Below are 230,686 nucleotides of genomic sequence, written 5' to 3'. Positions count from 1 at the left end.
CGATCAGATGGCCAGCCCCAGGCCCGATGCCGAAGCCATGCCCGCTAAAGCCCGCCGCCAGGATCAGGCCGGGCAGTTCGTCTACTTCGCCGATGCCGGGCACGCCGTCTGGGGTGCTGTCGACATAGCCCGCCCAGGCCCCGGTCACGACGCGTTCCGACAGGCGCGGCATCAGCGCGAGCGCGCGGGCATGGGTGCGCGCGACGGCCGCGCGGTCGGGCTTGGGATCGAGGATCCGCGTCGCCTCCATCGGTGTCGGCCGGTCGAGCCGCCAGCGCACGAGCCGCTCATGGCCCGACCGTACGCCCTCCAACCCGCCGGGCGACAGCTTGCGCCAGCGACGCAGGAACATCGGCAGGAACTGGGTCGAAAAGCGCAGGAATTGCGGGGTAGGATCGACCTTGCCGCTGCCACTGATCGACAGCGTATAGCCGCCATCGCCGCGCCGGGTCATGGAGATATACTCGCTGTGCATCGCGGCCGGGAAGATGTCATCGCCCGGCCCGACCGCCATGACCGTCTGGCGGATCGTGGCCTGCGGAAAGCGGATGCCATATTGATTGCAGAAGGACGAAGCCCAGGCGCCCGCCGAAAGCACCGCGATGCGGGTGCGGATCGTACCCCGTTCGGTGACCACGGCGGAAAGGCGCCCGCCTTCGGTTTCCAGCCCACGCACCGCGCAATTCTGATGCACCGTTCCACCCAGCGCCATCAGCGCGCGGGCGGCGGCGGGCGCGGTCCGCGACGGATCGGCGGTGCCGTCGGTCGGGGAGAAGACGCCACCCTTCCACGGCTTGTTGCTGAACCGCCCGCGCTCGCTGGCCTCGGCCGACGAGAGCATATGGGTGGTGACTCCCGCCGTCCGGGCGAAATCGCGCCAGCGTGCCCAGCCCTCGATCTCGGCTTCATTGTCGCTGAGATAGAGCAACCCACAACGGCTGAACCCGGTTGCCTCGCCGGTGTCGGCCGCGAATTGTTCCCACAGGTCGAGCGACTTGGTTGCCATAGGCAGTTCGCGCGCATCGCGGTTCTGCTGGCGGCACCAGCCCCAGTTGCGGCTTGATTGCTCGCCACCGACGCGGCCCTTTTCGACCAGCGCGACCTTCATTCCGCGCTTTGCCAGATAATAGGCGGTGAAGCAGCCGACGATACCGCCGCCGATCACGACGACATCGGCCATGTCGGGCAGGGCGGGGCTTGAATCTACAAGGGTCAACGGTGCGGGCATTCCGGGGCTCCAACGGGTCCGGGGAAGGGGGCTGGCTTAGAAATATTTCAGCCAAACAAGGTCCTTGCGGCGCTTCTTCAGGTTCGAGAACCAGCGCGTCGGGAAGTAGAGCGGCACGATCAGCGCGATCCACATCAGCCAGATCCACGGGATAGACGGAAAGCCGAAGACCGTTTCGTGATTGATGCCCCAGATCGCGACCGCGCCCAGGTACATCATGCGCAGGACATACAGGTGGAGGAGATAGAAGAACATGGGCGCACCACCGAACACCGCCAGCCAGCCGATCACCCGCGTGTCGTCCACCCGGTCGAACAGCGCCAGCAGAAGCGACCCGACGCCCAGCGTCGCCATCACGTACAGCAGCGAGGGCGGATATTTGGTCAGCGCCAGGAAGCTCATGACGGTGCGGATCGGCGAGCCGGACACCACGAACCAGGGGGCGTCGCCATAGATGTTGAGCGCCCGCAACGCGACGAACCCGACCAGCATCAGCACGCCGGTCTGCGCCAGCCGCCGCTGCCGTGCCAGGGCGTCGGGACCGACGAACCACGGTCCGATCCCCCAGCCCAGGCAGATCACGCCGATCCACGGCAGCAGCGGATAGCTGAACCGAACCGGGAGGCCGCCGAAGCTCACCGTCCCGCGATCGTGCAGAAACGCCCAGACGGTGTGGAACATGCTCCCCTCGGGCACGGTGATCGGGCTCAGCAGATTATGTCCGGCGACGATGGCCAATCCAATCGCGACGATGGCGGCGTGCGGCAGGCGGATCAGCAGCGAGAGCACGATCATGCTCAACCCGATCGCCCAAATGACCTGAAGATACAGGATCGTCGGCGGAAATTCGGCACGCCAAACGAAATTGACGACGGTCAGTTCGAGCAGGACGAGCAACGCACCGCGCTTGAACAGGAATGCGCTCGTCTCTGCACGGCTGTGCTTCCGGCCATAGAGATAGGCACCCAGTCCGGTCAGCGCGACGAAGATCGGCGCGCACAGGGTGCTGGTCATGCGGCTGAAGAAGGATGCGGGCGCGACGGTCAGCGCGTCGACCGGGTCGCCGATCGGCACCCATAGCAGGAACGCCTCGCGGACATGGTCGAGCAGCATCAGCACCATGACGAAACCGCGCAGCGCGTCGATGCCGACCAATCGCGCGCCCGTCCGCGCTAGGCTGTTGAAAGACTGGGGCCGGGACACGGTCCCATCGGGTGCAAGGCCCGCTGTCGTGATGCTTGCCATGGTGATGCTCTCCACAGGAGAAGGGAAAACTCAGTCGCGCGTCAGCAGCGCGACGGCGTCGATTTCGACCAAATGGCCGTGATGCAGTTCGGAAACGGGCACGGCGTCTCCACAGTGGCCAGCGTCTCGGTGACGGGTGGCGGAACCGGTGTGGGCGCGTCGGCCAGGATCATCCTGGTTTCCATGCCGCGCTCAGGCCAGGATCGCCTTGGTTTCGAGATATTCCTCGAAGCCATGCACCCCATATTCGCGGCCGTTGCCCGACTGTTTGTAGCCGCCAAAGGGCGCATGCGCGGTCCAGGCGGGGTAGTTGATATGGACCTGTCCGGATCGGATGCGCCGAGCGATGGCCCTGGCGCGGACCGGGTCGGTCGACTGGACATGCGCTCCCAAGCCGTAAACCGTGTCGTTGGCGATCGCCACCGCCTCATCCTCACTTTCGTAAGGCATGATGCACAGCACCGGGCCGAAAATCTCCTCGCGGGCGATGCGCATGTCGCGGGTGACGCCCGAGAAGATCGTCGGCTGCACGTAGAAACCCCGGTCGAGCCCGGCGGGGCGGCCGGGGCCACCCGCGATCAACCGCGCGCCGTCCGCCTGGCCGGCCGCGATCATGTCCAGCACACGGGCGTATTGCGCGGCATTGGCGATGGGGCCCATGGTCGTCGCCGTGTCATCGGGCGGGCCTACGCGCCATTCGGCGGCCGCACTCGCCGCCAGAAGCTCGACCTCGGCCAGCCGCGCGGCGGGGACCAACATTCTGGTCGGCGCGCTGCACGACTGGCCGACATTACGCATTCCGGCCATCACGCCACGCGGAACGGCCTGCGCGAAGTCGGCGTCGGGCAGCAGGATATTGGGTGACTTGCCACCCAATTCCTGCACGACGCGCTTCACGCTTACCGCCGCCGCCTGTGCGACCAGCACCCCCGCGCGGGTCGAGCCGGTGATCGATATCATCGCAACGTCGGGATGCGCCGCCAGTGCCGCGCCAACGGCCTCACCGGTTCCACCGATCAGATTGAAAACACCCGCAGGCGTACCTGCATCATGCATCACGTCTGCAAACAACAGCGCGCTATAGGGTGATAATTCGCTGGGCTTCAGGACGACCGTACATCCGGCGGCGATAGCGGGCGCGACCTTGGCCGTAATCTGGTAGAGCGGCCAGTTCCAAGGCGTGATGAGCGCGCAGACGCCGATCGCTTCCTTGCACAAGGTGAAACCCGCCGCTGGCCGCTCGAAGCGATAGTCCGCCAGTACCTCCATCTGAGCGCGGACATGCGCGATGGCGAAGGGCACATGCGACGCGCGGGCAAATCCGATGGCGGCCCCCATTTCGGTCGCAATCGCCTGGGCAAAGGTCTCGGCGCGTTCTTCCAGCAGAGCCGCGATCCGGCCAAGCAGGGCGATGCGTTCCGCGACCGGACTGACCGCAAATGCAGGAAAGGCGCGGGCGGCGGCGGCGACCGCCCGGTCGACATCGGCGGCAGACCCTGCTGCGATGGTGCCGATCAGGCTCTCGGTCGCCGGGTCGGTGACGGGAATTGCGGGTGCGGGCGTCGCCGGCTCGCACCATGCGCCATCGAGATAGAATTGTCCCGCTCTGTCGTTCGTCATGTCCCACCCGTCCCGGCCCTACCGCGTTTCCCTGAGCGCAGGCGCTCCCGACGCGATAAGGTCTGACCGGAGTGTAGCGGCGACCGGTCGGCAGACGCTTCCGAAAATCGGGGGGCAAACGGCATTCCCGCAGTGTCCGTCCGCCACGAGCAGCGATTTACCCCGTGGGATGCGCGCCAGCAGGCTATCCGCCACCGGAAATGCGCAGCATATTATGCTGTGACGTTATCAAGGTTGCTTGTCGTGCCGCATCGGCGCGGCTGCAACGAGCGATTCTGCCGCACGCCGGCCGCTATCACCGTGTTCGGCAATTCACATCAGCAAAGGGGGCCGACCATGCTTCGTCCAAAATATATCACCTTCGATTGTTATGGCACGCTGATCTATTTCGAGATGGCTCCGATCGCGCGGCGCCTCTACGCTGATCGGATCGCGGCGGCCGATATGGGCCGGTTCTGCGACGACTTTTCCGCCTATCGCCTCGACGAGGTGCTGGGTGCGTGGAAGCCCTATCGCGACGTCGTGGAAGGATCGCTGCGCCGCACCTGCGCGAAGTGGGGCATCGAATATCGCGATAGCGACACGGCCGACGTCTATGCCGCCGTCCCGACCTGGGGGCCGCACCCGGACGTGGTCGAGCCGCTGAAGCGCGTCGCGGCGGAATATCCGCTGGTCATCCTGTCCAACTCGATGGTCGATCTCATCCCGCAGAACGTCCGCAACCTTGAGGCGCCGTTCCACGCGGTCTATACCGCCGAGGAGGCCCAGGCCTACAAACCCCGGATGCAGGCGTTCGAGTATATGTTCGATCAACTGGGCTGCGGGCCGGAGGATGTGCTGCACGTTTCCTCCAGCTTCCGGTACGACCTGATGACCGCCTATGACATGGGTATTACGAACAAGGCCTTCGTCAATCGCGGGCACGAACCGCTGAACAGCTATTATCAGGTGCACGAGATTCCGAGCATCGCGGGCCTGCCGGGACTGGTGGGGCTGTGAGCGTGGCGACCGATGTCCGGTCGTTCATAGATCTGCGCGCCTTTGCCGCATCGGCCGAAGCGCCCGCCACGGGGGACTATCGCACCGCACGCACCGCGCTGCCGCTGGTCGAGGGGCCGTGCCAGCTCGACCTGCTCGCCCTCGATGGCGGGGCGGGGTCGGAGGCGGGCCTGCCCGGCGACGAGTTCGTCATCGTGCTGGCGGGTTCGATACGGTTGGGGCCGGTGGTGCTGGAGGCGGATGGCTGTGCGGTGATTCCCAGCGGCGTGGCCTTTGACTGGGAAGCGGCGCCCGGCACGCGCGCGCTTGCGATGCGCTATGCGACCGACACGCCCGCCGCCGACCGCATCGTGCCGATCGACGAGAGCGCCGAGCTGACGCCTTCCAATCCGCCGCTCGCCGAGCTGCTGGTCGGGCCGACGCCGTCGTGCCGCAACCATACCGATTATCGGTCGAGCGATGGCGTATTCGTCTGCGGCACCTGGGACTCGACGCCCTATCACCGCACCGCGATGCGCTATCGCCATCACGAGCTGATGCACCTGCTTGAAGGGAGCGTGACGTTCGAGGACGAGACGGGGACCAGCCGCACCTTCACCAAGGGCGACATCTTCCTGCTGGAACATGCTGCGCAATGTCTGTGGGACAGCCGGGAGCATGTGAAAAAGGTCTATGCAATCTGGCGGCCGATGGTCGCCTGATCGCTTTCCGGGGCGATGCCGAAGACGGTATCGCCCCGCTTGCCCGCTCAGGGCGTCGCGAGAAGGTCGAGCGACTGGTGGCAGAATATCTGCCGATCCCCCTCCAGCAGGCGCGGCGGCATCGTATCGACGCAGGAGGCATTCGCGCGGATGCAGCGCGGGTGGAAGCTGCATCCGGTTGCCGACATCCGCGCGCCCGCCGCCCCGGCTTGTCGGGCCGGTGTCTCCTCCAGCCAGCCCGGCCGCAATTCGGGGACCGAAGCGGTCAGCAACCGCGTATAGGGATGGTGGGGCCCGTGACCCAGGCCATCGCGCGTCACCTGCTCGGCGACACGACCGGCATAGAGGACCAGCACGTCATCGGCGATCGCCCGCACGATCTCGAGATCGTGGGTGATGAACATATAGGCGAGCCCGAGTTCGCGGCGCAGCTCGACAAGCAGGTCGAGCACGGCTTCCGCGATGACCGGGTCGAGCGCCGAGGTCACTTCGTCGCACAGTAGCAGGTCGGGGCGTGCCGCCAGCGCGCGGGCGAGATTGGCCCGCTGCTTCTGCCCACCCGACAGTTCGCCGGGCAACCGGTCGGCGAGCGACGCGGGCAGGCGGACAAGGTCGAGCAGTCGCGCCACCTCCGCCTTGGCCGATCGTCGGTCCAGCCCATGATAGAAGGCGAGCGGCCGGGCAATGGCAGCACCGATGCTGACCGATGGGTTGAGTGCGGTGTCGGCGCTCTGGAAAACCATCTGCACCCGGCGAAGCTCGTCGCGCGACCGGTGCCGGACCAGCGGTGCGAGAGGATGGCCGTTCAGCAGGATGCGGCCCGCCGAGGGCGCGTGCAGCCCTGCCGCCACCCGCGCGAGTGTGCTCTTGCCACAGCCGGATTCGCCGATGACGCCCAGCACCTGGCCACGCCGGATCGAGACATCGATCCCGTCGAGGATTTTGGTCCGAGGCGCGCCGTCCGGCCCCGTCCCCCCATAACCCGCGACGATCCCCCACATATCGAGCAGCGGCGCTTCGTCGGTCGGTGGCGGGACGATGCGGGCTCGGGGCGCGGCGGCCGCGACCAGGGCCTGCGCATAGCTGTGGCGCGGGGCGAACAGGATCTGCCGGGTCGTTCCCAGTTCCTGCACCTCGCCGCCGCGCAGTACCGCGATGCGGTCGGCGATCTGGGCGACGACCGAAAGGTCATGGGTGACATAGACGGCGGTGGTTCCCAGATCTCGCACCGCGTCCTTGAACGCCTTCAGCACCTCGATCTGGGTCGTGACGTCGAGCGCGGTGGTCGGTTCGTCGAAGATGACGAGGGCAGGGTCGGTGATCAGCGCCATCGCCGCCATCAGCCGCTGGAGCTGCCCGCCCGATACCTGATGCGGATAGCGTGCGCCGACGCCATCGGGGTCGGGGAGCGCCAGGCGGCGAAACAGAGCCTTGGCCTTTTCCTCGGCGGCGGCGCGGTCGAGCGTACCGTGGATCAGCGCGGGCTCGATCACCTGCGCCATGATGGTTAGCGACGGGTTGAATGCGGCGGCGGCGCTCTGTGCCACATAGGCGACGGTGCGGCCACGCACCTGACGCAGCTGTTCGGGCGTTGCGCCATCGAGCCGGTGGCCAGCCACCTCGATCACGCCGCCCGCGATCCGGCAGCCGGGACGCGCATAGCCGAGCAGCGACAGGGCGATGGTCGTCTTGCCCGACCCCGACTCCCCGATCAGGGCCAGCACCTCGCCCTTCGTGATCGACAGGCTGACATCGGGTACGATCACGATCTCGCGTCCGTCTTCGCCGACGGCGGTGATGCGCAGATGGTCGATGCGGGCAAGCGGCACGTCGGTCATCGCCGCCGCCGTCCGGGAAGGGAGTCGATCACCAGGTTCATTCCTATCGTAAGGGAAGCGATCGCCACCGCCGGGAACAGCACGGCGGGCGCGCCGAAGCCCAGCCCGGCGATATTCTCGCGAACCAGCGCGCCCAGGTCCGCCTGGGGCGGCTGGACACCCAGGCCCAGAAAGGACAGGCCACTGAGCAGCAGGACGATGAACACGAAGCGCAGGCCAAAATCGGCGGCGAGGGGGCCGGTGACGTTGGGCAGCACCTCCCGCACGACGATATAGGGCAGACGTTCGCCGCGGGCGCGGGCGGCGGCGACGAAATCCAGCGCCATGACGCCCACCGCCAGCGCGCGGGCGGTGCGGAAGGCACCGGGGGTATAGATGATCGCCAGCGTGCCGATCAGCACGGGTATCGAAGCGCCCGTCGCCGCGATCACCACCAGCGCCAGCATCAGGCTGGGGATGGCGATAATGATGTCGAAGGTTCGCGACAGGGCCATGTCGATCCAACCGCCAGCCGCGGCGGCCAGGCCGAGCAGGATGCCCGACATCGCTGCTATAGTCGTCGCGACAAAAGCGATGAGGACGGTATATCGCGCGCCGTACAGCACCCGGCTGAGCATATCGCGACCCAGATAGTCGGTGCCCAGCGGGAAGCGGCGGCTGACCCCGTCGAACACGTCGAGATGCACGACCTCGCCCACGCCATGGGGCGCGATGCCGGGGCCGAGCAGCGCGACGAGGATCCATGCCGATACGAGGGCCAGGCCGATCCGGCCGCTGGTCGTGAACCTCCTCATCGGTGACGCAGCCGGGGATTGGCCAGGATCGTGACCACATCGGCGGTCGTCACCAGGATCAGATAGGCGGTGCAGAAGATGATGGCGACCGCCTGGACCAGCGGCAGGTCGCGGGTGGCGACCGCATCGACCATCAGTCGCGCGATGCCGGGATAGTTGAAGATGATCTCGACCACGATGACGCCCCCCAGCAAGGTCGACAGGCTGAGCGCGATCGCATTGGCGATCGGCCCGATGGCATTGGGCAAGGCATGGCGCAGTACCACGCGGGCCGGTGAGCAGCCCTTCAGCCGCGCCGCCTCGCAATAGGACGTGTCGAGCGCGTCGATCACCGCCGCGCGGGTCATGCGGACCATCTGCGCCATGACGAAACAGGCAAGGCTGAATACCGGCAGCGCGAAGACCCGGACCAAGTCCCAGATCGAATGAACGTCGCGAGTGGAGGTCAGGGCGGGGAGCCAGCGCAGCGTTACCGCGAAAAGCATGACCGCCAGCGTCGCGATCAGGAATTCCGGTACGGACACGATGCCGATCGTCGCGATACTGATAGCCCGGTCGAATGCGGTACCCCGCCTGACCGCAGCCATGATGCCCAGCGCCAGGGCCAGCGGTACCGACACCAGTGCGGTCAGCCCGGCCAGCGTCAGCGAATTGACCAATCGCGCCCCGATCATCTCGCGCATCGGCAGGCCGGTGATCAGGGAATGGCCCAGGTCGCCGGTCAATACGCCGCCCGCCCATTCCAGATATCGTCGCCAGGCGCGCTGGTCGAGATGCATGGCCTGGCGCAGGCCCGCCAGCGCCTCGGGCGTAGCGCTCTGGCCCAGTATCGCCTCGGCCACATCGCCCTCCATCAGCTGCGCGATGGCGAACACCGCCAGCGACACGAATATCAGCGTCGCCAGCGCCGCAGCCACCCGGCGGCCGATCAGCACCATGAGGGGAGAGTGGATCATGCGCCCTCCATCCATGCGTCGGCGGCAAAGTCGAAACCCATCAATCCCCCCTGCGGCATGGGTCGCAGGCCCTTCACCCTCGGGTTGTGTGCATCGAGCGAGCTGAGGAACAGCGGAATGCCGATGCCCGCCTGGTCATGGACCAGATGCTGCATCTCGCCATAGAGCGACTTGCGGCGCGCCTCGTCCGTCTCGCCGCGCGCGGCCCGAAGCAGGCTGTCGAAACGCGTGTTCTTCCACCCGCTCTCGTTCCACGGCGCGTCGGAGGCAAAGAACTGGGTGAAGATGATATCCGCCGTCGGGCGGGCGTTGACGTTGCCGAAGCCCAACGGGACCTTCATCCAGCTGTTCGTCCAGTAACCATCGGATGGCACGCGCCGGATATCGAACCGGACCCCTGCGCGTCGCCCGGCATTCTGGATCAGCACGGCCATGTCGTCCGACTTGTCCGCCGCCGTCGAGGTGACGATGGGCAGGCGTGCGCCGATCATCCCGGCTCGCGCGAAATGATGGCGGGCCCGGTCCGGGTCGAAGGCGCGCTGCGGCACGCTGGGGTCGAAATAGGGATTGGTCGGCGCGATCGGCTGATCGTTGCCGATCGTCGCATAGCCGCGGAAAATGGCATTGCGCATCGTCTCGCGGTCCAGCAGCAGCTTCAGGCCTGCCACAAAATCCGGATGGCTGGTCGGCCCCCGGTCCAGCCGGGCGATCAGGTTGGTATAGCCGCCGGACCTGGTCACCAGCAGGTCGAAGCCCGCATGCTCCAGATGATGGGCGATACGCGGATTGATCGCGTGGATCAGGTCGACGTCGCCTGACAGCAGCGCATTGATCCGCGCGCTGTCGTCCGAAATGGAGAAGAGTTCGATCTCGCCCAGCCGCACCTTGCGCCGCCAATAGTCGGGCCAGCGCACCGCGAGCGAGCGCACGCCGGGTGCGAACTCGACCATGCGCATCGGTCCGGTGCCGACCGGATGGCGGAAGTCGCGGGTACCGTCGCGGACGATCTGGAATTGCGATATGCCCAGGATCGTCGGCAGGTCGGAATTGGCGCTTTCCAGGACAAGGCGGACATGATCCGGCCCATCGGCACGGACCGATGCGAATTGCTGGGCAAAGATTCGCGCCTTCGACCCCACCGCCGGGTCGAGATGGCGGTTCAGCGAGTAGACGACATCCGCGGCGGTGAGTGGCGATCCGTCGTGGAAACGCACGCCACGCCGCAACCGGATCGACCAGTCGCGCGAATCCTGGCTCTCTATCGCCTCGGCCAGCGCGAATTGGGGACGGGACCGTGCGTCCAGCCGGGTCAGCCCGTCATAGACCATCGCGCAGCGGCAGAAGTCGGACACCACCGTCTGGCGCGCCGGGTCCATCGTGTCGGCGGTCGAACTGACCGCGACCGCCACCCGCAATCGCCCGCCCGCTGGTTCGGGACGCGCGGGCGTAAAGCCACATGCGCCCAGGCCCAGCGACAGGCCGCTGCCGCCGATCAGGCGGATTGCGTCGCGCCGCCCGATCAATGCCGCCAGTCCTGATACCGGTAATAGGCCCCGACCAGCGGAAGGAACCAGGGCGGTCCGAAATGCCCCGGGACGGCTGGCCAGTCGATGCCGTGGAAGGGATTGGCCTCGGCGGGGCTGGCCCCGGTCATGATCCGCGCCATCACCTCGCCCATCAGCACCGAAATCTGCGTGCCATGGCCGCTATAGCCCATCGCATAATGCACCCCGTCCCGAACTCCGGCGCGCGGCAGGCGGTCGGCGGTCAGGTCGACGATCCCGCCCCAATTATGGGCGATGCGGACCCCCGCCAATCCCGGAAAGATCTCGCGCATCCGCGCCGCGAGGATCGCTCCGCTGCGCAGGTCGTTGCGCGGGGTCGAGAGCGCGAAGCGGGCGCGGCCGCCGAAGATCAGCCGGTTGTCGGCGGTCAGGCGGAAATAATTGCCGATGTTGCGTGTCGTCGTCCCATTGCGCCGCCCCGGCATGATCGTGTCGGCCAGATCCCCGAGCGGATCGGTTGCGACGATGAAGCTGCCGATCGGCACGATCCGCCGCCGCAGCCAGCGGAACGGCCCGGTCATCGATGCGCCCGTCGCCAGCAGGACGTCATCCGCAATGATCGTACCGCGCGGCGTGACCAGCTTGTGCCGTCCACCCGGCACCCGCGACAGCTCGGTCAGCGGCGTATTCTCATATAGCCTGGCACCGTGGCGGGTCGCGGCGCGCGCCAGTCCCGCGGCGAAGCGGCCCATATGGAGGGAGGCGCTGCGCGGGAAGACCAGCCCGCCATGGAAGGCATCGGAGCGGATTTCCCCGGCCAGCTGGTTGCGGTCGAGCAGGCGGATGTCCGGCTCTACCGTCTGCGCCAGCAGCTCGGCGGAGCGGGCGAGCTTGACGGCATGGTCGGGCTTGTCGGCCAGTTTCAGCTTGCCGTTGCGGGTGAAGTCGCAGGCAATGGCTTCCGCCTTCACGATCGCCTCCACCCGGTCGACCCCGGCGTCGAAGGCGCGATAGAGGTCGGTGGCGCGCTGACGCCCGAAGCGCGCGCTGAGCGCGGCGAAGTCGCCCGCAATGCCGTTGTTGCACTGGCCGCCATTGCGGCCCGATGCTTCGCTCGCGATACGCCCTGCCTCGATCAGGATCACCTGCGTCCCTGCCATCGCCAGTTGGCGGGCGGCCGAAAGGCCGGTGAACCCGCCTCCGACGACCACGACCGTCGCCCGGGCGGGGAGCGGTGGCACCCCATCCTGCGCAAAGCGTTCGCCGCTATCCAACCAATAGGATTCCAGCATCATCGTGCGGTTTCGCGTCCCCCCGGTGCCGGGCCGCCCGACGCAGCTCCGACGCGGCATAGTCTGCTACGCTGCGTCGGCATGGTATCACTTTAGTTGCGTCGTCGGCCGGTCTTATGTGCCGATCCGACCCATCGGGACCGCACAGCATACCGCACCCTTCTCAACGGGAAACCGCCGCCAGAGGTGCCGCGGCCAGCGATATGGGGGTGTGATACCCGATGCGGCAGGATATTCCGTGCAGGCATCCAAATCACACGTGAAATGCTTCGGAAGGCGGTGAGCGACGCACCTCCTGCATCATGGTTGCGATAAAAGAATGGGAGAGGATTTCGATGGAACGCAAAACCATGCCAACAAGCGCCGAATTGCCCCCTGCCGAGGTCGAGCATCGCACGATGCGGCTTCGCGCCATGACCCCGCAGGATGTCGCCGCGCTGCACCTGCTGGCCAAGGCCGAACAATGGCCGCACCGGGCGGAGGATCTTGCCGACATGCTGGCTGTCGGCTCCGGCACGGTGGCGGAGCTGAACGGCGAGATCATCGGCACGACGATGTGGTGGCGGGCCGGTCCGGTCACCGCGACGCTGGGCATGGTGATCGTCTCGCGCCGTCATCGCGGGGCTGGCCTCGGCCGGATCGTGATGGACGCGGTGCTCGACCGGATTGCGGCCGCGCTGAGCCCCGACGCGGCAATCATGCTGAACGCGACCGAGGATGGGCTGCCGCTCTATCGCAAGCTCGGCTTTCGCGGCGTCGGTGAAATCCTCCAGCATCAGGGGGCGGCGTTTCAGGCCCCGCTGGTTCCACTGGAGCCGGGGGAGCGTATCCGGCCGATGGGGGAGCGCGACGGCGCGGTCGTCGACTCACTGGTCCACGCGGCGACCGGCCTCGATCGTCCGTCGGTCATGACGCTCTTGCGCGAGAAGGCGCACGGCGTCGTGCTGACGCATGGCGATACGGTGACCGGGGCGGCGCTTTTCCGCCGGTTCGGACGCGGCTATGTTGTCGGGCCGGTGATCGCGCCCGACGCGACCCGCGCCAAGGCATTGATCGCCCAGTGGATCGGATCGCGCAGCGGCGAATTCATCCGGCTGGACATTCCGGGCGATAGCGGGCTTGGGGCGTGGCTGGAGGAACTGGGGCTGGTCCGCGTTGGCCGGGTGGTGACGATGGTACGGGGCGGGGAGCCGCAAGGCACCGCACCCGGCACCGCCTTTGCGATCGTGAGCCAGGCGCTATGCTGACCGCTCAGGACCTGCGCACGACCGGCCTGCTGGTCGAGACGATGCTGATCGATGGAGCCTGGACGGGCGCGAACGACGGCGCGACGCTCGAGGTGACCGATCCGGCGACCGGCGAGACGATCGGGACGATCCCGGCGGCGGGGACGGCCGAGACCGAGGCGGCGATCGCCGCCGCCGCCGCCGCGTTGCCCGGATGGCGGCGCCGCACGGCGGACGATCGCGCGACCCTGCTCGAGGCATGGCACCGGCTGATCCTCGACCATGTTGATGCACTGGCCGCGATCATGACCGCCGAGCAGGGCAAGCCGCTGGCCGAGGCGAAGGGCGAAATCGGCTATGCCGCCAGTTTCGTCAAATGGTTTGCGGGCGAGGGGCGGCGGATCGCGGGGCACATGATCCCCGCGCCGACCACCGACCGCCGCATCCTGACGACCCGCGAGCCGGTGGGCGTGTGCGCAGCGATCACCCCCTGGAACTTTCCCGCCGCGATGATCACCCGCAAGGTCGCGCCCGCGCTCGCGGCGGGGTGCACCGTCGTCATCAAGCCGTCCGAGCTCACGCCCTTCACCGCGCTGGCGCTGGTCAAGCTGGCCGAACGCGCGGGGATTCCGGCGGGTGTCGTCAACATCGTCACCGGCATGCCCCAGGCGATCGGCGCGGCGCTGACCGCCTCGCCGGTGGTGCGCAAACTGTCCTTCACGGGATCGACGCGGGTCGGGGCGCTGCTGATGCGGCAGTCCGCGGACACGCTGAAGCGGTTGAGCCTGGAACTGGGCGGCAACGCGCCCTTCATCGTGTTCGATGATGCCGATGTCGATGCGGCGGTGGCCGGGGCGATGGCCTCCAAGTTCCGCAACGCCGGACAGACCTGCGTCTGCGCCAACCGCTTGTTCGTGCAGGACGGCATTCACGATCGTTTCGTGGAAAAGCTGGGTGAGGCGGTGCGTGCCCTGCGCGTCGGGGATGGGCGGCGGGCGGGGGTCACCATTGGTCCGCTGATCAACGCCGCCGCCACGACCAAGGTGGCCGAGCATGTCGCCGACGCGCTGGCCAAGGGCGCCCATATCGCCGCTGCCCCCGACGGCGTGAGCGGGGATGCGCGGTTTGCGCGGCCGGTGGTGCTGACCGAAGCGACGCCGGGCATGCGGCTGGCCTCCGAAGAGACGTTCGGGCCGGTCGCCCCGATCTTCCGCTTCCGTGACGAGGAAGAGGCGGTCGCGCTCGCCAATGCGACGCCGTTCGGCTTGGCCAGCTATTTCTACACCGACGACCTGCACCGAGCCTGGCGCGTGGGAGAGGCGCTGGAGTTCGGCATGGTCGGGCTGAATACGGGCGCGCTGGCGATGGAGATGGCGCCGTTCGGCGGGATCAAGGCCTCCGGGCTCGGCCGGGAAGGGGGGCGCGAGGGGATCGAGGAATATCTGGAAACCAAGGCGTTCCATTGGGGGGGATTGAAGGGCCTGTGAGACATTACCGGATCGCGGTGATCCCCGGCGACGGGATCGGCAAGGAAGTCGTCCCCGAGGGCGTGCGCGCACTGGAAGCGGCGGCGGCAGCCTATGGCTTCACCGTCGAGCAGCAATGGCATGATTTCGCCTGTTGCGACTATTATGTCCGCCACGGTCGGATGATGCCCGAGGATTGGAAGGCGCGGATCGGCGATGTCGATGCGATCTTCTTCGGCGCGGTAGGCTGGCCCGACACCGTGCCCGATCATATCTCGTTGTGGGATTCGCTGATCCAGTTCCGGCGCGAGTACGACCAATATGTCAATCTGCGCCCGGCGCGGCTGATGCCGGGCGTGCCTTGCCCGTTGGCGGGGCGGAAGCCCGGCGACATCGACATGATGATCGTGCGTGAGAATACCGAAGGCGAATATTCCGCGATCGGCGGCACCGCTTTTCCCGGTACCGATCGTGAGGTGGTGCTTCAGGAAACGGTCATGACCCGTATCGGCACCGACCGCATATTGCGATATGCGTTCGAACTGGCGCGGAAGCGGCCTGCCAGGCATTTGACCTCCGCCACCAAATCCAACGGTATCGCGATCACCATGCCCTGGTGGGACAGTCGTGTCGCGGAGATGGCGGAGAAATACCCGGAGGTACGGACCGACAAATATCATATCGACATCCTCGCCGCGCAGTTCGTGATGAATCCCGACCGGTTCGACGTGGTCGTCGCCTCCAATCTGTTCGGTGACATCCTGTCCGATCTGGGCCCGGCCTGCACCGGCACGATCGGCATAGCGCCATGCGGCAACATCAATCCGGATCGCGCGGTTCCGTCGCTGTTCGAGCCGGTCCATGGCTCGGCGCCCGATATCGCCGGGCAGGGGATCGCCAATCCGGTCGGCCAGATATGGTGCGCGGCGATGATGCTCGATCACCTCGGCGAGACGGCTGCGGCGGCGTCCATCGTCACCGCGATCGAGACGGTGCTGGCCAGCGAGGGCGGCCGCACGCGCGACCTGAAGGGATCGGCCGACACCGTGCAATGCGGCAAGGCGATCGCGGCGGCGATCGGTTGAGGACGGCGGCGGCATAATCTGCCGCCGGGTCGGAAAACTCGGCAGCTTCCCATGCCGGGAATGGGGCGAGCGGACCCTTCCGCCGTACCGGACGCCTAAGCTGGCATCATTCAAGACAATAAGGCCAGTCATGTTCTCCAATTCGCTGATCGAGGCGGATCGCCGCCACCTCATTCATCCCGTCACGTCATGGCGCGGGCATGAGGCGCGGGGCGCGACCGTGCTGACCGAGGGGCAGGGCATGTACCTGACCGACAGCGACGGGCATCGCCTGCTCGATGCCTTTGCCGGGCTATGGTGCGTCAATATCGGCTATGGTCACGACAGCGTGGTCGAGGCGGCCGCCGAACAGATGCGGCGCCTGCCCTATGCGACCGGCTATTTTTCCTATGCCAGCGAACCGGCGATCCGGTTGGCCGAGCGGCTGGCGGGCCTGGCACCCAAGGGACTGGACCGGGTTTACTTCACGCAAGGGGGATCGGACTCGGTCGACTCCGCGCTGCGCTTCATCGTTCACTATTGGAACGCCAGGGGCCGCCCGACGAAGAAGCATATCATTGCGCTCGACAAGGGCTATCACGGTTCGTCGTCCAATGGCGCGGGCATCACCGGCCTGCCAGCCTTCCACCGCCTGTTCGATCTGCCGCACAGCTGGCAGCATCACATTCCGGCGCCCTATCCCTATCGCCATGCCGCCGGCGACGATCCGGCGGCGGTGATCGCCGCCAGCGTCGCTGCGCTGAAGGACAAGGTTGCCGAGCTTGGGGCGGAGAATGTCGCGGCTTTCTTCGCCGAGCCGGTGCAGGGTTCGGCGGGCGTGATCGTACCGCCCAAGGGGTGGCTGGCCGCAATTCGGGCGGCCTGCACCGAACTCGGCATCCTGATGGTCGTCGACGAGGTCATTACCGGTTTCGGGCGGACGGGGCCGATGTTCGCCTGCGAGCATGAGGGCGTGTCGCCCGACCTGATGACGCTGGCGAAGGGGCTGACCGCCGGTTACGTGCCGATGGGCGCGGTGTTGATGTCGGCGGAGGTCTATGACGGAATCGCCGAGGGTCCCGACAACCACCTGCCGATCGGGCATGGCGCCACCTATTCGGGACATCCGGTCGCGGCGGCGGTGGCGATGGCGGTGCTCGACCTTTACGAAGGCGGTATCATCGCCAACGGTCTTGCCCGCGCGCCGCAGCTGGCCGACGGGCTGGCGGCGGTCGCCGATCATCCGCTGGTCGGCGACGTGCGACAGGTGGGGATGCTGGCGGGGATCGAGCTTGTCGCCGACAAGGCCGCCAAGACGCGCTTCGACCCGGCGCTGGGCTTGCCCGACCGGTTGGCGAGGGCAGGCTATGCCCACGGCATCATCTTCCGCGCCTTTGCCGACGGGACGATCGGGCTTGCCCCCGCGATCAGTTGCGACGAGGCGGATATGGCGACCTTGCTTGCGCGGTTGACGCGCACGTTGGATGATGTCGCCGAGCAACAGGAGGTGCGGGCCGCGCTGCGATGATCGCGGTTCGTACGGGGAATGAAGGGGTATATCCGCCACCATGACGTCAGCGCCCAAACTTGATCGACTGGACTTTCGTATTCTGGCGCAGCTGCAGCGCAACGGGCGGATCACCAATGTCGACCTGGCCGATGCGGTGGGCTTGTCGCCCAGCCCATGCCTGTCGCGGGTCAAGCGGCTGGAAAAGGCGGGCTATATCACCGGCTATGGCGCACATGTCGCGCTCGCCAAGCTGGGCGAGACGCTGACCGTCTTTACCGAGGTGACGTTGAAGGATCATCGCACCGGCGACTTTTCCCGTTTCGAACAACGCGCACGCAATGTGCCCGAGATCGTGGAATGTCATCTGGTCAGCGGTGGATATGATTATCTGATCAAGTTCATCACCCGCAACGTCTCGCAATATCAGGAACTGATCGAGTCCATTCTCGAAAGCGATTTCGGGATCGAGAAATATTTCAGCTACATCGTCCTCAAGTCGCCGATCGTGAAACGTTACGACCCTATCGAAACCTTGTTCGAGGATCGCGGCTGACGTTGCCGGAAGGTCTGCTTATGCCCATCGATGCCCAGGAAATCGGCCATCTCATCGCGCTTCGGCGTGATCTTCATGCGCATCCGGAACTGGGCTTTCATGAGCATCGCACCGCGGGGATCGTCGCCGATGCGCTCCGGTCCGCAGGGCTGGAGGTGACAACCGGGATCGGCGGCACGGGGGTCGTCGGCACGCTGCGCCACGGCCCCGGCAACGGTGCGATCGGTTTCCGCGCGGACATGGATGCGCTGCCCTTCGCGGAAGCGACGGGGCTGCCCTATGCCAGCACGACGTCGAACGTCTTTCATGGCTGCGGCCATGACGGGCACAGCGTGACGCTGATCGGGGCGGCACGGTTCCTGGCGCGGACCCGCGATTTCTCAGGCACGATCCATTTCATCTTCCAGCCCGCCGAGGAAGGGCTGGGTGGTGCGGATGCGATGGTGCGTGACGGGCTATTCGACCGGTTCCCCTGCGACCGGGTGTTCGCGCTCCACAATTGGCCCGACCTGCCGCTGGGCAGCGCCCGGACGCGGCACGGACCGATCATGGCGGCAGCGGACCGCTTCGACATCATCATTTCGGGGCGCGGCGGCCATGCCGCCATGCCGCACCAGACGCCGGATGCCATACTGGCCGCTGCCACCCTGATCGGCGAGTTGAACACGATCGTCGCGCGCCGCGTCGCCCCTACCGAAAGCGCGGTGCTGTCGGTCACGAAGGTCACCGGCGGGGATTCGCACAATGTCATCCCGGCGGAGGTGAAGCTGACCGGCACCGTGCGCACTTTCTCCGCGGCGGTGCAGGACCGCATCGAGGAGTCTTTGCGGGCGATCTGCGAGGGCGTCGCGCGGGCGAGCGAGACGCAGGTGTCGGTCGATTATATCCGCTACTACCCCGCGACGATCAATGACGCCGACAGCGCGGACATCGCGCTGGCGGCGGCTCGCGCGGTGTGCCCGGATGCGCAGCTTGCTGCCGATCCCGCCTTCACCTCGGAGGATTTCGCCTTCATGCTGCGGGCGCGGCCGGGCGCCTATCTGTGGCTCGGGCAGCGCGACGATGGCCATGCCGCGCCGTTGCATCACCCCGGCTATGACTTCAACGATGCCGTCATTCCCTCTGGCATCGCATGGTTCGCCCAACTGGCCCGGATGCTACTGCCCGCCTGAAGACGGCGTCCCGGCAGACCCGCCTCCTCCGGCGGCAAGATCATGTCGGTGAGGTGCGCGCAAATCCGCATTTCGTTCCGATCCGGTCACGGCTTCGCAATAAAATGCTTGTCGCTGCTGCCCATGATGCCGGCATCGCAGAGAGGGCGACACAATGGCCCGCCGGTCCAAGAAGACCGCGACGAAGGCCAGGGCGCCGTCACGATGAGGACGATGCGACTGCCACTATCATTTCGGGGGAAAATATATGCGCTATCGACATCTGCTATCGTTCAGCGTCGCCGCTCTGGCGATCACGACATCCACGGTGGTCTCGGCGCAGACGGTGCCGGTGGCGTTTCGTCCGGCGGCGGAGGCGGCCGAGGGCGATCCCAAGACCGCGGCGATCGCCGAGGAGCCCCAGCAGGCCGACATCGTCGTGCAGGGCCAGCGCCAGCAATATGTCGCCGCCGTCCCCACGATCGAGGTGCCGCAGAGCATCCAGGTCCTGTCGGCCGAGACGTTGCGCGATGCGGGTGTAACCCGGCTGGACAACGCACTGGACTTTGCGACCGGCATTGCCCGCCAGAATAATTTCGGCGGCCTGTTCGACGTGTTCGCCTGCCGTGGCTTTTCGGGGGACGAAGGCTCGGCGAGCAACTATCTGGTCAACGGGTTCAACGCCGCGCGCGGCTATGGCGGGTCGCGCGACACCTCGAATGTCGAGCAGATCCAGGTGCTGAAGGGCCCCAATTCCTCGCTGTTCGGGCGCGGCGAGCCGGGCTGTACGGTCAATATCATCACCAAAAAGCCGGGCTTCGACCTGCACGGCGGCGCGATCCTGTCGGCGGGCAGCTTCAACACCTATCGCAGCGAGGGCGACTTCAACGTGCCGCTGTCGTCGCGCATCGCGATGCGCGTGACGGGCGCGGCGGAATCGGCTGACAGCTTCCGTGATTTCAACTCCAGCCGGAAGATCACGGTCACGCCCTCCTTCCTCGTCAAACTGGGCGAGGACAGCTCGGCCAGCTATGAGTTCGAGTTCATCGACCAGAAAGTGACCTTCGATCGCGGTATCGTCGCGCCGACCGGCAATCTGTCTCTCATTCCCCGCAACCGCTTTTTCGGCGAGCCGGGCGATGGACCCGTCCATGTCCGCGCCATGGGCCACCAGGCCCAGTTGCAGCATGATTTCGACAGGAACTGGTCGATCATCCTGGGCGTCGGCTATCGCGACACCTTCTTCCGGGGCGTGTCGACCGAAGCGGAGCTGGCCGCAGGGCGCCAGCGGCTCTACACCGACGGCATCACTCTTTCGCGCCAACGACGCGACCGGGATTACAAGACCACCGACCTGACCTTCCGCGGGGAACTGAGCGGCACGTTCGATACCGGGCCGCTGACCCATCATATGATCGTCGGGGCCGACTGGGACGATTATGAGCTGGACATTGTCCAGAACCGCTACCGCCCGCCCGCCGTCGCATCGCAGACGGCCGGGAATCTGGCGGCGGGCAATCGCATCAACATCTTCGACCCCGCCTATGGCAAGCTGCCCAGCACCGGCGCGTTCCAGAGCTATCTGGAGCGTCAATATAGCTGGGGTGCCTATCTGCAGGATCAGATCGACGTCACGGACGGACTGAAGTTGCGCGCGGGCGGCCGCTACGACCAGTTCGAGCAGATCATTGACGACCGTGTCTCGCGCCGCCGCGCGCAGCAGTTCCGCACCGCGTTCAGCCCCTCGGTGGGGGCGACGTATCTGTTCGGACCGCAATTCTCGCTCTACGCCAATTACGGACGTGGCTTCCGCCCGAACAACGGCACGGACGCGAACGGCAACGCCTTTGTGCCCGAGCGTACCATCTCCTATGAGGCGGGGGCCAAGGTTTCGCTGCTCCACCAGCGGCTGACCGGCACGGTCGCATTGTTCAAGACCAACAAGAACAACGTCCTGACCGCCGATCCCATCAACGCCAATTTCTCGCTGGCGGTCGGCAAGGCACGAAGCAAGGGCGTCGAAGCCGAGCTGTCGGGCCAGCTCCCCGCCGGGTTCCGGGTCCAGCTGAACTATGCCTATATCGACGCCGAAGTGGCGCAGGATGCGCTCGACCCCAATTTCGGCTTCGGCCTGCGCGAAGGCGACCCGCTGATCAACATCGCAAAGAACAGCGGCAGCGCGCTGATCTTCAAGGATTTCGACATTGGTGAAAAGCGCCTGACCGTGGGTGCGGGTGTCAATTATGTCGGCAAGCGCCTGGGCGAGACCGGTTACCGCTTTGCCAACGGCAGTTTCTACTATCTGCCCGCCTATACGCTGACCCGCATGACGGCGGCGTTCGAGGCAACCGATCGGCTGCGTATCTCGGGCGAGGTCACCAACCTGTTCAACGTCCACTATTTCCCCAGTTCCTATTCGCGGCTGTGGACGCTGCCGGGTGCACCGCGCCAGTTCATGGTCCGGATCGGTTATTCCTATTGATCGGTGGGCGGCCGTCTTCCCCCCGGTATGGTCCGAAAAAACCATGGCGGGTGAGGGGCGGCCGCTCCGCCCGCGTATTGAAGGGCAACGGTTCTTCACACCCTCAATCGGAGTTTGATCCCATGCGTCGCATCCTGCTCGGCCTGGCCCTGGCCGCGTCCCTGTCTGCGCCCGTCCTGGCGCATCCCAAGCTGCTCGGGGCCAGTCCCGCCGCCGACACCACGGTCGCGACGGCACCGCGGACCCTGGTCCTCAACTTCTCCGAAAAGCTGATCGCCCCGATGTCGGGGGCCGAGCTGACCATGATCATGCCTGGCATGGCCGGGCATGCCATCCCCGTGAAGACCTCGGTCGGGGCGGACGGGCGCTCGCTGGTCCTGGTTCCTGCGTCACCCCTGCCGCGTGGCCAGTATCAAGTGGACTGGCATGTCGTGTCGGCCGACACGCATCGCATCACCGGCAGCTACAAGATTCAGGTCGGCTGACCCGTGGCGGAGGCCGCGCTGATCCTTGCGCGGGGATTGTCGCTGACCATCCTCCCCGGACTGTTCGGACTGGCCCTGTTCGCAAAAGGGGGGCGGTGGTCGCTGGTAGCGGTCACCGCCCTCGCGATTCTTGCGTCGGCCATCGGCTTCGTCCTGCTGGCCGTTGCAATGACCGGCGGCGACTATGCCGCTCTGAGCGGCGACCTGCTGACCATGCTCCTCCGGGACACCGCGCCGGGGCTGGCCTTTGTGATGCGCCTGATGCTGCTGGGGGCGCTGCTTCTTACATTGCTGGTGCGGTCGATCGTGCCACGGGCCGTCGTCGCACTGTTCGCGGCGGGCGCTACGGCGACCCTGGCCTGGAACGGGCATGGCGCCATGGACTCCGGCGCGCTCGGCTGGATCCATCTGGGTGCCGATATTGTCCATATGCTGGCGGTCGGAGCGTGGATCGGTGCGCTGATCGTCTTTCTTGGCCTTGTCGTCCGCCGCGAGTCCGATCACGAGGCCGCGGCACGAGCGCTGGCGGGCTTTGCGGGCGTGGGCAGCGTGATCGTTGCCGCTATCCTGGCCACGGGACTGGTCAATGCGGCGATGCTGATCGGGGTCGATGGGATCACACGGTTGCCCGAGAGCCTTTACGGTCGGCTGATGATCGCCAAGCTGGCGCTGTTCGGGGCCATGCTGATGCTCGCCTCTGCGAACCGATACTGGCTGACCCCCGGCCTGATCGCATCCGGACGGAAGGGGCAGCGGGCGTTACGGATCAGCCTGTCGCTGGAACTGGCCGCCGCCGTGGCGATCGTTGGGCTGGTGGCCTGGGCGGGGATTTGCGAGCCGCCGATCTCCGCCATGTGATCGGCCACGCCCCGCCCGAAGCGGTCAATCGCGTATGAATGCGCTGTCGTAGAAGCCGTCGAGCCGGACGACGAGAGTCACCGGCACCGCCCCCCGGTTCTTCCAGTACCAGCCATGCGTGCCGGCAAAGGGCGCGGTGAAGCTCCCCTGACCGGAGCGGACATTCTTCTGCTTCCAATAGTCAGTGAAGTCGCTCTCACCGCCGCCGATAGGCTCGCCGTGCATGTCGGCTCGGACGAGGCCGGAGGCGCTCCAGCGGAAGTTGAAGCTGTCACCCGCCTTCATCCGCGCTTTCACCTCGACGCCCTTGCCGGGAGCGAGCGTCACGGTCTTCTCGTCGGTGCGGAAGGGCGTGACGCGGGCGATGTTGGCCTGGGTTTGGGTCGGTATCGCAATGGCGGCGGGCGTGCCGATCATGGGGGCGGGGGCGTCCTCCGTCTCCTCGCCGCCAGTCGCCATGCGTGTCAGCCCCAGGAGGCGGCCGACCCCGGTCGGGTCGATCCCATATTCGGCGGGTAGGACGAACAGGGTCAGGATCGCAGCGCCCGCGCCCAGCGCGGCGAGCAAGGCGCGTCCGACGGTGCGGGGGGATGCGACAGCGGGATCGGTGGCAAGCGTGGCGGTCATGCGGCCTTCTCCATCAGGAAACCGGCGAACTGATAGCCGGTCAGGACGATACCCGCGCTCATCAGCACGGTATTGGCGACGACGACGCCGCGCGCGAAGTTCGGCGAGCGCCGCCATAGCGTCATGAGAAACAGGATCGCGCACAGGGCCAGGAACTGCCCCATCTCAACCCCGACATTGAAGCTGACGAGATTGGGGACCAATCCGTCGCGCGACGCGATCAGGCTCTGGAGTTTGGTCGCAAGACCGAAGCCGTGGAAGAGACCGAAGATCAGTACCGCGGCCTTCGGGTTGGGCTGAAACCCGATCAGCATCGGGAACGCTCCCAGATTGTCGAGTGCCTTGTAGACGACCGACAGGCCGATGATTGCGTCGATCAGATAGGGATTGGCGTGGATGTTGAAGAACACGCCCGCGAGCAGGGTCGTGCTGTGCCCGATGGCGAACAGCGTGACATAGGTGCCGACATCCTTCAGGCGATAGAGAAAGAAGATGACGCCGAACAGGAATAGCAGATGGTCGTATCCGGTGACCATGTGCTTGGCGCCCAGATACAGATAGGGGATGATATTGATCCCCGGATTGTTCTGGATGAACGCCTTGTCCCCTTCGGCGACGCCGTGTGCGGCGGCCATGCCGTGACAACCGACCGCCAGGGCGATGCCGACCAGCGGCAGCACCCTGCGTCGCATCCCGCCGGTCATCGGATCACGAAGGTCGCCGTCTGGCGCGCCTGGGTCTGACGGTCGATCAGGAGGACGCCGACCTTCGATCCGGGGGCGACGACCGCGCCCTTGGCGACGAACTGGTTGCGCGCGGCCGGGGTCAGCGCGATCTCGGTCTTCTTGGCGCCCGTGGTCACGACCAGCTTGCCCGACATTCCGGACGCGGGCACCTCGTCACCATCCTCCATCACATAGAGCGATACGCCGCCCTTGGCGCGGACCAGCTCGAACACGGTGTCCCCGACCTCGACCACCTGCCCGCCATGGCGGGGCTTGTCGTCGCCATGGGCGAGGGCGGGTGACGCGGCGAGCATCAGGGGAAGGCAAGCGATGGCGTATTTCATGATCGGTCTCCGCTGGCGGTCAGGGGTCATTTCTCGGGCGCGTGCGGCAAGGTGAAGGACAGCGTCGCGGTGTGTTCGTAACGGTCGATCTTGGCCGGCTGATCGGACGGGGAGACATAGACGGCGCGCAGGACGTTCAACCCCTGGTTGCGCACCGGCAGGGTGACGGCGCCATCGGGTCCGGTCGCGATCTCGGCCGCGTCGGGGTCGTTGACCATGTCGTTGATGATCGTCGCGCCCGCGACAGGCTTGCCCTTGAAGAACACGCGGTAGGTCATCGGCGTGCCCAGCTTGTCGGGCAGGGCGCCGACCGGTACGATCTGCAGCGTCTGCGCGGGGATCAACGGCACAGGTTTTGCCAGCGGCCCCTTGATCATCGTGGCATATTTGATCGTCGTCTCGCTCTTGACGGAATTGGGAACCTCGTCCTTGGGTTTCTTGACGAATTCGCCATCGGGCAATTTGGACCAGGTGCCGTTCTGAAGGACAGCACTGACGATCGTCGGCGGGGCGTCGGTGTCCACCAGCACGACCGGCCCTGCCGTGCGGAGCTGCGCCCGGATGGGGTTCAGTTCGGCATCCCAGGCCTGGACGCTTTCCATATTCGGCTGGCGCTTGACCGCCTCCAGGTCGTCGCCGCCGATGCCGTAGATGATGGCGATCTGCTTGGCGCGCTGCGCGAACCAGATGCCGTGGGCGTCGGCCATGGTGGGGATCGAGAGCCCTGCGGACAGGACGGTGGACCAGATCAGCGTCGTTCGCTTCGCCACGTCATCACTCCTTTGCCAATGTCACCAGAGGCTAGTCGTGGATCGACCGCAGCTTTGACCGTCTTTCGTCGTCCATGCGAACAAGATGCCGCCATGGCGGCGATGCAAAGCACGTCCTTTGCCTGCCCCCGGCGGCGACCGGGGGCAGGCCCCGGATCAGGTCCGGGCCAGGCGTTCCGCGCCGGAGCGATCCGCCGCCCTGGTGCGGCGCGAGACCCAGGCCGCGATCGCGGGCAGCACGACCAGCGTCAGCGCGGTCGAGGTGATGAGGCCGCCGATCACCACCGTCGCCAGCGGCCGCTGCACCTCCGCGCCCGTGCCGGTCGCCAGAGCCATCGGCACGAAGCCCAGCGAGGCGACGAGCGCCGTCATCAGGACGGGACGCACCCGCTCCATCGCGCCTTCGGCGATGGCCTGGTCGTCCGCCTCGCCCATCTCGCGGTGGCGGGCGATGGCGCTCATCATGACCAGTCCGTTCAGCACCGCCACGCCCGACAGCGCGATGAAGCCGACCGCCGCCGTGATCGAGAAAGGGATGCCCCGTATCAGCAGGGCGAAAACGCCCCCCGCCAGCGCCATCGGCACCGCCGAGAACACGATCAGCGCGGGGACGAAACCGCCAAGTGCCATGAACAGCAGCGCATAAATGGCGAGGAAGCAGATCGGCACCACCAGCATCAGGCGAAGCTGCGCCGATTGCAGGCTCTGAAAGGTGCCGCCCCATTCGGTGTACATGCCCGGCGGCAGGGTCATCTTCGCAATCCGCGCCTCCGCTTCCGCAACGAAGCCGCCCAGGTCGCGGCCCCGGACATTCACCTGCACGGTGATCATCCGCTTGCCATTTTCGCGGCTGATCTGGTTGAGCCCCTGGGTGTAGTGGAAGCTCGCCACCTCGCGGAGGGGAACCGAGCGGGCGGTCTGCCCCTCGGCGGCGGGGAGCATCACCGGGATGGCGCCCAGCGTGTCGATATCGTCGCGCTGCACATCGGGCAGGCGCACGACGACCGCGAAGCGGCGATCCCCCTCGAATAGCAAACCGGCCTCGCGTCCGCCGAGCGCCGCCGCGACGGTCGCCGCGACCGCATCGACCGACAGTCCCAGACGCCCCGCCGCCTGACGGTCGATCCGCACGTCGAAGGTCGGCGCGCCGTCGGTCTGTTCGACGCTGACATCCGCTGCGCCCGGAATCGTGCGCACGACATCGGCGATCTTCTGCCCTTCGTCCCCCATGGCGTCGAGGTCGTCGCCGTACAGCTTGATCGCGACATCGGCGCGTACGCCCGCGATCAGTTCGTTGAACCGCATCTGGATCGGCTGCTGGACCTCGGTACGGTTACCGATGACCTGCTTCATCCGTTCCCCGATCCGTCGAATGATGTCGGCCTTGGTCCGCACCTCTGCGGGCCACTCGCTCTCGGGCTTGGGGATGACATAGGTGTCCGACGCGTTGGGTGGCATCGGATCGGTGCCCAGATCGGCATTGCCGTTCTTGGAAAAGACCAGCGCCACCTCGGGCAGCGTCTTCAGCGCATTTTCGATCCGCATCTGCATCTGCGTCGACTGGTCGATCGAGGCGGAGGGCACGCGGAAGTTCGTGACCGTGATATCCTTTTCGTCCAGCTGCGGCATGAACTCCTCACCCAGCCACCCGAAGCCCAGGATCGCGGCCACGAACACCGCCGCCCCGCCCAGCACGAAGGGACGCGGCCGGGCGATCGCGCGGGCGAGCAGGGGGGCATAGCGCGCCTTGAACCAGCGGATCGGCCGCACTTCGGTTTCCTCGACGCGCCCCTTTATGAAGATCGCGATCATCGCGGGTACGAACGTCAGCGAAAGAATGAAGGCGCAGCCGAGCGCGATCATCAGCGTGATCGCCATGGGTGCGAAGGTCTTGCCCTCCACCCCCTGGAAGGTGAGGAGCGGCGCGAAGGCCAGGAAGATGATCGCCTGGCCATAGACGGTCGGCCGGATCATCTCGCGCGCCGAGGCGGCGGTGGTCTCCAACCGTTCCGCGCGGGTCAGCAGTCGTCCTTCGACATGCTGCCGCTCGGCCAAATGGCGCAGCGCATTCTCGACGATGATGACCGCCCCGTCGACGATCAGTCCGAAGTCAAGCGCGCCAAGGCTCATCAGATTGCCCGAGACGCCCAGCATGTTCATGCCGGTCGCGGTCATTACCATGGTGATCGGGATGACGGCCGCGGTGATCAGCGCGGCGCGGACATTGCCGAGCAGCAGGAACAATATGACGATGACGAGCAGCGCGCCCTCGAACAGGTTCTTGCGTACGGTGGCGATGGTGGCGTTGACCAGTTTCGAACGGTTGTAGACCGGCTCCGCAAAGACGTCCGGGGGCAGCGTTCGGTTGATCCGGACGAGCTTGTCGGCGACGGCGGTCGACACGATGCGGCTATTCTCGCCGACCAGCATCAGCACGGTCGAGATGACCGCCTCGGACCCCATGCGGCTGCCGGAGCCGGTGCGGACCGCGCCGCCGATCGTCACCTGACCGACATCGCGCACCCGGACGGGCACGGCGTTGCGCGTGGCAATCACCGCGTCCTGAATGTCTTCGATCGATTTTAGCCGCGCGTCGGCGCGTACCAGAAAGCTCTCGCCCGCGCGGCGGACGTAATTCGCCCCCGCCGAGACATTGGCGCGCTCCACCGCATCGGCCAGCTCGGTCATGGAAACGCCATAGGCGGCCAGCGCGGACAGGTTCGGCTCGATCAGATATTGTTTGACATAGCCGCCGTTGGAATCGACCCCTGCCACCCCCTTCACGGTGCGCATCTGCGGCCGGATGATCCAGTCCTGCACGGTGCGAAGATAGGCCGCCTTGGCGAGTTCGGTGGTCAGCCTTTCGCCCTCGGGCGTCAGATAGCTGCCGTCGCTCTGCCAGCCGGGCCTGCCGTCTATCCGGGGCGCACCGCGCCCATCGGGATGGCGAAAGGCGATCGAATAGAAGAAGATTTCGCCCAGGCCGGTGCTTAGCGGGGCGAGATTGGGCTGGACCCCGGCGGGCAGGCTGTCCCTTGCCTGGGCCAGTCGCTCGGCGATCTGCTGGCGCGCGAAATAGATGCTGGTGGCATCGGTGAACACCGCCGTTACCTGGCTGAAGCCGTTGCGCGACAGCGAGCGGGTCATTTCCAGACCCGGAATGCCGGCCAGCGCCGTTTCGATGGGAAAGGTCACCTGCTTTTCCACATCGACCGGACCCAGCGCGGGAACGAAGGTACTGACCTGCACCTGGCGATTGGTGACGTCGGGCACGGCATCGATCGGGAGCTGCGTGATCTGCCACGCGCCGACCGCGATAACGGCCAGCGTCAGGACCGCGACCAGCCAGCGCAGCCGGACCGAGCCGGACAGGATGGCGGCGATCATTCCTCGCCCCCCATATCCTTTTCGAGTTCCGCCTTGATCAGAAAAGCGTTGGTCGTGGCGATTTTCGTGCCCGCCGTGATCCCGTCGGCGATGGCGACCATGCCGCCCGCCCGGCCCGCGATCCTGACCGGTTGCGCGCGGAAGCCCTGCGCCGTGCGGACGAACACCACCTCCTGCTCGCCTAGCGTCTGCACCGCGTCTTGCGGGATCATGATGCTATTCCGCGCGGCACCGCCGCTGGCGAATATGTGAGCCTGGACGAGCTGACCCGGTGCGAGCGCGGCTGTGGAGGCGAGCGGCGTGACGATGACGGTGGCGGTGCGCGACTGGGGATCGACAACCCCGGTCGCGGCGCGGACCCGGCCCGCAACGGTCTGCCCCTCGCGGGTGACGAGTTCCACCCGGTCGCCGTCCCGGATTCGCGCGGCCTCCGCCGGGGGTACGGCGGCCGCGATCTCCAGGCGGCGGGGATCGGCGACGCGGAACAGATTGGCCTCGGCGGCGACATATTGCCCCAGCTTCGCCTCGGTCAGGGTAACGCGCCCGGATATGGGGCTGGTGACGGCGACGGAGCGTCCGTCCCTCGTCACCCGCGCCGCGCTCGCCGCCGCACTCGCGCGACGGGCATCGGCCTGCGCTACGGCGAGATTGGCTTCGGCCGCCTCATAGTCTGCGCGCGGCGATACGCCCTGCGCCAGCAGCCCGCGCTCGCGGGCGAGTTGTCGCCGGGCCAGCCCGACGCGGGCCATGGCGGTGGCGCGGTCCGCGGTGATCTGCGAGGCGTCTCGGCTTTCGATCAACGCCAGCGTCTGTCCGGCGCGTACCGTGTCCCCCATGCGGACGAGAATGCGCGTGACGGTGCCCGGCACGCGGGCGGTCAATATGGCATCCCCGTCGGGCGTGGCCTGCACGGTGGCGGTGGCGATCACGGCCTGGTCCAGCTCCCCCGTGCCTGCGGCCGAGACGGCGATTTGCGAGGCCGTTATGGCCTGTGGCGAGATGGCCAGCGTGTCGCGGGGCCCGGTCTTGGTCGAGGACGGAGAGGCGGGGGGAGGGGTAGGCGGTACGCTGGGCTGGGTCAGCTTCGCGGCGGCGAAGCCGAGCGTGGCCGCCGCCGCCAGGCCGAACGTGGTCCCTGCGTAAAGACGATATCGGGCGGTCATTGGACCGGTTCTCCGGTAATGCTGAGGCCAGCGAGGCGAGCGAGTGAGGCGCGCGCGTCGAAGCGGGCGATGTCGGCGTCGAGAATGACGCCGCGTGCGGCGCCGAGATTGTGGCGAGCGCTCAGAAGCTCGCTCAGCGGGGCCTTGCCCGCCTCATAGGCAAGGCGGGCCAGCCGATAGGCTTCCTCCGCGGTCGCGAGCGTGCGGCGTGCCGCGACACCCCGCGCGTCAGTCGCCGCGATCAAGGCCCGTGCGGAATGGGCGCCTGCTTGGGCTTCCAGTCGGGCGGCGGCGGCGCGCGCCTCGCGGCCCTGCAATTCGGCCTGGGCGGCGGCGATATTGCCGCGATTGCGATCGAACACCGGCAGGGGAATCGTCACGCCCGCGACGATGGCGGGCCCTCTGGCGACCCGCAGCTGACGTACCCCCAACTGGGCGGTGATATCGGGCGTGGCATGGCGCCGCTGCAGGGTGACGGCCTGGGCGGCGGCCTCGCTTTCGGCCATGGCGAGCCGCACGGTCGTGCTTTGGAGCGGGTCGACCGGACCGCTCGGCGGCTGCGCAATCACACGATCGATGAGGGACTCCGCCAGACCCGTATAGGGCGTGGGCGATCCCGCCAGTGCCGCCAGCCGCGCAAGCGCACCGACCCGCTGCGCATGGGCGATTTCCAGGTCCGACTCCATCGTATGCAGCTCGGTCTCGGCCTGGACCTGGCGCAATCGGGCTTCCTTGCCCGCGGCAACCAGCGCGCGGGCGACCTTCAGCACGTCGGTCGCTTCCTCGACCTCATCCTCGGCCAGTGCGATGCGGCGGTCCGCGATCTCGGCGGCCGCATAGGCACGCGCCAGTTCGGTCGCGAAGGCGCTGCGCCCTTCGACCCCGCGCGCCGACGCGGCTGCCACTGCCGCATCCCCGGCGGCGATCCGCGCGGCGCGCTTGCCGCCGAGTTCGATCGGCTGGTCGATTTGAAACGTCGTCTGCTGCTGGTCGCGGGCATTGGTGCGCAGGTCGCCCGCGAAATTCTCGCCATAGAGATTGATCGACGGATTGGGGCGCGCCCGCGCCTGTTCGGCATGGCCGCGCGCCTGCGCCATATCGGCGTCGAGCGCGGCAACGCGCGGCGCATCGCGTGCCCGACGCAGCAATTCCGGGAAAGGAGGCGCGGTCTGCGCCCAGCTCGCACCGGCAGGGCATAGCGCCGCCAGCGTACCGGCAAGCGCCATCATGCGCGCCCGGCCAATATAACCGTTCATATCTTCGCTGTTCCTGCCACATGGGAAGCCTGTTGGCGCCGAAGCGCCCAACCGGGCTCAGCGGCGCGGGGGCCTCAGCAAGGTCGCGGGGGCGATACCTCCAAGCCGGTCTTCCATGGCGATCGTCCAGCGGATGGCCGGGGCGTCTATCATGCGCGCGAGAGGCGTGACGCCGGCATGGACGACCCATTGGCTGACCGTATGCGCAAGCGCATGAAGGGGCGCGTCGGGATCGCGGTGCGACGCGGCATGGTCGTGAAGTATGACGACGGCATGGATGGCATCTTCATCATGCACCATGGCGCTATGCCAACCCGACAAGCCGATCAGCCCGGACACCGCCAGCAAAGCCAGCGCAGCGCTCAGAAAGACGGATCGGACGTGACGGGTCGCCATGAAAACGAGCATGTCCTGCCGGACTGGTTGAGGCAAGCCCGCCGCGATCTTCGATCCCGCAGGATCGCCTGCCACGAGGCCGTTATTTGGCAGATCGTTCCGCCATAGCCATGGGGCATGGCCGCAAGTTGACGCGCGCCGCCGTCACGGGAAGGGCGGCACGCGTCGTGTTTTCAGGGCCTTATCCAGCGGGCCGGTCCGACGGGCTGGCGAGTATCGGAGCGGACTTCACGACCTCCGCCCGAGGGGCGATCACCGGATTTATGCCGTCGCGCCGCCGTCGATGTTGAGCGTCGTGCCGGTGATATAGCTCGCATCCGGTCCGGCGAGGAACGCGACCGCGCCTGCAATCTCCTCGACCTTGCCGTATCGGCCGAGCGGGATTGCTTGCAGCACCTGCCCCGCAAACTCGCTGTCGGCGGGGTTCATGTCGGTGTCGATCGGCCCCGGCTGCACGGTGTTGACCAGGATGTTGCGGGACGCGAGGTCCTTGGCCCAGCCGCGCGCCAGTGCCGCCACCGCTGCCTTGGTCGCGCTGTAGACCGTGGTCGCGGGGAAGGCCATTTCGCCCGAGATGCTGCCGATCAGGACGATCCGGCCGCCGTCGCGGAGATGCGGCAGCGCCGCGCGGGTGCCGACATGGAGGCCCTTCACATTGACGCCGAACTGGCGGTCGTAGGTCTCGTCGGTATCCTCGGCGAGCGTCGAGAATTCGGCGACACCGGCGTTGTGGACCAGGATGTCGATCCCGCCCAGGGCCGCGGCGGCCTGTTCGACGCCCGCGCGCTGCGAGGCCGGATCGGCGGCATCGGCCTGGAAGGCGAAGGCGGTGCCGCCCGCGCGCTCGATCGCCGCCACGGTCTCGTCGGCCGCTGCCTTGTTCCCGGCATAGGTGATCGCCACGGCCGCGCCATCCGCCGCAAGCCGCTTGGCGATGGCCGAGCCGATACCGCGCGATCCGCCGGTGACCAGCGCTGTCTTGCCTGTAAGGGACATGTGCATTCTCCAAAAACTGGGCCCGCGATCACGATGTCGTGCGCTGTCGGCAGGCGGGAGATGGGGTCACACTTCAACTGTTCAATAATCCCGAACTATTAAATCTACCGTGGCGCCCTATATCTGTCGCATGCCCCGCTTCACCCATCCCCGGCTGGAGGACGTTCCGCTCGATCTGGCGCTGCATGCGCTGGCCGATCCCAATCGGCTGGCCATGGTGGCGCGTCTCGCGGCGACCGAACGGCTGAGCTGCTCCGACGCCGCCCCGTGCGAGTCCATCCCGAAGAGCACGCTGTCCAACCATTTGAAGCTGCTCCGCGCGGCCGGGCTGATCGAGACGACGCAGGCGGGGCGCGAGATGATCAACACGCTGCGCCGCGCCGAATTCGACCGGCGCTTTCCCGGCCTGCTCGACGCGGTGCTCGCCAACCGACCGGCCTGATTACCCGCCGATCGCGTCGAGTTCGGCCACTGCATCCTCGGGCAGCGTCAGCGATGCCGCGGCGAGGTTTTCATGGAGGTGCGCTACCGACGAGGTGCCGGGGATCAGCAGGATGTTGGGCGAGCGCTGGAGCAGCCAGGCGAGCGCCACCTGCATCGGCGTCGCCTTGAGCCGCGCCGCCACGTCGGACAACGCCGCCGACTGGAGCGGGCTGAACCCGCCGAGCGGGAAGAAGGGCACATAGGCGACGCCCTCCGCCGCCAGCGCGTCGATAAAGCGATCGTCGTCGCGGTGGGCGAGGTTGTACTGGTTCTGAACGCCGACGATCTCGGCGATGTCGCGGGCTTCCTCAAACTGCCTCGGCGTCACGTTGCTGAGCCCGATATGGCGCACCAGCCCCTGGCGTTGCAGGTCCGCGACCGCCCTTAGCGGCGTGGCGAGCGACCCTTCCGCCGGACCGTGGACGTCGAACATCAGCCGCAGGTTGACGACGTCGAGCGTCTCCAGCCCGAGGTTCGTCAGATTATCCTCGACCGCGCGGGCCAGTTCGTCCGCCGCGAACGCGGGCAGCCAAGATGCATCGTCACCACGCCGCGCACCGATCTTGGTGACGATCAGCAGGTCGTCGGGGTAGGGGGACAGCGCTTCGCGGATCAGCCGGTTGGTGACGTGCGGGCCGTAGAAGTCGCTCGTGTCGATATGGTTGACCCCGGCCTCGACGGCAGCGCGCAGGACGGCGAGCGCCGCATCATGGTCGCGCGGCGGGCCGAACACGCCGGGGCCGGCGAGTTGCATCGCGCCATAGCCGAGCCGCTTCACGGCGCGTCCGGCGAAGGAATAGGTGTCTGCCTGGTCGATCGTCATCGTTATTCTCCTATGCTCGCCTTGAGATACGGCTTGCGGATCATCGCGATAAGCTGGAGTGGTCCGTACGGGCTGTACGGAAAACCGAACGATGAAGGCGGACCTTGCCGATCTCAACGCGTTCTTGGCGGTGGCGCAGGCGCGCGGCTTTCGCGATGCGGCACGCACCGTCGGGTCGAGCGCCTCGACGCTCAGCGAAGCGGTGCGGCGGCTGGAGGCGCGGTTGGGCGTCCGGCTGCTCCATCGCACCACGCGCAGCGTTGTGCCGACCGAGGCGGGGACGCGGCTGATCGAGCGGCTGGCCCCGGCGCTGGGCGAGGTGGAGGCGGCGCTCGACGTCGTGAACCTGTTCCGCGACCGCCCGGCGGGCACGCTCAAGCTCAACGTGCCGGTCAGCGCGGCGCGGCTGGTGCTGCCCGCGATCCTGCCCGGCTTCCTGGCCGCCTATCCTGACATCCAGGTCGAGATCGTCGCCGAGGACGGCTTCGTCGATATGGTGGCGTCGGGCTGCGACGCGGGCATCCGCTATGACGAGCGGCTGGAGCAGGACATGATCGCGGTGCCGATCGGCCCGCGTACCCAGCGTTTCGCGACGGCGGCGGCACCCGCCTATCTGGACGCGCGGGGTAGGCCGAGCCATCCGCGCGATCTGCTGGGTCATGCCTGTCTGGGTGGCCGCTTCACCAGTGGTGCGCTGACCAGTCCATGGGAGTTCGAGCGGTCCGGCGAGATCGTGCGGGTCGAGCCGCAGGGACCGCTGATCGCCAGCGTATCCGGCGCGGCGGACCTGTTGGTGGATGTGGCGGTCGCGGGCGGCGGGATCATTCACCTGTTCGAGGACTGGCTCGCGCCGTCGCTGACAAACGGCACGCTCGAGCCGGTGCTGCCCGACTGGTGGCAGTCCTTCTCCGGCCCATTCCTCTATTATTCGGGCCGCCGTCTGGTGCCGCCACCGCTGCGGGCGTTCCTCGATTACATCCGTACCTAAAGCATCGCGAGTGGTTCGGGACCGTGTGGGGGAGGAAAGAGCCTGTCGAGCCGGTGCAACTCGGCATCGGACAGGGTGAGGTCCAGTGCGGCGCGGTTGTCCCGCACATGCGCGACCGATCCGGCCTTGGGGATGGGCAGGACGCCGTCCCGCGCCAGCAGCCAGGCCAGGGCGAGCTGCGCGGGCGTGACGCCGCGCTCCCTGGCCATGGCGGCAAGCTCGGGATGCGCCAGCAGGCGGCCTTGCTCGACCGGGCTATAGGCCATGACGGGCATGCGATGCTGCGCGAGCCAGGGGATCAGATCATATTCCGGACCGCGCCGGGTCAGGTTGTAGAGGATCTGGTTCGTTTGGCAGCGTTCGCCGCCACTCGCGACGAGTTCCGCCATGTCGTCCGTGTCGAGGTTGCTGACGCCCCAGCGCAAGATCTTGCCCGCCGCGACCAGCCGCTCCATCGCCTCGACCGTCTCGGACAGCGGCACATTGCCCCGCCAGTGCAGCAGGTACAGGTCGAGTCGGTCGGTGCCGAGCCGGTCGAGGCTCGCCTCGCAAGCCCGCTGAAGCCGATCGCGTGAGGCATTTTGCGGATAGGCCTTGCTGACGAGGAACACCTCATCGCGCAGGCCCGCTATCGCCTCGCCGACGAGGCGCTCGGACTCGCCGTCGGCGTACATCTCGGCGGTGTCGATCAGGCTCAGGCCGAGCGACAGCCCCTCGCGCAGCGCGGCGATCTCGTCGGATCGGCGGGCGGCGTCTTCGGCCATCATCCAGGTGCCCTGGCCCAGCGCGGGGACGGTCGTACCGTCGGGAAAGCGGATCGTCTTCATGCGGCGGTCAACGTCCGCCCGGTGAGATGGTGCCGCTGGAGGAAAGCAAGGAGCAGGGACCGGGCTCTCCCTTCAATCGTTCAGCCAGTCCGCCGTGATCACGCCGCTATGTCCTTCCGGCGCCAGCGCGGCGCGCAGGGCTTCCAGCAGCGGCGGCAGCGCCTGGGTGAAGGCATAGGGCGGATTGACTATGAAGAGGCCCGCGCCGTTATAGATGCCGGGCTGATCGGCATCGTACAGCCAATGTTCCACCGACAGGAATTTCGGGATGCCGAGCCTCCGCAGCTGGTCCTTCCAGCGCTGATGCGTCGCGCGGTCTTTCAGCGGATACCAGATGACCGTCACGCCATGGGCCCATTTGCGGTGCGCCGCGGCGAGGGTCGCGGTGATGCGGGCGCGTTCGTCGGTCTGCTCATAGGGCGGATCGACCACCACCACGCCGCGACCGGTGCGGGTCGGCAGCATCGCCAGCCAAAGCTCATAGGCATCGCGCTCATGCACGGCCGCAGGCGTACCGCGCATCGCACCGCGTAGCGCACGGGCATCCTCGGGATGCTTTTCGTTGAGGATCAGCAAGTCCTGCGGGCGCAACAGCTGCGCCAGGAATTGCGGCGAGCCGGGGTAGAGGTGTGGTTCCGCCCCGTCATTCACCGCCTGCACGGCGGCGCGATAGTCGTCCAGCAACGGATTCGGATCGGCAAAGGCCCGCACCACGCCCTGGGCGGCCTCGCCGGTGCGTTGGGCCTGCTCGCCACCGAGGTCGTAGAGACCGCAACCGGCATGGGTGTCGGTCAGGGTCAGCGCACCCTGTTTCTGCTGCAAGGCCCGGACAAGGGCGATCAGCAGGCTGTGCTTCACGACATCGGCGCTGTTGCCGGCATGGAAGGAATGGCGATAATTCATGGAAATCCAAAACTCTGCCGAATGGCCCTCATGCGATCTGCCGTACGGGAAGGCCGATCGCAAGACGATGGCGGCAACCCACCCGCAGCTCGTATGAGCCGGGCGGATGCCGTCAAGTCGCCTCCGGGCAAAGCCTCAAATCAGGTTTCGCGGTCGGCGGCAACCGGCAACGGGCAGGGGCGTCGCACGCAATGCCGCCTGCCGTCCGCCAGACAGCGTCATCGCTCCGATTTGCCCGGCGGAGAAACCTCCTCGAACGCGCCCGGCGCGATCCCGGCGACGGACCAGTCGCCGATTGACCAGCGGACCAGCCTCAGCGTGGGCAATCCGACCGCCGCCGTCATGCGCCGCACCTGCCGGTTGCGGCCTTCGCGGATGGTGATCTTCAGCCAGCTGTCGGGGATCGACTTGCGCTGGCGGATCGGCGGATCGCGCAGCCACAGGTCCGGCGCGTCGATGCGCGCGACCTCGGCAGGCAGGGTCATGCCATCGTTGAGCCGGACGCCCCGCCGCAGGCCCTCCAGTTCCTGGTCCTGCGGATCGCCTTCGACCTGCACCAGATAGGTCTTGGGCATCTTGAAGCGGGGATCGGCAATGCGCGCCTGCAGCCGCCCGTCATCGCATAGCAGCAACAGGCCCTCGCTATCCCGATCGAGCCTTCCGGCGGGATAGACACCCTTCACCGTGATGAAGTCGGACAGGGTCGCGCGGACCGTCGGCGATCCGCGGTCCGTGAATTGCGATAGGACCCCGAAGGGTTTGTTGAACAACAGCAGGCGGCTCATCCCGCGCTCATATCGCCGGGCTGCGGCTTTGTCTTCTGGCGCAGGGCGCCGCCGGTCTACGCGCGCGCGCCGTGTCGCAAATCTTCGGGGCGTGCGGCGCACGCATCCCGGCGGCGGGGCGGGCGAGGCATCATCCTGCCCAAAGCGTCGGGGGGAGCTTGGACATGATGACCTTGGACAGTTGCGGGGAGGACGCTGGCGTTCCGTTCTTCGGCGGGGCGCTGCGGGACGCCGACCCCGCCGTCGCTGCGGCGATCGAGGCGGAATGGGTGCGCCAATCCGACAAGCTGGAACTGATCGCGTCGGAGAATATCGTCTCGACGGCGGTGCTTCAGGCGCAGGGTTCGGTCCTGACCAACAAATATGCCGAGGGTTATCCGGGGCGCCGCTATTATGGCGGGTGCGAGCATGTCGATGTGACCGAGCAGCTCGCCATCGACCGGGCGTGCGCGCTGTTCGGCGCGCGGTTCGCCAACGTCCAGCCACATTCCGGCGCCCAGGCCAATATGGCGGTGCAGTTCGCACTGCTGAAGCCCGGCGATACGCTGATGGGGATGAGCCTGGCGCATGGCGGGCATCTGACCCATGGCGCGGCGCCGACCTTTTCGGGCAAGTGGCTGAACGCGATTCCCTACGGCGTGCGCGAGGAGGATCAGCGGATCGACTATGACGCGGTCGCCGAGCTGGCGCGGGATTATCATCCCCGGCTGATCATCGCGGGCGGCTCTGCCTATCCGCGCCAGATCGATTTCGCGCGGTTCCGGGCGATCGCGGACTCGGTCGATGCGGTGTTGATGGTCGACATGGCGCATTTCGCCGGACTGGTGGCGGGCGGTGTCCATCCCAATCCGCTGGACCATGCGCATGTCGTCACGACCACGACCCACAAGACGCTGCGGGGACCGCGCGGCGGCCTGATCCTGACCAATGACGAGGCGCTGGCGAAGAAGGTCAACTCGGCCATCTTCCCCGGCATCCAGGGCGGCCCGCTCGAGCATGTCATCGCGGCCAAGGCGGTCGCGTTCGGCGAGGCGCTGCGCCCCTCCTTCCGGGACTATGCCCGGCGCGTCGTGGAAAATGCCCAGGCCCTGGCCGCCGCGCTGGCCGCGAACGGCTACACCATCGTGTCCGGCGGCACCGACACCCATGTCGTGCTGGTCGATCTGAGGCCCAAGGGTCTGACCGGCAAGCGCGCCGAACAGATCCTGGATGCCGCCGGCATCACCTGCAACAAGAACGGCATCCCGTTCGATCCGGAGAAACCCGCCGTGACATCTGGTATCCGTCTCGGGAGCGGCGCGCTGACCAGCCGTGGCTTCGACGTCGCCGCCTTTCAGCAGGTCGCGCGGCTGATCAACCGCATCCTCGACGCGGCCTCCGCTGGGGACGTGCCCGACGCGCTGATTGAACAGACACGGGGCGAGGTGGTCGCGCTGTGCGCCCGCTATCCGATCTACGCGACGTCGCGCAGCTGAGGCCGGGAAAGGGAGGGGGACGATGCAGCGCTTTTCCGCATTCTCGCTATTCCGGCAGGGGCTCGGCGGTCACAAGGGGTGGAAGCCGCAATGGCGCAACGCCAGCCCGAAGCCATCCTATGACGCGATCATCGTCGGCGGCGGCGGGCATGGACTGGGTGCGGCCTATTATCTGGCCAGCCGGTTCGGCATCCGGAATGTCGCGGTGGTGGAGAAGGGGTGGATCGGCGGCGGCAATACCGGGCGCAACACGACGATCATCCGCTCCAACTATCTTTTCGACGAGAGCGCCGCGCTCTACGACCATGCGTTGAAGATGTGGGAGGGGTTGAGCCAGGAACTTAACTACAACGTCATGTTCTCGCAGCGCGGCGTGATGATGCTGGCGCACAACATCCACGACGTGCAAGTCTTCAAGCGGCACGTCCATGCCAACCGGATCAACAGCGTCGACAATGAGTGGCTGACGCCGGAGGAGGCCAAGGCCTTTTGTCCGCCGCTGAACATCTCGCCCGACATGCGCTATCCCGTGCTGGGCGCCGCGTTGCAGCGGCGGGGCGGCACCGCACGGCACGATGCGGTCGCCTGGGGCTATGCCCGCGCCGCCGACGCGCTGGGCGTCGACATCATCGAGAATTGCGAAGTCACCGGCATCCGCCGCGATGCGGCCGGTGCGGTGACGGGCGTGGAAACCACCCGCGGCTTCATCGGATCGAAGCGCATCGGCGTCTCGGCGGCGGGGCATACCAGCGTGGTGCTGGGCATGGCGGACGTGCGGCTGCCGCTGGAAAGCTATCCGCTGCAAGCCCTGGTGTCGGAGCCGGTGAAGCCGATCTTCCCCTGTGTCGTCATGTCCAACACCATCCACGCCTATATGAGCCAGTCCGACAAGGGCGAGCTGGTGATCGGGGCGGGGACCGATGCCTATACCAGCTATACGCAGCGCGGCGGCCTGCACATCGCCACGCACACGCTGGAGGCGATTTGCGAGCTGTTCCCGCAGTTCCGGCGGATGCGGATGCTGCGCAGCTGGGGCGGGATCGTCGACGTGACGCCCGATCGCTCGCCGATCATCGCCAGGACGCCGGTGCCGGGCCTGTACGTCAATTGCGGCTGGGGCACGGGCGGGTTCAAGGCGACGCCCGGCGCCGCGCATCTTCTGGCCTACACCATCGCGCGCGACGAGCCGCATCCGATCAACGCCCCCTTCACGATCGAGCGATTCCGCGACGGCCAAATGATCGACGAGGCGGCGGCCGCCGCCGTCGCCCACTGAGAGGCGCGACCATGCTTATCATCCCCTGTCCCTATTGCGGCGAGCGGCCCGAGCTGGAATTCAGCTATGCCGGAGAGGCGCATATCGAGCGTCCGGCACGGCCGGCCGAGCTGAACGATGCGGAGTGGAGCACCTATCTCTATACCCGTTCCAATCCCAAGGGGCGACATGCCGAGCGCTGGCGTCACGTCCATGGCTGCGCCCGTTTCTTCAACGCCATCCGCGACACGCGGACCGACGCGTTCGTCGCGACCTACAAGGTCGGCGAACAGCCACCGGAGGGAGAGCGGGCATGACGACCGGCGATCATCGCATCGTGGGAGGCCGCGTCACCACCGGACGCCCGCTGCGCTTCACCTTCGACGGGAAGGAGTATACGGGGCAGGAGGGCGACACGCTCGCCTCGGCATTGCTGGCGAACGGCGTGCACCTGGTCGGGCGGTCGTTCAAATATCACCGGCCGCGCGGCATCATGGGCGCAGGCGCGGACGAGCCCAATGCGCTGGTCGGCATTCGTCGCGACCGGGCACGCTATACCCCCAATCTGCTGGCGACCCAGGTCGAACTCTATGACGGGCTGGATGCGGTCAGCCAGAACCGGTACCCGAGCCTCGAACATGATCGCATGGCGATCAACGACCGGCTGTTGAGCCGCTTCATTCCGGCCGGCTTCTACTACAAGACGTTCATGTGGCCCAAAAAGGCGTGGGACCGGCTGTACGAACCGCGCATCCGCGAGGCGGCGGGGCTGGGCGTCGCACCGTCCGAGCCCGATCCGGATCACTATACGCAGCGTTACGCGCATTGCGACGTGCTGGTGGTAGGCGGCGGACCGGCGGGGATCGCGGCGGCGCGGCAGGCGGCGGAGGCGGGCGCGCGGGTGATGCTGTGCGACGATCGCCCCCGGATCGGCGGATCGCTGCTGGCGGCGGCCGACACCATGATCGACGGGCTGTCGGCGACGGAGTGGCTGACGCGGGAGTTGGCGGCACTGGCCGCGTTGCCGGGCGTCACGCTTTTGCCGCGCACGATCGCCTTTGGCTATTATCCGCACAACTGGATCGGGCTGACCGAGAAGCTGACCGATCATCTCGCGAACCCGGCCGAGGGCATGCCGCGCGAGCGGCTGTGGCAGGTGCGCGCACGCCAGGTCGTGCTCGCCACAGGTGCGATCGAGCGGCCGCTGGTCTTCCCCGACAATGACCGGCCCGGCATCATGCTGGCGGACGCCGCGCGCACCTATCTCCAGCAATATGGCGTCGCGGTCGGGCAACGCGTCGTCATCGTCGGGGCACACGACAATGCCTATCGCGTCGCGCACGAGATGGCGGCGGCGGGCGTGACGGTCGCGATGGTCGCGGACATTCGCCCGCCGTCCGCCGCATCGGGGGCGGCACAGGCGGCGGGGCTGCCGGTCGCGACCGATGCCAGGATCGAGGGCACGACCGGCGGCCTGCGGGTCGCGTCCATCACCATCACCGCGCAGGGCAAGACCGTTCGTCACGACTGCGATGCGGTGCTGATGGCGGGCGGTTTCACGCCCAGCGTCCACCTCTTCTCCCAATCGCGCGGAAAGCTGGCCTGGGACGAGGGGCTCCAGGCCTATCTGCCCGACGTCTCGGCCGAGGCGGAGCGGTCGGCAGGCGCGTGTCGGGGCCGGTTCGCGCTGGCCGAGGCACTGGGCGACGGCATCGCGGCGGGGCGGGACGCCGCGTCGGCGGCGGGCTTTACGGCGTCAGGCCCGGCCGTGCTTCCCATGGTCGCGCTGCGCCATGCGCAAGGCGAGGGTGGCCATATGGGCGCGGCCCCGACGTCGCGCGATCTGGGCAAGGCCAAGGCGTTCGTCGACTGGCAGAACGACGTCACCGCCCGCGACATCCTGCTGGCGACCCGCGAGGGGTTCCTGTCGATCGAGCATGTCAAGCGCTATACGACGACGGGCATGGCGACCGACCAGGGCAAGCTGTCCAATATCAACGCGCTGGGCATCGTGTCGGAGGCGACGGGGCGGTCGATCCCGGAGATCGGGCTGACCACCTTCCGCTCGCCCTATACGCCGGTCACGTTCGGCGCGCTGGCGGGCCATGCGCGTGGCGACCTGTTCGATCCGGCGCGGATCACCGCGATCCACGACTGGGCCAGGGAGCAAGGCGCGGCGTTCGAGGATGTCGGCAACTGGCGCCGCGCGCATTACTTCCCGCGTCCCGGCGAGGACCTGCACACCGCCGTCGCGCGCGAATGCGTGGGCGTAAGGCGGAGCGTCGGCATCTTTGACGCCTCCACCCTGGGCAAGATCGAGATCGTCGGGCCGGATGCGGCGGAGTTCATGAACCGCTTCTTCGTCAATGCCTGGACCAAGCTGGGCATCGGCAAGTGCCGCTATGGCGTGCTGCTGCGCGAGGACGGCTTCGTGATGGACGACGGCGTGGTCGGGCGGCTGGCGACGGATCGTTTCCATGTGACGACGACCACCGGCGGCGCGGCGCGCGTGCTGGGAATGATGGAGGATTATCTCCAGACCGAATGGCCGGACCTGAACGTCTGGCTGACCTCGACGACCGAGCAATGGTCGGTGATCGCGGTCCAGGGCCCGAAGGCGCGCGAGGTGATCGCGCCGCTGATCGAGGGGCTGGACATATCGGCCGCCGCCTTCCCGCACATGAGCATCGCCGATGCCCGCATCTGCGGCGTGCCGATGCGGCTCATGCGGGTCAGCTTTACCGGCGAGCTGGGTTTCGAGGTGAACGTGCCGAGCGGCTATGGTCGCATGGTCTGGGAAGCCATATGGGAACGCGGCAAGGCGTTCGACATGGTGCCCTATGGCACCGAGACGATGCACGTCCTGCGCGCGGAAAAGGGCTATATCATCGTCGGACAGGAAACCGACGGGACGGTCACGCCCGACGATGTCGGCCTGTCCTGGGCGATCGGCAAGGCGAAGCCCGATTTCGTCGGCAAGCGCTCGCTCGCCCGTCCCGCGATGACGGCGTCCGATCGCAAGCAGCTGGTCGGCCTGAAGAGCCTGGACGGTCGGACGGTGCTGGAGGAGGGGGCGCAGATCGTGGCGCCGTCCGCCGCCACGACGCCGATCGGGCATGTCACCTCCGCCTATCGCAGCGCCGTACTGGACGCGCCGATCGCGCTGGCGCTGGTGCGCGGCGGCCGCCAGCGTCTGGGCGAGACGCTCCACGTGCCCATGCCGGGCGGGCCGATCGCGGTCGAGATCGTCTCCCCCGTTTTCTACGATCCGGAAGGCACCCGCATCGATGTGTGATCTCTCCCCCGCTTCGCCTTTCGCGGCCGGTAGCGAGTCGGTTCGTCCGCTGGGCCATTTCGGCCGCGCCGTGCTGCGCTGTCCGGCGGCGACCCTCGATCTGGTCGCCGAACGGCTCGGCATCGTCCTGCCACGCGAGGCATGCCGCTCGGCGATCGAGGCGGATGTCGCGGCCCTTTGGCTGGGGCCGGACGAATGGCTGCTCCTGGCGGCGGATGCGCGCGATGACTGGGTGGCGACTCTCCAGGCGCGGCTGGGCGATGCCGTGTGTTCGTTGGTCGATGTCAGCCATCGGCAGGTCGCGCTGGAGATTGCGGGCGGGCGCGTGATGGCCGAGACACTGTTGGCGAGCGGCTGCGCGCTCGACCTGTCGCTTCGCGCCTTTCCGGTCGGGATGTGTACGCGGACCATGTACGACAAGGCGGAAATCATCCTCTGGCGCCGCGCGCCGGACCGTTTCCATCTCGAGACGTGGCGGTCCTTCGCGCGCTATGTCGAGGGGCTGCTCCACGTCGCGGAGACCGAGGCGTAGGCCGATGCTGGGCGTCCGGGACCTGTTTCGCGTCGGCATCGGGCCTTCCTCGTCGCACACGGTCGGGCCGATGAAGGCGGCGCAGGGCTTTGCGGCAAGGCTCAGGGGCCTGGCGTTCGAGCGGGTGCGGGTCGACCTTCTGGGCTCGCTGGCCTGGACGGGCATGGGCCATGCGACGGACAAGGCGGTCATGCTGGGGCTTGCGGGCTTTCTCCCCGACACGATCGAGCCGGAGCAGATCGACCTGGTCGTCGAGCAGGCCCGTGCCGCGCGGAGCCTGGTGGTGGCCGGTCGCGCGATCGCCTTCGATCCCGACGCCGACATCGTCTTCGACCGCGATGGCGAGACGCCGGTCCACCCCAACACGCTGCGTCTCACCGCGCTGGGTCGGGACGGAGAGACCGTGGTCAGCGAGCGCTGGTGCTCGATCGGCGGCGGGTTCATCGTGCCGGAGGAACGGTTCGGGGAAGATGCGGCCGAGGACGATCCCGGCGAGCCGCCCTTTCCGTTTCGCACCGCCGCGCAGTTGCTGGCCATCTGCCGTCGGCACGGCCTGTCGATCGCCGAGGTGATGCGCGCCAACGAACGCGCGCGTGCCTCGGAGGAGGAACTGGATGCCTATCTGGACCGGGTCATCGCGGTGATGATGACCTGCATCGACCGGGGGATGCAGACCGAGGGGGTCTTGCCGGGGCGGCTGAAGGTGCCGCGCCGGGCACCCGCCCTGCGCCAGAAGCTGGCCGGCGACCGTTTCCGCAACCGGCAGGCGCCGCACAATATCATGGACCATATCAGCCTGTTCGCCATCGCGGTGAACGAGGAGAATGCGGCGGGCGGGCGGATCGTCACCGCGCCGACCAACGGCGCCGCCGGGGTCGTGCCCGCCGTACTGCGCTATTACCGCGATTTCTGGCCCGATGCCGACCGCGCGGGCATGCACGACTTCCTGCTGACCGCCGGTGCGATCGGGGTGCTGACCAAGCTCAACGCCTCGATCTCCGGCGCGGAGGTCGGCTGCCAGGGCGAGGTCGGGACCGCCAGCGCGATGGCCGCCGCCGGGCTGGCCGCGGTGATGGGCGCAAGCGACGCGCAGATCGAGAATGCGGCCGAGATCGCGATGGAGCATCATCTCGGCATGACCTGCGATCCGGTCGCGGGGCTGGTGCAGGTGCCCTGCATCGAGCGCAACGCCTTTGGTGCAATCAAGGCGATCAATGCGGCATCCCTGTCGCTGCGCGGCGACGGGACGCATATCGTCTCGCTCGACCAGGTGATCGAGACGATGATGCGCACCGGCACCGACATGCACGCCAAGTATAAGGAGACGTCGCAAGGCGGCCTGGCGGTGAGTTTTCCCGAATGTTGATGAGTGGATCATGACCGAAGACGAAATCTACGCCCAGTTCGAGGCCGCCGGGATCGCGATGGAGAAGATCGAGCACCCGCCCGTCTTCACCGTCGAGGAGAGCGCGGGCATCCATGCCGCCATGCCCGCCGCGCACACCAAGAACCTGTTCCTGAAGGACAAGCAGAAGCGCTTCTGGCTGATCGTGCTGCCGCATGACCGGCGCGCCGACCTGAAGGCTTTTGCCGCGACGCTGGGCGCGGGCAAATTCTCGTTCGGCAAGCCCGACGAGATGGAGCAGCTGCTGGGCGTAACGCCGGGCGCGGTGACGCCGCTGGCGGTCACGCACGCGCCGCCCGGCCCGGTGTCGCTGGTCTTCGACGAGAGCTTCCGCCACGCCGAGCGGATCGCCGTCCATCCGCTTCGCAACAGCGCGACCATCGCGGTGCCGTTCGCGCCGATGGTCGCGTGGCTGGAGGGGCTTGGCCATGACGTGCGGGTCGTCGCGCTGCCGGGCGGGGCATCCGTGGCGCCGTGAGGTCGCGATGCTGATGGTCTGACCGGACGGTGTCGCCGACATCCTCCACCACATGGGACGGTAATGCCAATGTCCGCCAGATTGACGCCCGGCTTCGACCTCAACGCCGTGGAGGTCTTCATCCTGACCTCCGAGCTTGGCGGCATGACCCAGAGCGCGCGGCATCTGGGCATGACGCAATCGGCCGTGTCGCAGATCATCTCGAAGCTCGAAATGGCGCTAAATACGCGTCTGTTCGATCGCACCATGCGCCCGCTGGCGCTGACCCCGGCGGGCAAGCTGTTGCGGCGCGAAGGCGCGGAACTGGTCGCGGCGGCCAGGATGCTGGCACGCGAGGTGTGCGAGCAATCCTCGCAGACCGCCGAATGCGTCGTCGTCGCCATGGCCGAGAGCATCGCCAACCACCTGACCGCGCCATTGCTGCGCGCGCTGGGGTCGCGGGCGCAGCAATGGCAGATGCGATCGGGCATATCGCTGGTCCAGCACCGCGAATTCCTGGCGCGGAGCATCGACATGCTGATCACGGGGTCCAGCCAGTTGGAGGATGTCGAGGAGATCGAACATCACCCGATCATGGAGGAACCTTTCGTGATCGTCGCGCCCGCCGCCTATGCGGAGCTGCCGGTTTCGATCGAGGCGATGACCCAGCTGCCATTTGTCCGCTATTCGCTCCTGTCGGCGATGGGGCAACGGATCGAACGCCAGCTTGCCCGGATGAAGCTGCGTATTCCCAATGTGATCGAGGTGGATTCCACCCATCAGCAATTGTCCAGCGTCGTCGCGCTCGAAGGGTGGAGCATCGCCACCCCGCTGTGCCTGGCCAGTCAGATCGAGCTTCTGCCCGCGCTGACGGTGTTGCCTATGCCGCGGGGAAGCTTCCGCCGTCGCATCCAACTGGTGGCGCGCAAGGGCGAATTCGGCGACCTGCCGCGCGACATGGCGCTTCAGGCCGCCGCGATCCTGCGGGGCGGGAAAGTGGAATCGCTCATCCGCATGTTTCCCTGGATCGAGGACGCCATGGCCTGGGAGGGGGCGCCCTCATAGGGCGGAATCGCGCCTGCCGGTGCCTCAATCCGAAGCAGCGCTGGCGACGGCGCGTCCGTTGGCCAGCGCGTGGCGGGACTCCAGCGGCGAACATCCGAAGCGCCGCCGGAACATGCGGCTCATATGCGAGGAGTCACAGAAGCCGCATTCCACCGCGATCATCGTGATCGATTTGGCGCTGCTTTCCAGCATGTGCCGGGCGAGCGACAGCCGAATGTCCATGAACGCCGCCTGCGGCGATACCCCCAATGCCGTCTTGAAGCGGCGTTCCAGCTGCCGCTTGCTCTTCCCCATGCGCTGCGCGATGTCGGCGACCGACAGCGGCGTCTCGATATTCTGCTGGGTGATCAGCAGCGCGCGCAGCACGATGGGGTCGTCGGTACGATAGTCGAGCATCGCGCCGGGCTGGGCCTTTTCGCCGGTCAGCGCTTCGTCGATAATCATGATGTGCAGGCTCTTGCTGGCCTGCGCCCGCCCGACATGCTTGTCGACCAGATAGGCGGCGAGATGCGCCGAACTCGCGCCCCCGGAACAGGTCAGCCGGTCGCGGTCGACGATGAAGATCTGATCGGACACCGGGTCCAGCCCGTCAAACTGGTCCAGGAAGTCGCGGTGGTGGAACCAGCTGACGCAGCATTTATACCCGGCCAGCACGCCCGCGCTGTGGAGCAGGAACGCGCCCGTGCACACCCCCACCAGCGGCACGCCCAGCGCGGCGGCCTTGCGCAGATAGGCGACATATTCGCTGTCGAAGCCATCGATCTCATCGACCAGTCCGCCCACCACGACGATATAGTCGAACCGGGTGGGGTCGCCCAGCTGTTCGTCGGGCTGGATGGCGATGCCGGAACTGGAGGGGATGGCGGCGGAGTTGCGCGACAGGATCTTCCAGTCGCACAAGATATGTCGGCTGCGATCGCCCTCGTCGGCGGCGAGCCGCAGGACGTCCACGAAGTTGGCGAAAGCGCAGAGCGTGAACCGCCGCGCGAGAATGAAACCGACCGACAATCGCAGCCCCTTTGCACGGCGTTGCAGCGACGCGCTCAGCACCGACGGTGGGGGGCGATCCATTCCGTTCTCCGGTCGGCCGATAAACTTCGGACGGCATGTCGTAGAGTTTGTGTCCATTTGACGCAAATATTCTTTCCGCCTCGGCGCACCCCGTCGCAAACCTACTGTTGTCGAACGGGATTTCTCCCGGTTCGGCACGATTATTCTGGCGAGGGGGCGGCGGAATGAAGGTGATGGTGCCCGTCAAGCGCGTGGTCGATCACAATGTGAAGATTCGCGTCAAAAGCGACGGATCGGGGGTCGACCTTGCCCATGTGAAGATGGCGATGAACCCCTTTGACGAGATCGCGGTCGAGGAAGCGGTGCGGCTGAAGGAAGCCGGGATCGCCAGCGAGATCGTCGTGGTGTCGATCGGCCCGGCACAGGCGCAGGACGTGCTGCGCAGCGCACTGGCGATCGGCGCGGACCGGGCGATCCTTGTGAAGACCGACACGATGCCCGAGCCGCTGGCGGTCGCCAAATTGTTGCGGGAGGTTGCCGCGCGCGAGGGGCCGGGACTGATCCTGCTCGGCAAGCAGGCCATCGACGATGACGCCAACCAGACCGGGCAGATGCTGTCGGCGCTGCTGGGCTGGTCGCAGGCGACCTTCGCATCGCATATCGCCGTCGCCGACGGCGTGGCCGATGTGACGCGCGAGGTCGATGGCGGCCTTCAGCTGATCCGGGTCGCTCTGCCCGCGGTCATATCGGTCGACCTTCGCCTCAACGAGCCGCGCTATGCCTCGCTGCCGAACATCATGAAGGCCAAGAAAAAGCCGCTCGAGGAGGTCGACGCTGGCAGCCTGGGCGTCGACGTCGCGCCGCGTCTGACGGTGCTGACCACCGAGGAGCCGAAGGTCCGCGAGCCGGGCGTGCGCCTGGGCTCGGCGGCCGAACTGGTCGGCAAGCTGAAGGAAGCGGCCGGCATCCATTGATCGCGAAGGGGGGAGCGAGAGCAATGTCCATTCTTCTATTGGCCGAACACGACAATTCGACCCTTTCGGAACTGACCGCGCGCGCGCTGACCGCCGCGTCGGCGATCGGAGGCGAGGTCGACCTGTTGGTGGCGGGCCTGGGTGCGCGGGATGTGGCGCTGGCCGCGTCCAGGCTGGCCGGGGTGCGGCGTGTGCTGCTGGCCGAGGGGGCGGCGCTGGAACACCGACTGGCCGAACCTACCGCCGCGCTGATCGTGTCGCTGGCCGGTGGCTATGACGTGATCGTCGCACCGGCGAGCAGCAACGGCAAGAGCATCCTGCCGCGCGTGGCCGCGCTGCTGGACGTCATGCAATTGTCGGAGATCGTGGCGGTCGTCGCGCCCGACACGTTCAAGCGGCCGGTCTACGCGGGCAATGCGGTGCAGACGGTGCGGTCGGCGGACCCGGTCAAGGTGGTGACGGTCCGCACGGCGGCCTTCGCGGCGGCGGCTTTCCAGGAGGCGGTTGCCGAGATCGTGACGGTCGACGTCCCGGACGTACCGGGCCTGTCGACCTTTGTCGAAAATCGCTTCGCCGCCAGCGAGCGTCCCGATCTGGCCGCCGCGCGGATCGTCGTGTCGGGCGGTCGCGCGCTGGGATCGGCGGAGAAGTTCCGCGAGACGATCCTGCCGCTCGCCGACCGGCTGGGGGCGGCGGTCGGCGCGTCGCGCGCGGCGGTGGATGCGGGCTATGCGCCCAATGACTGGCAGGTCGGCCAGACCGGCAAGATCGTCGCGCCCGACCTCTATGTCGCCTGCGGCATCTCCGGCGCGATCCAGCATCTGGCGGGGATGAAGGATGCCAAGGTGATTGTCGCGATCAACAAGGACGAAGACGCGCCGATCTTCCACGTCGCCGATTACGGCCTGGTCGGCGACCTGTTCGAGGTCCTGCCGGACCTGGAACGCCAGCTCTGACCCCTAGCGAAAGCCTTTCCATGACCGAGAAATCCTATGTCATACGGCTGGGTTGCAAGGACCAGCCGGGCATCGTGGCCGCCGTCACCACCGCGCTGGCGGGGCTGGGTGCCAATATCCTGGAATCGAACCAGTTCTGGGACCGGCAGGCGGATCATTTCTTTCTGCGGATCGCAGTGACGGTGAGCGAGGCGGTGACGCGCGACGCGATCGAGGGGGTGCTGCACCCCGCCATCGCGCGGTTCGGCCTCGATCTGACGATCGTCGATGTCGCCGAGCGTCCGAAGATCATCGTCATGGTATCGAAGTTCGACCATGCGATGCATCACCTACTATACCAGATCAAGGTTCGCTGGCTGAACGCCGAGGTCGTCGCGATCGTCTCCAACCATGATGCGGCGCGCAGGGCGGCGGAGATAGAGGGCGTGCCCTTTCATCACTGGCCGGTTACGAAGGACAACAAGGCCGAGCAGGAAGCCAAGCTGCTCGCCCTGGTCGAGGAGACGGGGGCGGAACTGGTCGTCCTCGCCCGCTATATGCAGGTGTTGTCGAACGAGCTGTCCGAAAGGCTCTATGGCCGGGTCATCAACATCCACCACTCGTTCCTGCCGAGCTTCAAGGGGGCCAAGCCCTATCACCAGGCGCATGAGCGCGGGGTCAAGCTGATCGGCGCGACCGCGCATTACGTCACGCCCGACCTGGACGAAGGGCCGATCATCGAACAGGAAACCGAACGGGTCAGTCATATGATGACCAGCGAGGATTTCGTGGCGGCGGGCCGCGACATCGAATCCCGCGTGCTGGCCCGCGCCGTCAAATATCATCTCGAAGGGCGGGTGATGCTCAACAGCCACCGCACCGTGGTGTTCGCGCCGTGAAGGCCGGGCGGATGCACGACATGATCCCCGCGACGACCCCGTACCGATAGGAGTAGAGAATGGCAGCGCTTCCCGAAAAGGCCCGTGTCGTGATCGTCGGCGTCGGCGGTATCGTCGGCGCATCGGTCGTCCATCATCTGGTCGAACGCGGCTGGGACGATATTGTCGGCATCGACAAGTCGGGCGTGCCGACCGATATCGGCTCGACCGCGCACGCCTCCGACTTCTGCTACGCGACCAGTCACGATTATCTATCGACCTGGACGACGCTCTACTCGATCGATTTCTTCGAGAAGATGGGCCATTATTCGCGGATCGGCGGGCTGGAAGTCGCGCGGGTCGGCGACGACCAGCGGATGGACGAAATCCGCCGCAAGGTCGCGTCGGGCAAGGCGTTCGGGACGCGCGCGGAGCTGGTCGATCCCGCGACGATCAAGGCGAAGTTCCCGCTGATCGAGGAAAGCCTGGTGCAGGGCGGACTGTGGGACCCGGATGCCGGTCTGGTCGTCCCCCGGTCGCAGACGGTGGCGGGCAAGCTGGTCGACCAGGCGGTCGCGGCCGGCAAGCTGACCGTCTTCGCCAACAACCAGGCGGAATCGCTGGTCATCGAGGATGGGCGGATCAGGGGCGTGGTGACGACACGTGGGCCGATCATGGCCGATCATGTCGTGGTTTGCACCGGCCTGTGGGGCCGCCTGATCGCCGAGATGGCGGGCGAGGACCTGCCGGTCTTCCCGGTCGACCACCCGCTGACCTTCTTCGGGCCGTACAAGGCGTTCGAGGGGACGGGGAAGGACATCGGCTATCCGCTGCTGCGCGATCAGGGCAATTCGGCCTATATGCGCGACACTGGCGATCCCCGCACGACCGAGGGCGGGCAGATCGAATGGGGCTATTATGAGGAGCACGCGCCCCGCCTCGTCCATCCGCGCGACCTGCTGGAGAAGGAGGAGGCGCGCCTCTCGCCGTCGCAGCGGGACCTGGAGATGGAGCAAGTCCTCGAACCGCTGGAGCGCGCGATCGAACTGACCCCGATGCTGGGCGAGCTGGGCTATAACGAGGGGCATTCGTTCAACGGCCTGCTCCAGACCACCACCGATGGCGGCCCGTCGATCGGCGAGAGCCAGAAGGTGCGCGGGCTGTGGTATGCGGTCGGCATCTGGGTGAAGGACGGCCCGGGCATGGGCAAGCTGGTCGCCGACTGGATGACTGACGGGCGCACCGCGATCGATCATGCCAGTATCGATTATGCGCGGTTCAACCCGTTCCAGCTGGAGGCGAAGTTCATCGAGGAACGCTGCCTCGAAACCGCCGCCAAGATCTACAATCCGCCGGTCCACCCGCGCGAGCCCTTTTCGGGCGGTCGCGGCATCCGCCGTTCACCCTTCTGGGAGCGGGAGAAGGAACTGGGCGGCTATTTCATGGAACTGGGCGGCTGGGAACGCGCGCATGGCTATGCCGCGAACGAGCATCTGCTCGAGAAATATGCCGATCAGGTGCCGGTGCGCGAGAATGAATGGGACAATCGCCATTTCTGGCGCGTGTCGAACGCCGAGCAGCTGGAACTCAGCGCCAATTGCGGGCTGATCAACCTGTCGCACTTCCACATCACGGACATCGAGGGGCCGGATCATGTCGCGCTGATGGAATGGCTGTGCGCGGCGAAGGTGGGCGGCGATGCGACGATCGGGAAGGGGGTCTATACCCATTTCCTGGATGACGAGGGCAATGTCCGCGCCGACTTCACCGTCTTTCGCCTCGCCGATCGCTGCCGCCTGGTGAACGGCGCCGATGCGGGGCCGCGCGACGTCCATTATATGCGCCGGGTCGCGCAGGATCGCGGACTGGACGTGACCGTCACCGACGTGACCGAGAAGTACGTCACCATCGGCATCTGGGGCCCGAACGCCCGCGTCAATCTCCAGAAGGTGGTGGAGGACCCCGACGCGCTGTCGCTGGAGAATTTCCCCTTCGCCGCGATCCGCACCGTTCGCATCGCAGGCAGGGACGTGATGGCGTTCCGTATCTCCTATGTCGGCGAACAGGGCTGGGAGCTGCACATGGCCTATGACGACGGACTGGCGGTGTGGGATGCGCTGCGCTCGACCGGCGTGATCGCGGTCGGGATCGAGACCTATGCCAATTCGCGGCGCATGGAGAAAAGCCTGCGCCTGCAGAACGCCGACCTGCTGACGCACTATAACCTGCTCGAAGCCGATCTGGCGCGCCCCAAGGCCAAGGAAGCCGATTTCCGCGGCAAGGCGAAGCATCTGGAACACCGCGCGCGCGCGCATCAGCCCGCCAAGCTGTGCACGCTGGTGATGACCGACAATGTCGATGCGAAGGGGGTGAAGCGCTATCCCGTCGGCATCCTGCCGGTGATCGATCCCGAGACGGGCGAGGTGCCGGTCGACGAATTGGGGCGGCGATCCTACACCAGCTCGATCGCCTATGGCCCCTCGATCGGCAAGAACATCGCGCTGGCCTATCTACCCTGGGCATTGTGCCAGGAGGGGCGCAAGCTGGAGGTCGAGTATTTCGGGGAGCGTTATCCGGTGGAGGTCGCCTCGGTCGGCTATCGCCCGCTCTACGACCCCGAAAACCGCAAGCCGAAGAGCTGACGCCAGCGACTATTAGCAAATGCCGGGTTGCTCATAAAATCAGCGTTGCGACAATGATCCCCGAAGCTCGCCCGTGTGATTCACGTCGGTCGGGACCACCCATGAGAAGAAGGATGGCAAGGTGAACGCCCGTAGCGAGATGCTGAACCTGATCCGGTCCCGCAAGGCGGGATATTCGCTGCCGCAGCCCTTCTATGTCGACCAGGATTTCTTCGACCTGGATCTGGAGCTGATCTGGTATCGCGACTGGCTGTTCGCCGGGCACGACTGCGAGCTGACCAAGCCGGGCAGCTATTTCACGATGCAGGTCGGGGCCTATCCGATCGTCGTCCTGCGCGATCGCGACGGCACGATCCGCGCTTTTCACAATAGCTGCCGCCATCGGGGCAGCCGGGTTTGCAATGCGGAGCGTGGCGTCGCCCCCAAGCTGGTCTGCCCCTATCATCAATGGACCTATAATCTGGACGGTTCGCTGGCCTTCGCGCGCCAGATGGGCGAGGATTTCGACCGCAGCCAGCATTCGCTGAAGCCGGTCGCGTGCGAGAGCGTGGCGGGTTATATCTTCGTCTGCCTCGCGGCCGAGCCGCCCGCCTTCGCGCCCTTCAGCGACCTGATGCGCCCCTATTTCGCGCCGCACAACCTGGCCGATGCCAAGATCGCCTTCCAGTCGACCATCGTCGAGAAGGGCAATTGGAAGCTGGTCTGGGAAAACAACCGCGAATGCTATCATTGCGCGGGCAGTCATCCCGAATTGTGCAAGACCTATTCGGAATCGCCGAACGTCACCGGCGTCGCGGGCGGCGGCGAGGACCCGGAGATGGCCGACCACTGGGCGCGGTGCGAGGCGGCGGGGCTGCCCGCGCAATTCCGCATGCACGACAGCGGCCAGTTCCGCGCGATCCGGGCACCGCTGCTGCGCGATGCCGAAAGCTATACGATGAACGGAGCGCGGGCGGTGGCGCGCGGGCTGTCGGACGGGGTGGCGGCCGAACGCATCGGCGCACTGATGCTGTTCAACTATCCGACGACGTGGAACCACGTCCTGATCGACCATGCCGTGACCTTCCGCGTGATGCCGATCGGGCCGAACGAGACGGCGGTGACGACCAAATGGCTGGTCCACAAGGATGCGGTGGAGGGCGTCGACTATGACCTCGACCGGCTGACCCATGTCTGGACGCAGACCAACGACCAGGATCGTCGCATCGTCGAGGAGAATGCGCTGGGCATCCGCTCCCCCGCCTATGAACCCGGTCCCTATTCGCCCTTGCAGGAAGGCGGCGTGATCCAGTTCGTCGACTGGTATGCGCGCTCGGTCGAGGAACGGCTGGGCGGGGCCGGGCGGGGCCATGTCCGGCGCGTGGCATGATCGGGGGATCGCATCTGCATCTCGATGACATGGCCGTGTGGAACGACCGGCTCCACCAACTGGAGGTGATCGGCGTCCATGCCGAAACCCCGACGGTCCGGACCTTCGTCTTCCGCGCCGATCCCGGCCTCTGGTTCCGTTATCGTCCGGGCCAGTTCGTGACGCTGGAACTCCCGATCGAGGGTGGGCCGCTGCTGCGCACCTATACCCTGTCCTCCTCGCCATCGCGCCCCCTGTCGGTAGCGGTGACGGTCAAGGCGCAGGCGGAGAGCATCGGCACGCGATGGATGTTCGATCATCTGCGTGTCGGCATGCGGCTGCGTGCTTATGGTCCGACGGGGCATTTCACCCATGTCGCCCATCCGGCGTCGCGCTATCTGTTCGTGTCGGCGGGATCGGGCATCACCCCGATGATGGCGATGCTCCGCTGGATCGCCGATGTCGCGCCGGACAGCGACATCGCCTTCGTCACCGTTGCGCGCAGTCCTGACGAACTGATCTTCCGGCACGAACTCGAACTGCTCGACCGGCAGATGCCGAATCTGGCGCTGAGCATGATCGTGCGCGACACGCCGCCGGGCGTGGCCTGGAGCGGGCATCGCGGTCGTCTGGACGCCACGCTGCTGCCGATCCTGGTGCCCGACATGCTGACGCGGGAGGTGTTCTGCTGTGGCCCCGATGGCTTCATGGGCGCCGTGCGCGGCATCCTCGCCGATGGGGGCCACGACATGGCGCGCTATCATCAGGAGAGTTTCGGGGATTTGCCGGTGGCGACCCGCGAGGCACCCGCCGAGCAGGCCGCGCCGGACGCCGATGCGGCGACGATCCGGTTCCTGGAGTCCGACGTCGCAGCGGTCGCGCCCGCTGGCCAGACCGTCCTCGAAATCGCCCGCTCGGTCGGCGTGCGCATCCCGGCCGCCTGTGAGTCGGGGCTATGCGGCACCTGCAGGATCAGCCTGGCCGCTGGAGCGGTCGACATGAACCACAATGGCGGCATCCTCGACGAAGACATAGCGGACGGATACATCCTCGCCTGCTGCTCCGTTCCGCGCGGCGATGTGCAGGTCGGGGCCTAGCCGCCCCGCTGATCCTGCCCCCATCATGACGCGTCCGCCCGCAGGCTTTTCGGGCGCTGCAGGCGGAGCGGTGTTCAATCGCCGCGGGCGAGATCGCTCTGGAAGGGGGTTATCCAGTGCTGGTCGAATGCCCCCGTACCGCTTTCGCGCCCATGCGACCCATCGGCCATGAAATGGCGCCGCGCGAGCAGGGCGGTGTTGGGCGTCGCACGACGTTCCACCCAGATCCGCAATCCGTCGGCATAGAATAGCATCGGCCAGTCGCTGGCGCTGTCCCCGGCGGCGAGCAGCGGATGGCGCACCGGGTCGATATAGGTCCGGATCGCCGCGACCTTGCCCTCATGCCAGGTGAGCGGCGCCCAGAGCGTCGGGGTCAGGACCATGTCGGCGTGATGCTCGGCGGAATAGACGCCGTCGAGGAAATGCCCCTTGGCGATCTGTTGCCGGGCGGTCGTCACCGCCCCGGTTTCCGGATCGCGGAGCAGCATGGTGACGCCGATCACCCGGTCCGGCGGCACGTCCAGCCCATAGCGCGGATCGGAGACGACCATCCGCACCAGCTCCTCGAGCGAGGCGGTGACGACATAGATTCGCACGCCCCGCGCGCGCAGGGCGGCGAGCAGCTGGCGCTGCCCCGGCATGATGCGGGGCGGCATGACCGTGCCCGCAACCTCGCGATCGCCCACCCGGTAGCGGACCGGGATCGGTCGCCCATCGGCGATCATCGCGTCGACCTGCTGCTTCAACAGCTTCAGCGACAGGCCCGAGAAAGCCTGGGCGATCCAAGGATAGCATAGATTGTCATCGACCTCGCACAGCCGATGATAATAGCCATACAGGCTTTCCCCCGGCAGCATCGGCACCGGCTTCAGCATGGGATCAAGGCGATCCGCCTGCAGGAACCCATGGTTTTCCAGCCATGGCAGCAACGACTCCTCGAGGTCGCTGACCCACAGCGTGTTGTCGGCGTCGAAGGTCGCATAGTCGCCGGGCTGGACGTGCGACAGCGTCGTATCGATCGCGGCCCGCTCGGCCGGTGTCCAGTTGGCGAGCGGATCGGGGGCGGCGCCGATCAGGGCGATGGATGCCAGTGCCATGACGAGCCGCTTCATGCTGACGCTCCCGTCCGGATCGCGGGATCGCTGCGGCTGGGACGTCCGGTCTCGACATGACCGGCGAAGCGGCGGGCCCATGTCGTGCCCGCTATCGCGACTGTCAGGTCGTACCAATGGTCGTTCCCCGCCACGTCATAGCCGATGGTGCGGGTCGCGCCGGGCGCCATCCGCCATGTCTGTTCGGGATGGCCGGTGCCAGCCGGGGGTGTCACCGCAACCCGGATGGGCGCGGTGCCGTGATGCGTGATCGTCAGCATGATCCTGTCACCTCTTTCAGCCAGGGACGCGCGCAGTCCCGGCGGCCCGTCCATCGTCCCGGAAAGCCCGCGCAGGAAACCATTTGGTCCGTGGATTTCCAGTCGATAGCCGCCGTGCGCGGGAAGGCCGTGCGGCGTGTCCGACATGGTCGTGCCGGGCAGGACGGTGTAGTGCCATGGCCCCGCCATTCCCATCACGTCGTACACCGCGAAGACGGCGGCGGCGGTCCCGGTGTTGGCGAAGCGCAGCGCCAGGCCCGGCGCCGCCGCTTCGTCAACCGCCAGCCGATAGGGCAATGGCCGCGCCGGACGGCCTCCCGGCTCCTGCACGGGCGGATCGCTGACGGTGCCGGGCACGGGATCGGGCAGGCGGGCCTGACGGGAGAGGCGGGCCGCGGCATCGCGCGTCGAGGGCAAGGCATGCAGCGCCGACGCATCGGGGTCCTCGAAGTCGAACATGCTCGTCAGGTCGCCTGTGACCGCACGCCGCCACGGGCCGATATTGGGTTCCATGACGCCGAACCGCCGTTCCAGGAAACGCAGGACGGACGTGTGGTCGAAGACCTGGCTGTTCACCCATCCGCCCCGCGTCCATGGCGATACCACGATCAGGGGAACGCGAACGCCCAGTCCAACCGGCTGCCCGCGATAGCTCTCGCCCGCCACATCGATCCCCGATCGCCCGGCCGCCGGGGTCAGCGCCGGGAGCGGTCCTGGCATATGGTCGAAAAAGCCGTCATTCTCGTCATAGGTGATGATCAGGGCGGTCCTGGCCCAGACCGCCGGGTTCGCGGTCAGCGCATCGATCACCCGCGACACCAGCGACTCGCCCAGTGCCGGTGGGGCCTCGGGATGTTCCGAATAACGCTGGGGGGCGACGATCCAGGACACCTGCGGTAGGGTTCCGGCGGTCACATCGGCGGCAAAGGCGTCGACCAGATGCTGGGCCGTGGTCTCCGCCGCGTTCGCCGCCGTCGATCCGGGCACGATCGCCCGGCCGCGCCGATACAGTTCTTCCTGCGGAGAAAGGCCCCGAAACGCCGCGAAATAGGCGAGGCTGTTGTCGCCGTAATTGTCATGTTCCTGGTACAGCTTCCACCGGATGCCCGCCCGCTGCAACCGTTCGGCATAGGTGGTCCAGCGCGCGCCGGGAAAGTCGGGGCGGTCGCGGGCGGCGTCGCCGGTCCAGTTGCCGTCATCGGCATTGTCGACCGCTTGCGGACCGGGATCGCCGACGGTCAGGCCGCTGGTTCCGGTGAATAGATACATGCGGTTTGGGTTCGTCGGGCCGTGAAGCGAGGCGTAATAGGCATCGCCGATCGTGAACGCATCGGCCAGCGCATAGTAAAAGGGTATGTCGGCGCGACGGAAATAGCCCATCGTCATGGGCGTCTTGTGCCGCACCCAGCAGTCATAGGCGGCCCATTCGGCGCTGTCCGATTTCCAGCTGTGATCCAGGCTCTTCAGCAGCTGGCCCCGCGTGCGCGACGTGTCGAGGTAAAAGGGCGGGACGATCCCATGACCGTCGGCGCCCGGCTGGTGAAAGACGCTGCGCCCCGACCGCAGCGTCAGCGGCCTCGGATCGCCGAACCCGCGCACGCCCGACAAGGTGCCGAAATAATGATCGAAGGACCGGTTCTCCTGCATCAGGATCACGACATGGTCGATATCGGCGATCGTCCCGCCTCGGCGATCGGCGGGCAGCGCGAGCGCCCGCGCGATGGACGGCGGCATCGCGCACGCTGCGGCAGCGCCCGCCATCGAGGACAGGAAATGACGGCGACTGTGCTGATCCATGTCGGCCTCCAAGCGCGGCCGGGCCTGTCGGTCCCGACCTGCGATCACTGTATTGAATAAACAATCAAGTTATGCCGGACAAGATCATTCTGGTCTTATGCAGTGCCCTGCTCCCCGGCATCGCACCTTGCCCGGCCCTAGGGGCATAGCGGCCATAACGTTCGCTAATATGTCCCATGGAAGGTGCTGATCGTTCATTCAACGCTGGTGAAACCATCTTGCAAAAATTTGTGCGGATGCGAACAATTGAATGCCGAATCGGGCCGTCGCGGAACATTTTGGGGGGTGTGGGATGACTAAGATCGTTGCCTATCTGCTTGCGGGAACGGGCATGCTCACAATGGCCGTTGCGGCCCAGGCACAGGATGCCGCCAAGGCGCCGAAGCCGGCCGCCGGCGCGCAGGGCAATTCGGGCGATGCCGAGGCCGCCCATGGCGACATCGTCGTGCTGGGCTTTGGCCAGGCGCGCCAGGTGCAGACGGTCGCGGCCATCGATATGGAGCGGCTCACCCCCGGCACGTCGCCGCTCAAGGCGATCGCCAAGCTGCCGGGCGTCAATTTCCAGTCGGCCGATGCGTTCGGCGCCTATGAATGGTCGACGCGGATCAGCTTGCGCGGGTTCAACCAGAACCAGCTCGGCTTCACGCTCGACGGGGTGCCGCTCGGCGACATGAGCTATGGCAATGTCAACGGCCTGCACATCAGCCGCGCGATCATTTCCGACAACCTCGCCAGCACGACCGTCGCGCAAGGGGCGGGCGCGCTCGGGACGGCGTCGACCAGCAACCTGGGCGGCACGCTGCAATTCGTCAGTCGCAAGCCGTCCGACGCGTTCGACATCGTCGGGTCGGGCACCTATGGCAGCAACAATACCTGGCGCGGCTTCGCGCGGCTCGACACCGGCGATCTGGGCGGCGGGGTCAAGGGCTATCTCAGCTACGCCTATCTCACCACCGACAAGTGGAAAGGGTTCGGCCGCCAGCGCCAGCAGCAGGTCAATGCCAAGCTGATGAAGGACATGGGCGCGCGCGGCAGCATCACCGCCTTTGTCGATTATTCCGACCGGCGCGAGAATGATTATCAGGACCTGAGCTATGACATCATCCGGCGCCGGGGCCTGAACAACGACAATATCACCGACAATTATTCGCTCGCGCTGCAGATTGCGCGTGTCTACCAGAACCAGACCGCGCTCGCGAGCTATCAGAAGGCGAATAACGGCTCGTCGGCGGGCTTCGTCGCGCCCTGGACGGGTGCGGGCCTCACCTATTCCAGCGGGTTCGGGACACCTGACGACGCCTATTATAATGCGGCCGGTCTGCGCCGCGACGTGCTGGGGGGCGTGACCTTCGACGGCAACCTGACCGATGAACTGTCGATCGTCTCGACCAGCTATTATCATTACAACAAGGGGCAGGGGTCGTGGATCACCCCCTATTCGGCGACGCCCGCCGGTGCACTGGGGCCGGATGGAACGCCCTTGGCCGCGTCCTCGACATCGACCACGGGGCTCGCCTCGCCACTGGGCTTTCGGGTCACCGAATATAGCATCAGCCGCGGGGGCAATCTGACCAACCTGTTCTACGAGACCGGCGCGAACCGCTTCGAGGTCGGCGCCTGGTATGAGAGCAACAGCTTCACCCAGGCGCGCCGCTTCTACGGCATGAACGATGGGACCAGGCCGAACCGCAACGCGCTCGAGTTCCAGTCGAACCCGTATCGGACGCAGTGGTACGGCAAATACGACACCGAGACCCTGCAATATCATGTCGCCGATACGCTGACCCTCGGCAATCTGACGCTGAACGGCGGATGGAAGGGGATGCGCGTCAAGAACCAGGCGAATCTGCTGGTCGGCAGCCTGGTGAACGGCCGGATCAAGGCCGAGGACTGGTTCCTGCCGCAGGTCGGTGCGGTCTATCATGTGAGCGAGGCAGCCGAACTCTTCGCGAGCTATACCGAGAATATGCGCGCCTTCGTCTCGTCGGCGACGACGGGGCCGTTCGCCACGACCCAGGCGGGCTTCAACGGCATCCGTTCGACCCTGAAGCCCGAGACGTCGAAGACGATCGAGGGCGGCGGGCGACTGCGCAGCGGCGGGCTGCAATTGTCGGCAGTGGGCTATTTCATCGACTTTTCGAACCGGCTGCTCAGCTTCGCCAACGGGTCGGGCATCCAGGGCAATCCGCCCACGTTGAACAATGCGGGCAGCGTGCACAGCTATGGCGCGGAAGTGTCTGCCTTCTATCGCATCGTCCGGCCGCTCAGCCTGTTCGCCAGCTATTCCTATAATCACGCCACCTATCAGGACGATGTGAAGAACGCCGCCGGTGCCGTGCTGACCGCGACCGCCGGGAAGACGGTGGTCGATACGCCGGAGCATATGGTCAAGGGCGAGGTCGTCTATGACGACGGCCATGTCTTTGCCCGTGCGGGTGCGGACTATCTGTCGAAACGCTATTTCACCTATCTGAACGACCAGTCGGTGCCGGGTCGCGTGCTGGTCGATGCCAGCATCGGCTATCGCTTCGGCGAGGATGCGGGAGCGCTCCACGGCGTCGCGATCGAGGGCAGCGTGACCAACCTGACCGACAAGCGCTACATCTCGACCGTCGGCACCAATGGCTTCACCGCCAGCGGCGACAACCAGACCCTGCTCGCTGGCGCGCCCCGCCAGTGGTTCGTCACGCTTCGGCGCGGCTTCTGATGCGGGTCGCGGCGATATCCGGTCGCCGCGACCCGTTCCCGCCTGCTCTCGATGACTCCGTGCTGCCGCCACATGGTGGGCGACGGCGCGTGCGCGGGTCCTGTCGGGGGCAGCGGGGCGATGGCGGGGCGGCGACTGATCCGCCCGGCGAGACGACGATCGACCCGTTGACGAACGAGGGGGGCGAAATGGCGGACGATGTGGTGATGGCGGCGCGCTGGGACGGCGAAGTGAAGGCCGGTATCCGGCCCAGGGCGCAGGGCGGGCGCCTCCCGACGCTGCAACGGGCACTCGATTGGCGCGGGGCATTCTGGGCGATCAGCGGCGTGCCCGCCGGGGTGCTGCTGACCATGGGGGGCGTCGCGACGGTGGTCGGCCAGGCCTCCTGGGCGGTCTGGATCCTGTCGGTGCTGATCGGCTTCCTGCAATGTTTCGTCTATGCCGAGATTGCGGGCCTGTATCCCGACAAGTCCGGCGGGGCATCGGTCTATGGCGCGGCGGCCTGGATCGGGTACAGCAAGTTCGTCGCGCCGATTTCCGTATGGTGCAACTGGCTGGCCTGGTCGCCGGTGCTGGCGCTGGGTACGGGGCTGGCCGCGGCCTATGTCCTGACCAGCCTGTTTCCCGCGGGGGCGGCGATCAACACATGGCATCTGACGCTGCTGGACCTGGGCGCTATCCGGCCCGGACTGACGCTGCGGATCAACGCCGTGGCGATCATCGGCGCCGCTTTCCTGTTGATGACCTTCCTGTTGCAGCATCAGGGCGCGGCCCGGGCGGCGCGAACGCAGAAGGTGCTGGCGCTCGCCTGTCTCTGCCCGCTCGCGCTCATCGGCCTGGTGCCGATCGTCACGGGCGATCTGCCCTCTGCGAACCTGTTCCCGCTCGTCCCCATCGTCCGCGATGCGGCGGGGCATATCGGCTTTGGCAGCTGGAATGCCGCAGGGTTGACGGTGCTGGCGGCGGGGCTGTTCGGGGCGGGCTGGTCGACCTACGGCTTCGAGGGCGCGGTCTGCTATGTGCGGGAGTTCCGGGACCCGGCGCGCGACACGTACAAGGCGATCTTCTCGGCGGGATTGATGTGCCTGGCGATCTTCACCCTGGTGCCGCTGGCGTTCCAGGCGTCGCTGGGCCTGCGCGGGCTGATCGATCCCGCCATCTATGACGGGACGGGCGTGGCGCTGGCGCTGGCGAGCATCGTGAAGGGCGGCGTGATCGTCACGAACCTGTTCGTCGCGATGTTCATCCTGGCGCTGCTGCTGATCGTCATGTCGTCGATGATGGGGTCGTCGCGCACCCTGTATCAGGCATCGGTCGATGGCTGGCTGCCATGCTATCTGTCGCGGGTGAACCGCCACGGCGCGCCGACGGCGGCGATGTGGACGGACCTGGGCTTCAACCTGATCCTGCTGATGATGTCGGACTATTTCATGGTCCTGATGGTGTCCAACGTCTGCTACATGATCTTCATCTTCCTCAATCTTCAGGCGGGGTGGATCCACCGCATCGACCGTCCGCACTGGCCGCGTCCGTTCCGCGCGCCGAACTGGCTGATCGCGGTCGGTGCGATGCTGGGGTTCGTCAATCTGGCGCTGCTGGGCGCCGGGGCGGAAGTGTGGGGTCCCGGCACGCTGCGCAACGGACTGGTCGCCGCCGCGATGATCCTGCCGGTGTTCGTCTTTCGCCATTATGTCCAGGACGGCGGCCGGTTCCCGGCGGCGGCGCGCGGCGATGGCGCGCGGCCGGCCGATCCGCCGCGTGCGGGGATACGCCCCTATGCGGCGCTGGCCTTGGCCGCAGCGATCATCGCGGCCGCCCATCATTTCTCGGTGCTTCCGGGGTGAGGGGGGAGCCATGGCGGCCTTGGCCCCTGCGAATCGGTCGCAGGTGTTGACAGCGATTGACCAAGCGTTCAACGAACGGGCTGGTCACCCTGGTCAGAAACGCCATATAACCCCAGGCAACGTGATTTCCGTGCCTTGCTCAATTGAACGAGTCTTCAGAACATGGTCATTGCCCGTTCTTCGCCGATCGCCGACGATGGTCGCGCCCGCCAGCTGGTCGAGATGACGATCGACAGCCTGGCCGAACTGGGGTTCGTCGGAACCACCCTCGTCCAAATCGCCGGGCGCGCGGGCGTGTCGCCGGGGCTCGTCGCCCATTATTTCGGCGACAAGGAAGGCCTGCTCGAAGCGGTGTTCCGGGCGCTGACCACGCGCCTCGGGGCCCGGCTCCGGCTACGGCTGGCGCAGGCGGAGGGCCCGCGCGAGCGGCTTCAGGCGGTGATCGACACGAACCTGGCGCCCGAGGAACTTGACGGCGCGACCAGCAAGGTCTGGTTGGCCTTTTGGGGGCATGTCCGCCACCAACCCCGCCTGTTCCGCATCCAGCGCGTGTATCAGCGGCGGATGCTGTCCAACCTGCGCCATCCGCTCCGCGCGCTGGTGTCGGCCGAGGAGGCGCCCGCGCTGGCCGCGACCATCGCGGCGATGATCGACGGGGTGTGGCTTCGCGGGGCCCTGTCGGAGTGGAGCGAGATTGACGGCGATAGCGCGTGCGCGCTGATCGGGTCGTTCGTCGACAGCCGCCTGGCCGCGATACCGGCCGCTCCGCCGCCGCGCCGCGAGATCGTGCCGTGCAATCCCGCGACCGGGGAGGTGCTGGCGCGGATCGCGGTGACGGACAAGGGCGGCCTCGACGCCGCCGTCGCGCGCGCCCGTGCCGCACAGCCCGCCTGGGCGGCGCTCGCCCCGCGCGATCGTGGTCGCATCCTGCATCGGGCCGCCGATCTCCTGCGCGAACGCAATCTGGAACTGGCGCGGATCGAGACGCTCAACACCGGCAAGCCGGTCCAGGAGACCGAGGCGGTCGACGTGCTGTCCGGCGCGGATTGCCTGGAATATTATGCGGGCGTCGCCGCGACCGTGGCGGGGCAGCATCTCGACCTGGGGGCCGAGGCGTTCGGCTATACCCGGCGCGAGCCGCTGGGGGTGGTGGCCGGGATCGGCGCGTGGAACTATCCGTTGCAGATCGCCTGCTGGAAAGCGGCGCCTGCGCTGGCCTGCGGCAATGCGATGATCTTCAAGCCCGCCGAACAGACGCCGCTGACCGCCTCTGCGCTGGAGGAGGTCTTCCGGGACGCCGGGCTGCCCGACGGCATTTTCCAGGTCGTGCAGGGCTATGGTCCGCTCGGCCGCGCGCTGGTGACGCATAGGGACATCGCCAAGGTATCGCTGACCGGATCGGTGCCCACGGGCCGTGCGGTGATGGCGGCCGCCGCGCCGGGGCTGAAGGCGGTGACCCTGGAGCTGGGCGGCAAGTCGCCGCTGATCGTGTTCGAGGATGCCGCGCTCGACAATGCGGTGTCGGGCGCCATGCTCGCCAATTTCTATTCGACGGGACAGGTTTGCTCCAACGGCACGCGCGTCTTCGTGCATCGGTCGGTGCTGAACGCCTTTCTGGAACGCCTCGCGGCGCGCACCGCCCGCCTGGTCGTCGGCGACCCGCTCGATCCCGCGACGCAGATCGGCCCGCTGGTGACGGAAACCCAAATGAACATCGTGCTCGGCCATATCGAGCGCGCCAGGCGCGAGGGCGTGCGGCTGCTGACCGGCGGCAAGCGGCTGACCGAAGGCGATCTCGCGCGCGGGTGGTTCGTCGCCCCGACGATCTTCGTCGCGGAGGACGACCGCGCCTCCATCGTTCGGGACGAGGTGTTCGGCCCGGTCATGACGGTGCTGCCGTTCGATGACGAGGAAGAGGTGATCGCGCGCGCCAATGCGACCGAGTTCGGGCTGGCGGCGGGCGTCTTCACCGCGGACATCACGCGGGCGCACCGCGTGATCGCACGGCTGGAGGCCGGGACGTGCTGGATCAACCAGTATAATGTCACGCCGATCGAGTTGCCCTTTGGCGGCTACAAGGCGTCGGGCCTGGGCCGCGAGAACGGTCTGGCCGCGATCGAACATTATACCCGTCTGAAGAGCGTCTATGTCGCGATGACCGACATCGACTGCCCCTATTGAGCGGATCTGCGATGACCGACAGCTTCGATTACATCATTGTCGGCGCGGGCTCGGCCGGGTGCGTGCTGGCCGCGCGGCTGACCGAGGGGGGGCGCCATTCGGTGCTGGTGCTGGAGCAGGGCGGGTCCGACCGCTCGGTCTTCATCCAGATGCCCAGCGCGCTGTCGATCCCGATGAACATGGCGCGGTACAATTGGCGCTATGAGACGGAGCCCGAGCCCCATCTGGACGGACGACGGCTGCATACCCCGCGCGGGAAGGTGCTGGGCGGGTCGTCCTCGATCAACGGCATGGTCTATGTGCGCGGCAATCCGGCCGATTTCGACCGATGGGAGGCGGAGGGCGCGACGGGCTGGGGCTATCGCGATGTCCTGCCCTATTTCCGGCGTGCGGAGACGCGGGAGGAGGGCGGCGATGCTTGGCGCGGCGATTCCGGTCCGCTCCATACCAGCTATGGCCGCCTGGCCAACCCGCTGTACCGGGCCTTTATCGATGCGGCGCGCGAGGCGGGCTATCCCGAGACCGCCGACATCAACGGTCGCCAGCAGGAGGGGTTCGGGCGGATGGACATGACCGTCCATCGCGGACGTCGCTGGAGCGCGGCCAATGCCTATCTGAAGCCCGCCATGCGCCGCCCGAACCTGACGGTCGTGACCCATGCGCTGGCGACCCGCATCGTGCTGGAGGGGCGTCGGGCGACCGGGATCGTCTATCGTCGGGGCGGGGTGGAGACGACGGTCCATGCCCGGCGCGAGGTGATCCTGGCGGGCGGACCGATCAATTCGCCGCAGTTGCTGAAGCTGTCGGGCATCGGTCCGGCGGCGGAACTGGCCGCGCACGGCATCTCCCCGGTCCATGACCTGCCCGGCGTAGGCGAGAATTTGCAGGACCATCTGGAATTCTATTTCCAGATCGAATCCAAGCAGCCGATCACCTTGTACCCTGCGATGAATCCGCTGCGAAAGGCGCTGATCGGCGCGCAATGGATGCTCGGCAAGAAGGGCCTCGGCGCGACTAATCATTTCGAGAGTTGCGGCTTCATCCGCAGCCGCGCGGGCATCGCCTATCCCGACATCCAATATCATTTCCTGCCGCTGGCGGTCAGCTATGACGGATCGTCGCTGGCGACGGGCCATGGGTTCCAGGCGCATGTCGGACCCATGCGCTCGAAAAGCCGCGGCCATGTCCGGCTGCGCAGCGCCGATCCGGCGGAGAAGCCCTCGATCCGCTTCAACTATATGAGCCATCCGGACGACTGGGTGGAGATGCGGGCCTGTGTCCGGTTGACGCGCGAGATCTTCGCGCAACCGGCGATGGCGCCGTTCGCGGGGCGCGAGATCCAGCCCGGCGCGGCGGTCATGGACGACGAGGCGATCGACTCATTCGTCCGCACCCATGTCGAAAGTGCCTATCATCCCTCGTGCAGCTGCGCGATGGGCGCGGCGTCCGATCCCATGGCGGTGGTCGACCCGGCGCTCCGGGTGCATGGGGTCGAGGGGCTGCGGGTGGTCGATTCCTCGGTGATGCCGTCGATCACGACCGGCAATCTCAACGCGCCGACGATCATGATCGGCGAAAAGGCGGCCGACCATATCCTGGGGCGCCCGATGCTGGCCTCCTCGAACGCGGACTATTACCGCGCCGAGGGCTGGGAGACGCGGCAGCGATAGGCCGCGGCGAGGCAGCCGGTGCCGCGCCCATGTCGCGGCACCGGGAGGCCCGTCACGCGTCGCTGGCGGCGACCATGTCCGTCCGGTTTCCATGGTCGCGTGACGCCGTCGCGCGCAGCCGGACCGACAGCAGCACGGCGATCAGCATGACCGTGACGAACAGCATCGCGATCGCCGTATTGTAATAGACCATCGCCACGGCCGCGACCGCCGCCATGCCCAGGGCAAAGCCGGGCACGACCGGGAAACCGGGGGCGCGATAGGGCCGGACGAGGTCGGGCTCGCGCCGCCGCAGCCGGAACAGCGACAGCATCGACATGATGTACATGGTCAGGGCGCCGAAGACCGACAGCGTCACGACGCTCGCCGTCAAGGGCTGCCCGCCGAAGCGGATCCAGCCGTCGCTATAGATCGTCAATATGCCGATCGCCGCGCCCGCGATCGTGGCGATATGCGGCGTCCGGAACCGGGGATGCAGACGCCCCAGCGCGGCCGGAAGATAACCCGCACGCGCCAGGGCGAACATCTGGCGGGCATAGCCCATGATGATGCCGTGAAACGAGGCGACGAGGCCGAACAGACCCAGCCAGACCAGCATGTGCAGCCAGCCGCTGGAATCCCCCACCGCCCGCCGCATCGCCTGGGGCAGCGGGTCGTTCAGGTTGGACAGGGACTTCCAGTCGCCCGACCCGCCCGCCAGGATCATGACGCCGAACGCCAGCGCGGTCAGCGTCACTATGCCGGTGACATAGGCGATCGGTATCGTCCGGCGCGGCTCCTTGGCCTCCTCGGCGGCCATCGCCACGCCCTCGATCGCCAGGAAGAACCAGATCGCGAAGGGGATGGCGGCGAACATGCCGCCGAGCGATCGCAGCGTGGGCGTATCGCTGCCCGCCCAGCCCCCGGTGACGAAATGGTCGAGCGAGAAGATCGGCGCGACCACCTTCATGAAGACCAGCAATTCGCCCACCGCCAGGATCGTCACGAACAGCTCGAAGGTCGCCGCGATCCCGACCCCGACGATGTTCAGCGCGACGAAGATCGCATAGGCCCCCAGTGCTGCCGTCCTGGGATCGAGCGACGGAAACTGCACGGCGAGATAGGCGCCGATCGCCAGCGAGATGGCGGGCGGGGCGAACACGAACTCGATCAGCGTGGCGAAACCGGCGATCGCACCGCCCCAGGGGCCGAAGGCGCGATAGGCATAGGCAAAGGGGCCGCCCGCCTGCGGAATGGCGGTCGTCAGTTCGGTGAACGAGAAGATGAAGGCGATGTACATCGCCGCGACGATCGCGGTGACGGCAAGGAAGCCCAGCGTCCCGGCCGTCGCCCAGCCATAGCTCCAGCCGAAATATTCCCCCGATATGACCAGGCCGACGGCAATGCCCCAGAGGTGGAAGGCGTTCAGCGATTTCCTGAGATGCGTGTCTGCCCCGTGCGTCATAAGCCCCCTTACGATTATTCGCCTGCGATGCGCGGCATGGTCCCCGGAGACTCCAGGGTGTCCGCATTCTGCCCCTCTTTCAGCGCGACCCCCGACAGCGACCGGCGCAGCGCCTCGCGCGCCAGCCATGCCAGCGTCCGCGCCGCCTGCTCATAGCTCTGGCCGCCATGCCGGTGGACGTTGGAGATGCAGTTGCGCTCCGAATCCCGCCGCCCCGGACGCGGGTCGTGCGTGAGGTACAGGCCCAGGCTGTCCGAGACGGTCAGGCCCGGTCGCTCGCCGATCAGGATGACGCTGAGGCGTGCGCCGAGCGCGGCCCCGATCGGGTCGGCGATGGCCACGCGGGCCTGTCGCGCGATGACGACCGGCGCGATCGACAGCTCGGGCATGGCCTGACGGCAGGCATGGATCATCGGCGCGGCGTGCCGCTGTGCCGCCGTGGAGGACAGGCCGTCCCCGACCACGAACACGATGTCGAAGGGGCCGCACAGGGCCGTCAGCCGCTCCGCGTCGTCCGGCGCCAGCAGGCGCCCCATGTCGGGCCGTCGCAAATAGGTCGCCCGGTCCGGGGCCATGCTGGCAACGGCGATGGCGGCCAGCGGCGCCAGGTCCCGCTCCAGCGCGGCGACATCGAGCATGGCATGGACGGCGTCGCGCGCCATGGCATGGGCCGCCTGGAAGCGGAGGACCTCGTCCATCGGTATGGCGTTGCCCGAGCGGCCCAGGCCGATACGGGCCTTGGTCGCCCGGCGAAGGATCGTCCATGGATCGCGTGGTGTGGCGTCTTCGGTCAGGGGCCGGTCGCGACCGTCGCTCATGGCCGCGCTGCCCCCATATTTGCCCCCATATCCGCCCCCATATCTGCCAATGCCCGCAGCCGGGACTGGTCCGGGCCGATGGCGCGGATCGTGCCGTCGGGGGCGAGCATGTCCATGCGGTCGAGCCACGCCTCGAACTCCGGCGCGGCGCGGACGCCCAGGACGGAGCGGAGGTACAGCATGTCGTGATAGGCCAGGCTCTGATAGTTGAGCATGATGTCGTCGGCGCCGGGCACCATGATCAGGAAGGTGCAGCCCGCCTGGGTCAGCACCGTCATCAGGATGTCCATATCGTCCTGATCCGCCTCCGCATGGTTGGTGTAGCAGACATCGCACCCCATCGGCAGGCCGAGCAGCTTTCCGCAGAAATGATCCTCCAGCCCGGCCCGGATGATCTGCTTGCCGTCGTAAAGATATTCGGGGCCGATGAAGCCGACGACGGTATTGACCAGCAACGGATCGAAGGCGCGGGCGACCGCATAGGCGCGTGTCTCCATCGTCTGCTGGTCGACGCCGTGATGCGCGTTGGCGGACAGCGCCGCGCCCTGTCCCGTCTCGAAATACATCGCATTGTCGCCGACCGTCCCGCGACGCAGCGACCGCGCGGCGTCGTGCGCCTCGCGCAGGATGGCCAGGTCGATGCCGAAACCGCGATTGGCCGCCTCGCTGCCCGCCACGGATTGAAAGACGAGATCGACCGGGGCACCCCGCGCCATGATGTCGATCGTGTTGGTGACATGGGTCAGCACGCAGGTCTGCGTCGGAATGTCGTAGCGCTGGCGCAGATCGTCCAGCATCTTCATCAGGTCGATCGCATTGGCCACATTGTCGGTCGCCGGGTTGATGCCGATCGTCGCGTCGCCGACCCCGAACAACAGCCCGTCGAACACGCTCGCGGCGATGCCGCGGCGATCGTCCGTCGGATGGTTGGGCTGCAACCGCGTCGACAATCGCCCCGGCAGCCCGATCGTCGAGCGAAAGGCGGTGACGACGCGGACCTTGCGCGCCACCGCGATCAGGTCCTGGTTGCGCATCAGCTTGGATACGGCGGCGACCATTTCCGGGGTCAGGCCGCCCGCGACCGCCGCCAGCATGGCCGTGTCCGCCTGTTCGGACAGCAGCCAGTCCCGAAAGCCACCGACGGTCAGATGCGCGAGCGGCGCGAAGGCGGAAGGATCGTGCCCGTCGATGATGAGGCGGGTGACCTCGTCCTCCTCATAGGGGACCAGCGCTTCGTGCAGAAACCGGTCGAGCGGGAGATCGGCCAGGACGAACCGGGCCGCCATGCGCTGCGCCGCGCTCTCCGCGGCGATACCGGCCAGTTCGTCGCCGGAGCGCAGCGGCGATGCGCAGGCCAGGAGGTGTTTGAGATCGCGAAAGACGAAGTGCTGGCCGCCGACATTCGAGGAATACGCCAATCCGACCTCCTGACCGCCATGCCGGATGCCACGCCGGAACGATGCGAGCTCTGTCAAATCCGCCCCTGGCGCCGCCGGCGAGGTCGCTCCCCCCGCTCTTCACCCCCGCGCTTTCCGGATCATGCAACGTGATCCGGATCAAGTCCATCGGGTCCATGCCCCTTATGTGCGATCGCGCCACCCGTCGGCCTCGACGGCGCAAATGGGCCCGGAAGGTCAGGGTAGGACATTCTCCAGCGAATGCAGGAGCTGTCTGGCAACGAACGGCTTGGCACAGTTGACGACGTCGGGGTAACGGCTCTTCACGACGTCATCCTCATACCCGCTGGCGAATATGAACGGGATGTGCCGCGCGGTCAGGGCGTCGGCCACGGGGAACGCGAATTGCCCGCCCAGATTGACGTCTAGGATCACGGCGTCGATCCGGTCTTCCTGTTCGATGCGGGACAGGGCGGAGGGGACCGAGGCTTCGGGGCCTATGACGATGGCGCCGGCCTCTTCCAGTTCCAGCTGGAGATCCTGGGCCAGCATATACTCGTCCTCAACGATCAGGATCCGGCGATTGGTGAGAGGCATCATGCGACTCCAATGGGCTCCGGTTGGATACCGGCAGAGCAATGGAGCAGTGAATTCCATCTGCCGCCATAACGTAAGTCGTCTCTGCTTGTAATTGATAAGGCATCGCTTTTTCGATCAGGGTGCAGCCCTGGCCGGTGCCGCCCGGCGCCTGGCCATCGGGGGGCATGGTCACGCCGCTCTCCCGCCAGTCGACATGCAGCCACGGTTCCCCGTTCGCGCCGTCCTCGACCCGCCAGCGAACGGCAAGATGCGCGCCCGGTTGGCTGAGCGCGCCATATTTGACCGCGTTCGTCGTCAGTTCGTGCAGCGCCATTGCGAAGGTCTGCACCGTGCCGGACCGCAGGGGGACGTCGTGCGGGCCGTCCAGCGTGACGCGCGGGCGCGCGGCATCGAGCGCGCCGGTCGCATCCAGCTCCGCCTGGATGAGGTCGCCGAAGGTCACCCGGTCGTCGTCGCGCAATTGCGACAACAGGCGTTGGGCCCTGGCCAGCGCCTCGATCCTGTCACGGAATTTGGCGCGGAAGTCCTTCAGGTCGACGCTCGACCGGATGGTCGCATCGGCCATCGAGCGCACCATGCCCATCAGGTTGAAGGTGCGGTGCTGCAATTCCTTGACCAGGATCTGCTGGCGATCCTCCCATTCGCGGCGATCAGTGGTCTCCACCACCGCACCCACCATGCGGACCGGGCGACCGGCGGCATCATGATAGAATTTGCCCCGACCGGACAGCCAATGGACCGAGTGGTCCGGATGGACGACCCGAAACTCATGGACGAATTCCTCCTGCCGTTCCATGGCCTGGTGAACTGCCGCCTCGGTCCGTGCGCGATCCTCGGGATGGATGCGGGACGACCAGGCTTCATAGCTGGGCGTCACCTCTCCGACATCATAGCCCTCCATGCGGAAATGCTCGTCGGACCAGTGGACCTCTCCCGTGATGACGTTCCAGTCCCATAACCCCAGCTGACCGACTTCGACCGCGCTGCGAAGCCGCTCCTCGCTTTCGCGCAGGGCCGTCTCGGCACGCTTGCGCTGGGTCACATCCTGGCCGACCTTGACGAAGCCGCGAGCCGTGCCGCCCTCGTCGAGAAGCGCCCACACGGCCCCCTCGATGAAAATCCGTCGTTCGTCCTTGCGCAGGTGCCAGCGGATATTGGCGGCATAGCCGTCGCGGCGCGCGGTTTCGATCTCCTGCTTGTCCTCTCCCGCCGCCCGATCCTCGGGGGTGAAGGTGATGCTGCCGAGCTGCCCCACTGCCTCGTCGGCGGTCCAGCCGAAGACGGCTTCGGCACCCGGAAACCAGCTGTCGATGCGATCCTCGGCATCGGTCGTGAAGATGGCATAGTCTTGGACGGTTTCGACGATGCGGCGGAAGCGTTCTTCGCTGGCATGGAGGCGATCCACCTTGCGGAGCCGGTCGATCACCGAGCCCAATATGGTAGCATAGGTTCGCAGGAACTGGATTTCGTCGTCGCCGAATGTGCGCGGGCCGGACGCATCGACCTGAAGGACGCCATAGGGCCGTCTGCCCGGTACCAATATCGGTACGTTGACCAGCGCAACGACTCCGGCCTCTTTCATGAATGCGGGGATGATGAACCTGTCTTCCTTGGTAATGTCCTGGGAAACCACGGGTTCGCCGGCATTGATCGAGTAGGTTTCGGACGACGCCTCCGTCATCGACAGGTGGACATGTCCGACGACATCCTTTGCCCAGCCGACACCGGCCCGAACGAAGAGTTGCTGTCGTTCCTCCTGGATCTCGAGGACCTTGGCGCGGTCCGTACCCAGTGCCTTCGCCACCAGGCGGCAGGCCTCGGTCAGGACCGCGTCGAGATCCTCCGAGCGGATGGCGAAATCGCCAAAATCGGCAAGCACCTGTTGCCGCTTCATCATCTCTCTGATCTTCGGCATGAAAATCTCCGGCGATGGGGTGATGATCGGGGAATGGGGAAATGCCGGAGGAGGGACGCCGTTCGCTCAAATTCGAGCGGCGTCGCCAAAAGCTCCCATAGCGGCGGCGTGTCGTGCGGTTTCGGGGGGCTCCGATGCCGGGGATCGGATGGGATCGTGCAGGCCGCCTTGGCCGTCGATCAGCAGGTCCAGCGCGATATTCATCCGCGCAAGGTCCGCCCGCTCGTCCGCGATCGAGCCTTTCCCTTCCCAGGGGATTAGCAAGGCGCCGGATGGGAACGACTGTGGGATTTCGTCTTCTGCGGTTCGTAAGGCTTCATGCGGGGCGTGACCGTCAGGCGCGGGGACGAGGTGGAGGCTCGCTATCCCTCTGCTCTCACAGGCCCGCGCCAGTCCGATCGCATCGGCTGTGCTCGGGGCGTCGGCATGCACCAGACCCCATGGCCGGATATGATCCAGCATCGCAGCGATGTCTCCTCCATGCGCTTCGCATTTGGCCCATTGATGGGCGATGCCGCGCTTCTTGCACATCTGCGACCACCTCTGGGCCAGAGCCTCGTCGCTGCTCCAGATCAGCAGAACCGGGTCGGCGGGCGCTGCGTGCGAGAGCGGCGTCCTGATGGGATGGGGGATCGGCGGATAGACGAGCCGATCCTGACGCCGCCACCATCCTGGCGCGCGCGCGACCGGATGGCGTTCGGCGGCGGCGGGCAGTCCCTTCCACAGGGAAGCCAGGGCGGTCGGGCGCGGCGTGCCACCCGATATGTCGAATATACCCGCTTCATAGGTGCCGGGCGCGGTCAACAGGCGATCCCAGTCCTGCGAGCCTAGCAGCGACCACGCCGTGACGGCCCGGATATCGACGCCCTCGCGCCGGAGTAGTGCGCAGCCGTCCCACGCCTCCGCTGCCCATCGCAACTGCTCCTCGCGCGTGCAGCCATTATGCACCTCCGTCACCGCCAGGGGGACGCCGTAACGGTCCCAGGCTTCGCGAAGGGCCCCGGCCAGTCCGGGGGGCGGGGGATCGAGGACGCGTATGGCCTCGACATCGGCATAGGCGCGGCGGGCATTGCCGCCATGGCTGCGCGGCGGATAGCGCTGCAACCGATGGTCGAGAAACCGGTCGCTGGTCAGATAATGGTTCACCCCGACGATGTCGGGCGGGCAGGGAGCGTCGGCGATGCGCCGCAACCGCTCGCCGAACCCGAAGCCGTTGATCCTTTCCCATAAAGGGTGATGCGGGGTGACATGTCCGAACAGCAGGTCCCATCCGGCCCAGCGGCGCAGATTGTCGAACGCCGCCTGTTCGCGCAGGACCAGCGTGGCATAGGTGCGGCCGAGATCGTCGGTCTGGATCAACCGTGCAGCCGGGTTCACCCGGCGAATGGCCTGCATCGCGGCCCGCGTGCCGTCGATCTGGTTGAGCAGCGCCAGCCAGAATGCCCCTTCGTCACGCGCATGGGGATACCAGTGGCCGTATAGGGCGGAGAAGCGCGCCGTGGTCAGCGGTTCGTTGACCGGGGTCCAGTCCTCGATCCAGGGATAGCGTTCCGCCACCTGCTGCGCATAGTCACCGAGGCCGGTGGCGAACCCGTCGTCGAGCAAATGGGTATGGGGCGGGCCGCTGCCATGATGGACCAGCCCGGCAATGGGCCGGACGCCCAGCGAACGCAGCCGCGCCAGCCGCTCGTCGGTCCACGCCCAGTCGGGCGTCCGGCCGTCCGGCATCACCCGTTCCCACAAGACGGGGTAGCGTATCGCCGACAGGCCCAGGCCGGCAAACAGGTCGAGGTCGGTGATCCGGTCGTGATGCCCGCTCAGGCGGATCTGATCGCGATAGCCCGTGGCGGTGCGATTGACGGTGCATTCCACGCCACCCCAAAGTTCCAGGCCATCCATCGCCGTCTCCCCTGAGCCCAACGGACCGGCGTTGCGGGCGTTCCGGGAAAATGACTGATTTGCATTTATATACAGTAGGTTAGGCGGAACGTGGCGAAGCGGCGGGATGTTTCTGTTTTGTAACAGAGACCTAGAAGGAGCTTCCGTGACCGCCCAGCTGTCGAGCGCCGCCCATGGCTCCAATAGCCTTTACCACCGCCGTCCGCGATCGACGCTGATCTGCTTTAGTCATCTTCGCTGGGCCTTCGTCTTCCAACGGCCGCAGCATCTGATGACGCGCTTCGCCGCGACGCAGGATGTGTTGTTCTGGGAGGAACCCGAATATCGGCCCGGCCCATCCGAACTGCACCGCCGGACATGCCCGGAAAGCGGCGTGGTGGTGCTGACCCCGCAACTCGACGCGGCCTTGCAAGGCCGGGAGGACGCGGCGCTGGCGGCCTTGCTCGACACCGAGCTGGAGGGTGTGACCGGCCCGGTTATCCGCTGGTATTACACGCCGATGATGCTGCCCTTTTCGGACCATGTCCCGGCGGCGTGCATCGTCTATGACTGCATGGACGAACTCTCGGCCTTCAAGGGCGCGCCGCCACAGCTGCTCGAGCGGGAGCAGCGGCTGATCGAGCGGGCCGATCTGGTCTTTACCGGCGGGACCAGCCTGTACGAGGCGAAGCGCAGCCGCCATTCCAATGTCCATGCCTTTCCCTCCAGCATCGACGCGGCGCATTTCGGACGCGCGCGGTCGGGGGGCGGGGAACCGGCGGATCAGGCGTCGCTGCCGCGTCCACGGCTCGGCTTTGCCGGGGTCGTAGACGAGCGGATGGACCTCGCCCTGCTCGCCGCCCTGGCGGATGCCCATCCCGAATGGTCGCTGGTGGTCATCGGCCCCGTCGTGAAGATCGACGAAGCCGATTTGCCGCGTCGCGCCAATATCCATTATCTGGGCGGGCGGCCCTATGGCGCGCTGCCGGATTATATGGCGGGGTGGGACGTCGCCCTGATGCCCTTCGCGATCAACGAGGCGACGCGCTTCATCAGCCCGACCAAGACGCCGGAATATCTGGCGGCGGGGTGTCCGGTCGTCTCGACGCCGATCACCGATGTCGTGCGCCATTACGGAGCGCTGGTGGGCGTGACCATCGCCGACACGCCTGCCGCCTTCGTCGCCGCCTGCGAAGCGGCGATGACCTTGCGAACCGCAGGCGACGGCTGGCGCGACGAAGCGGACAGGCAGCTGTCACGCGGTTCGTGGAGCAGCACGGCGCTGGAGATGACCGCGCTGATCGAGGCGGAGATGGCGGGGCGCAACCGGCATGAGCCGATCGTCTCCCCCGTCACCTGGCCGCCGCGGCACGATCGCTATGACGTGATGGTCGTCGGCGCGGGGTTCGCCGGGGCGGTGATGGCGGAGCGGCTGGCGGCCGATGGGGGCAAGCGCGTACTGGTGGTCGACCGGCGCTCGCATATCGCGGGCAATGCCTATGACCATCACGATGCGGCGGGTATCTTGGTGCATCGCTATGGCCCGCACATCTTCCACACCAATTCGGGCGAGATATTCGACTATCTGTCGCGCTTCACCGATTGGCGGCCCTATGAACATCGCGTGCTGGCCGATGTCGGCGGCAAGCAGGTGCCGATGCCGATCAACCGCACGACGCTGAACGCGCTCTACGGGCTGGACCTGTCGAGCGATGCGGAGGTCGAGGCGTTCCTGGCCTCCCGCGCCGAGCCGGTCGATCCGATCCGCACATCCGCCGATGTCGTCGTGTCGAAGGTCGGCCACGAACTCTACGAAACCTTCTTCCAGGGCTATACCCGCAAACAATGGGGCATGGACCCGTCCGAACTCGACAAGTCGGTCACCGCGCGGGTGCCGACCCGGACCTGTACCGACGACCGCTATTTCGGCGATCGCCATCAGGCGATGCCAGCGCAGGGCTTTACCCGAATGTTCGAGGCGATGCTCGACCATCCCAATATCGACCTGCTGCTGGGGGTCGACTATGCCGATGTCCGCGACGCCTATCCGCACGACCATCTGGTCTTCACCGGGCCGATCGACGAATATTTCGGCTATCGTTACGGTCGGCTGCCCTATCGCTCGCTTCGCTTCGAGCATCGGACGCTGAATGAGGAACGGCATCAACCCGTCGCCGTCGTCAACTATCCCGACGAGGCCGTCCCCTATACGCGCATCACCGAATACAAGCATCTGACCGGGCAGGTCGCGCCGCAGACCAGCCTGACCTATGAATATCCCAGCGCGACGGGCGATCCCTATTACCCGATCCCCCGCGACGAGAATCAGGCGCTCTACAGACGCTATGAGGCGCTGGCCCTGGCCGAGCCGCATGTCAGCTTCGTCGGGCGGCTGGCGACCTATCGCTATTACAATATGGACCAGGTCGTCGGACAGGCGCTGGCGACCTATCGCCGGTTGAAGCCGATGCTGGACGAGGCCGCGATGCCGGGTGTCGCCGCACTGGCGGGGGGACGCAGCGCGGCATGAACCACCAGCGAGCGGACGAAGCCGTCAAGCCGGTCGTCCTGCTGGCGGCCGAGACGAACTTCGTCACCGATTACGTGGCAAGCGTCCTCAGGGAGCGTGCCACTTCCGTCATCGGCCCGTTGGTCGACCCATCGCAGGCCGTGCAGCTCCTGGCGACGCAGTCCGTCCGTGCCGCATCCTGTTCGATACCGCAGCCTCGCAGGATCGCGCCCGACTGGGTCGCGGAGCAGACGTGATCGGCCGGATGTGCGGGGCGGGGCCTATTGCAACGAGTTTGACAGACGATGAAGCGTAAAGCCGCCATTGCGAATGCCATCATCGAAAGCGCGATGGACTATGCGATCATATCGCTCGATTCCGAAGGCGTCATCACGAGCTGGAACGACGGGGCCGAACATGTGCTCGGCTGGTCTGCGGGAGAAGCGCTGGGCCAGCCGGGCGAGATCATCTTCACCGCGGAGGATCGTGCGGCCGACGTGCCGCGCCGGGAAATGCAGCAGGCCGACCAAGCGGGACGCGCCGCCGGCGAACGCTGGCACGTACGGCGCGACGGCAGCCTGTTCTTCGCGCTGGGCGAGCTGATGCCGCTCCGGCTGGAGGAAGGCGGCTATGTCAAGATCCTGCGCGACCGCACCGATCAACGTCGCGCGGTCCAGGACCTGGAGGACAGTCGCAAGGCGACCAGCGGCGCCCATGCGATGCTGGCCGAACTGACCGAGTCCCTCGAGGACCCGTTTTACGCGGTCGATGCGGAGGGGCGCTTCACCTATATAAACCGCAAGGCGGGCGAACTCTGGGGGCGGGCGCCCGGCGACCTGATCGGCAAGATCTGTTGGGACGAGTTTCCCCAGGCGGTCGGCAGCGAACCCTATCATGCCCATCAACGCGCGATGGTCGAGCGCATCGCCATCCGGCTCGAAGCGCAGTCGCCGATCCTGGGCAAATGGATCGACATCGACATCCATCCGATCACGACCGGCGGACTGGCCGTCTATTTCAAGGACGCCAGCCAGCGCAAGGCGGCGGAGATCGCGTTGCAGGCGCGGAACGACACGCTGGCCGAGGAGATCGCCGAACGCACCCGCGAACGCGACCGGATATGGCAGTTGTCGGGCGACCTGATGGACGTGTGCAGCGCCGATGGTCGCCTCCACACCGTCAATGCCGCCTGGACGGCGATGCTGGGTTGGACCGAGGAGGAACTGCTCGGCGGCAATTTCTTCGACCTGATCCATCCAGAGGATCGCGAGGCGACGGCCGCCGAGTTTGCGCGGCTCGCCAAGGGGGAGGAGGCGGCGCATTTCGAGAACCGGTTTCGCGGACGCGACGGCCGCTACCGCGTCATCTCCTGGACCACCGCGCCCGAGGCGGAGCTGTTCTACTCGATCGGCCGCGACATGACGGATCATCGCCGCGTCGAGGAGCAATTGCGCCAGAGCCAGAAGATGGAAGCGGTCGGGCAGCTCACCGGCGGGCTGGCGCATGACTTCAACAATCTGCTGACCGGCATCACGGGCAGCCTGGAGATGATGGCGATCCGTATCGCGCAGGGGCGGATGGGTGATGTCGAGAAATATAACGCGGCGGCGCACGGCGCGGCCAAGCGCGCCGCCGCCCTGACCCACCGCCTGCTCGCCTTCTCCCGCCGCCAGACGCTGGACCCCAGGCTGATCGACCCCAATCGGTTGATCGAGGACATGCTCGAGCTGATCATGCGTTCGGCGGGGCCCGATATCGATACCCGCTATGTGGCGCAGGTGGATCTCTGGGCCACGTTGGTCGACCCCAATCAGCTGGAAAACGCGCTGCTCAATCTCTGTATCAACGCCAGGGATGCGATGCCCGACGGCGGAAGGCTGACCATCGAAACGTCCAACCGCTCGCTCGACGATCGCACCGCGCGGTTCCACGAGATGGAGCCGGGGCGCTACGTCGCGGTCTGCGTGTCCGATACGGGGATCGGGATGACCCCCGATGTCGTCGCCAAGGCGTTCGACCCGTTCTTCACCACCAAGCCGATCGGCGTCGGCACCGGCCTTGGCCTGTCGATGATCTATGGTTTCGCCCGTCAGTCGGGGGGTAGCGTGCGTATCCATTCCCAGCCCGGCGAAGGGACGACCGTCTGCGTCTATCTGCCCGCGCATATCGGCCGCGCCGAGGCGGACGACGATGACGCCGATCTGGCCGATGCCCCCCGCGCCATATCGGGCGAGACCGTGCTGGTCGTCGACGACGAACCATCGGTGCGCATGCTGGTGACCGACGTGCTGGAGGAACTGGGCTATACCGCGATCGAGGCGGCCGACGGCGCCGCGGGGCTGAAGGTCCTGCAATCCGATGCGCGGATCGACCTTCTGGTTTCGGATGTCGGTCTGCCGGGGGGCATGAACGGTCGCCAGATGGCCGATGCCGCCCGCGTGACCCGACCCGATCTGAAGGTCCTGTTCATCACCGGCTTCGCCCAGAATGCGGCGGTGGGCAACGGGCAGCTTGAACCGGGCATGCATGTCATGACCAAGCCCTTTGCCATGGAAGCCATGGCCACCCGGATCAAGGCGCTGATCGAAGGGGGCTAGGGCGCCTGCTTCGCCCGGCGCAGCGCATCCATCAGGATGCGGCTGTAGATGCGGTGGGTCGCGGTCTTCCGGTGGACACCGGCGCTGGACGGCGCGATGCCCAGCGATGCGGCGGGGGTGAAGGTGAGCTCGCCGAAATAGATGCCGTCGCGACCGTTATACAGGTCGACGCGTACAAAGGCGAACGGCGCCGACAGCGCGCGGGCAGCGGCGATCATCCGTTCCAGTCGGTCCCTCGCCGCCATGGCGAAGCCATCCGGCGCCCTCAGGCCGTCGCCTTCATCCATCGGATCGAATTGGGGCACGCGGAACAGGCGACTCCAGGGCTGTCCGAACCGGCCATGGTCGATCTGGCACAATAGCGGCTCGCCATGGATGCAGTGGAATTTGTAATCGTCGGGCGGCCCGGCCATGTGCGTCGGGATCATCGACTCGACGATGATCTTTCGCGGCAGGCGCCAATATTGCATCTCGCGCAGGATCGACGCGTAATCCATCGAGGCCAGATCATACAGGTCGCGCAGCGCCGCAGGATCGGCGAGATCCCGCAAAAAGGTGACGCCGCCGCTGGCATGGGTCGGCTTGGCCAGGGCATCGGTCCCGGTAAAGGAGCGGAGCCGGTCGAATAGGTCTTCGGGCGAGGCCAGCGTCTCGACCGGGATGACGGCCAGTGTCTCGGGGAGATGAAGATCGGGGCAACGTCGCTGTGCCTCGACCTTGGCGGTTTGCTTGTCGACAAAGGTCCGCTCCGATGCGGACCAGTCCGGATCGATCATCCGGTCATAGATGACGTCGTTGATCCGCGCGTCGGGATGGTGGGGCGGAAGCGGCGGGCGGCCGAATTTTCGCTCGAATGGCACGGAGGCCAGCCGATGATTGGCGGTCCGCGTCATGGGGTCATGCCCGTCGTCGCCCGCGTCTCTGTCCGGCCTGTAGCTCATGGATGACGGTGAAATGGCCGCGCGAGGTCAGCCATGGTCGGCGGTCGCGCGCTCGACGCACAATCCGATCGCCGCGATGCGGTCGACCTCGGCATAGGGCGCGTTGTCGAGTTCGTCGCCAAAGATGTCGGGATCGAGCACGCGGTAATCCTGGCGATAGCCCGCCCTGGGGATCGCGTCCTGTATCGCGTCCCGAACCACGTCGCGGCCATGCACGATCGACACGCCCGTATGCATCAGGAAGCGGCCGCCCGGCACCAGCTTGCGGATCGCCATCAGCGTCCAGTCGACCGACAGCCTGCCGCCATAGAGATCGCCGCCGTCGCGATAGGCGCGGCGGACGGGATCGATCATGAACGGCGGATGGGTGACGATAAGATCGAACGGCCCGTCGACCTCCTCGGGTGTCTGCGCCATCACGCCATGGTTGGCGATCCCGGCGAAGGTCGCATTGATCGATGCGAGTTGCAGGGCCTTGGGATTCAGGTCGGCCAGCGTCAGCTCCGCCTTGCCGTGCAGCGATGCAGCGACGATGCCGCCAACCCCGGCCCCGGCCCCATAGTCGAGGATGCGGGCCTCGGTCGGCAACCCGACAAGATGGCGCGAGATATAGTCGGCGAAGCGGTAGCTGTCGGGGCCCAGGAATACGGCATCGCGTGCCGTGGTCGGATAGCGCGAATGCAGGAACAGCTGTCCCAGCACGTTCGAGACGCGGATGGCGGCGGTCACCAGTCCGTCCGGACGCTCCCCCAGCAACCCTTGCGCGGCAAGGATCGCGAGGAGAGCAGGGGGCAGGGTGTCGCGGCGGCAAGGCAGGGACCATCCCAGCAGGTCGGCGACGGTCGAACCGACCTGCCGATCGGGTCGCGCCATCACCCGCGCCTGCGACGCCGGGGTGGGCGCGATGAAGTCGTAGTCCATCGAACGCAGCATGCCGAGCAGGTCGAGCATCGCGCTGCGCGAAACGCCGGACACGGCATCGGGCCGATCCGCCTTGGAAGAAGTCTCGTCGGGCTCTGTTAGGTTCATATGATCACCATAAAGCATGATGCTGGCCGCCAATCGCGGCGCTGGCCGTCGAGGGATTTGATCCGCGTCAGGCCGTCTTCTGGATCAGCGGTTCGATCCGCAGATTGACGATGTCGCAATTGGCCGATCGGCTGAGGACGAACAGGATCGCGTCGGCGACATCCTCGGCAGGCAGCATCCGTCCGTCCGCGACGGCGGCCTGTTTCTCCTCCTCGCTGCATTCCTGCATCTCGGTGTCGACCGATCCGGGCTGGATCACGCTGACCCGGATACGCTTGTCCGCCACCTCCTTGCGCAGCGTCTCGGCGAAGGCCTGGATGCCCGCCTTGGTCGCGGCATAGACGCTTTCGCCCGCGGCCTTGATCTCGGTACTGATCGATCCGACGAACAGCAGATGGCCGCCGCCCTGGTCCTGCATCCGCAGGATGGCTGCACGTGCGCAGGCGAGATAGCCGGTCAGATTGGCATCGATCACATAACGCCAATCGTCGTCGGCCATCTCGTGGATCGGCTGCGCGCCCAGTGCGGCGCAGGCGACCAGCATGTCGATACCGCCCAGCCGGTCGTCGACGGCGGCGAAGACGCGGTCGATACCCTCTTGCGTCGCGGCGTCCTCGGCGATCCCGGTGACATCGCCATCGATCCCGGCCAGCGCCGCGTCGAGCGCGTCCTGATGCCGCCCGAAGGTCAGGACGCGTGCACCCTCGGCCGCCAGTGCCTTCAGCGCGGCAAGGCCGATGCCGGTGGTGCCGCCGGTCAGCAGGATGCGGCGGCCGGACAACATGGTGGGGTTCTTGGTCATTGGCTATTCCCAGGTCAGGATCAGGCGCCCATGGGCGGGCACGCAGTAATCGATGCGATCGGCGTCGACGGCATCGGGCGCGATGGCCTCGCCGCTGGCGGTGGTGACGCGGCTGTCGGTCAGCGTGCGCCGCTTCAGCCGGACGAGGCGCAGCCAGGCGGTGCGCGTCTCGCCCCCGTCGAGCAGGATCGACAGCGCATGGTCCCCGACCCGCTCGACCGCGCGGAGCAGCATGTCGCAATAGAGGCGGAAGGGGGCGCCCTCGACGGTGTGGAAGGCGCTGGAGGCGAAGATGAACGCCGCGCCCGCGCCGTACACCTCCTGTCCCACCTGCCCGGCGGGCTGGCCGTCGGGATACAGGTCCTCCAGCGGGAAGGAGAGCCCATGGTCGATATGGCCGTTGGCCTCGCGCTGTTCCTCGGAGATCGCCTCGGGCGGCAGCGCGTCGGGATAGTAATACCAGGCGCGCGACAGGGCATAGCGGCAATATTCGCCGATCAGCATCCGCGCCTCCGGGTCGAGGTCGGGACCGCCATCGTCCAGATAACGCTCGAACGCGACATAGCTGTCGAAACATTCGTACATCGCCATATAGGGCGCGTCCTGAAGACAGGTGACCGCCAGGAACGTCTCGTAATGCGCGGCATGGCCGATGCGGCTGTCCCAGATCACCGCATTGTGCAGGAAGCTGGCGAGATAGACATAGCTTTGTTCGCGATAGACGTCGCGATTGGTGATCCGCCACAGCCGCATGCAGGCGGCGGCCCCCCAGGCGGTCAGATTGGCCTGATAGTTGATGGCGAAGTCCAGCCCGATGGCGGCGTCGATCGCCGCGCGCGCCTCGTCCAGATAGGTCTTGTCATCGGTCAGCTCGAACGCCTGGAGCATGACCCAGGCATAGATGCCGCCGACATCGGTCTGCCCGCGCCCGTCGACCGGGGCCTCTTTTGTGATGACCGAGAAGTCGGTGACGTCATATTCGATCGGCCAGCGATAGGCGAAATGCCGCGCGACGCGCACGCCATAGCCGATCGCCTTCAGGAACAGCGCCCGCGCCTCGTCATCGCCGTCGAGCGCCAGCGTGCCGAGGTTCAGCAGCGGGTGATAGAGATACCAGCTGTCTACGGCATCGGCGTTCTTGTCCTTGCCGACATTGGGCAGATAGCGGCGAAACGTGCCGAGCCCCTCGTCAAAGAAGCGCGGCAGCCCCGCCTTGAACGTCGCCTCCAGCGGATGCGGTTCGCCGCGCCATTTGCCCCATCGGTGGAGCGCGGCGATCACCGACATCTGCACCATGATGTCGGGATATTCCGCCCCCGTATAGGGATGGACATAGCGATGGCCGTAATGGCGGATCGTGGCGTCGGGCGCTTCGTCCAGATCACGCGCGGCACGCTCGGCGCGGTCGATCCAGTCGCGATAGGCGACCGGCGGCGGGTCGAGCAGGTCATAGGCGCTTCCCAGCATCTGCACGAACTGGCGCGCGGACTCGCGTTCGTGCGGCGGGGCATGGTGGCGAAAGACCAGGATCGTGTCGGACAGCGTCACGCTCTCCCCCGCCGGAAGTGCGACCTCGGCGGGGTCCGCCTCCGCATCGGGGACGGGCAGCGCATAGCCCAGTTCGGGCCAGCTGCCCCCCACCGCCTCGCGCGGGACGGTTCCGGTGGCGCGGAAATAGGCGTTCGAGGCGGTGAGATTCTGGATGTAGAGTATGTTGCCAAAGGCTGGCGTATCGATCCGGAAATAGAGGAGGCCGGTGTTCAGCCCGCGCTGCGACGCCTCGATCACGCCTTGCGCGCGCAAGGGATCGTCGCCCGCGCCAAAGGGATAAAGGTCGCGCGGGGCGGGGGGCATGACCATCGGCCGGGCGGGCGTGAAGCGCGTCGCGATGCGCAGCCGCTCCACCGCCAGCCGGTCGGCGATGCAGGATATGATATGTTCGCCCATTGCGCTGGTCACGCGAAGCCGGGCGACCTCCCCCTCCTCCGGTGGCAGGACCGCGCAGTCGAAGCCGGTGGACAGGAAGGCGGCCCGCACCGCCAGCCCGCCGCTACTGCCCCTGCGCCGCACGATCGCGAAGACCGATGCGTCGGTTCGGTGCAGCCCGACCGTCAGGTCGCCGATCGTGAAATCGGCCAGCGGGGCGGGTTCGTCGCGCAGCAGTTCGCGCAGGTCCAGCAGATGGGGGCTGATGGCGGGCGGCGCTTCGGCCGTCGCGGTTCGGGGCATGACACAATTCCGAAAGTGTGACGGATGTGCTCCCCAACCCACTGGAAAAGAGCGGAGTTCCTGGCAAATGCCGTTCCGCTAAACTGGGTCAACGCATTCGTGCCGCCCGCGCCGCCTGCGCCCGTTTCAGGCGGATGCGCGTGCGTGCATCGCGCAGCAGCGTACCGGGCAGATCGGTCGCGGCACGCAGGCCCGCGACCGAGGAGATGTTGCGGATGCTGCGCCGCGTCTCGTTCAGCAACTGCCCGACCATCGCCCGCCGCTCGATCTCCCCCGTCTCGCGCACCAGCGACAGCCGGTGGATCGCATAGATGCCGATCAGTCCGGCCAGCAGGAAATAAAAGTCCCAGGCGGTCAGCGTGATCGGCAGGGTGAAGATGCCGTTCGGGCTGCGCCACCGCGCGAGCAGCTCGAACTGCCGCGCGGCGAAGAATTGCGCGAGCAACCCGCCCAGGATCGGTGCGATCCCGGCGGCGATGGCGGTCGTCATCGCATTGGCCGCGACATAGGCGGTGGCGGAGCCCCTGGGCGACAACTTCAGCGCGATATTGGTGCTGGCCAGCGTCACCCCGGCGATGGTCGCGCCCATGACGAGGTGAAGCCCGATCAGCCACCATTTCACCGCGCCCCGGTCGCCCAGTTGCGAGGCGCCGATCATCGCGACGATCGCCAGGATATAGGCGGGGGCACAGACCGCCAGGACCGACTTGTTGGCGAACCGATCGCTCAGCCGCCCCCAGAGCCGGAGCGCGAGGATATTGGCAAGCTGGCTGGCGACGCTGAGGAGGAGCACGAAGCTGACCGCGAAATGCAGCTGGCGGACGATGAAGACGGTGAAGAAGGGCGTCGCGAGATTGATCGCGAACTGCCAGCTGGCCACGAAGACCAGCAACCGGCGGAAATTCGGGTCGCCCAGCGGCTGGGACAGCAGCGCGCGCAGCGCGACGGGGCCGGGGGCGGGCGGCATCCGCGGCTCGGGCATCATCGCGACGATCCGCGCGCTGATCAGCCCGGTGAGGCAGCCGGTCGCGAACATCGCGGCGAATACCATGTCCCGCGCGAACGATCCCGCCTGCGTCCAGTCCAGCGCCAGCGCGGCCGCCAGGCCCAGGATCAGGCTGATCGCGGTCAGCCAGACCGTCCGCCGTGCAAAGACATCGCCCAGCCGGTCGTCGGGCGCGAGATCGCGCATCCAGGCATTCCACGCGCACCCGCCGACCGCGCCCAGCCCGCACAACAGCATCTGCGCCGCCAGGAAGATCAACAGCGCGGCCGTCCCGCTGAAAAAGGCGAGTGCCGCCATCACCGCCAACATGGTCCGTCCGATCAGGCTGGACAGGACCGCGATCCGCTTGCGTCGCCGCCATCGTTCGACCAGCTGGATGGCGGGCAGTTGCAGCAGCTGCGCCAGGAACGGCATCGCGGCGAGGATGCCGACCATCACGTTCGACGCGCCCAGATGCAGCGCGAAGGCGGTCAGGATCACCCCGCTGGTCAGCGCGGCCGCACCGCCGGAAAACCCCGCCTCGATGACGAGCAGCCGCAAACCGCGCTCACGGTCGGCATCGGTCAGTTCGGCTTGCGGGTCCAGGGTCATCGGTGCCGGGGCAACGTCTCGCCTGCGACGCGAGTTGCCGTCGGTTATCAGCAATGCTAATCTATATCATTGAGAATTAGCGATATTGACGTTTCCATGCGCGACCATCCGGGCGCTCGCGGGTTTGTCGATGGATGACGCTCAACATGCCGCCCGATCTGCGTATCGCCCTGGTCCTGGCCGGGGGCAATGCGCTGGGCGCGTATCAGGCGGGTGTCTATGAGGCATTGCACGATGCCGGTATTGCGCTGGACTGGATCGTCGGCACCTCGGCGGGGGCGATCAACGGCGCGATCATCGCGGGCAATGCGCCGGAGTACCGGCTTTCCCGGCTGTCCGACCTGTGGCGTCCCGAAGCCAGCGACCCTGTGGGCGTGCCGGCATGGGACGCGATGATCGACAGTTGGCGGCGCAGCGGCGAGGTGATCGCGACGCTGCTTGGCGGGCGACGGGGGCTGTTCGCGCCGCTGGGCACGGCCTTGGCCGCGCGCGATACGCCCGCGTTCTATGACACGACGCCCTTGGCCTTCACGCTGGCCCGGCTGGTCGATTTCGACCGGCTGAATGACGGCGCGGTTCGCTATATGGTGCAGGCGGTGGCGCTGGATACGGGCGAGGAGGTCGTGTTCGACAGCGTGCGCGGCCGGATCGTGCCCAACCATATCCGCGCGAGCTGCGCCATGCCGCCCGCCTTTCCTCCGGTCGCGGTCGAGGGTGCGCTCTATGTCGATGGCGGGCTGTCCGCCAATTTGCCGCTCGATCCCGTGCTGGTCCGGCCCGGTGACGCGCCGCTGCTGTGTATCGCGGTCGACCTTTTGCCGCTGGCCGGGCCGCGCGCGCCGAGCATCGGCGGGATGATCAGTCGAACGCAGGATCTGGCCTTCGCCGCACAGTCGCGCCGGACCCTGGCGCGCTGGCGGGACCATTATGACAACGGCTCCGATGGACAGGAGGCATCGGTCACGCTGGTCCAGCTCCATTATGCCGACCAGCAGGACGAGGTCGCGGGCAAGGCGCTGGACTTCTCGCCCCGCTCGGTTCGGCAGCGATGGAATGCGGGGCTGCGCGACGGCCGGGTGCTGACCGCCGCCCTGGCGCGGCGCGCAATTCGCATGGGGGACAGGGGCCTGACATCGACCACCATCGCGGCGGGCCGGAACCCGGTCGCCGCCCATCCGAAAGACATGCCATGAAAGCCGCCCGGAAGACCGCCAATGGCCGTTTCGAGATCGCCGAAGTCGAGGAGCCACGCCTGCCCGCCGACGATTGGGTCAAGGCGCGGGTGCGGATGGCGGGTATATGCGGAACCGACCTGCGCCATTGGGAAAAGGCGGAGGAAGAGCTTCACTGCTGTATCATGGGCCATGAGCTGGCGGGGGAGGTGGTCGAGATCGGCTCGGCGGTCACCCGCGTCGCGCTCGGCGACCGGGTGCTGGTCGAATCCGTGCTCGGATGCGGCCATTGCGACTGGTGCCGGGTGCAGCAATATAATCGCTGCCCGGACCTCTATCCGACCCGCCGTGCCAGCGTTTCGCGCGCCTATGCCGAATATGTCGTCGGGCCGCAGCACAAGTTCCACCGCCTGCCCGACAGCGTGGGGTTCGACGATGCGGCGCTGCTCGATACCTATGCCGTGGCGCTGCATGCCCAGCATCTGTCGGGCCTGACCATCGGATCGCGGGTGGCGATCATCGGGGCGGGGCCGATCGGGCTGGGCCAGCTGATGCTCGCCAAGGCCAGCGGGGCGACCGTCACGATCATCGACAGGATGCCGCACGCCCTCGCGCTGGCCGCCCGGCTGGGCGCGGACCGCACCGTCCATTCGGACGGCGATGGCCCGCAGGCGGCGGTCGGCGCCATGACCGACAATCGCGGCGCCGACATCGTGTTCGAGTGCGCGGGCGGCGAGTCCATGCCCGACACGCTGCCGCTCGCCACGCGACTGGTGCGGCGCGGCGGCAAGGTCGTCATCGTCGGCGGTTTCGACGATGGCGACATCGCCATCCCGCTGGAGTGGCAGCGTATCCAGATGTCCGAGATCACCCTGATCCCCAGCGCCAGCTTCGCCTTTTACGACATCCATGCCGAACAGGTCGAGGTGATCGATCTGGTGGCGCGCGGGGTGCTGAAGACGCAGGAGCTGATTACCCACCGCTTCCCGCTCGACCAGATCAACGACGCTTTCGAAGCGGCGCAGGATCGCGGCCGGACCGGCGCGATCTTCGTCGGCCTGACGATCTGAAACCTCGCTCGCCAATATCGCATGCCCTGCGCGGCACGGGCGGCGCTCGTGCCCGGATTCTTTCCGTTCCGATTGCGACAACACAATCTTAAACACGTCCGGTTACCCTTCGGCAAACATCCCGACCAAGCCAGAAGGTATTGCCGCCATGATCCCCAAGCGCCTCCACGTCATCTGGGTCGGCGACGAAGCCAAGCGGCCGGACAATTGCATCGATACCTGGCGGGCGATGCATCCCGACTGGGAGTTCCGCTTATGGGGCAATCAGGACTTTTCCGCCTGCCAATGGGCCAACCGCGCGCATATGGATGCGATGTGGTCGCGCGAACTCAACGGCGTCGCCGACATGATGCGCTGGGAAATCCTTTACCACCATGGCGGCGTTCTGGTCGATGCCGACAGCATCTGCGTCCGCCCGCTGGACGAGCACCTTCTCGAGTGCGAGGCGTTCGCCTGTTGGGAGAGCGAGGTGGCGCGTCCGGGCCTGATCGCGGCGGGCTATTTCGGGTGCGAGAGCGAAAACCCGTTCGTCGGCCAGATCATCAAGGATATTGCCGCCGAGACCAGCGTCACCGACCGGATGGCGTGGCAGAGCGTCGGCCCGCAACGCGTGACCGACGCCTATCGCGCCTATGGCTATAATCGGCTGCGTATCTATCCCAGCCATTATTTCATCCCGGAGCATTTCACCGGCATCGCCTATGACGGCAGCGATCCGGTCTATGCGCACCAGCTCTGGGGATCGACGCGCGGCGCCTATGACGTGATCCACCAACACGCGCTCGTCTCCGCCGCTCCGGTTCCCGCCCCGCAGCCCAAGGCCCCGGTGGCGGTGCACGACCCGGATCTGGAGCAGGGTCTGTTCCACCGGGTCTGGTTCGGAGACAAGCCGATCCCGCCGCATTACGAAGCCTATTGGGCGGCATGGCAGCGCCAGTTCCCGGATGCGCGCTTCATCACCTGGACCGATGCGGACGTGGCGAAACTGACCATGTCGCGCGAGAAGATCGAGGCCGTCTCGGTCCTTCCGATGCGCGCTGACATCGCACGCTACGAAATCCTCTATCGCTTCGGCGGTATCTGCCTGGATTGCGACGTCATGCCGCATCGGCATTTCGACCCGGCCGAAATGTCGCGGACGCTGACCGTCTGCAACGAGGACGCCTCGACCGACTATTGCTCGATCGGTTTCATCGGCGCGCCGAAGGGGCACGCGATCTTCCGCGAATTGCTCGATCATATCATGAGCCATGATCTCGATGAGACACGGGTCAATATCTCGACCGGGCCCTGGCTGTTCGGCGCATTCTTGAAGCGGCACGCCCATCGCCGGCTCGGGACCGAGGCATTCTACCCGTATCTTTACGACCAGCCGCTGGCATCGGTGCGCCGACGGACGCTGGAAAACACCTATGGCATCCACGTCTGGGGCGGCTCCTGGCTGCCCGAACAGGTGCGCAAGGACAAGGCGATGGATCTGCTTCGCAAGGGCGATCTCGAAGAACCCGCCGCGATCCTAGCGGGTTACGACGATGAATGGTCACAGGATGTCAGCATCCTGATCCAGGGAATGCGGGAAATCCGCACCGGCAGCGTCGGCATGGCGGCGATTTTGCAACCCGATATGTCGATCGATGCGGACGACCGGCTCGCATTCGAATTCGGCAAGGTCGCGGCCTGGCTGCTCGACCGCGATGGCGGCCATATGGTGTGGCGGATTGGTGCGAGCGAGGGCACGTCGGTCGACCCGCTGCGGCCGGTGATGGTCAATTATGATCCGCCCGCGCTGCTGCTGGAGCCCGATGCGCACAGGTTCGCGGCCTTGGAGCGCGGCTATCGCAACAACCGCAACGCGATGTTCCTGCCCTTCGGATACGAGACGGGTGAGGGGAGTGTCTATGCGGTCGACCCGATAATAGTCGCGGCACCGGGCTTGGCCCAGGCGGTCGGCGCTTCCCCGGCCCGCAATGGCAGGAAGGCAATCAACGGCAAGACGAGCATGATCCAAGGCTCGTCCTGCATCGAGCAGGCGGCGAAGCCGGTCGTCACCTATCAGGACATGCTGGCCAAGACCGGCGGACGCGCGGCGGACATCCTCGTTGTCGACGCCGGAGGCATGGGAAGGGCGATCATCCTCGACATTCTCGGCCACGAAGCCATGCCGATGGTCCTCCATTGCGAGACGCACCGCCTCGACGCCGACGAGCAGCACGCGCTGCTGGCGGCGGTGGAGAGCGACTATGTCGTGCTTCGCTTCGGCAACACCATGACCGCCTACCGCATCGACGTCATCAAGGATTATGCGCGGGCGCTCTATATCGAGCATGGCATGCCGACGATCTACAGGGCGGGTCTGAAGATGCTGAACGGGCTGTAATCGGCCGGGCGCGGCGTGGAAAAATCGTCCTGTCGCTGAGGGGCGGTGAGCCAAAGATCGGCCATCTGCGTATAAGCTGCCGAAGACGACGCCATCCCTTTGCCGTGCGCCCGCGTTCCATCCGGGCGACGCGGTGGGAGGGATCGGCGTCGACAAGGGTGGCACAGGCAGAAAAAGGAAACGCAGGACCCGATGATCTCGAAGGCCCGCATCGGATGGCTCCTCCATCGTATCGCTCGCAAGATCTGGTTCCGCGCCGCGCTCATCAGTGCCGCCAGCGTGGTGGTCGCCGCCTTTGCGGGGATCGTCGCCCGAACGGTGCCCTATCACTTTACCGGCGACATCGGCCAGAATGCCGTCGGTACGGTCCTGGAGATCATCGCCTGCTCGATGCTCGCCGTCACCACCTTCTCGTTGACGGCGATGGTCAGCGCCTATTCGTCCGCGACCCAGCTCGCGACGCCGCGGGCGACCCAGTTGCTGATCTCGGATCGCATGTCGCAAAATGCGCTCTCGACCTTCCTCGGGGCCTTCATCTTTGCCGTGGTCGGCATCATCGGCCTGCAAACCCGTCTCTATGGCGGGCAGGGGCGCGTGTTGCTGCTGATCGCCACGGTCCTGCTCGTCGCGCTGGTGGTCGTGACCCTGCTGCGCTGGATCGCCCATCTCGCCGCGTTCGGGCGCATGTCGGACGTGATCGACCGGGTCGAGGATGCGGCAGGGTCCGCCATGCAGGCGTTCGCGAGCGACCCATATCTGGGCGGACGACCGGCCATCCCGGTTCCCGCCCATGCGCGGCTGGTGCGGTCGCAGACGATCGGTTATGTGACGCATGTCGATATCGGTCGACTGGCCGCACTGGCCCGGGAACACGACCTCGTCGTGCATGTGGAGGCGATCCCCGGTACGCTGGTGCACAAGGGGCGTCCGCTGCTCCATGTGGTCGGGGGAACGGGGGAGTGCGACGACGACCTGTCGGGCGCCTTCGTGATTGAGCGGCACCGCGATTTCGATCACGATCCCCGGCTGGGACAGATCGCCCTTGGAGAGATTGCGGGGCGGGCGCTGGCCCCCGCCACCAACGATCCTGGCACCGCCGTCGAGGTGCTGAATGCGTTGTTGCGCACCCTGAGCGAGCTGCCCGCCCAGGCGCCGTCAGCGGACGCCGATCTGCCGCCCGTCCATGTCCCGCGTCCGTCCGTGGACGAGATGATCCGCGCCGGCTTCACGCCGATCGTGCGGGAGGGGGCAGGCGAGGAAGAGGTCGCCATCCGCGCCTTCAAGATCCTCCACGCGTTGGGTGAGGCCCTGCCTCACGCGGTCGCGACGACCCGCGCGCTGGCGCATGAGCTGCGGCAGAATGTCGAGCGCGTGATGCTCGACCAGGCCGCGCTGGCGCGGACGCTGGCAGTGTATGAGGAGCATGCGCGTTGACCGGTTCGACGGGACACACCCATTCGCGCGGGCACGCAGCGCCTTGCCGATCACCCCTGATCGGCGCTGTTGGGCAGCGAGAGGCGCAGCATCGCCCCTGATGACCTGTTGTTCTGGATGCTGATCTCGGCCTCCATCTGCTTCGCCAGACTGCGCACCAGCTTCAGGCCGAGGCTGTCCGATCGATGGAGGTCGAAATCCGGCGGCAAGCCCGCTCCATCGTCGATCACGCGAAGCTCTATGATATCGTCCTCCAGGGTCAGGGTGACGACGAGCTGGCCGAATTCCCGGTCGGCAAAGCCATGCTCCATCGCATTGGCGATGCCTTCGGCCATGATGAGGGCCAGCGGAATGGCCGCATCGGGCGACAGGCGGATGCCGGGCACGGCCTCGATCCGGTGCAGGATGCCCGGTTTGCTGTCGGCGGCAAAAAGGTCCGTCATCAGGTCGCGGAGGAAGATGTCCAGCGGCACCTGCTCCCCGGTGGTCGAATAGAGCTGCCGCTGGATTCGCCCGATCAGCTGCAATTTGGTGGACGCGTCGGTCAGGACCATGCGCGCGATCGGGTCGACGATCTGCCGCTGCTGCAGGGACAGCATGGCGCCGACCATCTGGATGTTGTTGGACACCCGGTGCTGCAATTCGTGGAAGAGGAGTTCGGTTCGTTCGGCCAGCTGCCGCTGCTCGGCCGCCAGTCGGGACGAGCGTTCATTGGCACGCTGCATGGCATCGACCAGCCCGATATCGACCGCAACGACCCCGGCGTAAAAGCCCAGGGCCACCAGCGTACGCGATTCGAAATCGAACGTATGGACCGGCGGAATGAAGAAATACCAGGCGAGCAGGCCGCAGACGATGGCCGAAACGGTGCCCGGACCGCGCCCGAACAGGAACGCGGAAATGATGACCGCCGGAAAAAAGGTCAGATAGGGAAAGCCCGGCGGAAAGGCCGGATCGAGCGCCCAGCGCACCCACCAGGCGATGGCCGACAGCAGCAGCACCGCCGCATAGGCCAGCGCCCTGCGCTCGCGAAGCAGCGGCAATTGCCCAAAGGCCCGGCGCCTTACCCCCATATTCCGTCCCAAGCCCTTTTATGTGGCGTCCCTCCTGCGCGATCCCGCGACCGGTTGCAACTCGGGTAAGCATCGGCCCGAACGTCCCTTTCGCCCGCCACGGGACGTGGCGCGGCATTCATCGGAGGAACCGCCGGGCGTGGGGGGGGCGGCCGGTCACGACCGCCCCGAAATCATCCTTGCGCCACCGGACGCTTCAGCACGCCGATGAGCAGCGCGCTCACCACCACGCCGGCCAGGATCGCCACGAGATAGGCGGCCAGATGCGTGACGGCGCCGGGAATGGGCAGCACGAACACACCGCCATGCGGCACGCGCAGCTCGACACCGGCGACCATCGAGATCGCCCCGGTGACGGCCGATCCCGCCATCAGCGACGGGATCATCCGGAGCGGATCGCGCGCGGCGAAGGGGATCGCGCCCTCGCTGATGAAGGCCAGTCCAAGGACGGCGGCGGCGGCCCCCGCCTCGCGCTCGTCGGCGGTGAAGCGGGTGCGGAACAGCCGCGTCGCGAGCGCGATGGCGAGCGGCGGCGTCATGCCCGCCGCCATGGTCGCCGCCATCGGCGTATAGACCTGCGATGCGACTAGCCCGACCGAAAAGGCATAGGCCGCCTTGTTGACCGGGCCACCCATGTCGAACGCCATCATCGCGCCCAGGATCAGCCCGAGCAGGACCGCGTTGGACCCCTGCATTCCGCGCAGCCATTCGGTCAGGAAGGCCAGCGCCGCCGCGACCGGCGTGCCCACCGCATAGATCATCAGCAACCCGGTCAGCAGCGTGCCGAGCAGCGGCAGGATCAGCACGGGCTTGAGACCCTGAAGGTTCTTGGGCAGGCGGATCGCCCGGTTCAGCGCATCGACGCCGTAACCCGCGATGAAGCCCGCCACGATACCACCGAGAAAGCCCGCCCCCAAAGTGCTGGCGAGCATCCCGCCGATCATCCCCGGCGCGATGCCGGGCCGGTCGGCGATCGAATAGGCGATATATCCGGCCAGCGCCGGGACCATCAGCGCAAAGCCCGCCTTCGCGCCGATGGTGAACAGGGCATGGGCGAGCGTGCCCGCAGCGGCATCGTCATTGGCGTGGATGCCGCCCAGCGCGAAGGCGAGGGCGATCAGCAGCCCGCCCGCCACCACGAAGGGCAGCATGAACGAGACGCCGGTCATCAGATGCTTATAGGGCCCGGCACGCTCGCTGGCGGGGGAGGCGGTGGGCGCATCGCCGCCGGCGGCCTCGCCCTGGACCCTCGCCTCGGCCAGCGCCTTTTCGATCAGCGCCGCGCCGCCGGTGATGGCCGGTTTCGTGTTGCTGACCAGCACGCGCTTGCCCGCGAACCGCGCACGATCGACCTCGCGATCGGCGGCGATCAGGACCACATCGGCCTCGGCGATCTGTTCGGCGGTCAGCGGGTTGCCCGCGCCGACCGACCCTTGCGTCTCGACATAGATGTCATAACCGAGTTGCCGCGCACCCTCCTGCAACCCCTCCGCCGCCATGAAGGTATGCGCGATGCCGGTGGGGCAGGAGGTGATGGCGACGATTTTCCGGGCCCGAGCGGCGACCGGGTGGTCGGACTGCATGTCGAGCGCGGCGGCCGGATCGGCAAGCACCGCCTCCAGCGTCACCATATGATCGGCACGGGCGCGGGTGGCCTCATCGGCGGTGTCGGCGGCGCCGACGAACAGCAGGCGGTCGCCGCTCTCCGCCGGTCCGGGCGAGACCGGGTTGACGATACCCTGCGCGGTGCGCAGCTCGATCTCGATCGGCGAGCCGATATCGCGTGCGGCACGGCGCAACGCTTCGCCCGCCAGCACGCCGGTGACGCCGGACTCGCGCGCATCGACGATCGCAAAAATCCGCTTCATGCGTCCTCTCCCGTCATCGCCGGGCCGGTCTTGGCGACCTGGCGGATCATGACCTGCCCGGCCAGGGAATCGATCGTCGCCCCGCTCGGCAGGTGCGGGCCGGTGCGGCCCAGCTTGGCGACCGCGAAGGCCGTCGACAGCCGAGCGATGCGTTCGAGCGAGGCGCCCTCGGCAAGCCCGGCGGCGAGGCCCGCGACCATGGCATCCCCGGCGCCGACGGTGCTGGCCAGCGGCCCCGCCGCCAGCTTTGCCAGGATCGCGCCTTCGTCCGACAGGAACAGCGCGCCGTCCTCGCCCATCGACACGACCACCAGCGCGACCCCGCGCCGGAGCAGCGTCTCGGCGCAGCGTATGACATCGTCCAGGCCGTCGAGCGGCTCGCCCGACCAGGCGGCCAGTTCGCGCCGGTTCGGCTTGACGATCGCGGGCAGGGTGGCCGCGCGAAGCGCCTGGGTCAAAGCAGGGCCGCTGGTGTCGAGAAGCACCTTGGCGCCGCGTTCGCTCAGGGTTCGGATCATGTCGGCATACACGCCGGGATGGCATCCCGGCGGCAGGCTGCCGGACAGGACGATCAGCGTGTCCGGCCCCGCAAAGTCCGCCACTGCCTGCTCGACGGCGGCGACCTGCGCTTCCTCGACCGCCGCTCCGCTCATGTTGATGTCGGTGGTGTCGGCATCGTCGACGAGCTTCATGTTGACGCGGGTATCGCCGGAAACGCGCAGGAAGCGATCCTGGATCGCCTTTTGCGCGAACAGCGTCTCGAACAGCGCCGCATTGGCCTGCCCCAGCAGCCCGAATACGCTGACCGGCACGCCCCAGTCGGCAAGGCAGCTGGCGACATTGATACCCTTGCCCCCCGCATCCTGTCGGACGGAACGGGCGCGATGGACCTCGCCTGGGATCAGCCGATCCAGCGTGATCGTCTGGTCGATCGCGGGATTGAAGGTGACGGTGGCGATACGCATCACGCGGCATTCCTTTCGAGTTGGTCGCCGGTCGGGGCGGCATCCAGCGCCCGCACATCCGCCGCGCTCTCCATCTCCAGCGCCCGCGCCGCCAGCGCCTGCAATGCCGGAAGCTCGCTGGTGCGAAGCCGGGCCTTGACCGCGGGCAGGTCGCGCGGGGTCATTGACAATTCCGTCACGCCCAGCCCGGTGAGCAGCGCCGCGCCGAACGGATCGCCCGCCAGCCCGCCGCACACCCCGACCCAGCGATCATGCCGCCGCGCGCCCGCCACCGTCATGGCGATCAGGCGCAGCACCGCTGGGTGAAGCGAGTCGGCCTCGCTGGCGAGTTCGGGGTTCTGCCGGTCGATCGCCAGCGTATATTGGGTCAGGTCGTTGGTGCCGATCGAGAAGAAATCGGCATGGGCGGCCAGGGCATCGGCCTGGACGGCGGCGGCGGGCACCTCGATCATGATGCCGATCGGCACGACCGGCGCATCCAATGCGACCCGCACCGCCTCGCACCGTTCGCGCAACGCCACCAGTTCGGCGGCCGAGGTGATCATCGGGAACATGATCGACAGATCGCCCGACTCCTTGGCCGCGCGGTAGAGCGCGCGCAGCTGCGGCTCCAGCAGATCGGGGCGGCGCAGCAACAGCCGCGCGCCGCGCACGCCGAGAAAGGGGTTCTCCTCCTTGGGCAGATGCAAATGCGGCACCTGCTTGTCGCCGCCGATATCGAGCGTGCGGACGATCAGCGGTCGGCCGTCCAACGCATCGATCATCGCGCGATAGACCGCGAACTGTTCGTCCTCGCTCGGGCTGTCGCCGCGCTCGAGGAACAGGAATTCGGTACGCATCAGGCCGACGCCCTCGCCACCCTGTGCCAGCGCCTCGGCCACCTGATCGGGCCGGTTCACATTGGCGGCGATCGCGACCTGATGGCCGTCGCGCGTCACCGCGGGGCGGCTGCGTTCGGCCTCCTCCGCCGCGCGCCGCGCCGCGATCTCGGCGATCCAGCCCCGCGCGGAGGCGAGATCGGCCTCCGAGGGATCGAGCCAGACGCGGCCCGTATCGCCATCGACGATCGCGATCGATCCCGCCGCCTGCGACAAGAGCTCCGCGCCGCCCGCGACCACCGACGGCAGGCCGAGCGTACGGGCGAGGATGGCGCTGTGCGAGGTGGGGCCGCCCAGCGCGGTGGCGATGCCCGCGACGCGGCGGGTGTCGAGCGCGGCGGTGTCCGACGGCGCCAGATCGGCCGCGACCAGGATACACGGCTCCTGCGGCAGGTCGTCCAGCGTGCCCAGGCCCAGGCCCGGATCGATCTGGGCCAGCACGCGCCGACCGATATCGCGCAGATCGGCCGAGCGCGCGGCGAGCACCGGATTGCCCAGCGCGGACAGCTGGCCCGCCATTCGCTCGATCGCCTGATGCCAGGACCAGGCGACGCCATGCCCCTCGACCATCAACTGGCAGGTGAGGGTGATGAGATCGGTATCGTCGAGCAGCGTCGCCTGCGCCTTGAAGATCGCCGCATCCCCCGCGCCGAGACGCCGCGTGGTCTCGTCGATCAGCGTCGTCATCTGCGCGCGGGTGCGCACCAGCGCCTCGTCGAGCAGCGCGCCGCCGCGCGCCAGATCGACCGGCTGGTCGGGGACGTCCAGTTCGGCCGCCGCCAGGACATGGACCTTGCCGATCGCGAGACCGGGACTGGCGGCCACCCCCGCGATCATCGCCGGGGTGCCGACGGGCTTCCACCCGCGTACGGGTATGGCGGCGGCGGCCTTTTCCGCCGCGCGGGCGGCATCCGCCTTTTCGCGGCCGGTCAGGCGGCTGATCGCGGCGCGGAAGGTCTCGATCGCGGCAGCGGCGGCGGGACCGGATGCGGAGATGCTGACGGTGTCACCCGCTTTCAGCCCCAGCTGCAACAGCGCCACTAGGCTGCGCGGATCGGCGGTTTCGGCACCATGTCGGACCCGCAACGCGACCGGCAGCGCCTTGGCCGCTTCGGCCCAGGCGGCGGCGGGGCGTGCGTGCAGCCCGGCGGGATAGTCGATGGTCCAGTTCACCCGCTCGTCCAGATCCTCGGCCGGAGGGCGGGCCTGCCCCTGGTCGCGCGCATCGTCGCTCAGTGCAGCGGCGATCAGCGCCGGGTCGCTGGTCTTCGCCAGTTGCTGCAACCGCGCCTCGTCCTGGATGAGCCGCGTCAGGCGGCGCAGGATCGCGATATGGCTGTCCGAACTGGCGGCGATGCCGATCACCAGATGCGCGATCTGGCCGGGATTCCATTCGATGCCGTCGACGAACTGGAGAACCGCGATCCCGTCGCGCCGCACCAGCCCCTTGTCCTCGCCCAGGCCATGGGGAATGGCGACGCCCGCGCCCAGAAAGGTGTTCGCGACGCCTTCGCGCGCGATCATGCTTTCCTCATAGCCCGGCGCGACGCAACCGGCGGCGACCAGCAGCTGGCCCGCCTGGCGGATCGCATCGCTCTTGTCGGTCGCCGTCACGGCGAGGCGGATCAGCTCCGGGCTGATCACGGGTGATGGGGACTGGGTGTGCATGTCTCTGTTGGCCTCTCCGCCGCGAGTCTCAATTCTTCGCTTGCTCGACTGGAAAACGTTTTCCCGCAACTTTGTCAATGGGCCTTGCAACGAATCGCCTTACGCGACATGAAGGATAGAAATGAGCCGTAGAGAACGGCGCGGAGAGGAGAATACGTTTTCCATGAGCGTGGGTATTAAAGACGTCGCCCGCGTCGCGAACGTGTCCGCGGCCACGGTATCGCGCGTGTTGGCGGGTCGCAACGTCGATCTGGCGATGCGCGAGCGTGTTCTCGCGGCGGTGCGCTCGACGGGCTATCGCCCCAATCTCGCGGCGCGGCGGCTGCGGTCGCGTCATACCAATACGATCGGGCTGATCGTCGCCGATATCCGCAACCCCTTCTTCACCGCCGTATCCCGCGCGATCGAGAATCTGGCCTATAGTCGCGGACAGCGGGTCATCCTGTGCAACACCGACGAGGACCCCGCGCGCGAGGCCATGTATCTGCAACTGATGCAGGAGGAGCGGGTGGCCGGGGTCATCCTGGCGCCGACCCGCGACGGGCTGGCCAACATCACCCGGACGAAGCCCGATTATCCCATGGTGCTGATCGATCGCGCGGCGCCGGGTATCGCGCATGACTGCGTGGTCCTGGACAATGGCGCGATGTCGGAGATGCTGGTCGAGCATCTCCACGATCGGGGCTTTCGCCGGATCGCGGGCCTGTTCGGCGCGACCAGCCGTACCGGCATGGAGCGTCGCGCCGGGTTCGAGGCCGCAGCGCAGCGGCTGGGGCTGGTGGCCGAGGCGATCGCGGTGCCGCATGGCGATGGCGAGGTGGCGGAGGTCATGGCCGACCTGCTCGCGCGCGCCGACCGACCCCAGGCGCTGGTCGCCAGCAATGGCGTGACCTTGCTGGCGGTGCTGCGCACGCTGCGCGAACACGGACTGTCGGTGCCCGACGACATCGCGCTTGTCGGGTTCGACAATGAAGGATGGATGGACATTGTCGGCGGCGGCCTGTCGGTGATCGAGCAGCCCGTCGAGGAAATCGGTCGCACCGCGATGGCGATGCTGATCGACCGGTTCGACCATCCCGATGCCGCCACCCGGAAAGTCGTGCTGGCCGGGCGACTGATCTCGCGCGGTTCCAGCCTTTCGCCCATTCCCGCCCCGTCTCCCTCGGTGACGGCATGATCCATATCACGGGCGGGCGAACAGCGCCGCCGACATTATTCGGAGCCTGACCACGATGCAACGCATGTCGCTCACCCGGTTCCTAATCGAGCAGCAACGCGCTGATGCCGCGCTGCCCGCCGAACTGCGCCTGTTGATCGAGACGGTCGCGCGCGCCTGCAAGACGATCGGCCACGCCGTGTCCAAGGGCGCTCTGGGCGAAGTGCTGGGCAGTCTCGGCGAGGAGAATGTCCAGGGCGAGGTCCAGAAGAAGCTGGATGTGATCGCCAACGAGCTGCTGCTCGACGCCAATGAATGGGGCGGGCATCTGGCGGCGATGGCGTCGGAGGAGATGGAGACGATCCATCACATCCCCAATCGCTACCCCAAGGGCGAATATCTGTTGTTGTTCGATCCCATCGACGGGTCGAGCAATGTCGATGTCGACCTGTCGGTCGGCACCATCTTCTCGGTGCTGCGCGCGCCCGAGGATTGCGCCGGGCGTACGCCGACCGAGGCCGATTTCCTCCAGCCGGGCCGCGATCAGGTGGCGGCGGGCTATGCCATCTATGGTCCGCAGACGCTGCTGGTGCTGACCATCGGCACCGGCGTCTATGAATTCACGCTCGACCGGGAGGTCGGTTCGTGGCGGCTGACCGACGGGCCGATGCGGCTGCCCGCCGGGACGTGCGAGTTCGCGATCAACCTGGCGCGGCGGCGGCAATGGTCGCCGCGCATCGCCGACTATGTCGAAGAGCGGGTTCAGGGCAGCGAGGGGCCGTTGGGCCGCGATTACAATATGCGGTGGACCGCCTCTATGGTGGCGGACATCCATCGCATCCTGAAACGGGGCGGGGTGTTCCTCTATCCGGCCGATCACCGCCATCCGGGCAAGGCACGGCTTCGGCTGTTGTATGAGGCCAATCCCATGGCGATGCTGATCGAGCAGGCGGGCGGTGCGGCGATCGATGGTGCGATGCGCATCCTCGACATCCAGCCGACGGGCCTGCACCAGCGGGTCGGCGTGGTGCTGGGCGATGCTGCCGAGGTCGCCACGCTGTGCGATGTCGAAGAGAGGGACGCCGTCCTGCCGCTTGCCGCCTCGGGATAAAGGCGGGGCGGCGGAAGGCCGCTCCTAGGGGCGATAAACAGGGCTTGGCGGAAAATCGTTCTACGCGACGATGACCTTGGACTTCATGCTGCTTATCGCAAACAGTTGAGAAAACGTTTTCTATAACATGATGGTGAGGATGCGGATGGACAAGGTCCGATTCAAGCTGGGTGTCATTGTCGGGGCGGCCATTTTGCCGGTGTCCCCGCTCTGGTCGCGCACGGTCGATCCGGCCGCCACGGTGGTCGCCGAGGATAGGTCGCCCGTCGCATCCGATCCCACGACGCCGCAGGTCTCGCAACATGCGACCAAGGCCGTGCCGCTGGTCCTGGGCCAGCGGAGGAAGGGCGACGAGACTTGGCAGACGCTGGCCGATGACGGCGTCACTTTGGCGCTGAACTATACGGGCGAAGCCGCCACCAACGTCACCGGCGGGCTGGAGCGCAAGGCCGCCTATACCGGGCAGATCTATGTCGGGGCCGATTTCGACTTCGACAAGATCGCGGGCATCGGCGGCGGTGGCCTTCACTTGGCGATCACCAACCGCCATGGCCAGAGCCTGTCGCAGATCGCGATCGGCAACAATACCTCGGTGCAGGAGGTATGGGGCACGCAGAACACCCATCTGGCCATCCTGACCTGGGAACAGAGGCTGTTCGACAACCGGCTCGATATCGAGGCGGGCAAGAGCCAGGCGAACATCCATTTCCTGAACTCGCCGCTCTACTGCAACTTCCAGTCGAACTCCGCCTGCGGCAATCCGACCTTCGTCTTCAAGAACAGCAACTTCACCTATTTCCCGGCATCGAGCTGGATGGCCCGCGCCAAGGTGACCATCGCCGACAACTGGTTCGCCCATGCCGGCATCTATGAGGTCAACCCGAACCGCAAGCGGGCCGATGACAACGGCTTCAGCCTCAGCTTCAAGGGCGGCACGGGTTTCATCGTGCCCTATGAAATCGGCTACGCCTCGGACTTCAAGACCGACCGGCTGCCGCGCCACTTCATCCTGGGCGGCTGGGTCGATCGCGGCGATTATGCCGATCCTTTGCTCGACGATCGGGGCGGCATCGCGATCCTGAGCGGTCGCCCGTCCGCCACGCGCAAGGGGCGCAGCGGCCTTTATGCCCGTTTCGACCAGATGCTGACCCGCCCCGACATGAATTCGCACCGGGGGCTGGCGGTGTTCGGGGTCGCGATGACCAACCTGTCGGGCCGGGTCGAGGAGCGGCATTTCCTCGAACTGGGCCTGCTCCAGACGGGGACCTTTGCCGGGCGCGATCGGGATACGATCGGGTTCGTCATCAACCAGCAGAGCTTTTCCGACCTGGCCATGGCCCGGATGCGTGCCGCACGCCTGTCCGCCGGGGGCGATGGCGACATCCGCCGCAACCAATATATGATGGAGCTGGCCTATGGCGCCCAGATCGGCCCCGCCATCCGCCTGTCGCCCAACATCCAATATATCCTGAACCCCGACCAGACCGGCGCCCCGTTCCGCAAGACCCATATCGGCAATGCGCTCGTCTTCGGGCTCAAGTTCACGGTCGATGCGCCGACCCTGATCGCGATGGCGCGGCGCGACTAGGCCGCGCCACGCTCGCCACGGGCATGACGGCGTTCAGGCGGACCGCTGATAGCGAAGCCTGTTCTCGAAGCCTTCATTTGCCTTGGTCATCTTGGCGATCTTGCGAAGCGTGGCGCGGACGTTCCGGTCGAACCGCCGGTCATCATAAATGCCGGTCGTCCGGTACTCTTCCTGCGCGAGCAAGCTTTTCAGGTGCAGCGCGAAGGCCGCCTGGTCATCGGCCTTTCCGCCAGCTTGCAATGCCCGGCACACCCATTCCTCGGCCGCCGCCTTGTCATAGTCGTCCTGCGCCTCGTAGCCCCGCCGGTCCGCCGCCGCCTGGTCGAGCCTGGCGGCCTGGACCCGGTGGTCGAGCCATTGGCCGACCGCCGCACCGTCCCATGGCCTGGATGTGACCGTCATCTCCGTCTCCAATCCGTGAAGGAACGGACCCCTAGCATCGCCGCAGGCCAGGACAATGCGCGATCCGGTGCGGGCCTCGGCCATATGCGAACAGGCCGCCGGTCGAGGCCCGGCTTTCGGGGGTTAGGAGATCGGGACGCCGCCGGTGACGGCGACGACGTTGCCGGACATGTAGCTGCCCTCTGCGGAGGCGAGCAGCACATAGGCGGGGGCCAGCTCGCCCGGCTGTCCGGCGCGCCCGATCGGCGTGTCATGGCCGAGCGTCTCCAGCTCCTGCGGCGATTTGGCGATCGGTTGTATGGGAGTCCAGATCGGGCCGGGCGCCACCGCGTTCACGCGAATGCCGTCGCTCGCCAGAAGGTTGGAAAGCCCCACCGTCAGGCTCGATATCGCGCCCTTGGTCGCGGCATAGACGATCATCGTCTTGTTCGCGATCTTGGCCTGCTCGCTGGTCGTGTTGATGATCGCCGAGCCCGGCTTCATATGCGCCGCAGCCGCCTTGGCGAGACGGATCATCGCAAAGACATTGGCGGCGAAGGCGTCCTGCATCTCGTCATCGTCGATGCTGTCGAGCCCCTCGTTCATGGTCTGGGCGGCGGCATTGTTGACGAGGATGTCCAGCCCACCCAACTCGGCGACGGCACGCTCGACCAGGCTGGCGCAGTGATCCCGGTCGCGGATGTCGCCGGGCAGCAACAGGCAACGCCGTCCCGCCTTCTCGACCCAGAGGCGCGTTTCCTCCGCATCGGCCTGTTCGTCGGCCAGGTAGGAGATGGCGATGTCGGCCCCCTCGCGGGCATAGGCGATGGCGACGGCCCGGCCGATGCCTGAGTCCCCGCCGGTGATGAGCGCGATCCGGTCCGTGAGCAGCCCCTTGCCGACATAGCTCTCCTCGCCATGGTCGGGCTTGGTGCGCATCGCGGTGGTCAGGCCGGGGCTGGGCTGGTGCGGCTCGTCGGGAAAATGCGTCGGCTGGCTGGTGCGGGGATCGTCGGTCATGTCCATTCCTGCTGAAAGGGGTCAGCAGCAAACGGCTCACCGGGCATAACGTGCCGGAGCATCGCCATTCCCGGCTTGGGTCGAGTTTTGCCAGACCGACCAACGGAATGCATAGGAAACGATATATTGTCTTATTGGCGAGGATGCGCCAGCAGGCGGCCTTCCACGCCATCGGTGATGGCGGACGACAGGACCGTGATCGTGAACCACTCTCGCTTTAATATCCTTCATGCCCTGCGCGCGGGCGCCCTGCTTGGCCTGATTGCCATGACGCCGCTTCCCGCTTTGGCGGAGCAGGTCGGGTCGGACGATCTGTCCGCCAGGATTCTGCCGCCGACGATGCCGTGGAAGGGCGCGAGCGAGCGGCTGATCGTCCCGGCGGACGACCCCTGGATTACCCCGGCCGAGGCCGCGGCCTTCCGCACCACGCCGCGCTATGCCGAGGTTCGCGCATGGCTGGAACGGCTCGACGCGGCATCGCCGTTGATTTCCGTGCAGAGCTTCGGCCGCACGACCGGGGGGCGCGAGATGATCTATGTCCGCGCCAGCAAGGGCGGGCCCGGCAAGCCGGTCGTGCTGATCCAGGGCGGCATCCATTCGGGCGAGATCGACGGCAAGGATGCCGGGCTGATGCTGCTGCGCGACATCGCGTTGCGTGGCAAGGATAGCCTGCTCGACACGGTCGATCTGGTGTTCGTGCCGATCTACAATATCGACGGTCACGAACAGCGCAGCGCGTACAACTATCCGCATATTCGCGGCCCGGCCGAGAAGGGCCGCGACGCGAATGCGCGCGATATCGACCTCAACCGCGATTATGCCAAGCTCGACGCGCCGGAGTCGCGGGCGATGGTCGGCCTGATCCGCGCGCTCGACCCGATCCTCTATATCGACTGCCATGTCAGCGAAGGCTTCGACATGCAGTATGACGTGACCTTCACCTATGCGGGTTGGGGCACATATGCGCGGCATCGTGCGACGGCCGGGTGGTTGGAGAACCGCTTCGGTCCGGCCGTGTCGCAGGCGCTGACGGCCGCAGGACATGTTCCTACCATCTATCCCAGCCCCATCGACACGCGCCAGCCCGACAAGGGCATACGCTACAGCCCCGAAGGGCCGCGCTATTCGACGGGCTATGGCGACTTCATCGGCATGCCGACGGTGTTGGTCGAGAACCACATGCTGAAGCCCTATCGTCGGCGGGTGCTCGGTACCTATGTGCTGATGGAGGCGGCGCTGAGGATCGCCGCGACCGACGCCGCCCGCATCGCCGCCGCCAAGGCCGAGGATCGGGCCAGCCGCCCGGCCGAACTCCTGACCCGCTGGCAGCCGGCGCCCAAGCCGATCGGATGGGTGGAGGATTTCAAGGGCGTGGCGTTCGACACCTATCTGTCACCCGCCTCGGGCCGCCGGGAGCAGCGCTGGCTGGGCAAGCCCATCTCCTTTCGCATGCCGATCATCGGCCAGCAGCCGGTCGAGACGGTCCGCCTGCCCAAAGCCTGGTGGGTGCCGCCCGCGCAGACCGAGGTGATCGACCGCCTGCGCCTGCACGGCATCGCGTTCGAGACGATCGCCACGCCTCGCACGCTGACGGTCGATCGGGTCCGGCTGATCGATCCCAAGGTGACGCAGCCCAAGGAGGGGCGCTATCCGATCACCGCGCGCTTCGAGCATCGACCCGTCGAGCAGGCCATGCCCGCGGGCAGCGTGCGAGTGCCCGCCGACCAGCCGCTGGGCCTGCTGGCCGCCGCGCTGCTGGAGCCGGAGAGCCAGGATTCCTTCCTGGCCTGGGGCTTCTTCCCCGAGATGCTGGCACCGGCACCGGATACGGACGCCTTCGTCCTCGCCAGGCTGGGCGAACATGTCCTAGCGACGCAGCCCGAGGTCAAGGCCGCGTTCGAGTCCAGGCTGCGCGACGAACCGGACTTTGCCGCCGACCCCGATGCGCGGCTGGCCTGGCTCTATGCGAAGGCCGGGCCGGGGCATCCCCATGTCCTGCAATATCCGGTGGCGCGGGAAGTGGATTGAGGCTCAGCCTCCCGCCCGGTCGTCGAACCGTGGCGCGCGCCGGAACTCGGCCCGCCCGAACGGCCGGTCGTAGAAGACATAGCCGTAATAGAAGGATCGCAGACGGCCATGAAAGGCGCGGATGCGATCCTGATAGGCCAGTTGCGCGGCCAGGTCGGTCCGCGCCAGCCGGGTAAGCAGCGCCTGCACCCCGACCGAGGGCAGCACCCAGCCAAAGGCGCGGCCCGCCCGGTCGCGCCGTTCCAGCGCGGCGCGATAGGCCCGCACCTTGGGCGCGACGCTCTCGTCGCCATTCTGGTGGAAGGCGAGATACCATTTATAGTGGAAGTCGCTCCCCAGCGGCGGCGAGTCCGCCAATTCGGGATGCGTAGCATAGAAGCGGCGCATCGTCGCCTCGCGCGGGATGTCCCAGGCATGGTTGACGACCTCGCGTTGTGCGAGCGCGATCTCGGCTCCCTGTCCGACCGGAATGGCGCGATCGATGACGACATTGCCGAGGGTTGGCACGATCAGCACCAGCACCAGCCAAGCGGCGGCCAGCGTCGCGGCATTGGCGACCGAACTCCACCGCAACCGCCCGACCAGCGCGGCCAAGCCGATCCAGAACAGTAGATAGGCGACGATCACAACCAGGACGAGCAGGACGACACCGACCGCTACCCCCTCGACCAAAGCCGCCACCGCGAACGGCAGGCCGAGCGCGGCCCATAGCAGGATCAGGCGCAACCCGGTCCGTCGCCGCCACAGCGCTGCACCACCGCGCGGCAACGCGTCGAGCATGCGCTGCCGCCCGGCCTCCCGCTCGCCCGACGCCAGATCGTGGAACAGCGCGATCACAAACAGCGGGGCAAGGAACACCAGCACGAAGGCGAAGTCGAACCGGCCGGGCAGGGCGACCTCGGGATTGAAGGTGTCGCCGTCATAGATCTGCGCTTCCAGTCCCAGCGCGCGGACGCGCAGAATGTAGGGCGCGACGTCGCGCATGCCCAGCGCCGCGAAAGCCAGCGGCGCGGGCGCGTCCCAAGTGGCGTGAAAGCTGTAATAGGCCGCGCTTCCGGCGTCCCTGGTCCGGACGACATAGTCGGCGACCGCGCCGATATCCTCGGCCTGGGCGGGCGGAATGGCGGCGATGGCGGCCCGCTGGCGAGCGACCTCGGCCATGCCCGTCCCCAGCGCGGCGACGGTCAGCAGCGCGAGCAGCGCCAGCGCAAGGACGCTCAGCCGCTGGCGCAGCAACAAGCGAAGTTCGTGCCGCCACAAGGTCATCGGCGTGCTCCCAGTCGGCGGGTGGCCAGCCCCAGCAAGGCCAGGGCGGCGATCAGCCACAGGCTCAATATGGCGAGGCCGGGCAGCGCGGCCCGTGCCAGCGTCGCGTCAGTGGGGGCGTCGAAATGGAAATCGGGGATCGCCCGCCAATGCGCGCCACCGATCCGCTTGCGCCGGTCGGCCCCCGCATCGGTGGCGGTATCGTCGGCATAGCTGACATCCTCTGCCTGCATCCGGTTCAGCCGCTGGACCAGCGCATAGCGATAGACCTCGGCCTGTTCGAGGAACCGGCGATGCGCGGCGAAGTCGGTGCCGGCCGCCGCCATCGACAGCCCGCGCAGCGCGATGGCGGGGCTGAGCAGTCCGGCGGCGTTCACCAGTCCATTCTGCCGGGCCTGCGCGGCGAAGCTCTGTGCGGCATAGCGGTCGAACAGTTCGGAGGTCAGCCGCTCCCCCTCCAGTGCCAGCAGCCCCTTATAGTTGACCGGCAGATCCTCGACCCGCTTCACATGGTAGCGATCGAGCAGCGCCTGCTTGAACTGCGCGAAATGGGGATCGTCGGGATTGTGGCTGTCGCCCATGCGCCGCAGGTCGCGCCCGATGGCGACATCGGTCTGCAGGCGGTTCTGCAAGGGCACGGTCGCGCTCGCCAGGTCGGGCACGGCGCGGGGCAGCAGGACCGTCGTCACCGCCCACAGGGCGACCAGCACCAGCAGCGCATCGCGGCTGCGGCGGACCCAGGCCGAGACGAGCAGGATCAGCACCACCCACAGCCCCAGATAGAGCAGATAACCCAGCGCGATCACCAGCAACGGCAGGCCCAGTGCGCCCGGCTGTCCGGCGATGACCAGCAGGCCGAGCATCGCCGGTGCGGCGGCGGCCAGCGCTACCCCGCCGAGCGCGAGCAGCTTGCCCACCACCACCTGTCGCCGCGATGCCCCCTGCAACATCAGCAGGCGCAGCGTCCCGCGCTCGGTCTCGCGCGCCAGACTGCCGAACCCCAGGAAGATCAGCAGCAGCGGGGCGACGATCTGAAGCACGAAGGCCGGGGTCAGCTGGCCGAAGCGGATCAGCAGCGAGCTTTGCCGGACATCGCCGAAATTCGCGCTATTCTGTCGATGCCCCTCCAGGAACATGCTGTTGCCGGTAAAGGCGTCGACACCCGGATCGAACGCCGCGAGCGGGCTGAGCGGGCGAAAGATGAAATGGCCATAATGGACCATCCGGTGCGGATGCCGGTCGGGCTGCGCGTCGAACGCGTGTTCGGCCTCATGCTGATGCCGCTCGCGCAGTTCGGCGACGCCGCGCTGGTGCGACCAGCTGCTCGCCACCGCCACCAGGGTCAGCAGCACGATCAGCGCAAAGGCGATCAGGGCGACGCGGTTGCGCAGCATCAGCCGCAATTCGTCGCGTGCGATCAGGCGGACGATCCTCATGCGGCGATCCGTTCCCCGCTCACCTGGAACCGGGCATGGAGCGCGCGCACGTCGAACCGGTCCGGCCCGCTCGCCGTCACCCGGTGGGTGACCCGACCGGCCTCCAGAAAGGCAATGTCGTCGGCGACATCGGCGGCGCTCAGCAGATCGTGCGTCACCATCAGCACGGCGGTGCCGCGTTCGCGCACGGCCGACACCAGCGCATTGAAATCCGCCGTGGCGCGCGGATCGAGCCCGGAGGTCGGCTCGTCGAGCAGCAGGACGGGGACGGCGCGGAGCAGCGCCACGGCGATCGCCACTTTCTGCCGCATGCCCTTGGAGAAACCGCCCAGCCGCTGGTCCCAGGCGCGCTCCTGCAACCCGGCGGCCCGCAACGCCTCGACGATCGCGTCGCGCCCCTGTCGCTCGCCGCTGAGCGCCAGCAGGTAATCGGCATTCTCGATGGCCGAGAGATGCTCGTAGAGTGCGACATTCTCGGGCAGATAGGCGATGTGGCGACGCGCCGTGTCGGGGGCCGTGCCGGGATCGACGCCGCACACCGCGATCCGCCCCGATTGCGCGCGTGTAAAGCCCAGCAGGGTGGACAGGGTGGTCGACTTGCCCGCGCCATTGCCGCCCAGCAAGGCGGTGATGCTGCCCGATCCCACGGCCAGGGACAGCCCGTCGAGAACGCGATGATCGCCATAGGCGACCGACAGGTCCTCGATCAGGATCGGGGCGGATGGTGGGAGCGACATGGATACCTCGATGCTCGGATGTCCGGCACCTGTGCACCATGCGCGTCGCGGAGACAATATATCATGAAAAATCGGTCATGCAGCGCGACCTACGCGCGCGCGGCCGTGCCATCGGTAACGGCGGGCAAACAGCCGCCGGCATCCCGTGTCGCGGGGATGCCGGCGGAAAGGATCACTCGGCGGCTTCGAGCAGTCGCTCGGGCTTCAGCGCGCGGCTGGAGCCGCCGTCGACCGCGACCGGCACCGATCCGGCGATCGTCGCGCGGCGCAGGTGGCGCTTCTGCCTGCCGAAATCCGCGATCGCGCGGTGCTGGGTCGCGCGATTGTCCCAGATCGCCACATCGCCCGGCTGCCAGCGCCATCGGACGGTGTTTTCCGGTTTGGTGATCTGATCCTGAAGGATCTGGAACACCCGGTTGGAGTCGTCACGGCTCAGCCCGACGAAGCTCTTGACGAAATTGCCCAGCAGCAGCGCCTTCTCGCCCGTCACCGGATGGACGTGCACCACCGGATGTTCGGTCTCATAGACGGTGGAGGCGAATATCTCGCGGTGGCGGCGGATCGCCTCCGAAGATGCCTCGGGGCTGGCGGTGGCATAGTCATAGGCATTGGTGTGGACCGCGCGCAGGTCGTGGACCAGGGCCTTGAGCGGGGCGGACAGACCTTCATAGGCCGCGACGGCATTCGCCCAGAGCGTGTCGCCGCCCGCCGGCGGTATCACCAGCGCGCGCAGGATCGACGCGGCGGGGAAGGCGGGCAGGAAGGTGATGTCGGTATGCCATTGCGACGCCGCCTCGCCCTCGCGCGAGTTGAGTTCGAGCAGGAAGCGCGATCCTTCCGCCACCGGGACGGTCGGATGCGCCAGCGGTTCGCCGAGCCGGGCGGCAAAGGCCTCGTGCGCCTCGTCGTCCAGCTGGGTCTGGCCGCGGAAGAAGATCACCTTGTGGCGGCCGAGCGCCCGCTTGATCGCATCGATGGTCAGATCGTCCAGGTCGCCGGACAGGGCGACGCCCCGGATTTCCGCGCCGATCCGCCCGGCGACGGGGACGATGTCGAGTGGGCTCTGCGCGTCGGCGGCGTTATCGAACTGGTGTTGGATCACGGTCATGTCACACACTCCTTCAGGCTTCGACGGGAACGGAGGCCGCGCGGGTGTCGAGCGCGCGGCGGATCGCGGCGTGGCGGGTCTGGTCGAGCGGAAAGTGCCAGATCAGCGCAGCCGAGATGATGTGCGCGGCGGCGGGGCCGAGCGCGAAGACGTATTTCAGGGCCTCCAGCGCGGCGGGCGCGCTATGCCCTCCGGGCCGGAAACCCACCCAGGCGAGGAGCGGGAGCGCGAGGCCGATGCCGATCGCGGGACCCGCCTTGGATGCCAGGCTGAAGACGGAGAAGAACAGGCCGGTGCGATTGTGCCCCGTCGCCAGTTCATGGGCATCGGCGACGTCCGCGACCATCGCGCGCAGCATCAGGTTGCCCGAGCCCTGGGTCAGCCCCTGCGCCACCGCCAGCACGACCAGCAGCCACAGCGTGTCAGGAAAGACCGCAAGCAGGCCGATATTGATCGCCGCCTGCACCAGCTCGCCCGTGATCGCCGTCTCGCGCTTGCCCAGCCGCCGCCCGATCGCCAGCCAGAGGGGCCCGGCGACGACGCCGAAGACGAATTGCAGCAGGTACAGGCCGCTCGCCCATTGCGCCAGGCCCATATAGCTGATGCAGAAGAAGGCGATCAGCCCGGCGCGGATCGACTGTCCCGCGGTCACCGCCAGGTCGGAGGCGAGCACGCGCAGGAGCAGCCGGTCGCGAAAGACGATCGTGGCCGTCCGCCAGAATCCGATGCGGTGATGCGACTGGCTCGGCAGCGCAGGCTCAGGCAGCGCGGACAGGGTCAGGAGGAGCGTGGGCAACAGCGTCGCCAGGACGAAGGCGCCCGATACATGGAGCTTCACGTTCGGCGCAGCCGGGCTTCCCCGATCCATCAGCGTCGGCAGGACCAGGATCAGCAACAGGCCGATCGACCGCAGCACCTGTTGATAGGTCATGATGCGGGTGCGCTCGTGATAGTCGCCCGACACCTCGCCAGCCCAGGCCCAGGACGGCACCTCGATCATGGTCCATCCGATGGTGTACACGAACAGCGTCGCCGCCAGATAGAGTGGCCCGGGAGCCGTCGGCGGAAAGAAGAGGGCGATGGACGCCAGCCCGAACAAAAGCCCGCCGCCCGCGATCCAGGGTTTGCGGCGACCGAAACGGGTACGGCTGCGGTCGCTCAGGGCACCGACGATCGGATCGGTGGCGACGCTCCAAAGGCGGACCAGGAACAGGATGACCCCGAGCGCCGCCAAGGGAATGCCGTAGTGACTGGCATAGATTTGCGGGACGAAGAGGGCGATTGCCAACTCCGCCCCCCAGGCCGGAACCTCCAGCGATCCGAAGGCGCTCGGCCGTGCCGCGCCGTAACGCTGACCCGGTGCGGCAAGGGGTGGCGCCGGTCGGGACGCGGGGTGATCGCGTTCGATTGCGGGCAGGGGAATGCTGGCCATCGCCGTCTCCGTCAGAAACGGACCTTGAGCGTCGCGCCATAGGTGCCCGGATCGCCCAGAATGGCGGAGACGAGCCCGTAATTGACGACGTTCAAGGTCTGGAAATAGTCTTTGTCGAACAGGTTGCGCGCCCAGACCGACAGGTCGTAGCGGCCGTCCTCGCCCAGCCGGACCCCGGCGCGCGCATTGACCAGACCATAGCCGGGGACCAACCCGTATCGGCTGTTGCTGGCGACGGTGTAATAGGAGGAACGGTACGACCAGTCGCCGTGCAGATAGGCCTCCGCACCCCCGCCGATCGGACGGGTGACGTCGCCGCCGACCGAGGCCGCCCATTTCGGCACGCCCGCCAGCCGCTGGCCGGTGAAGTCGCGCGCGGGCGAGCCGCCGGGATTGGCGGCGGTCGGGTTGAGCGCCTCCACCGGGGTCGGGCCGTTGGGATAGTCGCGATAGGTGGCGTCGGTATAGGCGATCGAGCCGGTCAGGCTCAGCCAGTCGGCCGGGCGCACCGCCAGATCGCCCTCGAACCCGCGCGAGCGGACCTTGGGGATATTGGCGATATAGTTGATATAGGTGTTGGTGCCGATCACCTGCTGGACGATCGTCGTCTGATAATCGGTAACATTGGTCTGATAGGCGGCGAGGTTCAGCGTCGCGCGCCGGTCGAGAAACTGGGACTTCAGCCCGACCTCGAAATTGTCGACCGTCTCGGTCCTGACGATGGGATCGACGCCGCTGGGCAGATTGGTGAGGTTCAGCCCCGGCGACTTCGCCCCGCGCGAATAGGTGGCATAGACCAGCACGTCCTCGCCCGGCTTCCAGCCCAGCGTCGCCAGTCCCGAGACGCTGTCGTCGTCGGTGTCGACCGAAAAGGCCTGGTTCGGGACCAGCGCGTTGCGGATCGCGGCGACGCGCGCAATCTGCGCCGCGGTCAGCCCGGTGGTCGGCTGCGCGAAGAGGCGATCATTGGCATAGCTGCCCCATTTCTCCTCATGGGTGTAGCGAAGGCCGCCGGTCAGGCTGAGCGCGGGGCTGATGTGCCAGGTCGCCTGGCCGAAGACCGCGCCGCTCTTGGTATGCGGATCGGACCGGTAGGCGGACAGCAGGCCGTTGGTGGCGATGCTCGCGACCGTCTGATCGTCGGTCGGAAAGAGCGCGAGCGCGGCATCCGACCCGAATTCGGTGCGGCCATAGCCGCGCACCACCTGCTGGAAATAATAGACGCCCAGCACCCAGTCGACCGCGTGCGAGCCGGTCGAGGCGAGCCGCAATTCCTGGCTGAACTGGCGCTGGAAATTGAGGATATGCCCCTGCGTGTTGATCGACAGCGCGGTCAGGTCGCCGTCGTTGCGCGGAAACCAGTTCCATTGCCGGGCCGCGGTGATCGACGTCAGCGCGGCGCCGCCCAGATCGTAATCGACCTGCCCCGACACGCCCCAGGTGTCCATATTGGCCTGGAACGGCGAATTGGCATCGGTCCGCCTGGCAAAGGGATCAAGCGGCAGCGGCGTGTAATTGGGGAAGCGCGCCAGCCGCTGTTCGAAGCTGTTCGCGATCGCCCTGCCATTGTCATAGGTCGCGAAGGTCCGCACCGGCAGGTTGATGCAGCACGACTGGTTCTGCTGCCCCCAGTCGCCGATGATGCGGATGGTCAGCGCCGGGGCCGGGGTCAGCAGCAACTGGCCGCGCACCGTCGCATTCTCATAATCATGGATGCGGCGGCGTGTGGTCGTGTCGTAGAGGAAACCGTCGCGCGTGGTATAGGCGGCGCTCAGGCGAAAGGCGGCCAGGCCGTCGATCAACGGGCCGGTGACCGAGCCGCGCAACTGCCGATAGTCGTAATTGCCGATATCGGCCTGGCCATCGGCATGCCACTGGAATTGCGGCAGGCGGCTGGAGATGTTGATCGCGCCGGCGGTGGTGTTCTTGCCGAACAGCGTGCCCTGCGGCCCGCGCAGCACCTCGACCCGGTCGAGATCGACGAGATCGAACTGGCTCTGCCCGACGCGTCCGTAATAGACATTGTCGATATAGACGCCGACGCCATTCTCCAGACCGTCATTGGTCAGCGCGACATTGGAGCCCAGCCCGCGTATATTGATGTTGGTATTGCGCGGGTTGAAGCTGAAAACCTGAAGCGATGGCACCAGTTGCTGAACCTGGTCGAGCCGGTAATCGCCGCGAAGGCCGAGCTGCTCGGCACCGACGACGCTGAGCGCGATCGGCACGTCCTGGGCCCGCTCCTCGCGCCGCCGGGCGGTGACGACGACGTCGCCGGACCCATCGGGCGCGGCTTCGGGCTCGGCATTCTCGGTCGGCCCGCTTGCGGGCACGGCATGGCTGGCGAGAACGACTTGCGCTCCGGCACTGGACGGCATCAAGGCCGTGGCGGCCAGCAACAGGCAGCGGCGCTTCAACACGAGCGTCATCGCCGCCGGAAATCCCCTTTTCATGGATTGGCTTTCTTATGGTTCTGGCAATGGGACCAAGGTGCGGGCCATCGGCCGCCGACGCACGGATGGCGTCGAACCCTTGCCGGTCCCGATCATGGTTCAGAGGTTAGAGGCGGGCGCGACTGGCCCGCAGCACAGGCGGATCGTGACAGCGGTTCGAGGTCATGGACGGCTCCTCACCGGGCGCCACTCGGCGCCACGGGTCAAAGCCTATCAAATTGATGGGAGTTTCGAGAAAAGCATATATTGCCGGTCAGCTAGGCGAGCTATCCGGTTCCATGAGACAGGTTATGACGATCGCGGCGGCCCCGGATCCTCCACCGCTGGGTGAAAACGGCGGGAAGGCTCAGCGCCGAAGCGCGAAATCGATCGGCACTTCGACGGTCACGGGATCGCCGGGAATGCCATCCTCGACGGGCGGCACGGGGGAGGCGCGGCGGGCCGTCGCGCACGCTTCCTGATCGAGCAGCGGAAAGCCGCTGCCGTGGATCAGCTCGACCGCCGTCACCTCGCCGGAACGGCGCAGCGTGATCGCGATGCGAGCCACGCCCTGCTGCCGCGCCGCCTCGGCTTGGCGGGGATAGTGTCGGTAGCGCTTGAGATGGCCGAGGAGCCTGGCGCGCCAGTCGGCGGCGGCGCTGGCCGATGACGTCGGGCTGGCGGGTGTGGCCGGGGCGGATGCCGGGGGCATGGCGGGGCCTGCCACTGGGGTCGCCATCCCCGTTGCCTGAGGCTGGAAAGCGGGGGCAGGCGGCGAGGCGGGCATGGCGCGCGCAGGAGAGATTGGGGCAGGAGAGATCGGGGCGGTCGGCGTCGGGGCACTCGTATCGGTCGTCGCGAGCGGCGGCGGGGACTTTGCCGGCGACCGGGGCGGGGAGGGGGAGGCGCTCGGCTCCACGACCGGCGCGAGCGGAATGGACTGGGCCAGGAACACCGCCGTCTGTCCGGCATCGACCGAGGGGATCGGCGGTGCGATCCACCGAATGCTGAACAGCAGCGCGCTGACCGTCATGCCGACCAAGAGCGTCGCCGTGCCGAATGCCCGCGCCTGGACGGGCTGGCGGTAGCCGCTTCGGTCTCGTCCGCCGCTAAAAGCCATGTTCCAGCCTGATGCTCGCGGCGGTGCGGCGGAAGGAATAGAGCCAGTCGACATTGCTCTTCACCCGATTGTGCTGAAGGAGGATATTCGGGGTCAGCCCGGCGAGGCGCAGCCCGGGCAGGCGTAGCACCGCGGTCAGGTTCGTCTCGCGGTCATGACGCACCGCGCCCAGCAGATCGCTATAGCCCCGATGATCCCGCTGGCGGACGGAGCCGATCAGCGTCAGGTCCGCCCAATCCGAAAAGCCATGCGCCACACCCATCCGTGCACCGACATGGCGATAGGCATTGGCACGGGCGGCGGCCTGCTTGTCGCCGCCCTCCACCCCGCCGAACAGCGTCCATCCGCCGCGAAGCGACAGCCAGAAGGTGGCATTGGCCTCGGTCAAGGCGCCATCCAGATCGTTATGGCCACCGTGGTAATCGAACTGCCGCCGCGCCAGCTCGACACGGATCGCGGTGCTGGGCGACGGACTGACCATCGCCTCGGCGCGAAGCCCCGGCGCGGCGAAGAGCAGGCGATGGCCGAACCCCGCAAGGTCGAAGGTCGGCGACAGGGTCAGGCTATACCGGGCGGTCTGATGGTCATAGCCGATCTGCGCGCTCAGCGTCGCCTGGTCGTAGGCGCCATGGCCCGGCCAGATGTCGCCATAGAGGAAGGCGCGGGCGAGCAACCCACCATGTCCGGCAAGCGGTATCCGGCGGCTGGCATTGCCCTCGACATTGACGCCGACCGAGGCGATCGCCGGTGGCAGGGTCCGGTCGATCAGGCAGCGGCCGTCCTGCCCGATCAGCAGGCAGGTCTGGCTGGCCGAGGTCTGGTTCAAGTTGCTGCTGTAACCCGGCCCCATCGCGATCATCCCCTGCCAGCCGCGTCGGCGGTCCAGCACCGAGAGAAAGGTGTCGACCGAGCGACGGACCCCGGCGGCCCGCTCGCCCTGATCGGCGAGCTCGGCCCGGATGTCGCGGAACAGCGTGCGGGCTTCGCGGTCCTTGCGGTTCTCGAACAGGACGCGACCGAGTTCGAGCCTCCCGGGCAGGAAGTCGGGCTGGATCGCCAGCAGCGCGCGATAGGCCCGTTCGGCTTCGCCCAGCCGCCCTTCACTGCGCGCCAGTCCGCCCCGCGCCCAGGCGACGAGCATCGGATCGGGATTGGCGAGCGCCAGATAAGCGGGCAGGAAGCGCCGCACATCGGACCATTGCCTGCGCGCAACCGACAGGTACAGCGCGCGGCCCAGATCGTCGGGATTGTTGGCGACGCTGTAGGTCTGACCATCGATGGTGATGCTGGTCGGCCGATCGCTCGCGTCGATGGCCGCGCGTTCGCGGGCGGTGGGGCGGCGGTCGATGCCGGGGTCGAGGCGAAGGCGATCGTCTTCGCTGCGCGCGGTCTGGGCATGGACGGCGCCCGACGACAGGAACGCCGACAGCGAGAGAAACCCGAGAAGGACGATATGGCGCATAGGAGCTTGGCGAAGCCGGGGTTCCCGCAAGGGAGAGACAGGAACCCCGACCCTTGCGTCAGTTCTTCGTGCCGCCGAAGGCGGCGTCATGCTGGCGCGCGCCGTCGAACTTGACGGTCCCGGCCAGAGCCGCCGCATCGGCGCCGAAGAAGCGACCGCTCACCGCGCCGCCCGACGCAACCGTTGTGCCCGACTGGGTCGCCACGCCTCCATTGCCGGAGAAGCTGGCCCCAATGATCCGCGCCGTGCCGATATCGACCCCCGCGCCGGTCGACGCGTTGGACAGGCTGCCGCGCAGCGTACCCGACGTGCCCGAGCCGAAATTGGCGGTCAGGGTGCCGGTCAGCGCGCCCTTGTTGGCATAGTCGCCGATCCCCTTGACCGTGTAGGTCGCGGTGCCGCTGGTCGGGACGGTCGTGCCGCTGGTGTTGCCGACATAATAGACGGTGTGATCCCCCGCCGAGGCATTGCCCGTCTGCGACCATTCGCCGAACCACAGGTCCGCCGAGCCGACACGGGCAAAGCGGAAATCGCCATAGCTGCTATGATCCTGGGTGCTGCTCGTCGCCATGTTCAGATGACGCACCCCGTTCAGATCGGGCACGGCATAGAGGCTGAGCCCCTGAAAATCGACGCGCCGTCCATTGGTACTCGGCACGCCGATCCCGGCCCGGCCCGCGACATGGGGGCCGCCGTTCACATCGCTGACACCCACGGTCACCTTATTGATATCGCTCGATCCCCCGGCGAATTGCGCCTGGGCCGCGCCGCTGGCCAGGACGGTGGCGAGGCCGGCGAGAAGGATGGTCTTCATCTGGATGGAGGTCATGCTATTGCTCCTGCGGTTGTGTGCGCCCGATCGCTTCGGGCGCATCGATCCGGCCCCGCCGCTCGTCCGGCTTTCAGGAAGGACGAGGGCGGCGGGGTCGAATGGCGGGATCGTCAAAAGCGGCCCGTCAGGCTCAACCGGACGGTGCGCCCCGGTGCGGGCATCAGCGAACGGGTCAGCGGGTCGGCATAATAACGATCGTTGAGGTTGGTCCCGACCAGCTCGGCCGAGAAACGTTTGTTCAGATTGTAGCGGACATAGGCGTCGGCGGTGACGATCGCGCCCCAGCTGAACGGCACGTTGAGCGAATAAACGTCGATCTGCTGCGCGCGCGGCAGGTTCGCGATCTTTTCGAAGAAGGGATTGTTGTAGCGGCTGTAATAGGTCAGCCGCCCGCCCAGTTCGAGCCGCTTGTCGAAAAAGCGCCCTCCCATCGTCCAGTTGACCGATTGCTCCGGCGTCGCCTGGGTCAGCAGGAAACCGTCGGGAAAGCCATATTTCACGCAGTTGGGAACGCTGCCATTCTTCTTGTCGGCAAGCGCGGCGGCGCTTTCGTCGCACACCTGGTTGGTGGTCATGAAGGCTGCGCCCAGCTGCGTATAGAAGCCGCCGGTATCGATCCGCGCCTCGGCCTCGATGCCCGCGATCGTCTGTTCCTGGATGTTGCTGAATTGGAGGTTGGTGGACCGTTCGACCACGTTGGAGATATGGTTGCGATAGAAGGTCAGCTTGATGTCCGCGCGTTGATCCTCGCGGTTGAGGTGCAACAGGCTGCGCAGGTCGCGGACCAGGCCGACCTCGTATAATTTGGCGTGCTCCGGCTGAAGTTGCGCGAGCGGGTTGAACGATGCGGAGAAGCCCAGCGTGCTCTCGAACATGCTCGGGAAGCGCCACGTCTCGATATAGCGGGCATAGGCGCGGGTCTGTTCGTCGGCATAGACGGTGGCGGACAGGCTGGGGGCCCAGCGGTGATCCGACCGGCGCGGCGCGGTGATCGGAACGACCTCGACGATACTCTGCAGACGGCACGTCCCGTCATTGCCCGCGATCTGGCCGATCGCACCGTTGAGACAGGGATTGCCGTTCCGGGCATAGCGTCCCTGGGCATCGGGGCTCCAGGTCGGCCCCTGCTCCTCGAACGCGACCTCATAGGGATTGGCGAGATATTCGGGCAGCAGCTGGGCGATCAGCGCGTCGACCTCCTTGGGATCAACATCGGTCAACAGGCTGCGCCAGTAGCGCTTGGCGAAATCGGCGCCGGTGCCCTTTACGTTGAAGAACGAATTATAGCCGCGATAGGCGACCGATTGCAGGTTCGCATTGCCCTTGGCGATCTGGCTCCGCGCGAAATCGTCCACCGCCCAGTAACCGGCATAGCTGACCCCCGCGTTCAGCTTCAGGAAGCTGGCGGGCCGCCATTCGCCGTCCAGCCGGACGAGGAACTCCTCGCGCCGTCCCGCACGCGGGAATTGCCGCCAGCCCTGGAAGCGCGCGGCGTCGTACACGTCCCGCGACGCCAGTTTCTCATGCTGCCAATTGCCGCTCAGCGTCAGGTCGAAGGTCGACCCCAACCGGACCGTGTTGGCCGCGTTGACGCCATAGCGGTTGTTGATCGCATTGGCGCGGGCATTGTCGACCAGGATCGGCTGGGCGAACGTCGCGAAATTGGGCATGCCGCCGGAATTATAGGTGTCGCTGGTCGTGTCGGTGGCCCAGAGATTGGCCTTCAGGTCGATCCAGCGGCTCTCCGGCTGCCACTTATATTCGGCATTATAAGCGCGGGCATGCACCTTGCTGAGCGGCCATTGCGCATTGCCGGTGTCGATCAGGATGCGCGACGGCATGATCTCGCCATATCGCGTCACGCTGTCGCGCAGGCTGACCAGCAGATACTGGTCGTCGGCGATGTGCCAAGTCGCCTTGAGCAGCACGGACTCCAGATCGCTGGAGGTGTTGGGCACCTCATCGCCCGGCGCGAAGCCCAGCGCCATGCGGCGGATCCGGTTGAGATTGCTGGAGGGGAGTTGCGTCTGCCGGTAATAATCCGGATCGCTCGTCCCGGAGAAGTAGTTGCCCCGCTCGCGATAGGCATAGGCCCCGAACAGGTCGAGCCCCTCGATCCGCAGCGCCGCCGCGACCCGCACGGCGCGGTCCCCCAGCGAGAAGAAGTGATTGTCATCGCGGGTGCGCGGCACGATCAGCAGCGAGGGGTCGCGCAGCGCGAAGCTGGGCGAGTTTTGCGGGAAGCCGGGCACGGTGCGATAGTCGCGCCCGGTCAGCAGCGTCGGCAGGCGCGGGTCGGTCGCGTTATTGCCGCCCTCCAGCCGCACGTCGAGGCCGAAGGTCCGGCCCGGACGCAGCACGTCGTCCGCGTCCAGCGTGTTGATGACGACCGTACCGCCGGTCGAGCTTCGGATATTGCCCCGATCGGTCGGCCCGCGCAGCACCTGAAGCCCGGAGATCAGGCTGGGATCGACATAGGCCCGGTTGCTCGCGCCGTTATAGCCACGCCAGACGGTCAGCGCCTGTTCGGTCCCATCGATCACGACGGGCACGCGGCCGGGCCCCTGGATACCGCGAATGCTGGGGTCGAGCGCGCCGCTGTTGCGCGCATCGCCGCTCAGGACATTGACCATGCCGCTCAGCAGGTCGGAGGTGGTGACGCCCTTATAGCGTTCGATCTCCGCCCGGTCCTTGTAGCCGCTGGAGAAATCGGCGTCGAAGACCGCGTCATGGCCACGCTCGGCCCGCGTCGCCGCGACATTGCGTGGGGCATCGTCTCCCTCGACACGCAGGGCGTCGGTGATCACCGGGGCCTGCGTGCCGCCTGAAGACCGCACCGAGCGCCGCCGGAGCGTCAGCACCCCGTTCGACAGCTGCCAGTCGAGTTCGGTCCCGGCGAGCAGATGGTCCAGGGCCCGGGCGCGGTCCATGCGGCCCGACGCCCCGCGTGACCGCAGCCCGGCGAGCAGGCCCGCATCGACGCTCAACTGCACCTGCGCCTGCTGGGCGAACAGCGCCAGCGCGTCGGCCAGCGGCTGTGCGGGGATGGCAAGGCTGATTTCGTCCGGCCGACCCTGAGCCGCCAGCGGTGCGGCCATGACCCCCATCGTCGAGGCCGTCAGCATCAAGCCGATGCCCAGCCGCTTCCATCGAAAACCGATCCGTCCGCTCTTCACATAGTCCCCCATCGTCATACGGCATAAATGCTAATGCGTATTGTTTGCATTCATGAGTTGGACGTTTGGGCGGCTCGGATTTTCGGAGGGTTTCAAAATTTTTTTGGATTCGCCGTTCAGTCGGCGCGGACGATGGTGATCCACGGCGTGATCCGGGTGATGGACAGTCCGTGAGCCTGGCGCATCGCGGCGAGGGCGCGGTCGGAATGGCGCAGATCGTAAACGCCGGTCACATGGCGCGCCATGCCGGGGCCGCGGGCGATCAGCCATCCCTTATGCCATGGCCGCAACGCCGCGATCGCCGCCGCCAGGGGGCGATCGATCATGATGAGCCTTCCCGTCGCCCAGGCGGCGACGCGGGAGGGCGGCATCTCGCCCCGATGCCGGGTGCGCGATGCGCAGTCGAGGTCTTCGGTCTGGCCAGGACGCAAGGGAAGGGGATCCTCCCAGCCCCCGGCACAGGATACGCCGACGGCTCCCTCGCGAACGGCGATATGCGTCGTGGCGTCTTCCATGGCGACCTCGAACGCGGTTCCCAGATCCGTGGCGACCGCATCGCCCGCGACGACCCGGAACGGATGGTCGTCATCATGGCGAACCTGAAAATAGGCGCTTCCGCGCAACAGGCGTGCATGGCGGGCGCCGTCGAACGTCATGGCGCTGCGGGGGGCCAGGGTGACGCGGCTGCCGTCGGCGAGCGTCATCGTCCGGACCTCGCCGGTTCGCGTCGTCGTTGCCGCTGCCGGGATCGGCAGAAGGTCGCGACCGAGGAAAAGGGCGGTAAGGCTAGCGGCCAGCGCGAACGGGGCCAGGATGGTCCGGCCTGCGCGTCGCCATCGCCTATCGCTTGCAGGGGCAACCCTCACCACGCCGCCCGATGATGGAAGCTGCCGGATCAGGGCGCTGACATGGTTGAGCTGACTCCACGCGGCATCATGCGCCGGGGTCTGGCGCCAGAGCCGAAACCGGTCGTGCAAGGCGGCATCATCCGGTCGCTCCTGCAACCGGATCATCCATTCCAGCGCCTCGCGCTGGTGACATGTCTCGCCCTCGTCCTTGCTCACAATGGCTTCAGCCTCTTCCTTCTCTCCGAGGACGAACGGAGCCGCCATTTTTTCGCCCCGGCGGACTAATTCGTCGCTGGGTGAAGCGCGCGGCGACAGCGCGCCACACCCTCGATGACCAGCGAATGGGCCGTCGTGATCGACACGCCCAGTTCGGCGGCAATCTCGCGCAACGGTACCCCCGACAGGCGATGCATCTCCACCGCCCGGCGCATGGGCGGGGACATCCGGCGCAGTTCGGCGGCGACGATGGCGAGTTGCTGGGCGGCGATCGCGGCCTGCTCCGCATCGGCCGCCGCAGCCGCGACCCGGTCGCTTTCGCCGTCGAGATCCGGCGGCATGATCCGTTCCTGTCGTCGCCGCTGACGATAGGCATCGATCGCCAGATTTCGGACCACGCGTCGGATATAGCCGATGGGTTCGCCAACCGGCCGCTCCGGACCCCGCTGCGCCAGTTTCAGCCATGCCTCCTGCACGACATCCTCTGCGGCATCGGGGTCGCCTGTCACACGCGAGGCCTCTGCGATCAGCCGTCGCCGCTGGTCGGCGAACAGCGTGGCCAGTGGCGGCAGGACTGTCATGGCGCGGGCCATGCCACCAGCCCGAAGGCGGCATATGCTGCCGGAGCGACACGCACGGCAGACCGCGCCACAGACGACAGTCGCTCGTTCCTTCGCATGCCCGTCGCTCCCGCCAGCCCTGGCCCGGAACCATCGGTGCCGTATCTGGCCGTCCGAGCCCGTTGCCAAATTAGCTAATGCGAGTCAATCGCATATGATGACATTGGCTGCCCCGAGCGCGCAGGCTCCTCGATATGTCGTACTCAGGGTTGCGGCGTCGCGGGCTTCTCAGAAGCCGCCGCAGCACGGCGGAGTTCGGCGATCTCGGCGGCGGTCTTGAAGTCCAGCATTTCGACCTGGAAGACCAGATCCGCATTGGCCGGGATAGGGCCGGAGGCCTGCGCGCCATAACCTAGGGCGGCCGGAATGCAGAGGCGCAGGATGCCGCCCCGACCGACCATTTGCAGTCCTTGCGAGAAGCCGGGAATGACTTCGCCCACCGGCATGACCGACTGCATCGCCTGGTCGAACACCACGCCCGTCGCGGCCAGATAGCCGACATAGTTGACCAGCGCGGTCGCGTCCGCACCGGGCATCGCACCCGTGCCAGGACGCAAGACCGTATAGCTCAGCCCGGACGGCGTCCGCGAGGTGCAGGCACGCTGGGCGGGCGGTACGATGGGATTCAGCGGAAGGGGGATGATGCCGCCATTTGCCGTCGCCGGGGGCGAAGAAGGCCGCGTCTTCACGCCCTGCGCGGTCGCGCCTGCGGAGAATGGCATCGTCAGGGTGGGAAGGGTGATCGCGATGGCGAAGCGGCGCAGCGCGCGGCGGGGAATGGTCATAGCGCATGCCCTAGTCGGGCTTTGGCCGGCAGATCAAGCGGCTGGGCCACGCCGCGCCGCTATTGCTTTTATCATCATTACACATGAACATTGTCACACTAATGAAAAACCTCGGTCATAGGGCGGCCTTCTTCCAAATCTCCCGTGGAGGAATATGTGATCAAGAACTGGACCGGCCTTGCCGGTATCGGTGGCGTGTGCCTGTGCGCCATGCTCCCGCAAATGGTGTTTGCCCAGACGGCGGGCACGATCGCCGCCGAAGACAAGGCGGAGCAGGATGTCGTCGTGGTGGGCGAACGCGCCCGCAAGCCGGTGGTGATGGACCTGCCCAATTCGCCCAAGGCGCGCGCGATCGTCACGCAGGACTATATCGAGCATACCGTCCCCGGTCAGTCGATCTTCAATGCGATCAACCTCGTGCCCGGCGTCAACTACAATGCGGGCGATCCCTATGGCGGCAATGGCGGCGGCATCCGCATCCGCGGCTTCGATGCCAGTCGCATCGCTTTCACCTTCGATGGCCTGCCGCTGAACGACGCGGGCAATTATGCGATCTATTCCAGCCAGCAGATCGATCCCGAGCTGGTGCAATCGGTCAACGTCAATTTCGGGTCGACCGACGTCGACTCGCCGACCGCGAGCGCGGCGGGCGGCACGGTCAATTATCGCACCATCCTCCCGACCGAGACGCTGAGCGCGACGGCGGTCTATTCGCATGGCGGCGGCAACATGAACCGCGTCTTCGGGTTGCTCAACACCGGCGACCTAACCGCCAGCGGCACCCGTGCCTGGTTCTCCGCCAGCAGCCAGAGCTATGACCTCTACCGCTATTCCAAGGTGCAAAAGGCCCAGTATAACGCCCGGATCTACCAGCCGCTGGGCGGCAAGGATTTCGTGTCGCTGGCGGGCTTCTTCTACCAGCATCGCAATTTCGGATATGGCACGCCGTCGCTCGCCAACCTCAACAGCGTGCTGGGCAATCCCTATGGATCGTCGTCGAACGGTCCGGTTCGCGTCGATCTGACGCGGGCACAGTTCGACAAGCTGTTCGCCGACCAGACCAACAACTATCTGAACAGCACCACCTGCGCGCTGCCCTCCCAAATGCAGGCCGCGAAGGGCACGGTGCAGGATGACCGGTCGAGCTGCACCAACACCCGTCAAACGGGTCTGAACCCCGTCGATACGGGCAACCTCCGCTTCAACAGCCTGCTCACCCTGTCCGATCGGCTGACCTTCTCGATGGATGGCGGCTATGCCTTTACCCGTGCCAATGGCGGCGGCTCGACCGTGTTCGCCGAGAGCGACGCCAATGCCGGGCAGAAGGGGGCCAATGGCAACCAATATGGTCGCGTGGGCGGCGGTGTCGCCCAGGGGCGCGACCTCAATGGCGATGGCGACATGCTCGACTATGTCCGCGCCTATTATCCGTCGAACACCCAGACCCATCGCCTGATCGCGATTGCCGGGCTTCGCTACGACATTGATCCGAGCAACCTGTTGCGCCTGGCCTATACCTGGGATCGGGCGCGGACGACGCAGACGGGCGAGGCAAGCTATCTGCGGTCGGATGGCACGCCGTGGCTGCCGTTCGGCACCAGCGATGCGAGTAATCCCCATGCCATGCTCGATGCGGTGGGCCATGTGCTCAACAAGCGCAACCGCCTGACCTATTCGATACTGCATCAGCTCTCGGGCGAATATCGCGGCAAGCCGTTCGACGATTCGCTGTCCTTCACCCTGGGCCTTCGCGCGGCGCTGTTCCGGCGCAACATGAACAATGCCTGCTACACCATTCCGGGCAGCGGCAGCGAAGCCTATTGCACGTCGCAGACGCAGGCGCAGGTCCAGGCGGACAGCCGGACCAAAGGTTTCGCGCCGCCCTATACGGGGCGGATCAAGGAGTATCGCGCGCTGCTGCCCAATATCGGCCTGACCTGGCAGATGACACCGGCGGTCAGTCTGTTCACCAGCTACACCAAGGGCTTTTCGGCACCCAGCACCGATGTCTATGCCTATGACGACAAGGTCATCCGGCTGGGCGGGGACGAGGTGAAGCCCGAACGCACCGATTCCTATGATCTGGGCCTTCGCTATACGATGGGCATCGCCCAGGCCCAGCTGGGCGGCTGGTACATCCGGTACGACAACCGCATCGTCAACGTGACTACGCCGGTCGAGGGCGGCGGCACGATCAGCGCCAGCCGCAATGTCGGCGGGATGGACAGCAAGGGTATCGATGCCTCGCTCTCGGTCAGCCCGGCGCGCTGGCTGTCCCTCTATGGCTTTGCCTCCTACATGACCGCCAAGCTGAAGGACGATGTCATCAACGCCGCCACGGGGCAGGTGGCGATCGCGACCAAGGGCAAGTCGCTGGTCGATACGCCGAACTGGCAATATGGCGGCCGTGCGCAGGTCAATCTGCCCTTCGGCGTGGTCGGGCTGTCGGCCAAGCATGTCGGCGACCGCTTCGTGACCGATGTCAACGACGTGAAGGTGGCGGGCTATACGTTGGTCGATCTCGACGCGCAGATCGGGATGGAGTGGATCGGCCTGAAGAAGACCTATTTGCAGTTCAACATCGTCAACCTTCTCGACAAGGCCTATTTCTCGAACCTAGGAACGGTGGCCAGCAAGGGCGGCTATTTCAACTTCGGGAATCCGCGCACGGTGATCGCCAGCGTGCATTTCGAGTTCTGACAGCGGATCGCGGCGGCTGAGCCGCTCGCCGCCGCGAAAGGACAAGGACGGGCCGGGCACGATGGAGGAACACCATCGCGCCCGGCCTTCGATTCCGAGACGAAGGCAAAGGTCATCATGCGCAAGGTAATGCGGAATATCGGGGCGATATTGGCGATCGGGCTGGGTGCCACGGCGTCCATGGCCGGAAAGGACGGGACCCCGACACTGGAACTGATCGGTGTGACCAGCATCCCCCATGGCACCCGCTTTCAGGGCCTGCCGATCGGCGGATTGTCGGGGCTCGACCGGCTGCCGGGCGGGGACTATCTCGCCATTTCGGACGACAAGGGGGATGGCCGGCCGCCGCGCTACTACCGGCTGGCGATCGCGCTCGACCCCGCCCATCACCGGATGCGCGTGCGGATAGAGGCGCAGCAGGTGCTGCGCGATGCCCAGGGCCTGCCATTCCCCACCGATCATCCGGTGGTCGATCCCGAGGCCATTCGCCACGCCGGTGGACATCATGTCTACTGGTCGTCGGAGGGGACGTGGAATGCCGACCCCGCGCGGCGGGTTCAGCCCGCCATCTATGAGGCCGATGCCACGGGACGCATCCTGCGCAGCTTCTCGCTGCCGCCCGCCTATCTCTATGCCGATAACCGAAGCCGGGGCGCGGCATCCAATGGGGTGATCGAGGGGCTGGCGGTCGGGCCGCGCGGGACGGTCTATGCGGTCAACGAGGTTCCCGCCTATGAAGACCTTGCCGTCGATGACGGACCCGGCCAGGCCACGCGGCACCGGTTGACCAGCTTCGACCCCAAGAGCGGCCGGCCGCTTCACCAATATGTCTATGACGTGCCCGACGGCCAGTATAGCGTTTCCGAGCTTCTGGCGATCGACGACCGGCATTTCCTATCGATCGAACGGGTCGTCCCTTTCGACTCCCGGACGGGCGTGAGGGCCAGGATCATAGTGTCCGGCATCACCGATCGCACGACCGACGTCCTGTCCTGCCCGGCGCTGCCGTCCTGCCCCGCCGTTCCGATGACCCGCACGGTGTTGCTCGACCTGCCGCAGCAATATCGGGGCGTGAAGATCGACAATCTGGAGGGGATGGCCTGGGGACCGAGGCTGCCGGATGGTCGGCGGACCCTGATCGTCGAGGCGGACGACAATTTCAACAAGGATCAGCTTTCGCAGTTCCTCGCCTTCGCATGGCGGGGCAGGCTGGTGACGCCGCGATCGGCGATGTAATATTATTTCCTAACGCTGCGAGTGGTTTGTGCGGAGTGTGAACCAGCTGTCATTTTGTTGATATTGACTCGCATTACCCTTGAATGGAGGGGCGCCCCCGGACTTATCACGAGGGCGGAATGACAGTCGCAAAATATTCGGCAAAGATGGTGATCGGCGCGCTTGCCTTGTCGGCAAGCGTCGCAGCCATGGCCAAAGGCAATCTCATGTCGGACGCGGCGCACCCCACCGCCGCCTCGCCACGCGTGAAGAAGGACGAAGGGGCGGATCGGTCGAGCACCGGCGACATCGTCGTCACCGCGTCGCGCCTCGACATGCTGGGCAAGGGGACCACCGCCAGCGAGGGGCGGATCACGGCCGACGAAGTGGCGCTGCGGCCCATCTATCGGCCCGGCCAGTTGCTGGAAACCGTCCCCGGCCTGGTGGTGACCGCGCATTCGGGCGAGGGCAAGGCATCGCAATATCTGTTGCGCGGTTTCAACCTCGATCATGGCACCGACTTCGCCAGCTTCCTGGATGGCATGCCGATCAATCGCCCGACCAATACCCATGGACAGGGCTATGCCGATCAGAATTTCATCATGCCGATGCTGATCGCGGGGATCGACTTCACCAAGGGACCGTATCACGCCGAGGTGGGCGATTTCGGCGCGGTCGGCTCGGCGCATATGCGGCTGGTCGACCATATCCCGACGACGCTGTCGCTTAGTGCCGGGACGCTGGGCGATTATGGCGTCTCCGGCGGGACGACGATCGCGCTGGCACCCGACCACCGCCTGCTGCTGGCGGGCGAATATGGCCATCTCGACGGCCCATGGACGCATCCCGACGATTTCGACAAGGTCAATCTCGCCGCCCGCTATAGCCAGGGAACGACCAATGACGGCACCAGCCTGACCGCGCTTTATTATGCCAGCAAGGGCAATCTGACCACCGACCAGCCTCGGCGCGCGGTCCGGCAAGGGTTGATCGACCCGTACGGCACGCTCGACCCGAGCGATGGGAGCCGCTCGCACCGTTTCAGTCTATCGGCCCGGTTCGCCAAGCCGATCGGCGACGCCGCGATCGACGCCAGTGCCTATTATATCCGGTCGGACATGATCCTGTGGAACGACTTCACCCATTATCTCGACGATCCGGTCAATGGCGACCAGGAAAAGCAATATGAGAACCGCGATACGGCGGGCGGCCGGATCGCCTATCGCCGCAGCGACGAATTTCTGGGTCGACCCAGCGTGACGACGATCGGGCTGCAGGCGCGCTATGACCGGGCCTATGTCGCGCGGCTCCACACGAAGGAACGCGTGCCGCTATCCTATTGCTCGGTCGAGGGGCCCAACGGGACGACGCAGGTGCCTGCGGCGGGCGGTATCTGCAATGCCGACGACGTGACGCTGCTCGATCTCGGCGGCTTTGTGGAGAACAGCACCGACTGGACGCCGTGGCTGCGCAGCACGATCGGGCTGCGCGAGGAATATTACGGCGCTACCGACACCAGCCGGACAACCCGCTTTTCGGGCCATGCGCATCAGATGCTCTTCCAGCCCAAGGGCAGCATCGCGATCCGCCCCTTCGACACCACCGAATTCTACATCAGCGCCGGACGCGGCTTCCACAGCGACGATGTGCGCGGCGTCTTCGGCACCGTGCCGCAGCAAGGGGTTCCCGGTTCGGCCGGCCGGACGCCGCTGCTGGCGCGGGCGGTCGGCTATGAATTCGGGTTGCGGACGAACGCGATCCGGCGGCTTGCGGTGCAGTTCGCGCTGTTCCGGCAGGATTTCGAATCCGAACTCGCCTATAATGCCGATGTCGGCCAGGACAGCGCCTCCGCGCCGAGCCGCCGCGTCGGGATCGAATTGTCGTCGCAATATCATCCGACGCGCTGGCTGGAGCTGAATGCCGACATCGCCTTCGCCAAGGCGCGGTATCGCGGGGATTTGAAGCCGTTCGGGCTGACCGGGCGCTTCATCGCCAACGCACCGCGCTCGACCCTGTCCTTCGGTGCGCTGGTCAAGGATCTGGGCCCCTGGTTCGGCGGCTTCCAGATCCGCAATCTCGGTCCCTATCCGCTGGTCGACGGTCCGCGCGAACCGCACGACCCCGGCTATACCGAGGCCAATCTCGATGTCGGATATCATCTCGGCGCGCGAACGACGGTCCAGCTCAGCATCTTCAACATGCTGAACACCCATGCCAACGCATCGGCCTACTACTACGCCACGCGCCTGCCGGGCGAACCGGACGACGGCGTCGAAGGCTATCAGTTCCACCCGCTGGAACCGCGATCGGCAAGGCTCAGGCTGACCGAAACCTTCTGATCGGGTGGTGCCCATGAAAATGCTCCCCGACGGCATCGCCATCGGGGAGCACTCCTTGTGACCAGGGTTTGACACCCCAGGATCGATTATCAGAACTTGGTCGTGACCGAGAACTGGATGTAGCGTCCGTAAATGTCATAGAAATTGACGGGCGAGTTCTGCCATCCGTTGATCGAATAGGTGTTGTTGCCGCCGCGAGCCGGAATGATCGGCGGATCCTTGTCCAGCACGTTGTTGATGATGACCCCCAGCGTCATCCGCTTGGCGATGTTCACGTTCGCCGCCAGATCGAAATAGCTGTAATCGGGGATGCGCGCGAAGGTGTTCTGCGTCGTACGGCGCAGCGTGCCGCTCTGGGTGCCGGAGATGAAGCGCCAGTTCGCCGAGATCTGGAAGAGCCCGTCCTGTCCGGTGAACGTCGTGCGCAGATTGTGGCGCCACTTCGGAATGGGGTTGCCGACGCCGTCGCCGAAGTAGCCGACGCTGCCCGACTGGTTTGAGACCGAGCGGGCGCTGTTCACCAGGCCACCGTTGAAGTCGGCGGCCAGGGTGCCGGTGCTGACCGGCAGGTCGTAATGCGCCTGGAAGTCATAACCGGTCGTGCCGATCCGGTTGGGGACGTTCAGGACGAGCGAGCTGACATAGCCGGAATTCGGGTTGTTGATGTTGCCATACAGCGTGCCGTTGCCGTTGCGGACGAACTGCTGACACGAGATCTTGTTGAGCTCGGTCGGATCGGTGGCGTAATTGACGCAGTTCGCGACCAGGGTGTCCTGATCCAGCCCGACGATCTGGTTCGTATAGCGAATCTCATAGTGATCCACCGAGAAGCTGAAGCGTGGCAGGAAACGCGGCGTCAGCACTAAACCATAGGTCAGCGTGTTCGCGGTCTGCGGCCCCAGCGCCGGATCGACCGCGCCGTTGCGATAGATACAACCGGCTTCGGGGCAGCGGATGGACGTGCTGCCATAGCTGGCGGGGTTGAACCCGGGTTGCAGCTGACACGCCGCGAGGCTGGCGAGCGGGGCACCGCCCGCAGCGGTCGACGCGCCGCAGATATCGACGAAGTTCAGGCTGCGGCTGAAGTTGATGTTCTGAGTCGCTTCGAAGACGCCAGGTGCGCGCGAGGCGAAATTGCGCGCGACGCGGAACCGGATATCCTGAACGGGCGCCCAAGTTCCCTCCAGCTTCCAGGTGCTGAAGAAGGGCCGCGACGAGGTGTCGTAGTTGGAAGCGCGATAGCCGCCGCTGAAGCCCAGCAGGTGGGTCCAGGACTTGTCCTGGATCAGCGGAAGCTGAAGTTCGGCGGCCAGTTCCTTGGCGGTTTGCGTACCGCGCGAGAAGGAGGACGGGTTCGGCGTACCCTGGATGATCGTGTTATAGTCGGCGCTGGTGAAGTTGTTCGCGATGTCACGACGCAACTCCGCCCCGAAGCTTACCTGAGCGCCATCGGTCGCCAAGGGCGAACGGATGCCATACTGGCCCAGGTCGCCGCTGATATTGGCCTGCACGTCGAAGAAATAGCCGACGTTACGCCGCGGACCGTTGGGCGCATATTGGAAGATATACTGATAGACCGCCGGATCGCTCGAATCCCCGCGGAAGATGTCGAGCGGCACGCAATTCGGATCGGTGCCGTTGACCTTGGACACGCAGGTCGGCACGCCGTTGACGCTGACGACGTTCAGCGCCTTGGCGATGTTGGCGCCCGAGGGTGCCCAGTTGCGGTTGATCGCGCTCTTGACCAGGCTCTTGGCCCATACGCCGCCGACATCGTAATGCCACGCGCCGCCGAAGTCGCCGCGAACGCCGAAGGTCGCACGGTTGTAGATCTGCTGATAATCGATCGTGCGGGTCGGATAGTTCTGGAATCGATAGCCGAAGTCGATCGGCACGGTCGCCGAGGTGCCGGCTGCCGCGCCGCACAGCACCTGCGCCTGCTGCGCCGACATCAGCGGATTGTTGCAGTTCAGCTGATAGCCGCCCGCGCCATTGGTCTGCTCGCCGATCGTGGCGGGCAGGTACGTCCCCTGGCTGGTGTTGCGGGTGAACATGTAGCTGCCGTAGAATTCAGCCCAGTCGGTCGCCTTGAACGACAGGAAGCCACCGGCATTGTAACGCTCGTTGGCGCGCAGCATCTGATAGCTGTCGTCCATGCGATTCTGACGGTCGGTGGTTGCGTCCTGGGTATTGCGATACGGCCGGAAGGTGCGGCTGCCGTCGCTGGCATTGATCTGGGCAACCCGATTGTTCAGGTTGTAGATATAGCCATAGCGCGAGTAGATCGAGGTGTCGCAGCTCAGCGCGCCGTCAATGCCAGCCTGCAACAGGTGGCAGGCCTGCGAAGAGCGCGAATTGTACGGCAGATTGTCGGTATGCCGATAGCTGAAATAGCCCGACAGCGACAGGCGGTCGTCGAACAGCCGCTTACCGGCGGCCACGTTGATCGTCGCGCGCCCGCCATCGTTGGTCCAGCCCAGCGGGGTCGGGAAGCCACGCGACCGTGCTGTCTGGGTGACGATGTTGTCGCGATTGAGATGGTTGAAGAAGCCGTAATTGGCGTCGATCTGGACCCCTTCGAAATCCTTCTTCAGGATGAAGTTGACCACACCGGTCAGGGCGTCGGGGCCATAGACGGCGGCGGCACCGCCGGTCAGCACGTCGACGCGCTGGATCAGGGCGGGGGGAATGGAGTTGACGTCGGCCGCCACCTGGCCGCCGAGGCGCTGACCGTCGAGCAGAATCAGCGCGGCATTGCCCGATCCGCCGATGTTGCGCAAATTGACGCGTGCGGTGCCGTTGCCTTCGTCATCCGCCTGCGGGGCGTAAGGCACGACCTGCGGCAGCCGGTTGAGAACATCCTCGATGTTGACCGCGCCGCTGAGCTTGATTTCCTGCGCCGAAACCGCCTGGACGGGCGCCGCCGATGCCAGGTTCGGGTTGACGATCCGCGAGCCCGTCACGATCACATCGTTGGGCGACGTCTCGGCACGATCCTCCCGATCGCCGGTATCCAAGCGGACATTCTCACGTTCCGCATTCTTGCGACTTTCGGACTTGGCAGCGTTGGCGTCAGTGGCCGGCGTCGTTTTTTCCGACTGCGCGGCAACAGGCGCGGCCCACATCATCGCGACACAACTGGTGGCCAACAAAAAACCGATATGTCTCATGTACTTCCCCCCATTTCAACAACTTCGCTGTCCCCTTTTTTCGACAGCGAAGCCGAATCTCATTCGATCGATGAGATGGGAATTTCAAACATGTTTCATCCTTGCGGGCAATATCAATATATGACTTTTCAATGAATGGTATTTAACAGGTTTTCTAAGCACTTCTGATAAAATGACATTTTTGTAACGTGCTGCGCTGTGTCGACCGTTATTGGTCTTTACGGTGCTTTTTGGAGACGTTTCCAGCCCGATACGCCCGACAGGGGGCGGCGAATCCAAGCGGTGCGGATCATGCTGGCTCTGACAGCGGCAAAGCCGTGACATTGAGCAACGATGTGCAGCTAGCACGGGCCCCGGCAGAGGTCGGCGGGAAGGACACTCGATCCTTCCCGCCGGGGATGGCCTCAGGCCGAGGGTTGTAGCGAAGCCGCATCAAGGTCGACCGCCAGTTCGCGAGGCCAGAAGCGCAGCGCACGGCACTGGTCGACAAAGCCCTTGGCGTCCTTCGGCTTGGCAAGCGCGACAAACCCTTCGTCCCGTTCCGTCACGCCCGCCGCATCGAACAGCGCGGTTGCGGCCGCACTGTGGCCGATGAACTTGCAGTGCGCGAAGGCGTCGGCGACGAAGTCCTTGGCCGTCGCATCCTTGGCGAGCATAGCGACGCCCGCCTCGGAGGGCAGCACCGCCACCGCGTCGTAAAGGACCGAGGGGCCTCCGTCGATCTTCTGCTTGGCGGCGACCTTGGTGCCGTCGTCCAGCGTCACGCCGCCGATCTTGGGCGCCACGACTTCCCAGAGCGCCCCTTCGGCCTCGAGCGCGTTCGTCACCGCCGCGAACAGCGCCGCGCTGCTGCCGTCGGTCAGCAGGATGCCCATCTTGCGCCCCTTGAAGTCCTGGGGGTTGTTGGCGAGGATGCTCAGCTTGGGCGAGGAAGGCAGGTCGAGCGTCGGTTTCGCCGCCTTTGCGGGCTCCGGCAGGTCCAGGCCGAGCCCATCGGCGACCGTTGCCGCAAGCCCTTCGTCGATCAGCCGGAGGTGGGAGACGGCACGCGCCCGGATATCGACCCGTTCGACCTTCGACAGCTCGAAAACCAGCGCGTCGCCGATATGCTTTTGTTCGATCGGCTGCTGGCTGACGAAGAACTGCCGGGCCTGGCTGTAATGGTCGGCGAAGGTCTCGGCGCGGATGCGCTGCTTGGTGCCCTGCACCTCGGCCGGGAAGCTGCGATAGCCGATCGTCGGATTTTCGCGCGGACCGCCATCGGGGCCCCAGCTGTTTGGCTCGTAATTGGCGCGCCCCTTGGGGTTGCGCATCGCCATATGGCCGTCCTGCTGGAAATTCATCACCGGGCAGCGCGGAGCATTGACCGGGATATGGGTGAAGTTCGGCCCGCCCAGCCGCTTCAGCTGCGTATCCAGATAGGAGAAGTTGCGGCCGTGCAGCAGCGGGTCATCGGAGAAGTCGATGCCGGGCACGACATTCTGTGTGCAGAAGGCGACCTGTTCGGTATTGGCGAAGAAATTGTCGACATTGCGGTTGAGCGTCAACGTCCCGATGATGCGGACGGGGATGTCCTCCTCGGGGATCAGCTTGGTCGAATCGAGATGGTCGAAGGGCAGGCGGTCGGCCGTTTCCTGGTCGAACAGCTGGACGCCCAGATCCCATTGCGGAAAGTCGCCCGCCTCGATCGCCTGCCACAGGTCGCGGCGATGGAAGTCGGGATCGGCGCCGTTGATCTTGACCGCCTCGTTCCACAGCACCGATTGCAGCCCCTGGCGCGGCTTCCAGTGGAATTTGACGAAGGTCGACTTGCCCTCGGCATTGACCAGCCGGAAGCTGTGGACGCCAAAGCCCTCCATCGTGCGGAACGAGCGTGGGATCGTCCGGTCGGACATCTGCCACATCACCATGTGCCACGCCTCGGGGCTCAGGCTGGCGAAGTCCCAGTAATTGTCATGCGCGGACTGGGCCTGCGGAAAGGCGCGGTCGGGCTCCTGCTTGACGGCGTGGACGAGGTCGGGAAACTTGATCGGGTCCTGGATGAAGAAGACCGGGATATTGTTGCCGACAATGTCCCAGTTGCCCTGCTTCGTATAGAATTTGACGGCAAAGCCCCGGACGTCGCGCGCCAGGTCCATCGAGCCCTTGTTGCCCGCGACGGTCGAGAAGCGGACGAAGACTTCGGTCTGCTGGCCCACCTCGCTTAGTATGTCGGCGCGGGTATATTCGGCGAGGCTGTCGGTCAGCTCGAAGACGCCGTGCGCGCCATATCCACGGGCATGGACCACTCGCTCGGGAATGCGTTCATGGTCGAAGTGGAAGATCTTCTCGCGCAGGATGAAGTCTTCGAGCAGCGTCGGCCCGCGCTCCCCGGCGCGCAGGCTGTTCTGGTTGTCGGAGACGGGAACGCCCTGCTGCGTGGTCAGCGTCCGGGCCGTGTCGTCGGTGGCCTGATGCGTCTCTCCGCCATGACCCTGGGGCTCGGCATAATGGGTCGGCATATCCGCCCCGGCGGGAAGGGAGGGCGCTTGGGCGGGCGATACGCCCTTGGCCTTGCCGCTGCCCTGCTTGCTTTTCGAACTGGCCATGATGGTGTCTTTCATCGTTGAGGGGACGTGCCCGTCCAACGCGCGGGTCGCCCAATCGCCCTCCAAATAAATGCTTGATATTCATTAAGGTGATTCCTGCCGCCTTTGGATAAACCCATGGTAGTGATCGGGATCAGCCCTTCGCTCCCGGCCGTGCGGGGCTTCGGTGGGTTTCGGCGGCGGGAGGGAGAAGGCTTCTGTTCGAAGACGCGCCCGTGGTGATGTGCATCCCCGCCCGAAATGAAGAGGCGATGCTGCCCGCGCTGTTCGCCGCGCTTGCCGCGCTGCGCGTCGATGGGGCGAGCGTGGAGGCATGCCTGTACCTCGATGACTGCCGGGATGGCAGTGTCGCGCTGGTCGATAGTCTTGGCCCGACCATGCCGTTTCGGCTGCATGTCGCCCGGGGCGGGCGCGATGCTCCGCCTAGTGCCGGGACCGCCCGGCGCGCGGCGCTGGCGATGGGGCTGTCCGTCCTGGCCGGGCGCGAGGGCCTGCTCTTCACGACGGATGCCGACAGTACGCCGCAGTCCGACTGGATCGCGGCGGGTCGTCGGGGGCTGAGCCAGGCGGAGGTCGTCGCCGGGCGGATCCAGCGGGTCGATGCCGCATCCGATCCGCAGCAAAGCCGTATCGAGCATTATTATGACCGATTGCACCGATATCGCCGGGCCATCGACCCGGTGCCATGGGAGGCGCGGGACACGCATCATTTCGGCGGCGGGGCCAATATCGCGATACGCGCCTCCGCCTATCGCGCGCTGGGCGGGTTCCTGCCGATCCCGTCGGGAGAGGACGCCCGCTTGCTCGACGATGCCGCGCGCGCCGGGCTGCGCGTCCGTCGGGACGCGGCGATGATCGTGGAGACCTCGTCCCGCCGACAGGGTCGTATCGGCGGCGGGCTTGCCGGCCAATTGCTGGCGCTGGATCAGGGCGAGCCGCCGCGCATGGCCGATCCGCGCGGGGCGGCCTGGCAATGGCGCGCCCAGGCGGCCGCGCGGCAAAGCTTCGCCATGATCGACCGGGTCGACCGGCGCATCGCGCTCGGCGAGCGGCTGGGCCTTTCGGCGGACCATGTCCTGGGCGTCGCGCGCGATTGCCCCAATGCGGAGGCGTTCGCGATGCGGATCGTCCCGGCACCGGCCGTTCATTCCGGCCAAGTGTCGCTGTCGGACGCCGAAGATCTTCTTACGGAACTGGAGAGCCGATGGTGCGAGATTGCGGCATGACCGCCATGGCCGACGAAATGCGAAACGCGATTGCCGCTATGGGCTGGGCCGAGCATCCCCCGGGTGATCCCCTAACGGTCGAGGACCATGTCGCGCTGCTGGCCCGGCTCTATGACATCGGCCGGCGCGATCTGCCGCTCGGACGGTTGGTCGAGGGCCATGTCGATGCGGTGCAGATCGTGCGCCGCTACGGATCGGCGGCGCAGGTGGAACGGCTCAGCGGGTTACTGGCGCAGGGGGCGACATTGGGCGTCTGGAATGCCGGACTGGCGGGCGAGCCCCTGCGGCTGGACGGCGAGCGGTTGACCGGGGGCAAGAGCCATGCCTCGGGCGCCGGGGTGCTGAGCCACGCGCTGGTCACGGCGGACACGATCGAGGGGGTGCAACTGCTGCTGCTCGATCTGGCGCGGGTCGCGCCGGTGATCGACCGCGACTGGTGGCGGGTGACGGGCATGCAGCGGTCCGAAACGCATCTGGTCCGCTGGCGGGACGGCGTCATCGCGCAGGACGACCGGATCGGCGCGCCGAACCTCTATGCGCGCGAGCCCTTTTTCAGCGGCGGGGCGCTGCGGTTCGCGGCGGTCCATGCCGGGGGCGTGGCCGGGCTGTGCGACCTGACTCGCCGCCATCTGGTCGAGGCGGGGCGCGCCGACGATCCGTTCCAGTCGGCCCGGCTCGCGCGGTTGTTCGCGCTGGCGGAGGTGGCGGCGGCCATCGTGCGGCGCACGGCGCGATGCTGGTTCGGGGAGGAGGTCGAAGAGGCGCGGCTGGCGCGGGTCGCGGCTGCGCGCATGGCGGTGGCGGACGCGGCCGAGCAGGCGATCGTGATCGCTCGGGAGGCGGTGGGGCTGGCGGGGCAGTTCCTCACCCATCCGCTCTCCGCGATGCTGGCCGATCTGGCGGTCTATCTGCGCCAGCCCATGCCCGACGCCCAACGCCTTCGGGTCGGGCAGGCGGTGGCGCAGGGGTTGCTGGAGCTGTCGCTGTGAGGCTGGACCTCAACGACGTCCGCAGGGCCGTCATCGTCGCGCCGCATCCCGATGACGAGATCATCGGGGTGGCGGGGCTGATCCAGGCGCTGCGGCGGCGGGGGAGCGGGGTTTGGGTCGTCGTGGTCAGCGACGGCGCCGCCTCGCATCCCGGCAGCCAGACATGGCCCGCCGTGCGTCTGATCGCCGCGCGCGAGCGGGAAAGCCGCCATGCGCTGCGCCGTCTGGGCGTCCGGAGCGACCGGGTGACGTTCCTCGGTCTGCCCGATGGTGGATTGATGGCGGAGGGCGATCCTTGCCGCGAGCGGCTGCACCGGGCGCTCCGGAAACATCGGGGCATGGACCTGCTGGTCGGGCCCGCCGCCACGGATGCCCATCCCGATCACCGGGCGGTCGCGACCGCGCTTGGCCGTTTTCGCTTTGGCGGGCGGCGTCTGACCTATCAGGTCTGGCCGCCGCAAAAGCGGCTGGCGGCGCGGAGCCGGACCGTCCCGATCCCCGGCGGCGCGGCGGCGAAGCGCGCGCTGATCCGGGTGCATCGGACCCAGTTGGGCGCGATCACCGATGATCCCCAGGGCTTTTCGATCGCACGCCATGAACTCGCGACCTTTTCCCACCCGGTCGAGCGTTTCCTGCCGGTGAGGCGATGAAGGCGATCGACCTTGGCGGCTTTGCCGAGAAGTTCGCGGCGGACGACGACCCCTGGCGGACCTTCTCCAACCGGGACGAGGCGGTGAAGCGCCGGGCGATCCTGCATGCGCTGGGCCAGGGGCCATGGGGCAGGGTCCTGGAACTGGGCAGCGGCAATGGGTCGAACAGCCGCGCCATCGCGCGCCGCGCGCTTCGGCTCGACGCGACCGAGGGTACGGTCAAGGGCACCCGCCTGACGGCGCGGGCGATCGCTGCCTGGCCGCGAGCACGGGCAATACCGCTGGTCTTGCCCGCGCGGTTTCCGCGACGGGACTATGATGCGATCGTCATCGCCGAGCTGCTCTATTATCTTTCGCCCATCGCGATGCGGCATGTCGCGCATGGTGTCGCTGCGGCCTTGCGCCCCGGCGGGCGGCTGGTCCTCGCGCATCATCGCATCGACTATTACGACTTCGCGCAGCACGCCGCCGACATCCAGGAACGCTTCCTGCGGATGACCGGCATGACCTGGCAGGTCGAGACCATGCGCCGCCGGGCGCGCTGGCATGTCCTCGTCGCGCGGCGGTGCGACGCGGGGGCCCGGACGGGTCTTTCCTTCCGCCATCGATAATCATTTGCTTACGGGCCGTAAGCGCCTAGACGACGCCATCCCCGGGGAACCGCTGATGCGCGGTCGAGAGATGGGCAGCAGCCCATGACCCGCCGAACCTGATCCGGCTGATACCGGCGTAGGGAGGGTGGCGGTTCCTTCGTCGTCCTTCCGTGTGAAGTGGACGAGAGACGATGGCTGTTGAGATTTCGCGCGATCGCAAGACGATCCGATATGGTGCCCTGCTGCTGTCCGCCGCGTGGCTGGCGCCGCCCGGCGCGGCATCGGCGCAGCGAGCGACCGACGCGCCCGCCGATATTCGCGTGATCGGCCACCGCGATCCCGAGGGGCTGCTGCCCGACCAGACCGAACCCAAGGCGGTCAGCGAGATTTCCTCGGACTTCATCGTCAAGCAGGCCCCGACGCTGAACGCCTTTCAGCTGGTGAGCCTGCTGCCCGGCGCCAATGTCGCGTCCAGCGATCCCTATGGCCTGTCGACCAGTTCCAGCCTGACGCTGCGCGGTCTGGGGCAGGATGAGATCGGCGTGCTGATGGAGGGCGCGCCGCAGAACGACATCGGCTATTACTACGCCTATCCGTCGCAATTCGCCGATGCGGAGAATGTGCGGGCGATCCGGCTGGCCCAGGGGGCGGTCGATCTCGCCTCGCCGACCGTGGGCGGCACGGGCGGTCTGTTGTCGCTGTCGCTCGACGATCCCAAGGCGGCGCGCGGAATGCTCGCCGATCTGTCACTGGGGTCGTACAACATGCACCGGGCCTTTGTCCGGGTCGATACCGGGACGATCGGAAATACCGGGCTGAAGGCGTTCCTGTCCTATTCCAACACCCGCGCGGACAATTGGCGCGGCGCGGGCTATGATCTGCGCCAGCATGTCGATGCCAAGCTGCTGGGCGAATGGGGAAACGGGAACCGTGTCAGCCTGGCCCTGTCGTACAATGACGCCAATTCCTCCAGCTATGCCAGCCCAACCCTGGCCGATTGGCGCGCGCGGGGGCGGGGCTTCAACTATGATGCCGAGTATGTGCCGGGGGAAACCCGTTACTGGGAGCTGTACCGGGCGCCCTTCCGCAATCTCTATGCCTCGGCCCCCGTGCATCTGGTTCTGGGCGATCGGCTGACGCTGGACGCCACGACCTATCTCCAGTTCGGCTATGGCAATTCGCCCTATGGCACCCAGCTTGCGACCACCGGCAATTTCCTGGGCAGCGAAGAACTGGCGCAGCCGATCGCGCTACCCGGCGCGGCGAATGGGGTCGCGACGGTGCTGGGCAATTATACCGGCGATCAGATGCGGACCGGCCAGGTCGCCAGCCTGACGCTGCGCGCGGGCATGCACCGGCTGACCGCAGGCCTGTGGTTCGACTATGGCACCGACCGCGTCACCCAGACCTATACCGCCGTTGGCACCGACGGACGCCCGGCCGACCGCTGGGGCTATCGCAGCAAGGCGATCCGCACCGCCGATGGCCGCCTGCTCGCCTATGAGAACCAGCGCACCGTCACCGTGACGAAGAGCGTCTTCGTGGCCGACAGCATCGCGCTGAGCCCCAGGCTGACGGTCGATATCGGCTTCAAGGGCGTCAACCTGCTCCGCAACGGCCGCAATTACCTGCCCGGACCGCAGACCCGCGTGCGAAGCGACAGCTTCGCCGCCCTGCCGCGCGCCGCCGTCCATTATGATCTCGACGATCGACAGCAGGTCTTTGCCAACGTCACGACCAATTTCCGGACGCCCAACGAATTCACGCTGTACGACAGCTATGACGGCGGCGTGGTCTCGACGCGCGGCACGGACGCGTTGAAGAACGAATATTCGGTGTCGCAGGAAATCGGCTATCGCTATATCGGGCCCAGCCTTTCCGCCTCGGTGACCGGCTTCCACTACAAATTCCGCAACCGCCAGCTGGCGACCGTGGTCGACAATGGCGGGGCGCTGGTCAATTCGACGCTGAACGCGGGCGGACAGACGTCCTATGGCGTCGATGCCGAGATCGATTACCGTCCCGCCAGGGGCGTCAGCGTCTATGTCTCGGGCGAATATCTGCGCGCGCGGATCGATGACGATCTGCCGGTCGGCGGAGACTATCTGCCGACGCAGGGCAAGCGAGCGGTATCCAGCCCGACGCTCCAGTTCGGCGCCGGTGGCACCTATGACGATGGGCATCTGTTCGGCAGTATCGCGGGCAAATATGTCGGTCGCCAATATGCGACGTTCATGAACGACGAGAGCATCCCGGGGTATGCCACGCTAGACCTGGCGATCGGCGTCCATCTGGCCGATTGGCTCGACGGCAAGCGGACCGACCTGCGGGTCAATGCGATCAACGTCACCGATCCGCATGTCCTGGCGGGGGTTCAGTCCGTCACGACCAACGCACGCGATGTCGTCGGGCGCGGCGGCACGATCATCATGGGCAATGCGCCGTCCTACTATATCGGCGGCGGATCGGCGGTCGTCGCGACGATTTCGCGCGGGTTCTGAGCATGGCCATCCCGGACGAGGCGGGTGCCGGTCACCGCGTCCATGGCATGGGGCTGGCGATGGAGGCACCCACCTGGCCCGCGATCACGCCCGAGGAGGCGGCGGCCGTGCTGGCGCATTATCCGCAGGCCGCCCGGATCGAGGCTCTGCGCTGGCACTCGCCGCGTCCCTTTTCCGCCGCGACGTTGATCGACACGACGGAGGGCACGCTGCTCGTCAAGCGGCATGATCGCCGGGTGCGCACGGCCGCCGGACTGGCGGAAGAGCATGGCTTCATCGCGCATCTCGCCGCTGGGGGCGCGCCGGTGCCAGAGATATGGCGCACGGGGCAGGGGGAAAGCGCGGTCGCGCTGGGCGAGGCGACCTATGAGGTCCATCGCCGGGCGCCGGGCGAGGATCTGTATCGCGACCGGCTGTCCTGGACGCCATTCCAATCGCTCGCGCATGCCCATGCCGCCGGGGTTTCGCTGGCGAGGCTGCACCGCGCGTCGCTCGGCTATGATGCGCCGCCGCGTGCCGTGCAGCCCCTGGTCGCCAGCTTCAGCATCCTGTCGGCGGCCGATCCGATGGCGGCGGCCGAAGCCTATGTCGCCGCGCGTCCGGCGCTGGGCTCGTTTCTCGCCGGGCTCGCCTGGCGCCGCCGGCTGTCGTCGCTGTTCGCCGCTTGGGGCGAGGGGCTGGCGGGACATATCGCGGGCCAGCCGCCCCTGTGGACCCATAATGACTGGCATCCCTCCAACCTGTTATGGGCGGCGGACGATACGGTCCGGACCGTGTTAGACTTCGGGCTGGCCGATCGCAGCTGTGCCGCGCATGATCTGGCGATCGCGATCGAACGGACCGCCTTTGCGTGGCTGGAACTGGGGGAGGGGCGCGATGACGCCATCGCCGACCCCGCATCGGCATTGTCGCTGATTGCGGGCTATGAGGCGATGTCCCCCATCGACCCCGCCATGATGGAAAGCGTCATGGCCCTGTTGCCGCTGGTCCATGTCGAGTTCGCCCTGTCGGAGATCGATTATTTCGCCGGGGTCGTGGGCGACCAAGACGCCGCCATGCTGGCCTGGAAGGGGTATCTGCTGGGTCATGCCGACTGGTTCGGATCGGCGGCGGGGCGCAATTTCCTTGCGGAGCTTCGGGCGGGGCGGAAATTGTGATGTCGACGCTCGAGATGGCGGCGGTGGCGATCAGTTTCCTGGCGATCTGGCTGACCGCGCGGCGGAGCCTGTTCTGCTGGCCGCTCAACCTCCTTGCCTGCACGCTGTATTTCAAGCTGTTCCTCGACGTGCGGCTCTATGCCGACATGGCGTTGCAGGCGGTGTTCGGGGTGGGCATCCTCTATGGCTGGATCGTCTGGAGCCGCGAGCGCCGCGATACGGGCGCGGTCGTGGTGATGCCGCTGTCGCGTCCCAAGGCGCTGGCGGGGCTGGCGCTGGGCGCGTTCGGCGCGGTGGCGATCGGCTGGTTCACCAGCCGTCATACCGATGCGGCGCTGCCCTGGATGGACGCCACGCTCAGCGCCTTCAGCCTGGTCGCCCAATATTGGACGGCGCGGCGTCACCGGGAGAATTGGCTGCTCTGGATCGTGGTCGATGTCGTCTATGTGGGCATGTTTCTCTACAAGGGATTGCTGCCCACCGCTGGCCTTTATGCCGTGATGATCGGGCTGGCGGTGATCGGCTACCGGGATTGGCGGCGCCCCTCGGCGGCCTCGGAAGGGGAGCGTCCCGCCCTGCCGCCGACCGCCTGATGAAGAAAAAAAGCGCAGCAGTCAGATTTCGATTGAGCGGGGTCGATATTTGAGCGTTAGGTTCTCCTATGCGGCATGGAAGTGGATGTGCTCGATGGTTCAACGCTGGCGGTGCCATGCGGGGGAGGCCTATGGTCCCTTCGGCGCTCCGGTCGCACCCGCGATCCGACACCGGCCGCCTTGCCGTTAACACTGACGAACCGACCGCCGCATGACGGGCCCCAAGGTCGCGCCGCCCTGGAGCGAGGAAGCCCGTGTCGCGGCGCTGCATCGCTATGCGATATTGGATACGGCGCGTGAGGTGGAGTTTGACGATATCGTTCGGCTCGCCGCCGATATCTTCGATGCGCCGATCGCGGTCGTCAATCTGATCGCGGCGGATCGCCAGTGGTTCAAGGCGGAGGTCGGCATCGGCGCTGACGAACTCCCGCTCGAAGTGTCGCTCTGTGCCCATGCGATCCTGCAACCGGGCATCTTCGTCGTGCCGGATACCACGACGGATGAACGGTTCGCCTGCAACCCGCTGGTGGTGGGAAGGCCGGGTCTGCGTTTCTATGCCGGGGCCCTGCTGGAAACCCCGGACGGGCTGCCGATCGGTACTGTGTGCGTGCTCGACACCAAGCCCAGGCCCGAGGGCATCACCGAGCGTCAGCGCCTCACGCTCGAGGTGCTCGCGCGGCAGGTCATGACCCAGCTGGAGCTGCGCCACGAGATCACGCTTCGCGACGAGCGGGCGGAGCGGCTGGAGGCCGAGATCCTTAGGCGGCGCGCGGCCGACCATGCGCACCGCGAGAGCGAACGGCGGCTGAACGCGGTGCTCGACAATACCCGCATGGCGGTGTTCCTGATGGATGACCATCAACACTGCGTCTATGCCAATGCGGCGGCCGAGGCTCTGACCGGCTATGCGCTCGCCGAGATGCAGGGGCGGCCGCTCCACGACGTCGTCCATCACACCCATCCCGACGGATCGCATTATCCGCTGGAGGAGTGTCCGATCGACCGGGCCTTCCCGGAACGCGCGCAGATGAGCGGCGAGGAAGTGTTCGTCCGCCCGGACGGCAGCTTCTATCCGGTGGCCTTCACCGCCAGTCCGCTGCTCGGCGATGACGGCCAGCCCATCGGCACGGTGATCGAGGCACGCGACATCACCGCCGAGCGCGCCAGGGATGCGGCGCTGCGCGAGTCGGAGGAGCGGTTCCGCAACATGGCGGATCACGCCCCGGTCATGATGTGGGTGACCGACCTGGACGGACGCTGCACCTATCTGAACCGTGCATGGTATGCCTTTACCGGCCAGGACGACCGGGTGGCCGAGGATTTCGGCTGGCTGGAGGCGGTGCATCCCGACGATCGCGACTGGTCCACCAATGTCTTCCTGGCCGCCAATGCCAGGCAGGAAGCCTTCCGGCTGGAATACCGTCTGCGTCATCGTGACGGGACCTATCGCTGGGCGATCGACGCCGCATCGCCGCGCTTCGGCACCGATGGCCTGTTCCTGGGCTATATCGGCTCGGTCATCGACATCCATGAGCGTCGCGAGGCCGAGAATGCGCTGCGTATCAGCGAGGAACGCTATCGGACGCTGTTCGAGGCGATCGATGCGGGCTTCTGCATCGTAGAGGTCGATTTCGAGGGCGATCGCGCGCTGGACTATCGCTTTGTCGAGGCCAATCCGGCCTTTGAGCGGCAGACGGGGCTGGTCGACGCGGTCGGTCGCACCGCTCGCGAGCTGGTGCCGGGCCTCGAACAAATCTGGTTCGACCGCTATGGCCATGTCGCGCGGACCGGCGAGGCGATCCGTTTCGAGAACGGCTCCGACGTGATGGGCCGGTGGTTCGACGTCTATGCCCTGCGGGTCGGGACGCCCGAGGCGCGCCGCGTCGCCATTCTGTTCAACGACATCAGCGCCCGTCGCCGCGCCGAACTTCAGCTGCGCGAAATGAACGACACGCTGGAGCGTCGGGTGGAGGAGGCCGTCGCGGAGCGCAAGCTCTGGGCCGATGTCATAGAGAATACCGACGCACTGATCGCCGTGGTGTCGCCGGACTTCCGCTTCCTGGCGTTGAACTCGGCCTATGTGGTCGAGTTTGAGCGCATCTATGGGGTATGCCCGCATGTGGGCGACGCGCTCCCCGACCTGATGGAGCGTGTTCCGGCGCATCGCGAGGCGGTGCTCGGCATCTGGCAGCGCGCGCTGGACGGCGAGGAGTTCATGGTCGTCGAGGCGTTCGGCGATCCCGATCGGATGCGCCCATATTATGAACTGCGCTTCAACGCCTTGCATGACCGCGATGGCGCTTTCGTCGGTGCGTTCCAATATGCGGTAGATGTGTCCGCCCGGCTGCGCGACCAGGCGCGTCTGGCCCAGGCCGAGGAACAGCTGCGTCAGGCGCAGAAGATGGAAGCGGTCGGCCAGCTGACCGGCGGCATCGCGCACGACTTCAACAACCTGCTGGCCGGGATCAGCGGCAGCCTGGAGGTAATCGAGCGCAGGCTTTCGGCGGGGCGGACCGACGGGATCGACCGGTTCATCAATGGCGCCCAGACCTCGGCACAGCGGGCGGCGGCGCTGACCCAGCGGCTTTTGGCCTTTTCGCGCCGCCAGACGCTCGACCCCAAGCCGATCGATGTCAACCGGCTGGTCTTCGGCATGGAGGACCTGATCCGCCGCACGGTCGGCCCGTCGATCAAGGTCGAGGTGGTCGGCGCCGGCGGGCTATGGGTCGCGAAGGTCGATGCCGCGCAGCTCGAAAGCGCGCTGCTCAATCTGGCGATCAACGCACGCGATGCGATGCCCGGCGGCGGGCGGCTGACGATCGAGACGGCCAACAAGTGGCTGGATGATCGCGGCGCGCGCGAACGCGACCTGGCGCCGGGGCAATATCTGTCGATCTGCGTCACCGACAGCGGCACCGGCATCCCCAAGGACATTGTCGACCGCATCTTCGATCCGTTCTTCACCACCAAGCCGATCGGGCAGGGGACGGGTCTGGGCCTGTCGATGATCCATGGCTTCGTGCGCCAGTCGGGCGGGCAGGTCCGGGTCTATACCGAGGAAGGGCATGGGACGACCATGTGCCTCTACCTCCCGCGCTTCATGGGCGAGGTCGGTCAGGAGGACGGACCCGACGAAGCGATCCCGGACGATGGCGCCGGGCGGACGGTGCTGGTGATCGATGACGAAGAGACGGTCAGGATGCTGATCGTCGAGGTTCTGAAGGATGCGGGCTATACCGCGATCGAGGCGGACGACGGGCCGTCCGGCTTGCGCATCCTCCAGTCGGATATCGACATCGATCTGTTGATTACCGATGTCGGCCTGCCCGGCGGGATGAACGGCCGCCAGGTGGCTGATGCGGCCCGCGAAGGGCGCCCGGACCTCAAGATCCTGTTCTTGACGGGCTTTGCGGAAAATGCCGCAGTCGGGAACGGCCATCTGGCGCCCGGCATGGAGGTGGTCACCAAGCCGTTCGTCATGACCGAGCTGGGGAACAAGATCGCGGAGATGCTTGAACCGCGATAGGCCGGGAGCGCTGTGATCGGGACAGGTCGGGACCGGCATGGAAGTCCTGTGCAACGCTATGATGAACAACGGATAATTCCCGCCGGCGCTCGCGTGCGTGGATAGCCCTATCGGCATGACAAGCCAGTTCGGCATGTCGATCGCACGCCAGTCCCCCAAGCCGTGACAGCTTCGGAAACATTGCATGTATCGTTAACCAGATATTTCTATGGTGCTTCCCGTCGAGTGCCATGATTTCAACTTGTTGCATTCCGTAACTACAGGTCCATCATTTTTAACGAGCCGGTAACTTTGCGTGCCGTAAGCGCTCCCGCACCGCAGTGCCAGATCATGGCGAGTATCAAACTGGCGACAAAAGTCGCCGCTGCGTGAACAGGGAAGGGCTTGGTGACTTTGATGAATTCCGCATTGTGTACCCTGCGGTTTGGGATTTCGACGGTGGCTCTGCTGACCGCGATCGCTGCTCCGGCTTATGCGCAGGAAGCAGTGGCGCCACAGGCGACCGATACCGCCGAGCAGGCCGAAGCGCCGCAGACCCCGGTCGCACAGGATGCGAATATCCAGCAGCGCCCCGCCGCGCCCGTGGCGAAGCGCGAGGCACCGCAGAGCGGCACGGTCGTCGTCACCGGCACGCTGTTCCGCGATTCCAACGCCAGCTCGATCTCGCCGGTTACCGTCCTGACCTCCGCGACGCTCCAGCGCGCGAACATCACCACCGCCCAGGACGCGATCCGCTCGGTCTCGGCGGACAGCGCGGGTTCGATCTCGACCGGTTTCCGCAACGGCTTCTCGGCGGGCGGCGCGGCCGTGTCGCTGCGCGGTCTGGGCGTTTCGTCGACCGTGGTGCTGATCGACGGCCTGCGTTCGGCGAACTTCCCGCTCAACGACGATGGCCATAACGCCTATGTCGACCTGAACTCGATCCCGTTCAGCACCATCGACCGCATCGAAGTGCTGAAGGACGGCGCCTCCTCGACCTATGGCGCGGACGCGATCGGCGGCGTGGTCAACCTGATCAGCAAGAAGAATGTCCAGGGCATTCAGGGCTCGGTCCAGGGCGGCACCACCGAAAAGGCCGATGGCTCGCACTATCGCGCCACGCTGACCGCCGGGTTCGGCGACTATCGCGAACAGGGCTTCAACTTCTATGTGAACGGCGAATATACCTATGACGGATATATCACCAATCACTCGCGCGGTTACCCGTTCAACACGCTCGATCTGACCCCCAGCGGCCTGCTCGACCGTAACCGCAACGATGACTCGCTGGTCCAGCCCAACCCGCAAGCGGTCGTGACCCGCGTTCGGCAGACCGATCTCAACAATCCGCTCGCCGGTCAGGTCGGTGCACCGCTGACCAACCAGTATCAGCTGCTGATCAATCCCAGCGCCTGCCCCTTCGGCAGCTTCACGGTCTCGTCCGGTTCGGCGCAGGGTACCGGTTGCAAGCACAATCTGCCCGACGAATATTCGATCATCCAGCCGCGCCAGGAGCGTTACTCGACCACGGCCCGCCTGAACGTCCGCCTGGCCGAAGGCTGGGAAGCGTTCGCGAGCGCCAGCTACTCGCATTCCGAGGTCGATATTCGCGGCACCCCGTCGGGCATCCGCCAGACCCAGCCCTTCGGCGGTTCGGCGGCGCTGGCCTCCAGCAGCCCCGGCATCGTCCTGCCAATGTATGTCTGCTCGGCGGGTGTGAACTGCGCCACGGCGGCCGATCGCCGTCTGAACCCGAACAACCCCTATGCGGTTGCCGGTGCCGATCCCACGCAGAGCGCGGCGCGCATCTACTATCTGTTCGGCGACATCCCCGCCAACAGCCATCGCTATGTCGACGTGTTCCGCGCGACCGGCGGTATCTCGGGCGATCTGGGCGGCGGGTTCAAGTTCCGTCTGAACGGCGTCTATGCCCGCGACAATTTCAGCGTGACGCAGCGCGGCTTCATCAACATCCAGGGTCTGCTGAACGCGATCAACACGGGTTCGTACAACTTCGTCAATCCGGAGCAGAACACGGCGGCGGTGCGCAACCAGATCTCGCCGGATCGTACCACGCCGTCCTATTCGACGGTGGCGACGATCGGCGGTTCGCTGCTCAAGTCGCTGATGGAACTGCCGGGCGGCGAACTCAATGTCGGCGCGGGTTTCCAGATCCGTCGCGAGACGCTGATGAACCGCAACCAGAATGCGGACCTCAGCTATTATTCGCTGAACACGTCGTCGGCACAGGGTCGTCAGACCGTGACCGCCGGGTTCTTCGAGATCGACGCGCCGTTCCTGCGGACCTTCGACCTGAACGTCTCGGGCCGTTACGACCATTATTCGCAGGGCTATAGCCACTTCTCGCCGAAGGTGGGTGCGAAGTTCACCCCGGTCGAGCAGTTCTCGCTGCGCGCGACCTATTCGCAGGGCTTCCGCGCACCGACCTTCGCGGAAAACAACCCGGCCAGCAGCTATTCGGGCTTCTCGTCCTTCACGCCGCCCGCCAGCTTCATCGCCGCGCATCCGGGCAACAGCGCCTATACGAGCACCTACAGCATCGGCAGCGGCTCGACCGGCAATGCCAATATCCTGCCCGAAGTGTCGCGCAGCTTCACCGTCGGCACGATCTTCAAGCCGGTGAACTGGTTCAACCTGACCGTCGACTATTACAACATCAAGAAGTCGAACCTGATCGTCAGCGGACCGCTCCGCGCCCAGGCGATCGCGGCCTATTACGGACAGACCAACGCGACCGCCGGTTGCGCCGCGCTGGCGGCGGTGGGGCCGGGCTATCAGTGCAACGTCATCGATGCGCCGGATCCCAACAACCCCAACGCGCTGCCCCGTCTGCTGGTGTTCAACGTGCCTTACGTCAACGCCAACTATCAGGTCAGCTCGGGCATCGACGTGCAGGCCAATGCCGCTTTCGAGCTGGCCAATGGCGCGCGCCTGATCAGCCGCCTCGACGTCACCCGCGTGCTTCGCCTCGATCTGGTGACCCCGGCGGGCGTGGTGCAGAAATATGCCGGTACGCTCGGGCCTTACCAGCTCTCGTCGGGTGGCGGTACGCCGCGCATCCGTGGCAACTGGCAGAACTCGCTGGAGGTGAACAACTTCTCGATCACCGCGACGACCTATTATGTGGGTCGGATCAAGCAGGTCGCGGCCGATCAGATCACCCCGGTCAACGGCGTGATCGACCTGTCGTGCAAGAACACGATGGCGCCCATCGTGCAGGGCAGCGACGTGAACAACCAGTGCTATATCCGCCCGTTCATCTACACCGACCTGAACCTGGGCGTGCGGGTGAACGATCAGTTCCGCTTCTTCTTCAACATCCAGAACCTGACCAACGCCCGCGCTCCGCTGGCGGCGGCCGCCTATACCAGCAATCCGAACTATCTGAGCAGCTGGCATTATGCGGGCCTGGTCGGCCGCAACTTCAGCGCTGGCGCGAACTTCAACTTCTAAGCCAGTACGCCTGACCCTTGCGCACCGGACGGACTTTATGTCCGCCCGGTGCGCTTTTGTTTTCGGGCCGGTTCGTCGGCGACGAAACCGGGCCCGAACGTCCGCGCAAGAATGCGTGGACCAAAGTCGATCAGCGGGAGTTTGCGTTTTCCGAAGGGAAAACAGATGAACGATCGATCGGGGCAGCAGGCATCGGCCGCCAGTGTGACCGCCGCCAAGGTGCCCAGCCGCGACGGATTGCTCGGCCTGGCGGTGGCCGTCGTCGTGGTGGCGGGGCTGTTCCTCGCCAAGGACGTGCTGATCCCGATCACGCTGGCCGTCCTTCTGTCGTTCGTCCTTTCGCCGATCGTCCTGCTGCTGCGGCGGTTGCGGATCCCGAAGGGCCTTGCCGTGTTCGTCGCGGTGCTGAGCGCGCTTGGCGTGCTTGGCGGTATCGGGACCCTGGTCGGCGTCCAGGCGGCGTCGTTGTCGGACGAGGCGCCCCGCTATGTCACCAGCATCCAGTCCAAGATGGAGAATGCGACGGGTTTCCTGACCAGGTCCCTGCCGTTCCTGGGCGCCAACAGCTCGGCCCCGGCGGTAGGCGCCGATCCCAGGCTGGTGCGCGGCACCCGAACCCACCCGCTGAACGTCCGCGTCGTCGAGCAGAAGGCACCGGTCCTGCGACAGGTCGGCGGCTATCTGGAGCCGGTCCTTGCCCCGTTCGAGACGTTCGTGATCGTGCTCGTCGTGGCGATCTTCATCCTGATGCAGAAGGAGGATCTGCGCGATCGGCTGATCCGGCTGTTCGGATCGTCCGACCTGCATCGCACGACCGCCGCGATGGACGATGCCGGGCGACGCCTGAGCCGCTATTTCCTGTCGCAACTGGCGGTGAATGCCAGTTTCGGCCTGACGGTCGGGATCGGCCTGTGGTTGATCGGCCTGCCGGTTCCCGCTTTATGGGGCATATTGGCGGGCGTGCTCCGCTTCGTTCCCTATATCGGCGCATTGCTGGGGGCGGCCCTGCCGCTGGTGGTCGCGGCCGGGATCGATCCCGGCTGGTCGACCATGTTGATGGTGGCGGGGCTGTTCATCGTCCTCGAGCCGGTGATCGGTTATGTGATCGAGCCGCTTCTCTATGGCCATTCGACAGGGCTTTCGCCGCTGTCGGTCGTGCTGGCGGCGGTGTTCTGGACCTGGATATGGGGGCCGGTCGGGCTGGTCCTGTCGATGCCGCTGACCTTGCTGCTCGTCGTCCTCGGGCGGCATATCCCCAGCCTGGAATTCCTCGACGTGCTGCTCGGTGATCGCCCCGCGCTGACCCCGGTAGAGAGCTTCTATCAGCGGATGCTGGCCGAAGACCCCGACGAGGCGCTGGAGCAGGCCGAAAGCCAGCTCGCCGACCGGTCGCTGACCGCTTATTATGATGAAGTGGCGCTGGCCGCGCTGAAGCTGGCGGCGGCGGATGTCGAGCGCGGTGCGATCACCCGCGACCGCGCCACGCGCGTTGTGGACTCGATGCTCGTCCTGGTCGGCGAGCTGGACCATCAGGACGATACCGCGAGCCCGCTGGAACCGCGCGGCGGATTGTTGCGGCCGCTGCCCGACGACCGTTCGGGCTTCGATGAAACGGCGCCCGCTTCGCTTCCTTCGGCGCCGTCCGGCTGGGAGCAGGGTGGCAGCGTGTTGTGCATCGCGGGGCGCGGCGTGCTGGACGATGCCGTCACCGCGATGCTTCAGCAATTGCTGACGAAGCGGGGCTTCGGTGCGAACCGGGTGCCGCACGAGGCGGGGTCGCGTGCCAATATCGACCGGCTCGATGCGTCGGGCGCCCGCATGGTGTGCATATCCTATCTGGAGATTGGCGGGTCGCCCTCGCATCTGCGCTATCTGGTCCGCCGTATCCGCTCGCGCGTCGGGCCCGTCCCGATCCTCGTCGGGCTTTGGCCGGAAGGAGAGGCGGCGCTGACCGACCGCGAGATCCAGCGGACGCTGGGTGCGGACATCTATGTCGGCACGCTGGGCGCGATGGTGGAGGCCTGTCTGGACCATGCCGGGGCCGAGCGGGAGGCGGCGGCATGACCGGGGCGGACGATCGTGCAGGCGAAGGCGCCCGGACGCCGTTGCAGGTGCCGCCTCGCGGCTGGCTCGCCATTCTCCGGCGAACCTGGGCGGAGATGGGCACCGACAATATCGGGATCATCGCGGCCGGGATCGCCTTCTACGTCTTTGCCGCGATCGTGCCGACGCTGGGCGCGGTGGTCCTGAGCTATGGCCTGTTCGCCGATGCGGATACGGTTCGGCAGAATGTCGAGGGCCTGTTTGCCTCGCTGCCGCGCGATGCCGCATCGATCATCACCGACCAGCTGCTGACGGTGGTCGAAAGCTCGAAGAACAAGCAGGGCCTGGGCCTCGTCGTCGCCCTGTTGCTGGCCTGGTACGGCGCGACCAAGGGGTCGTCGGCGATCGTCACCGGCCTGAACGTGGCCTATGATACCCAGGAGACGCGCGGCTTCATACGACTGAACCTGTTGCAATTTGCGATCGTGGCCGGGGGCGTCGCGTTGATCTTCGTCGCGATCGGCACGACGATGCTGCTCGCCTTTCTCAGCGGACTGATCCCCGACGCGCCGACCCCGATCCTGCTGCTCATCCGGCTGGGGGGCTATGTGCTGCTGGCCTTGCTGGTCGTCACGGCGGCGGCGATCCTGTTCCGGTTCGGCCCCGATCATCGCCATCCGCACTGGATATGGCTGTCGCCGGGGTCGGTGGGCGCGACCCTGTTGTGGCTGGCGGGAACGGCGGGGTTCGGTTTCTATGTATCGAACTTCGGCAATTATGGCGCGACCTATGGCTCGCTAAGCGCGGTCATCGTCACGCTCACCTGGCTCTGGCTGACCGCCTATGTGTTCCTGATGGGCGCGGAGCTGAACGCCGAGCTGGAACGGCAGGTGGAGGGCGAGGGGGGCGAGGCGAAAACCGCAACCGATGGCCCGGTGACGCCGACAAAGCCCGATCCGGCGCAGGAACCGGCGGCCAGCACCCCGACCGCGACCCTGATGGCCTGGGCGGGGAACGGGACCATGGCCACGATCGGTTTCGCCCTGTTGCGCCGGGGGCGGCCAGTCGGGATCGTCGCCCTTTCGCTTGCCGCGCATGCCGCATGGCGAGGCCGGTCGCCGCGCCGCCGGGTCTGATCCCTCCACCGGGCGAGCACAGGCTATCCGTGCGCCGGGATGTGGCTTAAATGACGGCCGCAGACCCTGCCGCCTTGCCTCGTTCGAAGGATGTTTCATGCGTCTTCCCGTTGCCCTGCTCCTTGCGTCGTCTCTCGCTTTTCCGGTGCAGGCGGCCGTCCATCGCTATGGCGGCCTGACCCTCGCGCCGTCGGGTGGAGAGGTGGCCACGATCGAGTTGGACGGCGGCACGCATCCGGCCGTCGTGCTGCGCAATGCCGGGGACGGGCGGGTGGTGCGCCGGATCGATCCCTGCGCGACGTGTAGCTATTCGGGGCTGACCTTCACGCCCAAGGGGGACGGCGTGGCCTTTCTGGCGCGCGACCGGGAGCGGGGCGTCGTGACCCTGATGATCGCGCGTGGTGACGGGGTACGCCCGGTCGCGACCGTCGAGGGGCTGGCCTCGACCCCGCGCTTCTCGCCCGATGGCAAGCGCGTGGCGATGCTCATCACGCTGGGCGCGACCAAGGATGTCGGTGCGACCCAGGCCGGGGCAAGGCAGGTCGGCGAGATCGGCGTCGCCAATGACGAACAGCGTCTGGCCATCGTGCCGGTAGGAGAGGGGGCGATCGCCAAGGCGATGCCGCTGTCGCCGCAGGGCCGCTATATCTACGAATATGACTGGACGCCCGACGGGAGCGCGCTGGTCGTGACCTCGGCGCTCGGCAATGGCGATGCGAACTGGTGGGTGGCGACGCTCGACCGGGTGGATGCCACCACCGGCGCGGTCACCGCGATCGCCAAGCCGTCGACCCAGATCAACATGCCGCGCGTCTCGCCCGATGGAAAGACGGTCGCCTATATCGGCGGGCTGATGAGCGATTTCGGCTCGATCGGCGGCGATGTCTGGACGGTGCCGCTGGCCGGGGGCACGCCGACCGACCAGACCAAGGGCCAGCCGATCACCTTCACCTCGCTGGCCTGGACCAAGGGCGGGCTGCGCGCCGCGACGCTGCGGAACGACCAGATGGGGGCCGTCGCCATCGAGCCCGGTCGTGCCCCACGTCCGCTGTTCGCCCGGCCGGTGGGCCTCTCCGCCGGGGACGGCCGGATCGCCTGGGATGCGAAGGGCGAGATGGCCGCCAGCGTCGTCGAGGACTTCACCCATGCGCCCGCCATCTATGCGGGGCCTGCCACCGCCTTGCGCCAGATCACCCATGACAATGACACCGCGCAGCCTGCTGTCCAGGCGCGCAGCGTGACCTGGACGAACGAGGGCTTCGCCGTCCAGGGCTGGCTGTTGTCGCCGCTGTCCGCGCGGCCCGGCGTGAAGGCCCCGATGATCGTGCAGGTCCATGGCGGTCCGGCGGCGGCCAGCACGCCGCGCTTCATCGAGAAGGGGTTGGCCAGCGCGTTCGAGGATTCGGGCTATTATCGCTTCCTCCCCAATCCGCGAGGCTCCTATGGTCAGGGCGAGGCCTTCACCGCCGCCAACAAGCGCGACTTTGGCGGCGGCGACCTGCGCGATATCCTGGCGGGGGTCGATGCGGTCGAGAAGCTGGCCCCGGTCGACGATGCGCGGCTGGGCCTGACCGGCTGTTCCTATGGCGGCTTCATGGCGATGTGGGCGAATACCCAGACCAATCGCTTCAAGGCGATCGTGGCGGGCGCCGGGCTGTCCGACTGGGTGAGCTATTACGGGACCAACGGCATCAACACCTGGATGATCCCCTATTTCGGCAAGTCGGTCTATGACGACTACAAGGCCTATGAGGACGTCTCGGCGGTCTATCACGTCAAGACCGCACGCACCCCGACCTTCATCTATGTCGGCGAGCGCGATATCGAGGTGCCGCCGACCCAGTCGGTAGAATGGTGGAATGCGCTGAAGAGCCAGGACGTGCCGACCAGCCTCGTCATCTATCCCGATGCCGGACATTGCGTGCCGACCCAGGCAGGCGATGTGATGAACCGCCAACTGGCATGGTTCGGCAAATATCTGGGCCAGCCCCAGCGCTGACCGCCTGCCCCTGCGGCTGAGGGACGGAGCGGAGATGGCCCCCGCCAGCAGGCGGGGGCGTCGTTCAGGACGGCGTGGCCGGTATCGGCTCGGCGGGTTTCGGGGGCAGGTCCACCTTGATCTCGACACGGCGGTTCCTGTCGCGTCCTTCCGGATCGTCCGATCCGTCAGGCTTGCGGTTGGGCGCGACCGGGTTGGCCTCCCCCATGGCGATGACGGTGATCCGGTCGGCGGCGGTGCCCTTTTCGACCAGATAGTCCCGCACCGCCTCTGCCCGGCGGCGCGAGGCGATCAGGTTGGACGCGTCGGAGCCGTGGGAGTCGCTATGGCCCCAGATCGTGATCGCACCGCCCATGCCGAAGACGGGGTCGGCGATCAACGCGTCGATCTGCGCAAGCCCCTTGTCATCGGGCTTGGCGCCCTTGGCGGGGAAGGCGATCGTCAGGTCGATCGGCTCGGGCGTCGGCGATGGGGTGGGGGCGGGTTCGATGTCCGGGCGGATGATCGATTTGGTCTCCACCTGCTCGTTCGCCATCGCGCTATTGTCGGGCGATGCCGTATTGGCGACGGGCTCGGCCTGCGTGGTGTCGTTCGCGGGCGCCGGGCCCGCTGGCTGACAGGCGGCGATGCCCAGCGCGAGGGTCATCGCCGCGAGCGATTGCGCGGCCCGTTCGTTCAGCCTCTTGGTCGTCATGCGACAGCCTCTCCATTCTGGAATTGCAGTCTAGCCTCCGGATCCGCGTGGCGCGAGGGTCCATAGGACACGACGATGTCGCCCTTTTGCGGCATGGGCCGCGCGGCGTGGGTGAAGAAGCGGATGCGGCCGTCCTTGCGCAGGACGAACAGCATGTCCGCCTCGTCCGGCAGCGCCGATCGGGCATGGTCGAAGTTGAACTGTTCGCTGATCCGGGTGCTGCGGAAGGTCCAGCCCGCCGCCTCGCGCCGAAGAATATCCTCGACCCCGTGCCCGGCGGTGAACATGGCGCGCCCGCGCAAGGCCCCCGGCAGGCTGCGATGGTCATGATCGTCGCCGCTGCCGCCCAGCTGATAGACCGAGTCCCGGCCGATATGATGGGCGAACTCGCTGCAGACCAGCGCATTATAGGCCTCGTTCTCGGTGGTGGCGACCAGCACCTGGAACTGGCTGAGGTCCAGCCGTTCCTCCGTCGCTTCCGCCAGCAGCTCGCCATGATAGGTCGCGATTCCGACCTGCCGCGCGGCCGACAGCCGCTGCCAGCTCGAGTCCGTGATGCTGACCGGCAGTCCCAGCGACTGGATTTGACGGGCCAGCGCGATGCTCCACGGCGTGCTGCCGACGATCAGCAGCCCTTTCTGCATCGCGCCCGTGACCTTCAGCCAGCGCGCGACGAAGCGGATGCTGAACCCATGGGCGATGATCGTCGCGACGACGACGGCAAAGGACAAAGTGACGAGGATATTGCCGTTGCCATAGCCAAGCTGGTCGAGCCGCAGCGCGAACAGCCCCGACACGGCCACCGCGACCACACCGCGCGGGGCGATCCACGCCACCAGCAGCCGCTCGTTCCAGGGGATCTTGCTGAAGGCCAGCGCGATCAGCACGGTCGCCGGACGCACCACGAACAGCAGCGCAAGCAGGAAGGCGGCGAACCGCCACTCGAACAGCCGCAGCACCTCGAAATTCAGCGAGGCCGACAGGATGACGAACACGCCGGAGATCAGCAGGACGGTGACATTCTCCTTGAACGGGTGAATGTCGCGCAGCGAGTCCAGCCGCATATTGGCGACCGCGACGCCCATGACCGTGACCGCCAGCAGGCCCGTCTCCTGCTGGATCAGGTTGGACAGGACGAAGGTGCCGATGACCGCGACCAGCAGGACCGGGGCCTTCAGATATTCGGGCACATGACCGCGCGGAAAGGCCCAGGCGATCGCGCGGGCCATCGCATAGCCGATCAGGCCGGACACCACGGCCGCTCCGAGCAGCGCGACGACCACCGAGATCAGGGTTCCGCCCTGGTCGACGCGCCGGAGATATTCATAGGTGATGACCGCACACAGCGCACCGAACGGATCGTTGACGATCGCTTCCCATTTCAGGATCGCGCGGGGCCGTGCCGCGATGTTGCTCTGGCGAAGCAGGGGGATGACGACGGTGGGGCCGGTCACGACCAGGATGCCCGCGAACAATATCGCCACCGGCCAGACCAGCCCCGCGACATAATAACAAGCCAGCGCCCCCAGCACCCAGCCGAGCGGAATGCCGATCATCATCAACCGGGTGACTGCGCCCTCGGTCTTGCGCAGCTCCCGGAAATTGAGGCTGAGGCCGCCCTCGAACAGGATCAGCGCGACCGCGACCGAGATCATCGGCTCCAGCAATTCGCCGAAGATATGTTCGGGAACGATCAGCCCGGTGATCGGCCCGGCGATGACCCCCGCCGCCAGCATCAGGGCGATGGCGGGCCATCCCGTTCGCCAGGCAATCCATTGCGCACCGATCCCCAGGACACCGATCAATGCGAAGACAAGCGCGTGTTGTTCCATAGGGCCACTTAACACCCGGATACGGCAAAGGTAACCACAGCGGCCGCCGACGCATCGCGCTTGCCCCCCGGTCCGCCGGGCGGTCGCGCGTATAATGGGTCAATAGGGTGGCGCGTTGCGGGCCCGATGTTCGCGCGCGGCCGCCGCCCACCAGCGCAGATCGTCGGCAAAGCGCGGAAAGGCCTTGGTCAGCGCGGCACCGCCCTCACCGGTCGGCTGCCCCTGGTCGTCCAGCGCATGGCCGATGCCGCCCACCGCCAGCGTGCTCGACACGACGACCATTCCCATTTCCGACAGCGTAGCGTGCCATGCGACGCTGGCATGGGCGCCCGCGAGCCGTCCCGCCGAATAGCTGGCGATGGCGGCCGGACGCCAATACCATTCCTCCAGGAAATGATCGGTCAGGTTCTTCAGGCCCGGCTGTTGGCCCCAATTATATTCGCCGGTCACGAAGACGAAGGCATCGGCGCTGCGGATTTTGGTCGCCAGCCGCTCCATCGCCTCGGGAGCCTCGCCCGCAGGATATTCCTTGTACATCCGGTCGAGCATCGGCAGGCCGACCGCCTGGGCGTCGATCAGTTCGGCCTTCGCGCCCCGTTCGCCGAAGGCCCGGACCAGATAGTCGGCCAGGCGGATGCCCTGCCGGTCGGACCGGTACGAACCGTAGAAGATCAGGATAGTATCCGCCATCGCGCACCTCGCGGCCCGATCATGGCCGCATGAGATGATCCCGGCAAGTCACTCCTATCCCCTGATATATCGTGTTACATTGGTGGCCAGCACGTCCAGGGGCACATTGCCGCCGTCCACCACCGCCTGATCGAAGTCGCGCAGGTCGTAGCGGGCACCGAGCGCGGCCTTGGCCCGGTCGCGCTGGGCGACGATCTCGGCGCGTCCGACCTCATAGCCACAGGCCTGGCCCGGCCATGCGCAATAGCGGTCGACCTCGCTCACCGCGTTGCTGCGCGGCAGGCCGGTGGCGGCGATGAACTCGGCGAGCGCCTTGTCGCGCGACCAGCCGAGCGCATGGATGCCGGTATCGACGATCAGTCGCACCGCGCGCCATGCCAGCCCCATCAGATAGCCCAGCCGCCCGGCGGGGTCGTCGCGGTACATGCCCAGCTCGTCGGCGAGCTGTTCGGCATAGAGGGCCCACCCCTCCGAATAGGCGTTGAACGCCAGGATCGAGCGGATGAGCGGCAGTTGCTGGGCATATTCGCCCTGCCAGACATGGCCCGGTATCCCTTCGTGATAGACCAGATCGGGAATGGTGACGCGGTTGTGGATCGACGGGTCACCCAGATTGACCCAGACCTTGCCCGGTTCGCGTCCGTCGATCGTGCCGGGCCCGCCATAGGCCGCCGGTGCGCCCGGTTCCTGCGCCGGGGGCATGCGGCGAATTTCCAGATGTCCCCGCGCCAGACGGCGGAACGCTTGGGGCAGGCGCGGGCGGATCGCGTCGATCCGGCCCTGCATATAGGCGATGATCTCGCGCCGTCCCGCATCGCCGTCGGGGAAGCCGATGCCGGGACGACGCTGATAGGCCATGGTGCGCTCGGCGACGCTCCCTTGGGTCAGTCCTGCCTGGCGCAGGATCGCATCCATCTGCGCCTGCAGATCGGCCAGCCGCGCGCGGCCCATCGCGTGAAGCTCGGTCGCGCTGCGCCGTGTCGTCGTGCCCGCACGCAGGCCCCATGCATACCATTCGGGGCCGTGCGGGCGGCTGTTCATCCCCGCCGCATCGGTCGCCACCGCCAGCTGCGCGCGCAATTCGGCCAGCTGTCGCTCCAGCGCGGGCACGATCGCGGCGCGGACGATCCGTGCCGCCTGCGCGGTCCAGTCGCCGGGGATGGCGGCCGCCTTGCGTGCCAGCGGACCGATCAGCGGTCCGTCGCTCTTTGTCGCCTCCGCAATCGTGCCGGTCATACCCGCAATCGTCTTGTCGAGCAGGAAGGAGGGCGGCACGACGCCCTGCTGGCGCGCCTGGCGGATACGCGTCGTCTCGCCGTCCAGCTGGGCGGGCATGGCGGCGAGGCGGGCCAGATAGGCCTCCGCATCCGCCTTGTCGCGGACCGGCTGGTCGCCGTCGAGCATCTGCGGCACGTCCAGCCACGCCCCGACATTCTGGATCACGGCATAAGGCGTGTTGCGCCAGTCGCCGATGGTCGCCACGCCATAGGGCAGGGCCATGCCTTCCAGCGCGGTGCGAAAGGCGGTCTCGACCACCGCCAGGCTGGTCGCGGTCGCGGCATCCAGGCCGGTTCGCGGCACCCGCGCCAGATCGCGCAGCCCCTCGCCAAGGAAACGCTGCCGCGCCGCCACGCCCGCCGGCGAGCGATCCTCCAGCGCGCGCCGCAGCCCGGCATGCACGCCGGTATCGACACCCAGACTGGTCGCCCGCTCCGGCGCCAGCGCCAGCAATTGCCAGGCCAGCCGGTCGAGTAGGGCGCCCGCGTCGCCGGTCGCGGCGGCCAGTCCCTGGGTCGACGCCGTGACGGAAACGGCGCAGAGCCCGATCAGCGTGTCGCGGCGGGAAATAGCTCTGTTCATTCCCGATAGATGACCGGCGCGAGGCGCGGCGTCAAATGACACCGGCCTGACATGTCGACAGCGCGATTCCGGCGCCTTCCCACAAAAATTTCAGGACCCCGTCCCCCTGACGATCGGTTCAGCTTGGCGTAGGGTTGCGTCGTGCATGGGGCGTTCCTGCGACGACATTGGACTGAATAGGGGCTATCACACCAACATGACCGTATCGCGTTTTTCCGTCTCCGGCCAATCGGTCGCCCGGCTTCTGGCCACCCTTGCGACCGGCACGCTGGTCGCGGCGCCCGTGATGGCGCAGATCGCGCCGCCGCCCGTCATGGTGCCCGCGCCCTCGACCCAGACGCCCCCCGGCGCGACCGTTCAGCCCGTGCCCCAGGCTGTGCCGCCCAGCATCGTCGCGCCGGTGGCGATGCCCAGCCTGACCGATGCCCAGGCGCACCAGCTCGCCACGCTGATCGCCAAGGGCGAGGTGACGCAGGGGCTGCGCTCCGGCGCGCAGCGCGATCTGTCGGCGCTGTCGCCCGCCGCGCTGACCCGCGTGGCGCTCGACTATGCCCATGCGGTTCATGCCGGACGGCTCGACCCCTCGGACTTTTCCAAGGACTGGGGCATCAGGCCGCAGCCCTATGACCCGCTGCCCGGTTTTGCCGATGCGGTGCAGAAGGACCGGCTGGCGGCCTGGGTCGCCTCGCTGCCGCCACCCTATGCGGGGTATGACGCGCTCGTGACGGGGCTGGCGCGATACCGGGCCATGGCGGCGGCGGGTGGCTGGTCGCCTCTGCCGTCCACGACCATCGCTTTCGGGTCGAGCGGCCCGCTGGTCCAGCAGTTGCGCAAGCGACTGGCGATGGAGGATCCCGCCGTCAGCGCGACCGGCGCGACCTTCGACGAGAACCTGCTGGCGGCGGTGCGGCGGGCGCAGCGGCGCTACGGCCTCAACCCGGTCGGCACCGTCGGCAGCCAGACGGTCGCGGCGCTGAGCGTGCCGGTCGGCCAGCGCATCCGCCAGATCATGGCCAATATGGAACGTTGGCGCTGGTTGCCGCAGCAGCTGGAGGCCAAGCGCGTCCAGGTGAACATCGCGGCCGCCGTGCTGACCGTGTTCGACGGCGACAATCCGGTCATGTCGATGAAGGCCGTGACGGGGCGGCCGGGCAACGAGACGCCGATGCTGGTTTCCTCGATTCACAGCATCGTGCTCAACCCGCCGTGGAACGTGCCCAGCTCGATCGCGAACAAGGAGCTGTGGCCCAAGGAAAAGGCCAATCCAGGCTATCTGAAGCGCAACGGTTTTCGCGTGATCGACAATGGCGACGGCAGCAAGCGGTTGCAGCAGGCTTCGGAGAAGAGCGCGCTGGGGCGGTTCAAGTTCGACTTCCCCAACGACTTCGCGGTCTATCTCCACGACACGCCTGCCCAGTCGGGCTTCTCGAAGTTCGACCGGCTGGCCAGCCATGGCTGCGTCCGGTTGGAAAAGCCCGCCGATCTTGCCGCGCTGATGCTGAAGACGACGCCCGAATGGCAACCGGCGCAGGTCGACGCCGTTCTCGCCTCCGGCAAGACGGTGCGCGCGACGATGGCCGAGCCGGTGGCAGTCTATCTGCTATACTGGACGGCCTTTGCCGGGGCGGACGGACAGGTGGGCTTCCGTGAGGACCCATATGGCTGGGACGCGCAACTGGCGACCAAGCTGGAGGCGCGGTCCGCCGAGCGGGCGGCCGCGACCGCGAATTGATGAGTGCGAAAGGGGATAAGATGATGAAGACCAATAACATGCGCCGCTGGGGTCTGGTGGCCGCTGCCATGCTGCTTCCTGCTCTGGCGGGCTGTTCGCAGTCCACGCCGGAGGAGCAGCCGGTGGCCGCCGCCGCCGAGAATGAGCTGACCGTGACCGACGGCGCCGCCGACGAGAATATGACGGCGGTCGCCAATATGGACGAGGTCGCGGCGCCCGCGACCAATGCCGCCGAGGAGATCCCGCCGCCGCCGCCCGAGCGGACCGTCGACCAGCAGATGCTCGACGACGCCTCGGCCACCGGCATGACGTCGCGCGTGCAGCGCGATGCGCCTGCGGCCGATGCTCCGGCGACCGAGCGCAAGGGCGACGAGTAAGTCTGGCCCGGTGGGGGCGGGCGGCACGGCCCGTCCGCCCCCTCTTGCAAGGATAACACCGCATGAGCGAAGCCAGCGTCCATGCCGCGGGCGAACAGCATCTCGTCCATCGCACCGGCTGGCTTCGCGCTGCGGTGCTGGGGGCCAATGACGGGATCATCTCGGTATCCAGCCTGATCGTCGGCGTCGCCGCGGCTCCGGGGGCCACGGCGGGAACGGTGCTGCTGGCGGGGATCGCCGCGCTGGTCGGTGGTGCCTTGTCGATGGCGGCGGGCGAATATGTCTCGGTGAGTTCGCAGGCGGACACCGAACAGGCCGATCTGGCACGCGAGGCGGCGGAACTGGACCGCGCACCGCTCGCCGAAACGCGCGAGCTGGCGGCGATCTATGAGGCGCGTGGGGTCGAGGCCGGGCTGGCCCGGCAGGTCGCCGAGCAGATGATGGCGCATGACGCGCTCGGCGCGCATCGCCGCGACGAACTGGGGCTCGCGGATGACGGCGGGTCCGATCCGTTGCAGGCGGCGTTGTTCTCCGCCGGAGCCTTCGCTTCGGGCGCGATCCTGCCGGTGCTCGCCGCGCTCAGTCCGCGCGGCATGGTGCTTTATGCGGTGCCGGGGACCGCGCTGCTGCTCCTGGCCGTGCTCGGGGCGCTGGGCGCGCGAGCGGGCGGTGCCCCGATCGGGCGCGGGGCGATCCGTGTCGTCCTGCTCGGTGCGCTGGCCATGGGTGTTACCGCGCTGATCGGGACGCTGACCGGCGGCATCGTCTAGGTGGCCGGGTTGAGCCATTCGCGCAGCCGGTGCGTTGACCCGTCTCCATCAGGAGAGTGACATGCGCGACGAACTCGACACCCCGACCGAACCCCAGAGCTTTGGCGACCTGCCGATCCAGCCGACCGGATCGGGCGTCCAGGATCTGGAAATCGCCTATGAGCAGATGCGCCTGACCGAAGCGGATGCGGCCCCCGCGCCCGATGCCAACGATGCGATCGCCGAGAGCGAGGCGCATCCGAGCTGATCGTGACGGCCCCGTCGGCCGATCGCACAGGGCATTCCCATTCGAAAAATATCTCGTATTGTGATGAACGATACCAGATAATGGATTCTCGATATGGCGGACCCAGTGCATTTCGACCGGCGGAGCCTGTTGCTATCGGCCACCGGCATGGCCGTGACGATGGGGCACACATCCGCCCCGGCGGCCACTCTCCCCATACGCGGCGAGGCCGCCAAGGGGACCGGTGCAACCTGCTGGCTCGACGGTGTACCACCGGACGGCCATGAGGGAATGACCTGGGGCCAGCCATGGCCCAAGGGGACGAAACTGTCCTCCTCCTACCGGCTGGCGGGGGAAGGATCGGCTCCGCTGCAAAGCTGGCCGCTCGCCTATTGGCCCGACGGGTCGATCAAATGGACGGGCCATGCCCTGGCCGCCGATGCGGGGCGCGCCACCAGCTTGCGGGTCGAGCCGGGCAGGGCGCGGCAGGCATCGCCCTCTTCCGCCACGGCGCGGAGCTTTGCCGATCGGATCGAGGTCACGGTCGGCGATACGCTCTGGACGATCGGGCGACAGGGCGAGGCGATTATCCGCTCGGCGCGGCGAGGTGGCAAGACGGTCATGCGCGACGTCGGCCTCATCGCGACGGCGCAGGACGCGCCCGACGAGGAGGATGGCGCCCCGCCCCGGCTTCTCCGCTATGCGGGGCGTATAGAGCGCGTCACGGTGGAGCAGGATGGCCCCATCCGGGTCGTCGTGCGGGTCGAGGGACGTCATGCCGCGCCCGACGAACAATGGCTGCCCTTTTCGCTGCGCCTTTATTTCCATGCCGGATCGGCGTCGGTGCGGATCGTCCATAGCCTGATCTTCGACGCAGATCCCGCGCGGCGGTTCGTGCGCGGGCTGGGGCTGAGCGGGCAGGTGCCGATGACCGATCCGCTGCACGACCGGCATGTCCGCTTCGCCGGGCAGGGCGATGGCCTATGGGCGGAGGCGGTCCGGCCGCTGACGGGATTGCGCCGCGATCCGGGGCGCGCCTTCCGCGAGGCGCAGGTCGCCGGACGGGAAACGCCGCCGCTGGCGACGATGGCGGCGGCGGTGCGCGACCGGCTGGATTACATCCCGGCCTGGGGCGAGTTCCGGTTGCGCCAGCCCAATGCCGACGGCTTCACCATCCGCAAGCGGACCGCCAGCGGCCATGGCTGGGTGCCGGTCGACGGCGCCGGGCGCGCGGCGGGGCTGGGCTATGTGGGTGGCGCGCGGGGTGGGGGCTTCGCCTTTGCCATGCATGATTTCTGGCGGCGCTGCCCGGTCGGGCTGGACGTGGCCGAGGCGACCGGCGAGGCGGCGCGCTTCACCCTGTGGTATCACGCGCCCGACGCCCCCGCGATGGACCTGCGCTTCTATCACGACGAGATGGGGATGACCGATTATGCCCGACAGAACGAAGGGCTGGACATCACCTATGAGGATTATGAGCCCGGCTGGGGCGATGCGCGCGGGATCGCACGGACGACCGAATTCCGGCTCTGGGCGCTCGACACGACGCCGACCCGCGAGCGGCTGATCCGAATGGCGGCGCAGGTCGAGGCGCCGCCGCGCCTGCTCGCGACCGGCGAAGCGGTTCATGCGGCGGGGGTGTTCGGTGCCTGGACGCTGGCGGGATCATCCGGCGGCGACGCGGCGGGACGGATCGAGGCGCGGGCCTCGCGCGATCTGGATTTCTATATCGGGCAGGTCGAGCAGCGGCGCTGGTACGGCTTTTGGGACTATGGCGACGTCATGCACAGCTATGACGCGGATCGCCATGTCTGGCGCTACGACATCGGCGGTTTCGCATGGGATAACAGTGAGCTGTCGACCGATCTGTGGCTCTGGTACGCCTATCTGCGGACCGGGCGCGCCGATGTCTTCCGGATGGCGGAGGCGATGACGCGGCATACGGGCGAGGTCGATGTCTATCATCTCGGCCGCTTCCGGGGGCTTGGGACGCGTCACGGGGTGCAGCATTGGGGCGACAGCTCGAAACAGCCGCGCATCTCCAATGCCGCCTATCGCCGCATCTATTATTACCTGACCGCCGACGAGCGGTGCGGCGACCTGATGCACGCGCTGATCGACAGCGACCAGACGCTTCGCCATGTCGAGATCGGGCGCAAGGTCGGGGCCCGCGCGCCCGGTTCGGAGCCACCCGGCGGCACCGGCGCGGTGGTCGCGGAGGGCAGGCTGCCGCCGGGACAGGTCTTCGTCCAGTTCGGCACCGTCTGGGGCCCGCTGGTCGCGGCCTGGATGACCGAATGGGAACGGACGGGCGATCCGCGCTGGCGCGACCGGATCGTGGCGGGAATGCAGTCGCTCGCCGCTCTGCCCCGCCAATGGTTTGCGGGTGGCGCGCCCTTCGACCTCGCCACGGGACGCTTTGTCGGCGAGGGCGACCGGGTGAGCATGAGCCATCTGAACGGTGTCTTCGGCGTGTTCGAGACGATGGCCGAACTGCTCGAACTGGTCGATGTGCCCGCCTATCGCGAGGCGTGGCTGGACTATTGCGCCTATTATAATGCCCCGACCGACCTGTTCCGCGCGAAGACCGGCGATCCGGGCAAGGGGCGGGGGCTGGCCCAGGCCCATTCGCGCTATACCGCCTATGCCGCCGTCCAGCGCCGCGACCCCGCGCTGGCCCGCCGAGCCTGGACGGAGTTCCTGGGGGCGGGCGACCGCGCCACGCGCGATCAGGCCAAGGGCGCGGTGCGCGTGTCCGGTCCGGCGGTGCTCAAGCCGGTGGACGAAATCCCCGACATCTCGACCAATGACGCGGCCCAATGGGGGCTGGCGGCGACCGCCAATCTGGCGCTGATCGGCCGGTGGCTGTCGTGAGGCGATGGGCCTGCGCCATGCTGGGCGTGACGGCGCTGGCCGCGACGGGGCCCGGTGCGCGCATCGACGATTTTCGCGGCGGCCTGTCGCGCTGGTCCGTCGAGGCCGAGCCGGGTGCGCAGGTCGTCGCTCGGGACGGGGTGCTGGATATCGATGCGGCGGACGGGGTGACGATCTGGTATCGGCAAAGGCTGAAGGGGCCGGTCGCGATCGACTATGATGTGATGGCGGTGGCGGAGGGCGGGGCGCATGACGCGGTCAGCGACGTCAACGCCTTCTGGATGGCGCGCGACCCCAGGGTGAAGGGCGGGTCGGTGCTGGCCCGGCGACGCGACGGTGCCTTTGCCAGCTATGACGATCTGGAGACCTATTATGTCGGGATCGGCGGCAATCGGAACAGCACGACGCGGATGCGCCGCTATGTCGGTCGCAAGGGGGATCGGCCGCTCCTGCCCCAGCATGACCGCAGCGATCCCGCCGCGATGCTGGTCCCGAACCGGTGGACCCATATCCGCCTGATCGCCGATGGTCACGAGATCGCGGTCGATCGCGACGGCCAGCGGCTCTTCGCGATGCACGATGCCGCCCCCTATCGCAGCGGCTGGTTCGCGCTGCGTACCACGCGCAGCCATTTGCGGGTTCGCAATGTGCGGATCACGCCGCTGGGCCGATAAGAAAGGGGCCGGATCGCGCGGACCCGGCCCCCATAGTCGAGGGAAAAGGTGAGCCCGCCGGGGCTCAGAATTTCAGGTTGAAGCCCGCGAAGAAGCGCTGGCCCGGATAGAAGACCTCGGACGTGCCGATATTCTTGATATAGGTCTTGGAAAATTCCTTGTTGATGTTCTGCATCTCCATGAACAGCTGATAATGCCATTCGGGGAAGCGGAACGTGACCTTGGCATCCAGATAGCCTTCGCCCTTGCGATAGATGGGCAGGTTCCCGTTATTGGAATCGGCGACGACCGTCAGCCAGTCCGACCGGAAGTTATAGGCCAGGCGGGCGTTCAGCCATCCCTTGTCGTAGAAGACGCTGGCATTCCAAGTCCATTTGGACAGGCCGGGATAGTCGTTCAGCGGATCGCCGGTCGCACTGTTGGTCAGGTTGGTGCGCAGGGCGCGGGCATAGGTGACATTGCCGCTGGCGCCCAGCCCATCGAACGGCGCGGGCAGGAAGGTGAAGGCGGTCTGCGCGCTCGCCTCGATCCCGTCGAGCAGCGCGCCGAAGCCGTTCACCGGCTGGCGCACCGTATAGGTCACGCCGTCCTGGAACAGGTCGACGCCGGTGCGCAGCACGTTCAGGATGACGAAGCTGCTCTCATATTTCTTGTAATAAGTCAGGCTGAACAGCGTATCCTTGTTGGGATACCAGGCCAGGTTCACCTCCCACTGGTCGGCGCGATAGGGCTTGAGCGCGGGGTTGCCCGCGGTGCAGACGTCATCCGACGCGGCGACGGTCGCATCGTCCAGGCAGTTGATGTTGGGCACCAGATCGGTCGGCTTGGGCCGGGCGAGGTTCTTGGCCCAGTTGGCGCGGAACACCAGGTCGGGCGTGAGCTCCAGCGCCGCGTTGAAGGCGGGGAGGATGTCGACATAGCTGTTGCGCAGCGAGAGCTGCTGGGCGCCGAGCACCACGGTCTCGGTGCCGCCCGTGGCGGTGAAGCGGGTCTGGCGGCGGATATTGGTGCCCGTGCCCACATCCCGGGTATAGACATAGCGCACGCCCGCATTGCCGGTCAGGCGCATGCCGAAGACATGGGTTTCAAGATTGCCCTGGACGTAACCGGCGGCGACCGTCTCGTCGATCTTCAACTGGGGAATCTGGGGCTGGCCGTTGGCTTCGCGTACCAGATCCTGGTCGAAGCCGGACAGGTCGTAATATTGGCTGAGCAGCGACGGCGAGAAATTGGCGAAGGCGAGGCGATTGGGGATCGAGGAGGATGCGCCTTGCAGCCCCGCGAACATCGGCGCGCCGCCGGTCGTGGTGCCCAGGGAGCGGATAAGCCCGGCATATTCGTCGCGCGTTAGATAATAGGTGCTGCCATTGACCCGCTGCGGCACGGTGGCGGCGTTCACGACCTGGGTCGTGAAGGACACATTGGCGCTCGATTGATAGACCGCCGGGGTGGTGCCGGACGCCGGGGTCAGCAGACGCGACCCGCCACCTGCATAATTATAATAATCGGCCCAGCGAAACTGCCCGCCAAACTCGATATTCTTGAGCGGCCCCCAATCGGCCGCCCAGGTCCCGTCGAGCTTGAGCTGGTTCTCGTTATTGCCGGAGTCGCCCGGACGATATTGGACACTCGGCCCCGCCTGGGCGGTGTTCCCGGCGCGGTTATAGTCGGCATAGATATTGGGATCGGCCGGATTGACCGAACTGGGATAGGTGAAGACCGGAATGCCCAGATCGTTGCGCCGGTCGACCTGCATCCCCGCAATGCCGGTGCTGATCGCGATCAGGTTGGTTTCACCCAGCGTCCGCGATTCGCTGCGCGAGGCTAGACCCTTCAGCCGCAGGCGATCCACCACCCAGTCGAAGCCGGTGATATAGTAACGGGAATTCTGGTCATATTGGAAGTCGCGGCGCTGAACGCCCAGGATATTGGCGGACCCGCTATAGACGGGGGCGGACGCGCTGCCGATATTCGCCGCCGATAGGGCCGTGGTGTAGCTGGTGACGACATGGTTGCCGTCGACCGTCGATGTACCCAGCTTGACCTGTGGCGTCGAGCTCGCGCCGAGCGACGGATCGAGCTGGTAACGCTGGTAACGCCCCATATCGAGCGAATAGTTGACGTCCATCAACCGCTGGTTGCGACTGTTGAACTGCACTTCCGCAAAGGCGCGAAAATTGTTCGAGAATTCATATTGCAGCGTGATGTCGCCCGACAAGCGCTTGTCGCGGCGAACCAGGTTGCGATAGCGGGGCACGGTCGGCGCCCAGTCGAAGAACTGATTTTCGCAGGCCGCCCGGCGGGTGGCGAAGGTCTGGGTCGCGGTCGCGCCGACACCCGCGCAGCTGGCATAGGTATTGAACGCCGAATAGGCCGGGTTGGCGACCGTCTTCTGGTCGGAATGGTCGAAATCGGCGAGGCGGCTGTAATTGGTGTTGCTGGCATAATCCTGCCGCGTCGAGACGTCGCTATAGGTGACGTTGGCCAGGATACCCAGCCCGTCGATGAAGAATTTGGGCGTGCCGATCAGCAGCGTCGCGCGGGGCTTCCAGTCCTGCGTCGTGTCGAGATGCTGTTCGGAGAAATTGAGATTGGCGATGAAATTCTTCAGTTCGAGCGGCTTGCGCGTCTCGATTTGGATCGTGCCGCCGATGCCGCCCTCGGTCAGCTTGGCCTGATAGCCCTTGTAGACGTCGATCGACTTGACGAGCTCGGAGGCGAATTCGCGGAAGTCGCCCGCGCGGGAACCCAGCGCGGAGGATTGGCCGACGCCGTTGATCTCGACGCGATTGAGGTCGGGCTCGACGCCGCGGATCGATACCTGATTGCCTTCGCCGAATTCACGGCTGAGCTGGACGCCGGTGATCCGCGCGAGACTGTCGCCAATATTCTTGTCGGGGAAGCTGGCGATATCGTCCGCAACGATCGAGTCGACGACGGTCCCCGCATTGCGCTTGCGGGCGATCGCGGATTGCAGCGAGGCGCGGGTGCCGATGACGATGATGTCCTCGGGGCTGACCCCGTCGAGCTTGTCGCCTTTCCCCTGATCGGCGGCCTTTGCAGCGTTTTGCGCAGAGGCGGGCGCGCTCAGCGCCAGTCCGACGGCCAGCACGCCCCAGGCCGATGTGCGCAGCATCCCGCGCAGCAGGTGCCGGTCGCCCGCGTGACGCGACCCGGTGATAGCGACGAAACCCGTCATGGCATCCTCCCTCTCGCCCCCGGTGTCGCCGCTGTTTCTCGGCTGACGCTGTAGGGCTGCTCCAGTCTGCCTTTGTGTATATAACCACAATATGGAATGCAATCATATAGATTGGAATTTTGACTCGTTGGGCTATGGTGCTGTCAGGCAATGCGAAAGGCGGCATATGACCCGGATCGCCGTGCTTATTCGGAATAGGAGAGAGGCATGATCGGCAGGCGGCGCATCAGGGGCGGTATCGCATCATGGGTGATGATGGCGGCCGTCTGTCCGGTCCATGCCGCGCCAGCGCCGGAGCGCCAGGCCGAAAAATGGGACCGCGGCGTCGTCGCGGTGCCCGCCATCGGGGGCGGGGTGCTGGTCAGCTGGCGCTCGCTGGCAAGCGATGCGCCAGGCGCGGGGTTCGAGGTGTTTCGCGACGGACGCCGGGTCTCGGTCTCCGCCATCACCGACTTGACCAATTTCCGCGATGCCGGGGGCAGCGCCGCCAGCCGCTATGCCGTGCGAATGATCGCGGCGGGCGCGGCGGGCGCGGTCAGCCCGGCCGTGCCGGTCTGGGCGAAAGGCTATGCGTCCATTCCGCTCGACCCGCCGCCGGGCGGCGTCACCCCGGATGGCGAGGCCTATGGCTATACTGCCAATGATGTGGGGCTGGGCGATCTGGACGGGGACGGGCGGCCCGATCTGGTGCTGAAATGGGACCCCACCAACAGCCATGACAACAGCCAGAGCGGCTATACCGGACCCGTCTATCTCGACGGCTATACGCTGGCGGGCAAGCGGCTGTGGCGGATCGACCTCGGCCCCAATATCCGCGCGGGGGCGCATTATACCCAGTTTCTGGTGCAGGATTTCGACGGCGACGGTCGGGCCGAGGTGGCGATGAAGACCGCCGACGGCACGGTCGATGGACAGGGGCATGTGATCGGCGATCCCAAGGCCGACTGGCGCCAGCATGACGGAGAGGTGCCGCAGGCCGACAGGACCGGCGCGCACATCACCGCCGACGGGCGCATGGTCGCCAGGCTTGCTGGACGAATCCTGACCGGGCCCGAATATCTGACGGTGTTCGACGGCATGACCGGCAAGGCGCTGGCCACCAAGGCCTATGATCCGCCGCGCGGGCCGCGCCACGATCCGGGTTTCGCCTGGATGGCCGCGCGTTGGGGGGACGGCTATGGCAACCGGGTCGACCGGTTTCTGGCGGGGGTCGCCTTTCTCGACGGGCGGCGTCCCAGCATGATCTTCGGGCGCGGCTATTATGGACGAACGGCGATCGCCGCCTGGGACTATCGCGACGGCCAGCTGACCGAGCGCTGGCTGTTCGACACCGACCAACCGGGCCATCAGGACTATGTCGATCGCGGCAACCACCAGCTGAGCATCGCCGATGTCGACGGAGACGGGCGCGACGACGTCATCTACGGCTCGATGGCGGTCGATGCGGACGGCAAGGGGTTGTGGACGCAGCCGCTCTATCACGGCGATGCGATGCATGTCGGCGATCTCGATCCCGCCCGGCCGGGGCTGGAGAAGTTCGGCGTGCACGAACAGGTCGGCAGGAATGGCGGGATCGGATCGGCGCTGCTCGATGCGCGGACCGGGCAAATTCTGTGGACCAAGCCCGCCGCCAGCGACACCGGGCGCGGCCTGTCCGCCGATATCGACCCGCGCCATGTCGGCGAGGAGATGTGGGGATCGAACCAGCCCGATCTCCACGACGTCCACGGCGTATCGGTCGGCCCGCATCCGCGCCAGACCAATTTCGCCATTTGGTGGGACGGCGATCTTCTTCGCGAATTGCTCGACGGGACGACCATCTCGAAATGGAACTGGACGACCGGCAAGGCCGAGCCGTTGCTGGTGGCGGAGGGGGCGGCATCCAATAACGGGACCAAGGCCAACCCCGCGCTACAGGCCGACCTGATCGGCGACTGGCGCGAGGAGGTGGTGTGGCGCAGCGCCGACAATCGCGAGTTGCGCATCTATACGACGCCCTGGCCGACGACGCACCGGATCACCACGCTGCTCCAGGACCCGGTCTATCGCGCCGGGATCGCCTGGCAAAACACCGCCTATAACCAGCCGCCGCACACCGGCTTCTATCTGGGCATGACCAGGCCTTCCGAACGGCCGGAGTGACCCGGTCACAGCACCGGATTGCGCCCCCAGAGCTGATCGTAACGCCAGCCCGACAGATCCTCGACCACCGCGCGGGTCCGGGGGCTGGCGGGTTCGCGCTCACCGGTGCGGAGCCGTTCGATCTCGTCCATCAGCACGGCATGGGATGCCGGGTCGAGCCGGAAGCGCAGCGACACCCATAGCCCGAAGGCCAGCAGCGCGAGGGTGCCGCCGACCATCACCGCGACGATGGCGTGGACGGTCGCCGGGGACTGGCTGGCCGCACCGGCGACGAAGCCCGACGCCTGCAGGATCTGGCCGACCGCGATCAGCGCAACGGCCTGCGACATCTTGCGCACGAAGGTCATGACACCCGCAAATGCGCCCTCGCGGCGGCGGCCGGTGACGATCTCATCGACATCGGCCATGTAGTTATAGGTCGCCCAGGGAATATAGTTGAGCGCCCCGCGCCCCAGGCCCGCGAACGCGACCGGCAGCACGAAGACCCAGCCGCTGGCGCCCCGGCCGGTCCACCACAGGCCGAGGAACAGCAGGACGCCCAGCGCGAAGCTGCCCCCCGCGATCTGGTACGCCCGCGCCGGAGAGGCGCGCAGCGCGAAGTTGATCGCCAGCAGGACGGCGAGGGTCTGGACCGCGTAGGTCAGCCCGGCCAGGTTGGACACGGCCAGTGTCGTGCCGCCCAGCGCGAAGACGACGAAATAGGCGAAGGCGGCGTTGAAGATGTCCTGGCTGATATAGCCGCCCAGATACATGCCCAGATGCAGCCGGAACGCCCGGATTCGCAGGGTCGAGAACAGGTTGCGGTACAGGTCGCGGATCGCGGCCAGCGGGGTCATCCGCTCGCGCGCCAGCGCCATGGTCTCGGCCGAGCGTGGACGCTCCCAGCTGAACAGATAGAGCATCGTTGCCGAGGCCATGAACAGCGCGGAGAATAAAAGGCCCATATAGAAATAGGTGTCGGGCGAATCCTTCCCCAGATGCTCGATCAACCGGCCCGGCAGGATGGCGGCGAGGATCGCGGAAATCTGGCCGCACATGATCCGCCACCCGGCAAACTTGGCCTTGGTCCGGTAGTCGCTCGCCATCTCGGCCGCCAGCGTCTCGAACGGAATGATCTCGAGCGCATAGACCAGCTCGAATAGGACATAGGTGACGAGATAATAATAGAAGCTCTGCCCCGCGACCCACATGATCGCGAAGGAGGGGAGCAGCGGGATGGCCGCCAGGATGAAGGCCCGCCGCCTGCCGAACCGGCGGCCTGCCCAGGTGTCGCCGAACCGGTCGGAAATATAGCCGATGGTCGGGCTCGCCACCGCGTCCAGCACGCGGGCGATGCCGAAGATCAGCGTCGCCTGCGCCGCCGACAGGCCGCAAAAGCTGGTGTAGAAGAACAGCACCCAGGTGCTGATGACCGCCATCGAGCCCGCGCCCAGAATGTCGTTCGATCCATAGGCGGCGAAATTGTACCAGCGAACGCGACGAGGGGGCGGGGACCCGGTGGCGGCGACCATCAGATATAGGTCCGCAGGAATTCGCCCAGCGCGCAGATCGCCAGGCTCTGGCCATAGGGCATCGAGGTCAGCGCGATGTCCTTGTAGAACTGCATCGTGTCGCCCATCGCGGTGCCGAAGCTGACCTGCTTCAACTCGCCATGCTCGTCGATATTGGCGAGCACGGCGCGGATCGCCTTGATCCCGACCGCTTGGTAACGGCGCGGCAGATAGCCCTTCCGCACCGCCTTCAGGATGCCATAGGCGAAGCCTGCGGTCGCCGATGCTTCGAGATAGCTGGTCGGATCGACGATCAGCGTGTGCCACAGCCCGCTCTCGTCCTGATGCTCGGCCAGCGTCTTCACCTGCGCCGCGAGCGTGTCGATCAGGAAGGTGCGGAAGGCATCGCCCTCGGCCAGGTCGAGCATCTCGATGATCTCGGGGATCGCGATCGTCACCCAGCAATTGCCGCGCGCCCATAGCGCGCCCGCGAAGTTATGGCGGCCGTCGAAGGTCCAGCCATGATACCAGAGGCCCGTCTGGCGATCGAACAGATATTTGATGTGGACGAGGAACTGGCGCTTGGCCTCCTCGATATAATGCGGGCGGTTCAGGATCTGGCCGATGCGGGCGAGCGGCAGGACGCTCATCATCAGCGTGTCGTCCCACATCTCCTGCGGGTTCTCGTCGTTGAAGACGATATGCTGGAACCCGCCTTCCTCCGTCTTGGGCAGGCCGTCATCGGCCATCAGCCATTCGGCCCAGATGTCGAGATAGGGCAGATAGGTCTGGTCGCCGGTCTGCTCATAGAGATCGGCGAGCGTCAGGAAGGGCGACATGGTGTTGATGTTCTTGGTCGGGGTGCCCGCCGCGAAACGGTCGTCGAACCATTTCAGCATCACGTCCCAGGCCTGTTTGTCGCCGGTCTGTTCCCAATAGCGGTACAGGCCGAACAGGCCGATGCCGTGGGTCCATTCCCAATCGTTCCACCCCTTGGTGTCGATCACCCGGCCATCGTCCAGACGGAGCAGGAACTCGCCGGTCTCGTCCCGGATGTTGACGAGGTTGTCGATCAGCTTGGCGATCTGCGCCGTCACCTCGGCGCGGGGTATGTCGTGCGTAAGGGCTGCCACGGGAATGCTCTCCGAAGGATCAGGGGGTGGAATAGAGGTCGCGGTAAGCCGGGGCGGCCACGTCGGTGACCGCGACGCCGCCGCGCGCATGGTGAAGGGTGACGAGCCGGACCGGCTCGATGACGTTGCCGGGCGCCCCGTCGCTCGTCATGGCGAGCGCCAGCGTGTTGCGCCCGCGATGGCGCAATATGCCCTCGGGGATGGGGAAGACCCGCTGCGGCCCGACATTCGCGACGAACTGGCCCATATTCCAGCCATTGACGAAGATCAGCACCCGGTAGCGCCCCGGCGAGCGCGGCGTATCGGGGTCACCGATCTGCAGGCCCAAGGTCACATCCTCGCCGCTCGGCACTGACAGGTCGAACGTGGTGCGATACCAGTCGGTCCCGGCATGGGGTTTCGCCTCGGTCAGCGTGACCGCCTGCCACCCGTCATCGGCAAAGCCCGGCAGCGTCCAGCCCATGCGTTCGCCATAAAGGCCGCCATTGTTGCTGGGCCCGCGCGCGACATCCCGCAGGTCTTCGCCGCCCGCGCGCCCCTGGATCCGCCACGCGATCGGCACCGCGAAGCTCTTGCCACCCGGCCGGGCCAGCGAGACGGAGATCAGCCCGCGCGGCTCCTTGTGCGCGTCATCGACGTCGAGGTCCCAGTTATGGCCGTTCACCCGCACCATCGCGGCCAGCATATGTTCGCCGGGCGCCTGGGCCTGGCGAGGCAGGACGAATTCCGCGACGCCGGTGGTGATCGGCCGAGGCAGGCCGCCTGCCAGTTCGTGCTGGCCGATCAGCGTCCCGTCGAGGAACAGCTGGACCATCCCTGCGCCGCCCGCCCCGTAATGCACGGTCGCGGTCTGCGCGTCCGCCGAGCCGGTGAAGCGACCGCGATACCAGACATCGCCGTCATGAAAGCCATAGGCATCCGCCCCGAGATTGGGCTGGCCAGTCGGTGGTCGGATGGTTGCCACGTTGCGGGCGGTCCCGGCGACGGTCCAGCCGGAGTCGTCGAAGTCCACGCCCGTCTCCGGCGATCCCGGCGCATGACGCCATGTCGCGCTGGTCAGATCGGGCAAGGTCAGGCGTTGCGGTGCGGGCAGGGGACGCAAGGCCACTAGGCTGCCGCTCGCCGAATGGCTGACGGGCACCGCCTTTCCGTTCCAGCGCACCGTGTGGATGCCCGGCGGGGCCCAGACCTCCAACGGCTCGGCGCCCTCACTATCGCCGGTCAGGTCTAGCGCCCCCCGGTTCGGCGTCGCATGACGGACGAGCGTGGGGCCGCGTTCCAACAGGCCGTCCTGTCGGAAGAAACGCTGCGCCGCCGCGACTTCACCAACTAGCAGCAGCAGGGGCGGGCGACCGCCGCCTGCGATCAGCACTCGGGCCAGACCCCGATGCGTATAGGTCAGCCGAAGGTCCCCCTTTGTCGGGTCGAAGGCGCTGGCGACCCGTCCCTCCAGGACCGTGACCTTCGGCGGGCTGGCATAGCGCAGCACCGTTTCCCCCGGCTCGCCCGTGCGACCATAGAATAGCGCGACATCCTCCGCGCCGTGGCGGATGGTCGTCTGCAATTCGGATGTCGAATAGACCAGCCGCTGCCGCTCCAGATCGACGCCCGCGACCAGCAGCTTGGCATCGCGGCCATGCAACTCGCTGGCAAAGCTGTAGCGTCCGTCGGGCAGGTCGGCGGTGATGGTGAACCGCGCGTCGCCGGTCGCGTTGGACGGCTTGGGCGCGACGAACAGCAGGCGTGCGTCGGTGTCCGGATTGCGGTCGTGATAGACCTGCACCGCATCGCTGCCCGTGACGGCGACGGGCGGGGCCTTTTCCAGCCGGGCGAGATCGGGCACGGCGGCGAGGAACTGGCCGAGCTGCTTCAGCTCCAGCGCCTTGGGCCGCAGATTGCGCGCCTCGTCGATCGCCGAACCATAGTCATAGGAGGTATAGACGACGGGCGCGGGCAGCCAGCCCCAGCTCGTGCCGCCATAGCCCATATAGATGCTCTGGATCGCGATGCCGTTGGCGATGTTGGTGCCGTAGAAGACCCGTTGATAGCCGGTCCCGCGCTGAACGGCGTTGCACGGATACATGCCGTTCGACCCCCAATAGTCGAACCAGCCGCCGCCGAACTCGGCGATGAAACCGGGCGTGTGCGGCGAGGCGCTCGCCCCGCCCTTGGCACCACCGGGACCATATAGGCCCCAGTCCGGAGCGGGGGCACCTTTGGTCGGCACATTGTCGACCCCGCACACGCCGCCGGGATAGCCGTCGAAGGCATAGAGCTCCTGCGGTCCCGCGACGGTCAGCGGCACGCCCGAGCTTTTGGGCACCCAATAGCCGTTGCGCCCCTGATCATTGTGGAAGATCGGTACGGTGATCCCATCGGCCCGCGCCTTGTCGTACAGATGCTGCATATAGCGGCTCTGTGCGGGGGTGGTCAGCGCCAGCTCATTCTCGATCTGGTGGAGGATGACGGTGCCGCCGCGCCCCAGCTGGTGGCGCGCGATGATCGGGTTGATCCGGTCCAGCCATTCGTCGGCCGCCGCCAGATATTCGGGATCGTCGGTCCGCGCCTTGCCCGGCTGGTTCACCAGCCAGCCCGGAAAGCCGCCGCGCGACAGCTCGGCATTCACATAGGGCCCGGCGCGGGTGATGACATAGAGCCCTTCCTCGCGCGCCATGGTCAGCACCCGCTCGACGTCGCGGATGCCGGTGAAGTCGTACATGCCCTTTTTCGGGCTATGAAACCCCCAGTCGATATAGATGGCGACGGCGTTGAAGCCGCTCGCCTTCATCTTCTGAAGGATGTCGCGCCACAGATCGGGCGAGGGCAGGCGAAAGGGGTGGAATTCGCTTGACCAGATCAGCGTCGGCTTGCCGTCGATCAGCAGCGAATGGCGGTCGAACCCGACGCGCGGGGGCTCGGCCACCGGCAAAGTCTGCGGTGCGGCGGCCCCTGCCAGCAGCAGCGCGGCGACCAGGCTCATGCGAGGTAGAACATCGGCGTCAGCGGAGCTTCGACCGGGCGATTGTCGGGCCGTACCTCCATCAGATCGGCCATATGGTCCCACCAGCGCTGCATGACCGGCTGGCCGGGCAGCGTGTCGCGGCTATCGTTAGGATGCAGCCGCAGGACGGCGAACAGCGCGTTCGTCTCTTCGTCCAGAAAAATCGAATAGTCGTAAATGCCCGCCGCGCGCAGCGCCTCGGCGAGTTCGGGCCAGATCGCGTCGTGGCGACGGCGATATTCCTCGGCCATGCCGGGCTTCAGCATCATGCGAAAGGCGATGGGCCGGGTCATGCGTCGTCTCCTGGGATTTTCAGGCCGTGGCGGTGGGCGAAGGTCGCGAACCGGGCCAGCCAAGGATGCGGCGTGCCGTCGGGGGCGACCAGCCGGGGGCCGTGCCCGCCCGTTTCAACGATATGGAGTTCGGCCGGGCGGGGCAGCGCATGGACCGCCTGGAACATCGCGATGCTGTTGGCGACCGGCACGACGGGGTCGTCGGCGGCATGGCCCAGAAAGGTCGGCGGCATGTCGGCGGGCAGGTCCCGCTCCGCCGAATAGCGTGCCGCCCGCCCGGCATCCGCGTCCCGGCCGAGCAGCTCGCGCTTCGACTGGGCGTGCGCGAAGGGCTGGGTCATGGTGATGACCGGGAAAAGCAGCCCGACGGTAAGCAGCGTCGTCGGCTGCGCGTCCATGACGTCGACAGGGCCATAGGTGACGAGCGCAGACCGCGCCGCCAGCCGCGCGGCCAGATGCCCGCCCGCCGAAAAGCCCATCGCGGCGATGTTGGTTGGATCGATGCCCCATTCGCCCGCGCGGGCGCGGATGACCCGAAGCGCGCGCTGTGCATCCTGAAGCGGCGCGTCCGGCCCGGCCGCCCAGCCGTCGTGCGGCAGGCGATAGAGCAGGTCGAACGCCGTCACGCCCTGCGCGGCGAACCAGCGCGCGACCGGCGAAGGCTCGCGCCCCACCGCCACACGGGCATAGCCTCCCCCGGGGATTAGCAGCACCGCCGCCCCGGTCGGTCGCGCGGCGGGGCAGACGGTCAGCATCGGAGTGGCGACATGCGGCCAGGCGATGTCGTCGGCGGGGCCGTTGGGCGAGCGCTGGACGAAGGCGTCCGCGACCGCAGGGCTGGGCATCCCCGGCGGTGAGCCTGGCCAGATCGGAAAGCGCTGCGAGGCAGGGGCGGCGGTCGCGAGGCGGGGCGTGGCGGCCAGCGACAGTCCGGCGGCGATCAGGGTGCGGCGGTCGAGAGGCATCGTCAATTTCCCGCAGGTCGTTCGCTGCTGCGCATCCCGCTGGCTGCAAGACTAAAGGTCTCGGGGGCGGGCGGATGGCTGGGGTCGAAAGACGGCAGGTCGCTTCGGACGAAGCGGGCGAGCGAGCCTAACGCCCGCATCCGCTCCGCGACGTCGCGCGCCAGGACCCAGGCGCCGTAATTGTCATGATGGGTCGCGTCACGGCCCTGATCGTTGAAGGCCAGCGGCGCGCGGTCCTTGCCCAAGGCTTCGTAGAAGCGGATCGAGTCCGCATTCAGGTCGATTACCGGCACCGCCGCCTCGGCCGCGACGGCGCGAACGGCGGCGGGATAGTCGCCCAGGCTGGGGTGGATATGCCCGTCCGCGCTCCATTGCCGCCGCTCGGGCGAAGTCACCAGGATCGGCGTCACCCCGCGCCGCCGCAATTCGGCGATATAGGTGCGCAGATAGGCGCGATAGGTCGTCGCGGCGTCGGCATAGGTCTGCGGCCACTGGGATTTCTGGTCGTTATGCCCGAACTGGATCATCGCGACATCGCCGGGTCTGGCGCTGGCCAGCACTTTGTCCAGCCGAAGCTCGGTCAGGAAGGATTTGAGCGTCTCTCCCGACTCCGCATGATTGGCGACCGCGATGGTCGGCGTCAGGAAGGCGGGCAGCATCTGGCCCCAGCTCGCGGCCGGTTCGGCCGGCTGGTCGGTCACAGTGGAGTCGCCCAGCAGGAACAGGGTCGGGACCTCGACAGGGGCGACGCTGACACGGCGAAGCGCGGGCGCCGGGCCGAGTATCTCCAGCGTCAGCCGATCGTCCCAGGCGAACGATCCGATCTCGCGCGGCTTGAGCCGCACCGCATCGCCACCCGGCGCGTTGGCGGGCGGGGGCGCGAGCGCGGGAGTGCGGACATTCACGATGAAGCGCCGGGTGACGAACTCGCCCGCACGCGTCCGGACCGCCTCCAGCATCAGGCGGCGGCTCTCGGCCTTGATCGTGGTGTCGCTCGCGTGGGCGGGATCGCCCAGCGTGACGGTCACGGCGTAATTGCCCGGCGGCACCACGACCGAAAAGAGGTGCGGATCAGCCTCGAACCCATGATCGCCGTCGAAGCCATGGCCGGCATTTGCGGCCATGACGAAGTCCCACACCGGCGCCTGTGCCGTGGCCATAGCCGACCCCGCCAGCGCCGCCAGGGCGATCAGCCGGCGCATGACGGCCCGCCCGCGGCTGTGGCGCGGGTCAGGCTCGCGCGCTTCTTCAGCACATGGCGGGCGATCGGCAAATGGGTGCCCGCCAATCCGCCCGCGACCAGATCGGCGATCCGGCGCGCGCCCAGCTCGCTGAAATGGGTGTCGTCATCCACCGCCTCGGCAAAGCCCGGCAGGCCCTCGCCCTTCGCATAATGGAGATAATAGGCCCGCGATCCGTCCGGCCCGAGCCCGTCGATCCAATGTTCCGACAAGGCGGCCAGGTCGATCAGGGGCACATGCTCCTGCACCGCCACCCGCCTGGCGGCGTCCGAATAGGTGGGAAAGCTGGGCACGACATGCCCGTCCTTGAACGCGCGACGCGTGACCGGGGTCAGCAGCACCGGCCGGGCTCCGGCGGTGCGTGCGACCGCGATGAAGCGCTTCAGATTACTCTCATATTCGGGAATGGGGGCATAGCGTTCGGGCTTCGCCTGGTTGGCGTCGTTATGCCCGAACTGGATCAGCAGCGTGTCGCCGGGCCGCAGGTCGCGGGCGATCGCGTCCAGCCGCCCTTCCGCCATGAAGCTCTTGGTGCTGCGCCCCGCCATCGCATGGTTGGCGATCGTGACCTCGGGCCCGAAGGCGCAGCGGAGCATCGTGCCCCATCCCGATTGCGGATATTTGTCGGGCCGATAGTCCTGCGCGGTGGAGTCGCTGGCGATAAACAGCCGTGCCGGGGGCAGGGGGGCGGGGGAGGCGCCGACGATCAGCAACGACGCGCAGGCCGCCCCTATCCTGACAGCCGTCCGATGACGCTTCGTCATGCACCCGCTCCCTCGCCCTGTCGTGGACCTGTTTCGATCCGCTTTCCTAAACTATGTGCCTATATCCCACATAGTGCAAGAGGGTTTTGGGATTTGGAATAAGATCAGCGGCGATCTTTTTCCCGCCATCCCAAGTCGCGGCTGATCGCATGTGCGGTCCCCAGCACATCGCCGGTCAGCGCGGTCATCCGCTCATCCGACATATATTGCGCGGCGCTCGAGACGCTGATCGCGGCGACGATACGACCGCTGGCGTCGCGGATCGGCGCGGCGACACAGCGTATCTGATCCTCATTCTCCTCAAGGTCATAGGCGCAGCCCAGCCCGACATAGCCGCGCATCCGCTCCAGCCAGACGTCATAGTCGGGCGCATGCGGATCGCCCGCTCGCTCGTCGTCGAAACGCTGGCGCCAGTGCTTCGCCTCGTCGTCCAGCATCAGCGCCTTGCCCAGCCCGGTGGAGGTCATCGGCTGGCGATCGCCCACGCGGCTGGAGATGTCGACGCGGCGGCGACCGGGGATCTTGTCGAGATACAGCGCTTTGTCGCCGTCCCGGACGCCCAGATGGACCGTGTCCTCGGACGCGGCGGCCAGCGCCTCGATATGATCGCGCCCGATCTGGACGACATCAGCCTGCTGCTGCGCCAGAAACCCCAGTTCGAGCAGCTTCGGCCCCAGACGATAGCCCTGGCGCGGCGTGAAGATCAGGAAGCGCCGGTCGATCAGCGCGCTGGCCAGCCGATGCGTCGTGCTGCGCGTCAGCCCCAGCCGCTCGGCGAGTTCGGCCAGCGCGATCGGGCGGTCGGACACCTCGTCGATCAGGTCGAGCCCGCGCAACAGGGTCTGGCTGCCCGTCGGGCCCTTGGTCTCGCCGGTTTCGGTCTTGGGGGATTTGGCGGATGCGGGCATGGAAACATCTTCTCCTGACGCGCCGCATTTGTTGCCAGCGCGTACCATATTGTGGAAGTGTTTGCCTTTCTCACGTCCGCATGTCGAGGGGAAAGCGCCATCCCCCGCCCGTGCCTATTGCAGGTTCACAAATGCGCCGCCATCGACCAGCAGGGCTGCGCCGGTCACATAGCGCGCCATGTCGGAGGCCAGGAAGACGGCGGGTCCGACCATATCCTCCGGCACGCCCAACCGGCCCAACGGCACGCGGCCCTCCATATAGCGACGCTTGGCCTCGTCGGCCAAATCCTCCTTGTTGATCTCGGTCAGGATGGTGCCGGGAAGCAGCGAGTTGCAGCGAATGGCATGACGCCCCAGCGCGATCGCCGCCGATTGCATCAGCGAGTGCAGGCCCGCCTTGGTCGGGGTATAATGGGTCTGAAACTCGCCGCCGACCAGCGCCGAGATGGAGGAGACCGCGATGATCGATCCGCCATGCCCTTGCTCGACCATCTGCCGCGCCGCCGCCTGGCACATATAATAGCCGCCATGCAGGTTGACCCGCATCGTCCGCTCGAACGTCTCGACCGGCATATCGAGAAAGCCGTGGAACGGACAGATGCCCGCGTTGGACACCATGACGTCGACCTTGCCCAGCGCCTTTGCGGCCCGCGCGATGAAGTCGGTCGCGGTGGCGGGATCGGCGACGTCGCCCTGGATGGCGACCGCGCGCCGCCCATGCGCCTCGATCCCCGCGACGCATTGGGCCGCGCCGTCCGAATCGCGCGCATAGTTGATCGCGACGTCCGCGCCATGTTCGGCCGCACCGATCGCGATCGCCCGGCCGATCCCCGTGGAGGCACCGGTGACGACGACGGTCTTTCCTTCCAGCAGTTTCACGGCCTTGCTCCTCATCCTGTCCACCGGCTCACCTTGGCCATCGGTTTTCGCAAAACAAGCGATTGACGCCCGAAGTCTCAACAATTAGCATCCTATTCCATAAAGTGAGAAAGTAAAGCCGGGAGGATCGGATGCGGGGCGGTGGCCGAACGACGCAAGCCAGCGAGGGTGGGCGATGACCCTCTCGCGGATCAAGCATGTCCGTGCCTTCGTCGCGCGCGGTGCGGGCGCGGATTATCACGATCAGGGCGCGGGCCACTGGATCGACGACCACATCGCCACGCCGATGAGCCGCTATCCCGAATATCGCCAGTCGCGGCAGAGTTTCGGCATCAACGTGCTGGGCACGCTGGTCGTGGAGATCGAGGCGGAGGACGGCACGATCGGCTTCGCGGTGACGACCGGGGGTGAGCCCGCCGCCTATATCGTCGAGAAGCACCTCGCTCGCTTCCTCGAAGGACGCTCTCCGGTCGAGGTCGAGAAGATCTGGGACCAGATGTATTTCTCGACCCAATATTATGGCCGCAAGGGCCTGGTCGTGAATGCAATTTCCGGTGTCGACCTGGCGCTGTGGGATCTGCTGGGCAAGCTGCGCGGCGAGCCGGTCTATCACATGCTGGGCGGCGCGGTGCGCGACGAGCTGCAATTCTACGCCACCGGCGCCCGGCCCGATATCGCCCGCGAACTGGGCTTCATCGGCGGCAAGCTGCCGCTCCACCACGGTCCCGCCGAGGGGCTGGAGGGAATGGAGAAGAACATCGCGCTGCTAGCCGACATGCGGGCCAAGTGCGGCGACGATTTCTGGCTGATGTACGATTGCTGGATGGCGCTCGACCTCGATTATGCCACGCGGCTCGCGCATCGCGCCTGGAACGAGTGCGGGCTGAAATGGATCGAGGAGGCGCTCAGCCCCGACGACTATTGGGCCTATGCCGAATTGCGCAAAAAGGCGCCGCCGGGCCTGCTGGTCACGACCGGCGAGCATGAAGCGACCCGCTGGGGTTTCCGGATGCTGATCGACATGGGTTGCTGCGACATCATCCAGCCCGATGTGGGCTGGTGCGGCGGCGTGACCGAGCTGATCAAGATCGCCAACTATGCCGACAGCCGGGGCGTGATGATGATCCCGCATGGCTCATCGGTGTATAGCTATCACTTCGTCATCACCCGGTACAATTCGCCCTTCGCCGAATTCCTGATGATGCACCCCGGCCCGACCGAGGTGGTGCCGATGTTCGCGCCGCAACTGCTGGGTGAGCCGGTGCCGCAGAATGGCCGTATCCGGGCCAGCGCGCTCGACAAGCCCGGCTTCGGTGTCGAACTCAACGCCGACGTGCCGCTTCACCGCCCCTATACCCATTGAGGATTTTCGCATGAAACTCTGCCGTTATGGTCAAAAGGGCGCGGAAAAGCCCGGTCTCGTTGATGGGCAAGGTCGGATCCGCGACCTGTCCGGTGTGATCGACGACGTCACGCCCGCCACCATCACGCCCGAAGCGCTGGAATGCCTGCGCACGGTCGATCCTGAAACGCTGCCGCTGGTCGAGGGCGATCCGCGCTATGGCGTCCCCGTCGCCGGGATCGGCAAGTTCATCGCCATCGGCCTGAACTATGCCGACCATGCCAAGGAATCGGGACTGGAGCCGCCGCCCGAGCCGATCTTCTTCACCAAGGCGATCTCGTGCCTGACCGGCCCCAACGACCCCGTGATGATCCCCAAGGATGCCGAGAAGACCGACTGGGAGGTGGAGCTGGGCGTCGTGATCGGCACGACCTGTCGCTATGTCGAACAGGCCGATGCGCTGAACCACGTCGCGGGCTATGTCCTGGCGAATGACGTGTCCGAGCGCGCCTTCCAGAAAGAGCTTGGTGGTCAGTGGGATAAGGGCAAGGGTTGCGATACGTTCGGACCTGTCGGTCCCTGGCTGGTCACGCCGGACGAGGTCGGCGATTGCCAGGAACTGGACATGTTCCTGGACGTGAACGGACGGCGGATGCAGACCGGCAATACGCGGACGATGATCTTCCCGGTCGCCGAATGCATCGCCTATGTCAGCCGCTTCATCACCCTTCATCCGGGGGACCTGCTGATCACCGGCACCCCGCCGGGGGTGGGCGAGGGGCACAAGCCCGACAAGATCTTCCTCAGGCCCGGCGACACCATGCATCTGGGCATCGCGAAGCTCGGCGAGCAGCGGCAGACCTGCATTCCCTTTGCGATGGAACTGCCCGCGTGACCCTCTTCGAGGGGCGCTTTGCGGGGCGGTCCGCGATCGTCACGGGGGCGGCATCGGGGCTGGGCCTCGAAGTCGCGCGGCGGATCGTCGCCGAGGGCGGATCGGTGGCGCTATGGGATGTCGACAGCGAGAAACTTGCGGAAGTGGCGCAGGATGTTGGCACAAAACACTGGCAATCCTTCGATATCGCCGATTGCCAGGCGGTCGAGCATGCCACCGTCGCCAGCGTGGCGGCGTTGGGCAAGGTCGATATCCTCATCTGCTCGGCGGGGATCACTGGCGCGACGGCCTGCGTCGAGGACTATCCGCTCGACAGCTGGCAACGGGTGGTCGAGATCAATCTGAACGGCGTCTTCTATTGCTGCCGCGCGGTCGTGCCGCATCTGCTCGCGAACGGCTATGGCCGGATCGTCAACGTCGCGTCGGTCGCCGGCAAGGAGGGCAATCCCAACGCCTCGGCCTATTCGGCTACCAAGGCGGGGGTGATCGGCTTCACCAAGTCGCTGGGCAAGGAACTGGCAGGCAAGGGGGTCATCGCCAACGCGATCACGCCCGCGACCTTCGAAAGCCCGATCCTCGCGCAACTGCCCAAGAGCCAGGTCGACTATATGCGCGGCAAGATCCCGATGGGGCGGCTGGGGCAGGTGAGCGAGACGGCGGCGATGGTGTGCTTCATGGCGTCGGAGGAATGCAGCTTCACCACCGCGGCGACCTTCGACACCTCGGGGGGGCGGACGACCTTCTGATGATCCCGTTCGTCGATGCGCATATCCATCTGTGGGACCTGGAGCGGCTGCGCTATCCATGGCTGACGCCGCCCTTTGCGGATGATGGCCCCAACGGTTCGGTCGAGGCGATCGCCCGGACCTATCTCCCCGCCGATTACAGGCGCGAGATGGCGCGGTGGAATGTCGTCGGCGCGGTGCATGTCGATGCGGGCGCCCATCCCGGTGATGCGCTCATGGAAACCGAATGGCTGGACGGCTTGGCCGATGCCGAGGGGCTCCCCGATGCGATCATCGCCTTCGCCGCGCTCGACGCTCCCGATCTCGACAGTTTCCTGGCGGCGCACGCCCGGCACCCCCGCGTGCGGGGTATCCGCCATATCGTCAACTGGCATCCCGATCCCCGGCGAAGCTATACCCAGCGCGACGTGACCCGCGACGCTGCCTGGCAGAAAGGCTTCGCCAAGCTGGCCGATCATGGGCTGTCCTTCGACTTGCAATGCTATCCGGGCCAGATGACCGCGCTGGCCGAACTGTTCGCCCGCCACCCCGATATTCCGGTGATCGTCAACCATGTGGGCATGGCTGTCCTAGATGACCCGGACGGCTTTGCGGATTGGCGGCGGGGGCTGGCGGCGCTGGCGGCATGCCCGCAGGTGTCGGTCAAGCTGTCGGGCTTCGGCTTTGCCCGGCGCGACGCGACACCCGCCTTCGTGCGTGACACGGTCCGCACCGTGATCGACCTGTTCGGCACCGACCGCGCGATGTTCGCCAGCGACCTGCCGACCGACCGGCTGTTCGGCGCCATCGATGCGCAGATGGACGCCTGTCACGCCGCCGTCGCCGACTTCAGCGAGGAAGACCGCCGCGCCCTGTTCGGTCGCAATGCCGACCGCATCTATCGATTGGGACTCGGCTGCTGACCGCGCCCGGCTATTCACGCAGGACCATGGGAGTTTCGAGCATGTACGACCGCACCTACTACGCCACCCATCCCGACATGATGGCATGCGTCTCCAACGACGAATTGCGCGACCGTTATCTGATCCCGGACCTGTTCCGCACCGGCGAGTGCGTGCTGAACTATACCCATGCCGAGCGGTTCGTGATCGGCGGCGTCGCGGTGGGTGACACCCCGGTCAAGCTGCCCGACCAGAAAGAGCCCGCATCGGCCGCAGGTCATCCTTTCCTCGAGCGCCGCGAACTCGCCATCGTCAATGTCCGCACCGCCGAGGGACGCGTCACGGTCGATGGCGAGGTCTTTGTGCTTGGCAACAAGGATTGCCTCTATGTCACTATGGGCGCTCGGGAAGTCCTGTTCGAAGGGCAGGGCGCCCGCTTCTATCTGGCGTCCTGTCCCGCGCATAAGGCGTTTCAGACCCGCAAGCTCGGTATTGCCGATGCCAACGCCCTAGAGCGCGGCAGCCTGGCGGAATCCAACGAGCGCACCATCTTCCAGCTCGTCATTCCCGGCGTGTGCGACAGCGCGCAGCTGGTGATGGGGCTCACCGTGCTCAAGCCCGGCAGCGTCTGGAACACCATGCCCCCGCACATTCACGAGCGCCGCAGCGAGATCTATTTCTATTTCGAACTGGACGATCTCGCCAACGACCGGGTGATGCACTTCATGGGGGAAGGCGAGGCGACCCGGCATCTGGTCGTCAAGAATGAGGAAGCGGTGATCTCACCGCCTTGGTCGATTCACATGGGGGCGGGGACCAAGGCCTATGCGTTCATCTGGGCGATGGCGGGCGAGAACCAGGATTACACCGACATGAACGTCCTCGATATCTGCCAGCTGGCCTAAGAGTCATGACGTATACATTTGATCTTGCGGGTAAAGTTGCAGTCGTCACCGGCGCCAATACCGGCATAGGGCAGGCGATCGCGGTGGCCTTGGCCGCGGCCGGGGCGGAGGTCGCCTGTGTGGGGCGTACCCCCGCCGAGGAGACGGCGGAGCAGATCCGGGCGCTGGGTCGCCGGGTCGTCCTGATCCCGGCCGATCTGTCCACGATCGCCCCCGTGCAACAGGTGGTCGACACCACCCTGGCCGAACTGGGACGGCTCGATATCCTGGTCAACAATGCCGGGATCATCCGCCGGGCCGACGCCGTCGACTTTACCGAAGAGGATTGGGATGCGGTTATCGACACCAATCTGAAAAGTGTGTTCTTCCTGTGCCAGGCCGCCGGGCGGTACATGATCGGGCAGGGGAGCGGCCGGATCATCAATATCGCCTCGATGCTGACCTTTCAGGGCGGCATCCGCGTGCCGAGCTATACCGCATCCAAAAGTGGCGTAGGCGGGCTGACCAAGCTGCTCGCCAATGAATGGGCCGCCAAGGGGGTGACCGTCAATGCCATCGCGCCGGGCTATATCGCGACCAACAACACGGCGGCACTTCAGGCAGACGAAAGCCGGAACAAGGCGATCCTGGACCGTATCCCGGCGGGGCGCTGGGGCAACCCCGCCGATCTGGGCGGGGCGGCGGTGTTTCTGGCGAGCGACGCGGCCGCCTATGTGAACGGGCATATCCTGGCGGTCGACGGGGGCTGGCTGGCGCGCTGATCGTCGGGGCAGGGTGCCAACCCCGGCCATGGACCGGCAACGCGACTGCCGCGTTGAAGGCTCATGATACAGGAAGACGAACAATGGATGCGCCAGGCGATCGCGGTCGCGCGGTCCAAGGGCTCCGATCCCGCGACTTCACCGCTCGGGTCGATCATCGTCCTGAACGGACATGTAATCGCCGCCGAGCGCAACCAGACCCATGAGCTCCCCGACGCCACCGCCCATGCCGAGATGATGGCGATCCGTCGCGCCTGTCAGGGGACTGGCGAGATGGAACTGCGCGGCGCGACACTCTATTCGACGCTACAGCCCTGCGGGATGTGCACCATGGCCGCGATCTGGTCGAAGGTGGGGCGGGTCGTCTATGGCGCCGGGCGCGAGGATGTGCACGCCATGTATTTCGAGGCGCGCCATGTCGACACGCTGTCCTTCATCGGTGATGCCTATCGCGACGACATCGTGATCGAAGGCGGCTGCCTGCGTGAGGAATGTGCGGGCCTCTATTACCCGCCCGACGCCGACCTGCCGCGTGAGGAGCAGGCGAACCTGTAGGGGAAGTGCGTCGGGATCAAATTCCCCTTGCGCGTACCGCCCCGCTTCCCCTAAGGGCGACCCCCTGTCGGGGAGTGGCGCAGTCTGGTAGCGCGCCTGCTTTGGGAGCAGGATGTCGCAGGTTCGAATCCTGTCTCCCCGACCATCCGCTTGCAAGTCTCTGATTTCGCGTCTTAACGGCGGCGATCAGGGACAGTTGTACCCCCGACTGTACCCCTCGCTGTACCCCTTGGGGTGGCGGAATGGGCTTTTCGAACGTAGGTTTGCGCGGCAGTCGCTATTGGTGGCGCAAGAAAATGACGGTCGCTGGCGTGCGGTTAACGCTGGCGTTACCCATCGGTGCGATGAGCTTTACGGACGCACGGGTGATCGCCCTGCGCCTAGGTTCGGTGGCGGAAACATTGCGCATGGGGTATGGCGAGCGATCCTCCGGGGTAAGACCCGACCAGCTCAAGAAGGTATTCAGCGACGCGCTGCGCTGGCAGTTGCAGCGCATCCTCGAGGATCACATCGCCAGCAGCACCCCCGCCGCCGATCACGCCAGCCTCAACTCTCGCTATGCCGAGGCATGGACCTTCCTGTCGAAGCGCGGCGTCGATGCGAAATGGTCGCTCGATGACCATGAGCGCCTGATCGACACCGGCTGGGACAAGCGAGAGGCGAAGGCTGTCGCCGATACGGTCTTCGATCTCCAGAGCGGTAGCCCCGTCTCCGCACAGCAGATCGACACCTATGTCACCAACTTCGGGATCGCGCCGACGACCACGAACCTCGACAAGCTGCGCGTCACGATCTGCGCCGCTAAAGCGGTGGCGTGCCGCAAGGCGACGGCGAACCTGTCGGACGGAGAGGTGCCTGCGAAATGGGTCGACGAAGCGCTCGCAGACGATACGCCGTTCGCGTGGGCAATGTCATCGGCGCAGCCGTCCGCATCATTCGAAGCAAGATCGAGCAACGACCCAGTGCCGCCGGCAGTCGAGCCCGTGCCGGTCAAGGCGAAGCAGCGTCTCACTGATGCGGCCGACGCTTGCATCGCGGTCCACCAGGGCCAGCGCGCTTGGGACGCGGTCACGGTCCAGCAGGTTCGAACCGCCATTCGCCTGTTCGACCATGCCTGTGGCGGCGACGTCTTCATCGAGGACATCGCGCAGGAGCATGTGACCGCCTTTATAGAGCTGTGCCGAGCCCTCCCCAATCGCTGGGGGCGCACGACCGAGGAACGGGCGGGTGGGATCGCTGCGAGCCTCGAACGGGCCAAGGCCATGGCACCGGACATGCTCGGCGTGTCCCAGATCACGATCAACAAACACATCACCTGGATCACGGCCGTTCTCGATCATGCCGAAGGCGCGAACGATGAGGAGGGACATCGTCCCGCTGAACCGATTACCTTCAAAAAAGCTCGAAAAGGCATCGGTAAGAAGGCGCGCCAACAGCGGAAGCGTGACCGGGAAAAGCGTGCCAACTGGACCAAGCAGGAGGTTCGCCAGCTGCTGTCCGCCCCGATCTGGACCGGGACAGCTGGAATCGATAGCCGCCTGAAGCCGGGCAGCGAGATCCTACACGACGCCTGGTATTGGCTGCCGTTGATGCTGCCTCTCTACGGCGGTCGCAGTTCGGAGCTCGCGGGCCTGCCACTCAGCCATGTGCATGAGGACGAGCCGATCCCGTATCTTCAGATAGACTTCACCGAAGACCGGGGACTGAAGAACGTTCAGTCCGTCCGCAAGCTACCAATCCATCCCGAACTCATCCGACTGGGGTTCATCGACTATGTGCGGGCAATCCGTGCGGCGGGCTGCACCATGCTGTTTCCAGAAATGGCCTCGCTCAGCAGTTCCAGCTTCGCGAGCACTTTCTACAAGAGCATCTTTAAACCGTGGCGGGCATGGGCGTTTCCCGAAGGAACGCCGTGGCGGCATCAGGTGGGCGGCGCATGGAAGGACAAGGACGTCCACAGCTTCCGCGGCACCGCCACCTCAATGCTGAAAGGCGTCGTGCCGGACAGCGTTCGTTGCGACATCTTCGGCCACGAAGGTGAAACCGAGACGGCGCGAACCTATGACGAGGAGGCGAATCTGTCGATCAAGCTGGAGGCGCTCAAACACCTTACGCCGCTGACCGAGCATATCCCGGCAACCCTGCCAATCCGGATCCGTCCCGCGAACCGGCTGAAGTTCGGGGTACGGGTGCCCAGTCGGTTGGGACGGCCAAAGGCCACCAAGCAAGAGTGACCCAGAATTTTTAAAAGTCTTCTGCCATCAGCGGGATAGTCGCGCGGACTGATCATTTGCTCCGCTGCCTCTTTAAAAGAGGCAGTTACGAACCAGGTTGATATCATGTTCGTCGTCGTGCGGCGCGGGGGGCGATCAGACTATCCGTAGGGCCGGCAAAAGCGACATCACCACGGTAACCGGGTCTAACCGTCCTGTGCTGTCGAGACGCCGAGCGGTTACGCGGATTGTTGATCTCCAGGCCATGAACGGGCGTCGCAACGAAGCTACTCGCTATCGCGTGAGCTCCGATCGCTACGTCCACGCCTCGATAGAAGAAGCGCTTGCAGGGATATTGGCATCGCGACCGGTGTTACCCTTTGATGCTTCATCCCTTTCTCGCTGCCGCCGCCTGTTCGGCCCTGCTTTCAACCGTTGCCTCGGCGCAAACCGTGCCGCTCGGTGCCAATCTGGAGCGATTGGACTATCCTGCCCCCGTGCATTGGTTCGAGGCGACGTCACAGGGCCATCCGGTTCGCATGGCCTTTCTCGACTGGCCGGCGACCGCCAAGCCCAACGGCACGACGGTCGTCCTGCTCCATGGCAAGAACTTCTGCGCCGCGACCTGGGGCGACACCGCGCGTGGGCTAGCGGCTACGGGCTACCGCGTCATCGCGCCGGATCAGATCGGCTTTTGCAAATCGTCGAAGCCGGTCGACTATCAGTACAGTTTCCACACCATGGCCGCGCTGACCGCAGCGCTGCTCGACCGGGCCGGGGCTGGCAAGGTCGTGCTAGTCGGCCATTCGACTGGCGGCATCCTCGCCACCCGCTTCGCGCTCCTGTACCCTGAGCGGGTCGCGAAGCTGGTGCTGGTCAACCCGCTCGGCCTCAACGACACTTTAAGCGAGGGCGTGCGCTATACCGACCTCGGCAAGCTGCGCGACGAGGAGGCGAAGACGGACGCGTCATCGATCAAGGCCTATCAACTCCGCAACTATTATCATGGGGTCTGGCGGCCGCATTACGATCGCTGGGTCGCCATGCTGGCCGGGCAATATGCCAGCCCCGATGGCGACACGGTGCGCGACGCACAGGCCCGTCTGACCGATATGATCCAAACCCAGCCGGTCGCCGCCGAACTGCCGCGCTTAGCGGCCCCGACCACGCTCATCATCGGCCAGCGCGACTTGACGGCCTTTCGGGCCAATAGTGCGCCCGAGGGCCGGCGCGCCCGAGTCCGCACCGTGCCGCAGGCGGCCGAGGAGGCGGTGAAGCGCATTCCCGGCGCCCGCCTGATCCGCCTGGACGATCTCGGCCATTCGCCGCAGATCGAAGCGCCCGTCGAGTTCCTGCAAACGCTTCGTTCCGCGATCGCGCCGTGAAGCGTTATGCCTGCGCGCTGGCGCTCCTCCTCGCCAGCGGTTGCGATGCTGCACCTACGCCACGGCAAGCGGCCATGTCCGGCCGGGTCGAGACGCGTGGTTTGGACAGCGCTATCCTCGCCGCCAGCGTTGCCCAAGCCCGCCGGCTTCCCCGACTTCGGTCTCTGCTGGTCCTGCGCGACGGGCAGGTTCTGGCGGAGCAGCGCTTCAACGGCGGGCCGCCGCTCGACCGGCCGGTCAATATCAAGTCCGCGTCCAAGTCGGTCCTGTCCGCGCTGGTTGGCATCGCGATCGCTAAAGGCGTGCTGATGGACGTCGATCAGTCCGTGTTGTCGGTGCTCGGCAGCGCTGCGCCGCCCGATCCCGACCCGCGCCTTGCCCTGCTGACCGTCGAGGACCTGCTGACGATGCGCGCGGGACTGGAGCGGACGTCGGGTGAGAATTACGGGCGCTGGGTGTCCAGTCGCAACTGGGTCCGCTTCGCCCTCGCGCGCCCGTTCGTCAATGAGCCGGGCGGCGCGATGCTCTACTCGACCGGCAACACGCATCTGCTGTCGGCGATGCTGACCCGCGCGTCGGGACGCGACACCCACACGCTGATGCGCGACTGGCTGGCGGAGCCGCTCGGCATCACCATCCCGCCATGGTCGCGCGATCCGCAGGGTATCTATTTCGGCGGCAACGACATGATGATGTCGCCGCGCGACTTGGCGCGGTTTGGCGAGCTCTATCGCTTGGGTGGCGTGATCGACGGACGACGGATCGTGCCTGCGCGCTGGATCGAGGAAAGCTGGACCCCGCGCACCGTATCGCCATGGAGCGGCGGGCAATATGGCTATGGCTGGTTCGTCGGCACCAGCCGCGGCCATCCGCTGCGCTTCGCCTGGGGCTATGGCGGGCAGATGCTGTTCATTGTGCCTGACCTCAAGCTGACAGTCGTCATGACCTCCGATCCAAGCGGCGCGCGGGATAATGGCCATATCGCCGCGCTCCATGCGCTGCTCGACGATGGCATCGTGCCCGCCGCCGAGCGGGGTGGAGCAACGTGACGGGCGAAGACGCTCAACCGCGATGCACGACCGTGCCGATGCGGACGGCGTCCAAACCGAGCCATGCCGCCATCCGGTCTAACTCAACCTGAAGCCGGAGCAGCGTATCGGTGGGCGCCGCTGGTTCCAGCGTGATACGGTGCGCGAGCAACATCCTCGCCTGCCGGTCCGCCTTCAGATCAACCCGCGCGACCAGCGCCTCGTCCATCAGGAAGGGCAGCACGTAATAGCCGTGCATGCGCCGATCCTGCGGCACATAGATTTCGATGCGATAGTGGAAGCCGAACAGGCGTTCGGTGCGGGACCGCTCCCAGATCAACGGGTCGAACGGCGCGAGCAAGGCAGCGCTGTGCACCCGGCGTGGCATGGTCACGTCGCGATGCATCCACGCCTTCTGGCTCCAGCCGTCGACCCGCACCGGCACGAGCACTCCGTCTTCCGCCAGATCGGCGATGGCGTGATCGGCTTCGGGGGGTTTCAACCGAAAATAGTCGCGCAGGTCGCTGGCGGTGGCGATGCCCAAAGCGCGGGCGCTGCGTTCGATCAGCGCACGTTGCGCCGCCTCGGCCGACGGCGTTGGGAGTGCCAGTACCGCCGGCGGGATGACCCGCTCGGTCAGGTCGTACAGGCGCGCAAAGCTGCCCCACCGGGTCGCGGTGGTGATCTGCCCGGACCAGAACAGCCATTCGAGCACGTGCTTGACGTGGCTCCATTCCCACCAGCTGCAGCGGCTGGACCCGTTCTCGAAGTCGGCGGCCGCCAGCGGGCCTTCGGCGGTGATCCGTTTCAGCACGGCGTCCGCCTCAGCCCGGCGCTCCGTCGCGAACCGCCGCAGCGCCTGATAGCCGATCTCGCCTCGCTCTGCCCGCGCCATGCGCCAGCGGAGCAGTGGGTGGAGGTCGAGCGGCAGCAGCGACGCCTCATGCGCCCAATATTCGAACATCCGCCGCTGGCGTTTCGGCCCCCATGCATCACCCTCCAGCAGGGCACGGTCGTAGCCGCCGAGCCGTGAGAAGGCCGGCAGATAGTGCGCCCGCGTCAGCACGTTGACGCTGTCGATCTGGAACAGGTTGAGCCGTTCGGCGGCGCCCCGCAAGTGGCGAGCCGACGGGCACTCGGGCCGGGATCGCCCGAAGCCTTGCGCTGCCAAAGCAATCCGACGTGCTTCGCCTGTTGAGATGATCATGACAGGCGAAGATCACGTCTGACCGCTAAGCGTCAATCCTGCAGCTCCGGCGCGATATCTGCCCTGTTACGCGGGGACGTGGTCACGGAGCGCAACCTGTCCTGCGACGTCGACGCCATCGCGAACGAGCATCGCCAACTTCGTGGCGGCACGATCGCATCCGGCCGCCAGCGACGCCGGTCGACCCCGCACCTGCACGATCTCGCCCTGCAGTACCTTGAAGTGGGATTGAGCCCCCATCCTGCGGCACGATCACCGCGCGAGCCTTGCCCGGGACGAGCGACAGGCGACATCCCGTCGAGACATAGCAGATGGTGTCGCGCGGCAGCATGACGGTGATCCCGGTCATGACAGGCACATCGTCCTCACCGATAGCGAATTCGAGATAGACAAGATCGACCTGTGCCTCGACCGCTGTGCGACCGAACGCAATTTGCTGGCCATGGTTGAGTGGATCGCCGGCGAGGATCATCAGGCCGGGGTTCATGATCTTGTTGCCGAGCAGGAGCTTGGAAACGGCAGCGACATGGGCGCGGACATGAGCGGTCTGGTCGGGGTTCATGGTCTGTCTTCCTTGTTTCATCCCCACCACGGGGATCACATCGACTTGCCCATCCCCCTCATCTTCTTCCCTCCACCGCGATCGCGCCGTCGATCGGCCCGCACGACGGGCGGTTCAACCGGGACTGAGCACCCCGGTCCTATGTAAAGCTGCATCGCGATCCGCCGCAGGACAGCACCGTCGAGCGCGTGCGCCCCATCAGCGACGCGCATCGCTAGGACCGGCTCGACGGCCGCGGGGCAGATGACGGCGGCGACCGCCATCACGCCTCGCGTACCCGGCCCCGCTGCCGCCTGCTGCCAGCGCTCGCCAATCAGCACGAGCAGCGGAAAGGCGATGACGAGCGCCCAACACGCCTGCCGCAGCAGGCGGGGCATCGGCACCGTCATGAGCGATCCTCCCCGTCCGCAGGGCCGGATGCCGTGCCGCGCTCGCCATGGACCAGCATGCGGATGGCCCGGACCAATCCGTCGGCGCGTTCGTGGGCCGTTCGCCACGGTACCTCTTCCACACGAAGATAGCGCGCTGTCAGCCGGAACCCCGAAGCGGCGGTGCTGTCCCGTTTGTCCGGTGTCGGCACGAGCCACAGGCCAGCGTCGACATCGACCCAGAGCGTCAGCATCCAGTGCCAGGTGACCCACCCGCTGTGCCACAGGCCCAAGGCGAAACCCGGCATCGCGTCCTCCGAGGGTGTCCTCACGATCAGCGCATCGGACCGGGTTTCCACCAGCGCGCTGTCCATCGTGGCGATGGACGCGGCGAGATTGCCGACGGTCGTCGTGACCAGCAGATGGTTCGCCTCGCTATAGAGGCAGCCGGCGAGCGGCAGGCCGAGGTCGGCCGGCATGTCGGTCAGCCGCCACCCCGCCGCCTGCGCCAGTGTCCGCACGACGTGCGAGTTCATCGCCTGGCCGATCCGCGGCCAGGGTTCGTTATCGTTCATGATGTTTCCCGATGATGGTGTTAGTTCGCCGACTCCCGTCGGCGCGGTCAGGCGTGACGCCGGTCGGCCTGGAACTGGCGAAAGGCGTTGCCGACCAGGGCATGCGCCTTGTCGGTAGCGAGCGGTGTCACCCATTCGCCAAAGCCGAGCGGGGTCAGTCGCCTGGGTCCAGCGAGTAGAACATGGACATGCGGCGGGCTGGCACTGCCGGCCCGGTGGGGGGCATGCTGGACGAGCAGCGCGGCCACCTCGAACGGATCGACGATCAGCCGGCGGGTGAAGTCCCGGACCAGTTCATACTGCTCATGCAGTCGCGCCGTCGGGAAGGTGAAGGTCAGATAGGCGAGCAGCGCCTTGGCCTTGACCGGCAGTTCGGCGTCGACCGTCTCCATCAGGATACGTGGATCGGACAGCCGGTCATCGGCCCCCGGCGGCAACAGCACCTCGGCCCGCGCGGCGGTCAGCGTCCATGGCGGCGTGTCGGGTGGCGCACCAACGGTCAGTTTGGCGGCGGCAAAGGCCGCCGCGCTGTTCAGGTGGCCGCGAAAGCTGGGGCGCAGGCAGCCATACATGACACGGGTCGCATCGCGATCGGTATCATCGCCAGTCAGCACCAGCCAGCTATGCGGGTTTGCCGGATCCGGCAGGCACCCCGGGTTGACCTCGATGCTGGGCGTCGCAGCTGCGCGCTTGGCCTTCGCCCGCATCAGATCGCACCTTGCGGATACAGGCGTTCGGCCACGTCGGACGCGGCGCGGTAGATGCCGTCGGCGCGTTCGGCGAGCGTTTCATAGGGCGGCACCAGATAGAGCTCGAGGCCGTGCACCTCCAGCCGGATCGCGCCGCCGAACCCGAACGGTACCAGCCACAGGCCGCCATCGTCGTGGCGGTAGAGCGCCAGGTCCTCAAGCTTGAAGGGGGTGAGGCCGCCGCCCGCCAGCACGACATCGATCGACACCGGCAGCAGGTCACCGCCGGTCAGGCAGCAGCGCACCAGCATCACATCGATCGACTGATCCGCGGCGAGCCGTTCGATCTTGCTACGGAACATGGGTGCGGCGACGCAGGTGAATGACAGGATCACCGACTGGGCGTCGAACAGCAGGGTATCGGCGGGCATACCGCCGCCCGATACCAGGGCAGGCACCTCGGGTTTGCCAAAGCCGGTGGCGAGATAGTGGAGAAGCACGTGCGGCAGCGAGTGCACGGGGTTGGTCAGGGATTGCATTACAGTTCCGAAGCTTAAGGGCCGCGAACCGAGCGGTCCGGGCAAGCGCCTCAGATCTTTTTCATCGATCTTCCGGGCTCAAAAGCCTCGCTTCCCCTTACTGCAGCGTCTATCTTTCCTGTCCTTTCTTACTCTTCTGGATTGTTACGCCAGCGGCAGGGCCTCTGCCGCCGCTATCCCGTTTTCCATCCGATATGCCGGCTTGAGGCAGGGTCACTTGCCGGTCGCCAGCGGCGGCAACGGCTTGGCCGAGCAAGCCGGTCGACTTGCCTCTCGACGCAGCTTCGGCAAGCGATGGCTCCGGAACGTCTATGGGCGACGTGGCGGCAAGCTCATCGGGGCCAGCAGGCGGTGCAACTGTCGCCTTCCGTCGGCGCTTGGCCCGGATTGTCGGCAGCGCCTGCAGCAACTCGACATCCTGCAGACGGTCGACATCCGCCAGAGTGCGTGATTGTCCGCCGTCAGCACCACGATCCGCGACGGTGAGCGCTTGCCTAAAGCCCTCGCCGGGTAGGACCGACCTGCCGCCATGATCCTGCTCCATCAGGTCTTGGGCCACAGCCGCCGATGCCGCCGCGATCTTGCGCCGATGACGCTCCGCCAACAGCAACTTCTGGATTTCAGGTTCGTCGCCGAGCAGGCGGAACAACCGGTGAATCGCGGGTGGGACGGTCTTGTCGATGGCATACCCGCCCGGGACGAAACGCAGGTGTTCATGGCTTCGCCGATGCTTGATCAGCCATGTGTGCAGGCGCTCCTCGACCTGCGGTCGATAGGCCGGCGATACTGGCTTGAGCGATTTCAGCTTGGCAGGATCGGCTGGGACGTATCGCAACCGTTCACGCCCATTGCCCGTGACCGCGACAACCTCAGCCCACGCCTTCTCGACCTTGCCGTCGAGGTCCTCCAGCCGCGCTGCCGCGCGGGCCTGCTGAGGGGTCGGTGCCACGATGGCGTCGATTTCGCCCAGCCACGCGCGGGCCTCGTCCTGAACCGTTGGGCTAGCGGTGTGGGCACGCAACACCGTCTCGGCGCGTGAGCGCACCATCCGCTCGACGATGGCGACCAGCCCCGCCTGGCACCGCCGTGTCACGGCAGCGTTTGCGAGTTCCTGCCAATGGGCTGTCGCCTTCAGGGAAGCGGCCGAAACCCGTTGACTGAGTTGGATCGCAGCCTTGAACCCATTCTCGAGCCGGTCGAGATCGGCCTGCTCCAGAAGCAGCCGCATCTCATCATTGTACCGGATATGAGCGTTTCGGGTGCCGGCAGCTGTGACCTCGCCCCTGGCCTCGCTGCCGGTGATGGCGGAGCCGAGATGCTCCATCGGTGTCAGCCGAATCCTGGCATCCCGATAAGGCCCCGGCGCGTAGATGGGACTGCCCGCCCGGCCATCCACGACCTCGTTCACGATGTCGACATAGCGCTTGCGCAACGCTTTGACGTAGCGTCGACCGGCCAGAAAATGGGAAACGGCCTTTCCGCCGTCTTTCGGCACGTCCCGGGTCGACTCCGCAATCTTGTTCTGGCGATAGGGGTAGCAGAGCTTGCCGTTCCGCTTGCGCTCGGAATATTCGAAGTCCCAGCAGCCGTCGCCTTCGAACGGCTGGCGGGGTTTGCGCTCGTCATTGATCTCCTTCGCCGTCAGCCAGCGTGCCGGCCGATCATAGCCATCGATGTGGAAGTGGAAGTTGTCGGGGTCGTTCGTCGCATCAGGGCGATGGATCGCGGCGACGTACATCCAGCCTTCCGCGGCCAGATGCTCACAAAAACGTTCGAGCACCAGGCGCCGTTCGGCCGGCTTCAGACCGCGTGGAAACTCACCGACGAAACGGGTCTGAATGCGCCCGCGACGTCCCGCCTTCCAGTTCGGTCGCGCGGCCTTGGGCAGGCCAGGCTGGACATCACACCACACCAGCCGGTCATAGGCCTCTTCCAAATTGACCTTGGCGATGTCGACGATGGTGTCGACAAGAGCCTTGCCTGTGGCCTTCGCTTTCTCCTCCTGGGCGAGCCGCTTCTGCTGCAGCGTCACCGCGGCCTTGCGCACCCATCCCGGTGCATCTTGCCGAGTGGCCAGCAGCATCCAGTCATCGGCATAGTGCGTCGAAACCTGCAGCGTCCCGCCCTTGGCTTGTCGCTCGCAACGCTCGGCCGCCTCGAACAGGCTGCGTTCCCGCGTCCGCCCGCCGGGAATGTTGCTGATGATGGCAAGGTGGTTCTGCAGCCGCCGGTCTTCGTCCATGTCGAGCATGTCGATCAGCAGCGCGGTGTCATTCTCCTCCACGGCGGTGACACGGGTGATGTAATCGAGATGCGTTTCGAAGTCGGCGACACCGCCGCGGGTCACATAGCTGTGGTGGGCCGCGGCGATGCCGCTTCGGTCGGGATAGCGCGGGTGGGTACGCCCATCCTTCGCGCGCGGGACGACGGTGCGACTGATCCGCATCATGTCGAAATGCGGGATCCGCACAGGGCCAGTCTGGCGCGGACTCGCCGAAAGCGGGCTGGCCCGCGATAAGTCGATCGACGTCGTCCGCCCACCATGGCCGCCCGCATCGGTGATACGTCGGCGCGTTCCCGTGGCTTCGCGCGAGGGCGATAGCGTATGCAAGCCGGCGTCGGATGTTCCCCGCACGCGACTAGGTGAGACAGCTGGCCCGGGCTCGATCTCCCGCTTGCCGAAGCCCCCGCGTCGCAAGTTCGCGCCGATCGCCTCGCGATCCTCGCGGGCCAGTCGCCGTAGCAGCGCCTGCAACTGATGCGCATATTGCGGATAGGCAGGTTGTGGGTCGGCACCGCTGGTCATGGCGTACAGTGTCTCGTGGCGCTGCCCCATTCTCAAGGGGGCGCTCCCTGCCCTCGAACAAAAATGCCTTCCGGAGCCGAAGGTGGAGGACATGAGGGGCGTCGCCGAACCAACGGTCGGCAGACCCCCGCAAAAAGGTGGTCACCACCCTTTTTGCGCTGTTGCGCCCTAAAAACCTTGCCCGGGCTTCTTCTGTTTCCTCCTATCGGTTCTAGAAGACATCTGACCTTTGCCGATCCTGATTGGCTATGGTCAGGATCCGCAGCTTAAGCGCCCCCGCGCGATCCATCGGCGGCCACTGTTGCGAACCTCGATGTCTGCCGCCCCCTCGTTCACCTCGGTGCCCTTCCACCTTGATGGGCCGACGGGCGTCACCGTCACGGTGATGCTGTCGCCGATCCAGCGATCATGGGTGAACGGGAACAGGTCGCCAGCGCCAGCCGCAGGCCGAAGATGCACGATGCCGCTGTCGAGACGGACCACGGCGCGGTCGTCGGCCGCGGCGAAACGCATGCGCCTATCAGTCGCCAGCGACCACGAGCAGCCGGTCCCCGCGGCTCCCGCCTTCATGACCATCGGCATCGACAGCGGCCGCAGCGGTGCTACGGACGCAGTGGCCCCGACGCCGTTTTGCGGGACGCCTACCGGCATGTTCGCGAGCGTTGGCGCGGCGGCCAACAGCGACAACGCGGCGACAGGTGCGAGTAGTGACACCATGGCCGTGTTCACGCCCGACCTCAAAAGGCGCCCCGCGCCGCAGCCGGTGCTTCGCGCGCGGCGGCCACCTTCACCGCCGCTTCATCGGCGAGGCGCGCGTCGCGCCCCCGACTGCCCAGTATCTTGAGGGAGCTGACGTCGGACATGACGGTGATGCGCGGATTGGGCTCCATCGTCAGATCGCCGCCGCATCGGCCCGTGCACCGCGATCCGTTCGCCGGGATGCCCTCGGTCGGCCGCCCGTACTTCCCCTCGACTTGGGCAACGAGCGTGGCCAGATCGACGCGTTTAGTCGATACCGTAAGGTCGATCCGGTCGACGATCTCACCCGTCGGCGTCTGCGCCATGGACAGGCGGAGATGCTCGCCGGCGGGACCCTCGCACGTCAGTTCACCGACGGCAGTGCCATCAGGGCCGAAGCCATCGGGAATGCCTTTCCGCTTGCGGACCTCTCGCTCGACGAGTTGTCGGAACGAGGCCACCTGGTATGTCGAGCACCGGTAGGTCCCCGCCAGCGCCGCCTGCACTGCGGCCAGCGGCATGCCGAGGCGAACGCCAGCGACATCCATCGCCAGCGGCCTCGCCGTAGACGGCGCGGGTCGTGCGGCTCCGTGCGTCTTTTGCGCCATGGCGGGAGCCGTGGCGAGCGACAGCGCCGTTACGGCGCCGATAACGGCGGCCCTGGTCATTTTCATCATGGTGTTCCTTGGCAGCCCGGCGCTCGGCGCCCGGGTCATGGTGTCGGTCGGAATGGATGGGATGGTGACGGTCACGTCGATCGTCAGCGGGGCATCGGACGCCAGCCGTCACTCTGCAGCTCGAACGGCATCGACGCCTCCTTCGGCTCGGCCATCTGCGCTTGTTCTGCCGGTGGCATGACAGGGATCGGCTCGATGCCGTGATAGGTGTAAGTGACCTGGCTCACCCGATGACCGGCAAAGTCGGTGGGCTCGGTCCAACGCACCACGTCGACAACCTCGCCTTTTGCGAGGCAGAAGGACGGCACCGAGACCATGGCGTTCGTCGCCTTGCGCTCGACCGTATGCAGATAGGGCGCGCCCTTTGGCGTCGGCGCGTAGGAAATCAGCGGCTGCCGCACGAACGCGTTGTCCGAACCGCTCCACCGCGCCGGCTTCTCGAACGTCGTGCGCGTGACCAGTCCGACGCTCGCCAGACCGTCCAGCATCGCGACTGCCTTCCCATCGGAGCCTGGCCCCGCGAGCGCCGGCTTCGGCGAGGTGACGATGGGAAACCCCGACCCGGCGGGCTCACCTTCGACTTCGTACCGCATCACGTCGATGGGATGGCAGAAGACATCGCGGACGACGGGTTCAAGCGCAGTGGCGAAGGCCTCCTTGCTCGGGGCCTTGGAATTGCCACACGCGCTCAAGCCTGTGGCGGCGGCGGAGAGCAGGACAGCGGCGGACATGTACGTAGATCTGGACATGGATTTTCCCTGCGGTTCAGCGGACGACGAGGTTGAAGAAGGCGGCGACGTCAGACGCGCCGCGGACGTGGCCGGCGTCGATGGCGCGGGCGACGCCGACCCGCAGCGTCGAGGAAGACGCGAGTGCGGTCGACCAGCCTAGCTCGAGATCGAGTTCCCGCGCGGTCGGCGACAGATCGAAGGTCCGGCGTTCTTCGGCGAGCACACCCGACATCAGGTCATAGGCGACAGGCACCATCAGCGACGCCCGCGCCCGCTCGACGCGTAGCGGCGACGACAGGCCGAGCGTCACCAACCCGCCGAACAGCGGACGCGCGCCCTCTACCGCGAAGGCGGTGCTGACGATGCGGCCATCGAAACGGACGCCTGCGACCGCGTCGGCGGCTCTGCTGCTGCCAACCGTGGCGCGACCGGATACCTGCACGCCAGCGACGCTCCGGCGCAGCGTCGTGGTCGCCAGCACGGTCCGGGCACCGGCCGCACCGGCCCCCGCATCGTCCCGCAACCCCAGCACCTGCCCCCGTTCGACGAGCTCCGATACCTCCAGGCCGACACCGAACGGGGCGGAGACCGCTACGGTACGCAGGCCGGCCTCGCGGCTCCGCGACCCGCGGCGGAACGACGATGGCGTCGCGGTGATGGAGGAACCCGATGCGAGCGAAGCCGACCAGCCGCCGATGGACCATTCGGAGGACATGCCGATCGGCTGCCCGATGGTGCCGCGCAGATACGAACCGGTGAGCGAGGAGCCGCCGCCCGGACCCACGGCGACGTTGGCACCCAGCGTGACCGTCTGACCCGCAGCCGGAGAGAAGGCAACCATCGCCGGTCGACCGGATGCAGCGGCCTGCCAGGGTCCTGTCGTCGTCGACGTCGCGATGCCCAGTCTCGCGTCCGACCACGACGAGGACCGAAGGGGATAGGGGGATGCGGACGCGGCGAGCCCTCCCGCGAGCAGGCCGGAGGACCGCGCACGGATGCCGCTGGGCGCCGTCATCAGGTAATCCCGGCCGTAGCGGTCGAACACGGTCATCGTCGACGTGCGCGAACCGAGATTGGTCGCGCCCGCCGCACCACCGAACGGCGCGGACACGACCAACGACGAATAACGCGCCAGCACCGTCCGTACCGCCGCGAACGACGTCGCCGGTGCCTGCGCCTGCATCGCCTTCTCGACGTTCAGCAGTCCGACGCCGTAGACCTGATCGACCCCAGGCGCGCCGAGATCGGTCGCCGTGTCGAGCATGATGCGGCTGATCTCCTTGCCGCCGAGCTGCGGCCAGTACTGCTTCAGCAGGGCCGCGGCCCCCGCGATCCCCGGCGCCGCGAAGCTGTTGCCCGTCACGACGACCTGCTGGTCGTTCTGGTCCACGGTGGCGATGTTGCTCGCCACGACCGACAGGGTGCGGTCCGCCAATGCGCCGGGCGTGCCGTTGCCGCTGGGTGGCTGCAGGTTCGCGTCCACGCGGATGCCGAACAGGAACCAGTCCTTGTTCGACAGGTCCTTGCCGACGAGGTTCTCCGCGACCTTGCCTGAGAAGCTGTCCTCGCCGACGTTGTTCGTCACCGACTCGACGAACAACCGGTTGCCGCCGCGTACCAGATCCATCGCCGACTTCAGATCAGCGGCCATCTGCTCGCCGCCACCCGAGCCGTTAATGCTCATGGAGATCACGAAGGCCCCCTTGTCGACCGCGTGCCTGATTGCCGGAGCGATCAGGGCGACGTTCGGCCCATCCGATTCTGGTATCGGGCCGGTCGAACCTGCGGTGATGCCCTCAAGGTTCGGACCGCTGATCTTCAGCGCCAGGATGGTGGCGTCATAGGCCACGCCGTGCATGCCGTTGCCATCGCGAGCGCCTGCTGCAACGGCGGCGGTCTTGCTGCCGTGGCCGTCCTTGTCGTCGAGTTCGAACCGGATCGTCTCACCCGGGCAGGTCGCGCAGCGGGCGATCTTCTGGTCGAACGCGGTACTGTCGGCCGAGAGGCGGCCCGCGAACTCCGGGCCATCCCGGTCGATGCCGGTATCGACGATCGCGATCGTCACGCCCTTGCCCGTGATGCCGCGTGCATAGGCGTAGTCGGCCTTCATGCCGATGGCAGCCGCGCTCTTCGTATCCTCGGCGGTCGCTTTAGGCGTAGGGGCGGGTGTCGGAGCCGGGGTCGGCGCAGGCGTCGGACTTGGCGTCGGGGTGGCGACCGGCGTCGTTCCCGAGGAGTTGACGCCGCCGCCGCCACAGGCGCCGAGCATCATCGCTCCCGCCACCGCCGTCGAGCTCCTGATGATGGCAAGCCGCCTGCTGCGGCAACCGAAATATGCACCCACGCCCGAACCCCCGTTCGCGTCGGTGCCGTCAGGCTGATCCCAGCCGGCGGCACCGCCCCTGTTGACGAGGCGGTGCCGGCCCGTGAGCCGGAGATTGGAAACCTGCAGTAAGACAGGCGCGAGCGTCTTTAGGCCTCCGAAGACGCCCTGGACATACACGCCCGCTCCCCGGCCGAAGCTGGTTCGGGCCGGGCATACGGCTACTTACTGACGAGGTTTCCACGCCTCGGTCCGCCTGCTGGCGAACAGACCACCTCTACGCCGGGCAGGTTAACAATCTCAAGTGCTGAACTGCGGCTTTGACGCTGCCGGGCGTAACATGCTGATGACATTATGCATAATTCGGCGAGGTGGCATGGCCGCACAATCTCCCGCTCATAAAAAGATGCGGGCCACCTGCTGAAGCTCTTCGGCGAACAAGCAGGAACAGCATCCCTCAATCCATAAAGCGGACGACTAAGAAAATTCGGACAACCGCAGCAATTTTTTCACCCTCCCTGTCCGAATATGCCGGCAGGTCCGCTTTTATGATTGAGAGGCATCGTCATTTTGCCCAGCCTTCCCTCAACTGCCGAGGATCGTGCCGCCGACAGTCACTACACGTTGGCTGAGATCGGCGTGATGCTGGGCACGCTCCCCAACGCCGACCGGCAGCGGCTTATCGCCTCCTCTGGCTACCTGGCACGCGGCCGGCATATTCTCGCCGCCGACTTGCGTCAGGAAGCCTTCGTCCGGGCGCTCGACGGGCGGCGCAAGTGTCAGCGCGGTTGGAACGTCACCGACTTCCTCGTCGGGATTATGCGCAGCCTGACCTCGGCGGAGCGTGAAGCCCATATGGCTGGCCATCGTCCCGTGCTGATCGGCACCTTCGGCGAAGGTGGCATCGATCTGGCGTCACCCGCGCCGTCGCCGGAACAGGTAGGCCATGACGCCGTACATTACCGCCGAACGATCGCCGAGATTCGCGAGGCGATCGACCGAGACCCGCGCCTCGTCGTGTTGGTCGATGCGCTATTGGATGGGGCAAAGGGTGCCGAGCTTCAGCGGCGGTTGGGGGTCGATGCGACCGAACTTGCGTCGCATCGCAGGCAGCTGAAGCGCGTGCTAGAGCGGCTTCCGTTCAGTCTGGGTCATAGCCGCAGGAGCTGAAGTAGTTGGCGCATTCCTGCGGCTGGAACAGGTCGACCAACTTGCCGATGAGGGACCACAGCCCGGAAACGGTCCGCTCGCCGGCCTTGCGGAGCATGGCCTTGAGGCGGGCAAACGCCTTTTCGATGGGGTTGAAGTCGGGGCTGTAGGGCGGAAGGAACATGAGCCGAGCACCGGCCGCCTCGATCAGGTCGCGGATGCTGGCGCGCTTGTGGCTGGACAGGTTGTCCATGATGACAATGTCGCCGCGCCTGAGGTCGGGCACGAGCACTTGGTCGACATAGGCTTCGAACCAGTCGCCGTTGATCGGGCCATCGAGCACCATGGGCGCGACCATGCCGGTCGTGCGCAGGCCTGCGACCAGCGTCGTCGTCTTGCGGTGGCCGTGCGGGTAGCCCATCCGGAGTCGCTCGCCCCGGCGACAACGGCCGTGGCTGCGGGTCATGTTGGTTGCCGTCCAGGTCTCGTCGATGAATACCAGACGCGCGGGGTCGAGATCGGGCTGGCCGTCGAACCATGCCTCCCGCTGGCTCAGGACGTCGGCGCGGTCCTGCTCGATCGCATGGCCGGTCTTTTTTTGCGCGTGACCCCGTGACGGGCGAAGAAGCGATGCAGCGTCGAGATTGCGACCGTCACCCCCGCCCGGCCCAGCTCGCTGCGCAGCTCGTCCAAGGTGATGTCGCGCCGGGCCTCGTGCAGCGACAGGATCGTGTGCGCGTACGCCTCGATCCGCCGCGACCGCGTATCGCCGCCCTGCGGCTTGGCGGCATAGCCACCGGTGCTGCGGCGCTGATCGTGCCAGCGGATCACCGTCGCGGCCGCCACCCCGAACCGCCGCGCCGCAGCCCGGCAGCTCATCCCCTCGTCAACCGCGGCTAGCGCTCGCGACCGCAGGTCCATCGACAACGGCTTGCCCATTCATGCCGGCCTCCATCCAGCCAGCATCTTGAATCAGATCACTGCACCAATGGGAATCCCGCATCGACTCAGATCGGCCGGAAACTGCTCTAACAAACGCCACGAAAGACAGGAGCCTGCCGTGACGCAAAAGGATATAGATCTTGAGCAACTGCGGCTGATCGACGACTTTCTCGAAGAGGACGTTGTCGATTCTACCAACAGTTATGCGTTCAACGCCGAAATCAGGCAGGCGATCACCGCCGTTGAGGAAGCAGGGCTACAGGATATTGCATCGGCTTTTGATCGTGAGCGAGACGACGCATGGGTCGCATCATTTTGCAGTCGCTGACTGTGGGCCAAAAATTTCGACACGCTTCAAAATAGCATTGTCGCACATACAGTGACTCGGCAGTTTGACCGGCAACGGATCACGCTAGAGCCTTGTGTAGAAAGGTCGATAGCCGATCATCATCGCTCATGGCCACGTTGAAGCGCATGTGATCCCGCCAGCTGCCGCTGGGACTGAACACCGGTCCTGGTGCGAGCACGATACCTTCGGCGATCGCGTGGCGGGCTAGGTCAACAGCATCGATGCCGTCCGGCAAGCGCGCCCATAGAAATATCCCAGCCGCGGGCTCCATCCATGGCTCGATACCAGCAGCGAGCAGTCGTTTAGCGACATTGGTTGTGGCTCGGGCCAGCCGGGTACGAACGCCGTCGACGTGACGCCGATAGCTGCCATCGGTCAGCACCGCGTGGAGCAGGTTGGCGGCGAGCGGACTGCCCGCCATCGACGTCGCGATGCGTAGGTCGGCCAGCGCCTCGACCCAGTCGGACCGCGCCGCGATATGGCCACAGCGCACCGCAGCCGACAGCGATTTCGAGAAGCTGCCGATGCGGATCGTCCGGTCAAGGCCGTCGAAGGCCGCCAGTCGTGGTGAAGGCGTATGTTCGAAGTCGGCGAAGATGTCGTCCTCGACAACGACCATGTCATGCGCCTCCGCGATCTTGAGCAGCCGATGCGCGGTAGTGGCCGCGAGCGACGCGCCAGTCGGGTTATGGACGCCTGAGTTGGTCAGATAGAAGCGCGGCCGCTTCGTCGCGGCGGCCTCGGCGAAGACGGCGACGTCCGGCCCGGTCGATGTCATCGGCACGCCGACGACCTTGGCGCGGTGTGCCCGCAGAAGAGCCAGAAAGTTGAAATAGCACGGGTCGTCGACCAGCACGGTATCGCCCGGCTGAAGCAGGAAGCGGCACACCAGATCAAGGGCGTGGGTGCCGCTGTCGGTCAGCAGGATCTGGTCGGGACCGGTTTCAATCCCCTGATCCGCCATCCGCCTCGCCAAAAACGCCCTGAGCGGGGGCGAACCCAAGGGGGAAGCATAGCCCGCCAACGCGCCGTTCTCGTCGGATCGCGCCGCCCCACGCATCGCCTTGCGAAGGGCATCGCCCGCCAGCCAATCATCGGGCAGCCAGCCGCATCCCGGCATGAATTCGTGCCGTCGCTCGCCCAGCGACTGGCGCAGCATCCAGAGCGGATCGACCTCGCGCTCCTTCGTACTGGCCAGCCGATCCAGCGCCAGTGGCGCCAAGGGCGCCGCGACATAAAAGCCCGAACCCGGTCGCGACCGGATCACGCCCTCGGCGGCGAGGCGATCATAGGCCTCGACCACCGTCGAGCGTGCGACGCCGCTCGTCTCGGCCATGGCGCGGATCGACGGCAGTCGTGCGCCTGGCGTCAGCGCGCGGGCGTCGATCCGGTCACGGATCGCGCGGACCACCATGCCGGTGCGGGTTTCGTCGGGGACGCTCGCCATCGTACTGCCGTTCTTACCATTACAGTTCGGCATGATCGTACCGATGTGTATCTGTCAGCGCCAGTTGTCGCGCGATAGGACAGGCCATCATCATTAGGAGATGCCTGTGACCCGCCCCTTTCGCCTTGTCGACGTTTTTGGCACTGACCCGCTCACCGGCAACCCGCTGGCGGTCATTGCCGATGCCGATGGCCTGACAACGGACGAGATGCAGGCGATCGCGAGTTGGTTGAACTTCTCGGAGACGACCTTCCTGCTGCCGCCGACCGATCCATCGGCCGACTATCGCGTCCGCATCTTCACCATGGCGCATGAACTGCCCTTCGCCGGGCACCCGACCTTAGGGAGTGCGCATGCATGGGCCGAAGCGGGCGGACAGCCGAAGCGGGACGGCGTTATCGTGCAGGAATGCGGCGTCGGGTTGGTGCCGATCCGGCGCGATGGCGATCAGCTTGCCTTTGCCGCCCCAGCGTTGCTGCGCGGCGGCACGCCGACCGAAACCGAGATCGCGCAGGTCGCCGACCTGCTGCGGATCGACCGTTCGGCGATCGTCGATGCCGCCTGGGCGGACAATGGCCCTGGTTGGATCGCGGTCATGCTGGAGTCGGCGGAGGCGGTACTGGCGGTCGAGCCGGCCCGGCACCACCCCGAGCATATCGACATCGGCATCGTCGGACCGCACGCCCCGGTGAGCGAGGTCGCATTCGAACTGCGCGCGCTCTTCACCGATGCGCATGGCGGACTGATCGAGGACCCGGTGACCGGCAGCCTCAACGCCTCCGTCGGCCAGTGGCTGTTCGCCAGCGGTCGGGCCAGCGGCAGCTATGTCGCCGCGCAGGGCACGCGCCTCGGGCGGACCGGGCGTATCCATGTCTCGCAAGACGAGGCTGGCCAAGTCTGGGTCGCCGGAGCGACGCGGACTTTGTTCGCCGGGCGGACGCAGGAGTGATGCAGGTCGCGGTCCTGACCTTCGATGGCTTCAACGAACTGGATTCGTTCGTCGCCACCGGGATCATCAACCGGCTGCGCCCGCATGGCTGGGCCGCGCACATCACCGCGCCGACCGAGACGGTGATGTCGATGCACGGCGTCGTGGTCCATCGCCAACGGCCGCTCGCATTTCTCGAGGAGGCGGATGCGGTGCTGGTCGGCAGCGGTGTCCGCACGCGCGAGATCGCCGCCGATGGGGCGATGCTGGCCCGGCTTCGCCTCGATCCAACGCGGCAGTTGATCGCGGCGCAATGTTCAGGGACGCTACTGCTGGCCAAGCTCGGCCTGATCGGTGATTTGCCCGCGTGCACCGACCTCACCACCAAGCCATGGGTGGTGGAGGCCGGTGTCACGGTCATCGACGCACCGTTCGCCGCTCATGGCAATGTCGCGACGGCGGGCGGTTGCCTCGCCGCGCCCTATCTCGCCGCATGGCTGATCGCGCTCGGAGGCGAGCTCGAACTGGCGCGCGAGGCACTTCGTTACGTTGCACCGGTTGGCGAGAAGGCGCGCTTCGTCGATCATGCCATGGCGGTCGTCGCGGGCGAGTTGGCGTTCGCCTGACCCGCCCGCGCTCCGATCGTCAGGCCCGGGTCAGAAATCACGCCTGCTTTTTGTCCCAGCCTTCCAGGACGATCTTGCCCCGCGTGGTGGTGCTCTCGATGCGGCGGTGCGCCTCGATCAGGTTGGCGGCATTGATCGGTGACAGCGTTTCGGTGGCCGTGGTACGAATGCGCCCCTCATCCACCAGTTCGGCCACTGCGTCCAACAGTCGACCCTGCTCGCCGACGTCCGGTGTATCGAATAGCGACCTGGTGAACATCAATTCCCAATGAACCGACACCGCCTTGCGCTTAAAGGCGACGATGTCGAGGCTGGCGGGATCGTCGATCAGCGCGAAGCGCCCCTGCGGCGCGATGAGCTCGGCGATATCTGCCAGATGGCGATCGGTATGGGTGGTCGAGAAGACGAAGGCGGGCGCGTCGATCTCCAGCGCGGCGATCTGCGGTGCCATCGGCCGGGAATGATCGATGACATGATGCGCGCCTAGGTCACGCACCCAGCCTTCCGTCTCGGCGCGCGAGGCGGTGGCGATCACGGTCAGGTCGGTCCGGGCCCGCGCGATCTGTATTGCAGCGGAACCGACGCCGCCCGCGCCGCCGATGATCAGGATGGCGCGTGCGCCGCCTGCTGGCTGGTCGTCGACCTTCAACCGGTCGAACATGGTTTCCCAGGCCGTGATCGCCGTCAGCGGCAACGCCGCCGCCTCCGCGAAGCCGATGCTGCGGGGGCGATGGCCCACGATCCGCTCGTCGACCAGCTGATATTCCGCATTGCTGCCGTCGCGCATCAGATTGCCTGCATAGAAGACCTCGTCACCCACCTTGAAGCGGGTGGCCTCCGGGCCGACCGCTTCGACCATGCCCGCCGCATCCCAGCCGAGAATGCGCTCGTCACGCCCGTCGAATGGCGCGGCGCCGGTACGAACCTTCGCATCGACCGGGTTCACCGAGATGGCACGAACCGCAACCAGGATGTCACGCCCGGTCGGAACGGGCCGTGGCAGCTCTATATCGATCAGGGCTTTGTCCCGGTCAATCGGGCCGGGCTGGCGATAGGCTATGACGCGCATGGGTCTTGCTCCTTCTGCTGACGGACGCGAGATAGGGACGGTGTCAGCTTATGTCGTAGGCACAAAAAACGCTCATAGTGTCGAAAAGGATACTGTTCCAATGGCGAAAGCCCGTCACTCCCGCCTCGATTGTATGCCGGGCTGCGCCGTCGAAGCGGCGGTGAGCCTGATCGACGGCAAGTGGAAGGCGGTGATCCTCTACCATCTGCAGGATGGACGCACGCGCTTCAACGAACTGCGCCGCCGTGCCGGGGACGTGACGCCGCGCATGCTGACCAACCAGCTGCGCGAGCTGGAGGCCGACGGCCTGATCGAGCGCGAGGTCTTCGCTCAGGTGCCGCCGCGCGTCGAATACAGCCTATCGGATCGTGGCCGATCCCTGTCGCCGATCATCGCAGCGCTGAAGGAGTGGGGCGATGCGAACTTGGATCTCTTCGCGCGGCGATGACCATTCGGCTAATGGTCGGCGACGTTCGTGGCATCGCTCGAACTGCGTCGTGCTCGGATATAGGCTAAGAAAGGGGCGCTTGGGATAAGCGACGGGTTTCCGACGCTTTTGCGCAACATGTTCACATCGTGTTCCGCATGAGTAAGAAGGTGTGCATGGCGGTGCGTAAGATCATTCACGTCGATATGGACGCCTTCTTCGCGTCGGTGGAGCAGCGTGACGATCCGTCGCTGCGCGGCAAGCCGGTTGCGGTCGGCCATGCCGCCGCGCGAGGCGTAGTGGCAGCGGCCAGCTACGAAGCCCGCAAGTTCGGCGTTCGCTCTGCGCTGCCATCGGTAACGGCACTGCGGCGCTGTCCCGACCTGATCTTTGTGCCGCCTCGCTTCGAAGTGTACCGCGACGTCTCGCGCCAGATCCATGAGGTGTTCGCGCGGTACACGGACCTGATCCAGCCCTTGTCGCTCGACGAGGCCTATCTCGACGTCACCGCGAACAAGCGTGGCCTGGAAACCGCATGGCTGACCTCCAAGGCGATCCGCGCCGACATTCTGGCGGAGACCGGACTGACCGCATCGGCGGGCATCTCGTACAACAAGTTCCTCGCCAAGCTTGCCTCCGATCACCGCAAGCCCAACGGCCAGTTCGCGGTCACGCCGGACATGGGCGCCAACTGGGTCGAGACGTTGCCCGTCAGCCGCTTCCACGGCGTCGGACCGGTGACGGCGGAGAAGATGAAGCGGCTGGGGATCGAGACCGGGGCTGGTCTGCGCGCCAAGTCGCTGGCGTTCTTGCAGCAGCATTTCGGCAGTTCCGCCGAATGGTATTACGCCATCGCGCGAGGGGAAGATGACCGTCCAGTCAATCCGAACCGCGTGCGCAAGTCGTCGGGGTCGGAAACGACGTTCAACCGCGACCTGACGGAACCCGCTGAGATCGAGGCCGGCGTGCTCAAGATGGCGGACGATGTCTGGGACTGGTGCGAGGGACGGCAAGCCTTCGGCCGCACCGTCGCGGTGAAGGTCAAATACGTCGACTTTCATCAGATCACCCGACGCCGCAGCCAGCCCGTGGCGGTCATCAGTCGCGAAGGCCTGCGCCGCGCAGCGCTCGACCTGATCCGGTCGGTTCTGCCGACCCAGAAGGGGATACGACTGGTCGGCGTAACGGTATCGAACTTCGTCGAGGCCGGGGCAGCGGCACCGACCGAATTACCGATCTTTGCGGAGGCGGCGGCGTGATGCTTGACCTCTTTGACGCGCCGCTACTGCCGGGGCTCGCCACGCGGGCGAACCTGATCACGGCGGACGAGGAGCGCATGCTGATTGATCGGATCGACGCGACCGACCTCGAGCCGTTCCGCTTTCAAGGCTGGATAGGCAAGCGGCTGACAACGTCATTCGGATGGAGTTACGACTTCGAGGTCGGGCGTCCGAAGGATGCGCCACCGATGCCGGATTGGCTTCTCCCCATCCGCGATAGGGCGGCAAATTTCGCCGGACTCGCGCCTGAGGCGCTGATCCAGGCGTTGCTCATCCGCTACGACCCCGGTGCCGGGATCGGCTGGCATCGCGACCGGCCCATCTACGGCCATGTCCTCGGCATCTCCCTCGGCGAACTGGCGACGATGCGTTTCCGGCGGCGGCGCGCTGGCGGCTTCGACCGCGCGTCGTTGCCGCTCGATCCGCGTGGCGGCTATCACATTAGCGGACCCGCCCGACACAACTGGGAGCACGGCATCCTGCCGATGGAACACCCGCGCTGGTCAATTACTTTCCGGAGTCTCGCAGAACATTGTTCATAGGTAGGATGGGGTTTACTGCCGTTGTGTTGCTGACCAACGATCAGTAGCGCTGGTTAACTACACCCGTCGTCGACGCCGTGAAGCTGCTGAGATCTGCCTACCGCAGGTGTCGACCAGGCTGCGTCGTTTGCCAATCGCATTTCGGCCGGCGGGGCTTCTGCCGGAACCGGCCGTTCGTCTACCGGGAAGCCGCCTAGCAGCAGTGCGCGCCATATCGGTCATAACCGACAGAGCAAAAAATCCCGAAAGCCGCCGTTTCCAGCAGGGCAAAGATTACTTGCCAAACGTCTTCGGGTTCTGTCGATCATCTCGATCCGCGAGTCTTTCTGTTCTACCTTGACGGTGTGGTCAGGCGCCACGCGTAGGGGTTGGTCACTGCGCCGGCGGTTCAAATGTCAACGTGCGCGAGTGGAGATCGGCGACAACTAGCCCTCCGCGGTGACGGCGCAGGTCTCTGAACACGCGGAAGCCCTCGAGAATGGCATGTTCCCACATCCATGGCGGCTGGATTTCGACTTCATAGCCTTTGACCATCTGCGCGATCGTCTTCAGCAATGCGAAGTCGAGAGTGGCGACGTTCTCGAAGGCGTCATGTCGCAACCCATGCGCGAAGATCCAGTTGGAGATGCCCTCCTCGGTCAAGGCGGCGCGGGCTCCGTCCTCCTGCTCGTCGATTTCCGGACGGCTTTTGCGCTTCAGCTTGAGTAGCGACCGCAGCACCGGAGACCAGCCCAGAATTGCTGCGAACGCCAGATGAAAAACGTCATGAAACCTGTAGTCGTCTTCGACCGCGCTGTTATCGGTCAGCCGGTCTCCGACGTGAACGCCGTTCATTGACTGAAAAACGTACAGCCGACTGCCGACCCGACGTTCGTCGAACAGGATGCGCATCGTTCGCGGAAACTGCTCCCAAGGCTCGTATTTCGCGTCAAGCAGTGTCCCCCAAGCCGGGTGGATCGGCCAGCGTGCCAGCAATTTGTCTAGATTGGCCTGCGCAGCGTCTGCCAGATTGACTTGTGCATCCGTGGAGGCAGACACGAGCTGCTCCACGATGCGCGCAAGATCGGCCTTAAATTCTTCACCGCCTGCATTCGCTTTGGCGTGGGCAATGAGTTCACCCACCGTCTCCGCCAACGCCAGCAGGCTTGCCTGCACCGGCGCGGGCGACGCCGGCTCGTGAAACAGGGCGGGCTGGGGCTGGAGCTCCAGAAATAGTCGATGGGGTGATCCCTCGAGCAGCGATGCCGCCTGACGTGCTGCCAGGTTGCTCAGCCGGAGACCACAATGATCCACGATATTGGCAAGGTACCACAGCGCATCACCCGTCTCCTCCAGCGTGCTTGCGCCATACGCGTAATAGGAGTTGCGATCACGCTGCTTCTTCTTGAGCTCGCTTAGCAGGCTGCCGACCTCGCCGAACAGACCAAGCAACAGGAAATTGAGTTTGTCCACGTCCGGGGCATGGGCGCGGAACAGCCGTACCGCGCAGCGCTGATACTCATCGAGGCCAAGCGGTCCGACGTCGGGACTGCCCAGCTCATTGCGCAAGTCGTCCAGCGCTCTCATCCGCTCCCCTCTCCATGTCCGTCGCCATATGCTTCAACCTGCGTTCAATCCGATGCGCGGATCGACTTCGTTTCCTCCTCGTCGCCCTTCGCTACAGGCGGCTTACAGCGATCCAGCGCGCGCTTACCGATCGACATCGTCAAACAAATCAAGGTTGCGGTTTCGGGCCTGTAGGCCGGAGGGGTTGCGTGACAGGGGCGTGGCCGATCGGACCACGTCCCCCGCCGGCAGAACAACGCCCTGTTTGATTCTCCATTTTGGCGGGAAGAATAGAGTTACGGCTTGTGCCGAACCGCTATAGCGCGCTTTGATCCTGCTTCTTGCGCTCGCGAGTTCGGGCAACGCCTCGCGACAATATTTGTCGAGCTCGCAAAACAGCCCTTGGCAATCAATCCCGTGAAGCCGACGTCCGAACAAACCGCCGAAGGGAAGGCCGAGCCGTTCGAATTCGCGTTCCTGTTGCTCCACCATCCACAATATTGTGTCTGCGGCACCATAGTCCCCCAAACTGATAAACGCTTTTTTTAGTCCGCGCAGCGCGCCGGGTCCAGCTTGGGTATAATCGTTCTCGCTGAATTCGGTGAGATCGGAATAATTGATGTCGATCGCGGTCTGGTAGGACATGAACGGGCCCATCAGTGGAAAGCTCTGGAGCAAGCGGACCACGTCTTTCAAACTCGGCGCTTGCAACACGCGTTCGGCGCAATGACTCTCGAGAAACATGTGCTGGAACAGGGCGACATGATTGCGGTGTTTCTCATCGAAGCCGAAGGCCTTACTCGCACACAGGATGAAGGCGCCCGTGTAGAGCCCGCCAGCGCGTACCTTCACACGTTCGAGCGCCGCGCCAAAAGCGCCCGATGCGAGATGGTCAAGGCGGGGAGCGCCACCGAGCTCAGCTATAAGTCCGTCCCACGTTGCGATCTTGCTGAACGTCCGGAAGGCGACGATCTGAAAAACTCGGTCGCGCCGCGTCGTCTGCGGATCCGCGCCGTAGGCGACGTCGCGGATCATGTATTGCGAAACGCGATCGGCTGCCCTGAACACGTTGCAGAACTTGTACGTTTGGAGGATTGGGTCGTCCGACCAAGGAAATGCTTGCCGTTTCAACCGTGCCTCGAACGCTGCCTGACGCCGCGCCGCGAACGTCCAATATAAGTCGAAAACGCCCGTTCTTGGCACGGGTGGCGTGCGCCGGACGAAGGACAAATGAGGCCCGGTCATGCTTGCCGAAAGAACACGCCGGTGCCGTGCAGGTTAAAGTAACGCGGATCTTCAGCCAGTCGCCTGGCAGCGAGCCTCTCGCCAATAGTGTCGACAAAACGCTGATCGCCCGCCCAATGATCGAAGATGATCACGCCACCGACCTGCGTGCGATCAGCGATAACGTCCAGCACTGCGTTGGCCGAGGTGAAGTTATCGGTATCGACAAACGACAAGACCAGATCCTCATTCTCCAACGTCTGAACGGTGTCGACGACATCGCCAGTAACGATCTCGACGTTGCGTTGCGCAAACAGTGCGCGGACCGCCTCCACGTCGAGGAAGACGCAGTCGGGATGATCGTACATGTCGAGCGGGCTGCGACGAGCCGGAAAGCCGCCAAAGGTGTCGAAGCCATAAATTTTCCACGGGGCGCCAATTGATTCAATGAACTTCGACATTAGCATGGTCGTGCCGCCCTTGAACATGCCGAACTCGGCAACCACCCCTGTCAAACCTAGCCGATAGGCGTTGGTAAGGCATTGATAAATATGGACCAGGCAGTTGGGATAGCCATTGGCAAGGGAGGGGACCAGCTGACTACGCGTGATCTGGTCGAACGCTGCGTCGCGAAATTTAAAGTGCCCATAGCCACCTATCAGGAGGCGGGTAGTGGCCGGCACTCGCTGCGCCACCTCCTCAAGGAGTAACTCCTTGCCGGCATCCTCTGCGATGACGACGATATCGACGGGGTGATCGCGGTAGGACGGGAAAGCGTTCAGGCGTCCTGTTGCCTCGATGCCAAAAATGCCAACAAGCTCTGCTGCGCCCGACGTGAAAATGAGCATATTCGCTAAGTCGAACGCCGTATGCGACCAGCCGACGATAGCTACTCGTGCCCTGGGCCCGTGATGCACGACAGCCGCGACAAGCTTCTCCTTGAGCCGCTCACAATCTTCATCTCTCATGCGACGCAGCCCCGATGCCATCGTATCGGGAGCAAATATCCGCCAGACTGAACCAACTCGCAATATCGGGTGCGAAAACAATTTTTTAGCTGGCGCGCAGCGACGGACCTGGCTGGCTTCAAACCATGCGCTGTAGAACGGGTGAAAAGCGCATGCCCCGTGAGGCAAAGTTGATTGGGTCGGCAACGATCAAGTTATGATGGGAGGCTTTCAACGGCGCTATCCAGTCGATGAGCGGCTGAGCATCGGCGAGATCGAATCGGCGGTAGTCGCGCGCATTGCGATGATAGCCGATTGCAGCGCCGACCGCTGCCGGAAGCGGTGGCGCGGCGGCGCCGAAATAGACAAAATCAGTGGAGAGCAGCACCCGATTGATGCGCGTGTCATGCGCTGTATTAAGCGGACATTGTGTGCCGTTCGTGCGACTATGCACTGAATCTTCCTGCAGCCAGGGATCATTGGCCGTGGCGCGATGATAAACGTTGTCGCCGACTTGCGATTTCGCCGAGCCGGCACGCTCCGGCCGGCGCCCCAAGAATGCCGGGTCGGCCCAATAACCGTCGAACGTGCGGTCGTCGGTAACAACCATCGCGTACACACAACGCAGTACAGGCTTCAGCTTCACACCGGTAAAACCGACAATCCAATCGCCTTTTTCGGCTCGTTGACGAATATTCGGCTTGCAGGTCGCCAGTGAAAGTATGCCACCGAACGGATTGGGCGCAAAGCCGAGGTCGTAGCTGACGGCGTAAGCGTAGACGCTCGGCATCAGGCTGCACAACTTCCACGCGGCTGATCATTGGCCGGCTTGCGCGGTTGGCCGTCGGGGCGCTCGAAGGGATTGCACTTGCCCTCGATGGCATCGATCACGTTATCCGAATTCCACGCTACCAAGGCGTCGCCATATTTCTCGAAGGCGGCAGGCTTGTCATTTTCGGTTCCCCCGCGCTCGTAGACGCCGACGATGCGCTTACCGAGCTCTTTCGCCTTCTCGATTTCCCAATTTACCCATGGTCGTTGATGTGTCTCTTTGCCAATGAGGACGACGACGGTAGAGGCCCAAGACATCTTCATCCGAAGCAACCGCTTGAGTGTGCGCTCGTTAATCCGTCCCTCGTCGAGCCGGCGCTGATTTGCTGGCTTGGCCCGGATGGAACTGTTGCGGATTTCATAGCCTCGCCGACCCAGCATTTCGGTCAATCGACCGACATGCCCATCATCGGCGTGATGATGGCTGATGAAGACGTGGCGTCGACTTGCCATTCCCCTTCTCCGAGCAATTTATACGCAACCGTAATATGGGGGGCGAGATTTGCCCTTTCAACCTTTTGTATTCGATACGTTCCGCACGTGGACGCCGGCACCATCGCAGACAGCTGCCTTGCGACAAGAAAAAGCACTCGCCTGATCAACTCATCACTGTCACATTGCGGTTTCGCTCAAGCGCCGGGGATGGGGAATGATCGATCTGATGCGGCTGCACGTGGTCTGGGATCACAATTCACGCGAGGCGGCGCGTATTGCCGAGCGGATTTCGCGCCATTTCGACAGCATCGGGATGGAACGCGACGGTGTTGCGTTTCGCGTGCCGGTGCGCTTTTCTAGTTCCCCTTGGGAAGAAGGGTCGCCCTTGCCCAGGCCCATCGACCTTTCCCGATCGACGCACAATGCGATCATTCTGCTCTACGACGAGGAAATGTACGAGCACCGGGATGCCTGGAATCTATGGACGTCGGCGTTACGCACCGGCATCGACGCGAGGAGCAACGCGGATATATACGTGGCATTTGGCAGCCCTGATGACGCACCGATGTTGGCCGCCGACGAGGCGCGCCGGACGCAATATCAGCAACGCAAGAAGTGGAACATGTTGCACGACGACGACGCTCGCGATCAGCGTTTGCTACTTCATCTCTTGATCAAGATACGGGCGCACCTACGGGAGCGGTCCGGGGAAGCCGCCAAGGAACCGATCTTCGTCAGTCACGCGAAAATAGACGGCGACATCGCTGCGCGAGCGATTGTCGAATTTATCAACAACACCTCGGATGGGGTGCCGTTAGAGACTTTCTATGATGCTACAGAGCTAATGCCGGGCGATACTTTCGACGATCGATTCAAGGCCGCGATCGGCCGGGGCACCTTGCTGGCTATCATATCCGACATCTATGATACGCGCCCCTGGTGCGTCTTTGAGTTGACCGAGGCAAAGCGTGGCAGGCGCCCGATTGTGCTCGCCGATATTGGCGGCAAGCGAACCGGACGAACCTTCCCTTACGGTGCCAACTTGCCGCGCGTGCGCATCCGACCCGTCGCAGGGGATACAGCCTGGATCGAGGTGCTGTTGGTGGAGACAATGTCCGAAGGTTTGCGCTGCGACTTGTTTGACCGTCAAGCCAGCGCAATCGCGCCGCCGGGTTCGCTTGTGCTCCCCCGTCCCCCGGAATTGTTCGACGTCGTGCATCGCGATGATCTGCCAGGATGCATTGTTTACCCCGACCCGCCGCTCGGTGACATCGAAGCCGATCTTTTGCGCCGTGCTCTCGCCGATCGATCCACCACCACGCGCCTGGTTACGCTGGGGGAACTTACATGATGTCGCTGGACGGCAAGTACATCGCTATTTCCATCAGCGACGCGCCCGACCGTGAGCGGCTTGGATTTCCGCAACGCGAGATCGATCGCGCGCTTGCAACAATCTGTACCGCCTTGGTCCGTGCCGGCGCTGACATCGTATATGGCGGCAATCTTGATCCGGACGGATATACGTTCAAGATTTTTCGCAATCTCGCTGGAGCCTATCCCGGGAAGCGGAAAGACACCCCCTTCCATCACGTCGTGGCTGAGCCGGTTGGTCGCGGCACACGCTACGAGACCTTGCTCTCGGCAGTGAAGGAGGGCCGGGGAACGGTGCGTACTCAATTGGCGCGCGGCGACCTACTCTTTGTTGCGAGACCCGGCGATGGCGGCGTGCGGCTCGGCGGCGAGACTGTCACCGACGATGCTCAGCTCGTCGCTTGGTTTGCGAGCGTTCCTGCAATCTCGATTCAGGAGGGGCATACTAGGGCGCGGGCACTGGCCACCCAACTTGTCGACGCGCGCGTCATTCTCGGCGGCAAAATGGGCCTACTCGCTGATGCTGCGGATCGTTACGACGGCGCGATGCCCGGGATTGCCGAAGAAGCAATTATGACGCTCGAAGCCGACAAACCGCTTCTCGTCCTCGGCGCATTCGGGGGTGTTTCGCGCGACATTGCCATTGGCCTCGACCTCCTTGATCCTGCGTCAAGGGTACCGCGGGGCGATCAGGCCCCAAGCTATGCCGCGTCGATCAGTCATGTTGAACGGCTTCGCAGCAAAATCCCCGACGCAATCCGATCCGACTTATCGCGGATCGCGGACGACGACCGAAGCGAGCAGACGGCCTTCGCTTTGACATCATTGATCAATCGGTGGCTGGCGATCCGATGAATTTAGAAGAAGCTCGCGCGTGGGGGCTGCCACGTCGACGCAGCAAGTATCGCGACTTCGTGTCAATCGCCGCGCCGAATTTCTTCCGAGAACAGGAGGTTGTCGAGTGATTCCTGGATCAGCAGGCCGAACGGGATGAAAGGTTCCAATTCGTCTTCTGCTCGGCGTTCGGTCGCGGAGCCCTCACGATAGTCCTCGTCCTCGGCATCAGTTCTAATGACATTGACCTCAAGGTCCACGATCCGATGCTGCGGCAGGCCGAGGCGTTCCGCAAGCTGGCCGGGTTGGACGAGGCTGCCAAAGGCCAGTACCTTCGCACCATGTTCCATGACACTGATCCGAATTAAATCGGGTTGCGGCGGGTCTCCCAGCATGATGACGTACGACGGTCGATACTGTTTCACCGCAGCCTCGAAGGTGGGCATCTCTCGCCGGCCGAGCGAGAGATGGGAGGCCTGCCAGAAGGAATCGTCCGCAAGGTCGATGTCATTATCGGTGGCATGGTATGGAATGAGGCGCGACTGCCGCTCGTCGCGCCCTACCGCTTCCTCCGGATCGAAGCTGGGCGCTGCGTCCATCGCTGCTACCGCGATCAGCGCACGGGTGTCTTCGCGCCATGGCACAAGGATCGCGTCAATTGCACTCGGGCCTTCCAGCGTCCGCGTCAGTTCAACCAGAGCACTCTCGAACTGGGCACCGAAAGCGTCATCGCGACGGAGCGATCGTTCTCGCCTGCTTGCGTAACTTGGCGCGGCAATAAGAATGTTCTTCATCACAATAGCCCCTGGTGGACGTGGCGCATCGCCTGGAAGATCCGGCGTTCATCAACGAGGGCACATTGGCTGGTCCGAGCAAGCCATTCGCAATCGATCCGGTTCGTATGAAGCTGGGTTTCCAGCGGGCCGATGATCACCTTACGCTCTTTGGGCATTGCGGCATCGCTCGTTCGCCTGAACTGTTCGGTAGCCGGCGGCCGCGCCGACGTCGCCAAAACGTAGTGCTTCTTTCCAGTCGCATCACTGGCTTCGAACAGTCCGTCGTCACGGGCCGTGACTGACACATTCGCTCGCGCGGCAGCATTTCTAACAAGGAGGCGCTGATGGCGTGGCCGTCGGCCAATTTCGGTAAAATAATGTTGCTGGACAAAGTGGACGGCGCTGTCGATGTCCGGAGTAGAGAGTCCGTTGGCCCGAAACGCTGGGCCTGAAGCCCTGCCACGTAAATCGAGGCGAGCGCGAATCCCGGAAAAGGTTTGCTGCCCGCCCGGCAGATCGATCGCCATCCTGCCGAGACGATAGCTTACGGCAACCGCGTTTTCGCCGGCGACCCACGCTGAGCGATTCACCCGAGCACTATCGAGCGTCAACACGCATGCTTTATCGACCAACTCGTGACGGATGCGCTCGAGGAAGTCGCTACCCGGTGCCGTGCGAAACCGGTCGAGGAAAACGTCGAACTGTCTGCGGGACAAGGCATCGAACAGCTGTTCGGCAAAGACTTGGCTGTCTTCGTGACGATAGCTGATGAACAGCCGAAACGCGTCGCTGCCGATCGTCGCTGCCGTAAGGATCTCGGGTACCTTCGCTGCGATGGCCCCGTGCGCGTACCAGCTTGCGACATTGTGCCTGAGTATTGACGGCAGAGCGTTTGCGGGGACGCCGTTGGGCAGCAGAACGATCGCTTGGTCCCAAGGCAGCGCATTGGGGGAGAACGGCGCTGGCGAACACACGTTGTCCGCGACCCAAACAAGGACGCGGCGCACGGGCCCTGAATGACTGCTTGCCCAGCAACCTTGAACACCGGGAGCAAAGCTGCCCTCGCATTTCGATTGCTGACGCCGTGCATTGCCGCGCAGCAAGGCGTTATGAATCCGGCCATAGAGATCGCGCGCATCATTTACCGCACGCGTGGACGCGGTGCTGGCGGTCACGACAACTTGGACAACGGAAGCCGACGACGCCGATGACCATGCCTGACAGTATCGATGGTGCCCGTTGTCCAATTGAATGAGGATCTGTGACGTAGCCGGTCTCCTTAAGTTTGAACGCGTTAGCCGGCGGTGATCAGCATGAATTTTTATATCTGGGGGCATGCAAGCCGTCCAGGAAGCGCGCGTTCACCACCGCGAGGTTAGCGGCCTTGCGACCTTCGCCATCACCCAACGACGCCAGCCGTTCGATCGTGTCCGGATCAGCGCGGTCGAGTGTGTATTGATCAGAGGGGACTGAGGCGTCGATTCGATGGAAACCGCCAGCAATCAGCTTGGCTTGCGTGCGTGCCGCTTCGACCTGGGCCTCGAACATCAGGCTGATAATGCCGACGTTCCACCCAAGTGCACCAGCATTGCGCTGATTTGCAATGTTGAAGGGCGACGATGTCGTGCCGATGCTCAGCACGTCGATGTTGGCCGGCTGCTGTCGGAGAAAGGCGAGCGCTTCGGTGACGCCCACCATGGCCGGGCAATTAGCCCACACGCCGCCGTCGACATAGCTGGCGCCCTGATGATGCGAAAATCTCGCAGCCGCATAGTATGTCGGCGCCGCGGACGTGGCGAGCGCTACATCGGCTGCCTTGGCGGGGCCATCGTTAGTTAGTCCTTCGCAATGACATGTCTTCATTATGTAGATGCGTCCGGCCACCGCATCGTAGGTCGGGATCGCAAGCCGGTTGACGGAGTCGCGCAAGCGTTTGTCACCGAGGATTGCCGTCAGTTCATCGCGTAAAACCTCGTGCGAGTGTTTGGGACGAAACAATTGCCGGAGCGACCCAAGCCGGCTTTGCACATTGGTGCTCGGAAAGATGGCCGGTCCACGCTTCACATAGAAATCGCGAAGTTCAGTAGCACTGAAGCCGAGGCCCAGACCGATCGCCAAAATCCCGCCCGTCGAGGTGCCAGTAATGAGGTCGAAATGATCGCTTGCTCGCTTGCCCGTTTTTGCTTCAAGCGACGCGAGCACCGCAGCTGTAAAGGCGCCCTTGATGCCGCCGCCATCGAGGGCCAGAACTCTAAACGTGCGTCGCCGCGCGATCGTGCTGTCGTTCATTGCTCCCTCCGATCCCCGTTGGCCATTAACCCCGCGGCGCCGCTAGATGCGGCATCTAGCGGCAATCAGTCCGTTCCGAAAAGGTGATTTTGGTCCGAATTGCCGGCACTTGAGATTTATGTTGTGGATTTCAAGGTAGGTCGCTCGACGGGCGGCACCGTCGGTAAAGTCGCAGCTAGCCCTTGATTAGGAGGGATTTCATCTCGGCCCCCGCGAACCCGCCAATAATCGCAGTACCGATGCTTCGAGTTGTTCTCGTGACGATGCCGGCTGCACGGGCAGTTCACGTGCGGCACGCACCACCATGCGCGTTGTGTCATCGAGCTGCAGGATCCAGAGCCTGAGTTTGTGCGCGGCATGTCGCTTGAGCGCATGCTCGAGCTCGTCATGGCAGTAGGGGCTGCAGGCGTATTGGGCACAGTATAATGCTACGAAAACATCGCATGCGGCAATTGCCTCGGAAATCGACGTGTTGATGGCGACGTCCGGCGGAAAGCTGTCAATATCGCGTGTTACAGTGAAATTGCGGCGGAGAAGCAACGCTTCGACCTGATCGGCCTCGGCTGCCCGTTCGCGCGGATAGCTGAGAAACACGCGCCGCGACGCGGGCGCTACCGTGTCGGCCAACGATAACGGCCCGACGAGGGCCGTCAGGACCTCATCGAGACTCACCAGGGAAGCCGGTTCGCGCAGCCAAGCGCCGAGATCGCCCAGTCGATCCTTAAGCACGAACCGCTGGCGCTCGAACGAACCCGCCGCAGCGCCGCCGAAACGCGGGATCGGCAGCGCGGGAAACTCTCGCGCTTCAGCGAGCCGCAGCAGCATTTCAGCCGTGCCGCCCGGCCGGCCCCCGGCGGCGATCAGCACGTGAGCATTGTCGAGCGCGGTAAGCTGCGCGAGTAACCATGCATAATGATTTAGCTTGCCGTCATCCACGATCCCGGGGTGGCGGAATGCATTGATACGACACCCCAGATCCTGTTTCAAGCGATCGACTTGGTCCTCGACTTGTGCAGCATCCGGAAAATGGACGTCGATGCGCCCACGCATGCCCGCCGACGCCGCGCCGCGCAGGATTTCGAGGTCGATCGAGTCTTCGAACGGGCTGCAGACGACAAGATCGTGACCCGATTTTGCGATGTCCGCGCCAAGTTTGAATATGGCTGCCCGCATGGCTGCCAATTCCGTGTTGGATGAGGTGACAGCAAAGCTGCCGATGCAGAAGATTTTCATCCCCGGCTCCATTCCATTTACGCTGTCCGATCGCAAGGGGAGCGCCTGCGGCCGTGCGAGGCGATAGCGTCGATAGTTCAACATCACGAGTTGAAAAGCGGCCGGACAGCTCCCGAACGTCGGCTTGTGAAAATAGCAGACGTTCAGCCTGTGGAATAAGAATGACAGGTTTGTCCCAGATCGAGCGACCCCGCCCGCACTTCCTCAATACGAACCAACTCCTAATTAGAAAAACGGAAAAACCCTGCGGTTTTTGCCTATGAGGTTATTCACAATTGAGTCCGGTCAATCATCCTGTCGATTTGTTGCGTGACATTGCCGCCACGATCCAGTTCCGCCCAAAGGAATAGCACCTCGCCACCGCTTACCTCCTGTAACCGGGCACCGATATTCTTCTTCTCGAGGCTTTCAGCACTGTCCGTGCGATCGGCACCCTTATATTCGATGACGAGCTTTCGGCCATCCGTCAGCTCGGCAATGAAGTCGGGGTAGAAGAAGTCGGTCGAGGTCGGTAGTCTGTACGACCAACGGGTGCGGTCGACGTTGCGTACCCAGCGGTGGACCGCAGGATGATCGTCGATCTGCACGGCGGCCTTCCATTCCTCCCCGCCATGCTTCAAATCGCCAACCTGTGAGAAGAGGTGGTTTCGAGGCCGCCAAGGTCCCGAATAGGGCGTTCGCGGATCATAGCCCTCGTTGCTGAAGCTGAAGCCGTTGTCGCCCAACGCCAGCACCGGCACGATGTCGCCAAGCAATAGCTGAACGCCGCGTGCACCGGCTTCATGGCGAAGTTGGCTGACCCGCGCCACGATCGCGCGACGCAGTGCGAATTTACCGCGCACCAGTTGGGCCAGCGGGATGCGCGTGGCGACGCCCTCCACCACGCGTCGGCAATATTCGAGGAAGATCGGCTGCGCGACATCGCGCTGGCGGGTGGTACGATCGAGCCAGCGCGATAGCGTCGCAACGTCCCAATCGGTCGCATCGTCCAGCGCCAGTTCGGCAGCGGCGTCGATGCGGCTATAGACGACCCGATCGCCGTCCACGTCCATCTCAAACGTGTCGGGCCGGTCGGTCAGCGCGAAGCCGGGTAGGCTGGTGTCAACCTGACGCAGATCCCAGCCGCCGACGTCTACAAGCGTTTCGGGAAAGACGATCTCCAGCTGTCCGTCGCGCTCAATCGCGAGGCGCGGCAATGTCAGCACCTCGCCCTGTTCGGCGGGCGACAACGATGCAGCACGTTGCGCGATGAAAGCCTCGATCGCCGTCGTCGGAGTCAAGCCGGGCGCACTTACCGCCGCAGCGACCTCGCGCAGTACCGTATCGGAGGCGGCGGTGTCGAAGGTGATCGCGACGCCGCCAGCGCCATCGTCGGCGATGCGGGTCGCCGAAACCATTTCGGGCGTCCATCCGCTCTGGTCGGGGCGTTCCTGTACACGCAGCACCGGCAGCTCGGGCCGGGTGAACAGCGGCTGGTCCTCGCGCCAGTCGAACGTTTCGGGTTGTTCGACAATCGCCTCCAGCGCCGCGCGCTCGTCAAAGCCCATCTCGGTCAACCGGTCCTTCAGTCCTTCCGCCGCGTCGAAGAAGTTGCGTTCGGAGACATGGGCATAGGCACGATTGAGCTCTTCGGACGATCGTCGGGTCGCAAAGGGCATGCGAAGCACGCGCCCCAGCAACTGCTCCACCGCCCCACCGCTGCGGATGCTGGCGAGCGAGCAGAAGACATAGGCGAAGGAACAGTCCCAGCCTTCCTTCAGCGCATCGACGGTGATGACATGTTCGATGATGCAGGCCGGATCGAACAGATTAATACCATCCAATTCGCGCTGATTGCCCGTTGCGACCGCAATCCGATCTTCGGGGATGCGGCAATCGTCGATAAGATGGCGTTTCACCACGTCGACCGTCGCCTCGGCATCTTCTCGCGCAGGCTGGGCCTGATAAAGCGCGATTGGGCGGATGCCGCCGCCGTCTTTGGCGGCAATGCCTTCTAGCCACGCGCGGTTGTCGACAGCGTGGGCGATCGCCGCCTGCCAGCTGGCATGCTGCGACAGATGGATCGGCAGCTTGATCATATCCGCCGCCTTCAGCTCGGCGGCGGTGGCGGAGACGATGACATTGGATCGCACCGGCGTCGCAGTAAACTCCACGACAGCCGCGGGCGCGAGACGGCCGAACGTCTCACCCGACAGGGTGGAGGTGAAGTTATGGGCCTCGTCGACGATCACCAGCGGGCGGTGTAGCTTCAACAGGTTGGCGAAGCTGGCGATCGGCTTGCCCCGGCGCGGCCCGGCTTCGTGCCGGGCAAGATCCGCCCCGGCGGGCAGCGCGGCGAAGTGCGGCTCCAATTCTTCATCGTCGCGATAGACGTTGCGGTCGGCGACATTGTTGACGCGGAAGGACTGGACGGTGGCGACGATCACCGTCGCGGCATCCGCCATGTCCTGCGGGCGAATTTGCCGCCGCTCGTCGATGCCGTACACGCGCACCGCGCCGCCGAACTGCGTCTCCAGCGCTTGGCGATAGGGATGGCCGATCCTCTTCAGCGCGCCCAGCGTCTGGTCGGCGATCGCGCTTGAGGTGACCAACCACAGCACCACCGGATAGCGACGCGCCAGATAGGTATCGCGGGCGATGCCGATGGCGTGCGCGGCAAGCAATGTCTTGCCGCCGCCGGTCGGCAGGCGGAGGCAACAATAGGGCACGTCTGGCAACCCGGCTAACGGGCGATAGGTCGCGCTATACGCCCCGGGCTCGCCGATCGCACACGCGGCGGCATAAGCGGCCGCATGGTCGCGGATCGCCGCTTGGTCGAGAAAGGTGCGAAGCGCGTCGAGCGCCCGGCGCTGATAGTCCTTCAGTTCCATCAGCGGGCCTTCACGTCATAGGGGGTCTGCTTGAAGACGACCTGGGCTTCGGCCAGCCGCGCCGCGCCCAGCTTCGACCATTCGCCATAGACGGTCATCGGTCCATCCCAGCCACTTTCCGCCCGCAGTCGCTCGAGCAATGCGGCGGTCAGAACGTTGCCACCGCTGACCGACCGGTCGCCGAGAATGCCGTTATAGAGCAGCGCATAGGCCATGCCGTCATGCACCCCCAATACGGGCGTATCGGCAGCGCCGGTGAAGGGCGTTCCCGTCTCGCTGAACCAGACATGGGCGGCGAGCGTCGCGAAGCGGATGCCATCGGCGATATGTCCGTCGGCCTCGAACACCGGCGCGCCCAGCCGAAAATAGCGATAGCCGCCGCCGCCGGTCCAGCCGACCGCTTTGGATATGCCACCCTGTTCGCCCCCGATCACCTTGTCGAGGCGCGGCTTGCAATGGGTTTCGGCATGGTCGCCCATCTCGATCCCGATCCAGCGCCGCCCCATCTTATGCGCCACCGCCGCGGTGGTGCCCGAGCCGAGGAAGCTGTCGAGCACGAGGTCGCCAGGGTTGCTGGCGATGTGGAGGATGCGCTGCATCAGGCGTTCGGGTTTGGGGGTGCCGAAGCTAACGTCGGCTCCGAACAGTGCATTCGCCTCCTTCTTACTCTCATCGGTGTGGCCGACTTCCTCGTGCGGCCACCATGTCCACGGTACCAGTCCTTCCACTTCGGAAAGGAAGCGCACAACGCTGGGCTGTGCGTTTCCGTCCCGGCCCCAATAAATCCGGCCCGCAGCCTCCAGTTTCCGGAACTCACTCTCCACCATGGACCAACATCGTCCTTCTGGTGGGCGGTGGGAGCGACCGTTTGGCGCAATGATCTCGTACATTTGGTTCGGTCGGAAACCCTGCGCAGTCATAGGCAATCCTCGCCAGCGCTTCGCTGGATCGGTTTCCTTGGAATTAACTGGATTTCGGTAAATTTTGGCCTGCTGCTCGTCGAGCGGTAGGCGATTGCGATCGGTTTTAAAGCGGTCTGGCGACTTCGCATACACGGCGATGTATTCGTGCACGTCGCCAATTGCGCCGCGGTTCTCCCGTGAATATCGTTTCTGCCAAACTGGACTGGCAACAAAATTCCGCCGCCCAAACACCTCATCCATCACGACTTTGAGATAATGCCCCTCATTGTCGTCGATCGACACCCAGATGCTGCCGTCCTCCGCCAACAGCTCGCGTAACAGGACGAGGCGCGGATAGATCATCGCCAGCCACTGGCTGTGTTCCAGATTGTCGTCGTACTGCTCGAACGCCGACCGCGTATTATAAGGCGGATCGATATAGATGCATTTCACTGCGCCCTTGTAGTAGGGCAACAGCGCTTTGAGAGCGTCGAGATTGTCGCCCTGGATGAGCATGTTGGCGGTGTCGGCATCGCCGCCGTCCAGCGCCGGCACCGCTTCCAGCAACCGATAGGGCACCGCCGCCGCCGCGCGCACATCCTCCCCGCGCGTCATCCAATCCAGTATCGGCACCTTGACCCCTGCGTTTTAACGACCTGACGCTCGTACTAGCGTCCAGCCATGCCAAAGAGCAATGCGGTTGCTCCAGAACATAGCGACG

The 230,686-nt window shown here is 66.1% G+C and carries 180 protein-coding genes, 1 tRNA gene and 1 riboswitch (1 of these 182 cut by a window edge); of the genes, 86 read left to right on the top strand and 95 right to left on the bottom strand.

Annotation, left to right across the window (positions count from 1 at the left end; translation table 11 throughout):
• The 4 genes in view from QE360_RS15905 to QE360_RS15890 are tightly spaced (at most 41 nt apart) and all read right to left on the bottom strand, a layout consistent with a single transcriptional unit that may run on beyond the window.
• Positions 1 to 1,228, bottom strand: partial view of an FAD-binding oxidoreductase gene (locus QE360_RS15905; protein ID WP_309703098.1) — the 5' portion only. The gene continues 98 nt to the left of window position 1, outside the view; only the first 1,228 of its 1,326 coding nucleotides appear in the window; its start codon is at positions 1,226 to 1,228; its stop codon lies beyond the left edge, outside the window.
• Between the two features lie 36 nt (positions 1,229 to 1,264).
• Positions 1,265 to 2,473: a heparan-alpha-glucosaminide N-acetyltransferase domain-containing protein gene (locus QE360_RS15900; protein WP_309703096.1), complete on the bottom strand. Its 1,209-nt coding sequence runs from the start codon at positions 2,471 to 2,473 to the stop codon at positions 1,265 to 1,267.
• Positions 2,474 to 2,514: 41 nt separating this feature from the next.
• Positions 2,515 to 2,646, bottom strand: coding sequence for a hypothetical protein (locus QE360_RS15895; protein ID WP_309703094.1), 132 nt, complete (start codon positions 2,644 to 2,646; stop codon positions 2,515 to 2,517).
• 19 nt (positions 2,647 to 2,665) lie between these two features.
• Positions 2,666 to 4,093 carry an aldehyde dehydrogenase family protein gene (locus QE360_RS15890; protein WP_309703092.1) on the bottom strand — a complete coding sequence of 476 codons (1,428 nt, stop codon included), beginning with the start codon at positions 4,091 to 4,093 and terminating at the stop codon, positions 2,666 to 2,668.
• Positions 4,094 to 4,429: 336 nt separating this feature from the next.
• Here QE360_RS15890 and QE360_RS15885 point away from each other — a divergent pair, with 336 nt between their 5' ends.
• Positions 4,430 to 5,092 carry a haloacid dehalogenase type II gene (locus QE360_RS15885; RefSeq protein ID WP_309703090.1) on the top strand — a complete coding sequence of 221 codons (663 nt, stop codon included), beginning with the start codon at positions 4,430 to 4,432 and terminating at the stop codon, positions 5,090 to 5,092.
• A gap of 2 nt (positions 5,093 to 5,094) precedes the next feature.
• The gene (locus tag QE360_RS15880; protein ID WP_309703088.1) at positions 5,095 to 5,793 is read left to right on the top strand and encodes a cupin domain-containing protein; all 699 of its coding nucleotides are present in this window, start codon (positions 5,095 to 5,097) and stop codon (positions 5,791 to 5,793) included.
• 47 nt (positions 5,794 to 5,840) lie between these two features.
• On the opposite strand, the gene QE360_RS15875 is transcribed toward QE360_RS15880, so the two are convergent.
• From QE360_RS15875 to QE360_RS15855, 5 genes are read right to left on the bottom strand one after another with little or no spacing between them, the layout of a single operon-like run.
• Positions 5,841 to 7,631, bottom strand: coding sequence for an ABC transporter ATP-binding protein (locus QE360_RS15875; protein ID WP_309703086.1), 1,791 nt, complete (start codon positions 7,629 to 7,631; stop codon positions 5,841 to 5,843).
• Complete coding sequence (locus QE360_RS15870) at positions 7,628 to 8,425, bottom strand: ABC transporter permease (RefSeq protein ID WP_309703084.1); 798 nt, start codon at positions 8,423 to 8,425, stop codon at positions 7,628 to 7,630. Before QE360_RS15870 ends, QE360_RS15875 begins: the two co-directional genes overlap by 4 nt.
• A complete protein-coding gene (locus QE360_RS15865; protein WP_309703082.1) occupies positions 8,422 to 9,381 on the bottom strand; it encodes an ABC transporter permease in 960 nt (319 codons plus the stop codon). Before QE360_RS15865 ends, QE360_RS15870 begins: the two co-directional genes overlap by 4 nt.
• The gene (locus QE360_RS15860; RefSeq protein WP_309703081.1) at positions 9,378 to 10,904 is read right to left on the bottom strand and encodes an ABC transporter substrate-binding protein; all 1,527 of its coding nucleotides are present in this window, start codon (positions 10,902 to 10,904) and stop codon (positions 9,378 to 9,380) included. Before QE360_RS15860 ends, QE360_RS15865 begins: the two co-directional genes overlap by 4 nt.
• Positions 10,901 to 12,181 carry an FAD-binding oxidoreductase gene (locus QE360_RS15855; protein WP_309703080.1) on the bottom strand — a complete coding sequence of 427 codons (1,281 nt, stop codon included), beginning with the start codon at positions 12,179 to 12,181 and terminating at the stop codon, positions 10,901 to 10,903. Before QE360_RS15855 ends, QE360_RS15860 begins: the two co-directional genes overlap by 4 nt.
• A gap of 332 nt (positions 12,182 to 12,513) precedes the next feature.
• Between QE360_RS15855 and QE360_RS15850 the strand changes: the two genes are divergently transcribed.
• The 9 genes from QE360_RS15850 (at position 12,514) to copD (ending at position 22,973) form a co-directional block, all read left to right on the top strand.
• The gene (locus QE360_RS15850; RefSeq protein ID WP_309703079.1) at positions 12,514 to 13,425 is read left to right on the top strand and encodes a GNAT family N-acetyltransferase; all 912 of its coding nucleotides are present in this window, start codon (positions 12,514 to 12,516) and stop codon (positions 13,423 to 13,425) included.
• Complete coding sequence (locus tag QE360_RS15845; RefSeq protein ID WP_309703077.1) at positions 13,419 to 14,891, top strand: NAD-dependent succinate-semialdehyde dehydrogenase; 1,473 nt, start codon at positions 13,419 to 13,421, stop codon at positions 14,889 to 14,891. The genes QE360_RS15850 and QE360_RS15845 overlap by 7 nt, the downstream gene beginning before the upstream one ends.
• The gene (locus tag QE360_RS15840; protein ID WP_309703074.1) at positions 14,888 to 15,955 is read left to right on the top strand and encodes a tartrate dehydrogenase; all 1,068 of its coding nucleotides are present in this window, start codon (positions 14,888 to 14,890) and stop codon (positions 15,953 to 15,955) included. The genes QE360_RS15845 and QE360_RS15840 overlap by 4 nt, the downstream gene beginning before the upstream one ends.
• A 130-nt stretch (positions 15,956 to 16,085) precedes the next feature.
• Positions 16,086 to 17,462 (top strand): aminotransferase class III-fold pyridoxal phosphate-dependent enzyme, encoded by a 1,377-nt coding sequence (locus QE360_RS15835; protein WP_309703072.1) that lies wholly within the window; start codon positions 16,086 to 16,088, stop codon positions 17,460 to 17,462.
• A 40-nt stretch (positions 17,463 to 17,502) separates the two neighbouring features.
• Positions 17,503 to 17,997 carry an Lrp/AsnC family transcriptional regulator gene (locus QE360_RS15830; RefSeq protein WP_267433172.1) on the top strand — a complete coding sequence of 165 codons (495 nt, stop codon included), beginning with the start codon at positions 17,503 to 17,505 and terminating at the stop codon, positions 17,995 to 17,997.
• Between the two features lie 20 nt (positions 17,998 to 18,017).
• Positions 18,018 to 19,169 carry an amidohydrolase gene (locus QE360_RS15825; RefSeq protein WP_309703070.1) on the top strand — a complete coding sequence of 384 codons (1,152 nt, stop codon included), beginning with the start codon at positions 18,018 to 18,020 and terminating at the stop codon, positions 19,167 to 19,169.
• A 247-nt stretch (positions 19,170 to 19,416) separates the two neighbouring features.
• Positions 19,417 to 21,630, top strand: a complete 2,214-nt coding sequence (locus tag QE360_RS15820) for a TonB-dependent siderophore receptor (protein ID WP_309703068.1) — start codon at positions 19,417 to 19,419, stop codon at positions 21,628 to 21,630.
• A 122-nt stretch (positions 21,631 to 21,752) separates the two neighbouring features.
• Complete coding sequence (copC, locus tag QE360_RS15815; RefSeq protein ID WP_309695042.1) at positions 21,753 to 22,115, top strand: copper homeostasis periplasmic binding protein CopC; 363 nt, start codon at positions 21,753 to 21,755, stop codon at positions 22,113 to 22,115.
• A gap of 3 nt (positions 22,116 to 22,118) precedes the next feature.
• A complete protein-coding gene (copD, locus tag QE360_RS15810; RefSeq protein ID WP_309703066.1) occupies positions 22,119 to 22,973 on the top strand; it encodes a copper homeostasis membrane protein CopD in 855 nt (284 codons plus the stop codon).
• A gap of 24 nt (positions 22,974 to 22,997) precedes the next feature.
• On the opposite strand, the gene QE360_RS15805 is transcribed toward copD, so the two are convergent.
• The 7 genes from QE360_RS15805 to QE360_RS15775 form a co-directional block, all read right to left on the bottom strand.
• Positions 22,998 to 23,600 carry a hypothetical protein gene (locus tag QE360_RS15805; protein WP_309703063.1) on the bottom strand — a complete coding sequence of 201 codons (603 nt, stop codon included), beginning with the start codon at positions 23,598 to 23,600 and terminating at the stop codon, positions 22,998 to 23,000.
• Complete coding sequence (locus QE360_RS15800) at positions 23,597 to 24,292, bottom strand: HupE/UreJ family protein (RefSeq protein WP_309703061.1); 696 nt, start codon at positions 24,290 to 24,292, stop codon at positions 23,597 to 23,599. Before QE360_RS15800 ends, QE360_RS15805 begins: the two co-directional genes overlap by 4 nt.
• An 8-nt stretch (positions 24,293 to 24,300) precedes the next feature.
• Positions 24,301 to 24,669: a hypothetical protein gene (locus QE360_RS15795; protein WP_309703059.1), complete on the bottom strand. Its 369-nt coding sequence runs from the start codon at positions 24,667 to 24,669 to the stop codon at positions 24,301 to 24,303.
• Positions 24,670 to 24,695: 26 nt separating this feature from the next.
• The gene (locus tag QE360_RS15790) at positions 24,696 to 25,439 is read right to left on the bottom strand and encodes a DUF4198 domain-containing protein (RefSeq protein WP_309703058.1); all 744 of its coding nucleotides are present in this window, start codon (positions 25,437 to 25,439) and stop codon (positions 24,696 to 24,698) included.
• A 156-nt stretch (positions 25,440 to 25,595) separates the two neighbouring features.
• Entirely contained in the window at positions 25,596 to 28,826 is a 3,231-nt protein-coding gene (locus QE360_RS15785) for a CusA/CzcA family heavy metal efflux RND transporter (RefSeq protein WP_309703056.1), read from the bottom strand.
• Positions 28,823 to 29,989 carry an efflux RND transporter periplasmic adaptor subunit gene (locus tag QE360_RS15780; protein ID WP_309703054.1) on the bottom strand — a complete coding sequence of 389 codons (1,167 nt, stop codon included), beginning with the start codon at positions 29,987 to 29,989 and terminating at the stop codon, positions 28,823 to 28,825. The genes QE360_RS15785 and QE360_RS15780 overlap by 4 nt, the downstream gene beginning before the upstream one ends.
• On the bottom strand, positions 29,986 to 31,245 hold the full coding sequence (locus QE360_RS15775) for a TolC family protein (RefSeq protein WP_309703052.1): 1,260 nt from the start codon (positions 31,243 to 31,245) through the stop codon (positions 29,986 to 29,988). The genes QE360_RS15780 and QE360_RS15775 overlap by 4 nt, the downstream gene beginning before the upstream one ends.
• A 177-nt stretch (positions 31,246 to 31,422) precedes the next feature.
• Between QE360_RS15775 and QE360_RS15770 the strand changes: the two genes are divergently transcribed.
• Positions 31,423 to 31,749 carry a hypothetical protein gene (locus QE360_RS15770; RefSeq protein ID WP_309703050.1) on the top strand — a complete coding sequence of 109 codons (327 nt, stop codon included), beginning with the start codon at positions 31,423 to 31,425 and terminating at the stop codon, positions 31,747 to 31,749.
• Positions 31,750 to 31,902: 153 nt separating this feature from the next.
• Here the strand turns inward: QE360_RS15770 and QE360_RS15765 are convergent, their stop codons facing one another.
• Positions 31,903 to 32,637 (bottom strand): SDR family oxidoreductase, encoded by a 735-nt coding sequence (locus QE360_RS15765; protein WP_309703049.1) that lies wholly within the window; start codon positions 32,635 to 32,637, stop codon positions 31,903 to 31,905.
• Between the two features lie 130 nt (positions 32,638 to 32,767).
• Between QE360_RS15765 and QE360_RS15760 the strand changes: the two genes are divergently transcribed.
• Positions 32,768 to 33,079, top strand: a complete 312-nt coding sequence (locus QE360_RS15760; protein WP_309704203.1) for a metalloregulator ArsR/SmtB family transcription factor — start codon at positions 32,768 to 32,770, stop codon at positions 33,077 to 33,079.
• Here the strand turns inward: QE360_RS15760 and QE360_RS15755 are convergent, their stop codons facing one another.
• On the bottom strand, positions 33,080 to 33,943 hold the full coding sequence (locus QE360_RS15755) for an aldo/keto reductase family oxidoreductase (protein WP_309703048.1): 864 nt from the start codon (positions 33,941 to 33,943) through the stop codon (positions 33,080 to 33,082).
• A gap of 91 nt (positions 33,944 to 34,034) precedes the next feature.
• Between QE360_RS15755 and QE360_RS15750 the strand changes: the two genes are divergently transcribed.
• Positions 34,035 to 34,931, top strand: a complete 897-nt coding sequence (locus tag QE360_RS15750; protein ID WP_309703046.1) for a LysR family transcriptional regulator — start codon at positions 34,035 to 34,037, stop codon at positions 34,929 to 34,931.
• Here QE360_RS15750 and QE360_RS15745 read toward each other — a convergent pair.
• The 3 genes from QE360_RS15745 to QE360_RS15735 form a co-directional block, all read right to left on the bottom strand.
• On the bottom strand, positions 34,928 to 35,758 hold the full coding sequence (locus QE360_RS15745) for an aldo/keto reductase (RefSeq protein ID WP_309703044.1): 831 nt from the start codon (positions 35,756 to 35,758) through the stop codon (positions 34,928 to 34,930). The two genes, QE360_RS15750 and QE360_RS15745, sit on opposite strands and share 4 nt — an antisense overlap.
• Before the next feature lie 72 nt (positions 35,759 to 35,830).
• Entirely contained in the window at positions 35,831 to 36,661 is an 831-nt protein-coding gene (locus QE360_RS15740) for a 23S rRNA (adenine(2030)-N(6))-methyltransferase RlmJ (RefSeq protein WP_309703042.1), read from the bottom strand.
• Positions 36,662 to 36,879: 218 nt separating this feature from the next.
• Positions 36,880 to 37,446 (bottom strand): pseudouridine synthase, encoded by a 567-nt coding sequence (locus QE360_RS15735; RefSeq protein WP_309703040.1) that lies wholly within the window; start codon positions 37,444 to 37,446, stop codon positions 36,880 to 36,882.
• A 167-nt stretch (positions 37,447 to 37,613) separates the two neighbouring features.
• Here QE360_RS15735 and glyA point away from each other — a divergent pair, with 167 nt between their 5' ends.
• The 8 genes from glyA to QE360_RS15695 all read left to right on the top strand — a co-directional run bounded on the left by glyA (position 37,614) and on the right by QE360_RS15695 (position 46,930).
• Positions 37,614 to 38,921, top strand: a complete 1,308-nt coding sequence (glyA, locus tag QE360_RS15730; protein WP_309704201.1) for a serine hydroxymethyltransferase — start codon at positions 37,614 to 37,616, stop codon at positions 38,919 to 38,921.
• Positions 38,922 to 38,943: 22 nt separating this feature from the next.
• Entirely contained in the window at positions 38,944 to 40,197 is a 1,254-nt protein-coding gene (locus QE360_RS15725) for a sarcosine oxidase subunit beta family protein (protein WP_309703038.1), read from the top strand.
• Between the two features lie 11 nt (positions 40,198 to 40,208).
• The gene (locus QE360_RS15720) at positions 40,209 to 40,493 is read left to right on the top strand and encodes a sarcosine oxidase subunit delta (RefSeq protein ID WP_309703036.1); all 285 of its coding nucleotides are present in this window, start codon (positions 40,209 to 40,211) and stop codon (positions 40,491 to 40,493) included.
• The gene (locus QE360_RS15715) at positions 40,490 to 43,471 is read left to right on the top strand and encodes a sarcosine oxidase subunit alpha family protein (RefSeq protein ID WP_309703034.1); all 2,982 of its coding nucleotides are present in this window, start codon (positions 40,490 to 40,492) and stop codon (positions 43,469 to 43,471) included. The genes QE360_RS15720 and QE360_RS15715 overlap by 4 nt, the downstream gene beginning before the upstream one ends.
• On the top strand, positions 43,464 to 44,003 hold the full coding sequence (locus QE360_RS15710) for a sarcosine oxidase subunit gamma family protein (RefSeq protein WP_309703033.1): 540 nt from the start codon (positions 43,464 to 43,466) through the stop codon (positions 44,001 to 44,003). The genes QE360_RS15715 and QE360_RS15710 overlap by 8 nt, the downstream gene beginning before the upstream one ends.
• A 4-nt stretch (positions 44,004 to 44,007) precedes the next feature.
• A complete protein-coding gene (locus tag QE360_RS15705) occupies positions 44,008 to 45,369 on the top strand; it encodes an L-serine ammonia-lyase (protein WP_309703031.1) in 1,362 nt (453 codons plus the stop codon).
• 10 nt (positions 45,370 to 45,379) lie between these two features.
• On the top strand, positions 45,380 to 45,886 hold the full coding sequence (locus tag QE360_RS15700) for a prolyl-tRNA synthetase associated domain-containing protein (RefSeq protein ID WP_309703029.1): 507 nt from the start codon (positions 45,380 to 45,382) through the stop codon (positions 45,884 to 45,886).
• Positions 45,887 to 45,955: 69 nt separating this feature from the next.
• A complete protein-coding gene (locus QE360_RS15695) occupies positions 45,956 to 46,930 on the top strand; it encodes a LysR family transcriptional regulator (protein WP_309703027.1) in 975 nt (324 codons plus the stop codon).
• A gap of 24 nt (positions 46,931 to 46,954) precedes the next feature.
• Here the strand turns inward: QE360_RS15695 and QE360_RS15690 are convergent, their stop codons facing one another.
• Complete coding sequence (locus tag QE360_RS15690; protein WP_309703025.1) at positions 46,955 to 48,001, bottom strand: GlxA family transcriptional regulator; 1,047 nt, start codon at positions 47,999 to 48,001, stop codon at positions 46,955 to 46,957.
• 164 nt (positions 48,002 to 48,165) lie between these two features.
• Between QE360_RS15690 and QE360_RS15685 the strand changes: the two genes are divergently transcribed.
• The 6 genes from QE360_RS15685 (at position 48,166) to QE360_RS15660 (ending at position 55,815) form a co-directional block, all read left to right on the top strand.
• A complete protein-coding gene (locus QE360_RS15685; RefSeq protein ID WP_309703023.1) occupies positions 48,166 to 48,915 on the top strand; it encodes an electron transfer flavoprotein subunit beta/FixA family protein in 750 nt (249 codons plus the stop codon).
• Between the two features lie 23 nt (positions 48,916 to 48,938).
• Complete coding sequence (locus QE360_RS15680; protein WP_309703022.1) at positions 48,939 to 49,871, top strand: electron transfer flavoprotein subunit alpha/FixB family protein; 933 nt, start codon at positions 48,939 to 48,941, stop codon at positions 49,869 to 49,871.
• 20 nt (positions 49,872 to 49,891) lie between these two features.
• A complete protein-coding gene (purU, locus tag QE360_RS15675) occupies positions 49,892 to 50,749 on the top strand; it encodes a formyltetrahydrofolate deformylase (protein ID WP_309703020.1) in 858 nt (285 codons plus the stop codon).
• A gap of 59 nt (positions 50,750 to 50,808) precedes the next feature.
• Positions 50,809 to 53,370 carry an FAD-dependent oxidoreductase gene (locus tag QE360_RS15670; protein ID WP_309703017.1) on the top strand — a complete coding sequence of 854 codons (2,562 nt, stop codon included), beginning with the start codon at positions 50,809 to 50,811 and terminating at the stop codon, positions 53,368 to 53,370.
• Positions 53,371 to 53,491: 121 nt separating this feature from the next.
• The gene (locus QE360_RS15665) at positions 53,492 to 54,739 is read left to right on the top strand and encodes an aromatic ring-hydroxylating dioxygenase subunit alpha (RefSeq protein WP_309703016.1); all 1,248 of its coding nucleotides are present in this window, start codon (positions 53,492 to 53,494) and stop codon (positions 54,737 to 54,739) included.
• A complete protein-coding gene (locus tag QE360_RS15660; RefSeq protein WP_309703014.1) occupies positions 54,736 to 55,815 on the top strand; it encodes a hybrid-cluster NAD(P)-dependent oxidoreductase in 1,080 nt (359 codons plus the stop codon). Before QE360_RS15665 ends, QE360_RS15660 begins: the two co-directional genes overlap by 4 nt.
• A gap of 74 nt (positions 55,816 to 55,889) precedes the next feature.
• On the opposite strand, the gene QE360_RS15655 is transcribed toward QE360_RS15660, so the two are convergent.
• Both QE360_RS15655 and QE360_RS15650 read right to left on the bottom strand, forming a co-directional pair.
• The gene (locus QE360_RS15655) at positions 55,890 to 56,927 is read right to left on the bottom strand and encodes an HAD family hydrolase (RefSeq protein WP_309703012.1); all 1,038 of its coding nucleotides are present in this window, start codon (positions 56,925 to 56,927) and stop codon (positions 55,890 to 55,892) included.
• Positions 56,924 to 58,984, bottom strand: a complete 2,061-nt coding sequence (locus QE360_RS15650; protein ID WP_309703010.1) for a phosphocholine-specific phospholipase C — start codon at positions 58,982 to 58,984, stop codon at positions 56,924 to 56,926. The genes QE360_RS15655 and QE360_RS15650 overlap by 4 nt, the downstream gene beginning before the upstream one ends.
• Positions 58,985 to 59,276: 292 nt before the next feature.
• Between QE360_RS15650 and QE360_RS15645 the strand changes: the two genes are divergently transcribed.
• The 4 genes from QE360_RS15645 to betA all read left to right on the top strand — a co-directional run bounded on the left by QE360_RS15645 (position 59,277) and on the right by betA (position 67,386).
• On the top strand, positions 59,277 to 61,691 hold the full coding sequence (locus QE360_RS15645; protein WP_309703008.1) for a TonB-dependent receptor domain-containing protein: 2,415 nt from the start codon (positions 59,277 to 59,279) through the stop codon (positions 61,689 to 61,691).
• Between the two features lie 89 nt (positions 61,692 to 61,780).
• A complete protein-coding gene (locus QE360_RS15640) occupies positions 61,781 to 63,535 on the top strand; it encodes an APC family permease (RefSeq protein WP_309703006.1) in 1,755 nt (584 codons plus the stop codon).
• Positions 63,536 to 63,697: 162 nt separating this feature from the next.
• On the top strand, positions 63,698 to 65,716 hold the full coding sequence (betB, locus tag QE360_RS15635) for a betaine-aldehyde dehydrogenase (protein WP_309703005.1): 2,019 nt from the start codon (positions 63,698 to 63,700) through the stop codon (positions 65,714 to 65,716).
• Positions 65,717 to 65,727: 11 nt separating this feature from the next.
• Positions 65,728 to 67,386, top strand: coding sequence for a choline dehydrogenase (betA, locus tag QE360_RS15630; RefSeq protein WP_309703003.1), 1,659 nt, complete (start codon positions 65,728 to 65,730; stop codon positions 67,384 to 67,386).
• A gap of 52 nt (positions 67,387 to 67,438) precedes the next feature.
• Here the strand turns inward: betA and eat are convergent, their stop codons facing one another.
• From eat to QE360_RS15600, 6 genes are all read right to left on the bottom strand, one after another.
• Positions 67,439 to 68,830: an ethanolamine permease gene (gene eat, locus QE360_RS15625; RefSeq protein ID WP_309703000.1), complete on the bottom strand. Its 1,392-nt coding sequence runs from the start codon at positions 68,828 to 68,830 to the stop codon at positions 67,439 to 67,441.
• A gap of 14 nt (positions 68,831 to 68,844) precedes the next feature.
• The gene (eutC, locus tag QE360_RS15620; protein ID WP_309702998.1) at positions 68,845 to 69,648 is read right to left on the bottom strand and encodes an ethanolamine ammonia-lyase subunit EutC; all 804 of its coding nucleotides are present in this window, start codon (positions 69,646 to 69,648) and stop codon (positions 68,845 to 68,847) included.
• Positions 69,645 to 71,066 carry an ethanolamine ammonia-lyase subunit EutB gene (locus tag QE360_RS15615; RefSeq protein WP_309702996.1) on the bottom strand — a complete coding sequence of 474 codons (1,422 nt, stop codon included), beginning with the start codon at positions 71,064 to 71,066 and terminating at the stop codon, positions 69,645 to 69,647. The genes eutC and QE360_RS15615 overlap by 4 nt, the downstream gene beginning before the upstream one ends.
• Before the next feature lie 216 nt (positions 71,067 to 71,282).
• On the bottom strand, positions 71,283 to 71,645 hold the full coding sequence (locus tag QE360_RS15610; protein WP_309695103.1) for a response regulator: 363 nt from the start codon (positions 71,643 to 71,645) through the stop codon (positions 71,283 to 71,285).
• A complete protein-coding gene (locus QE360_RS15605) occupies positions 71,608 to 73,560 on the bottom strand; it encodes a PAS domain S-box protein (RefSeq protein WP_309702994.1) in 1,953 nt (650 codons plus the stop codon). The genes QE360_RS15610 and QE360_RS15605 overlap by 38 nt, the downstream gene beginning before the upstream one ends.
• Positions 73,561 to 73,626: 66 nt before the next feature.
• A complete protein-coding gene (locus QE360_RS15600; protein WP_309702992.1) occupies positions 73,627 to 75,459 on the bottom strand; it encodes a family 1 glycosylhydrolase in 1,833 nt (610 codons plus the stop codon).
• A gap of 145 nt (positions 75,460 to 75,604) precedes the next feature.
• Here QE360_RS15600 and glf point away from each other — a divergent pair, with 145 nt between their 5' ends.
• Genes glf through QE360_RS15585 form a run of 3 tightly spaced genes read left to right on the top strand, consistent with a single transcriptional unit; the run spans position 75,605 to position 80,544 of the window.
• Positions 75,605 to 77,968, top strand: coding sequence for a UDP-galactopyranose mutase (glf, locus tag QE360_RS15595; protein ID WP_309702990.1), 2,364 nt, complete (start codon positions 75,605 to 75,607; stop codon positions 77,966 to 77,968).
• A complete protein-coding gene (locus tag QE360_RS15590; protein ID WP_309702987.1) occupies positions 77,965 to 78,204 on the top strand; it encodes a hypothetical protein in 240 nt (79 codons plus the stop codon). The genes glf and QE360_RS15590 overlap by 4 nt, the downstream gene beginning before the upstream one ends.
• A gap of 48 nt (positions 78,205 to 78,252) precedes the next feature.
• Complete coding sequence (locus tag QE360_RS15585) at positions 78,253 to 80,544, top strand: PAS domain S-box protein (RefSeq protein ID WP_309702985.1); 2,292 nt, start codon at positions 78,253 to 78,255, stop codon at positions 80,542 to 80,544.
• On the opposite strand, the gene QE360_RS15580 is transcribed toward QE360_RS15585, so the two are convergent.
• The 5 genes from QE360_RS15580 to QE360_RS15560 all read right to left on the bottom strand — a co-directional run bounded on the left by QE360_RS15580 (position 80,541) and on the right by QE360_RS15560 (position 87,142).
• Positions 80,541 to 81,437 carry an ATP-grasp fold amidoligase family protein gene (locus tag QE360_RS15580; protein ID WP_309702983.1) on the bottom strand — a complete coding sequence of 299 codons (897 nt, stop codon included), beginning with the start codon at positions 81,435 to 81,437 and terminating at the stop codon, positions 80,541 to 80,543. The genes QE360_RS15585 and QE360_RS15580 overlap by 4 nt on opposite strands.
• A gap of 75 nt (positions 81,438 to 81,512) precedes the next feature.
• Positions 81,513 to 82,514, bottom strand: coding sequence for a methyltransferase (locus QE360_RS15575; protein WP_309702981.1), 1,002 nt, complete (start codon positions 82,512 to 82,514; stop codon positions 81,513 to 81,515).
• Positions 82,515 to 82,581: 67 nt separating this feature from the next.
• Positions 82,582 to 83,316: an SDR family oxidoreductase gene (locus tag QE360_RS15570; RefSeq protein ID WP_309702978.1), complete on the bottom strand. Its 735-nt coding sequence runs from the start codon at positions 83,314 to 83,316 to the stop codon at positions 82,582 to 82,584.
• 3 nt (positions 83,317 to 83,319) lie between these two features.
• On the bottom strand, positions 83,320 to 85,545 hold the full coding sequence (locus QE360_RS15565) for a hypothetical protein (RefSeq protein ID WP_309702976.1): 2,226 nt from the start codon (positions 85,543 to 85,545) through the stop codon (positions 83,320 to 83,322).
• An 88-nt stretch (positions 85,546 to 85,633) separates the two neighbouring features.
• Positions 85,634 to 87,142 (bottom strand): MFS transporter, encoded by a 1,509-nt coding sequence (locus QE360_RS15560; protein ID WP_309702974.1) that lies wholly within the window; start codon positions 87,140 to 87,142, stop codon positions 85,634 to 85,636.
• A 146-nt stretch (positions 87,143 to 87,288) separates the two neighbouring features.
• On the opposite strand from QE360_RS15560, the gene QE360_RS15555 reads away from it, so the two are divergent.
• The 4 genes from QE360_RS15555 (at position 87,289) to QE360_RS15540 (ending at position 93,195) form a co-directional block, all read left to right on the top strand.
• Positions 87,289 to 88,335, top strand: a complete 1,047-nt coding sequence (locus QE360_RS15555; RefSeq protein WP_309702973.1) for a patatin-like phospholipase family protein — start codon at positions 87,289 to 87,291, stop codon at positions 88,333 to 88,335.
• Positions 88,332 to 89,384 carry an alcohol dehydrogenase catalytic domain-containing protein gene (locus QE360_RS15550; protein ID WP_309702971.1) on the top strand — a complete coding sequence of 351 codons (1,053 nt, stop codon included), beginning with the start codon at positions 88,332 to 88,334 and terminating at the stop codon, positions 89,382 to 89,384. Before QE360_RS15555 ends, QE360_RS15550 begins: the two co-directional genes overlap by 4 nt.
• A gap of 148 nt (positions 89,385 to 89,532) precedes the next feature.
• Complete coding sequence (locus tag QE360_RS15545) at positions 89,533 to 91,761, top strand: glycosyltransferase (RefSeq protein WP_309702969.1); 2,229 nt, start codon at positions 89,533 to 89,535, stop codon at positions 91,759 to 91,761.
• A 192-nt stretch (positions 91,762 to 91,953) separates the two neighbouring features.
• Positions 91,954 to 93,195 carry a DUF2254 domain-containing protein gene (locus tag QE360_RS15540; RefSeq protein ID WP_309702967.1) on the top strand — a complete coding sequence of 414 codons (1,242 nt, stop codon included), beginning with the start codon at positions 91,954 to 91,956 and terminating at the stop codon, positions 93,193 to 93,195.
• A gap of 50 nt (positions 93,196 to 93,245) precedes the next feature.
• Here QE360_RS15540 and QE360_RS15535 read toward each other — a convergent pair whose 3' ends face one another.
• The 4 genes from QE360_RS15535 to ptsP form a co-directional block, all read right to left on the bottom strand.
• Positions 93,246 to 94,268: a DUF4118 domain-containing protein gene (locus tag QE360_RS15535; RefSeq protein ID WP_309702964.1), complete on the bottom strand. Its 1,023-nt coding sequence runs from the start codon at positions 94,266 to 94,268 to the stop codon at positions 93,246 to 93,248.
• Positions 94,269 to 94,441: 173 nt separating this feature from the next.
• Entirely contained in the window at positions 94,442 to 96,136 is a 1,695-nt protein-coding gene (locus QE360_RS15530; protein ID WP_309702962.1) for a fructose-specific PTS transporter subunit EIIC, read from the bottom strand.
• Positions 96,133 to 97,101: a 1-phosphofructokinase gene (gene pfkB, locus QE360_RS15525; protein WP_309704199.1), complete on the bottom strand. Its 969-nt coding sequence runs from the start codon at positions 97,099 to 97,101 to the stop codon at positions 96,133 to 96,135. The genes QE360_RS15530 and pfkB overlap by 4 nt, the downstream gene beginning before the upstream one ends.
• The gene (gene ptsP, locus QE360_RS15520) at positions 97,101 to 99,647 is read right to left on the bottom strand and encodes a phosphoenolpyruvate--protein phosphotransferase (RefSeq protein WP_309702960.1); all 2,547 of its coding nucleotides are present in this window, start codon (positions 99,645 to 99,647) and stop codon (positions 97,101 to 97,103) included. The genes pfkB and ptsP overlap by 1 nt, the downstream gene beginning before the upstream one ends.
• 163 nt (positions 99,648 to 99,810) lie before the next feature.
• Here ptsP and QE360_RS15515 point away from each other — a divergent pair, with 163 nt between their 5' ends.
• The 3 genes from QE360_RS15515 to QE360_RS15505 all read left to right on the top strand — a co-directional run bounded on the left by QE360_RS15515 (position 99,811) and on the right by QE360_RS15505 (position 103,502).
• On the top strand, positions 99,811 to 100,824 hold the full coding sequence (locus QE360_RS15515; protein WP_309702958.1) for a LacI family DNA-binding transcriptional regulator: 1,014 nt from the start codon (positions 99,811 to 99,813) through the stop codon (positions 100,822 to 100,824).
• A 55-nt stretch (positions 100,825 to 100,879) separates the two neighbouring features.
• Entirely contained in the window at positions 100,880 to 101,914 is a 1,035-nt protein-coding gene (locus QE360_RS15510; RefSeq protein WP_309702955.1) for a class 1 fructose-bisphosphatase, read from the top strand.
• Positions 101,915 to 102,059: 145 nt separating this feature from the next.
• Entirely contained in the window at positions 102,060 to 103,502 is a 1,443-nt protein-coding gene (locus QE360_RS15505) for a carbohydrate porin (RefSeq protein ID WP_309702953.1), read from the top strand.
• Between the two features lie 33 nt (positions 103,503 to 103,535).
• On the opposite strand, the gene QE360_RS15500 is transcribed toward QE360_RS15505, so the two are convergent.
• On the bottom strand, positions 103,536 to 103,904 hold the full coding sequence (locus QE360_RS15500) for a hypothetical protein (protein WP_309702951.1): 369 nt from the start codon (positions 103,902 to 103,904) through the stop codon (positions 103,536 to 103,538).
• Positions 103,905 to 104,027: 123 nt separating this feature from the next.
• The gene (locus QE360_RS15495; RefSeq protein ID WP_309702949.1) at positions 104,028 to 104,903 is read right to left on the bottom strand and encodes an SDR family oxidoreductase; all 876 of its coding nucleotides are present in this window, start codon (positions 104,901 to 104,903) and stop codon (positions 104,028 to 104,030) included.
• A 267-nt stretch (positions 104,904 to 105,170) separates the two neighbouring features.
• Here QE360_RS15495 and QE360_RS15490 point away from each other — a divergent pair, with 267 nt between their 5' ends.
• Positions 105,171 to 106,931 carry a M14 family metallopeptidase gene (locus tag QE360_RS15490; protein ID WP_309702947.1) on the top strand — a complete coding sequence of 587 codons (1,761 nt, stop codon included), beginning with the start codon at positions 105,171 to 105,173 and terminating at the stop codon, positions 106,929 to 106,931.
• Positions 106,932 to 106,934: 3 nt separating this feature from the next.
• Here QE360_RS15490 and QE360_RS15485 read toward each other — a convergent pair whose 3' ends face one another.
• From QE360_RS15485 to QE360_RS15455, 7 genes are all read right to left on the bottom strand, one after another.
• Positions 106,935 to 108,197, bottom strand: a complete 1,263-nt coding sequence (locus tag QE360_RS15485) for a DUF3526 domain-containing protein (RefSeq protein ID WP_309702945.1) — start codon at positions 108,195 to 108,197, stop codon at positions 106,935 to 106,937.
• Positions 108,194 to 109,633, bottom strand: a complete 1,440-nt coding sequence (locus tag QE360_RS15480; protein WP_309702943.1) for a DUF3526 domain-containing protein — start codon at positions 109,631 to 109,633, stop codon at positions 108,194 to 108,196. Before QE360_RS15480 ends, QE360_RS15485 begins: the two co-directional genes overlap by 4 nt.
• Entirely contained in the window at positions 109,630 to 110,370 is a 741-nt protein-coding gene (locus tag QE360_RS15475) for an ABC transporter ATP-binding protein (protein WP_309702941.1), read from the bottom strand. Before QE360_RS15475 ends, QE360_RS15480 begins: the two co-directional genes overlap by 4 nt.
• Positions 110,371 to 110,542: 172 nt before the next feature.
• Entirely contained in the window at positions 110,543 to 111,478 is a 936-nt protein-coding gene (locus tag QE360_RS15470) for a TauD/TfdA family dioxygenase (protein WP_309702938.1), read from the bottom strand.
• Positions 111,479 to 111,491: 13 nt separating this feature from the next.
• The gene (locus tag QE360_RS15465; protein ID WP_309702936.1) at positions 111,492 to 112,910 is read right to left on the bottom strand and encodes an MFS transporter; all 1,419 of its coding nucleotides are present in this window, start codon (positions 112,908 to 112,910) and stop codon (positions 111,492 to 111,494) included.
• An 11-nt stretch (positions 112,911 to 112,921) separates the two neighbouring features.
• Positions 112,922 to 115,363, bottom strand: coding sequence for a TonB-dependent receptor (locus tag QE360_RS15460; protein WP_309702934.1), 2,442 nt, complete (start codon positions 115,361 to 115,363; stop codon positions 112,922 to 112,924).
• Between the two features lie 346 nt (positions 115,364 to 115,709).
• Positions 115,710 to 116,081 (bottom strand): energy transducer TonB, encoded by a 372-nt coding sequence (locus QE360_RS15455; RefSeq protein WP_309702932.1) that lies wholly within the window; start codon positions 116,079 to 116,081, stop codon positions 115,710 to 115,712.
• A gap of 46 nt (positions 116,082 to 116,127) precedes the next feature.
• Between QE360_RS15455 and QE360_RS15450 the strand changes: the two genes are divergently transcribed.
• Positions 116,128 to 116,430, top strand: a complete 303-nt coding sequence (locus tag QE360_RS15450; protein ID WP_309702929.1) for a hypothetical protein — start codon at positions 116,128 to 116,130, stop codon at positions 116,428 to 116,430.
• 21 nt (positions 116,431 to 116,451) lie between these two features.
• Here QE360_RS15450 and QE360_RS15445 read toward each other — a convergent pair whose 3' ends face one another.
• The 6 genes from QE360_RS15445 to QE360_RS15420 all read right to left on the bottom strand — a co-directional run bounded on the left by QE360_RS15445 (position 116,452) and on the right by QE360_RS15420 (position 124,401).
• Positions 116,452 to 117,924, bottom strand: coding sequence for a surface lipoprotein assembly modifier (locus QE360_RS15445; protein WP_309702926.1), 1,473 nt, complete (start codon positions 117,922 to 117,924; stop codon positions 116,452 to 116,454).
• A 58-nt stretch (positions 117,925 to 117,982) separates the two neighbouring features.
• Positions 117,983 to 118,753, bottom strand: a complete 771-nt coding sequence (locus QE360_RS15440) for a Slam-dependent surface lipoprotein (RefSeq protein WP_309702924.1) — start codon at positions 118,751 to 118,753, stop codon at positions 117,983 to 117,985.
• A 113-nt stretch (positions 118,754 to 118,866) separates the two neighbouring features.
• Positions 118,867 to 121,950 carry a TonB-dependent receptor domain-containing protein gene (locus tag QE360_RS15435; protein ID WP_309702922.1) on the bottom strand — a complete coding sequence of 1,028 codons (3,084 nt, stop codon included), beginning with the start codon at positions 121,948 to 121,950 and terminating at the stop codon, positions 118,867 to 118,869.
• Positions 121,951 to 122,048: 98 nt separating this feature from the next.
• Positions 122,049 to 122,996, bottom strand: coding sequence for a FecR domain-containing protein (locus tag QE360_RS15430; protein WP_309702920.1), 948 nt, complete (start codon positions 122,994 to 122,996; stop codon positions 122,049 to 122,051).
• Positions 122,997 to 123,061: 65 nt separating this feature from the next.
• Positions 123,062 to 123,577, bottom strand: a complete 516-nt coding sequence (locus QE360_RS15425; protein ID WP_309702919.1) for a sigma-70 family RNA polymerase sigma factor — start codon at positions 123,575 to 123,577, stop codon at positions 123,062 to 123,064.
• Between the two features lie 242 nt (positions 123,578 to 123,819).
• Positions 123,820 to 124,401, bottom strand: coding sequence for an FKBP-type peptidyl-prolyl cis-trans isomerase (locus QE360_RS15420; protein WP_309702918.1), 582 nt, complete (start codon positions 124,399 to 124,401; stop codon positions 123,820 to 123,822).
• Between the two features lie 156 nt (positions 124,402 to 124,557).
• Here QE360_RS15420 and QE360_RS15415 point away from each other — a divergent pair, with 156 nt between their 5' ends.
• The 3 genes from QE360_RS15415 to QE360_RS15405 all read left to right on the top strand — a co-directional run bounded on the left by QE360_RS15415 (position 124,558) and on the right by QE360_RS15405 (position 130,655).
• Positions 124,558 to 127,101, top strand: coding sequence for a TonB-dependent receptor domain-containing protein (locus QE360_RS15415; RefSeq protein WP_309702916.1), 2,544 nt, complete (start codon positions 124,558 to 124,560; stop codon positions 127,099 to 127,101).
• 117 nt (positions 127,102 to 127,218) lie between these two features.
• Positions 127,219 to 128,337, top strand: coding sequence for an esterase-like activity of phytase family protein (locus QE360_RS15410; protein ID WP_309702915.1), 1,119 nt, complete (start codon positions 127,219 to 127,221; stop codon positions 128,335 to 128,337).
• 119 nt (positions 128,338 to 128,456) lie between these two features.
• Entirely contained in the window at positions 128,457 to 130,655 is a 2,199-nt protein-coding gene (locus QE360_RS15405) for a TonB-dependent receptor domain-containing protein (RefSeq protein WP_309702913.1), read from the top strand.
• A gap of 89 nt (positions 130,656 to 130,744) precedes the next feature.
• On the opposite strand, the gene QE360_RS15400 is transcribed toward QE360_RS15405, so the two are convergent.
• The gene (locus QE360_RS15400) at positions 130,745 to 133,672 is read right to left on the bottom strand and encodes a TonB-dependent receptor plug domain-containing protein (protein WP_309702910.1); all 2,928 of its coding nucleotides are present in this window, start codon (positions 133,670 to 133,672) and stop codon (positions 130,745 to 130,747) included.
• Positions 133,673 to 134,229: 557 nt separating this feature from the next.
• The gene (locus QE360_RS15395) at positions 134,230 to 136,413 is read right to left on the bottom strand and encodes a catalase (protein WP_309702909.1); all 2,184 of its coding nucleotides are present in this window, start codon (positions 136,411 to 136,413) and stop codon (positions 134,230 to 134,232) included.
• Between the two features lie 221 nt (positions 136,414 to 136,634).
• Between QE360_RS15395 and QE360_RS15390 the strand changes: the two genes are divergently transcribed.
• The 12 genes from QE360_RS15390 to QE360_RS15335 all read left to right on the top strand — a co-directional run bounded on the left by QE360_RS15390 (position 136,635) and on the right by QE360_RS15335 (position 156,279).
• Positions 136,635 to 137,639, top strand: a complete 1,005-nt coding sequence (locus QE360_RS15390; RefSeq protein WP_309704197.1) for a glycosyltransferase — start codon at positions 136,635 to 136,637, stop codon at positions 137,637 to 137,639.
• Positions 137,636 to 138,628: an acyl-CoA dehydrogenase gene (locus QE360_RS15385; RefSeq protein WP_309702906.1), complete on the top strand. Its 993-nt coding sequence runs from the start codon at positions 137,636 to 137,638 to the stop codon at positions 138,626 to 138,628. The genes QE360_RS15390 and QE360_RS15385 overlap by 4 nt, the downstream gene beginning before the upstream one ends.
• Positions 138,625 to 139,278, top strand: coding sequence for a PIG-L family deacetylase (locus QE360_RS15380; protein ID WP_309702904.1), 654 nt, complete (start codon positions 138,625 to 138,627; stop codon positions 139,276 to 139,278). Before QE360_RS15385 ends, QE360_RS15380 begins: the two co-directional genes overlap by 4 nt.
• The gene (locus tag QE360_RS15375; protein WP_309702902.1) at positions 139,275 to 139,889 is read left to right on the top strand and encodes a class I SAM-dependent methyltransferase; all 615 of its coding nucleotides are present in this window, start codon (positions 139,275 to 139,277) and stop codon (positions 139,887 to 139,889) included. Before QE360_RS15380 ends, QE360_RS15375 begins: the two co-directional genes overlap by 4 nt.
• Positions 139,890 to 139,921: 32 nt before the next feature.
• Positions 139,922 to 140,031: riboswitch (TPP riboswitch) on the top strand.
• Positions 140,032 to 140,062: 31 nt separating this feature from the next.
• Positions 140,063 to 142,372 carry a TonB-dependent receptor domain-containing protein gene (locus QE360_RS15370; RefSeq protein WP_309702901.1) on the top strand — a complete coding sequence of 770 codons (2,310 nt, stop codon included), beginning with the start codon at positions 140,063 to 140,065 and terminating at the stop codon, positions 142,370 to 142,372.
• 2 nt (positions 142,373 to 142,374) lie between these two features.
• Positions 142,375 to 143,529: a phosphotransferase gene (locus QE360_RS15365; RefSeq protein WP_309702899.1), complete on the top strand. Its 1,155-nt coding sequence runs from the start codon at positions 142,375 to 142,377 to the stop codon at positions 143,527 to 143,529.
• A complete protein-coding gene (pnuC, locus tag QE360_RS15360) occupies positions 143,529 to 144,122 on the top strand; it encodes a nicotinamide riboside transporter PnuC (RefSeq protein WP_309702897.1) in 594 nt (197 codons plus the stop codon). The genes QE360_RS15365 and pnuC overlap by 1 nt, the downstream gene beginning before the upstream one ends.
• Before the next feature lie 211 nt (positions 144,123 to 144,333).
• Positions 144,334 to 147,648 carry a PAS domain S-box protein gene (locus QE360_RS15355; RefSeq protein WP_309702895.1) on the top strand — a complete coding sequence of 1,105 codons (3,315 nt, stop codon included), beginning with the start codon at positions 144,334 to 144,336 and terminating at the stop codon, positions 147,646 to 147,648.
• A 396-nt stretch (positions 147,649 to 148,044) separates the two neighbouring features.
• Positions 148,045 to 151,101, top strand: coding sequence for a TonB-dependent receptor domain-containing protein (locus QE360_RS15350; RefSeq protein WP_405052611.1), 3,057 nt, complete (start codon positions 148,045 to 148,047; stop codon positions 151,099 to 151,101).
• 165 nt (positions 151,102 to 151,266) lie between these two features.
• A complete protein-coding gene (locus tag QE360_RS15345; RefSeq protein ID WP_309702887.1) occupies positions 151,267 to 153,165 on the top strand; it encodes an AI-2E family transporter in 1,899 nt (632 codons plus the stop codon).
• Entirely contained in the window at positions 153,162 to 154,280 is a 1,119-nt protein-coding gene (locus QE360_RS15340; protein WP_309702884.1) for a YihY/virulence factor BrkB family protein, read from the top strand. Before QE360_RS15345 ends, QE360_RS15340 begins: the two co-directional genes overlap by 4 nt.
• A gap of 97 nt (positions 154,281 to 154,377) precedes the next feature.
• A complete protein-coding gene (locus QE360_RS15335) occupies positions 154,378 to 156,279 on the top strand; it encodes a prolyl oligopeptidase family serine peptidase (protein WP_309702882.1) in 1,902 nt (633 codons plus the stop codon).
• 64 nt (positions 156,280 to 156,343) lie between these two features.
• Here the strand turns inward: QE360_RS15335 and QE360_RS15330 are convergent, their stop codons facing one another.
• From QE360_RS15330 to QE360_RS15315, 4 genes are all read right to left on the bottom strand, one after another.
• Positions 156,344 to 156,973, bottom strand: a complete 630-nt coding sequence (locus QE360_RS15330; RefSeq protein WP_309702880.1) for an OmpA family protein — start codon at positions 156,971 to 156,973, stop codon at positions 156,344 to 156,346.
• Positions 156,970 to 158,805: a sodium:proton antiporter gene (locus tag QE360_RS15325; protein ID WP_309702878.1), complete on the bottom strand. Its 1,836-nt coding sequence runs from the start codon at positions 158,803 to 158,805 to the stop codon at positions 156,970 to 156,972. The genes QE360_RS15330 and QE360_RS15325 overlap by 4 nt, the downstream gene beginning before the upstream one ends.
• A gap of 99 nt (positions 158,806 to 158,904) precedes the next feature.
• Positions 158,905 to 159,495 (bottom strand): NAD(P)H-dependent oxidoreductase, encoded by a 591-nt coding sequence (locus QE360_RS15320; RefSeq protein WP_309702876.1) that lies wholly within the window; start codon positions 159,493 to 159,495, stop codon positions 158,905 to 158,907.
• Positions 159,496 to 159,549: 54 nt separating this feature from the next.
• Positions 159,550 to 161,355 carry a DUF885 domain-containing protein gene (locus QE360_RS15315; RefSeq protein WP_309702874.1) on the bottom strand — a complete coding sequence of 602 codons (1,806 nt, stop codon included), beginning with the start codon at positions 161,353 to 161,355 and terminating at the stop codon, positions 159,550 to 159,552.
• 196 nt (positions 161,356 to 161,551) lie between these two features.
• On the opposite strand from QE360_RS15315, the gene QE360_RS15310 reads away from it, so the two are divergent.
• The 6 genes from QE360_RS15310 (at position 161,552) to QE360_RS15285 (ending at position 168,008) form a co-directional block, all read left to right on the top strand.
• Entirely contained in the window at positions 161,552 to 163,087 is a 1,536-nt protein-coding gene (locus QE360_RS15310) for a L,D-transpeptidase family protein (protein ID WP_309702872.1), read from the top strand.
• A gap of 20 nt (positions 163,088 to 163,107) precedes the next feature.
• Complete coding sequence (locus QE360_RS15305; RefSeq protein WP_309702870.1) at positions 163,108 to 163,464, top strand: hypothetical protein; 357 nt, start codon at positions 163,108 to 163,110, stop codon at positions 163,462 to 163,464.
• Positions 163,465 to 163,526: 62 nt separating this feature from the next.
• A complete protein-coding gene (locus QE360_RS15300; protein WP_309702868.1) occupies positions 163,527 to 164,234 on the top strand; it encodes a VIT family protein in 708 nt (235 codons plus the stop codon).
• 61 nt (positions 164,235 to 164,295) lie between these two features.
• Complete coding sequence (locus tag QE360_RS15295) at positions 164,296 to 164,481, top strand: hypothetical protein (protein ID WP_309695205.1); 186 nt, start codon at positions 164,296 to 164,298, stop codon at positions 164,479 to 164,481.
• A 93-nt stretch (positions 164,482 to 164,574) separates the two neighbouring features.
• Positions 164,575 to 167,334, top strand: coding sequence for a Tat pathway signal sequence domain protein (locus QE360_RS15290; protein ID WP_309702866.1), 2,760 nt, complete (start codon positions 164,575 to 164,577; stop codon positions 167,332 to 167,334).
• Between the two features lie 17 nt (positions 167,335 to 167,351).
• Complete coding sequence (locus tag QE360_RS15285) at positions 167,352 to 168,008, top strand: DUF6250 domain-containing protein (RefSeq protein ID WP_309702864.1); 657 nt, start codon at positions 167,352 to 167,354, stop codon at positions 168,006 to 168,008.
• A gap of 64 nt (positions 168,009 to 168,072) precedes the next feature.
• Here the strand turns inward: QE360_RS15285 and QE360_RS15280 are convergent, their stop codons facing one another.
• Positions 168,073 to 171,207: a TonB-dependent receptor gene (locus QE360_RS15280; protein WP_309702861.1), complete on the bottom strand. Its 3,135-nt coding sequence runs from the start codon at positions 171,205 to 171,207 to the stop codon at positions 168,073 to 168,075.
• Between the two features lie 207 nt (positions 171,208 to 171,414).
• On the opposite strand from QE360_RS15280, the gene QE360_RS15275 reads away from it, so the two are divergent.
• On the top strand, positions 171,415 to 173,349 hold the full coding sequence (locus QE360_RS15275; protein ID WP_309702859.1) for a rhamnogalacturonan lyase: 1,935 nt from the start codon (positions 171,415 to 171,417) through the stop codon (positions 173,347 to 173,349).
• A 5-nt stretch (positions 173,350 to 173,354) separates the two neighbouring features.
• On the opposite strand, the gene QE360_RS15270 is transcribed toward QE360_RS15275, so the two are convergent.
• The 9 genes from QE360_RS15270 to QE360_RS15230 form a co-directional block, all read right to left on the bottom strand.
• A complete protein-coding gene (locus QE360_RS15270; protein ID WP_309702857.1) occupies positions 173,355 to 174,860 on the bottom strand; it encodes an MFS transporter in 1,506 nt (501 codons plus the stop codon).
• A complete protein-coding gene (locus QE360_RS15265; protein ID WP_309702856.1) occupies positions 174,860 to 175,972 on the bottom strand; it encodes a glycoside hydrolase family 88 protein in 1,113 nt (370 codons plus the stop codon). Before QE360_RS15265 ends, QE360_RS15270 begins: the two co-directional genes overlap by 1 nt.
• A gap of 19 nt (positions 175,973 to 175,991) precedes the next feature.
• Positions 175,992 to 178,952, bottom strand: coding sequence for a beta-galactosidase (locus QE360_RS15260; protein ID WP_309702854.1), 2,961 nt, complete (start codon positions 178,950 to 178,952; stop codon positions 175,992 to 175,994).
• Positions 178,949 to 179,266: an L-rhamnose mutarotase gene (gene rhaM, locus QE360_RS15255; RefSeq protein WP_309702853.1), complete on the bottom strand. Its 318-nt coding sequence runs from the start codon at positions 179,264 to 179,266 to the stop codon at positions 178,949 to 178,951. Before rhaM ends, QE360_RS15260 begins: the two co-directional genes overlap by 4 nt.
• Positions 179,263 to 180,231 (bottom strand): alpha/beta hydrolase, encoded by a 969-nt coding sequence (locus QE360_RS15250; RefSeq protein WP_309702851.1) that lies wholly within the window; start codon positions 180,229 to 180,231, stop codon positions 179,263 to 179,265. The genes rhaM and QE360_RS15250 overlap by 4 nt, the downstream gene beginning before the upstream one ends.
• Before the next feature lie 2 nt (positions 180,232 to 180,233).
• On the bottom strand, positions 180,234 to 181,433 hold the full coding sequence (locus QE360_RS15245; RefSeq protein ID WP_309702849.1) for a rhamnogalacturonan acetylesterase: 1,200 nt from the start codon (positions 181,431 to 181,433) through the stop codon (positions 180,234 to 180,236).
• Entirely contained in the window at positions 181,421 to 182,236 is an 816-nt protein-coding gene (locus tag QE360_RS15240; protein WP_309702846.1) for a rhamnogalacturonan acetylesterase, read from the bottom strand. The genes QE360_RS15245 and QE360_RS15240 overlap by 13 nt, the downstream gene beginning before the upstream one ends.
• A 104-nt stretch (positions 182,237 to 182,340) precedes the next feature.
• The gene (locus QE360_RS15235; protein ID WP_307098580.1) at positions 182,341 to 183,144 is read right to left on the bottom strand and encodes an IclR family transcriptional regulator; all 804 of its coding nucleotides are present in this window, start codon (positions 183,142 to 183,144) and stop codon (positions 182,341 to 182,343) included.
• Positions 183,145 to 183,258: 114 nt separating this feature from the next.
• The gene (locus QE360_RS15230) at positions 183,259 to 184,023 is read right to left on the bottom strand and encodes an SDR family NAD(P)-dependent oxidoreductase (protein WP_309702843.1); all 765 of its coding nucleotides are present in this window, start codon (positions 184,021 to 184,023) and stop codon (positions 183,259 to 183,261) included.
• Positions 184,024 to 184,198: 175 nt separating this feature from the next.
• Here QE360_RS15230 and rhmD point away from each other — a divergent pair, with 175 nt between their 5' ends.
• The 11 genes from rhmD to QE360_RS15175 all read left to right on the top strand — a co-directional run bounded on the left by rhmD (position 184,199) and on the right by QE360_RS15175 (position 194,755).
• The gene (rhmD, locus tag QE360_RS15225; RefSeq protein WP_309702840.1) at positions 184,199 to 185,386 is read left to right on the top strand and encodes an L-rhamnonate dehydratase; all 1,188 of its coding nucleotides are present in this window, start codon (positions 184,199 to 184,201) and stop codon (positions 185,384 to 185,386) included.
• Between the two features lie 10 nt (positions 185,387 to 185,396).
• Positions 185,397 to 186,260 (top strand): fumarylacetoacetate hydrolase family protein, encoded by an 864-nt coding sequence (locus tag QE360_RS15220; protein WP_309702838.1) that lies wholly within the window; start codon positions 185,397 to 185,399, stop codon positions 186,258 to 186,260.
• Entirely contained in the window at positions 186,257 to 187,006 is a 750-nt protein-coding gene (locus QE360_RS15215) for an SDR family NAD(P)-dependent oxidoreductase (protein ID WP_309702836.1), read from the top strand. The genes QE360_RS15220 and QE360_RS15215 overlap by 4 nt, the downstream gene beginning before the upstream one ends.
• Positions 187,006 to 187,908 carry an amidohydrolase family protein gene (locus QE360_RS15210; protein WP_309702834.1) on the top strand — a complete coding sequence of 301 codons (903 nt, stop codon included), beginning with the start codon at positions 187,006 to 187,008 and terminating at the stop codon, positions 187,906 to 187,908. Before QE360_RS15215 ends, QE360_RS15210 begins: the two co-directional genes overlap by 1 nt.
• A gap of 41 nt (positions 187,909 to 187,949) precedes the next feature.
• Positions 187,950 to 188,792, top strand: a complete 843-nt coding sequence (gene kduI, locus QE360_RS15205; protein WP_309702833.1) for a 5-dehydro-4-deoxy-D-glucuronate isomerase — start codon at positions 187,950 to 187,952, stop codon at positions 188,790 to 188,792.
• Positions 188,793 to 188,797: 5 nt separating this feature from the next.
• On the top strand, positions 188,798 to 189,553 hold the full coding sequence (kduD, locus tag QE360_RS15200) for a 2-dehydro-3-deoxy-D-gluconate 5-dehydrogenase KduD (RefSeq protein ID WP_309702831.1): 756 nt from the start codon (positions 188,798 to 188,800) through the stop codon (positions 189,551 to 189,553).
• A 63-nt stretch (positions 189,554 to 189,616) separates the two neighbouring features.
• The gene (locus QE360_RS15195; protein ID WP_309702829.1) at positions 189,617 to 190,108 is read left to right on the top strand and encodes a nucleoside deaminase; all 492 of its coding nucleotides are present in this window, start codon (positions 189,617 to 189,619) and stop codon (positions 190,106 to 190,108) included.
• Between the two features lie 68 nt (positions 190,109 to 190,176).
• A tRNA-Pro gene (locus QE360_RS15190) sits at positions 190,177 to 190,253 on the top strand.
• A 97-nt stretch (positions 190,254 to 190,350) separates the two neighbouring features.
• Complete coding sequence (locus QE360_RS15185; protein ID WP_309702827.1) at positions 190,351 to 192,342, top strand: hypothetical protein; 1,992 nt, start codon at positions 190,351 to 190,353, stop codon at positions 192,340 to 192,342.
• A 362-nt stretch (positions 192,343 to 192,704) separates the two neighbouring features.
• On the top strand, positions 192,705 to 193,706 hold the full coding sequence (locus QE360_RS15180; RefSeq protein WP_309702824.1) for an alpha/beta hydrolase: 1,002 nt from the start codon (positions 192,705 to 192,707) through the stop codon (positions 193,704 to 193,706).
• Positions 193,703 to 194,755 (top strand): serine hydrolase, encoded by a 1,053-nt coding sequence (locus QE360_RS15175; protein ID WP_309702821.1) that lies wholly within the window; start codon positions 193,703 to 193,705, stop codon positions 194,753 to 194,755. The genes QE360_RS15180 and QE360_RS15175 overlap by 4 nt, the downstream gene beginning before the upstream one ends.
• Positions 194,756 to 194,768: 13 nt before the next feature.
• On the opposite strand, the gene QE360_RS15170 is transcribed toward QE360_RS15175, so the two are convergent.
• The 11 genes from QE360_RS15170 to QE360_RS15120 form a co-directional block, all read right to left on the bottom strand.
• Positions 194,769 to 195,851, bottom strand: a complete 1,083-nt coding sequence (locus tag QE360_RS15170) for a DNA glycosylase AlkZ-like family protein (RefSeq protein WP_309702819.1) — start codon at positions 195,849 to 195,851, stop codon at positions 194,769 to 194,771.
• A 172-nt stretch (positions 195,852 to 196,023) separates the two neighbouring features.
• Positions 196,024 to 196,503, bottom strand: coding sequence for a hypothetical protein (locus tag QE360_RS15165; RefSeq protein WP_309702817.1), 480 nt, complete (start codon positions 196,501 to 196,503; stop codon positions 196,024 to 196,026).
• 35 nt (positions 196,504 to 196,538) lie between these two features.
• Entirely contained in the window at positions 196,539 to 196,892 is a 354-nt protein-coding gene (locus QE360_RS15160; protein ID WP_309702815.1) for a hypothetical protein, read from the bottom strand.
• A complete protein-coding gene (locus QE360_RS15155) occupies positions 196,889 to 197,446 on the bottom strand; it encodes a hypothetical protein (RefSeq protein WP_309702814.1) in 558 nt (185 codons plus the stop codon). The genes QE360_RS15160 and QE360_RS15155 overlap by 4 nt, the downstream gene beginning before the upstream one ends.
• A 47-nt stretch (positions 197,447 to 197,493) precedes the next feature.
• Positions 197,494 to 198,153 carry a hypothetical protein gene (locus tag QE360_RS15150; protein ID WP_309702813.1) on the bottom strand — a complete coding sequence of 220 codons (660 nt, stop codon included), beginning with the start codon at positions 198,151 to 198,153 and terminating at the stop codon, positions 197,494 to 197,496.
• On the bottom strand, positions 198,153 to 198,674 hold the full coding sequence (locus QE360_RS15145) for a hypothetical protein (RefSeq protein WP_309702811.1): 522 nt from the start codon (positions 198,672 to 198,674) through the stop codon (positions 198,153 to 198,155). The genes QE360_RS15150 and QE360_RS15145 overlap by 1 nt, the downstream gene beginning before the upstream one ends.
• Positions 198,675 to 198,783: 109 nt before the next feature.
• On the bottom strand, positions 198,784 to 201,480 hold the full coding sequence (locus tag QE360_RS15140; RefSeq protein WP_309702810.1) for a hypothetical protein: 2,697 nt from the start codon (positions 201,478 to 201,480) through the stop codon (positions 198,784 to 198,786).
• A 252-nt stretch (positions 201,481 to 201,732) separates the two neighbouring features.
• On the bottom strand, positions 201,733 to 202,209 hold the full coding sequence (locus tag QE360_RS15135) for a hypothetical protein (protein WP_309702808.1): 477 nt from the start codon (positions 202,207 to 202,209) through the stop codon (positions 201,733 to 201,735).
• A gap of 8 nt (positions 202,210 to 202,217) precedes the next feature.
• Positions 202,218 to 202,970, bottom strand: coding sequence for a hypothetical protein (locus QE360_RS15130; RefSeq protein ID WP_309702806.1), 753 nt, complete (start codon positions 202,968 to 202,970; stop codon positions 202,218 to 202,220).
• 8 nt (positions 202,971 to 202,978) lie between these two features.
• Positions 202,979 to 203,644, bottom strand: coding sequence for a hypothetical protein (locus QE360_RS15125; protein WP_309702804.1), 666 nt, complete (start codon positions 203,642 to 203,644; stop codon positions 202,979 to 202,981).
• A 16-nt stretch (positions 203,645 to 203,660) separates the two neighbouring features.
• Entirely contained in the window at positions 203,661 to 206,129 is a 2,469-nt protein-coding gene (locus QE360_RS15120; protein ID WP_309702802.1) for a S8 family serine peptidase, read from the bottom strand.
• 390 nt (positions 206,130 to 206,519) lie between these two features.
• Here QE360_RS15120 and QE360_RS15115 point away from each other — a divergent pair, with 390 nt between their 5' ends.
• Positions 206,520 to 207,119, top strand: a complete 600-nt coding sequence (locus tag QE360_RS15115) for a hypothetical protein (protein WP_309702800.1) — start codon at positions 206,520 to 206,522, stop codon at positions 207,117 to 207,119.
• Here QE360_RS15115 and QE360_RS15110 read toward each other — a convergent pair.
• Positions 207,091 to 208,037, bottom strand: a protein-coding gene (locus QE360_RS15110; RefSeq protein WP_309698743.1) for an IS630 family transposase whose coding sequence is annotated in 2 segments (ribosomal slippage) — positions 207,091 to 207,701 and positions 207,701 to 208,037 — 948 coding nt in all. Because the reading frame shifts where the segments join, the coding sequence is not laid out codon by codon here. The genes QE360_RS15115 and QE360_RS15110 overlap by 29 nt on opposite strands.
• A 121-nt stretch (positions 208,038 to 208,158) precedes the next feature.
• Between QE360_RS15110 and QE360_RS15105 the strand changes: the two genes are divergently transcribed.
• On the top strand, positions 208,159 to 208,368 hold the full coding sequence (locus QE360_RS15105) for a hypothetical protein (RefSeq protein WP_309702798.1): 210 nt from the start codon (positions 208,159 to 208,161) through the stop codon (positions 208,366 to 208,368).
• 79 nt (positions 208,369 to 208,447) lie between these two features.
• Here QE360_RS15105 and QE360_RS15100 read toward each other — a convergent pair whose 3' ends face one another.
• Positions 208,448 to 209,869 (bottom strand): PLP-dependent aminotransferase family protein, encoded by a 1,422-nt coding sequence (locus tag QE360_RS15100; protein ID WP_405052608.1) that lies wholly within the window; start codon positions 209,867 to 209,869, stop codon positions 208,448 to 208,450.
• 73 nt (positions 209,870 to 209,942) lie between these two features.
• On the opposite strand from QE360_RS15100, the gene QE360_RS15095 reads away from it, so the two are divergent.
• Together QE360_RS15095 and QE360_RS15090 are read left to right on the top strand one after the other, a co-directional pair.
• Entirely contained in the window at positions 209,943 to 210,785 is an 843-nt protein-coding gene (locus QE360_RS15095; RefSeq protein ID WP_309702796.1) for a PhzF family phenazine biosynthesis protein, read from the top strand.
• Positions 210,785 to 211,390 (top strand): DJ-1/PfpI family protein, encoded by a 606-nt coding sequence (locus QE360_RS15090; protein ID WP_309702794.1) that lies wholly within the window; start codon positions 210,785 to 210,787, stop codon positions 211,388 to 211,390. Before QE360_RS15095 ends, QE360_RS15090 begins: the two co-directional genes overlap by 1 nt.
• Positions 211,391 to 211,427: 37 nt before the next feature.
• On the opposite strand, the gene QE360_RS15085 is transcribed toward QE360_RS15090, so the two are convergent.
• On the bottom strand, positions 211,428 to 212,459 hold the full coding sequence (locus tag QE360_RS15085; RefSeq protein ID WP_309702792.1) for a zinc-binding alcohol dehydrogenase family protein: 1,032 nt from the start codon (positions 212,457 to 212,459) through the stop codon (positions 211,428 to 211,430).
• 100 nt (positions 212,460 to 212,559) lie between these two features.
• On the opposite strand from QE360_RS15085, the gene QE360_RS15080 reads away from it, so the two are divergent.
• From QE360_RS15080 to QE360_RS15070, 3 genes are all read left to right on the top strand, one after another.
• A complete protein-coding gene (locus QE360_RS15080; RefSeq protein ID WP_309702790.1) occupies positions 212,560 to 212,907 on the top strand; it encodes a helix-turn-helix domain-containing protein in 348 nt (115 codons plus the stop codon).
• Positions 212,908 to 213,062: 155 nt separating this feature from the next.
• Positions 213,063 to 214,145 (top strand): DNA polymerase IV, encoded by a 1,083-nt coding sequence (gene dinB, locus QE360_RS15075; protein WP_309702788.1) that lies wholly within the window; start codon positions 213,063 to 213,065, stop codon positions 214,143 to 214,145.
• On the top strand, positions 214,145 to 214,708 hold the full coding sequence (locus QE360_RS15070) for an alpha-ketoglutarate-dependent dioxygenase AlkB (RefSeq protein WP_309704192.1): 564 nt from the start codon (positions 214,145 to 214,147) through the stop codon (positions 214,706 to 214,708). The genes dinB and QE360_RS15070 overlap by 1 nt, the downstream gene beginning before the upstream one ends.
• Positions 214,709 to 215,080: 372 nt before the next feature.
• Here the strand turns inward: QE360_RS15070 and QE360_RS15065 are convergent, their stop codons facing one another.
• The 5 genes from QE360_RS15065 to QE360_RS15045 all read right to left on the bottom strand — a co-directional run bounded on the left by QE360_RS15065 (position 215,081) and on the right by QE360_RS15045 (position 219,708).
• On the bottom strand, positions 215,081 to 216,274 hold the full coding sequence (locus QE360_RS15065) for a pyrophosphatase (protein WP_309702786.1): 1,194 nt from the start codon (positions 216,272 to 216,274) through the stop codon (positions 215,081 to 215,083).
• Positions 216,275 to 216,397: 123 nt separating this feature from the next.
• A complete protein-coding gene (locus tag QE360_RS15060) occupies positions 216,398 to 217,498 on the bottom strand; it encodes a nucleotide kinase domain-containing protein (RefSeq protein ID WP_309702784.1) in 1,101 nt (366 codons plus the stop codon).
• Complete coding sequence (locus tag QE360_RS15055) at positions 217,495 to 218,445, bottom strand: TylF/MycF/NovP-related O-methyltransferase (RefSeq protein WP_309702780.1); 951 nt, start codon at positions 218,443 to 218,445, stop codon at positions 217,495 to 217,497. Before QE360_RS15055 ends, QE360_RS15060 begins: the two co-directional genes overlap by 4 nt.
• A 118-nt stretch (positions 218,446 to 218,563) precedes the next feature.
• Complete coding sequence (locus QE360_RS15050) at positions 218,564 to 219,214, bottom strand: hypothetical protein (RefSeq protein ID WP_309702779.1); 651 nt, start codon at positions 219,212 to 219,214, stop codon at positions 218,564 to 218,566.
• Positions 219,214 to 219,708, bottom strand: coding sequence for a TIR domain-containing protein (locus QE360_RS15045; RefSeq protein ID WP_309702778.1), 495 nt, complete (start codon positions 219,706 to 219,708; stop codon positions 219,214 to 219,216). Before QE360_RS15045 ends, QE360_RS15050 begins: the two co-directional genes overlap by 1 nt.
• Before the next feature lie 196 nt (positions 219,709 to 219,904).
• Between QE360_RS15045 and QE360_RS15040 the strand changes: the two genes are divergently transcribed.
• Positions 219,905 to 221,041, top strand: coding sequence for a hypothetical protein (locus QE360_RS15040; RefSeq protein ID WP_309702776.1), 1,137 nt, complete (start codon positions 219,905 to 219,907; stop codon positions 221,039 to 221,041).
• Positions 221,038 to 221,916, top strand: a complete 879-nt coding sequence (locus tag QE360_RS15035; protein ID WP_309702774.1) for a hypothetical protein — start codon at positions 221,038 to 221,040, stop codon at positions 221,914 to 221,916. The genes QE360_RS15040 and QE360_RS15035 overlap by 4 nt, the downstream gene beginning before the upstream one ends.
• A gap of 62 nt (positions 221,917 to 221,978) precedes the next feature.
• Here the strand turns inward: QE360_RS15035 and QE360_RS15030 are convergent, their stop codons facing one another.
• The 6 genes from QE360_RS15030 to QE360_RS15005 form a co-directional block, all read right to left on the bottom strand.
• Complete coding sequence (locus tag QE360_RS15030) at positions 221,979 to 222,689, bottom strand: hypothetical protein (protein ID WP_309702772.1); 711 nt, start codon at positions 222,687 to 222,689, stop codon at positions 221,979 to 221,981.
• Positions 222,689 to 223,846, bottom strand: a complete 1,158-nt coding sequence (locus QE360_RS15025; protein WP_309702769.1) for a toll/interleukin-1 receptor domain-containing protein — start codon at positions 223,844 to 223,846, stop codon at positions 222,689 to 222,691. The genes QE360_RS15030 and QE360_RS15025 overlap by 1 nt, the downstream gene beginning before the upstream one ends.
• Positions 223,847 to 223,979: 133 nt before the next feature.
• The gene (locus tag QE360_RS15020; RefSeq protein ID WP_309702767.1) at positions 223,980 to 224,960 is read right to left on the bottom strand and encodes a CBASS cGAMP-activated phospholipase; all 981 of its coding nucleotides are present in this window, start codon (positions 224,958 to 224,960) and stop codon (positions 223,980 to 223,982) included.
• 198 nt (positions 224,961 to 225,158) lie between these two features.
• Positions 225,159 to 226,193 (bottom strand): toll/interleukin-1 receptor domain-containing protein, encoded by a 1,035-nt coding sequence (locus QE360_RS15015; RefSeq protein WP_309702765.1) that lies wholly within the window; start codon positions 226,191 to 226,193, stop codon positions 225,159 to 225,161.
• Positions 226,194 to 226,462: 269 nt separating this feature from the next.
• Positions 226,463 to 229,063, bottom strand: coding sequence for a DEAD/DEAH box helicase family protein (locus tag QE360_RS15010; protein ID WP_309702763.1), 2,601 nt, complete (start codon positions 229,061 to 229,063; stop codon positions 226,463 to 226,465).
• Positions 229,063 to 230,580 carry a site-specific DNA-methyltransferase gene (locus tag QE360_RS15005; RefSeq protein WP_405052684.1) on the bottom strand — a complete coding sequence of 506 codons (1,518 nt, stop codon included), beginning with the start codon at positions 230,578 to 230,580 and terminating at the stop codon, positions 229,063 to 229,065. Before QE360_RS15005 ends, QE360_RS15010 begins: the two co-directional genes overlap by 1 nt.
• Positions 230,581 to 230,686 lie beyond the last annotated feature (106 nt).

This window comes from Sphingomonas sp. SORGH_AS_0789 (genome assembly GCF_031453055.1).
GTDB lineage: Bacteria > Pseudomonadota > Alphaproteobacteria > Sphingomonadales > Sphingomonadaceae > Sphingomonas.
Note: the sequence above shows the minus strand (reverse complement) of the source record. Positions and strands in the feature narration are given on the sequence as shown.

Bases quoted from the DNA above. Each gene is read 5' to 3' on its own strand.
- QE360_RS15900 (WP_309703096.1), bottom strand. From the start codon at position 2,473: ATGGCAAGCATCACGACAGCGGGCCTTGCACCCGATGGGACCGTGTCC.
- QE360_RS15895 (WP_309703094.1), bottom strand. From the start codon at position 2,646: ATGATCCTGGCCGACGCGCCCACACCGGTTCCGCCACCCGTCACCGAG.
- QE360_RS15890 (WP_309703092.1), bottom strand. From the start codon at position 4,093: ATGACGAACGACAGAGCGGGACAATTCTATCTCGATGGCGCATGGTGC.
- QE360_RS15885 (WP_309703090.1), top strand. From the start codon at position 4,430: ATGCTTCGTCCAAAATATATCACCTTCGATTGTTATGGCACGCTGATC.
- QE360_RS15875 (WP_309703086.1), bottom strand. From the start codon at position 7,631: ATGACCGACGTGCCGCTTGCCCGCATCGACCATCTGCGCATCACCGCC.
- QE360_RS15870 (WP_309703084.1), bottom strand. From the start codon at position 8,425: ATGAGGAGGTTCACGACCAGCGGCCGGATCGGCCTGGCCCTCGTATCG.
- QE360_RS15865 (WP_309703082.1), bottom strand. From the start codon at position 9,381: ATGATCCACTCTCCCCTCATGGTGCTGATCGGCCGCCGGGTGGCTGCG.
- QE360_RS15855 (WP_309703080.1), bottom strand. From the start codon at position 12,181: ATGATGCTGGAATCCTATTGGTTGGATAGCGGCGAACGCTTTGCGCAG.
- QE360_RS15850 (WP_309703079.1), top strand. From the start codon at position 12,514: ATGGAACGCAAAACCATGCCAACAAGCGCCGAATTGCCCCCTGCCGAG.
- QE360_RS15845 (WP_309703077.1), top strand. From the start codon at position 13,419: ATGCTGACCGCTCAGGACCTGCGCACGACCGGCCTGCTGGTCGAGACG.
- QE360_RS15835 (WP_309703072.1), top strand. From the start codon at position 16,086: ATGTTCTCCAATTCGCTGATCGAGGCGGATCGCCGCCACCTCATTCAT.
- QE360_RS15830 (WP_267433172.1), top strand. From the start codon at position 17,503: ATGACGTCAGCGCCCAAACTTGATCGACTGGACTTTCGTATTCTGGCG.
- QE360_RS15825 (WP_309703070.1), top strand. From the start codon at position 18,018: ATGCCCATCGATGCCCAGGAAATCGGCCATCTCATCGCGCTTCGGCGT.
- QE360_RS15820 (WP_309703068.1), top strand. From the start codon at position 19,417: ATGCGCTATCGACATCTGCTATCGTTCAGCGTCGCCGCTCTGGCGATC.
- copC (WP_309695042.1), top strand. From the start codon at position 21,753: ATGCGTCGCATCCTGCTCGGCCTGGCCCTGGCCGCGTCCCTGTCTGCG.
- QE360_RS15805 (WP_309703063.1), bottom strand. From the start codon at position 23,600: ATGACCGCCACGCTTGCCACCGATCCCGCTGTCGCATCCCCCCGCACC.
- QE360_RS15800 (WP_309703061.1), bottom strand. From the start codon at position 24,292: ATGCGACGCAGGGTGCTGCCGCTGGTCGGCATCGCCCTGGCGGTCGGT.
- QE360_RS15795 (WP_309703059.1), bottom strand. From the start codon at position 24,669: ATGAAATACGCCATCGCTTGCCTTCCCCTGATGCTCGCCGCGTCACCC.
- QE360_RS15785 (WP_309703056.1), bottom strand. From the start codon at position 28,826: ATGATCGCCGCCATCCTGTCCGGCTCGGTCCGGCTGCGCTGGCTGGTC.
- QE360_RS15780 (WP_309703054.1), bottom strand. From the start codon at position 29,989: ATGACCGCCCGATATCGTCTTTACGCAGGGACCACGTTCGGCCTGGCG.
- QE360_RS15775 (WP_309703052.1), bottom strand. From the start codon at position 31,245: ATGAACGGTTATATTGGCCGGGCGCGCATGATGGCGCTTGCCGGTACG.
- QE360_RS15770 (WP_309703050.1), top strand. From the start codon at position 31,423: ATGGACGACCCATTGGCTGACCGTATGCGCAAGCGCATGAAGGGGCGC.
- QE360_RS15765 (WP_309703049.1), bottom strand. From the start codon at position 32,637: ATGTCCCTTACAGGCAAGACAGCGCTGGTCACCGGCGGATCGCGCGGT.
- QE360_RS15760 (WP_309704203.1), top strand. From the start codon at position 32,768: ATGCCCCGCTTCACCCATCCCCGGCTGGAGGACGTTCCGCTCGATCTG.
- QE360_RS15755 (WP_309703048.1), bottom strand. From the start codon at position 33,943: ATGACGATCGACCAGGCAGACACCTATTCCTTCGCCGGACGCGCCGTG.
- QE360_RS15750 (WP_309703046.1), top strand. From the start codon at position 34,035: ATGAAGGCGGACCTTGCCGATCTCAACGCGTTCTTGGCGGTGGCGCAG.
- QE360_RS15745 (WP_309703044.1), bottom strand. From the start codon at position 35,758: ATGAAGACGATCCGCTTTCCCGACGGTACGACCGTCCCCGCGCTGGGC.
- QE360_RS15740 (WP_309703042.1), bottom strand. From the start codon at position 36,661: ATGAATTATCGCCATTCCTTCCATGCCGGCAACAGCGCCGATGTCGTG.
- QE360_RS15735 (WP_309703040.1), bottom strand. From the start codon at position 37,446: ATGAGCCGCCTGCTGTTGTTCAACAAACCCTTCGGGGTCCTATCGCAA.
- glyA (WP_309704201.1), top strand. From the start codon at position 37,614: ATGACCTTGGACAGTTGCGGGGAGGACGCTGGCGTTCCGTTCTTCGGC.
- QE360_RS15725 (WP_309703038.1), top strand. From the start codon at position 38,944: ATGCAGCGCTTTTCCGCATTCTCGCTATTCCGGCAGGGGCTCGGCGGT.
- QE360_RS15720 (WP_309703036.1), top strand. From the start codon at position 40,209: ATGCTTATCATCCCCTGTCCCTATTGCGGCGAGCGGCCCGAGCTGGAA.
- QE360_RS15715 (WP_309703034.1), top strand. From the start codon at position 40,490: ATGACGACCGGCGATCATCGCATCGTGGGAGGCCGCGTCACCACCGGA.
- QE360_RS15710 (WP_309703033.1), top strand. From the start codon at position 43,464: ATGTGTGATCTCTCCCCCGCTTCGCCTTTCGCGGCCGGTAGCGAGTCG.
- QE360_RS15705 (WP_309703031.1), top strand. From the start codon at position 44,008: ATGCTGGGCGTCCGGGACCTGTTTCGCGTCGGCATCGGGCCTTCCTCG.
- QE360_RS15700 (WP_309703029.1), top strand. From the start codon at position 45,380: ATGACCGAAGACGAAATCTACGCCCAGTTCGAGGCCGCCGGGATCGCG.
- QE360_RS15695 (WP_309703027.1), top strand. From the start codon at position 45,956: ATGTCCGCCAGATTGACGCCCGGCTTCGACCTCAACGCCGTGGAGGTC.
- QE360_RS15690 (WP_309703025.1), bottom strand. From the start codon at position 48,001: ATGGATCGCCCCCCACCGTCGGTGCTGAGCGCGTCGCTGCAACGCCGT.
- QE360_RS15685 (WP_309703023.1), top strand. From the start codon at position 48,166: ATGAAGGTGATGGTGCCCGTCAAGCGCGTGGTCGATCACAATGTGAAG.
- QE360_RS15680 (WP_309703022.1), top strand. From the start codon at position 48,939: ATGTCCATTCTTCTATTGGCCGAACACGACAATTCGACCCTTTCGGAA.
- purU (WP_309703020.1), top strand. From the start codon at position 49,892: ATGACCGAGAAATCCTATGTCATACGGCTGGGTTGCAAGGACCAGCCG.
- QE360_RS15670 (WP_309703017.1), top strand. From the start codon at position 50,809: ATGGCAGCGCTTCCCGAAAAGGCCCGTGTCGTGATCGTCGGCGTCGGC.
- QE360_RS15660 (WP_309703014.1), top strand. From the start codon at position 54,736: ATGATCGGGGGATCGCATCTGCATCTCGATGACATGGCCGTGTGGAAC.
- QE360_RS15655 (WP_309703012.1), bottom strand. From the start codon at position 56,927: ATGAAGCGGCTCGTCATGGCACTGGCATCCATCGCCCTGATCGGCGCC.
- QE360_RS15650 (WP_309703010.1), bottom strand. From the start codon at position 58,984: ATGGATCAGCACAGTCGCCGTCATTTCCTGTCCTCGATGGCGGGCGCT.
- QE360_RS15645 (WP_309703008.1), top strand. From the start codon at position 59,277: ATGACTAAGATCGTTGCCTATCTGCTTGCGGGAACGGGCATGCTCACA.
- betB (WP_309703005.1), top strand. From the start codon at position 63,698: ATGGTCATTGCCCGTTCTTCGCCGATCGCCGACGATGGTCGCGCCCGC.
- betA (WP_309703003.1), top strand. From the start codon at position 65,728: ATGACCGACAGCTTCGATTACATCATTGTCGGCGCGGGCTCGGCCGGG.
- eat (WP_309703000.1), bottom strand. From the start codon at position 68,830: ATGACGCACGGGGCAGACACGCATCTCAGGAAATCGCTGAACGCCTTC.
- eutC (WP_309702998.1), bottom strand. From the start codon at position 69,648: ATGAGCGACGGTCGCGACCGGCCCCTGACCGAAGACGCCACACCACGC.
- QE360_RS15610 (WP_309695103.1), bottom strand. From the start codon at position 71,645: ATGATGCCTCTCACCAATCGCCGGATCCTGATCGTTGAGGACGAGTAT.
- QE360_RS15605 (WP_309702994.1), bottom strand. From the start codon at position 73,560: ATGCCGAAGATCAGAGAGATGATGAAGCGGCAACAGGTGCTTGCCGAT.
- QE360_RS15600 (WP_309702992.1), bottom strand. From the start codon at position 75,459: ATGGATGGCCTGGAACTTTGGGGTGGCGTGGAATGCACCGTCAATCGC.
- QE360_RS15590 (WP_309702987.1), top strand. From the start codon at position 77,965: ATGAACCACCAGCGAGCGGACGAAGCCGTCAAGCCGGTCGTCCTGCTG.
- QE360_RS15585 (WP_309702985.1), top strand. From the start codon at position 78,253: ATGAAGCGTAAAGCCGCCATTGCGAATGCCATCATCGAAAGCGCGATG.
- QE360_RS15580 (WP_309702983.1), bottom strand. From the start codon at position 81,437: ATGACGCGGACCGCCAATCATCGGCTGGCCTCCGTGCCATTCGAGCGA.
- QE360_RS15575 (WP_309702981.1), bottom strand. From the start codon at position 82,514: ATGAACCTAACAGAGCCCGACGAGACTTCTTCCAAGGCGGATCGGCCC.
- QE360_RS15570 (WP_309702978.1), bottom strand. From the start codon at position 83,316: ATGACCAAGAACCCCACCATGTTGTCCGGCCGCCGCATCCTGCTGACC.
- QE360_RS15565 (WP_309702976.1), bottom strand. From the start codon at position 85,545: ATGCCCCGAACCGCGACGGCCGAAGCGCCGCCCGCCATCAGCCCCCAT.
- QE360_RS15560 (WP_309702974.1), bottom strand. From the start codon at position 87,142: ATGACCCTGGACCCGCAAGCCGAACTGACCGATGCCGACCGTGAGCGC.
- QE360_RS15555 (WP_309702973.1), top strand. From the start codon at position 87,289: ATGCCGCCCGATCTGCGTATCGCCCTGGTCCTGGCCGGGGGCAATGCG.
- QE360_RS15550 (WP_309702971.1), top strand. From the start codon at position 88,332: ATGAAAGCCGCCCGGAAGACCGCCAATGGCCGTTTCGAGATCGCCGAA.
- QE360_RS15545 (WP_309702969.1), top strand. From the start codon at position 89,533: ATGATCCCCAAGCGCCTCCACGTCATCTGGGTCGGCGACGAAGCCAAG.
- QE360_RS15540 (WP_309702967.1), top strand. From the start codon at position 91,954: ATGATCTCGAAGGCCCGCATCGGATGGCTCCTCCATCGTATCGCTCGC.
- QE360_RS15535 (WP_309702964.1), bottom strand. From the start codon at position 94,268: ATGGGGGTAAGGCGCCGGGCCTTTGGGCAATTGCCGCTGCTTCGCGAG.
- QE360_RS15530 (WP_309702962.1), bottom strand. From the start codon at position 96,136: ATGAAGCGGATTTTTGCGATCGTCGATGCGCGCGAGTCCGGCGTCACC.
- pfkB (WP_309704199.1), bottom strand. From the start codon at position 97,101: ATGCGTATCGCCACCGTCACCTTCAATCCCGCGATCGACCAGACGATC.
- ptsP (WP_309702960.1), bottom strand. From the start codon at position 99,647: ATGCACACCCAGTCCCCATCACCCGTGATCAGCCCGGAGCTGATCCGC.
- QE360_RS15515 (WP_309702958.1), top strand. From the start codon at position 99,811: ATGAGCGTGGGTATTAAAGACGTCGCCCGCGTCGCGAACGTGTCCGCG.
- QE360_RS15510 (WP_309702955.1), top strand. From the start codon at position 100,880: ATGCAACGCATGTCGCTCACCCGGTTCCTAATCGAGCAGCAACGCGCT.
- QE360_RS15505 (WP_309702953.1), top strand. From the start codon at position 102,060: ATGGACAAGGTCCGATTCAAGCTGGGTGTCATTGTCGGGGCGGCCATT.
- QE360_RS15500 (WP_309702951.1), bottom strand. From the start codon at position 103,904: ATGACGGTCACATCCAGGCCATGGGACGGTGCGGCGGTCGGCCAATGG.
- QE360_RS15495 (WP_309702949.1), bottom strand. From the start codon at position 104,903: ATGACCGACGATCCCCGCACCAGCCAGCCGACGCATTTTCCCGACGAG.
- QE360_RS15490 (WP_309702947.1), top strand. From the start codon at position 105,171: ATGACGCCGCTTCCCGCTTTGGCGGAGCAGGTCGGGTCGGACGATCTG.
- QE360_RS15485 (WP_309702945.1), bottom strand. From the start codon at position 108,197: ATGACCTTGTGGCGGCACGAACTTCGCTTGTTGCTGCGCCAGCGGCTG.
- QE360_RS15480 (WP_309702943.1), bottom strand. From the start codon at position 109,633: ATGAGGATCGTCCGCCTGATCGCACGCGACGAATTGCGGCTGATGCTG.
- QE360_RS15475 (WP_309702941.1), bottom strand. From the start codon at position 110,370: ATGTCGCTCCCACCATCCGCCCCGATCCTGATCGAGGACCTGTCGGTC.
- QE360_RS15470 (WP_309702938.1), bottom strand. From the start codon at position 111,478: ATGACCGTGATCCAACACCAGTTCGATAACGCCGCCGACGCGCAGAGC.
- QE360_RS15465 (WP_309702936.1), bottom strand. From the start codon at position 112,910: ATGGCCAGCATTCCCCTGCCCGCAATCGAACGCGATCACCCCGCGTCC.
- QE360_RS15460 (WP_309702934.1), bottom strand. From the start codon at position 115,363: ATGAAAAGGGGATTTCCGGCGGCGATGACGCTCGTGTTGAAGCGCCGC.
- QE360_RS15455 (WP_309702932.1), bottom strand. From the start codon at position 116,081: ATGGCGACCCCAGTGGCAGGCCCCGCCATGCCCCCGGCATCCGCCCCG.
- QE360_RS15450 (WP_309702929.1), top strand. From the start codon at position 116,128: ATGGCGCGCGCAGGAGAGATTGGGGCAGGAGAGATCGGGGCGGTCGGC.
- QE360_RS15445 (WP_309702926.1), bottom strand. From the start codon at position 117,924: ATGCGCCATATCGTCCTTCTCGGGTTTCTCTCGCTGTCGGCGTTCCTG.
- QE360_RS15440 (WP_309702924.1), bottom strand. From the start codon at position 118,753: ATGACCTCCATCCAGATGAAGACCATCCTTCTCGCCGGCCTCGCCACC.
- QE360_RS15435 (WP_309702922.1), bottom strand. From the start codon at position 121,950: ATGACGATGGGGGACTATGTGAAGAGCGGACGGATCGGTTTTCGATGG.
- QE360_RS15425 (WP_309702919.1), bottom strand. From the start codon at position 123,577: ATGACAGTCCTGCCGCCACTGGCCACGCTGTTCGCCGACCAGCGGCGA.
- QE360_RS15420 (WP_309702918.1), bottom strand. From the start codon at position 124,401: ATGACCATTCCCCGCCGCGCGCTGCGCCGCTTCGCCATCGCGATCACC.
- QE360_RS15410 (WP_309702915.1), top strand. From the start codon at position 127,219: ATGCGCAAGGTAATGCGGAATATCGGGGCGATATTGGCGATCGGGCTG.
- QE360_RS15405 (WP_309702913.1), top strand. From the start codon at position 128,457: ATGACAGTCGCAAAATATTCGGCAAAGATGGTGATCGGCGCGCTTGCC.
- QE360_RS15395 (WP_309702909.1), bottom strand. From the start codon at position 136,413: ATGGCCAGTTCGAAAAGCAAGCAGGGCAGCGGCAAGGCCAAGGGCGTA.
- QE360_RS15390 (WP_309704197.1), top strand. From the start codon at position 136,635: ATGTGCATCCCCGCCCGAAATGAAGAGGCGATGCTGCCCGCGCTGTTC.
- QE360_RS15385 (WP_309702906.1), top strand. From the start codon at position 137,636: ATGACCGCCATGGCCGACGAAATGCGAAACGCGATTGCCGCTATGGGC.
- QE360_RS15375 (WP_309702902.1), top strand. From the start codon at position 139,275: ATGAAGGCGATCGACCTTGGCGGCTTTGCCGAGAAGTTCGCGGCGGAC.
- QE360_RS15370 (WP_309702901.1), top strand. From the start codon at position 140,063: ATGGCTGTTGAGATTTCGCGCGATCGCAAGACGATCCGATATGGTGCC.
- QE360_RS15365 (WP_309702899.1), top strand. From the start codon at position 142,375: ATGGCCATCCCGGACGAGGCGGGTGCCGGTCACCGCGTCCATGGCATG.
- pnuC (WP_309702897.1), top strand. From the start codon at position 143,529: ATGTCGACGCTCGAGATGGCGGCGGTGGCGATCAGTTTCCTGGCGATC.
- QE360_RS15355 (WP_309702895.1), top strand. From the start codon at position 144,334: ATGACGGGCCCCAAGGTCGCGCCGCCCTGGAGCGAGGAAGCCCGTGTC.
- QE360_RS15350 (WP_405052611.1), top strand. From the start codon at position 148,045: ATGAATTCCGCATTGTGTACCCTGCGGTTTGGGATTTCGACGGTGGCT.
- QE360_RS15345 (WP_309702887.1), top strand. From the start codon at position 151,267: ATGAACGATCGATCGGGGCAGCAGGCATCGGCCGCCAGTGTGACCGCC.
- QE360_RS15340 (WP_309702884.1), top strand. From the start codon at position 153,162: ATGACCGGGGCGGACGATCGTGCAGGCGAAGGCGCCCGGACGCCGTTG.
- QE360_RS15335 (WP_309702882.1), top strand. From the start codon at position 154,378: ATGCGTCTTCCCGTTGCCCTGCTCCTTGCGTCGTCTCTCGCTTTTCCG.
- QE360_RS15330 (WP_309702880.1), bottom strand. From the start codon at position 156,973: ATGACGACCAAGAGGCTGAACGAACGGGCCGCGCAATCGCTCGCGGCG.
- QE360_RS15325 (WP_309702878.1), bottom strand. From the start codon at position 158,805: ATGGAACAACACGCGCTTGTCTTCGCATTGATCGGTGTCCTGGGGATC.
- QE360_RS15320 (WP_309702876.1), bottom strand. From the start codon at position 159,495: ATGGCGGATACTATCCTGATCTTCTACGGTTCGTACCGGTCCGACCGG.
- QE360_RS15315 (WP_309702874.1), bottom strand. From the start codon at position 161,355: ATGAACAGAGCTATTTCCCGCCGCGACACGCTGATCGGGCTCTGCGCC.
- QE360_RS15310 (WP_309702872.1), top strand. From the start codon at position 161,552: ATGACCGTATCGCGTTTTTCCGTCTCCGGCCAATCGGTCGCCCGGCTT.
- QE360_RS15305 (WP_309702870.1), top strand. From the start codon at position 163,108: ATGATGAAGACCAATAACATGCGCCGCTGGGGTCTGGTGGCCGCTGCC.
- QE360_RS15300 (WP_309702868.1), top strand. From the start codon at position 163,527: ATGAGCGAAGCCAGCGTCCATGCCGCGGGCGAACAGCATCTCGTCCAT.
- QE360_RS15295 (WP_309695205.1), top strand. From the start codon at position 164,296: ATGCGCGACGAACTCGACACCCCGACCGAACCCCAGAGCTTTGGCGAC.
- QE360_RS15290 (WP_309702866.1), top strand. From the start codon at position 164,575: ATGGCGGACCCAGTGCATTTCGACCGGCGGAGCCTGTTGCTATCGGCC.
- QE360_RS15285 (WP_309702864.1), top strand. From the start codon at position 167,352: ATGCTGGGCGTGACGGCGCTGGCCGCGACGGGGCCCGGTGCGCGCATC.
- QE360_RS15280 (WP_309702861.1), bottom strand. From the start codon at position 171,207: ATGACGGGTTTCGTCGCTATCACCGGGTCGCGTCACGCGGGCGACCGG.
- QE360_RS15275 (WP_309702859.1), top strand. From the start codon at position 171,415: ATGATCGGCAGGCGGCGCATCAGGGGCGGTATCGCATCATGGGTGATG.
- QE360_RS15270 (WP_309702857.1), bottom strand. From the start codon at position 174,860: ATGGTCGCCGCCACCGGGTCCCCGCCCCCTCGTCGCGTTCGCTGGTAC.
- QE360_RS15260 (WP_309702854.1), bottom strand. From the start codon at position 178,952: ATGAGCCTGGTCGCCGCGCTGCTGCTGGCAGGGGCCGCCGCACCGCAG.
- rhaM (WP_309702853.1), bottom strand. From the start codon at position 179,266: ATGACCCGGCCCATCGCCTTTCGCATGATGCTGAAGCCCGGCATGGCC.
- QE360_RS15250 (WP_309702851.1), bottom strand. From the start codon at position 180,231: ATGCCTCTCGACCGCCGCACCCTGATCGCCGCCGGACTGTCGCTGGCC.
- QE360_RS15245 (WP_309702849.1), bottom strand. From the start codon at position 181,433: ATGCGCCGGCTGATCGCCCTGGCGGCGCTGGCGGGGTCGGCTATGGCC.
- QE360_RS15240 (WP_309702846.1), bottom strand. From the start codon at position 182,236: ATGACGAAGCGTCATCGGACGGCTGTCAGGATAGGGGCGGCCTGCGCG.
- QE360_RS15235 (WP_307098580.1), bottom strand. From the start codon at position 183,144: ATGCCCGCATCCGCCAAATCCCCCAAGACCGAAACCGGCGAGACCAAG.
- rhmD (WP_309702840.1), top strand. From the start codon at position 184,199: ATGACCCTCTCGCGGATCAAGCATGTCCGTGCCTTCGTCGCGCGCGGT.
- QE360_RS15220 (WP_309702838.1), top strand. From the start codon at position 185,397: ATGAAACTCTGCCGTTATGGTCAAAAGGGCGCGGAAAAGCCCGGTCTC.
- QE360_RS15210 (WP_309702834.1), top strand. From the start codon at position 187,006: ATGATCCCGTTCGTCGATGCGCATATCCATCTGTGGGACCTGGAGCGG.
- kduI (WP_309702833.1), top strand. From the start codon at position 187,950: ATGTACGACCGCACCTACTACGCCACCCATCCCGACATGATGGCATGC.
- kduD (WP_309702831.1), top strand. From the start codon at position 188,798: ATGACGTATACATTTGATCTTGCGGGTAAAGTTGCAGTCGTCACCGGC.
- QE360_RS15195 (WP_309702829.1), top strand. From the start codon at position 189,617: ATGATACAGGAAGACGAACAATGGATGCGCCAGGCGATCGCGGTCGCG.
- QE360_RS15185 (WP_309702827.1), top strand. From the start codon at position 190,351: ATGGGCTTTTCGAACGTAGGTTTGCGCGGCAGTCGCTATTGGTGGCGC.
- QE360_RS15180 (WP_309702824.1), top strand. From the start codon at position 192,705: ATGCTTCATCCCTTTCTCGCTGCCGCCGCCTGTTCGGCCCTGCTTTCA.
- QE360_RS15165 (WP_309702817.1), bottom strand. From the start codon at position 196,503: ATGAACCCCGACCAGACCGCTCATGTCCGCGCCCATGTCGCTGCCGTT.
- QE360_RS15160 (WP_309702815.1), bottom strand. From the start codon at position 196,892: ATGACGGTGCCGATGCCCCGCCTGCTGCGGCAGGCGTGTTGGGCGCTC.
- QE360_RS15155 (WP_309702814.1), bottom strand. From the start codon at position 197,446: ATGAACGATAACGAACCCTGGCCGCGGATCGGCCAGGCGATGAACTCG.
- QE360_RS15150 (WP_309702813.1), bottom strand. From the start codon at position 198,153: ATGCGGGCGAAGGCCAAGCGCGCAGCTGCGACGCCCAGCATCGAGGTC.
- QE360_RS15145 (WP_309702811.1), bottom strand. From the start codon at position 198,674: ATGCAATCCCTGACCAACCCCGTGCACTCGCTGCCGCACGTGCTTCTC.
- QE360_RS15140 (WP_309702810.1), bottom strand. From the start codon at position 201,480: ATGACCAGCGGTGCCGACCCACAACCTGCCTATCCGCAATATGCGCAT.
- QE360_RS15125 (WP_309702804.1), bottom strand. From the start codon at position 203,644: ATGTCCAGATCTACGTACATGTCCGCCGCTGTCCTGCTCTCCGCCGCC.
- QE360_RS15100 (WP_405052608.1), bottom strand. From the start codon at position 209,869: ATGCCGAACTGTAATGGTAAGAACGGCAGTACGATGGCGAGCGTCCCC.
- QE360_RS15090 (WP_309702794.1), top strand. From the start codon at position 210,785: ATGCAGGTCGCGGTCCTGACCTTCGATGGCTTCAACGAACTGGATTCG.
- QE360_RS15085 (WP_309702792.1), bottom strand. From the start codon at position 212,459: ATGCGCGTCATAGCCTATCGCCAGCCCGGCCCGATTGACCGGGACAAA.
- QE360_RS15080 (WP_309702790.1), top strand. From the start codon at position 212,560: ATGGCGAAAGCCCGTCACTCCCGCCTCGATTGTATGCCGGGCTGCGCC.
- dinB (WP_309702788.1), top strand. From the start codon at position 213,063: ATGGCGGTGCGTAAGATCATTCACGTCGATATGGACGCCTTCTTCGCG.
- QE360_RS15070 (WP_309704192.1), top strand. From the start codon at position 214,145: ATGCTTGACCTCTTTGACGCGCCGCTACTGCCGGGGCTCGCCACGCGG.
- QE360_RS15065 (WP_309702786.1), bottom strand. From the start codon at position 216,274: ATGAGAGCGCTGGACGACTTGCGCAATGAGCTGGGCAGTCCCGACGTC.
- QE360_RS15060 (WP_309702784.1), bottom strand. From the start codon at position 217,498: ATGACCGGGCCTCATTTGTCCTTCGTCCGGCGCACGCCACCCGTGCCA.
- QE360_RS15055 (WP_309702780.1), bottom strand. From the start codon at position 218,445: ATGAGAGATGAAGATTGTGAGCGGCTCAAGGAGAAGCTTGTCGCGGCT.
- QE360_RS15050 (WP_309702779.1), bottom strand. From the start codon at position 219,214: ATGCCGAGCGTCTACGCTTACGCCGTCAGCTACGACCTCGGCTTTGCG.
- QE360_RS15045 (WP_309702778.1), bottom strand. From the start codon at position 219,708: ATGGCAAGTCGACGCCACGTCTTCATCAGCCATCATCACGCCGATGAT.
- QE360_RS15040 (WP_309702776.1), top strand. From the start codon at position 219,905: ATGATCGATCTGATGCGGCTGCACGTGGTCTGGGATCACAATTCACGC.
- QE360_RS15035 (WP_309702774.1), top strand. From the start codon at position 221,038: ATGATGTCGCTGGACGGCAAGTACATCGCTATTTCCATCAGCGACGCG.
- QE360_RS15030 (WP_309702772.1), bottom strand. From the start codon at position 222,689: ATGAAGAACATTCTTATTGCCGCGCCAAGTTACGCAAGCAGGCGAGAA.
- QE360_RS15020 (WP_309702767.1), bottom strand. From the start codon at position 224,960: ATGAACGACAGCACGATCGCGCGGCGACGCACGTTTAGAGTTCTGGCC.
- QE360_RS15015 (WP_309702765.1), bottom strand. From the start codon at position 226,193: ATGAAAATCTTCTGCATCGGCAGCTTTGCTGTCACCTCATCCAACACG.
- QE360_RS15010 (WP_309702763.1), bottom strand. From the start codon at position 229,063: ATGGAACTGAAGGACTATCAGCGCCGGGCGCTCGACGCGCTTCGCACC.
- QE360_RS15005 (WP_405052684.1), bottom strand. From the start codon at position 230,580: ATGACGCGCGGGGAGGATGTGCGCGCGGCGGCGGCGGTGCCCTATCGG.